213 protein-coding genes, 6 tRNA genes and 3 pseudogenes (2 of these 222 cut by a window edge) are annotated in these 229091 nt (G+C 55.5%); 107 read left to right on the top strand and 115 right to left on the bottom strand.

Translation table 11 applies throughout. The features are described from left to right. Positions 1-845, bottom strand: partial view of a DUF2339 domain-containing protein gene (locus tag ACZ5FM_RS03810; RefSeq protein WP_464040415.1) — the 5' portion only. The gene continues 1987 nt to the left of window position 1, outside the view; the window shows 845 of its 2832 coding nt (coding positions 1-845); the start codon lies at positions 843-845; its stop codon lies off the left edge, out of view. Between the two features lie 164 nt (positions 846-1009). Then, on the bottom strand, positions 1010-2563 hold the full coding sequence (locus tag ACZ5FM_RS03815) for a VOC family protein (protein WP_464040416.1): 1554 nt from the start codon (positions 2561-2563) through the stop codon (positions 1010-1012). 268 nt (positions 2564-2831) lie between these two features. Between ACZ5FM_RS03815 and ACZ5FM_RS03820 the strand changes: the two genes are divergently transcribed. The 3 genes from ACZ5FM_RS03820 to ACZ5FM_RS03830 all read left to right on the top strand — a co-directional run bounded on the left by ACZ5FM_RS03820 (position 2832) and on the right by ACZ5FM_RS03830 (position 5615). Next, the gene (locus ACZ5FM_RS03820) at positions 2832-3863 is read left to right on the top strand and encodes an ABC transporter substrate-binding protein (RefSeq protein ID WP_464039765.1); all 1032 of its coding nucleotides are present in this window, start codon (positions 2832-2834) and stop codon (positions 3861-3863) included. A gap of 148 nt (positions 3864-4011) precedes the next feature. Then, positions 4012-4800: an ABC transporter ATP-binding protein gene (locus tag ACZ5FM_RS03825; RefSeq protein ID WP_259145476.1), complete on the top strand. Its 789-nt coding sequence runs from the start codon at positions 4012-4014 to the stop codon at positions 4798-4800. Then, a complete protein-coding gene (locus tag ACZ5FM_RS03830; protein WP_250982982.1) occupies positions 4797-5615 on the top strand; it encodes an ABC transporter permease in 819 nt (272 codons plus the stop codon). The genes ACZ5FM_RS03825 and ACZ5FM_RS03830 overlap by 4 nt, the downstream gene beginning before the upstream one ends. Before the next feature lie 68 nt (positions 5616-5683). On the opposite strand, the gene ACZ5FM_RS03835 is transcribed toward ACZ5FM_RS03830, so the two are convergent. The 9 genes from ACZ5FM_RS03835 to ACZ5FM_RS03875 all read right to left on the bottom strand — a co-directional run bounded on the left by ACZ5FM_RS03835 (position 5684) and on the right by ACZ5FM_RS03875 (position 11534). Further along, entirely contained in the window at positions 5684-6508 is an 825-nt protein-coding gene (locus ACZ5FM_RS03835; protein WP_464039766.1) for a mechanosensitive ion channel family protein, read from the bottom strand. Positions 6509-6648: 140 nt separating this feature from the next. After that, complete coding sequence (locus tag ACZ5FM_RS03840) at positions 6649-7167, bottom strand: tyrosine phosphatase family protein (protein WP_259145471.1); 519 nt, start codon at positions 7165-7167, stop codon at positions 6649-6651. Next, positions 7164-7748, bottom strand: coding sequence for an HD family hydrolase (locus ACZ5FM_RS03845; RefSeq protein WP_275641381.1), 585 nt, complete (start codon positions 7746-7748; stop codon positions 7164-7166). The genes ACZ5FM_RS03840 and ACZ5FM_RS03845 overlap by 4 nt, the downstream gene beginning before the upstream one ends. Before the next feature lie 38 nt (positions 7749-7786). Then, positions 7787-8635 (bottom strand): CAF17-like 4Fe-4S cluster assembly/insertion protein YgfZ, encoded by an 849-nt coding sequence (gene ygfZ, locus ACZ5FM_RS03850; protein ID WP_275640784.1) that lies wholly within the window; start codon positions 8633-8635, stop codon positions 7787-7789. Between the two features lie 177 nt (positions 8636-8812). Continuing rightward, positions 8813-9550 carry a hypothetical protein gene (locus ACZ5FM_RS03855; RefSeq protein WP_464039767.1) on the bottom strand — a complete coding sequence of 246 codons (738 nt, stop codon included), beginning with the start codon at positions 9548-9550 and terminating at the stop codon, positions 8813-8815. Between the two features lie 17 nt (positions 9551-9567). Continuing rightward, positions 9568-9825, bottom strand: a complete 258-nt coding sequence (locus ACZ5FM_RS03860) for a hypothetical protein (RefSeq protein WP_192487399.1) — start codon at positions 9823-9825, stop codon at positions 9568-9570. A gap of 106 nt (positions 9826-9931) precedes the next feature. Then, positions 9932-10309: a TIGR02301 family protein gene (locus tag ACZ5FM_RS03865; protein ID WP_275641383.1), complete on the bottom strand. Its 378-nt coding sequence runs from the start codon at positions 10307-10309 to the stop codon at positions 9932-9934. Positions 10310-10368: 59 nt separating this feature from the next. Beyond that, positions 10369-10815, bottom strand: coding sequence for an NUDIX hydrolase (locus ACZ5FM_RS03870; protein WP_275640785.1), 447 nt, complete (start codon positions 10813-10815; stop codon positions 10369-10371). Positions 10816-10853: 38 nt separating this feature from the next. Next, the gene (locus ACZ5FM_RS03875) at positions 10854-11534 is read right to left on the bottom strand and encodes a glutathione S-transferase family protein (protein WP_464039768.1); all 681 of its coding nucleotides are present in this window, start codon (positions 11532-11534) and stop codon (positions 10854-10856) included. A 129-nt stretch (positions 11535-11663) separates the two neighbouring features. Between ACZ5FM_RS03875 and ACZ5FM_RS03880 the strand changes: the two genes are divergently transcribed. Together ACZ5FM_RS03880 and ACZ5FM_RS03885 are read left to right on the top strand one after the other, a co-directional pair. Then, positions 11664-11987: a YnfA family protein gene (locus tag ACZ5FM_RS03880; RefSeq protein ID WP_464039769.1), complete on the top strand. Its 324-nt coding sequence runs from the start codon at positions 11664-11666 to the stop codon at positions 11985-11987. Between the two features lie 46 nt (positions 11988-12033). Next, on the top strand, positions 12034-12795 hold the full coding sequence (locus ACZ5FM_RS03885; protein ID WP_250982976.1) for an SOS response-associated peptidase: 762 nt from the start codon (positions 12034-12036) through the stop codon (positions 12793-12795). 13 nt (positions 12796-12808) lie between these two features. Here ACZ5FM_RS03885 and ACZ5FM_RS03890 read toward each other — a convergent pair whose 3' ends face one another. Then, positions 12809-14152 carry a GGDEF domain-containing response regulator gene (locus tag ACZ5FM_RS03890; RefSeq protein WP_464039771.1) on the bottom strand — a complete coding sequence of 448 codons (1344 nt, stop codon included), beginning with the start codon at positions 14150-14152 and terminating at the stop codon, positions 12809-12811. A gap of 250 nt (positions 14153-14402) precedes the next feature. Between ACZ5FM_RS03890 and ACZ5FM_RS03895 the strand changes: the two genes are divergently transcribed. Beyond that, positions 14403-15035, top strand: coding sequence for a LysE/ArgO family amino acid transporter (locus tag ACZ5FM_RS03895; RefSeq protein WP_464039772.1), 633 nt, complete (start codon positions 14403-14405; stop codon positions 15033-15035). 62 nt (positions 15036-15097) lie between these two features. On the opposite strand, the gene ACZ5FM_RS03900 is transcribed toward ACZ5FM_RS03895, so the two are convergent. From ACZ5FM_RS03900 to ACZ5FM_RS03920, 5 genes and pseudogenes are all read right to left on the bottom strand, one after another. Further along, positions 15098-15238: a hypothetical protein gene (locus ACZ5FM_RS03900; RefSeq protein ID WP_250982974.1), complete on the bottom strand. Its 141-nt coding sequence runs from the start codon at positions 15236-15238 to the stop codon at positions 15098-15100. Between the two features lie 172 nt (positions 15239-15410). Next, complete coding sequence (pssA, locus tag ACZ5FM_RS03905) at positions 15411-16274, bottom strand: CDP-diacylglycerol--serine O-phosphatidyltransferase (protein ID WP_275640788.1); 864 nt, start codon at positions 16272-16274, stop codon at positions 15411-15413. Positions 16275-16297: 23 nt separating this feature from the next. Continuing rightward, positions 16298-17005: pseudogene (locus ACZ5FM_RS03910) on the bottom strand (phosphatidylserine decarboxylase); the annotation flags it as partial. Positions 17006-17289: 284 nt separating this feature from the next. Beyond that, complete coding sequence (locus ACZ5FM_RS03915; RefSeq protein WP_464039773.1) at positions 17290-19179, bottom strand: ABCB family ABC transporter ATP-binding protein/permease; 1890 nt, start codon at positions 19177-19179, stop codon at positions 17290-17292. 121 nt (positions 19180-19300) lie between these two features. Beyond that, the gene (locus tag ACZ5FM_RS03920; protein WP_464039774.1) at positions 19301-21316 is read right to left on the bottom strand and encodes a LysM peptidoglycan-binding domain-containing protein; all 2016 of its coding nucleotides are present in this window, start codon (positions 21314-21316) and stop codon (positions 19301-19303) included. Positions 21317-21473: 157 nt separating this feature from the next. On the opposite strand from ACZ5FM_RS03920, the gene ACZ5FM_RS03925 reads away from it, so the two are divergent. Further along, on the top strand, positions 21474-22094 hold the full coding sequence (locus ACZ5FM_RS03925) for an LOG family protein (protein WP_464039775.1): 621 nt from the start codon (positions 21474-21476) through the stop codon (positions 22092-22094). 57 nt (positions 22095-22151) lie between these two features. On the opposite strand, the gene rarD is transcribed toward ACZ5FM_RS03925, so the two are convergent. The 11 genes from rarD to alr all read right to left on the bottom strand — a co-directional run bounded on the left by rarD (position 22152) and on the right by alr (position 33101). Beyond that, a complete protein-coding gene (rarD, locus tag ACZ5FM_RS03930) occupies positions 22152-23063 on the bottom strand; it encodes an EamA family transporter RarD (RefSeq protein ID WP_464039776.1) in 912 nt (303 codons plus the stop codon). A gap of 122 nt (positions 23064-23185) precedes the next feature. Then, positions 23186-24142 carry a prolyl aminopeptidase gene (gene pip / locus ACZ5FM_RS03935; RefSeq protein ID WP_464039777.1) on the bottom strand — a complete coding sequence of 319 codons (957 nt, stop codon included), beginning with the start codon at positions 24140-24142 and terminating at the stop codon, positions 23186-23188. Between the two features lie 2 nt (positions 24143-24144). After that, entirely contained in the window at positions 24145-24600 is a 456-nt protein-coding gene (locus tag ACZ5FM_RS03940; protein ID WP_464039778.1) for a GFA family protein, read from the bottom strand. Between the two features lie 129 nt (positions 24601-24729). Continuing rightward, positions 24730-25203, bottom strand: a complete 474-nt coding sequence (locus ACZ5FM_RS03945; RefSeq protein WP_464039780.1) for a GFA family protein — start codon at positions 25201-25203, stop codon at positions 24730-24732. After that, entirely contained in the window at positions 25200-25319 is a 120-nt protein-coding gene (locus ACZ5FM_RS03950) for a DUF559 domain-containing protein (protein ID WP_464039781.1), read from the bottom strand. The genes ACZ5FM_RS03945 and ACZ5FM_RS03950 overlap by 4 nt, the downstream gene beginning before the upstream one ends. A 67-nt stretch (positions 25320-25386) precedes the next feature. Next, a complete protein-coding gene (gene cysS / locus ACZ5FM_RS03955) occupies positions 25387-26766 on the bottom strand; it encodes a cysteine--tRNA ligase (RefSeq protein WP_464039783.1) in 1380 nt (459 codons plus the stop codon). Between the two features lie 360 nt (positions 26767-27126). Next, positions 27127-27867 carry an SDR family NAD(P)-dependent oxidoreductase gene (locus tag ACZ5FM_RS03960; protein WP_250982965.1) on the bottom strand — a complete coding sequence of 247 codons (741 nt, stop codon included), beginning with the start codon at positions 27865-27867 and terminating at the stop codon, positions 27127-27129. A gap of 140 nt (positions 27868-28007) precedes the next feature. Further along, positions 28008-29501: an amidophosphoribosyltransferase gene (gene purF, locus ACZ5FM_RS03965; RefSeq protein ID WP_464039784.1), complete on the bottom strand. Its 1494-nt coding sequence runs from the start codon at positions 29499-29501 to the stop codon at positions 28008-28010. A 234-nt stretch (positions 29502-29735) separates the two neighbouring features. After that, positions 29736-30323 (bottom strand): CvpA family protein, encoded by a 588-nt coding sequence (locus ACZ5FM_RS03970; protein ID WP_192487419.1) that lies wholly within the window; start codon positions 30321-30323, stop codon positions 29736-29738. A gap of 90 nt (positions 30324-30413) precedes the next feature. Beyond that, a complete protein-coding gene (gene radA, locus ACZ5FM_RS03975) occupies positions 30414-31820 on the bottom strand; it encodes a DNA repair protein RadA (RefSeq protein ID WP_192487420.1) in 1407 nt (468 codons plus the stop codon). Between the two features lie 114 nt (positions 31821-31934). Then, on the bottom strand, positions 31935-33101 hold the full coding sequence (alr, locus tag ACZ5FM_RS03980; protein ID WP_464039785.1) for an alanine racemase: 1167 nt from the start codon (positions 33099-33101) through the stop codon (positions 31935-31937). 127 nt (positions 33102-33228) lie between these two features. On the opposite strand from alr, the gene ACZ5FM_RS03985 reads away from it, so the two are divergent. The 4 genes from ACZ5FM_RS03985 to ACZ5FM_RS04000 all read left to right on the top strand — a co-directional run bounded on the left by ACZ5FM_RS03985 (position 33229) and on the right by ACZ5FM_RS04000 (position 36951). Continuing rightward, positions 33229-34050, top strand: a complete 822-nt coding sequence (locus tag ACZ5FM_RS03985; protein WP_275641385.1) for an AraC family transcriptional regulator — start codon at positions 33229-33231, stop codon at positions 34048-34050. Positions 34051-34162: 112 nt separating this feature from the next. Next, a complete protein-coding gene (locus ACZ5FM_RS03990) occupies positions 34163-34891 on the top strand; it encodes an AzlC family ABC transporter permease (RefSeq protein WP_464039786.1) in 729 nt (242 codons plus the stop codon). Next, positions 34888-35190, top strand: a complete 303-nt coding sequence (locus ACZ5FM_RS03995; RefSeq protein WP_192487423.1) for an AzlD family protein — start codon at positions 34888-34890, stop codon at positions 35188-35190. The genes ACZ5FM_RS03990 and ACZ5FM_RS03995 overlap by 4 nt, the downstream gene beginning before the upstream one ends. Positions 35191-35286: 96 nt before the next feature. Further along, on the top strand, positions 35287-36951 hold the full coding sequence (locus ACZ5FM_RS04000; RefSeq protein WP_464039787.1) for an ABC transporter ATP-binding protein: 1665 nt from the start codon (positions 35287-35289) through the stop codon (positions 36949-36951). Positions 36952-37044: 93 nt separating this feature from the next. Here ACZ5FM_RS04000 and ACZ5FM_RS04005 read toward each other — a convergent pair whose 3' ends face one another. Further along, the gene (locus ACZ5FM_RS04005) at positions 37045-38541 is read right to left on the bottom strand and encodes a replicative DNA helicase (RefSeq protein WP_192487425.1); all 1497 of its coding nucleotides are present in this window, start codon (positions 38539-38541) and stop codon (positions 37045-37047) included. A 417-nt stretch (positions 38542-38958) separates the two neighbouring features. Here ACZ5FM_RS04005 and ACZ5FM_RS04010 point away from each other — a divergent pair, with 417 nt between their 5' ends. From ACZ5FM_RS04010 to ACZ5FM_RS04020, 3 genes are read left to right on the top strand one after another with little or no spacing between them, the layout of a single operon-like run. Further along, positions 38959-39414 (top strand): MarR family winged helix-turn-helix transcriptional regulator, encoded by a 456-nt coding sequence (locus ACZ5FM_RS04010; RefSeq protein WP_192487426.1) that lies wholly within the window; start codon positions 38959-38961, stop codon positions 39412-39414. Continuing rightward, positions 39411-41105 (top strand): MFS transporter, encoded by a 1695-nt coding sequence (locus ACZ5FM_RS04015; protein ID WP_464039788.1) that lies wholly within the window; start codon positions 39411-39413, stop codon positions 41103-41105. The genes ACZ5FM_RS04010 and ACZ5FM_RS04015 overlap by 4 nt, the downstream gene beginning before the upstream one ends. 30 nt (positions 41106-41135) lie before the next feature. Next, on the top strand, positions 41136-42203 hold the full coding sequence (locus tag ACZ5FM_RS04020; RefSeq protein ID WP_464039789.1) for an HlyD family secretion protein: 1068 nt from the start codon (positions 41136-41138) through the stop codon (positions 42201-42203). Positions 42204-42345: 142 nt separating this feature from the next. Here the strand turns inward: ACZ5FM_RS04020 and rplI are convergent, their stop codons facing one another. From rplI to ACZ5FM_RS04050, 6 genes are all read right to left on the bottom strand, one after another. Continuing rightward, complete coding sequence (gene rplI / locus ACZ5FM_RS04025) at positions 42346-42921, bottom strand: 50S ribosomal protein L9 (RefSeq protein ID WP_192487429.1); 576 nt, start codon at positions 42919-42921, stop codon at positions 42346-42348. 20 nt (positions 42922-42941) lie between these two features. Further along, positions 42942-43916 (bottom strand): DUF2232 domain-containing protein, encoded by a 975-nt coding sequence (locus ACZ5FM_RS04030; RefSeq protein ID WP_464039790.1) that lies wholly within the window; start codon positions 43914-43916, stop codon positions 42942-42944. Between the two features lie 187 nt (positions 43917-44103). After that, positions 44104-44352, bottom strand: coding sequence for a 30S ribosomal protein S18 (gene rpsR / locus ACZ5FM_RS04035; RefSeq protein WP_192487431.1), 249 nt, complete (start codon positions 44350-44352; stop codon positions 44104-44106). 18 nt (positions 44353-44370) lie between these two features. Then, the gene (gene rpsF / locus ACZ5FM_RS04040) at positions 44371-44802 is read right to left on the bottom strand and encodes a 30S ribosomal protein S6 (RefSeq protein WP_192487432.1); all 432 of its coding nucleotides are present in this window, start codon (positions 44800-44802) and stop codon (positions 44371-44373) included. Between the two features lie 340 nt (positions 44803-45142). Then, a complete protein-coding gene (locus ACZ5FM_RS04045) occupies positions 45143-45658 on the bottom strand; it encodes a ClbS/DfsB family four-helix bundle protein (protein ID WP_464039791.1) in 516 nt (171 codons plus the stop codon). A gap of 64 nt (positions 45659-45722) precedes the next feature. Next, on the bottom strand, positions 45723-46766 hold the full coding sequence (locus tag ACZ5FM_RS04050; RefSeq protein WP_464039792.1) for an aldo/keto reductase: 1044 nt from the start codon (positions 46764-46766) through the stop codon (positions 45723-45725). A 215-nt stretch (positions 46767-46981) separates the two neighbouring features. On the opposite strand from ACZ5FM_RS04050, the gene fabD reads away from it, so the two are divergent. The 8 genes from fabD (at position 46982) to ACZ5FM_RS04090 (ending at position 54934) form a co-directional block, all read left to right on the top strand. Further along, the gene (gene fabD, locus ACZ5FM_RS04055; RefSeq protein WP_464039793.1) at positions 46982-47926 is read left to right on the top strand and encodes an ACP S-malonyltransferase; all 945 of its coding nucleotides are present in this window, start codon (positions 46982-46984) and stop codon (positions 47924-47926) included. Positions 47927-47959: 33 nt separating this feature from the next. Continuing rightward, entirely contained in the window at positions 47960-48697 is a 738-nt protein-coding gene (gene fabG, locus ACZ5FM_RS04060; RefSeq protein ID WP_250982954.1) for a 3-oxoacyl-[acyl-carrier-protein] reductase, read from the top strand. Between the two features lie 331 nt (positions 48698-49028). After that, on the top strand, positions 49029-49265 hold the full coding sequence (locus ACZ5FM_RS04065) for an acyl carrier protein (RefSeq protein ID WP_027507378.1): 237 nt from the start codon (positions 49029-49031) through the stop codon (positions 49263-49265). Between the two features lie 107 nt (positions 49266-49372). Next, positions 49373-50635 carry a beta-ketoacyl-ACP synthase II gene (gene fabF / locus ACZ5FM_RS04070; RefSeq protein ID WP_259145431.1) on the top strand — a complete coding sequence of 421 codons (1263 nt, stop codon included), beginning with the start codon at positions 49373-49375 and terminating at the stop codon, positions 50633-50635. 239 nt (positions 50636-50874) lie between these two features. After that, on the top strand, positions 50875-52089 hold the full coding sequence (mltG, locus tag ACZ5FM_RS04075; RefSeq protein ID WP_259145421.1) for an endolytic transglycosylase MltG: 1215 nt from the start codon (positions 50875-50877) through the stop codon (positions 52087-52089). 122 nt (positions 52090-52211) lie between these two features. Next, positions 52212-53099: a YicC/YloC family endoribonuclease gene (locus tag ACZ5FM_RS04080; RefSeq protein WP_464039794.1), complete on the top strand. Its 888-nt coding sequence runs from the start codon at positions 52212-52214 to the stop codon at positions 53097-53099. A gap of 4 nt (positions 53100-53103) precedes the next feature. Further along, complete coding sequence (gene gmk / locus ACZ5FM_RS04085; RefSeq protein ID WP_259145417.1) at positions 53104-53766, top strand: guanylate kinase; 663 nt, start codon at positions 53104-53106, stop codon at positions 53764-53766. Positions 53767-53878: 112 nt separating this feature from the next. Further along, the gene (locus ACZ5FM_RS04090) at positions 53879-54934 is read left to right on the top strand and encodes a 2,3-butanediol dehydrogenase (protein ID WP_464039795.1); all 1056 of its coding nucleotides are present in this window, start codon (positions 53879-53881) and stop codon (positions 54932-54934) included. Positions 54935-55050: 116 nt separating this feature from the next. Here ACZ5FM_RS04090 and rsmA read toward each other — a convergent pair whose 3' ends face one another. The 6 genes from rsmA to lptF form a co-directional block, all read right to left on the bottom strand. After that, positions 55051-55881, bottom strand: coding sequence for a 16S rRNA (adenine(1518)-N(6)/adenine(1519)-N(6))-dimethyltransferase RsmA (gene rsmA, locus ACZ5FM_RS04095; RefSeq protein ID WP_259145415.1), 831 nt, complete (start codon positions 55879-55881; stop codon positions 55051-55053). Beyond that, positions 55881-56906, bottom strand: coding sequence for a 4-hydroxythreonine-4-phosphate dehydrogenase PdxA (pdxA, locus tag ACZ5FM_RS04100; protein WP_464039796.1), 1026 nt, complete (start codon positions 56904-56906; stop codon positions 55881-55883). Before pdxA ends, rsmA begins: the two co-directional genes overlap by 1 nt. Before the next feature lie 15 nt (positions 56907-56921). Then, complete coding sequence (locus tag ACZ5FM_RS04105; RefSeq protein ID WP_192487444.1) at positions 56922-57872, bottom strand: SurA N-terminal domain-containing protein; 951 nt, start codon at positions 57870-57872, stop codon at positions 56922-56924. 233 nt (positions 57873-58105) lie between these two features. Continuing rightward, positions 58106-60418 (bottom strand): LPS-assembly protein LptD, encoded by a 2313-nt coding sequence (locus tag ACZ5FM_RS04110; protein WP_250982947.1) that lies wholly within the window; start codon positions 60416-60418, stop codon positions 58106-58108. Continuing rightward, positions 60418-61506: an LPS export ABC transporter permease LptG gene (gene lptG / locus ACZ5FM_RS04115; RefSeq protein WP_192487446.1), complete on the bottom strand. Its 1089-nt coding sequence runs from the start codon at positions 61504-61506 to the stop codon at positions 60418-60420. The genes ACZ5FM_RS04110 and lptG overlap by 1 nt, the downstream gene beginning before the upstream one ends. Next, entirely contained in the window at positions 61503-62672 is a 1170-nt protein-coding gene (gene lptF / locus ACZ5FM_RS04120; protein ID WP_192487447.1) for an LPS export ABC transporter permease LptF, read from the bottom strand. Before lptF ends, lptG begins: the two co-directional genes overlap by 4 nt. A gap of 366 nt (positions 62673-63038) precedes the next feature. Here lptF and ACZ5FM_RS04125 point away from each other — a divergent pair, with 366 nt between their 5' ends. The 3 genes from ACZ5FM_RS04125 to ACZ5FM_RS04135 all read left to right on the top strand — a co-directional run bounded on the left by ACZ5FM_RS04125 (position 63039) and on the right by ACZ5FM_RS04135 (position 66321). Beyond that, positions 63039-64529 carry a leucyl aminopeptidase gene (locus ACZ5FM_RS04125; RefSeq protein ID WP_464039797.1) on the top strand — a complete coding sequence of 497 codons (1491 nt, stop codon included), beginning with the start codon at positions 63039-63041 and terminating at the stop codon, positions 64527-64529. Positions 64530-64618: 89 nt separating this feature from the next. Further along, positions 64619-65068 carry a DNA polymerase III subunit chi gene (locus ACZ5FM_RS04130; protein WP_192487449.1) on the top strand — a complete coding sequence of 150 codons (450 nt, stop codon included), beginning with the start codon at positions 64619-64621 and terminating at the stop codon, positions 65066-65068. A gap of 221 nt (positions 65069-65289) precedes the next feature. Further along, positions 65290-66321: a sensor domain-containing diguanylate cyclase gene (locus tag ACZ5FM_RS04135; RefSeq protein ID WP_464039798.1), complete on the top strand. Its 1032-nt coding sequence runs from the start codon at positions 65290-65292 to the stop codon at positions 66319-66321. 56 nt (positions 66322-66377) lie between these two features. Here the strand turns inward: ACZ5FM_RS04135 and ACZ5FM_RS04140 are convergent, their stop codons facing one another. The 4 genes from ACZ5FM_RS04140 to ACZ5FM_RS04155 all read right to left on the bottom strand — a co-directional run bounded on the left by ACZ5FM_RS04140 (position 66378) and on the right by ACZ5FM_RS04155 (position 71451). Further along, positions 66378-67304 carry a Gfo/Idh/MocA family protein gene (locus tag ACZ5FM_RS04140; protein ID WP_250982942.1) on the bottom strand — a complete coding sequence of 309 codons (927 nt, stop codon included), beginning with the start codon at positions 67302-67304 and terminating at the stop codon, positions 66378-66380. Positions 67305-67449: 145 nt separating this feature from the next. After that, positions 67450-68295: a polysaccharide deacetylase family protein gene (locus ACZ5FM_RS04145; RefSeq protein ID WP_464039799.1), complete on the bottom strand. Its 846-nt coding sequence runs from the start codon at positions 68293-68295 to the stop codon at positions 67450-67452. A gap of 104 nt (positions 68296-68399) precedes the next feature. Then, positions 68400-70283 carry an ABC-F family ATP-binding cassette domain-containing protein gene (locus tag ACZ5FM_RS04150; protein ID WP_250982940.1) on the bottom strand — a complete coding sequence of 628 codons (1884 nt, stop codon included), beginning with the start codon at positions 70281-70283 and terminating at the stop codon, positions 68400-68402. Between the two features lie 82 nt (positions 70284-70365). After that, positions 70366-71451: a GGDEF domain-containing protein gene (locus ACZ5FM_RS04155; protein WP_464039800.1), complete on the bottom strand. Its 1086-nt coding sequence runs from the start codon at positions 71449-71451 to the stop codon at positions 70366-70368. Positions 71452-71681: 230 nt separating this feature from the next. Between ACZ5FM_RS04155 and ACZ5FM_RS04160 the strand changes: the two genes are divergently transcribed. Both ACZ5FM_RS04160 and ndk read left to right on the top strand, forming a co-directional pair. Then, a complete protein-coding gene (locus ACZ5FM_RS04160) occupies positions 71682-72371 on the top strand; it encodes a glutathione S-transferase family protein (RefSeq protein ID WP_250982938.1) in 690 nt (229 codons plus the stop codon). Positions 72372-72453: 82 nt separating this feature from the next. Next, positions 72454-72876 (top strand): nucleoside-diphosphate kinase, encoded by a 423-nt coding sequence (gene ndk, locus ACZ5FM_RS04165; RefSeq protein ID WP_464039801.1) that lies wholly within the window; start codon positions 72454-72456, stop codon positions 72874-72876. Positions 72877-73000: 124 nt separating this feature from the next. On the opposite strand, the gene ACZ5FM_RS04170 is transcribed toward ndk, so the two are convergent. Both ACZ5FM_RS04170 and ACZ5FM_RS04175 read right to left on the bottom strand, forming a co-directional pair. Then, on the bottom strand, positions 73001-73507 hold the full coding sequence (locus ACZ5FM_RS04170; protein ID WP_250982937.1) for a hypothetical protein: 507 nt from the start codon (positions 73505-73507) through the stop codon (positions 73001-73003). Next, positions 73504-74052: a CGNR zinc finger domain-containing protein gene (locus tag ACZ5FM_RS04175; RefSeq protein WP_250982936.1), complete on the bottom strand. Its 549-nt coding sequence runs from the start codon at positions 74050-74052 to the stop codon at positions 73504-73506. The genes ACZ5FM_RS04170 and ACZ5FM_RS04175 overlap by 4 nt, the downstream gene beginning before the upstream one ends. Positions 74053-74117: 65 nt before the next feature. Between ACZ5FM_RS04175 and ACZ5FM_RS04180 the strand changes: the two genes are divergently transcribed. Continuing rightward, a complete protein-coding gene (locus ACZ5FM_RS04180; protein WP_250983240.1) occupies positions 74118-75014 on the top strand; it encodes a branched-chain amino acid ABC transporter permease in 897 nt (298 codons plus the stop codon). Between the two features lie 12 nt (positions 75015-75026). Here the strand turns inward: ACZ5FM_RS04180 and ACZ5FM_RS04185 are convergent, their stop codons facing one another. The 5 genes from ACZ5FM_RS04185 to ACZ5FM_RS04205 form a co-directional block, all read right to left on the bottom strand. After that, the gene (locus ACZ5FM_RS04185; RefSeq protein WP_275641387.1) at positions 75027-75482 is read right to left on the bottom strand and encodes a molybdenum cofactor biosynthesis protein MoaE; all 456 of its coding nucleotides are present in this window, start codon (positions 75480-75482) and stop codon (positions 75027-75029) included. Positions 75483-75598: 116 nt separating this feature from the next. Next, positions 75599-75853, bottom strand: a complete 255-nt coding sequence (moaD, locus tag ACZ5FM_RS04190; RefSeq protein ID WP_192487458.1) for a molybdopterin converting factor subunit 1 — start codon at positions 75851-75853, stop codon at positions 75599-75601. Beyond that, entirely contained in the window at positions 75853-76440 is a 588-nt protein-coding gene (pgsA, locus tag ACZ5FM_RS04195) for a CDP-diacylglycerol--glycerol-3-phosphate 3-phosphatidyltransferase (protein ID WP_250982935.1), read from the bottom strand. Before pgsA ends, moaD begins: the two co-directional genes overlap by 1 nt. Before the next feature lie 102 nt (positions 76441-76542). Then, complete coding sequence (gene uvrC, locus ACZ5FM_RS04200; RefSeq protein WP_464039802.1) at positions 76543-78585, bottom strand: excinuclease ABC subunit UvrC; 2043 nt, start codon at positions 78583-78585, stop codon at positions 76543-76545. Continuing rightward, entirely contained in the window at positions 78582-79346 is a 765-nt protein-coding gene (locus ACZ5FM_RS04205) for an SDR family oxidoreductase (RefSeq protein WP_464039803.1), read from the bottom strand. The genes uvrC and ACZ5FM_RS04205 overlap by 4 nt, the downstream gene beginning before the upstream one ends. Before the next feature lie 372 nt (positions 79347-79718). Between ACZ5FM_RS04205 and ACZ5FM_RS04210 the strand changes: the two genes are divergently transcribed. Further along, positions 79719-80372, top strand: coding sequence for an outer membrane protein (locus tag ACZ5FM_RS04210; RefSeq protein WP_192487462.1), 654 nt, complete (start codon positions 79719-79721; stop codon positions 80370-80372). Positions 80373-80518: 146 nt separating this feature from the next. Here the strand turns inward: ACZ5FM_RS04210 and ACZ5FM_RS04215 are convergent, their stop codons facing one another. Then, positions 80519-81115, bottom strand: a complete 597-nt coding sequence (locus tag ACZ5FM_RS04215; protein WP_464039804.1) for a glutathione S-transferase — start codon at positions 81113-81115, stop codon at positions 80519-80521. Positions 81116-81124: 9 nt separating this feature from the next. Continuing rightward, on the bottom strand, positions 81125-81880 hold the full coding sequence (locus ACZ5FM_RS04220; RefSeq protein ID WP_464039805.1) for a ribonuclease T2 family protein: 756 nt from the start codon (positions 81878-81880) through the stop codon (positions 81125-81127). A gap of 356 nt (positions 81881-82236) precedes the next feature. Between ACZ5FM_RS04220 and ACZ5FM_RS04225 the strand changes: the two genes are divergently transcribed. Next, a complete protein-coding gene (locus ACZ5FM_RS04225; protein WP_464040417.1) occupies positions 82237-83184 on the top strand; it encodes a lysylphosphatidylglycerol synthase domain-containing protein in 948 nt (315 codons plus the stop codon). A 21-nt stretch (positions 83185-83205) separates the two neighbouring features. Here ACZ5FM_RS04225 and ACZ5FM_RS04230 read toward each other — a convergent pair whose 3' ends face one another. Then, positions 83206-84054 carry a 23S rRNA (adenine(2030)-N(6))-methyltransferase RlmJ gene (locus ACZ5FM_RS04230; RefSeq protein WP_259145386.1) on the bottom strand — a complete coding sequence of 283 codons (849 nt, stop codon included), beginning with the start codon at positions 84052-84054 and terminating at the stop codon, positions 83206-83208. A gap of 8 nt (positions 84055-84062) precedes the next feature. Here ACZ5FM_RS04230 and ACZ5FM_RS04235 point away from each other — a divergent pair, with 8 nt between their 5' ends. Both ACZ5FM_RS04235 and ACZ5FM_RS04240 read left to right on the top strand, forming a co-directional pair. After that, positions 84063-86255, top strand: a complete 2193-nt coding sequence (locus tag ACZ5FM_RS04235) for a molybdopterin-containing oxidoreductase family protein (RefSeq protein ID WP_464040418.1) — start codon at positions 84063-84065, stop codon at positions 86253-86255. A 123-nt stretch (positions 86256-86378) separates the two neighbouring features. Further along, positions 86379-87002 carry an NUDIX domain-containing protein gene (locus ACZ5FM_RS04240; RefSeq protein ID WP_464039806.1) on the top strand — a complete coding sequence of 208 codons (624 nt, stop codon included), beginning with the start codon at positions 86379-86381 and terminating at the stop codon, positions 87000-87002. 33 nt (positions 87003-87035) lie between these two features. Here the strand turns inward: ACZ5FM_RS04240 and purN are convergent, their stop codons facing one another. After that, positions 87036-87704 (bottom strand): phosphoribosylglycinamide formyltransferase, encoded by a 669-nt coding sequence (purN, locus tag ACZ5FM_RS04245; protein ID WP_464039807.1) that lies wholly within the window; start codon positions 87702-87704, stop codon positions 87036-87038. Further along, the gene (gene purM / locus ACZ5FM_RS04250) at positions 87701-88774 is read right to left on the bottom strand and encodes a phosphoribosylformylglycinamidine cyclo-ligase (protein WP_250982926.1); all 1074 of its coding nucleotides are present in this window, start codon (positions 88772-88774) and stop codon (positions 87701-87703) included. The genes purN and purM overlap by 4 nt, the downstream gene beginning before the upstream one ends. Before the next feature lie 225 nt (positions 88775-88999). On the opposite strand from purM, the gene ACZ5FM_RS04255 reads away from it, so the two are divergent. The 4 genes from ACZ5FM_RS04255 (at position 89000) to ppx (ending at position 94641) form a co-directional block, all read left to right on the top strand. After that, positions 89000-90148 carry an AI-2E family transporter gene (locus tag ACZ5FM_RS04255; RefSeq protein WP_192487470.1) on the top strand — a complete coding sequence of 383 codons (1149 nt, stop codon included), beginning with the start codon at positions 89000-89002 and terminating at the stop codon, positions 90146-90148. Further along, positions 90145-90858: a DnaA regulatory inactivator HdaA gene (hdaA, locus tag ACZ5FM_RS04260; protein WP_250982925.1), complete on the top strand. Its 714-nt coding sequence runs from the start codon at positions 90145-90147 to the stop codon at positions 90856-90858. Before ACZ5FM_RS04255 ends, hdaA begins: the two co-directional genes overlap by 4 nt. Positions 90859-90922: 64 nt before the next feature. Continuing rightward, on the top strand, positions 90923-93124 hold the full coding sequence (locus ACZ5FM_RS04265; RefSeq protein WP_250982924.1) for an RNA degradosome polyphosphate kinase: 2202 nt from the start codon (positions 90923-90925) through the stop codon (positions 93122-93124). Next, complete coding sequence (gene ppx / locus ACZ5FM_RS04270) at positions 93121-94641, top strand: exopolyphosphatase (RefSeq protein WP_250982923.1); 1521 nt, start codon at positions 93121-93123, stop codon at positions 94639-94641. The genes ACZ5FM_RS04265 and ppx overlap by 4 nt, the downstream gene beginning before the upstream one ends. Before the next feature lie 47 nt (positions 94642-94688). Here the strand turns inward: ppx and ACZ5FM_RS04275 are convergent, their stop codons facing one another. The 4 genes from ACZ5FM_RS04275 to ACZ5FM_RS04290 form a co-directional block, all read right to left on the bottom strand. Beyond that, complete coding sequence (locus ACZ5FM_RS04275; RefSeq protein WP_464039808.1) at positions 94689-96050, bottom strand: esterase-like activity of phytase family protein; 1362 nt, start codon at positions 96048-96050, stop codon at positions 94689-94691. A 166-nt stretch (positions 96051-96216) separates the two neighbouring features. After that, positions 96217-97230, bottom strand: a complete 1014-nt coding sequence (locus ACZ5FM_RS04280; RefSeq protein ID WP_250982921.1) for an adenylate/guanylate cyclase domain-containing protein — start codon at positions 97228-97230, stop codon at positions 96217-96219. 289 nt (positions 97231-97519) lie between these two features. Beyond that, positions 97520-98674: a ribonuclease D gene (gene rnd / locus ACZ5FM_RS04285; protein ID WP_250982920.1), complete on the bottom strand. Its 1155-nt coding sequence runs from the start codon at positions 98672-98674 to the stop codon at positions 97520-97522. Positions 98675-98781: 107 nt separating this feature from the next. Beyond that, positions 98782-100038 carry an MFS transporter gene (locus tag ACZ5FM_RS04290; RefSeq protein ID WP_464039809.1) on the bottom strand — a complete coding sequence of 419 codons (1257 nt, stop codon included), beginning with the start codon at positions 100036-100038 and terminating at the stop codon, positions 98782-98784. 191 nt (positions 100039-100229) lie between these two features. Here ACZ5FM_RS04290 and aspS point away from each other — a divergent pair, with 191 nt between their 5' ends. Then, positions 100230-102023: an aspartate--tRNA ligase gene (aspS, locus tag ACZ5FM_RS04295; protein WP_464039810.1), complete on the top strand. Its 1794-nt coding sequence runs from the start codon at positions 100230-100232 to the stop codon at positions 102021-102023. Between the two features lie 246 nt (positions 102024-102269). Next, the gene (locus ACZ5FM_RS04300) at positions 102270-104387 is read left to right on the top strand and encodes a methyl-accepting chemotaxis protein (RefSeq protein WP_464039811.1); all 2118 of its coding nucleotides are present in this window, start codon (positions 102270-102272) and stop codon (positions 104385-104387) included. Positions 104388-104536: 149 nt separating this feature from the next. On the opposite strand, the gene ACZ5FM_RS04305 is transcribed toward ACZ5FM_RS04300, so the two are convergent. Beyond that, complete coding sequence (locus tag ACZ5FM_RS04305; protein WP_464039812.1) at positions 104537-105724, bottom strand: hypothetical protein; 1188 nt, start codon at positions 105722-105724, stop codon at positions 104537-104539. Positions 105725-106004: 280 nt separating this feature from the next. On the opposite strand from ACZ5FM_RS04305, the gene parC reads away from it, so the two are divergent. Further along, the gene (parC, locus tag ACZ5FM_RS04310; RefSeq protein WP_275640822.1) at positions 106005-108263 is read left to right on the top strand and encodes a DNA topoisomerase IV subunit A; all 2259 of its coding nucleotides are present in this window, start codon (positions 106005-106007) and stop codon (positions 108261-108263) included. 93 nt (positions 108264-108356) lie between these two features. On the opposite strand, the gene ACZ5FM_RS04315 is transcribed toward parC, so the two are convergent. From ACZ5FM_RS04315 to hemB, 3 genes are all read right to left on the bottom strand, one after another. Continuing rightward, complete coding sequence (locus tag ACZ5FM_RS04315; protein WP_192487482.1) at positions 108357-109133, bottom strand: arginyltransferase; 777 nt, start codon at positions 109131-109133, stop codon at positions 108357-108359. A 125-nt stretch (positions 109134-109258) separates the two neighbouring features. Continuing rightward, complete coding sequence (locus ACZ5FM_RS04320; RefSeq protein ID WP_259145359.1) at positions 109259-109717, bottom strand: RDD family protein; 459 nt, start codon at positions 109715-109717, stop codon at positions 109259-109261. A 71-nt stretch (positions 109718-109788) separates the two neighbouring features. After that, positions 109789-110805: a porphobilinogen synthase gene (gene hemB / locus ACZ5FM_RS04325; protein WP_192487484.1), complete on the bottom strand. Its 1017-nt coding sequence runs from the start codon at positions 110803-110805 to the stop codon at positions 109789-109791. A 191-nt stretch (positions 110806-110996) separates the two neighbouring features. On the opposite strand from hemB, the gene ACZ5FM_RS04330 reads away from it, so the two are divergent. The 7 genes from ACZ5FM_RS04330 to ACZ5FM_RS04360 all read left to right on the top strand — a co-directional run bounded on the left by ACZ5FM_RS04330 (position 110997) and on the right by ACZ5FM_RS04360 (position 117632). Continuing rightward, the gene (locus ACZ5FM_RS04330) at positions 110997-111434 is read left to right on the top strand and encodes a DUF6163 family protein (protein ID WP_192487882.1); all 438 of its coding nucleotides are present in this window, start codon (positions 110997-110999) and stop codon (positions 111432-111434) included. A 234-nt stretch (positions 111435-111668) separates the two neighbouring features. Continuing rightward, positions 111669-112178, top strand: coding sequence for a transcriptional regulator LdtR (gene ldtR / locus ACZ5FM_RS04335; RefSeq protein ID WP_192487883.1), 510 nt, complete (start codon positions 111669-111671; stop codon positions 112176-112178). Between the two features lie 327 nt (positions 112179-112505). Further along, positions 112506-113837: a L,D-transpeptidase family protein gene (locus ACZ5FM_RS04340; RefSeq protein WP_192487485.1), complete on the top strand. Its 1332-nt coding sequence runs from the start codon at positions 112506-112508 to the stop codon at positions 113835-113837. 292 nt (positions 113838-114129) lie between these two features. After that, positions 114130-115419 carry a serine hydroxymethyltransferase gene (glyA, locus tag ACZ5FM_RS04345; RefSeq protein ID WP_192487486.1) on the top strand — a complete coding sequence of 430 codons (1290 nt, stop codon included), beginning with the start codon at positions 114130-114132 and terminating at the stop codon, positions 115417-115419. A gap of 13 nt (positions 115420-115432) precedes the next feature. After that, positions 115433-115912, top strand: a complete 480-nt coding sequence (gene nrdR / locus ACZ5FM_RS04350) for a transcriptional regulator NrdR (RefSeq protein WP_192487487.1) — start codon at positions 115433-115435, stop codon at positions 115910-115912. Between the two features lie 2 nt (positions 115913-115914). Continuing rightward, positions 115915-117012 (top strand): bifunctional diaminohydroxyphosphoribosylaminopyrimidine deaminase/5-amino-6-(5-phosphoribosylamino)uracil reductase RibD, encoded by a 1098-nt coding sequence (ribD, locus tag ACZ5FM_RS04355; protein ID WP_464039813.1) that lies wholly within the window; start codon positions 115915-115917, stop codon positions 117010-117012. Then, on the top strand, positions 117012-117632 hold the full coding sequence (locus tag ACZ5FM_RS04360) for a riboflavin synthase (RefSeq protein WP_250982908.1): 621 nt from the start codon (positions 117012-117014) through the stop codon (positions 117630-117632). Before ribD ends, ACZ5FM_RS04360 begins: the two co-directional genes overlap by 1 nt. Here ACZ5FM_RS04360 and ACZ5FM_RS04365 read toward each other — a convergent pair. Continuing rightward, positions 117595-118128 carry a GNAT family N-acetyltransferase gene (locus tag ACZ5FM_RS04365; RefSeq protein ID WP_275640825.1) on the bottom strand — a complete coding sequence of 178 codons (534 nt, stop codon included), beginning with the start codon at positions 118126-118128 and terminating at the stop codon, positions 117595-117597. The two genes, ACZ5FM_RS04360 and ACZ5FM_RS04365, sit on opposite strands and share 38 nt — an antisense overlap. Before the next feature lie 159 nt (positions 118129-118287). Between ACZ5FM_RS04365 and ACZ5FM_RS04370 the strand changes: the two genes are divergently transcribed. The 5 genes from ACZ5FM_RS04370 (at position 118288) to ACZ5FM_RS04390 (ending at position 123939) form a co-directional block, all read left to right on the top strand. After that, complete coding sequence (locus ACZ5FM_RS04370) at positions 118288-118920, top strand: LysE family translocator (RefSeq protein ID WP_464039814.1); 633 nt, start codon at positions 118288-118290, stop codon at positions 118918-118920. 153 nt (positions 118921-119073) lie between these two features. After that, positions 119074-119520 carry a 6,7-dimethyl-8-ribityllumazine synthase gene (gene ribH, locus ACZ5FM_RS04375; RefSeq protein WP_192487490.1) on the top strand — a complete coding sequence of 149 codons (447 nt, stop codon included), beginning with the start codon at positions 119074-119076 and terminating at the stop codon, positions 119518-119520. Between the two features lie 3 nt (positions 119521-119523). Continuing rightward, on the top strand, positions 119524-120024 hold the full coding sequence (gene nusB / locus ACZ5FM_RS04380; protein ID WP_192487491.1) for a transcription antitermination factor NusB: 501 nt from the start codon (positions 119524-119526) through the stop codon (positions 120022-120024). 23 nt (positions 120025-120047) lie between these two features. After that, positions 120048-121280 (top strand): MFS transporter, encoded by a 1233-nt coding sequence (locus ACZ5FM_RS04385; protein WP_464039815.1) that lies wholly within the window; start codon positions 120048-120050, stop codon positions 121278-121280. Positions 121281-121800: 520 nt separating this feature from the next. Continuing rightward, positions 121801-123939 (top strand): sodium-translocating pyrophosphatase, encoded by a 2139-nt coding sequence (locus tag ACZ5FM_RS04390; RefSeq protein ID WP_464039816.1) that lies wholly within the window; start codon positions 121801-121803, stop codon positions 123937-123939. Between the two features lie 73 nt (positions 123940-124012). Here the strand turns inward: ACZ5FM_RS04390 and ACZ5FM_RS04395 are convergent, their stop codons facing one another. Next, positions 124013-124549: an outer membrane protein assembly factor BamE gene (locus ACZ5FM_RS04395; RefSeq protein ID WP_192487494.1), complete on the bottom strand. Its 537-nt coding sequence runs from the start codon at positions 124547-124549 to the stop codon at positions 124013-124015. 212 nt (positions 124550-124761) lie between these two features. Here ACZ5FM_RS04395 and ACZ5FM_RS04400 point away from each other — a divergent pair, with 212 nt between their 5' ends. The 8 genes from ACZ5FM_RS04400 (at position 124762) to ACZ5FM_RS04435 (ending at position 130360) form a co-directional block, all read left to right on the top strand. Beyond that, positions 124762-125358: a ubiquinol-cytochrome C chaperone family protein gene (locus ACZ5FM_RS04400; RefSeq protein WP_464039817.1), complete on the top strand. Its 597-nt coding sequence runs from the start codon at positions 124762-124764 to the stop codon at positions 125356-125358. Positions 125359-125366: 8 nt separating this feature from the next. Next, positions 125367-125930 carry a YceD family protein gene (locus ACZ5FM_RS04405; protein WP_275640830.1) on the top strand — a complete coding sequence of 188 codons (564 nt, stop codon included), beginning with the start codon at positions 125367-125369 and terminating at the stop codon, positions 125928-125930. Positions 125931-126029: 99 nt separating this feature from the next. After that, positions 126030-127091: a phosphate acyltransferase PlsX gene (gene plsX, locus ACZ5FM_RS04410; RefSeq protein WP_192487497.1), complete on the top strand. Its 1062-nt coding sequence runs from the start codon at positions 126030-126032 to the stop codon at positions 127089-127091. A 4-nt stretch (positions 127092-127095) separates the two neighbouring features. Beyond that, positions 127096-128067 (top strand): beta-ketoacyl-ACP synthase III, encoded by a 972-nt coding sequence (locus ACZ5FM_RS04415; RefSeq protein WP_192487498.1) that lies wholly within the window; start codon positions 127096-127098, stop codon positions 128065-128067. Between the two features lie 163 nt (positions 128068-128230). After that, positions 128231-128569: an integration host factor subunit alpha gene (locus ACZ5FM_RS04420; RefSeq protein ID WP_192487499.1), complete on the top strand. Its 339-nt coding sequence runs from the start codon at positions 128231-128233 to the stop codon at positions 128567-128569. A gap of 255 nt (positions 128570-128824) precedes the next feature. After that, a complete protein-coding gene (locus tag ACZ5FM_RS04425; protein ID WP_250982900.1) occupies positions 128825-129367 on the top strand; it encodes a MerR family transcriptional regulator in 543 nt (180 codons plus the stop codon). 133 nt (positions 129368-129500) lie between these two features. Beyond that, complete coding sequence (locus ACZ5FM_RS04430) at positions 129501-130226, top strand: thermonuclease family protein (protein ID WP_464039819.1); 726 nt, start codon at positions 129501-129503, stop codon at positions 130224-130226. A gap of 49 nt (positions 130227-130275) precedes the next feature. Beyond that, positions 130276-130360, top strand: a tRNA-Leu gene (locus tag ACZ5FM_RS04435). Between the two features lie 76 nt (positions 130361-130436). Here the strand turns inward: ACZ5FM_RS04435 and ACZ5FM_RS04440 are convergent. Beyond that, positions 130437-130895 (bottom strand): hypothetical protein, encoded by a 459-nt coding sequence (locus ACZ5FM_RS04440; RefSeq protein ID WP_464039820.1) that lies wholly within the window; start codon positions 130893-130895, stop codon positions 130437-130439. 102 nt (positions 130896-130997) lie between these two features. Further along, on the bottom strand, positions 130998-132455 hold the full coding sequence (locus ACZ5FM_RS04445) for a TrkH family potassium uptake protein (protein ID WP_250982897.1): 1458 nt from the start codon (positions 132453-132455) through the stop codon (positions 130998-131000). A gap of 75 nt (positions 132456-132530) precedes the next feature. Here ACZ5FM_RS04445 and ilvA point away from each other — a divergent pair, with 75 nt between their 5' ends. The 3 genes from ilvA to ACZ5FM_RS04460 all read left to right on the top strand — a co-directional run bounded on the left by ilvA (position 132531) and on the right by ACZ5FM_RS04460 (position 135575). After that, a complete protein-coding gene (gene ilvA / locus ACZ5FM_RS04450) occupies positions 132531-133811 on the top strand; it encodes a threonine ammonia-lyase (protein ID WP_464039821.1) in 1281 nt (426 codons plus the stop codon). A 64-nt stretch (positions 133812-133875) separates the two neighbouring features. Further along, positions 133876-134184, top strand: coding sequence for an HlyU family transcriptional regulator (locus ACZ5FM_RS04455; RefSeq protein ID WP_464039822.1), 309 nt, complete (start codon positions 133876-133878; stop codon positions 134182-134184). Between the two features lie 125 nt (positions 134185-134309). Next, on the top strand, positions 134310-135575 hold the full coding sequence (locus ACZ5FM_RS04460; RefSeq protein ID WP_464039823.1) for a GGDEF domain-containing protein: 1266 nt from the start codon (positions 134310-134312) through the stop codon (positions 135573-135575). A 69-nt stretch (positions 135576-135644) separates the two neighbouring features. Here ACZ5FM_RS04460 and ACZ5FM_RS04465 read toward each other — a convergent pair whose 3' ends face one another. Then, complete coding sequence (locus tag ACZ5FM_RS04465; protein WP_259145331.1) at positions 135645-136259, bottom strand: FMN-dependent NADH-azoreductase; 615 nt, start codon at positions 136257-136259, stop codon at positions 135645-135647. Between the two features lie 137 nt (positions 136260-136396). Between ACZ5FM_RS04465 and ACZ5FM_RS04470 the strand changes: the two genes are divergently transcribed. After that, positions 136397-137365, top strand: coding sequence for a LysR family transcriptional regulator (locus ACZ5FM_RS04470; RefSeq protein WP_312943686.1), 969 nt, complete (start codon positions 136397-136399; stop codon positions 137363-137365). Between the two features lie 102 nt (positions 137366-137467). Here the strand turns inward: ACZ5FM_RS04470 and ACZ5FM_RS04475 are convergent, their stop codons facing one another. The 3 genes from ACZ5FM_RS04475 to ACZ5FM_RS04485 all read right to left on the bottom strand — a co-directional run bounded on the left by ACZ5FM_RS04475 (position 137468) and on the right by ACZ5FM_RS04485 (position 140476). Then, positions 137468-139459 carry a bifunctional 2',3'-cyclic-nucleotide 2'-phosphodiesterase/3'-nucleotidase gene (locus tag ACZ5FM_RS04475; RefSeq protein WP_259145328.1) on the bottom strand — a complete coding sequence of 664 codons (1992 nt, stop codon included), beginning with the start codon at positions 139457-139459 and terminating at the stop codon, positions 137468-137470. 129 nt (positions 139460-139588) lie between these two features. Continuing rightward, positions 139589-139924, bottom strand: a complete 336-nt coding sequence (locus ACZ5FM_RS04480) for a PilZ domain-containing protein (protein ID WP_192487509.1) — start codon at positions 139922-139924, stop codon at positions 139589-139591. Between the two features lie 84 nt (positions 139925-140008). Further along, entirely contained in the window at positions 140009-140476 is a 468-nt protein-coding gene (locus ACZ5FM_RS04485) for a DUF1203 domain-containing protein (RefSeq protein WP_464039824.1), read from the bottom strand. A gap of 157 nt (positions 140477-140633) precedes the next feature. Here ACZ5FM_RS04485 and ACZ5FM_RS04490 point away from each other — a divergent pair, with 157 nt between their 5' ends. Continuing rightward, positions 140634-141533: a DUF4344 domain-containing metallopeptidase gene (locus ACZ5FM_RS04490; protein ID WP_464039825.1), complete on the top strand. Its 900-nt coding sequence runs from the start codon at positions 140634-140636 to the stop codon at positions 141531-141533. Positions 141534-141590: 57 nt separating this feature from the next. Here the strand turns inward: ACZ5FM_RS04490 and ACZ5FM_RS04495 are convergent, their stop codons facing one another. The 8 genes and pseudogenes from ACZ5FM_RS04495 to ACZ5FM_RS04530 all read right to left on the bottom strand — a co-directional run bounded on the left by ACZ5FM_RS04495 (position 141591) and on the right by ACZ5FM_RS04530 (position 148433). Further along, positions 141591-142142, bottom strand: coding sequence for an OmpA family protein (locus tag ACZ5FM_RS04495; protein ID WP_250982889.1), 552 nt, complete (start codon positions 142140-142142; stop codon positions 141591-141593). A 123-nt stretch (positions 142143-142265) separates the two neighbouring features. Then, positions 142266-143687: a 3-mercaptopyruvate sulfurtransferase gene (sseA, locus tag ACZ5FM_RS04500; protein ID WP_464039826.1), complete on the bottom strand. Its 1422-nt coding sequence runs from the start codon at positions 143685-143687 to the stop codon at positions 142266-142268. A gap of 19 nt (positions 143688-143706) precedes the next feature. Continuing rightward, positions 143707-144444, bottom strand: coding sequence for an alanyl-tRNA editing protein (locus tag ACZ5FM_RS04505; protein WP_464039827.1), 738 nt, complete (start codon positions 144442-144444; stop codon positions 143707-143709). A 12-nt stretch (positions 144445-144456) separates the two neighbouring features. Continuing rightward, entirely contained in the window at positions 144457-145494 is a 1038-nt protein-coding gene (locus tag ACZ5FM_RS04510) for a cysteine synthase A (protein WP_192487515.1), read from the bottom strand. 164 nt (positions 145495-145658) lie between these two features. After that, a pseudogene (locus tag ACZ5FM_RS04515) lies at positions 145659-145961 on the bottom strand (flagellin); the annotation flags it as partial. A 1014-nt stretch (positions 145962-146975) separates the two neighbouring features. Beyond that, positions 146976-147368, bottom strand: a pseudogene (locus ACZ5FM_RS04520) (flagellin N-terminal helical domain-containing protein); the annotation flags it as partial. Positions 147369-147840: 472 nt separating this feature from the next. Next, positions 147841-148104, bottom strand: coding sequence for a hypothetical protein (locus ACZ5FM_RS04525; RefSeq protein WP_192487516.1), 264 nt, complete (start codon positions 148102-148104; stop codon positions 147841-147843). Between the two features lie 254 nt (positions 148105-148358). After that, positions 148359-148433, bottom strand: a tRNA-Asn gene (locus ACZ5FM_RS04530). Positions 148434-148618: 185 nt separating this feature from the next. On the opposite strand from ACZ5FM_RS04530, the gene ACZ5FM_RS04535 reads away from it, so the two are divergent. Continuing rightward, the gene (locus tag ACZ5FM_RS04535) at positions 148619-148933 is read left to right on the top strand and encodes a hypothetical protein (protein ID WP_250982828.1); all 315 of its coding nucleotides are present in this window, start codon (positions 148619-148621) and stop codon (positions 148931-148933) included. Here the strand turns inward: ACZ5FM_RS04535 and ACZ5FM_RS04540 are convergent. Further along, positions 148893-149540, bottom strand: coding sequence for an exopolysaccharide biosynthesis protein (locus tag ACZ5FM_RS04540; protein ID WP_464039828.1), 648 nt, complete (start codon positions 149538-149540; stop codon positions 148893-148895). The genes ACZ5FM_RS04535 and ACZ5FM_RS04540 overlap by 41 nt on opposite strands. A gap of 488 nt (positions 149541-150028) precedes the next feature. Here ACZ5FM_RS04540 and ACZ5FM_RS04545 point away from each other — a divergent pair, with 488 nt between their 5' ends. Beyond that, positions 150029-150616: a YqaA family protein gene (locus tag ACZ5FM_RS04545; RefSeq protein ID WP_464039829.1), complete on the top strand. Its 588-nt coding sequence runs from the start codon at positions 150029-150031 to the stop codon at positions 150614-150616. Between the two features lie 130 nt (positions 150617-150746). Further along, a tRNA-Pro gene (locus ACZ5FM_RS04550) sits at positions 150747-150823 on the top strand. A gap of 69 nt (positions 150824-150892) precedes the next feature. On the opposite strand, the gene ACZ5FM_RS04555 is transcribed toward ACZ5FM_RS04550, so the two are convergent. The 9 genes from ACZ5FM_RS04555 to ACZ5FM_RS04595 all read right to left on the bottom strand — a co-directional run bounded on the left by ACZ5FM_RS04555 (position 150893) and on the right by ACZ5FM_RS04595 (position 159944). Further along, on the bottom strand, positions 150893-151915 hold the full coding sequence (locus ACZ5FM_RS04555; protein WP_464039830.1) for a quaternary amine ABC transporter ATP-binding protein: 1023 nt from the start codon (positions 151913-151915) through the stop codon (positions 150893-150895). Continuing rightward, positions 151908-152795 carry an ABC transporter permease gene (locus ACZ5FM_RS04560; protein WP_275640895.1) on the bottom strand — a complete coding sequence of 296 codons (888 nt, stop codon included), beginning with the start codon at positions 152793-152795 and terminating at the stop codon, positions 151908-151910. Before ACZ5FM_RS04560 ends, ACZ5FM_RS04555 begins: the two co-directional genes overlap by 8 nt. 143 nt (positions 152796-152938) lie before the next feature. Then, positions 152939-153937: an ABC transporter substrate-binding protein gene (locus ACZ5FM_RS04565; protein WP_250982823.1), complete on the bottom strand. Its 999-nt coding sequence runs from the start codon at positions 153935-153937 to the stop codon at positions 152939-152941. Between the two features lie 292 nt (positions 153938-154229). Continuing rightward, positions 154230-154928 carry a hypothetical protein gene (locus ACZ5FM_RS04570; RefSeq protein WP_464039831.1) on the bottom strand — a complete coding sequence of 233 codons (699 nt, stop codon included), beginning with the start codon at positions 154926-154928 and terminating at the stop codon, positions 154230-154232. Between the two features lie 133 nt (positions 154929-155061). Beyond that, positions 155062-155211, bottom strand: coding sequence for a hypothetical protein (locus tag ACZ5FM_RS04575; protein WP_192487523.1), 150 nt, complete (start codon positions 155209-155211; stop codon positions 155062-155064). A gap of 82 nt (positions 155212-155293) precedes the next feature. Further along, on the bottom strand, positions 155294-156472 hold the full coding sequence (locus tag ACZ5FM_RS04580) for an O-antigen ligase family protein (RefSeq protein WP_464040419.1): 1179 nt from the start codon (positions 156470-156472) through the stop codon (positions 155294-155296). A 50-nt stretch (positions 156473-156522) separates the two neighbouring features. Then, entirely contained in the window at positions 156523-158076 is a 1554-nt protein-coding gene (locus ACZ5FM_RS04585) for an undecaprenyl-phosphate glucose phosphotransferase (RefSeq protein WP_464039832.1), read from the bottom strand. Between the two features lie 135 nt (positions 158077-158211). Then, the gene (locus ACZ5FM_RS04590) at positions 158212-159354 is read right to left on the bottom strand and encodes a glycosyltransferase family 4 protein (RefSeq protein WP_464039833.1); all 1143 of its coding nucleotides are present in this window, start codon (positions 159352-159354) and stop codon (positions 158212-158214) included. 17 nt (positions 159355-159371) lie between these two features. Continuing rightward, positions 159372-159944 (bottom strand): polysaccharide biosynthesis/export family protein, encoded by a 573-nt coding sequence (locus tag ACZ5FM_RS04595; RefSeq protein ID WP_464039834.1) that lies wholly within the window; start codon positions 159942-159944, stop codon positions 159372-159374. A 238-nt stretch (positions 159945-160182) separates the two neighbouring features. Between ACZ5FM_RS04595 and ACZ5FM_RS04600 the strand changes: the two genes are divergently transcribed. Beyond that, positions 160183-162420 carry a GumC family protein gene (locus ACZ5FM_RS04600; protein ID WP_464039835.1) on the top strand — a complete coding sequence of 746 codons (2238 nt, stop codon included), beginning with the start codon at positions 160183-160185 and terminating at the stop codon, positions 162418-162420. 16 nt (positions 162421-162436) lie between these two features. On the opposite strand, the gene ACZ5FM_RS04605 is transcribed toward ACZ5FM_RS04600, so the two are convergent. Both ACZ5FM_RS04605 and ACZ5FM_RS04610 read right to left on the bottom strand, forming a co-directional pair. Next, positions 162437-163666, bottom strand: coding sequence for a GNAT family N-acetyltransferase (locus tag ACZ5FM_RS04605; RefSeq protein ID WP_464039836.1), 1230 nt, complete (start codon positions 163664-163666; stop codon positions 162437-162439). Positions 163667-163769: 103 nt separating this feature from the next. Next, positions 163770-163982 carry a DUF2842 domain-containing protein gene (locus ACZ5FM_RS04610; protein ID WP_192487529.1) on the bottom strand — a complete coding sequence of 71 codons (213 nt, stop codon included), beginning with the start codon at positions 163980-163982 and terminating at the stop codon, positions 163770-163772. Between the two features lie 223 nt (positions 163983-164205). Between ACZ5FM_RS04610 and ACZ5FM_RS04615 the strand changes: the two genes are divergently transcribed. Continuing rightward, a complete protein-coding gene (locus tag ACZ5FM_RS04615; RefSeq protein ID WP_464039837.1) occupies positions 164206-165324 on the top strand; it encodes a COX15/CtaA family protein in 1119 nt (372 codons plus the stop codon). A 6-nt stretch (positions 165325-165330) separates the two neighbouring features. Here the strand turns inward: ACZ5FM_RS04615 and ACZ5FM_RS04620 are convergent, their stop codons facing one another. The 7 genes from ACZ5FM_RS04620 to ACZ5FM_RS04650 form a co-directional block, all read right to left on the bottom strand. Continuing rightward, positions 165331-166191, bottom strand: a complete 861-nt coding sequence (locus ACZ5FM_RS04620) for an aminoglycoside phosphotransferase family protein (RefSeq protein WP_464039838.1) — start codon at positions 166189-166191, stop codon at positions 165331-165333. Then, positions 166188-167120 carry an N-acetyl-gamma-glutamyl-phosphate reductase gene (gene argC / locus ACZ5FM_RS04625; protein ID WP_192487532.1) on the bottom strand — a complete coding sequence of 311 codons (933 nt, stop codon included), beginning with the start codon at positions 167118-167120 and terminating at the stop codon, positions 166188-166190. Before argC ends, ACZ5FM_RS04620 begins: the two co-directional genes overlap by 4 nt. A gap of 73 nt (positions 167121-167193) precedes the next feature. After that, positions 167194-168147 (bottom strand): agmatinase, encoded by a 954-nt coding sequence (gene speB, locus ACZ5FM_RS04630; protein WP_464039839.1) that lies wholly within the window; start codon positions 168145-168147, stop codon positions 167194-167196. Positions 168148-168394: 247 nt separating this feature from the next. Then, a complete protein-coding gene (gene rpsI, locus ACZ5FM_RS04635) occupies positions 168395-168862 on the bottom strand; it encodes a 30S ribosomal protein S9 (protein ID WP_192487534.1) in 468 nt (155 codons plus the stop codon). 2 nt (positions 168863-168864) lie between these two features. Next, positions 168865-169329: a 50S ribosomal protein L13 gene (gene rplM, locus ACZ5FM_RS04640; protein WP_192487535.1), complete on the bottom strand. Its 465-nt coding sequence runs from the start codon at positions 169327-169329 to the stop codon at positions 168865-168867. Between the two features lie 229 nt (positions 169330-169558). Beyond that, positions 169559-170395: a DMT family transporter gene (locus tag ACZ5FM_RS04645; RefSeq protein ID WP_259145266.1), complete on the bottom strand. Its 837-nt coding sequence runs from the start codon at positions 170393-170395 to the stop codon at positions 169559-169561. Positions 170396-170951: 556 nt separating this feature from the next. Continuing rightward, the gene (locus ACZ5FM_RS04650) at positions 170952-171284 is read right to left on the bottom strand and encodes a hypothetical protein (protein WP_250982811.1); all 333 of its coding nucleotides are present in this window, start codon (positions 171282-171284) and stop codon (positions 170952-170954) included. Between the two features lie 99 nt (positions 171285-171383). On the opposite strand from ACZ5FM_RS04650, the gene ACZ5FM_RS04655 reads away from it, so the two are divergent. The 4 genes from ACZ5FM_RS04655 to ACZ5FM_RS04670 all read left to right on the top strand — a co-directional run bounded on the left by ACZ5FM_RS04655 (position 171384) and on the right by ACZ5FM_RS04670 (position 173855). Next, complete coding sequence (locus ACZ5FM_RS04655) at positions 171384-171821, top strand: CoA-binding protein (RefSeq protein ID WP_250982810.1); 438 nt, start codon at positions 171384-171386, stop codon at positions 171819-171821. Between the two features lie 85 nt (positions 171822-171906). Continuing rightward, on the top strand, positions 171907-173190 hold the full coding sequence (locus ACZ5FM_RS04660; RefSeq protein WP_275640904.1) for an O-acetylhomoserine aminocarboxypropyltransferase: 1284 nt from the start codon (positions 171907-171909) through the stop codon (positions 173188-173190). Between the two features lie 35 nt (positions 173191-173225). Then, on the top strand, positions 173226-173582 hold the full coding sequence (locus ACZ5FM_RS04665; protein WP_259145262.1) for a cupin domain-containing protein: 357 nt from the start codon (positions 173226-173228) through the stop codon (positions 173580-173582). Between the two features lie 33 nt (positions 173583-173615). Further along, entirely contained in the window at positions 173616-173855 is a 240-nt protein-coding gene (locus tag ACZ5FM_RS04670) for a hypothetical protein (protein WP_192487542.1), read from the top strand. A gap of 94 nt (positions 173856-173949) precedes the next feature. On the opposite strand, the gene ACZ5FM_RS04675 is transcribed toward ACZ5FM_RS04670, so the two are convergent. Together ACZ5FM_RS04675 and ACZ5FM_RS04680 are read right to left on the bottom strand one after the other, a co-directional pair. Further along, positions 173950-175197 carry a cytochrome P450 gene (locus tag ACZ5FM_RS04675; RefSeq protein ID WP_464039841.1) on the bottom strand — a complete coding sequence of 416 codons (1248 nt, stop codon included), beginning with the start codon at positions 175195-175197 and terminating at the stop codon, positions 173950-173952. Positions 175198-175277: 80 nt separating this feature from the next. Further along, positions 175278-176525 (bottom strand): GGDEF domain-containing protein, encoded by a 1248-nt coding sequence (locus ACZ5FM_RS04680; protein WP_464039842.1) that lies wholly within the window; start codon positions 176523-176525, stop codon positions 175278-175280. 694 nt (positions 176526-177219) lie between these two features. Here ACZ5FM_RS04680 and clpP point away from each other — a divergent pair. From clpP to ACZ5FM_RS04710, 6 genes are all read left to right on the top strand, one after another. Continuing rightward, positions 177220-177849 (top strand): ATP-dependent Clp endopeptidase proteolytic subunit ClpP, encoded by a 630-nt coding sequence (gene clpP / locus ACZ5FM_RS04685; protein WP_192487546.1) that lies wholly within the window; start codon positions 177220-177222, stop codon positions 177847-177849. Positions 177850-178142: 293 nt separating this feature from the next. Then, on the top strand, positions 178143-179420 hold the full coding sequence (gene clpX, locus ACZ5FM_RS04690) for an ATP-dependent Clp protease ATP-binding subunit ClpX (RefSeq protein ID WP_192487547.1): 1278 nt from the start codon (positions 178143-178145) through the stop codon (positions 179418-179420). 100 nt (positions 179421-179520) lie between these two features. Next, complete coding sequence (locus ACZ5FM_RS04695; protein WP_464039843.1) at positions 179521-179886, top strand: VOC family protein; 366 nt, start codon at positions 179521-179523, stop codon at positions 179884-179886. A gap of 380 nt (positions 179887-180266) precedes the next feature. Beyond that, the gene (gene lon, locus ACZ5FM_RS04700; RefSeq protein ID WP_192487549.1) at positions 180267-182684 is read left to right on the top strand and encodes an endopeptidase La; all 2418 of its coding nucleotides are present in this window, start codon (positions 180267-180269) and stop codon (positions 182682-182684) included. 202 nt (positions 182685-182886) lie between these two features. Then, complete coding sequence (gene hupB, locus ACZ5FM_RS04705; RefSeq protein ID WP_192487550.1) at positions 182887-183162, top strand: DNA-binding protein HupB; 276 nt, start codon at positions 182887-182889, stop codon at positions 183160-183162. Positions 183163-183375: 213 nt separating this feature from the next. Further along, positions 183376-185574: an esterase-like activity of phytase family protein gene (locus ACZ5FM_RS04710; RefSeq protein ID WP_464039844.1), complete on the top strand. Its 2199-nt coding sequence runs from the start codon at positions 183376-183378 to the stop codon at positions 185572-185574. Between the two features lie 106 nt (positions 185575-185680). Here ACZ5FM_RS04710 and ACZ5FM_RS04715 read toward each other — a convergent pair whose 3' ends face one another. The 3 genes from ACZ5FM_RS04715 to ACZ5FM_RS04725 all read right to left on the bottom strand — a co-directional run bounded on the left by ACZ5FM_RS04715 (position 185681) and on the right by ACZ5FM_RS04725 (position 187071). Further along, complete coding sequence (locus ACZ5FM_RS04715; protein WP_464039845.1) at positions 185681-186544, bottom strand: alpha/beta hydrolase; 864 nt, start codon at positions 186542-186544, stop codon at positions 185681-185683. Between the two features lie 134 nt (positions 186545-186678). After that, positions 186679-186891 (bottom strand): hypothetical protein, encoded by a 213-nt coding sequence (locus ACZ5FM_RS04720; RefSeq protein ID WP_250982802.1) that lies wholly within the window; start codon positions 186889-186891, stop codon positions 186679-186681. A gap of 104 nt (positions 186892-186995) precedes the next feature. Next, positions 186996-187071, bottom strand: a tRNA-Val gene (locus ACZ5FM_RS04725). A gap of 382 nt (positions 187072-187453) precedes the next feature. Here ACZ5FM_RS04725 and ACZ5FM_RS04730 point away from each other — a divergent pair. The 25 genes from ACZ5FM_RS04730 to ACZ5FM_RS04850 all read left to right on the top strand — a co-directional run bounded on the left by ACZ5FM_RS04730 (position 187454) and on the right by ACZ5FM_RS04850 (position 211569). After that, positions 187454-187530: transfer RNA gene (locus ACZ5FM_RS04730), tRNA-Asp, on the top strand. 38 nt (positions 187531-187568) lie between these two features. Further along, a tRNA-Asp gene (locus ACZ5FM_RS04735) sits at positions 187569-187645 on the top strand. A 445-nt stretch (positions 187646-188090) separates the two neighbouring features. Further along, positions 188091-188456: an NADH-quinone oxidoreductase subunit A gene (locus ACZ5FM_RS04740; protein ID WP_192487554.1), complete on the top strand. Its 366-nt coding sequence runs from the start codon at positions 188091-188093 to the stop codon at positions 188454-188456. Next, complete coding sequence (locus ACZ5FM_RS04745) at positions 188447-189031, top strand: NuoB/complex I 20 kDa subunit family protein (RefSeq protein WP_192487555.1); 585 nt, start codon at positions 188447-188449, stop codon at positions 189029-189031. The genes ACZ5FM_RS04740 and ACZ5FM_RS04745 overlap by 10 nt, the downstream gene beginning before the upstream one ends. Positions 189032-189049: 18 nt before the next feature. After that, positions 189050-189652, top strand: a complete 603-nt coding sequence (locus tag ACZ5FM_RS04750) for an NADH-quinone oxidoreductase subunit C (RefSeq protein WP_192487556.1) — start codon at positions 189050-189052, stop codon at positions 189650-189652. After that, positions 189649-190086 carry a GFA family protein gene (locus ACZ5FM_RS04755; RefSeq protein WP_192487557.1) on the top strand — a complete coding sequence of 146 codons (438 nt, stop codon included), beginning with the start codon at positions 189649-189651 and terminating at the stop codon, positions 190084-190086. Before ACZ5FM_RS04750 ends, ACZ5FM_RS04755 begins: the two co-directional genes overlap by 4 nt. Continuing rightward, positions 190079-191269 carry an NADH-quinone oxidoreductase subunit D gene (locus ACZ5FM_RS04760; protein ID WP_250982800.1) on the top strand — a complete coding sequence of 397 codons (1191 nt, stop codon included), beginning with the start codon at positions 190079-190081 and terminating at the stop codon, positions 191267-191269. Before ACZ5FM_RS04755 ends, ACZ5FM_RS04760 begins: the two co-directional genes overlap by 8 nt. Next, positions 191269-191523 (top strand): hypothetical protein, encoded by a 255-nt coding sequence (locus tag ACZ5FM_RS04765; protein WP_464039846.1) that lies wholly within the window; start codon positions 191269-191271, stop codon positions 191521-191523. The genes ACZ5FM_RS04760 and ACZ5FM_RS04765 overlap by 1 nt, the downstream gene beginning before the upstream one ends. A gap of 16 nt (positions 191524-191539) precedes the next feature. Beyond that, positions 191540-192661, top strand: a complete 1122-nt coding sequence (locus ACZ5FM_RS04770; RefSeq protein WP_464039847.1) for an NADH-quinone oxidoreductase subunit E — start codon at positions 191540-191542, stop codon at positions 192659-192661. A gap of 10 nt (positions 192662-192671) precedes the next feature. Next, positions 192672-193976: an NADH-quinone oxidoreductase subunit NuoF gene (gene nuoF / locus ACZ5FM_RS04775; protein ID WP_250982798.1), complete on the top strand. Its 1305-nt coding sequence runs from the start codon at positions 192672-192674 to the stop codon at positions 193974-193976. 156 nt (positions 193977-194132) lie between these two features. Further along, positions 194133-196214, top strand: a complete 2082-nt coding sequence (nuoG, locus tag ACZ5FM_RS04780; protein ID WP_192487562.1) for an NADH-quinone oxidoreductase subunit NuoG — start codon at positions 194133-194135, stop codon at positions 196212-196214. 11 nt (positions 196215-196225) lie between these two features. Next, positions 196226-197269, top strand: a complete 1044-nt coding sequence (nuoH, locus tag ACZ5FM_RS04785; protein WP_192487563.1) for an NADH-quinone oxidoreductase subunit NuoH — start codon at positions 196226-196228, stop codon at positions 197267-197269. Between the two features lie 39 nt (positions 197270-197308). Further along, positions 197309-197800 (top strand): NADH-quinone oxidoreductase subunit NuoI, encoded by a 492-nt coding sequence (gene nuoI / locus ACZ5FM_RS04790; protein WP_192487564.1) that lies wholly within the window; start codon positions 197309-197311, stop codon positions 197798-197800. A gap of 135 nt (positions 197801-197935) precedes the next feature. Then, positions 197936-198550: an NADH-quinone oxidoreductase subunit J gene (locus ACZ5FM_RS04795; RefSeq protein WP_192487565.1), complete on the top strand. Its 615-nt coding sequence runs from the start codon at positions 197936-197938 to the stop codon at positions 198548-198550. Between the two features lie 28 nt (positions 198551-198578). After that, a complete protein-coding gene (gene nuoK / locus ACZ5FM_RS04800) occupies positions 198579-198887 on the top strand; it encodes an NADH-quinone oxidoreductase subunit NuoK (protein WP_192487566.1) in 309 nt (102 codons plus the stop codon). Between the two features lie 7 nt (positions 198888-198894). After that, positions 198895-200895, top strand: a complete 2001-nt coding sequence (gene nuoL / locus ACZ5FM_RS04805; protein ID WP_464039848.1) for an NADH-quinone oxidoreductase subunit L — start codon at positions 198895-198897, stop codon at positions 200893-200895. Then, positions 200895-202406 carry an NADH-quinone oxidoreductase subunit M gene (locus ACZ5FM_RS04810; RefSeq protein ID WP_250982795.1) on the top strand — a complete coding sequence of 504 codons (1512 nt, stop codon included), beginning with the start codon at positions 200895-200897 and terminating at the stop codon, positions 202404-202406. The genes nuoL and ACZ5FM_RS04810 overlap by 1 nt, the downstream gene beginning before the upstream one ends. Positions 202407-202424: 18 nt before the next feature. Then, positions 202425-203867, top strand: coding sequence for an NADH-quinone oxidoreductase subunit NuoN (nuoN, locus tag ACZ5FM_RS04815; RefSeq protein WP_259145215.1), 1443 nt, complete (start codon positions 202425-202427; stop codon positions 203865-203867). 11 nt (positions 203868-203878) lie between these two features. Beyond that, positions 203879-204640, top strand: coding sequence for a biotin--[acetyl-CoA-carboxylase] ligase (locus tag ACZ5FM_RS04820; RefSeq protein WP_464039849.1), 762 nt, complete (start codon positions 203879-203881; stop codon positions 204638-204640). A 198-nt stretch (positions 204641-204838) separates the two neighbouring features. Further along, complete coding sequence (locus ACZ5FM_RS04825) at positions 204839-206506, top strand: ribonuclease J (RefSeq protein ID WP_250982792.1); 1668 nt, start codon at positions 204839-204841, stop codon at positions 206504-206506. Positions 206507-206595: 89 nt separating this feature from the next. Further along, a complete protein-coding gene (mce, locus tag ACZ5FM_RS04830) occupies positions 206596-207000 on the top strand; it encodes a methylmalonyl-CoA epimerase (protein WP_464039850.1) in 405 nt (134 codons plus the stop codon). 239 nt (positions 207001-207239) lie between these two features. Then, entirely contained in the window at positions 207240-207512 is a 273-nt protein-coding gene (locus tag ACZ5FM_RS04835) for a DUF1467 family protein (RefSeq protein WP_192487573.1), read from the top strand. A gap of 705 nt (positions 207513-208217) precedes the next feature. Beyond that, entirely contained in the window at positions 208218-209540 is a 1323-nt protein-coding gene (gene proS / locus ACZ5FM_RS04840; protein ID WP_250982789.1) for a proline--tRNA ligase, read from the top strand. Positions 209541-209562: 22 nt separating this feature from the next. Beyond that, positions 209563-210870, top strand: a complete 1308-nt coding sequence (locus ACZ5FM_RS04845; RefSeq protein WP_464039851.1) for a lipoprotein-releasing ABC transporter permease subunit — start codon at positions 209563-209565, stop codon at positions 210868-210870. A 15-nt stretch (positions 210871-210885) separates the two neighbouring features. Continuing rightward, positions 210886-211569 carry an ABC transporter ATP-binding protein gene (locus tag ACZ5FM_RS04850; protein ID WP_192487576.1) on the top strand — a complete coding sequence of 228 codons (684 nt, stop codon included), beginning with the start codon at positions 210886-210888 and terminating at the stop codon, positions 211567-211569. Between the two features lie 12 nt (positions 211570-211581). On the opposite strand, the gene ACZ5FM_RS04855 is transcribed toward ACZ5FM_RS04850, so the two are convergent. Then, positions 211582-211923, bottom strand: coding sequence for a hypothetical protein (locus ACZ5FM_RS04855; RefSeq protein ID WP_464039853.1), 342 nt, complete (start codon positions 211921-211923; stop codon positions 211582-211584). Between the two features lie 41 nt (positions 211924-211964). On the opposite strand from ACZ5FM_RS04855, the gene dnaE reads away from it, so the two are divergent. Further along, entirely contained in the window at positions 211965-215456 is a 3492-nt protein-coding gene (gene dnaE / locus ACZ5FM_RS04860; RefSeq protein ID WP_464039854.1) for a DNA polymerase III subunit alpha, read from the top strand. A 66-nt stretch (positions 215457-215522) separates the two neighbouring features. On the opposite strand, the gene ACZ5FM_RS04865 is transcribed toward dnaE, so the two are convergent. The 3 genes from ACZ5FM_RS04865 to ACZ5FM_RS04875 all read right to left on the bottom strand — a co-directional run bounded on the left by ACZ5FM_RS04865 (position 215523) and on the right by ACZ5FM_RS04875 (position 218551). Further along, on the bottom strand, positions 215523-216764 hold the full coding sequence (locus ACZ5FM_RS04865; protein ID WP_464039855.1) for a L,D-transpeptidase family protein: 1242 nt from the start codon (positions 216762-216764) through the stop codon (positions 215523-215525). 107 nt (positions 216765-216871) lie between these two features. Continuing rightward, positions 216872-218146 (bottom strand): DNA polymerase IV, encoded by a 1275-nt coding sequence (locus ACZ5FM_RS04870; RefSeq protein WP_464039856.1) that lies wholly within the window; start codon positions 218144-218146, stop codon positions 216872-216874. Positions 218147-218242: 96 nt separating this feature from the next. After that, the gene (locus ACZ5FM_RS04875; RefSeq protein ID WP_464039857.1) at positions 218243-218551 is read right to left on the bottom strand and encodes a DUF3572 domain-containing protein; all 309 of its coding nucleotides are present in this window, start codon (positions 218549-218551) and stop codon (positions 218243-218245) included. Between the two features lie 131 nt (positions 218552-218682). Here ACZ5FM_RS04875 and ACZ5FM_RS04880 point away from each other — a divergent pair, with 131 nt between their 5' ends. Both ACZ5FM_RS04880 and ACZ5FM_RS04885 read left to right on the top strand, forming a co-directional pair. After that, a complete protein-coding gene (locus ACZ5FM_RS04880; protein ID WP_060641199.1) occupies positions 218683-219054 on the top strand; it encodes a response regulator in 372 nt (123 codons plus the stop codon). A gap of 19 nt (positions 219055-219073) precedes the next feature. Next, complete coding sequence (locus ACZ5FM_RS04885) at positions 219074-220444, top strand: PleD family two-component system response regulator (protein WP_250982785.1); 1371 nt, start codon at positions 219074-219076, stop codon at positions 220442-220444. Positions 220445-221509: 1065 nt separating this feature from the next. Here the strand turns inward: ACZ5FM_RS04885 and rpmG are convergent. From rpmG to topA, 6 genes are all read right to left on the bottom strand, one after another. Beyond that, positions 221510-221677 (bottom strand): 50S ribosomal protein L33, encoded by a 168-nt coding sequence (gene rpmG / locus ACZ5FM_RS04890; RefSeq protein WP_003496403.1) that lies wholly within the window; start codon positions 221675-221677, stop codon positions 221510-221512. An 89-nt stretch (positions 221678-221766) separates the two neighbouring features. Beyond that, positions 221767-222951 (bottom strand): MFS transporter, encoded by a 1185-nt coding sequence (locus ACZ5FM_RS04895; protein ID WP_464039858.1) that lies wholly within the window; start codon positions 222949-222951, stop codon positions 221767-221769. Positions 222952-222959: 8 nt separating this feature from the next. Then, positions 222960-223637 (bottom strand): NUDIX hydrolase, encoded by a 678-nt coding sequence (locus ACZ5FM_RS04900; protein ID WP_464039859.1) that lies wholly within the window; start codon positions 223635-223637, stop codon positions 222960-222962. 3 nt (positions 223638-223640) lie between these two features. Then, positions 223641-224084, bottom strand: a complete 444-nt coding sequence (locus tag ACZ5FM_RS04905; protein WP_250982782.1) for a DUF983 domain-containing protein — start codon at positions 224082-224084, stop codon at positions 223641-223643. Between the two features lie 38 nt (positions 224085-224122). Further along, positions 224123-226477 carry a ribonuclease R gene (gene rnr, locus ACZ5FM_RS04910; RefSeq protein WP_464039860.1) on the bottom strand — a complete coding sequence of 785 codons (2355 nt, stop codon included), beginning with the start codon at positions 226475-226477 and terminating at the stop codon, positions 224123-224125. Continuing rightward, a protein-coding gene (topA, locus tag ACZ5FM_RS04915; protein WP_464039861.1) for a type I DNA topoisomerase crosses the window boundary here: on the bottom strand, positions 226474-229091 show its 3' portion. It continues 76 nt past the right edge of the window; the window shows 2618 of its 2694 coding nt (coding positions 77-2694); the start codon falls outside the window, past its right edge — the gene reads right to left on this strand; the stop codon is at positions 226474-226476. Before topA ends, rnr begins: the two co-directional genes overlap by 4 nt.

The raw sequence follows: 229091 nt of genomic DNA on the forward strand, positions 1-229091 counted from the left end.
AGGAAAATGAACAGCGCCCAGATGTTGGGTGTCTCGGTCGAAACCAGTGCTGGCGTTAACATGGAGCCAAACAGACCAAGCCCGGCCAGTGCCTGCCCATGCAGCAGCGAAAGTCCAAGAGTGGCAAAGGCCACCAGACCAAGCGTTATAAAGGCTGTTGCCGGGCCGATATACTCGTAGATTCCATAGGCGGCATAGACCACGCCAAACAAGGTGAGTGAGCCTGCAGCCGTCAGAACGCCGGGAATCATGGCGTTTGAATAGGCGGCAGTTACGCTGGGGACAGCTTTGCGGCGAATGGCTTCACCGGCGGCCCACAACAGAAGGCCGAAGATACCGGCCAGAGCAAGGCGTACGGCAGGGCTGAGCAGTCCGCTTTCAATGGAATATTTGACAAGGAATATGCCACCCAAGGCCAGCGCAATGCCACCGGCCCAAACCGCCCAGCGCGCGCCTAGACGGTTTTCAAAGCTTTCGCGCGGCGGCAAGGTTGCTGCTGCTGGCGGCTGTTCTGGTAGTGTCTCTGTGACAACATTCTGGTCCTGTGCCACATCCTGCGCGACGAGATCAGCGGAGCGTGAGGGTTGCTGCTCTTGTGGTCCAAGCGTGAGGTCGGAGGCGGTAATGTCGTTTGCTGGCACACCTGCGCCAAGGAAAGCGTCCTGCTGTTCTGCCTCGGCCTGCAGGCTCTCTTGCGTTGCCACGGGCGACTGGCCAGTTGCCAGCATTCTTTTCAGCGCCTTGACTTCTCGTTCAAGGACATTGATGCGGCTGGCACTGCGGAAGCTGGAAACGAGCGTGTAGATAAAGGCGGCCACATATGCTACGGCCAGCAGAACGAGCATTTCCAATAGTCACTCTCCCGATTATAGCGGTTCAGAAACACGAGCGCGTGGCCATGTCTGCTAAACAGCGCATAAACAGGAATGAGGGGCGTTTCCGTGACAAAACATGTCCGGAAGCACTGTTCATTCCTGTGCCTCATCCGGTTTTATACGTGTGTGCGAATTTATTGTGCAAGCCATGATTTAGCCAACTCAATATCGAATGCACCGATATCGTGTCCCTGAGGCGCGGTTTCCAGCCGTATTTCTGCGCCTGCGCCTGACAATATCTCGGAAAGACGCACAGTCTGATCGCGGTATCTGTCGGTCTCTCCGGCTGAGAGCAGGATTTTGCGGCCGCTCAAATCCGCGGCCGGCCAATGTTCCAACACCGGCATGGCCCGCAGTAGAAGTGTCTCGGCCGCAAACTGCGGGTGAAGCGCAAAAAATGCCGCCAGGAAGTTGGCACCGTTGGAGTGACCGATGAAACGCAGTTTTTTGACATCAATGCCGTAGGCGGCAATCGCGCCCTCGACAAAGGCGGCAAAGGCCTCGGCTTCGCGGGCAATATCGTTCTGGTCAAAGGATGAATTGCCAAACCGTCGGAACCAGCGGGCAATGCCCTCTTCGGTGCTGCGACCGCGCACCCCAAGCAGGGTGGCGTTTGGTGCCGCTTTTGCGGCGAGAGGCATAAGGCTCGTTTCGCTGCCGCCGGAACCATGCAGCAATATCAATACGCTGCCATCCGGTTGCTGCGGTGTGTAGAAGCGGTGCACGAACGGCAATTCGCGGTAAATCACCCGCTCATCGCCCGGCATTGCAAATTGCGGCAGGGAAACTCGGGCAGCCTCAGCGTCGGCCTCAAAATCGGGTGGAATGAACAGCGCTTCACCGAGTCTGTCGGGCGCTTCGTCAATGGTCATGCCGGGACCATCGGTCGCCATTTCGATCAGCACGCCGCCGGGCTCACGCACATAGAGTGAGGCGAAATATTTGCGGTCATGGGCATTGGTGACGCTGGAGTTCAGCTTTTTCAACTCGGCATGCACGCTGTTCAATTCGTCGTCGTTACGGGCGCGAAAGGCAATGTGGTCAACCGTGCCGGTACCGGGTGCGCTCGACCAGAAACCGGTAGCATCGCGCACATCGATAATATCGCCGGAAGCCGAAACCATGCGGCGGATGGCGCCTTGCTGTTGTGTGAAAAGATAACCGAAATAGCGGGACAGAAAGCTCTGGGTCTCATCCTGCGCTTCGCTGAGCATCGTCGCGCCACGGATGCGGCGGATGGCATGCTCACGCGGAATGCCCGGCGCTTCATGCGGGTCGGCCTCGGCAAATGCGGTCGTGCCACAAAGCTTGACGATGATTCCGTCAGGATCTTTCAGCCGTATGACCGGTTCGCCAAATTCCTCCATCGGGCCTTCGGTGCGAATGCCTGCCGTTAGTGCGCGGGTCAACCAGAAGCCAATGCTGGCGGGATCAATCGCCAGAGATACTTCGAGCGTTTGCCCGTGACCCACACGGCCTTGACCACCATCTTCCCAGATCAGGAACGTTACGAGGGAACCGGGGCTTGCGGAGTGATCGCCATAGATCAGGTGCAGCTGCATCGCATCTTCAAAACCTGCGGTGCGTTTGACGAGGCGCAGGCCGAGAAATCCGGCATAGAAGTCGACATTGGCCTGTACCTTTCGGGCAATCATGGTGATGTGATGAATGCCTGCATCCGCGATCATGCTCAAACGACCTTTCTTCAATCCTTGTCAGCTCTGCACCATATGGTCGCGTCACCTGACATTACGCAAGGGCAGGGGTGTGGATATCACTAGGAGGTGAAAGTTTTGCGCAAAAAGCGTGCGTTGTGCTTTTTGTCTTGCTGGTGAATGATTAAAAAATAAACATCATTAAATATAGCATATTTTATGTGCGTTTTTCACTTGCGCCTTGAGTTTGAATTGGATTTGATAAGGCTAATTCAATCAAAAACTTCCAGGGGGAAGAACAATGTTAACGCGCAGGTTGTTTTCGAAAATCGCGACATTTACGGCTCTCGGCCTTTCGGTCGGATTCGCTGCACCGGCTTTTGCCGAAACGCCAATCAAGTTCACGCTCGATTGGAAGTTTGAAGGTCCGGCTGCCGGCTTCCTGCTGGCGGTTGACAAGGGTTACTTCAAGGCCGAGGGACTGGATGTCACCATCGATAGCGGTAACGGTTCGGTGGAAGCCATTCCGCGTGTTGCCACTGGTGCCTACCAGATGGGCTTTGGCGACATCAACTCGGTGATGAAATTCCTGGATGAAGACCCAAGCCAGAAGGTGAAGGCCGTCTACATGGTTTATGAGCGCCCGACATTTGCGGTTGTTGGCCGCAAGTCGCTCGGCGTCACCACAGACCCGAAGTCGCTGGAAGGCAAGAAGCTTGGTGCGCCACCGCCAGATGGCGCGTTTGCCCAGTGGAAGGCCTTCAAGGAAGTGGCTGCTCTTGATGACAGCAAGATCACCATCGAATCAATTGGCTTCCCGGTGCGTGAGCCGATGCTGGCCAAGGGTGATGTCGATGCGGTCTTCGGTTTTGCATTCTCGGTCATTTTGAACCTGAAGGCGCAGGGTATTTCTGACGATGATATCGCCACCATTCTGATGGCTGAAAACGGCTTGAACCTTTATGGCAACGCCGTGCTGGTAAACACTGATTTTGCCGAGAAAAATCCAGAAGCCGTCAAGGGTTTCCTCAAGGCTCTCGCCAAGGGGTTTGCTGATGCTGTGGCCAAGCCGGAAGAGGGCGTCGCAGCCGTTCTTGCGCGCAATGAAACCCTCAACAGCGAGATCGAACTTGAGCGCCTCAACATGGCCAATGCCATGAACATCAAGACACCTTACGTCGTTGAAAACGGCATGGGCGGTATTGATCCGGAGCGTCTGGCTGCCTCGATCGAAACACTGAAGATTTCGCTTGGCCTCAAAGGCAACGTCAAGGCTGAACAGGTTTTTGACGCGAGCTATCTGCCAGCCAAGGAAGACCGCATGCTGCCTTGATTGGCCGCAAACTCGCATCGTTATGCCCGGGCTGTTCCCGGGCATCTACCAACGCTCATAAACTTGCATGGTGAATGGACCGGGAGGGGCAATAATCGCCCGGTCCCCGCCCATGCAGGTGAGCGTCAGAATTACAGGGACTGGGAACATGGCTCATCTGGTTGAAATCGATAACGTTGACATGCGTTATGGCGGCGCGGCGGGAACGCTTGCCGTTTCAGGTCTAAACCTCACCGTGGACAAGGGGCAATTCACTGCGGTCGTCGGGCCTTCGGGGTGTGGAAAATCGACGCTTATGAAGTTGGTAACCGGCCTGCACATTCCGCAGGTTGGTCACGTGATTGTTGCCGGAAAACAGGTGACACAGCCTGTGTCGATTGTCGGCATGGCGTTCCAGAACCCGACCATGCTGCCATGGCGCACGACGTTGGAAAACATCCTGTTGCCGCTGGAAATCGTCGAAAAGCACCGTCATCGCCTGCGTGCAAACAAGGCCGAATATGTCGCCAAGGCAGAACGCCTGCTGGAGATTGTCGGCTTGAAAGGATTTGGCTCGAAGTTTCCCTGGCAGCTCTCAGGCGGTATGCAGCAGCGCGCCAATTTGTGCCGCGCATTGATCCATGAGCCGGAACTGCTGATGCTGGACGAACCGTTTGGCGCGTTGGATGCATTCACCCGTGAAGAACTATGGTGTGTGATCCGCGATCTTCACGCAGCCCAGAACGTCACCATTATTCTCGTCACGCATGATCTGCGTGAAGCGGTATTTCTGGCGGACAAGATTTTTGTGATGACGGCCCGACCGGGCCGTATCCTGAAAGAACATACGGTGCCGTTTGCCCGGCCCCGACAACTGGACCTGATGTATGAGCATGGTTTTAACGACATGGTGCACGAACTGCATGGTGAAATTGCAAAGGCGAGGGTAGCCGCATGAGTGCGTTCGTCGAAACCGGGATCGCCACGGAACGTCCAAAACCTCTGATCGCCCGCGTCAACTGGGTCAAGGCGGCGCCGTGGCTTTATACGCTGGCACTATTTCTTTCGTGGGAACTGCTGGTCAAGGCGCTGGATATGCCGCCGACCATCCTGCCGTCGCCGACGCGGGTGTTTCAGGCCATCGCCCAATATTGGTCACCCATCTGGAAAAACTCGCTACAGACGCTTTACACGACGACGCTCGGTTTCATTCTGGCGGTTGTCGCAGGTCTGGCTATCGGCCTGTTCATTGGTTGGTCAAAGACCATTTATGCCGGGCTTTATCCGCTGATGATCGGTTTTAATGCCATTCCGAAAGTCGCCTTGGTGCCAATTCTTGTCATCTGGTTTGGTATCGGCACGGTGCCGGCTGTCCTGACTGCCTTCCTGATTTCCTTCTTCCCGATCGTGGTGAATGTTGCCACCGGTCTTGCGACCATCGAGCCGGAAACCGAGGATGTGCTGCGAGCGCTTGGCGCGAAGAAAATGGATATCATGCTGAAGGTGGGTATCCCGCGCTCCATGCCCTATTTCTTTGGATCGCTGAAAATCGCCATCACGCTCGCCTTCGTAGGGTCTGTCGTCTCAGAAACGGTGGCTTCCAATTACGGTCTGGGCAATATGATGAGTTCCGCGCAGAGCCAGTTCAACGTGCCCCTGGTGTTTGCTGGCCTGCTGATGCTGGCGATAGAAGGCATCGTCATGTACGCGGTCATGGCCTGGCTTGAAAGACGCATGACCGGTTGGGCGCATCGCTCCACCATGGGGCAATGAGCCACAAATTCACTGCAACGAAAAAGGCCGATTTCACAATCGGCCTTTCTTTTGGAATGCTATGCCAGCTATTCGGCGGGTTGTGACGCTGTGACTTCGGACCGTTCGTCAAAGGCCACTTTCATCGCTTTCGTCATGTCACGCGTCGTTGCCCACCAGCCTTCGCTGCGTGCCCAGTAACGTAATTTCACAGTGGCGGTATCGCCGCTGACGGAATCAATGAAGGTGACAGGGGCCGGATCCAGCAGCACGCGGCTGTTGGAACGTGCGACATTCATCAGCGTGTCCTGCGCCTCTGCCAGGCTTTCGCCCTTTGGTACGGTCACGCTTAACTCATGGCGACGCGATGGAAATCGGCTGTAATTGGTAATCGGCACATTCCACAGCGTCGAGTTTGGCGCCAGTCTGTATAGTCCGTCACTGGTTTTCAGCTCGGTGGCAAACAGGCCAATTTCGATCACAGTTCCGCTGACAGCACTGGTTTCAATATATTCACCAACCCGAAACGGGCGCAGCACCAGCAGCATGATACCGGCAGCAATATTCTGCAGAGTGCCTTGCAGGGCAAGACCGATGGCCAAACCTGCAGCACCAAGAGCCGCCAGAATAGAGGCGGTCTGCACGCCAAACTGGCCAAGCACCATGACGATGACCAGAATAAGGATCACATATCGGATAGCACCGGAGAAAAACCGCGCCAGCGTTTCGTCAAAACCGCGAATACGTGACAGGCCCTCGAAAGCCCAGCGCTGCACGAACGATGCCGCCAACCAGCCGATACACAAGAGCAACAAAGCGCCCACGATCGAGAAGGAATATTGCACAAGCAGCGCGCTTGCCTGACCAAGAGCCGCCTGCGAAGCGACAAAAAATTCCGTAGCTTGTTGTTCCATGAAACTATTCTGAAGCCCTGTTTCCTGAATGTTCAAATTGCCAACGACAAAGATTGGAAATGGTTCCGCCAAAAATGCAGTGCATTTTATATAGCGCGCAACGCGTGCTTCGAGCCAGTCAAACCTGCCGTTGGGTGTCGTCAGCCGTTCAATGGAAGTACAAAGGGAACATTTCCATCTGTATCGGCGCCCCGGCCAATAGCCTTGAAGGCGGCAACCAATCGGCCATCACGGTTCAGCAGGCGGTCGCCAATTTCGATGATCCGTGAATTGGGTGTTGCATAGGGTGAAGCCTGCCGCAAACGTTTTGCCAGATCCTGTTCATTCTGCTCTGGATAGAGTGCCAGAGAAACAAGGGCAGCAGCAGCCGGAGACCGGGAGACCCCCATCCAGCAGTGGACCAGCAGCGGAGCCGACTGATCCCAACTCTTCGCAAAATCGATCAGGTTCTGGATATGACCATCCTGCGGGGCGATCAAATTACCGGTGCCGGCAAAACTGATGTCATTCATCGCAAGCGTCAGGTGACGCTCTGCAAGAATGACCGCAGGGCGATGGAAATCCTGTTTCTCGGCCAGCAGGCTGACCATTTCACGAGACTTGTGGCGTACCGCCATTTCGGCAATTCGCCCCAGTGGTGAAACAACAATTGCGGTCATGCAACACCGCTTTTCTGCTGGGTGCGCAAGGCTTCAATGGCGTTGAAACGCTCAATGAACAGGTGCTGGGCCTCAAGGGCCGGCAAAGGGTCAATCAACAGCATGTCGCAGGTAATACCACGGGGTTGGCCAAAGAATTTTTTGGCTTCGGTCATCGAAAAGCCCGCAAGCTCGGTCGCTTCGAAATAGGCCGCAACCGTATCGGCCTTCTTGATGCGGTCCTTGAGCTCGCTGGATGGGTGCGGCGCCAACGAGAAGCGCAGATGAATGGCCGCCTCCAGCCGTTTCTCCACCGACTTGTAACCACCGCCCACCACCGACTTGAACGGTGAAATCATGTCGCCGATCACATATTCCGGTGCATCATGCAGCAGGGCCATCAGCATTTCGTCTGGCGTAGCATCATTGCTGCGGCTGAAAATTGTCTCAACGATAAGGCTGTGCTGCGCAACCGAAAATGCGTGATTGCCGTGGGTCTGGCCGTTCCAGCGCGCAACGCGGGCAAGACCATGGGCAATGTCAGCAATTTCAACATCAAGCGGCGAGGGGTCCAGCAGGTCGAGGCGGCGGCCGGACAACATCCGTTGCCATGCGCGGGTGTTGAGCTTCGCGGCCAACCTTATTCCTCCGCGCTGGCTGTGGGTTCCGCGGCAGGGAAGCTCAAACCGCTCCACGCAGGCAATGTGAGTTTGACAGGCGTCTCGCCCGCCAGGATAGGCGTCTCGGTAGCCAGAGCATCTGCCACGCGGTCAATACGCACAATCGCCACACCGTTATTGCCGGACACACTGCCGAGTGTGCCAATCGTTTTGCCATTGACCGTCAAATCGGTGCCACCAGCGGGAAGGGGAGCATCGCTCTCCACGATCACCACACGTCTACGGGCCGTGCCACGATGTTTCATGCGCGAAACGACTTCCTGTCCGACGAAGCAGCCCTTCTTGAAGGATACACCGTCATTGACGTCCATCAGCACGTCATGCGGAAAGGCATCCTGCAGGGCGTAGTCTGCGCCCGAATGAACAATGCCAACGGAAATCCGCAACGCATCATAGGGCTCAATTGCGCCGCTAGCCGAGGCACCGGCTGCGCGATAGAGCTCAATGCCTGCCTTGGCAAAGCGGCTATCCAGTTTTGCACCTTCAGGTTTGTCGCCATCCCAGAAAACGCTGACACCGTCCTGCGCGTGCGGTTTGATCTCAACGGCTGCGCGCAGCTTGTACATGGTCAGGCGGCGGATCAGTGCGTCCAGCTGGCTGCTATCGGTTTCGAGAATAAAACCGTCCGCCTCACGCGACACCAGGAAATCAAACAGGATTTTGCCTTGTGGTGTCAGAAGGGCGCCAGCGCGCACCTCGTTTTCCGGCAGGTTCTCAACGTCAGTGGTGATGAGATTGTTCAGGAATTCCTGTGCGTCTTTGCCCGTAATCTCGATCTGGCGCTGCTGCGGTAAAAAGGCGGAGGACATGGATGTGTTCCTGTTGAAGTGTCAGGTGTGATGGATGGCGATATCCCGTCGCACTGACGACAGTCGGCGAAAAGGGATCAGTCAACACAAGGCAAGACTGTATGTCAGGGATTTAGGCATTGAACGTTCTTGCGGCAAGCCATGCTTGCCACATTATCCAATGCATCTGCTTTCAGCTCAGTCGCCTGCGGTGAAAAACTTCCACTGGCCATCCGGCGTGATGCCGATGCGGTAAAAGCTGTAGGTGCCGTATTCCTGCATGTCGGCAAGATCACCCGCGGTGATGATGCGCAGCAACTCGACCTTTTCAGGTGCGGTCAACTCATTCAGTGATTTGCCCACAAAGTAAGGCCAGACATACATTTCTTCCGGGGTGCCGGCATCCATATGGGCATAACCGGTGGACAACAGATCGAGAAGAATGGCCAGAACTTCCAGCCCGTCAGGATCGCCGGAGAAGCTTTTCAGCGCAGCAATCGGGTCATCCCCGTCGTCGCCGGTAATCTGAGCCTGGTTCGGGCCGGGATTGACCAGCGGACGCAGCTTTTCGATGTCGCCTGTGGCCGACGCTTCAACAATTAGCTGACGCAGGCGCTGCACGGCGGCAGGGGCCTTGGTATTGTCGTGCTGAATATCGGAAACAACAGGCTGATCTTCGTCCGGTTCACCGGCCGTCTGGTCGTTGGTGCCAGCAGATTTATCGATCAATGGGCTCGGCATGGGAATGCCGCCGTCCGAATCACCCTCTACGGTATTCGGCTCAGTCACCTGCGGTGCGCTCTGTGCACTCTCGCTGGTGGACTGATCAGGCATGTTCTTGAGTTCTGAAAGCGCAAATACCGGTTGGGCTGTCACCAGAAACGCAGCAAAAATAGCTGCCGACAGGGCCAGTTCTTCCCTCACACGAAACGTCATAATGCTACCCTCCGGTTTTACTGGATGGTGCGGGTCGGGGAAAATTCGCCTGCCAGCATTCTTTGGCGCAGTGATTCGAGCATGGCTTCTGCTCCAGCCTCACCATGCAGGCGAATCGTTTCGCGCATGGCCAGTGCAATGGCAGCGTCGGCAATGATTTCCGGTTCGATGCCGTCGGCCATACCGTCGGCCCAGGCCTCGTTCTGGTGTTCCAGAGCGACCTGCATCTTCTCGTGAACAATCATTTCGGCGATGTCGTTGCGGCTTTCTTGCATACTTTCTTCCTCGTCGAGACGGTTGAAGTCTTACCACCTCGTTAACAACTCTAACAGCCTTTTATCAAAACGGCACGGGTTGCGGTAAAAACAGGTTAATTATTTCCTAATTTCCGAAGCGAGAAGCAATTTCTGACGCAAGTGTTGCACCTTCGTTACGGTATTGCTCTTCGGCCACCACAGCAGCCTGTGTGCATTCGGTATAAACAGCAGCAAATGAGCGGTATCCACGGTTGAAGGCGGCGGTCAATTTCTGCCGTCTTTCCGGTTCGTTGGCCGTTTCTGCGGCCAAAAGATCGCTCATCGCTTTGCGCCAGTCTTCCTTGACATCCTTTTGGCAAAGGTTGCGCAGGTAATGCACGGCGCCTGTGACTTCGGCCAGACGTGACAGCTTTTGATCATAAGCTGTCGAGGCTGAATTGGCAGGCGCAGAACCTGATGGAGCAGTGGCCGACGGGGCTGACGGTTGCGCAAACGCACCCATGGCAACAAACAGCGTTGCGCAAAATGCAGACGATGCTGAAAGTCGTGATCGTGGTTTGCTCATTGTGGTTTCATGCCGCGATTCTGTAATGAGCGCAATTGCTTGGCCACGCGTTCACAGCATTCCAGAACGCTTGGCGGAACCGGCAGATCACGCACTTCCTCCACCGTGTACCAGCCGGGATCTGCCGCATCATCATTGGCAACCGCTTCTGCCGTATGGTCTGCTTCCACCAGAAATACCGATAGGAAATAGTGGCTGGAGGCGGCGCCGCTTGCCGTTTCAGGCTTCAGATCATAGGTGGCAAAAAGCTGTGGATTGCGGGCCTCGATGCCAGTCTCTTCCAGCAATTCACGCAGTGCCGCGTCTTCCGGTCTCTCACCCGGCTCTGCCTTGCCGCCGGGAAAGGCGAACATGTCCGCCGATGGCGGGTTCTTGCGCCTGACCAGCAACATGCGGTCACCGCGTGTGACGATTGCGGAAGAGGCGGGACGAGGCTGCGGCATGGAAAAGGACCTGTGCGTATGATGTCTGCGATACATGCTTAATCGTTCATGAAGCGCTTTGGAATGTCTTCATGGAAGGGAAACATTGCAAAACAGGGGCGTGCTTCGGCGATGACACGTTTTACCGAAGGGCGATGCATGAGCCGTTCGAAATAACGATCCAGTGCCGGTTTGCCCGGTCCGATAGGATGGACGATAGACGAATAGAACAAGGCAGGGGCACCAGAACAATCTGCCAGTGTGAACTCTTCTCCGCATATCCAGATTTTGCCGGTGAGTTGTCGTTCCAGCATTTCATAGGCGGTATTCAGCGTCTGGCGCGCTTCGTTCACTCCAAAGGCATCCTGATTGCCTTCCGGCCTTATTTTGTCCGTGACAATCTTCTGCATCGGAACGCTGACATAGAGGTCAAAGAACCGATCCCATAAGCGTGTCTCCAGCTGCGCATCCGGGGCGCTCGGCAATAGCCTTGTGTCGCCAGGGTAGTGCTGCTGCAAATATTCGATGATGATGCTGGTTTCACCCAGCACCTGATGACGCCGCTGGTCCTCCAACACCGGTATCTTGCCGACCGGCCAATGGTCGATAAGTTTTTGCGTGGACTGGGCGTCGGAAAAATCGATCAGTGATTTTTCAAACTCGGTGTCGTTCTCATAAAGTGCAATCAGCACCTTGTGACAGAACGAGGCAAGCGGATGCATGTGCAAGGTGAGTGTCATCGCTCGGGTTTCCCAAGATTGCACCTGGACTGGCGTGTTTTAGCAGCAGCCCCAAACCGCTATCATAAGCGGGGAATCACTATGTCTTTCGTGTGACGCAACATCTCATCCGGGCCGAAAACCGAACCAATGAAGATTTATCTGATCTATGCCGCCGCCGCATTGGCCGAAATTGCCGGATGTTTTACTTTCTGGGCATGGCTGCGGCTGGAAAAATCGGTGCTGTGGCTAGTGCCGGGCATGGTCGCTTTGGCCGCCTTTGCGTGGTTGCTGACACTGGTGCCGTCTGAAGTGGCGGGGCGGGCTTATGCCGCTTATGGCGGCATGTATATTGTTGCCTCACTTTTCTGGTTATGGGGTGTCGAAGGCCAGTCACCTGACAGATGGGATTTCGCGGGCGGCGCCATCTGCCTTGCTGGTGCAAGTCTCATTTTGTTTGGGCCGCGTGCCTGAGATCATTTTGCCGATGCCGTGACACTGGTTGCCGGAGGAAAATAACATGTGCGGACGATTTGTATTGCTGGCAACGCCCGACGAACTCGCTGAGTTTCTAAGCCTCATCGAGCTTGATGACTTTCCCGCGCGTTACAACATCGCCCCCACCCAGCCGATCCTTGTCGTGGTGGAATCAGAAACCTCGCAGCCCGGCAGCAACCTGCCGAGACGGCAGGCGGTGCTGGCGCGTTGGGGGCTGTTGCCCGGCTGGCTGAAAGATCCCAGTGATTTTCCCTTGCTGATCAATGCTCGAGCCGAAACCGCAATAGGCAAGGCGTCGTTTCGTGCGGCCATGCGCCACCGTCGTGTGCTTGTTCCGGCCAGTGGATTTTACGAATGGAGACGTCCTGACAAGGATGAAGGCGGCAAACCGCAGGCCTATTTCATCAAACCGAAACGCGGTGGTGTTGTTGCCTTTGCGGGTCTGCTCGAAACATGGTCTTCGGCCGATGGTTCCGAGGTCGACACGGCGGCCATTCTCACCACTTCCGCGAATCGGTCGATCAGCCGTATTCATGATCGGATGCCTGTGGTTATTGCGCCGGAAGATTTCAGCCGCTGGCTGGACTGCAAGACGCAAGAGCCACGTGAGGTGGCGGACCTGATGGTGCCAGCGGATGAGGATTTTTTTGAAGCTATTCCGGTATCCGACAAGGTGAACAAGGTCGGCAATGTCGGCCCTGATCTTCTTGAACCGGTGGAGGAAACGCTTCCGCAGAAGGAAAAGAAAACGGGGCCGGACTCTGGCCAGATGTCACTGTTTTAAACAGCGACATAGCCTAGTGCGCTTTGGTAAGCTCCGTGAAGCCGCTGAGAATGTCGAGATCGGCAAATACCCGGTTTCTGCCATTGCTCTTGGCCATGTAGAGCAGTTGGTCTGCGGCATTCAACTGGTTGTCGAAAGGTTCACCCTTTTCGATTTCGACTACGCCCAGTGAAATCGTCACGGCTATTTCGGTGCCCGTAAGCTGCACGCCGGCGGTCTCGACGGCCTCACGCAGGGTCTCGCAAAATGCGCGAGCCTGTGTTGCATCGAAACCTCTCAGGAAAATTGCAAATTCTTCTCCGCCAATACGGGCGGGAAGATGTTTGTTTGTCTCGCAGCTTTCAGCCAGCAGGGCAGCGATGTTTCTCAACGTGCGGTCGCCTGCATCATGGCCATAGGTGTCATTGATCTTCTTGAAATGATCGATGTCGAGAATGGCAAGCGCACCTTTGCCATTGTTCTTTTGCAAATCCGCCATCATCAACTTGGTCTTCTCAAAGAAGGAGCGGCGGTTCGGCAGGTTGGTCAGGTGGTCACGTTCGGCCAGATGCCGCAGGCGCTTTAACTGCTTCAGCGTCTCAATGTTGTTGTCGATACGGCATTGCAGTTCCTCCAACACAAAAGGCCGGTAGATGAAGTCCGATGCGCCAGCTTTCAAAAAGCTTGCTGACAGCAGGCGGTCCGTCGAGGATGACACGCCGATAATGCGCAGGTCTTCCGAGCTGCGATATTCGCGAACCTTGCGGGTCAGCTGATAACCGTCCATGTCTGGCATATGGTAATCGGTAATCACCAGCTCGATTGTCTCATCTTCTTGCAGAATGTCGAGTGCCTGTTTGCCGCTGAGAGCTTCTATAACGCGGAAGTTCTGCCGTTCGAGTATTTCAACCAGCCCTGAGCGGGCAGAGCGAGCATCATCCACAACGAGAACGGAAAACAGCCGGTTGGTGATAATCCGCTCAACTGTTTTGATGACAGCATCCACCGTCCGATGGCCGTCCTTGATGATGTAGTCGATGATCTTCTTCTCGGTGTAACGCTTGCGCGCCTGTTCATCGAATGTCGCGGTAAACACGATTGTTGGAATTCTGGCGGCCGAAAGCAGCCCGAGAATCTCGCCATCAGGTGCGTCAGGCAAGTTCAAACCGGTCAAGGCAAGGGTAAATTCATGTTCGGCAATCAGAGCAGCGGCTGCCTTCATAGTATCGCAATGAATGACCTCGGCGCTGGTTTCGCCTTCCAGCCGTTGCTTCAGCAACATCGACAGCGCAATGGAATCTTCGACCAGCAAGATCTTGTGGGGCAGGGCGCTCACGTCAGTGTAGTGCGCATCCCGGTTATCCCGTACGTAAGACATAGCATTCCCCCTGGCCGTTACTCTTCACGAGTCAGATAATGAAGGTGGATTACCAATATCTTAGGATAACTTAACACGGACGAAAGGTCGCAGCACTTTCCAATTCCTATGTGTGGTTTCTCAGAAACCCTCGACGCTGGGCTTGATAATACTTGCGGGAAGCCAGTAGTAAATTTGTCATTGTCCAATGACGCAGAGCCCGCCTCGCGGATGGCTGAGAGCCCCGCATGAATTTCAGGAAAACAGAGATATGCCGCCTTTAATGTCTGCCAGCCTTGCCGGTTTTCTGCTGGGGGGCTCCCTGATCGTCGCAATCGGCGCCCAGAATGCCTTCATTCTGCGACAGGGGCTTATCCGCAATCATGTCTTCCTGCTGTGCCTGATCTGCGCGCTGTCCGACGCCTTGCTGATTGCCGCAGGTGTTGCCGGCCTTGGAACGCTAGTGTCGCAGTCACCCATTTTGATTGCGGTGGTGACGCTGGGCGGTGCGTTCTTTCTGGCTTGTTACGGTTTTCTGGCTTTCCGCCGTGCGTTGAAGCCGGGCGTCATGCAGGCCGATAATTCACGAGGGCTGGGCCTGCGCGCTGCGGTCATGACCTGCCTGGCATTCACCTTCCTTAACCCGCATGTCTATCTGGATACTGTGGTTCTGCTGGGCAGCCTGTCAGCGGCCTACGAGGGAGGTGCACGTGTCGCCTATGGTGCAGGTGCCGTCGTCGCATCATTCGTGTGGTTTTTTGCCTTGGGATACGGCGCCCGTTATCTGGCGCCGTTATTTGCCCGTCCATCCGCCTGGCGTGTGCTGGATGCCATTATCGGCGTGGTCATGAGCCTCTTGGCTCTCAGCCTTCTGGTCCGGTTCGTAAAGCAATTCGTGCTGTAGAAGCAGTGGCGGCAGGAAAAGATGCTGGCTCACAAGAGTGAGCCGGTATTCCTGCGGATCAATCAGGCCTTTTTGGCCGGTGCTTGGGCTGGCTTGCTCTTCTGCATCATCGATGCGGCGGCAACAGCTTTCAGACCCAGTGGCTTGTAGTGGCTGTTCAGATCAGGTTTCGGCGTCGGGTTGGCAGTCTTGTTTTCACTCATTGTCTCTCTCCTCGAATAGTCCATGGTCTTGATATTTGGCAGATTCGTTGCCGTGTTGTTTCATGACCAATCATGACAAATTCGAGGCGATTACAAATCAATTGAAGATTGCAGCCTGCGACAAATCGTGCGCGGATGCTGCCAATCTTCAATCAGAGGTACCTGTTTTCTCTCAGATACCGCGATCTAGGCCGTCACCGCTATCGCCGTGACTGTCCTCTTCGATTGTCAGCGTGCCATAGCGCTTGTGCCAGACGCGGGCGCTGAACGGCAGGAAGAGGAGATAGGCTGCAACGGTCACCGCCAGCACTTCCCAGGTAAAGCTCATCAACAATGCAACATAGAGCACGACGATCAGCATCAGCGGCAGAACGATGTCGCGGCGAATACGGGTTTCGGATTTGCCAGACCATACCGGAAGGCGGCTGATCAACAGATAACCAATCAAAACTGTGTAAGCGCTGGCAACATAGGAAAAGGGCGCCGTTGGCGGCATGCCGAGAAAACCGAGATAGACCGGCAGCAATACCAAAAGCGCGCCCATCGGGGCTGGGACACCGACAAAGAATTCATTCTGCCATGGTGCCTTGATTTCACGTTCAATCATCACGTTGAAACGTGCCAGTCTAAGGCCAGCGGCGATGACGTAGATCAGGGCGGCAATCCAGCCGAAGCTGCGGGCCTGATCCAGCATGAAGGCGTAGAGTACAAGCGCCGGCGCAACACCAAAATTGACGATATCGGCCAGCGAATCCATCTGAGCGCCGAACTTGGAGGTCGCCTTCATCATGCGGGCCACACGTCCGTCGATACCATCGAGGAACGCGGCCAGCAGAACCATGCCGACTGCCAACTCAAAGCGGTTTTCGAAGGCAAGCCTGACACCGCTAAGCCCCGCACAAATCGCCAGTACCGTGATCAGATTGGGAATGACCAGCCGCATGGGGATTTCCCGCAGGCGTGGCCCACGGGCATTGTCCTGCCCATTCTCATGTTTGCCGTTCGGTGCCGGTTCTGCGGGGGTAGGGGTTTGCATGAAGGCGTCCTTGCGGTTATCCGTCAGTTGCGGCGGCTGATGACTGGACCCTTGGTCGCGGCAAATTCAGCGAGAACCGTTTCACCGGCAATGGCGGTTTGGCCGACAGACACGCGCGGCTCGGTGCCGGCTGGCAGGAATACGTCAAGACGCGAACCAAAGCGGATAAGGCCAAAACGCTCACCGGCATCTACAGGCTCGTTTGGCTTGACCCAGCAGACGATACGACGGGCAACCATGCCAGCAACCTGCACGACGCCGATCTGGCCGTGACGGGTTTCGATAACCAGACCGTTGCGCTCGTTGTCTTCGCTGGCCTTGTCGGCTTCAGCGTTGAGGAAGAGGCCCGGACGGTAGGCAATGTTGACGATACGGCCACGAACCGGTGCACGGTTCACGTGGCAGTTAAAGACGTTCATGAACACCGAGATGCGCAGCATCGGCTCTTTGCCAAGCTCCAGTTCATGCGGTGGAACAACCATCTGGATTGCGGAAACCTTGCCGTCTGCCGGGCTGATGACGAGGTCATCATCCTGCGGTGTGACGCGCTCAGGGTCGCGGAAGAAGTAGGCGCACCACAGGGTCAAAACCAGACCAACCCAGAACAGCGGCTCGGCAATCCAGCCTAGCACCAGCGACGCCACGAAAAAGGCAGCGACGAAAACGTAACCTTCCTTATGGATCGGTACGATGGTGTTACGAATGGTATCGAACAGGTTCATAGGTATTTTTCTCCGATTTTTATATTTCTTGCATGCCGCCCGGAAGCATCGATTGTTTCCAACGTGCGCGCCAAACCAGACCTATGCTGACTACAGGCAAAAGGCCGGATGGGCAATGCGTCAGACCAAAGCATCAACGGTTTGTGTGTGCTCTGCCTGCGATAATAAGGGGATAATAGGGATTATCTCCCCATGTCGCAAATTACCGCATGTCTCCCAAAAGTGGTTTCCCGGTTTAAGGATAAAGACATGCGGCAGCTTCGGCATAGGCCATATTGCTGCCGCAAGGTGGTTCAGTGTGCCGGTGTTCCCCGGTCGACAATGCCGAGATCGTCGGTCTCGCGCACCTGACGCAAGCGCTCTTCGGCACGGCTTGCTTCGCGCTGGCGATCCCACATCGATGCGTAAAGGCCATGGGCCGCGATAAGGTGGGGATGTGTTCCGCGCTCAACGATGCAACCATCCTTCAGCACGATGATCTCATCCGCATGAATGACGGTGGACAGGCGGTGCGCAATGACAAGTGTCGTGCGGTTTTTCGAGACGATATCCAGTGCACTCTGGATTTCCTGTTCGGTATTGGTGTCGAGCGCCGATGTTGCCTCGTCAAGAATGAGGACAGGTGGAGCCTTGAGTATGGTTCTGGCAATGGCAACACGCTGCTTTTCACCGCCTGACAGTTTCAGGCCGCGTTCGCCCACCATTGTCTCGTAACCCTGTGGCAAGCGTTCGATAAAGCCGCTGATCTGCGCGGCGTCAGAAGCAGCCTTCACATCGCTGTCAGCGGCAGACGTGCGGCCGTAACGGATGTTGTAGGCAATTGTATCGTTAAACAACACGGTGTCCTGCGGTACGATACCAATGACAGAGCGCAGGCTCTTCTGCGTCACGTCACGGATTTCCTGCCCATCAATGGTGATCGTGCCATCCTGAATATCGTAGAAGCGATAGAGAAGCCGCGAAATGGTCGATTTACCGGCACCTGAAGGACCAACAATCGCTATTGTCTTGCCAGCCGGTACGTCAAACGAAATGCCCTTGAGGATCGGACGGTCAGGGTCGTAGGCAAAATGGACGTCCTTGAAGGAAATCGCACCGCTGCCGATAATCAGCTCCCTGGCATGTGGGGCATCGGTAACTTCTGCTTCCACTTCCAGCAAATCAAACATCTGCTCGATGTCGGTCAGGCCTTGACGGATTTCGCGGTAGACGAAGCCGATGAAGTTCAACGGCACGGAAAGCTGCAACAATAGCGCGTTGATAAACACGAAGTCACCAATGCTCTGTTCGCCACGCTGTACGGCCAGTGCCGACATGACCATCATCACCATAGAGCCGATGCCGAAGATGACGCCCTGGCCGAAGTTCAGCCAGCCAAGCGACGTCCAGATGGCGGTCGCGGATTTTTCATACCGCGCCATCGCGCCGTCGAAACGGTTGGCTTCCATGTCTTCATTGCCGAAATATTTGACGGTCTCAAAATTGAGAAGTGAATCGATGGCCTTGGTATTGGCGTCCGTATCGCTATCATTCATCGAACGGCGAATGCCAATGCGCCAGTCGCTGGCCTTCACCGTGAACCACACATAGGTACATACCGTGATGACTGTTACCAGCACATAGGTAAAGCCATAGGTCCACCACAGGATGACGGCGGTCAGCAGAAATTCGATAAAGGTTGGGGCGGTGTTGAGGATCGTGAACCGGACAATAGTTTCAATGCCCTTGGTGCCGCGCTCGATGATACGCGACAGGCCACCTGTCTTGCGCTCCAGATGGAAGCGCAGGGACAACTGGTGCATGTGCACGAAGGTCTTGTAGGCAAGTTGGCGCACCGCGTGCTGGCCAACGCTGGCAAACAGCGTATCGCGCAACTGGTTGAGGCCAACCTGTAACAGACGGGTAAAATTATAGGCGATGACGAGAGCGACCGCCCCCAGCAGAAATACCGGCAACAGGCTGGTCGCATCCTGTTTGCCATTCAGCGCATCTGTTGCCCATTTGAAGAAATAGGGAACAAGGATCAAAACCAGCTTGGCAGCAACAAGAAACAATGTGGCCCAGACCACTCGCATCTTGAGATCAGTTCTGCCATGCGGCCACATATAGGGCCACAGGTTCACCAGTGTGTTCAGCGGATTGCTGGAATCCGCGGAGATGGTTTTTTTCTTGTCTTGCTGCATGTTCTGGCTCCGACCACTGCCGAGAGGCCGACAGCATAACGGCGGCTGTGATAGCCGCCGTTGATTGCGAAATAAGTGCTGAACTTGACGATTGCAATCCTACCGGAGGATTTTACCGCCCTTAGCCACCGGTCAAACGCTTGCGGTGCAGTTCTTCTGCATTCGGCAGTGCCTTGTCAGGCAGGCCGAAAATCTGGCCGGGCTCAATCAGGTCAGGGTTTTTGATCTGGTCCTGGTTGGCAAGGTAGATCGTGGTGTAACGAACGCCCTGTCCGTAAACGCGGCGGGAAATCTGCCACAGCGTATCACCCCGGCGAATGATGACGGCATTTTCATTGTGGGCAAGCGGTGCCTGCTCAAATGTCTTGGGGCCTTCATTGCTCTGTGGAACCGGCTCGGAGGTCAGTTCGGCAATGCGGGCGGCAAGGCTTTCAAGGGCATTGCCGACGGCTCTTACGTCATTCGGCAGCTTGTCGAGAACAGCAGCAATTTCGCTGGCGCGGTTTGCCGTTGTGCCAACAAAGGCTGCAAAACCTGCTTCTGCAGAGGCGGCCGCACGGAACTCCGACAGGGACTTCAGTGCAAACGAGGTGGCGGAACGGGCCGCAACCATCTGTTCCATCTGCGGTGTCTTGCCGTCAGCATATAGCGCCTGCAACAGACCGAATGCCTTGGCGACTTCTTCGCGCAGGTTCTTGAACACCGAAACATCGCTGAGTGGGCTTTCGGCAGCGGCTGTGCTGGTGGCCGCAGCAGCGCCGGGCTGTACCGTTACGGCAACCTGTTCGCCTGCCGGGCGTGCAAATGGAACATTGACGCGCACCAAAACCTTGCCGGTGCTGTCAAGCATTTCGGTGCTGACGGTGTGGTTGCCGACGCTGAGATCAATCGTGCCTTCAACGACAAAGCTGCCAGACGCCAGCGTGGTTGTGGTGCCAATTTCCTTGTCATCCACCAGTGCTCGGATGGTAGAACCGGCAGGAGCCGAACCGGCAACGAAAATCTTGTCGCCTTCGAATTCAACTGCGGTAACCTGAATGGCTGCCTTCTCGCTTGTGCCTGCATCGGTTGGCGCTGTTCCGTTAATTGCAGGTGGCTGTGCTGCAACTTCGTCGGAGCCGGCAGGAAGGCCGGGCAGGGCCGCGGTTTCAACTGGTGTTGCCGCTTCGCCCGTGGCAGGGGTGGCCGGTACGTTTGCTGCCGGTGTCTGCTCCGGCAGTGTCAGCAAGCGGCTTGCTTCGCCTGGCTTGGTGACCATGGCCAGCAGGTTACCTGCCTTGTCTTTCGGAACAGAGACCGTGGCGATTTCATCAGACTGCAGAACCTTTCCGTCCTTGTCTGTGCTGCGCAGGATCAGTTGATGGTCGCCAGGAGGCAGCGGATTGTCGAGAACGGCCGCAAAGTCTCCGCTCTGCCCGATGTCGGCCTTGGAGATGACCTGACCATTGTTGAGAATTTCGAGTACCGAACCGACCTTGGCCTTGCCGGCGATAACGGCAGAGCCATCCGGCTCAACGCGCAGCACGTCAAACACCGGAAGGTCATTGGAAGACTTCTGGTTATCTGCCGGTGCCGCAGCAGGGCCAGATGCCGGTGCGACAGGTGCGCCATCATCGGTACCTGCAAAAATACCAGCCAGACGACCGATCTGTGCGGCAGCATCCTTGGCGCTGACTGGCAGTTGACGCAGGAACGTGCCAGCACGCTCGGCTGCTGCACGCGCCGTGGTGATCAGTTTGGATGTCGTGTCATCCAGCGTCTCGGGAATATCGACGTCAGACAGCTCCTTGAGGGCAGCTTCGACCTTGGTGCGGGCTGTGGCGTAGTCTGCATCAGACGGGATGGCGCCATTGGCAAACAGGCCGGTCATCTGGTTGATAGAATCCGTTGCAGAGGCCGCAAGGCGTGCAACCTTGTCGGCAACCTTGGAGGTTTCTTCTGCTGCATCGTTAAGAATATCGGACGCACTCTGGCCGCCCAATTCGACGGCATCCTTGACGGCAGTGCCCGCATTGTTGATGGCATCGCCAATCGGCTTGCCGTCCTGCGATATCCGTGGAAGCACAAAGAACACCATGAGCAACGTCGCTACCGCGAGCACGATAAGCGCCAGTAGGCCGGCCCGTTTGTTTTTCATCCTTTGAGTCTCCGGATATGTCTCTTTTCTATCAATCGGAATTGCTAGCTTTTTCCACCCCTATACACAAGCGTTTGCAAGGGAAAACAGCGTTTTCGGGCAATTCATTCACCCATATTTTCTTGACGGATGACGAAAGGCATTGTTCCTTCGGTCCATGACCAGTGAAAAACATTCGATTCGATCCATCTGCGTATATTGCGGCTCTCAACCCGGTCGTGATCCGGCCTATTTGGAAGCCGGTCGCGCGCTTGGAAAAGCTATAGCCGACAACGGTCTTCGCCTCGTTTATGGCGGCGGCACAAAGGGCATCATGGGCGCCGTTGCAAGCGGCGTACTCTCCAATGGTGGCGAAGTGACCGGTATCATACCGGAGTTTCTTGTCGACATGGAGGCGACCCGCCATTCTCTCGGACAATTGAACGAGCTGATCGTCACCAAGGACATGCATGAACGCAAACACAAGATGTTTGAACGCTCAGACGCGTTCGTCACCTTGCCGGGCGGTGTTGGCACTTTGGAAGAGATCGTGGAGATCATGACCTGGGCGCAACTTGGCCGTCACGCCAAACCGATGGTCTTTGCTAATATCAACGGTTTCTGGAATCCCATGCTGGAGCTTATTCGCCACATGCGCGACGAAGGGTTCATTCACCGGGCCCATATGCTGAACCCGCTGGTGATTGACGAAATCAAGGATATCGTTCCGGCTATCATTGAACGGGCAACGGCACAGGCCAATCCGGATGGCGATAGCTCGGTTATCTCCCAGCTATAACAAGCACTGTACAAAAATGACTTTCCTGCCTCGTGGAAGACAGGAAAGTCTCATGCTTTAGCGGCCTTTGAGCTGCCGCAGCATGGCGAATGTGTAAATCACCAATGCAGTCCAGATCAGGCAGAACGACACCAGTTTGGCCGTGCTGAAATGTTCGTTGAACAGGAACACCGCAATCAGGAAGACGATGGTCGGCGCGATATATTGCATAATGCCGATGGTCGAAAGCTGCAGCAGCTTGGCGCCATTTCCGTAAAGCATCAGCGGTATGGCCGTCACGGCACCAGCAACCAGAAGCAGGATCGTGTCACTGGAGCTATCGGCCAGGAAATGGCCGCTGCCTGTCACGCCAAGATAGATCATGTAGCCAATGGCAGCCGGGCTGAGCAGCAGAACCTCGAGCAAAAAGCCCTGATTGGCGCCAACCGGCAGTGTCTTGCGGAAGAAGCCGTAAAAACCCCAAGAACATGTCAGGCCAAGCGCGACCCACGGCATGGTGCCAGCATCCCAGGTCAGGATGACCACTGCGACCGCGGCAAGAGAAATGGCGGCGATTTGCAGGGGAAGCAGACGTTCTTTCAGCAGCACCGCGCCGAGAAAGATGCTGAACAGCGGGTTGATGAAGTAACCTAGGGCCGCATCGATCGCGTGGCCGGCACCAATCGCCCAGACATAAATGCCCCAGTTGATGGTGATCAGCGTTGCCGTCATGCAGGCAAGCAGAATGGTGCGCGGCGACCGAAAGGCCGCCTTGAGGTCCTTGGTCTGGCCCAGCACAATCAGCACGACGGCCGCAATGGGAATGGACCAGAGAACCCGGTGGGCCAGCACTTCTGCTGGTGAGATATGCGCCACTGCCTTGATGTAGAGCGGCAAAATACCCCACAGAAGATAGGCGCTCAGCGCAAGGCTGAATCCGCGCGTGCTTTCGCTGCGTGGTGCAGCGGGGGTGATGCGTTCGATTTCCATTGGGGTTTCCTGCCGGATTTTTTTATTGAGAACGCAATAGTCCAGTCCCGCAGAATAAGCCAATTCATTTCAGTGAACCATCGATCAGCAAAGCTTCACCGTGCTGACGGACGCTCAGGCCGTTATTTGCCGGCAAATTGGTCAAGGGCGCGGATGGTGCGATCCAGAATGCCCGGTTCTGACAGTGCGTGTCCCGCACCTTCGATGACATGAAGCTCCGCCTTCGGCCATGCCTTTGCCAGTTGCCAGGCATATTTCAGCGGGCAGGGCATGTCGTAACGGCCATGTGCGATGACGCCCGGAATGTCTTTGAGCCTGTGGGCATTCCGCAACAGCTGCTCTTCTTCAAGCCAGCAGTTGTTGACGAAATAGTGGTTCTCCAGGCGCGCAAAGGCGATCGCAAATGTATCGTCACCATGTTTGGCCAGAAGATCGTCGCTGGGCAGCAGGCATATGGTGGCACCTTCCCACTGGCTCCAGGCCTTGGCGCATTCCAGCTTCTTGGCCTCGTCGTCGCCAGTCAGGTAACGATGATAGGCCAGCATCAGGTCGTCACGTTCATGTTCTGGAATGGGCGCAATGAATTTTTCCCAGCGATCGGGATACATTTCCGAGACGCCGAACTGATAATACCAATCCATCTCCGGCTTGGTTACAGTGTAGATGCCACGCAGGACCAATTCACTAACGCGGTCTGGATGGGTTTCGGCATAGGCAAGCGCCAGTGTTGACCCCCATGAGCCACCGACCACCAGCCATGTATCGACACCGACCATCGCACGCAGACGCTCGATGTCATTAACAAGGTGCCAGGTCGTATTGGCTTCCAGATGGGCGTGTGGCGTGGAGCGGCCACAGCCGCGCTGGTCAAACAGAACGACATCGTAGAGCGCCGGGTCGAAGATACGCCGCTGCATGGCGTTGACGCCGCCGCCTGGGCCGCCATGCAGGAACACCGCCGGTTTCGCGCCCGGTGTGCCGACCCGTTCCCAGTAGATCGTATGCCCGTCACCGACATCCAGCATGCCAGTCGCATAGGGCTCGATCTCGGGATAGAGGGTACGAAGGTCATTGCTCATGCTTAGTCCTCTGGCGGCCAGACTGCTGTGTCATGGTCGGGGTGCTGGAAAGAAATGATGGTGGCTTCATCCACGCTCTGCTGGATCGACGGTTTTTCAAAAAGATGGTCGATCCATGGCATGCGATGTTCAAAATTGACCTGAACCTGCGGCTCCAGCACCTCTGGCGTGTCGAACGCGCCGATGGCCAGTTCTACACCGCCGGGGTAATGATAGGTCAGGGGCGTGCCGCATTTTTCGCAGAAGCCACGGTGGATTTTGGCAGAAGACCTGAACAGCTTTGGCTGCCCACGTGTCCATGTCAGATGGGCCTGATCGGCGCTGACAAGCGCACCGAAAAAATTGCCAAACTGTTTCTGGCACATGCGGCAATGGCAGATCGATGGTCGTCCGATCTTGCCCGCATGAAACCGCACTGCGCCGCACTGGCAGCCACCGGAAAATCCGCTTTCTTGCATGATGCGCCTTTGCTTACTTCAGGACTACATAGGTCATGACCGCACCAATCACGATCACAATCAAAGCGCCCTTGGCAATTAACCCATAGAGCAGCCATGTGGGCATTTTCATGCGTGGATCTTGCGTGGTCATGCTTTTGTGTCTGGCCAATTTGTCGTGTCGTGATCAGGGTGTTGGTAAGAGGTCAGATTGACCAGATAATCCACAGAGGTCAAATCTTCCTCGGTCGCAACGGCAGGCAGGCGGTGCAGATCGTCCACAAAGCCAACCTTGTTTTCGACACCCCACTGGATAACAGGCGGCAGCAGGGACGGATTATCGAAGGCACCGGCGGCAATGGCCATGCCATCAGGTGCTTCATAAGTCAGGGGTGTGCCGCAGTCGGCACAAAATCCGCGCTTCACCACATCGGATGAGTGGAACCGTTTCGGTTCACCTCGCGTCCAGCTGAAGTTCGCCTTTCGCACCGACACCAGCGGCGCATAATAAGCGCCAAATGCCTTCTGGCACATGCGGCAATGGCAGATGGAGCTGTCTTTCAGGTCACCATCGGCACGAAAACGTATCGCGCCACACTGGCATCCACCGGTGTAAATCGTCATGGCTGGCTTCCTTCTATCATCCGCAAAATATGAAGGCTAACATTGTCGATATCCTGCAGGACATCGTTGTTCCAGAAACGCAGGACGGTCGATCCTCGTTGCAGTTTAAGTTTCATTTAGTACCGATCATCGCCCTTCAGAGCGATGATCTATTGAAGATAGAGCCGGACAGGGAAGGCGCTGTTACCGCTTCAATTCCCAGGTCGTCACCCGTTCGCCGGTTTCCTTGTCCTTGCCGTCCTTGAGCTGAATGCCCTTTTCAGCAAGCTCGTCACGAATGCGATCCGCTTCAGTAAAGTTCTTGGCTTTCAGCATTTCAAGGCGCAGTTCCACCAGCGAATCGATAGCTGCGGCAACGGCTTCATCCACTTCCGCCTTCTTTGGTAAGACACCGAGAAGGGCCGCACTGGCAGCAAAGACCGCCATCTTGGACGGGTCGGCGTTGGCGGCCTGCGCCAACGCATGCAACGCCTGTATGGCAGCAACCGTATTCAGGTCATCGGCAAGCGCATCCAGAACCGTTGTGTCAGGTGTGGCATCGCCCGGCTCAGCCGCTGGCCACTTCGCCAGCAATCGTTCGGCCTCTTCCAGTCGCTTGACCGAGAAGTCGATCGGCTCGCGGTAATGGGTCATCAGCATGGCGAGGCGCAAAACCTCGCCCGGCCATTGCCGCTCGCCAAAGCGGTCGGTATGCAGCAATTCGTAGATGGTGAAGAAGTTGCCGTCAGATTTGGACATCTTGCGGCCTTCAACCTGCACGAAGCCGTTATGCATCCACATATTGGCCATCACATGCGTGCCATGCGCACAACGCGACTGGGCGATCTCGTTTTCATGGTGCGGGAAAATCAGGTCGAGACCGCCGCCGTGAATATCGAAAACGTCGCCGAGGTAACGGCCGGACATTGCCGAGCACTCAATGTGCCAGCCCGGACGACCACGACCCCACGGGCTTTCCCAGCCGGGTTCGTTATCGTTGGACAGCTTCCACAAAACGAAATCGGACGGATGTTTTTTGTGAGCATCGACGGCAACGCGGGCGCCAGCCTGCTGCTCATCCAGCGGTCGCTTGGACAACTGACCGTAATCGCTCATCGAATGGGTGTCGAAAAGTACTTCACCGCTAGCATTGTAGGCATGGCCACGGGCAATCAGCTTTTCGATGATATCGATCATCTGGGCGATATTGTCGGTCGCACGCGGCTCGATGGTGGGCTCGAGATTGCCAAGTGCAGCAACATCCTGATGGAACTGCTCTGCGGTCTTCTGGGTAACCGCATGAATGGCGTCATTGAGCGGCAGGTGAGGGTAGTCACGCAATGCACGCGCATTGATCTTGTCGTCGACGTCGGTGATGTTGCGGGCATAGGTGACATGGCCTTCACCATACACATGGCGCAGCACACGGAAGAGCACGTCAAACACGATTACTGGCCGCGCATTGCCAATGTGGGCAAAGTCATACACGGTTGGGCCGCAGACATACATGCGCACGTTCTGTTCATCGATAGGCGCAAATGCAGCCTTTTCGCGGGTCAGGGTATTGTAAAATTTCAGGTTCATTTCAATTTCTCCCGAACAGAACCGTAACGGGCGCGGGTGCGTTTGTCATCTTGCCGTTGAGAAGATGCGAAACAGCCGGGCCGGTTTGGAGACTAGATAACGTGCTTTGAGTGACGTGACTGTGCAGGTGCCTGCACAAAATGCGCTTAGCGGTCTGAACAGGAACATCGTGCGCCGCGAACATCAAGAATGATCTTCGCGTCGATGTCGCAAACCGTATCAAAACCATGGTTGAAGGGCGCCATTTTCATGGTCAGCCTTATGGCGCGCCCGATAGATTTGGTCAAGAGCCTGCAACCTTGCTGCGGTGTCATGCCTCCCAGAACAGGTGTCTACTTGGGAGGCATGTTTTGGCAGGTCTTATTCCGGCAGATGGTAGTCCAGGAACTTGTTGTCACGCACAGAAAACAGCTTGCCGGTTTCGGTCTGTTCAGGTGCCAGCAATGGCAGCAGGGCCTTTGCAACATCGGACGGTGTCGGCAGCGTCGACGGATCTTCGCCCGGAACCGCCTGCGCGCGCATGGCAGTGCGTGTCGCACCGGGATTGACGCAGTTGATGCGTAGCGCAGTCTTCTGCGTTTCTGCAGCCCATGTGCGGCCGAGCGCTTCCACCGCAGCCTTGGAGGCGGAGTAGGCGCTCCAGAACGGGCGACAGGAATGGGCAACGCCCGACGACAGCAGGATGGCGCGACCAGCATCAGATTTGATGAGCAGCGGCTCCACCGAACGGATCAGACGCCAGGTCGAGGTGACGTTGATGTTCATGACCTTTTCGAAGACTTTCGCCTCGATATGGCCGATGGGGGAAATCACACCCAGCACACCGGCATTGGCCACCAGAATATCAAGCTTGCCCCAGCGTTCGTTAATGGAGGCGCCAAGACCATCGATTGCGTTCATGTCGGCGAGATCGAACGGCACCAGCGTGGCCGAGCCGCCTGCGGCCTGGATGGCATCGTCCAACTCCTCAAGACCGCCAACAGTACGGGCGCAGGCGATGACGTGTGCGCCAGCTTTTGCCAGTTCCAGTGCGGTGAAGTAGCCGATGCCGCGTGAAGCACCAGTTACCAGTGCGATCCGGCCAGTAAGGTCGATGGTCATGTGTCTCCCCCGAAGAGTAAATCAGTCTGTGACTGCCGTCTTATGAGGAAGCGACATGGGCGGCAATAGGCCAGAAGGTCGCAAAGCAACTGCCACAAACAAAAAGCCCGCGCAGTGGGCGCGGGGTAAAGCTTGGTTTATCAGCCGTTGCTGGCCAGCATAGATATCTTACTGCCCATGGCCTCGCCGTTCTGGTCGAGAAGGCGGGTCGGGTAATCGCCCGTGAAGTAATGATCGGTGAATTGCGGACGCGCATTGTTGCGGTCCTCACCACCAACGGCGCGGTACAGGCCGTTGATCGACAGGAAGGCTAGCGAATCCACACCGATGAACTTCGCCATGTCATCGACATTGGCGTACTGGTTTGCCAGCAGCTTGTCGGCGTCAGGCGTGTCGATGCCGTAGAAGTCCGGATGGAAGATCATCGGGCTGGCAACACGGATATGAACTTCCTTGGCGCCTGCTTCGCGGATCATCTGGACGATTTTTACAGAGGTCGTGCCACGAACGATGGAATCGTCGACCAGCACAACGCGCTTGCCTTCAATCATTGCGCGGTTGGCAGAGTGCTTCAGCTTGACGCCGAAAGCGCGAATCTGCTGGGTAGGCTCGATGAAGGTGCGACCAACATAGTGGTTACGGATGATGCCGTATTCAAACGGAATGCCGCTCTGCTGGGCAAAACCAAGCGCTGCAGGCGTGCCGCCATCCGGCACAGGCACAACGACATCACCTTCGACCGGGGCTTCCTTGGCAAGGTTCATACCCATGTTTTTGCGGGTGGTGTAAACGTTGCGGCCGCCAACCACGGAGTCAGGGCGTGCAAAATATACATATTCGAACAGGCACAGGCGTTCTGGCTGCGGTTTGCTTGGCTTGCGGGCGTCGATAGTCACCGAACCATCCGGCTGCACTTCGCAAATGATCACTTCGCCGTTTTCAACATCGCGCACGAACTTGGCGCCGATAATGTCGAGCGCACAGGTTTCCGAACAGAAGATCGGCTTGCCGTCCAGTTCACCCATGACCAGCGGGCGGATACCGGTGGGGTCGCGTGCGGCAATCAGCTTGGTGCGTGTCATGGCCAGCATCGAATAACCGCCTTCCATCTGACGGATTGCGTCGATGAAACGGTCGGATGTTGAACTGTGGCGCGAACGGGCGATTAGGTGCAGCACAACTTCGGTATCGGAGGTCGACTGGCAGATTGCGCCAGTAGCGATGATCTGGCGACGCAGGGTCAGGCCGTTGGTGAAGTTGCCGTTATGGGCAATCGAAATGCCGCCTTCTTCCAGTTCGGCAAACAGCGGCTGCACGTTGCGCATCGCCACTTCGCCGGTCGTGGAATAACGAGTGTGACCAATGGCGATATGGCCGGGCAGGCGGGAGAGGGTTGCAGGGTCGGTATAATGATCACCGACCAGACCCATGTGGCGTTCCTGATGGAAGCGCTTGCCGTCGAAGGAAACGATACCGGCGGCTTCCTGTCCACGATGCTGCAAGGCATGCAGGCCAAGAGCGGTCAGCGTAGCTGCGTCCTCATGCCCCAAAATGCCAAACACGCCACACTCTTCATGCAGCGTGTCGCCATCGATAACATCTTTGATCGTGGAATGCGAAAGCGGCTGGTTCATGCGTCTTGCCTTTGCTCCCTACAGTACCGTGCTTCATGTCATCAAGCGTTCGAGGTACTGTAATATTTTGATCTTCGCCCAACCTTCAAATAGTCGTGGATTTGAAAGTCATGCGCCCAAAAAACAAAGACCTGACCGGTGAAATCTTTCTCCGGGAAGGTCCGTTACTGCTCTATTGAAAAAACCATACCACATGTAAGGCGTCTTGCGTATCACGCAAGACGCAACACAGTGTCAATTGTTTGTTGCCGGTGCGTTGGTTGCAGGGGCCTCTTCAGAAGGCGCCTGTTCCGTCGTCGCGTCCTGATTACGGCCCATGATGCGGTCTAGAACTTCCGGCTCGATGTTGCTTGGCAGCACAGCTTCCAGCTTCTGCACCAGCATGTCGAGGAATGGCTTGGACTTGGCCTGGGTCATCCATGTCGGCTGGATCTTGACGTCAACCAGCCAGTTCCAGAATGCCAGTGCAACGACCAGCAGCAGAAGGCCGCGGGCCACACCGAACAGGAAGCCAAGCGTGCGGTCCAGCGCGCCGATGCGGCTGTCGATGATGAAGTCGGCAATCTTGGACGTGATGAACGAAATAACGATCAGCGCAACAAGAAAGACCACACCTGCCGAACCGGCAATCGCGATGCGGTGGTCATTGGTGTAGTTGTTGGCGTAAGGCACCAGAACCGGGTAGAGATAGTAGGCGGCAGCAGCCGAACCAACCCAGCTTGCTATGGACAGAACTTCGCGGGAAAAACCGCGCACCATGGCCAGAACGGCTGAGAAAAGTACAACGGCGAGAACAATACCGTCGAAAATCGTGATGGGCATATACCAGCTCCAAAGGTCGCGGGGCTTTATCAAAGCACCGTCTTGCCTGTTTGCGATCCTCTTACACCACAGGCTTAGCCAGCGAAAGGATCAATATTCATCTTCCTCAACCTGTTTGAAGCGGTTGGCGGAACCTGCGATGCGCGCAACGAGATCCGGCAGGCTTTCAATTTCTGCCCATCGGCCGTTGCCGGTTTTAGGCAATTCCGCCGATGCTGTCGGAAGCAGTGCCTGGGTAAAGCCCAGTTTTTCCGCTTCCTTTAACCGCTGCACCGTGTGCGAAACGGGTCTTACCGCTCCTGACAGGCTGACTTCGCCGAAATAAACACAATCGGCCGGAAGGGCAAGACCGGCAAGCGACGAAACCAGTGCGGAAGCCACAGCCATGTCGGCGGCCGGTTCCGAGATGCGGTAACCGCCAGCGACATTCAGGTACACATCGTGCTGACCAAGTCGCACCCCGCAATGGGCTTCCAGCACCGCCAATATCATCGCAAGGCGTGACGAATCCCAACCGACTACGGCGCGGCGCGGGGTGCCGAGAGACGTGGCTGCCACCAGCGCCTGCACTTCAACCAGCACAGGGCGGGTGCCTTCCATGCCGGCAAAAACCGCAGCGCCCGGGGCTTTTGCGTTGCGTTCACCCAGAAAAAGCTCAGATGGATTGGAAACTTCCCGCAGTCCCTTGTCGGACATTTCGAACACGCCGATTTCATCCGTCGGTCCGAAACGGTTCTTCACCGTCCGCAAGATCCGGTAGTGGTGACCGCGGTCGCCTTCAAAATAAAGCACCGCATCCACCATGTGTTCAACAACACGCGGACCGGCAATCTGGCCTTCCTTGGTCACATGGCCAACAAGCACCATGGCGGCACCGGTCTGTTTGGCAAAACGGATCATCGCCTGTACGCCGGTACGCACTTGGGTGACTGTACCGGGTGCCGAATCGGCCGTGTCGCTCCACAGGGTTTGGATAGAATCGATAATCACCAGATCCGGGCGCTTGCCTTCGGAAATGGTTGCCAGAATATCTTCGACATTTGTTTCTGCCGCCAGCAGCACGTCGGTTTGTGCCGCGCCCAGACGCTGCGCACGCAGACGAACCTGTGCCACGGCCTCTTCACCCGAGACATAAATAATACGCTGGCCGCGTCGCGACAGGGCTGCGGCGGCCTGCATCAGCAGCGTCGATTTGCCGATACCGGGATCGCCACCGATCAACACTGCCGAGCCACGGACGAAACCGCCACCGGTTGCGCGGTCCAACTCGTCCATGCCGGTTGCAATGCGCGGCGCTTCTTCCGATTCCCCTGATAGTGCAGTCAAAGCGACCGGACGACCTTTCTTGGGTGTTTTGCCCGGCCCTGAGCCGATGCCACCCATCAGGTCATCTTCAATGATGGTGTTCCACTCACCGCAACCTTCACACTTGCCAACCCAGCGGGTGTGCACCGTGCCACAGTTCTGGCACACGAATTGGGTTTTGGTCTTGGCCATGCGGTTGTGGCTCCCGGCAGTATCTTGAATGAGAACAAATAAAGAACTTAATGCCGGGATAAACGCCTGCCGTCGGCTTTGCAAGCCTGTTGTTTAAAGGCGGTGCGGTTTTAATTATTCGCCGTCGAACAAATACTGCCGCTCATAACGCAGACCAAGGCCGGTCAGCATTTCATAGCCGATGGTTCCTGCCGCACGCGCGACCTCATCCACCGGTACATTGGGGCCGAACAGTTCAATGTAATCTCCAGCGCGCACGGCATTTTCGGGCACATCGGTGACATCGAAAATGGTGAGGTCCATGGTCACGCGACCGGCAACCGGGACCCGGTGGCCGTTGATGAAACCATAGGCGCCGCCATAACCCATTTCCCTCAAAGGAATGCCGGAACCGGAAAGCGAACGCTGATAACCGTCGGCATAACCGACTGATGCTATGGCAAGGCGGCTGGCGCGCTTGAGCAGGAAAGTGCCACCGTAGCTGACGGTCTGTCCTTCACCGGCTTCACGCACCTGAATGATGCGCGCTTCCGCCTTGGCGACCGGGCGCATCGGATTATCCACGTCATTGACGGCTTCGCCGCCGTAAAGCGCGATGCCGGGACGGGTCAGATCGAAGTGATAGTCTGGACCCAAAAATATTCCAGCAGAAGCTGAAAGGCTTGATTCGACACCTTCGAAAGCAGCGCTAACCTTACGGAATGATTCAAGCTGTGCCTTGTTCATGGCGGAAGTGGGCGTGTCCGCCGATGCGAGGTGCGATAGCACGAGAACCGGGTCGAAGCTGGCTGGCCGCGAGATATCGTCAGCCAGAAACAGCGCCTCATCCAGCGGCAATCCAAGACGGTTGAAGCCGGTATCGACATGAAGGGCGAAGGGATGATCACCCCGTTCGGCAAGCGTCGACATCCAAAAAGCCAACTGCTCTTCCGACGCGACGACAGGCACAAGATCATTGTTGAAGAAATGCGCTTCCTGTCCTGGCCAGATGCCTGACAGCACGAAGATACGTGCTTCCGGAGCGTGCGGACGCAGTGTCACGCCTTCGGCAACGGTTGCCACGAAAAAGTCCCGCGCCCCGGCATGGTACAGCGTGGTGCCGCAATCTTCGATACCCATGCCATAGGCGTCAGCCTTGACCACGGCGGCGGTCCGCGCCTTGCCGGAGCGTTTTTTCATGTCGCGCCAGTTATCCGCCAGTGCACCGAGATCAACAGTCAGCCGCAGCGGCGCATGCTCGAATTCGTCATAATCGGAAAGGCTATCGTCGAAATCGGTCATGCTGTCTCGCAATGCTGCTCAAAAACTATTTGAGCCAAAGCCTATCACTTTTGTTCAAGACGGTAATGACGGATTGCTTTATTCTTTCACTATGCACAGCGTTTCGCAGAAACAGGCCCTTGACGATATGCCGCTTGCCACGACGGAAACCACGCGTTTCTGGCGCGACAGGCGGTTCCGGCATATGGAGTGCCTGAGCGCGACTTTCCTGACGCATGAATATTCCCCGCACGCGCATGAGACCTTCAGCATTGGCGCCATCGAATCCGGCTCGCAGATATCGACGATCAATGGCACCCGAGAGCAGACTGGTCCCGGCAATCTTTACCTGATCAATCCCGGCCAGATCCATGATGGTGCACCGGGAGGTGAAGGTTATCGCTACCGGATGATCTATCCCGACATGGAGTTGTTGCAGGAGGTGATTGAGGACGTGACGGGCAGGGCGTTTCATGGCACGCCGTCTTTCCCGCGCTTTTTGCCAAAAGACCCGCAAATGGCTGCCGCGTTCCAGATTGCCCATCAGCGACTCGAGCAGAAGTCCGGTGCGCTGGAGGCCGATGAAGGTATGTTCAGCGTACTGGCAGAACTATTTCGTCGCCACGGCAGCACGATCATCCTGCCGGTGGAAACGCGCGAACGTACAGCGGTTTACCGGGTAAGGGATTATCTCACCGACAATTGCGAGATCGACATCGGGTTGGAACAACTAGCGGCCATTGCCGGGCTCAGCCGCGCCCATTTGATCCGGGCGTTTCGCAAGGAATTCTACATCACGCCGCACGCCTATCTGACGGATGTGCGTATTCGCAAGGCGCGTCGTTTGCTGCGGCTTGGCGATAATCCCGCCTCTGTGGCACTGGAATGCGGATTTGCCGATCAGGCGCATTTCACTCGCCACTTCAAGGCGCGCACCGGCATTACACCGGGTCAGTTCCGCGCTGCCTGAGACCAAATCGTCTGGCAACGGTTCCGTGCTGTTCTCTGTCCCCATCACTTTTGTTCAAGACGCACCCATCATCCTTCTCTACCTGCCATCTCCCAGGATATCGGAGATGGTGATGGCAAAGATAGTGAAGTCGGGTGACGTGCTGGCGGGGTTGCGGGCCGCAGCGCCGCTTTTGGTGGCGATGGTACCGATTGGCGTGGTGTTTGGTGCGGTCGCGGTTTCAAAGGGTCTGTCGGCACTCGAGGCCTGCCTGATGTCGCTGTTTGTCTTTGCCGGCGGCTCGCAGTTCGTGGCAATGGATTTATGGACCCATCCGGCAAGCTGGCTGGCGCTCGGTTTTGCCGCTCTGTTGGTCAATCTGCGCCACGTGCTGATGAGTGCGTCCATCGCCTCGAAGCTGGATGGGTTCAACGGCTGGCGTAAATATGCCGCCATGCTGGTACTGACGGACGAATCCTGGGCGTTGTCCGAATTCCGTGCGATGACGGCTAGGCTGACACCGGCTTTTTTTGCCAGTGCTGCGCTGTCGATCTACGCCGTCTGGAATGTCTCGACACTCGCCGGCGCATTGCTTGGTTCGGTCATGGGCGACATGACGGTGATCGGCCTCGACTTTGCCTTTCCCGCGGTGTTCATCGTGTTGCTGATGGGGTTTTGGAAAGGCACCGAAACCGGACTTGTGCTGCTGGCCAGTGCACTGACCTCATGGTTGACACACCTCTACATTCCCGGTGCCTGGTACATTGCCACGGGCGCGCTTGCCGGGCTGGCAGTTGCAGCCTTTGGGCGGACGGAAACTTTGTCGGATGAGAACAAGGCTGATGCGGAGCAACCGGCATGAGCCTTGATACATCAACATTTTTTGCCATCCTTGCGATGATGGTGGCAACGGTAAGCACCCGTATGGGCGGTTTGCTGCTGGTCCGCTACACCAATCCCGGCCCACGCATGAAAAAGGCACTGTCATCGGTGCCACCAGCGGTGCTGATGGCTGTTGTGACGCCAACCGCCTTGTCAACCGGTACGGCGGAAAGCATTGCCTGTCTGGTAACGGCCGTTGCCGCACTTCGCCTGTCACTTTTGCCTGCAGCTTTTGCTGGCGTGGCAACGGTCGCAGTCCTGCGTTCAATCGGTTTTTGAAAACCTCGCCTGAGGCTGCTGCGGGTTGAAATGCCCGCCCGCGACCTTTACTGCGGTTATTCACCTTGAGTTGTCTCAACCTGGGGAGTGCCGTTTATGCGGAATAACTACAGGGCCGCAATCGGGCCGCTTCTTCGCATTTATGCTGACTACTGGAAGAATGCCCGGCTGTCGATTTCCCTTCTTGTCGTGACCATCCTTGCCGGATCGATACTGGCTGTCACAGGCCCTTATGTCTTTTCACGGCTGGTGGACGATCTGCCGGATACGCCGGCCCGCTGGATGCTGGCCTTTACCTTTTATGCGCTGCTGACAGCCGGTGCCATGGGCGTGCAGCGCTGCACGCAATATATGGCCGTCATTCATTCTGAACGGCTGGATTACATCGCTGCGACCGGTTTCTTCGAGCGTATCATCAACAAACCGCCATCGTTTTTTACCGATCACAATCCGGCCGAAATCCAGGCGGCGCAAACGCAAGGCGCATCGGCAACATCCATCTTCATGCAGATGATGTTCATTTCGTTTTTGCCTGGTATTTCGGCTTTCCTGTTTGCAACGCTGATGCTGGGCGCGGTCATCAGTTTTGATGTGCTGCTGATCGTATGTCTCTACGGTGCGATCTTTATCGGCCTGACACTGGTGTCCAATCGCATCACCGGTCCTTTTCTCGAAAAGGCCATTGATGCCGGACAGCAGAATGCCGGTTTTGTCGGTAATGCCATCAGCATGATCGAACCTTTGCGGCACACCGCCAGTACGGAATGGATGAAGGCACGCTTTGCCGAAAGTGCAGGTTCGATCTACGACAATTGGCGGCTGTATTCGCTGCGTCGTATCGTGTTCGTGGCAATGATTTCGCTGGCGTTGGCTCTGCAATTCATCATCACCTTCTACCTGCTTTTGCCACGCTATGAGCAAGGGCAACTGTCCGTGGGTGACATCGTGCTCTTCAACATGCTGTTGTTGCAGCTGAATGTGCCGTTTGAACTGATTGGCCAGTCGATCAATGAAACAGTAAGGGCGCTTGCCCGTTTTGCGCCCTTTGCCCGCATGTGGAATGCACCAGAAGAGCAAAGGGCGGGCGGGGAGGCCGGACTGGTTCTGTCGCAGGGCGTAATCGAATTTGAGGATGTCGGTTTCCGCTATGAAAATGGACGTGGTGTTGAAAATGTCTCGTTCCGTGCTTCGCCCGGACGGCTCACCTTTATCACCGGCGAAACCGGTTCGGGAAAATCGACCCTGTTCAAGCTGCTGCAAAAAACCATGCTGCCGCAAAAGGGGCATATCCGTATCGATGGCCGCGATATTGGGACTATCGACCGAGATGACTGGTTTTCTGCGGTTGGTATCGTGCCTCAGGAGGTGCAACTGCTCAATGACACTCTTACCGCTAACATTGTTCTGGGACGACCCTATGACGAGGCGCGGCTGCGCCGTTCAACCGAGCGTGCGGCGATCATTGAGCGTATCGAGGCCATGCCACAAAAGTTCGAAACCAGGGTGGGTGAGCGTGGCTTGAAGCTGTCGGGAGGGGAGCGCCAGCGCATTGCCATTGCACGGGCGCTTTATGCAGAGCCGGTCATTCTGTTGCTGGATGAGGCAAGCTCTGCCCTTGATGATGAAACCGAACGCGAGATCATGGACCAGTTGCGCAAGGTCGATGCCGACATGACGATCATAGCGATCACCCATCGCCAGAGCAGTATCCGGCGACAGGATCAGGTCATCGCTTTGCCCTCAGGCGTTAAAGCAGAATGAGAGCGTGTCCCCCGATATTCGGAATCAGTTTCTGAGAGCGCCAGCTCAAGACATTGAAACAAAACGCCCCGTTGAAAAGCGGGGCGTTTCGTATCAGTGTTCTTCGTACTGGCTGAAGGATGGGTCGGCCAAATCCGCAAAGCGGGTGAATTCCGACTGGAAGGCGAGTTTAACGGTGCCGGTCGGTCCGTGACGCTGCTTGGCGATAATCACGTCTGCTGTGCCCTTCACCTTGTCGAACAGTGCTTCCCACTCCGCATATTTCGGATCATCCGGATCACGCGGTTCCATGTTCTTGACGTAATATTCCTCACGGAACACGAACAGCACAACGTCGGCGTCCTGCTCGATCGAACCAGATTCACGAAGGTCAGAGAGCTGTGGGCGTTTGTCTTCGCGGCTTTCCACCTGACGGGACAGCTGTGACAGCGCGATGATCGGAACGTTCAGTTCCTTGCCCAGCGCCTTCAGGCCCGTGGTGATTTGGGTGATTTCCTGCACGCGGTTTTCACCGCTTTTGCCGGAGCCGGTCATCAGCTGAATATAGTCGACTACCAGGCAATCAAGGCCGCGCTGGCGCTTGAGGCGACGCGCACGTGCCGACAGCTGGGCAATGGAGATACCACCGGTCTGGTCGATATAAAGCGGAACCTTTTGCATCATCTGGCTGCAGGCAACCAGCTTTTCGAAATCGGCTTCGGTGATTTCACCACGGCGGATTTTTGAGGATGACACTTCTGTCTGCTCGGAAATGATACGGGTTGCCAGCTGTTCGGACGACATTTCGAGTGAGTAGAAACCGACGACGCCGCCGTTCTTGGCCTTGAAGGAGCCATCCGGCTGGATTTCCTGCTCGTAGGCAGCGGCGATATTGTAGGCAATGTTGGTGGCAAGCGAGGTCTTGCCCATACCCGGACGACCCGCAAGTACGATAAGGTCAGAACGCTGCAAACCGCCCATACGGCCATCCAGCGAGTGGATGCCAGTGGAAATGCCCGACAGGTTGCCGTCACGTTCAAACGCCTGGCCGGCCATGTCGATGGCCAGCGAAACCGCGTCATTGAATGACTGGAAGCCACCGTCATAACGGCCGGTTTCCGCCAGCTCGAACAGGCGGCGCTCGGTATCTTCAATCTGCGTCTGCGGCGGCATGTCGAGCGGCGCGTCATAGGCAATGTTGACGACATCCTCACCAATCTGGATCAGCGCGCGGCGCAGCGCCAGATCATAGATCGCGCGGCCGTAGTCTTCCGCGTTGATGATGGTCACGGCTTCGGCAGCAAGACGTGCGAGGTACTGCGCAACGGTCAGATCACCCACCTTGTCATCAGACGGTAGAAAGGTCTTGATCGTGACCGGGTTGGCAGTCTTGCCCATGCGAATGATGTCGCCGGCGACTTCGAAGATCTTGCGGTGCAGCGGTTCATACAGATGAACCGGCTTCAGAAAGTCCGAAACGCGATAATAGGCGTCATTATTGACGAGAATAGCACCCAGAAGGGCCTGTTCGGCTTCAATGTTGTTTGGCGCTTCGCGGTAATGCGGTTCGGCCGGGGAGACCGGGGCGATCTTTCGTGCTGCATCATTCATTGTCTAATGGTCTCCCTGTATCTGCGTCTCATGTGCGCTAACACAGCCATCCGAAAACCGGGGTGCGGGTTTCGGAAAGCAGCAGACGCAAATGCATTAATTATCGCGTTGGTACATCCAGCTTGGCACACACGCTCACTTAACGATGTGGCGGTACCGGCCGGGACAGTCAATGACATAGTTGCAACACTGCCAAACAGCCGCATTTCAGGGGGATTTGGGCGATCACATTTTATGTTGTCCCCATCAATCCACAGCCCTTTCGGCGTTGAGTGCAAAACCCCAAAACGAATCAAACCGCGTCAGCCTTGAATTTATGGCATGGCTGCCACGTCAGCAAAGCATCTTGAAAATCGTCAGTATCACGTATAAATAGGCAATAAATAAGTAGTATGCTAATTATAAGGAAGTCATATCGTGTCGCGACAAACCGACAAGGAGCAACTGCTGGATGAAATGTCATCCTTCAATCGCAAGCTCAGGACGTTTTTCGATGCGCGGGTAGGCGAGCAGGGGCTGACACTGGCGCGGACGCGGGTGCTTTTTGCTCTGTCGCGCCGCGGATCATTGACCCAGAAGCAGCTTGCCGAAGAGCTTGAAATTGAAACGCCTACTCTGGTGCGCGTTCTCGATGGTATGGAAAAACAGAACCTCATCGAGCGCCGTGAAGAAGCCGGCGACAGGCGCGCCAAGCGCATTCACATGACACCGGAAGGCGAGGCGACTGCCGCCACGGTCAATGCAACGGCTGCGGATCTGCGCAAGCGAATTACCACTGACATTTCTTCTGAAGATATTGCCACCACGCTTAAAGTCGTGCGTAGTCTTATCAGCAATATTCAGGCTCTTTCTTCAGGTGAGGAAGACAGATGAGCACGCGCGGTACATTGGCTGCACAGGCTGAGGATGAGGCATCGCCCGCAATTGCGGATCAACAGGTCGTGGTCGAAGAGCCACCACCTGCAGCACCCGCTCAACCACCTGAGAAATCCCTACCGGAAAAATTGATCTATATCGCCGCTGGCCTGCTGTTTTTCGTTACGCAGGGTCTGGGCATGAATATCGTCACGGCGAACATGTATCAGCTGCAGGGCGAGTTTTCAGCTACGGTTGCCGAAGTCGTCTGGCTGTCTGCTGCCTATATGGCGCCCTATGCCAGCCTGTCGATCGCGCTGTTCAAGATTAGGGCACAATATGGTCTGCGTCCCTTTGCCGAACTGAGCATTATTCTGTTCGTCGTGGCCTCCTGTCTCAACCTGTTTGTCACAGACCTGCACTCGGCAATTGTTGTTCGTTTCGTGAGCGGCATGGCGGCAGCACCGCTATCTTCGCTCGGCTTTCTCTATATTCTTGAAGCCTATCCGGCGCACCGAAAATTGTCTTTCGGTCTTTGCACGGCGCTCACTGGCACGCTGTTGTCTGCCCCTATTGCCCGCATCATCTCTCCCTCACTGATGGAGATCGATGGCTGGCGATCGCTTTATACGATGGAACTCGGCGTGGCGCTGATTGCGCTGCCAGCCATCTACCTCCTGCCTCTAACAGCACCACCGCGCGCCAAGATTCTCGAGCGTGTCGACGTGTTGAGCTATCTCTTTCTGGCTACAGGCCTTGGCTGTCTGGCCTTCTTCTTCTCGCTTGGCCGGTTTTACTGGTGGCTGGAAGCAAGCTGGCTGGGTCTGTTGCTTGCGGCTGCCGTCGTCTGCCTGACCTGCATGGCCTTCATCGAATTGCACCGCAAGAATCCGATGATTGACTTGCGCTGGATATTCTCGCGCCAAAACTTGCATATTGCCGCTGTTCTTATCATCTTTCGTGCCGTGACCTCAGAACAGTCGACCACGGCCGTCAGCTTCTACCAGCAGCTGGGCATCATGAATGACCAGACGGTGACCCTCTATGGCATCATTCTGCTGGCAACGATCCTTGGTGGCGCGTTCTGTGCCTTTCTGATGGTAACGAAATATGTTGATACAGCCCACGTCATTGCGCTCAGCCTGATTGCGATTGGTGCTTTTCTGGATAGCCAGGCGACCAACCTGACCCGGCCGGAACAGATGTATTTCAGCCAGGCGATGATTGCGGGAGGTGCTGCGATGTTCTTGCCGCCTGTCATGGCCAAGGGATTTGCCAGCGCCATGGCCAAGGGCTTGCCCTATCTCGTCAACTTCATCGCCATCTTCCTGTTCACGCAGATCAGTGGCTCTTTGATGATGACGGCGGCACTCGGCAGCTTCGTGACGATCCGTGAGAAATTCCATTCAAATATTCTGTCGGAACATATCGTCCTGACTGATCCGAATGTTGCGCTGAGAATATCGCAGCTTGCCTCGTCATACGGCAAAGTCATTACCGACAAGACCCTGCTCAACGCCGAAGGCGTATCGATGCTGGCACAGCAGGTAACGCGCGAGGCCTATGTGCTGGCCTATGCCGATACCTTCCTGCTCATTTCCATGGTGACCGCCGCTGCGCTGGTCATGCTTCTCATCCACCTGGCGTGGAACAGGATCAAGCCCACGCTGATGCCTGCTGAACCCGCCGCGGCACCCCAGAACTCATAACGCCAGAATTCATAACGAACGAGTCAGAAAATGCTCAAGAAAATATTCACCCCGGTTTCCCTTATCGTCCTCATGGCTGGTCTGACTGGTCTCGGCATGGTGCTTTATGCATGGCGCCTGCTACCTTTTTCCAGCTCCGTGGAAATGACTGACAATGCCTATGTCCGTGGTTATGTCACGCTGCTCAGCCCGCAGGTCAGCGGTTACATCGTTGATGTGCCCGTGAAGGACTATCAGGACGTCAAGCAGGGCGACATTCTGGCCCGCGTCGATGACCGCAGCTACGTGCAGAAACTGGCACAGGCAAAGGCGACACTGGACGGCCAGAAGGCATCCCTTGCCAATTCCGACCAGAAGGAAAATGCCGCTCGCGCCAATATCTCTTCCAGCGAAGCGTCGATTGAAAGTGCGCAGGCCGCGCTCAAGCAGGCACAGCTGGCTTCCGACCGGCAGGACAATCTGACCAAGAGCGGTGTTGGCACATCCAGCACGCAGGAAGAGGCGCATGCCACGCTTGAAAAGGCCAAGGCGGCGTTGTTGCAGGCCAAGGCAGCACTCGAGGTTTCCAATCAGGATCTGCAGACCATCATCGTCAACAGGGGATCGCTTGAAGCGGCTGTTGCAAGCGCCGAAGCCAGTGTCCAGCTGGCAGAGATCGATCTCGGCAACACTGTCATTCGCGCGCCGCGTGACGGCAAGGTCGGTGAAGTTGGCGCACGGCTTGGCCAGTATGTCACGGCAGGCACACAGTTGATGGCGGTCGTGCCAACCGACGTCTGGGTCATCGCCAACTTCAAGGAAACCCAGCTTGCCGGCATGCAGGTGGGGCAACCGGTTTCGATTTCCGTTGATGCCATGCAGCGCAGGGAAATTCGTGGGCATGTCGAGCGTTTCTCGCCCGCTGCCGGTTCGGAATTCTCTGTTATCAAGCCTGATAATGCGACGGGTAACTTCGTGAAGATTGCCCAACGCATCGGTGTGCGTGTGGCGATTGATCCCGGCCAGGATATGACTTCTGAGCTTTCACCGGGCATGTCTGTCGTGGTGCGAGTGGACAAGAGCAAGGCTCCGGAAGCCGTTCACAGCGTCTCTAATTAAGGGGAGGGACTGCTGCGATCGTCACGCCGACGGTCGCACAATCTATACCCAAGTAATGATCGGTTACCGCAGGTACCCAAGAACGACAAAACCCCGGATGTTGCCATCCGGGGTTTCTTTTTCAGCCCTGGGGCTGAAATTCTTATTCGTTGTCGAAGTCGCCTTCGGCTTCTGGATCGAAGAAGTCTTCTGGACGCAGAGCATCTTCGTCAACGCCGTAGATAGCGTCAGCAGAGGTGAGGCTTTCGCCCTTTGCCTGACGTTCAGCTTCTTCAGCAGAACGAGCAACGTTCAGTTCAACCGAGATTTCAACTTCGGAATGCAGGTGCAGGAGAACGTTGTGAATGCCGATGGTCTTGATCGGTGTGTTCAGCTCAACCTGGTTACGGCCAACGGTGAAGCCTTCTGCAGACAGGATTTCAGCAACGTCGCGAGCAGCAACAGAACCGTACAGCTGGCCGGTTTCGCCTGCGGAGCGAACGACGATGAAGGACTTGCCTTCGAGTGCTGCTGCAACCTTGTCGGCTTCAGACTTGCGCTCGAGGTTACGAGCTTCGAGCGTTGCACGCTCAGAGTCGAAACGGGTCTTGTTGGCAGCGTTGGCGCGCAGAGCCTTGCCCTGTGGCAGCAGGAAGTTACGTGCGTAACCGTCGCGAACCTTGACGATTTCGCCCATCTGGCCGAGCTTGTTGATGCGTTCGAGAAGAATGACTTCCATCTTCTTGATCCTTTCTTGTTTTAATTGTTGGTTTCGTTCGTTGTGTCTGTTTTCCGCATCGGCGTGAGAGAAATCGTGCTGCGCACGTCGCTCATGCCGATAACGAGAATGATGAGCAGCGGCAACATGAATACCGCCGAGAGATAAGCAAGCAGTAGAACCGGCAGACGCCAGTCCTTGCCGCGTGTCCGGTAATGCAGCGACGCATAACCCGACATCAGGAAACCTGCGCCGAATGTTCCTGCGATAACAGCACCACACATGGCAATGACACCGCCAAGGAAGGTTGCGACAATACCGGCAAGGAACACGAATACCGCGTTGCGATGCATGCGAAGCGCTGCCGGAATGTCCTCACGTGGGCGAAGGCCCTTGCCGAAAGAACCAACCAGGCGGCTGGCAAAATAATAGGCTGCAAACAGCAGGATAACCCAGAGAGCACCCTGCATGATTGGCAGCATCAGCACCATCAGAGACTTCGTCTGGGCAAGCGCCAACTGGTCAGGGGAGAAGGATGGTTCCTGCGCCGTGACCGACGACATCATCAGGTCAACCATCTGCGACACCAGTTCCGGACCGTAACCGATGATCGCGCCGAGAATGATAACGGCAATACTGATGGCGATGCACAGATGCAGGATGATGCCGGACAGTGGGTACCAGGCAAGCAGGTCGTCTGGACCGCCGATTTCCGATGCTGGGCGCGCCAGATTAGCGTGGTGCGAAATCCAGGCAGCAGGTACCAGCGTGAAGATTGCCAAACTCAGCACAGCTAACATCGGAGCCATCAGTGACCCGACAACGCAAGCGGTAATAACGGCGATAATGGCGGCGCGATTGCCCCAGCCGAGACCGGCAATGAAAACAGGCATGGCGGAGGCGGCGTAAAGCAGGAATGCTAAAGACGGCTGTCTGCTTGCGCCCAGTGTCAGAAACACGGCGGCAATACCGGCAAGAATACCGGAAATCAGCACTGTCTGGTTCAACTTTATCACGTCGCTGTCCTGCTTCTATAGCAGTTAGAGGACCGTCTTTAAAAACGTCGTCCCCAACATGGGTTTTATGTCTGGTATCGATCCGCGCCCAACGCGGAAGGAATTCGAAGCTGCGACCGACTGATTAAACGTCAGTTGCTCTTTAGAAAAACGAGGCCGCACAAGATGCAGCCTCGTCTTGAGTTCATTACGCTACAACGTATGGCAGCAGGCCGAGGAAGCGTGCACGCTTGATCGCCTGAGCGAGTTCGCGCTGCTTCTTCTGGGAAACGGCTGTGATACGGGAAGGAACGATCTTGCCGCGCTCGGAAATGTAGCGCTGCAGAAGACGGATGTCCTTGTAGTCGATCTTCGGAGCGTTAGCGCCGGAGAATGGGCACGTCTTGCGACGGCGGTGGAACGGGCGGCGTGCCTGAGAAGATGATGCGTCAGCCATTGTTTTTCTCCTTAACGCTTATGCACGGTCTGTGCGCGGACGGGGAGCGCGTTCGAAGCCGCCTTCACGCGGGCCACGATCAGAACGCTCTGGACGGTCGCCATCACGACGTGGACGGTCGTCACGGTCGCGCTTCTGCATCATAGCAGACGGGCCTTCCTCGTGAGCTTCAACAGCGATGGTCATGTAACGAAGAACGTCTTCGTTGATGCGCATCTGACGCTCTACTTCGTGGATAGCTGCTGCTGGTGCATCGATGTCCATCAGGGCGTAGTGAGCCTTGCGGTTCTTCTTGATGCGGTATGTCAGGGACTTGAGGCCCCAGTTCTCGACTCGGCCAATCTTGCCGCCGAACGATTCGATAACGCCCTTGTACTGTTCTACGAGTGCGTCAACCTGCTGGGCGGAAATGTCCTGCCGAGCAAGGAAGATGTGTTCATAAAGAGCCATAATAGCTTGCCTTTCTTGCGTTTTGTTCTCACCCGGTTACGGCGCTAAGCCTCAACGACTGGTCTTGATCGGGAAAACCCGGCGCAAGAAAAGTGTTGTTCGAGACGGTCGAGAGCGGAGACACGGGAGGCCGGAAAAACCTTATGGTTCCTGCTGTTTCGAAAACGAAACCAGCCCTCCGTTCAGCCACCAGCCAGTAAGACCGGATGTTGCGAACAGCGCGCTTATACGCATTTCTGGCCGTATTGCAAGACTTCGCAGCAAAAAGGCGGTGCGGAAGTGCCTTTAAGACGGTGGGTTCAACGTGAGGTCTTCAATTTTCTATGCTTGTAGTCTTCTGTTATGAACGTGGTGACCTCTGCTTTTTCCATTTGCGCAGGCGACTACGGGCGTTGGCGTAGGGTGACGCCGTATTGAACTGGATCATGCGACCCAGGCTCCATTTGCCGTACCATGGGCGACCATACAAGGCGTCATCATTCAACGAGTGAACGAGAGACATCAACTCTTGATGTGTGGTTTCAAAGCGCAGCAGCAATTGCACATAGGATAGAGAATCATAGTCACGGTAGAACTTGGCTGCGAGTTTGCCGAGTTCATTCCATTTATATCCGGTTTCCGGAAAATCGGGTTCTTCACCGGCAGCACGTAACCTGTTCCATTTGAGAACCAGCTCACCCCAGCCGGTCAGGTAGGCCACCAGATCTTTCACGCTCATGGTCGTGCCCTTGGCGTGGCCTTCCATATCGGCCGTGGTCGCCAAGGTCTCAGGTATAGAAGCAAGCTCGAACAGCAGTTTTGCAAAACCGCTCTCCATGGCGTTTAAAAGCTCTGCCTTGGTCTGCGGTACTGCCATGCCTGATGCCTTCGGTGAATTAAAAAGCGCGGTAACTCGGGTGAGCTACCGCGCTTTTATGGGATCAGATCGGCATCGGGTACAGGCGGTGTATTGCCGCAATGCCCTTCAGCACATCGTCGGAAAGTGCCACATCCTTGGCAGCGATATCGATTTTCAACTGTTCCATCGTCGTTGCGCCAATAATGCAAGACGCCATGAACGGACGTGTCAGTGTAAATGCGATCGCCAACTGTGCTGCATCCAGTCCGTGCTGGGCAGCGAGATCGAGATAGGCTTTGACAGGTGCTTCCTGAAGAGGCTGAAGACGGCCACCGATGTCGGTGTTGATGGTGCCGCGCGAACCGGCCGGCCGTGCACCGTTCTGGTACTTGCCGGTCAAAATGCCGCCAGCCAGTGGCGAATAGGCCAAAAGGCCGACATTTTCATGATGGGCAACTTCAGCCAGGTCGAGATCGAATGAACGATACAGTAAGTTATATTCGTTCTGGATGCTGGCGACGCGCGGCAGGCCCTTGGCCTCTGCCAGATCGATATACTTCTGCGTGCCCCAGGCGCTTTCATTGGACAGGCCGATAGCACGGATTTTTCCGGCCTTCACCAGTTCACCCAGCGTGTCGAGCTTTTCATCGATCTCGGCAAGTGTGCGAACCGTGTCCTGTCCCGAAGCATCAAAACCCCACGCGCCGCGGAAGTGATAGGTGCCGCGGTTCGGCCAGTGAACCTGATAAAGGTCGATATAGTCTGTGCGCAGGCGCTTCAGGCTGGTGTCGACGGCTTCACGGATGCCATCGGCATCGATATCGCGACCGTCACGGATATAAGGACGGCCGGAACCGGCAACTTTGGTGGCCAGAACGACATCCTTGCGTTTACCGGTTTTCTGGAACCATGTGCCGATATAGTCTTCGGTAAGGCCCTGCGTTTCGGCTGAAACTGGTGTCGTCGGGTACAATTCGGCGGTGTCGAAGAAGTTCACACCGTTTTCCACGGCATAATCCATCTGTTCGTGCGCTTGCGCTTCCGTATTCTGCGTGCCCCATGTCATGGTGCCAAGGCAGATTTCCGACACTGAAATGCCCGTGCGCCCGAGGGTGTTGTATTTCATGAATGAAATTCCTGACGTGATGAAAGAAAAGGGAGGGGCCTTGGAATTTAGGAAGGAATTGCGCTGGCGCAAGTCAAAAATATTGGTTCTGGTAACCGGGCATAAAACCGCAAGGACTTGTGAATCCGCAGTTTCTAAGCGGCATCGCACTTGACTCCGTACGCCATTGCGTGAATTGGAAAGCAAAAAATAACCGGAAAAACAGGAAATACCTCATGAAAATCGCTTTCACCTTTCCCGGACAGGGCAGCCAGTCCGTTGGCATGGGCAAGGATCTTGCCGAGAATTTCGCTGAAGCTCGTGCGGTTTTTGAAGAAGTTGACGAGGCTCTGGGGCAGAAGCTTTCCGACATCATGTGGAATGGCCCGGAAGAATCCTTGACGCTGACGGCAAATGCCCAGCCTGCGCTGATGGCTGTTTCCGTTGCGGTCATGCGCGTTCTGGAAGCCAAGGGCCTGAACCTTGCCGACAAGGTTTCCTTTGTTGCCGGTCATTCACTCGGTGAATATTCTGCGCTGTGCGCTGCCGGTACATTCTCGCTGGGCGACACCGCCCGTTTGCTGCGCATTCGCGGCAATGCCATGCAGGCTGCGGTTCCAGTTGGTCAGGGCGCAATGGCGGCCGTCATCGGTCTCGAGCACGGTGATGTCGAAGCGATCTGCAAGGAAGCGGCCGCTGGCGGCATCTGCCAGATTGCCAATGACAATGGCGGTGGCCAGCTGGTTATCTCCGGCTCAAAGGCTCCTGTTGAACAGGCGGCCGCACTAGCCTCCGAAAAGGGCGCAAAGCGCGCCATCATGTTGCCAGTCTCCGCACCTTTCCATTCTGCACTGATGGCACCGGCTGCTGACGCCATGCGCGAAGCGCTTGCCAAGGTGACAAAACATAACCCGGTCGTGCCGGTTGTTGCCAATGTGCGCGCAGCCCCGGTGACAGATGCGGAAGAAATCGCCAGACTGCTGGTCGAGCAGGTGACGGGTCAGGTTCGCTGGCGCGAAACCGTTGAGTGGTTCGCCGCCAATGATGTGACTCAATTGTATGAGATTGGCTCCGGCAAGGTGCTAACCGGTCTGGCAAAGCGTATCGACAAGACGGTTTCTGGCACTGCAGTGAATACTGCAGCCGATATTGACGCCGCCATTGCAACGCTTCTTGGCTGAATGCAGCGCGCATTTTGAGATAAGGATAAAAACATGTTTGATCTGACTGGCCGCAAAGCACTCGTTACCGGCGCAACCGGCGGCATCGGCGAAGAAATTGCCCGTATGCTGCATGCGCAGGGCGCAACGGTTGGCCTGCACGGCACCCGCGTCGAAAAGCTTGAAGCGCTGGCTGCTGAACTTGGCGACCGCGTGAAGATTTTCCCGGCTAACCTTTCCGACCGCGACGAAGTCAAGGCGCTGGGCGAAAAGGCTGAAGCTGAGCTGGGTGGCGTCGACATTCTGGTCAACAATGCCGGCATCACCAAGGACGGCCTGTTCGTGCGCATGAGCGACGAGGACTGGGACAATGTTCTCGAAGTGAACCTGACGGCCATGTTCCGCCTGACGCGCGAACTGACCCATCCGATGATGCGTCGCCGTTTTGGCCGTATCATCAACATCACCTCGATTGTTGGCGTGACCGGCAACCCGGGCCAGGCAAACTATTGTGCTTCCAAGGCCGGTATGATCGGCTTTTCGAAGTCGCTGGCGCAGGAAATTGCAACCCGCAACGTCACCGTCAACTGTGTTGCTCCAGGCTTCATCGAATCGGCCATGACCGGCAAGTTGAACGAAAAGCAGAAAGAAGCCATCATGGGTGCTATTCCCATGAAGCGCATGGGCACTGGCGCCGAAGTCGCGTCTGCTGTTCTGTACCTTGCTTCGAATGAGGCTGCGTACATGACTGGACAGACGTTGCACGTCAACGGCGGCATGGCGATGATCTAAAGCTTTGTTTCTTCGCATGTTGTTTGCAAATGTCTTTGTGCGACATGCGTTATGCCCACAGGCATTGTCAGGCTCAAATAGTCTGTAGAGTGCAGTGTGCGGCGCGATTTTCAGTCTTTTCGCCCGAATGAAACCGTGTTAATCGGGCGAAGACTGTGAACAGTTGTCCCGTCAGGAACAGGCGATGGTTGCTCTTTTTTGTGACTATGGCTAGCCTTAGGCGGGGTGAAAGGGTTTGCCCTCGGTGCTGGATTTGAACAGCGCATGCGGGTGTTAACAGGGCAGGGTGTCGCAAGGCAGCCCTTCAAGGATAAAGGTCGAGGAAACCGACATGAGCGATATCGCAGAACGCGTAAAGAAAATTGTAATTGATCATCTTGGCGTTGACGCCGAAAAGGTTGTTGAAGGCGCAAGCTTCATCGACGATCTGGGCGCTGACTCGCTCGACACGGTCGAACTGGTTATGGCCTTCGAAGAAGAATTCGGCGTTGAAATCCCGGACGACGCTGCTGACTCCATCCTGACGGTTGGCGACGCTGTAAAGTTCATCGAAAAGGCTCAGGCCTAATCGATCAGAATGAGGGAGGGTGAGAGCCTTCCCGCCTTGGCCCGGCTAAGTTCCGGGCCAAAGTTTTATCATGGACATGTGAATTCTATATAGGTGGAGCGTTGGCGATGAGGCGTGTCGTTATCACCGGTACCGGCATGGTATCTCCTCTTGGATGCGGAACTGAAGTAACGTGGGAACGGCTGTTGGCCGGCCAAAACGGTGCCCGTCTCGTAACTGAATTCGAAGTCGAAGATCTTCCGGCAAAAATTGCCTGCCGCATTCCTGTTGGAGATGGCTCCAACGGAACGTTCAATCCAGATGACTGGATGGAACCGAAAGAGCAGCGCAAGGTCGATCCTTTCATTATTTACGGCATGGCAGCCGCCGATATGGCGCTGAGCGATGCTGGCTGGCATCCGGAAACTGACGAAGACCAGATCATGACTGGTGTTTTGATCGGTTCTGGCATTGGTGGCCTCGATGGTATTGTTGAAGCGGGCTATACACTGCGCGACAAGGGGCCGCGGCGTGTTTCGCCATTCTTCATTCCAGGCCGTCTCATCAATCTTGTTTCCGGGCAGGTCTCCATTCGCCACAAGCTGCGCGGACCGAACCACTCCGTTGTAACGGCGTGCTCCACCGGCGCGCATGCCATTGGCGACGCTGCCCGTCTAATCGCGCTTGGCGACGCGGATGTAATGGTGGCCGGTGGTGCTGAATCACCTGTTTGCCGCATTTCGCTGGCCGGTTTTGCAGCCTGCAAAGCCTTGTCCACGCAGCATAATGACGACCCGCAAAAGGCGTCTCGCCCCTATGATCGTGACCGCGATGGTTTCGTGATGGGTGAGGGTGCCGGTATCGTTGTTCTGGAAGAACTGGAACATGCCAAGGCACGTGGCGCAAAGATTTACGCCGAAGTGGTTGGCTACGGACTGTCCGGTGATGCTTTCCACATCACCGCGCCATCAGAAGACGGTGACGGTGCATATCGCTGCATGTCCATGGCACTGAAGCGTGCTGGCCTGACGGCTGCCGATATCGATTACATCAATGCCCATGGCACATCGACCATGGCTGACACCATTGAACTGGGTGCGGTTGAGCGCCTGGTTGGTGATGCGGCGTCGAAAATCTCCATGTCGTCCACCAAGTCAGCCACCGGCCACTTGCTGGGTGCGGCCGGTGCAATCGAGGCGATTTTTGCAACGCTGGCAATCCGCGATAATATCGTGCCGCCAACGCTGAACCTCGACAATCCCGATGTCGAGACGAAAATTGATCTCGTGCCACACAAGGCGCGCAAGCGTGACGTGAACGTTGCCCTTTCGAACTCCTTCGGGTTTGGTGGCACCAACGCCTCGCTGGTGCTGCGTCGTTACGAAGACTAATCAAATCTTTCGTGACTTGCCGTTTGTAGCGGAATCAATCAAAAAGCGATGAACATCGCGGGCCGGAAACCAGATGCTTTCCGGCCCGTTGTTTATTCCCATGGCATGTTATTGCAGTTTTTACGCGTAACGACCTCGAAACATGGGCAAATTTGTGCAGACTGCCTGCCGAACCTGTTTTTGCCGCATTGGATGGTCACATAGGCCATTTTGGAATGCAGAACTGAAAAGGACCGCCGGTGAGCGATACGAACCAGAACAATCAGTCGCCTTACGGACGTGATGCCTCAGGCGAAAACAAGACTGGCCCGATCATTCCCAAATCGCCGACCGAAGCTTTGCGCCCGGAAAAGGTTCCAGCCCCACCAAAGCGTTCGCGCAAGGCACACGGACAGTTCATCGTTTTCCTGAACTTCCTGATGAGCCTGGCGGTTATCGGCTGTATCGTCGCTGTTGGCGGTTTCTATTACATGATCAACACGTTCCAGTCGCCGGGCCCCTTGGCCACCAACACGCACTTCATCGTGCGCAATGGCGCAAGCCTGTTTGACATCGCCAACAATCTTGAGCGCAGCGGCATTATCGATAACAGCCGCGTGTTCCGTTACATGACCGATAGTATGGGCAAGGGCCAGCGCCTGAAGGCCGGTGAATACGAGATCAAGGCCAATGCCTCGATGAAGGAAATCATGACCCTTCTCGAATCCGGCAAGTCCATTCTCTATTCCGTGTCGCTGCCAGAAGGCCTGACCAGCAAGCAGATGTTTGATCGCCTGTTGAATGATCCGGTTCTGGAGGGTGATCTGCCTGCAGAAATTCCTGCTGAAGGAAGCCTGCGGCCCGACACATACCGTTTCTCGCGCGGCACCAAGCGTCAGGAAATCGTGTCGCAGATGCAGGCGGCCCAGAAGGGGTTGATTGAACAGGTATGGGCCAAGCGGGATGCCGATCTGCCGATCAAGACAGTTGAAGAATTCGTCACGATGGCCTCCATCGTCGAGAAGGAAACCGGCAAGGATGACGAGCGCGCCCATGTCGCCTCGGTATTCATGAACCGCCTACAGAAGGGCATGCGCATCCAGTCTGATCCGACCATCATTTATGGTCTGTTCGGCGGTGACGGCAAGCCGGCTGATCGTCCGATCTACCAGTCGGATCTGAAGAAGGAAACGCCTTACAATACCTATATCATTCGCGGCCTGCCGCCGGGCCCAATTGCCAACCCTGGCAAGGCCGCACTGGAAGCCGTTGCCAACCCGTGGCGCACCGAAGACCTGTATTTTGTGGCCGACGGCACGGGTGGTCACGTGTTTGCCAAGACCCTGGATGAGCACAATGCCAATGTGCGCCGCTGGCGCAAGATTGAGGCGGAACGTGCTGCCGCCGGTGGCACCCCGGAAACCGCCGTTGACGGTCAACCGGGTGGCGCTGAGGCGGAAAAGCCTGCCAACTGATCGTTTGTTACGGGCGCCTGCATGAAAACTGCAGGTGCCTTTCCTTTTGAGTACGCCAAACAAGAGATAGGGCATTTCCGGTGAGCTCCATTCGCCTGAAATGCCTTAGCCATGAGGGCAAGATGACATTGCAATCCATGACCGGTTTTTCCCGCAGCGAAGGCACCAGTGGTCGCCACCGCTGGGTCTGGGAGCTTCGTTCCGTAAACGGCAAGGGGCTGGATATGCGTCTGCGTCTACCGCCCGGCATGGAGGTTCTAGAAGTCGAGGTAAGACGGCTTGCGGGGGAAAGCCTGGTGCGTGGCAACATACAGGCTTCACTGTCCGTGTCCGTGACCGATAATCGCCTTGAGGCCGTCGTCAACCGCGAAACGCTGGATGCGGTGATGACGTTGAAAAAGGAGCTTGGCGGCATCATTGCTGATGGGCCGATGAGCTTTGATACGCTGCTGTCGATCCGCGGGCTTGTCGACTTCCGCGAGGCAGAAGACGACGAGGACACGCGTACCAAACGCGAGCAGGAATTGCTGGCCGGTTTTGGTGATGCTCTGGCGAAACTGAAGGAAATGCGCGAGCGCGAAGGTGCGGCTCTGTTTACAGTCCTGAGCGGTCACATTGACCGTATCGCTGAGCTGGCAGCCATCGTGGAACACGATCCTTCCCGACAGCCGGAGAAGATTGCCGCGCGGCTTTCCGCGCAACTGGCACAGCTTGGCGACGGGGTGCACGGGCTGGACCGCGACCGTCTGCACGCCGAGGCAGCCCTGCTGGCCACCAAGGCGGATCTGCGCGAAGAAATCGATCGTCTCGGCGCCCATGTGGTTGCCTCACGCGAATTGTTGAAAAAAGGCGGCCCTGTAGGTCGCAAGCTCGATTTTATTGCACAGGAATTTAACCGGGAATCGAATACCATCTGTTCCAAATCGAACGCCGTTGCCGTAACGGAAGCGGGTATCGAATTGAAAGTGGTTATCGACCAGTTCCGTGAACAGGTTCAGAATCTGGAGTAGACATATGGCACCGGTGAGCAACTCTCCCGATAAGATCGCCCGCAGAGGGCTTATGCTGGTGATCTCGTCTCCTTCGGGGGCAGGCAAGTCGACGATTGCCCATCATCTTCTGGAAGATGATCCAACGCTTGGCATCTCCATCAGCGTGACGACGCGGGCCAAGCGTCCAAGCGAGATCGCCGGCAAGCACTATCACTTTGTGACCATCCCGCAGTTTGAGCGCATGCGCGAATCCGACCAGTTGCTGGAATGGGCCGAGGTTCACGGCAATTTTTACGGCACGCCACGCGAACCTGTCGAAACGGCAATGGCCGAGGGCCGCGACATGCTGTTCGATATCGACTGGCAGGGCGCCGAGCAGTTGCAGGACAAGATGTCGGCCGATGTCGTGTCGATTTTCATCCTGCCGCCAACCATGACGGAATTGCAGTCGCGTCTTCATCGCCGCGCCGAAGACACCGAAGAGGTCATCCGCACCCGCTTGTTGAATTCCCGCTCTGAAATCGAACACTGGCGCGACTACAACTATGTCATCGTCAATGATGACCTCGACAATGCCTTCCGTTCGGTCAAAAGCATTGTCTATGCAGAACGCCTGCGCCGCGACCGTCGCCACGGCATGTTCGAATTCGTCACGAAGCTGCTGGAAGAAGAACCTAAGCTGTGAAGGTGTCGCAGGAAGGCGACACATTTGCTCACCTTTCTGATCCAGATCACTTCAGTATGATTTTTGCGATGTATTCTCCTGGCTGTGAAATCACAGCATACAGGAGAATACCATGAAAGCTGCGCGCTGGCACAAAGCCAGAGATATTCGCATTGAAGACGTGCCTACACCTGTGCCCGGTCCGGGCCAGGTCAAGATCAAGGTCAAATGGACCGGGATTTGCGGTAGCGACCTTCATGAATATGTCGCAGGCCCGATTTTCGTGCCGGTTGATAAACCCCACGCCGTCAGCCACGAGGTCGCCCCCATTGTGATGGGCCATGAATTCTCTGGCGAAGTCGCTGAAGTCGGCGAAGGTGTCACCAAGGTCAAGCCAGGCGACCGCGTGGTCGTTGAACCAATCCTGTCCTGCGGCAAGTGCCCCGCTTGCCAGCACGGCAAATACAATCTTTGCGAAGACCTCGGCTTCCACGGCCTTTCTGGCGGTGGTGGCGGTTTTTCGGCCTACACGGTCGTTGGTGAACGCTGGACACACAAGATGCCCGATGGCCTGTCCTTCGAGCAGGGCGCGCTTGTAGAGCCCGCTGCGGTGGCATTGCATGCCGTCCGTCTCTCCAGCCTCAAAGCAGGCGGTACAGCCGCCGTGTTCGGTGCAGGCCCTATCGGTCTTCTGGTCATCGAGGCACTGCGCGTTGCCGGTGCAACATCGATCTATGTTGTCGAACTGTCCGAGCAGCGTGGCGCCAAGGCCAAGGAGCTTGGAGCAACGGCAGTGATCGATCCGTCCAAGGAAAATGCAGCAGTCCGTATCAAGGAACTGTCCGGTGGCGGTGTCGACGTGGCGTTTGAAGTGACAGGCGTTCCGGCCGTGCTGCAGCAATGCATTGATGCCACCCGTTATGAAGGTGAAACGGTCATAGTTTCGATCTGGGAAAAGGAAGCCAGCTTCCAGCCTAATACGGTTGTTCTGAAAGAGAAGACCCTGAAGGGCATCATCGCTTACCGCGATATTTTCCCCGCAGTCATGGACCTGATGGTGCAGGGATACTTCTCGGCCGAGCGTCTGGTCACCAAGCGCATTGCACTGGATGATATCGTTGCCGAGGGTTTTGAAACGCTGGTGAAGGAAAAGACCCAGATCAAGATTCTGGTTGAGGCACCAGCCTGATATCACGCAATCTTCAGGTTTAGCTTTTTTTCCGGACCTACCGAAGTTCAAGCCTGCGGCATGGTTTCTTGCCGCAGGTGACCATCCCATGGCAGGGAGCAGGTGACAGGCATTGATTAGAGGGCGTTGGCGATCGCCACGAATTCTTCAACCGATAGCGTTTCTGCACGGCGCGTGGCGTCGATACCAACTTTTGCGAGCAGTGTTTCACCACCCAGCGGCTTCAGGCTCTGACGGAGCATCTTCCGGCGCTGACCGAAGGCAGCTTCTGTTACTTTTTCAAGCTTGGCCGCGTCACATGGCAAAGGGTTGGTCTTGGGCAGAAGATGCACCACGGTCGAGTTGACCTTCGGTGGTGGTGAGAAGGCCTGTGGCGGCACGTCAAATGCCATTTCCGACACCGTTCTCCATCCGGTCAGGACACCGAGACGGCCGTAATGATTGTCACCTTCTTCGGCGACAATACGCTGGCCGACTTCCTTCTGGAACATCAGCGTCATCGACAGCCAGTAGGGCGGCCACACAGGTGGCAGCAGCCAGTTGAGCAGCAGTTGCGTTCCCACATTGTAGGGAAGGTTTGCAATGATGCGCACCGGCTCACCCGCTGGTACCAGCGAGGCGAAATCGGTCTTCAGTGCATCACCTTCGATCACTTCAAGACGACCGGGATAATGGTCTGAAATTTCCTCGAGAACCGGCAGGCAGCGCGCGTCGCGCTCCACTGCGATTACCTTCTTGGCACCAAGCGACAGGATGGCGCGGGTCAGGCCTCCGGGGCCGGGACCAACCTCAAACACCGTGACGCCTTCGAGAGGGCCAGCGGTGCGGGCAATCTTCTGGGTCAGGTTGAGGTCGAACAGGAAGTTCTGTCCCAGCGCCTTGCGCGCATCAAGGCCATGTCGCTGTATGACGTCACGCAGTGGCGGAAGTTCGTCAATGCCCGCCATTATACCGTTGCCGCCTTCTGGCGTTCCACAAGTTCGGAAGCGAGGTTTAGCGCAGCAACAAGGCTGCTTTCGCTTGCCATGCCCTGACCGGCAATACCGAAGGCTGTGCCATGGTCCGGCGAGGTGCGAATGAATGGCAGGCCCAGCGTGACATTGACCGAATCGTCGAAACCTAGCGCCTTCGCAGGAATAAGCGCCTGGTCGTGATACATGCAGACCGCAACGTCATAACGTTTGCGCGCGGAATCATGGAACATGGTGTCGGCGGGCAGGGGGCCAATGGCCTCGATACCTTCATCACGCAGCTGCATGGTGGCCGGATGCACGATGTCGCGATCCTCGTGGCCAATTGCACCATCTTCGCCCGCATGCGGGTTAAGACCGGCAACAGCAAGCCGTGGCGACGCAATGCCAAACTTTTCTTTCATGTCCTTGGCGACAACCCGGCAGGTGTCGACAATCAACTGCTGCGTCAACTGTGTAGCAATGTCCTTGACAGGAATATGGATGGTGACAGGCACGACCTTGAGCTTCGGTCCGGCAATCATCATCACGGGGAAAACCTGCTTGCCAGCAATCTGCAACGAAAGGTCCGCCAGAAATTCCGTATGACCCGGGAAACCGAAACCAGCCTTGTAGAGGATCGACTTTGCAACCGGGTTTGTCACGATCGCAGCCGCCCGTCCCTCAAGGCACAGCTTGACGGCGGTCTCAATGCATTTGATCGTCGCAAGAGCGGATGCTTCGTGCGGCTCACCGGCCTGCACGGCAAAACCTGCGGGAATATCGAGAACCGGAATGGCCTTGTCGAAAACGCTTGCCGCATCTTCTGGTGTCGCATCCTGCACGGCGACACTGACGCCGATCACCGCTGCCCTGCTTTCCAGCACGGAGCGGTCACCGACATATATGAATGGCTTTATGCCGTTCTGCGAACGGTTTTTCCATGCTGCAATTGCAATATCAGGACCAATCCCGGCGGGGTCGCCCTGCGTCAGGGCAAGCAGAAGTTCAAGAGCAGCCACGTATATTCCTCAGACTCAGTTATTGACGATCTGAGCCTTTTTCCGCAACTCATCAAGATATTTCTTTTCGTTGGGATTGTCGCCATTCTGCTCTTTGGTCAGGTCTTCGGCACGGAAAACGACTTCCGCGGCGAAGTCATCCGACACCTGGCGTTGTTTGCAGATCGCGAGGTATTCGACGCCTTTTTCCGTGACGCGGGTAGCGGTGGTGCCGCCTTCCTTGGTCTTTTCAATCAGCGGCTTCCAATCCGGCGGCAACTCAGGCGCCAGAATGCGACCGAGATCGCGAATGGAGACATCCATCATCGTGGCTGCAAAGGTCTTGGCCTGTTCGCAACCCGGGTATTTGGAACGGGATGCTTCGGCTTCCGACTTGCGCTTGCCGGTAATCGACTGACGTTTTGCCTCAGGTACGACGAAGATGATCTGCTGCAGGAAATATTCCGTGGTAACCGGCTTTTCCTTGCGCTCCATCATGCGTGTGACCAGGTCCTGGTTGGACATGCGGCCAGAGCTGCCATAACGGGCATTGACCAGACGAGGCCAGCTCATCTGCACGGCGATAAATGCCTTGAAGTGTTCAGCGGTTACGCCAGACTGCGACAGGATCTGCGTCAGCTGGGTCGGGTTCATCTTGTTGCTGGCAGCAAACCGGGCAAAGGAAGCATCCACGGCTTCCGTGCTGACCGACATGCGCATGCGCGCGATTTCTTCGCGCTTCAATGCCTCGTCGATCATCTGCTCTCGCGCCAGCTTATTAAGGTCACCCTTCTGGCGCTGCAGCTTAAGGAAGGCGACACGTTTGGCAATGTCGCTGCTGGTAATTGGGTTCTTATTGACAACCACAGCCACAGAGCTTGCGGCAGCATTTGCATCAAATGAATGAGGTGCAAGGAACAGGGGCAGGGCCAAGAGAGCCGTTCCGAGTGCCACAGTACGTAATGTGGCCTTGCCGAAATTCATCATGTCCTTCTCCTTATCCCCGAAGCGGATGATCTTCGCCCCTGAATATCACGATTTATGCTGCCTGTTATTGTAAGGCGCCCGTATATATCACCGCTTATGCTGAAACAGCAACGGTTGCAAAGCGTTATTCCTGCCCGCAGGATTTGGCAAAAGCGTGGCGTTGCCGTGCTCGCATTCAATAATCGAGCAAAAACCGGCATCGACAGGGCGATACCGGTTTAAAAATGTTGTCATCAGTCGGTCGAGCCGATGTTGATGTCGCCCAGCGTACGGAAACTGAGGCGTGCGCCGATCGACCAGTCATTCGCGGCCTGGCGCTGCGAATTGATTGTGCCGACGTCGGTATAGGCAACGGTCAGGATCGTGCATTCGTCCTGATAGGTGATGCCTATCTTGCGCTCACTGGAGAACTTGTTGTTCAGATCGTAGTTGATCGAACCGAACAGCGACCAGTTGTCGTTGACCTTCACGCTACCTGCTGCCTGAACAATGTCACGGTCAAACACGTAGCCATAGTCAGGCTGCGCCTTGACCTGCGTGTAGCTGACCTTGGCGCTGAAACGACGGTCAGTGTAACCGACGCCGGTTTCAGAACGCTCGATCTCCAGATCATCCTTGTCGAAGCGAAGGCTAGTCGACAGAGTGAGGCCGATTGGGGCGTCGATCGCAGCCATCGCCACATAGTCGGAGCGATCTGTTTCGAGGCCGGAATTGGCACCTACGTTAAGCAGGTCCGGGCTTGCAAACGAGTTTTCGCCAGCGAGAAGGAACGACTGTCCAGCCACGGCGCGGATGCCATAACCATTATCAAACGTACCGTTGTAGCGAATGCCGAGGTTGGCACGGGTGCCGCCTTCGATGCGGTCGAATCCGCTGAACTTGTCGCGTTCGAACAGGTTGGTCGCGTCAAACACGAATGCCTGAGCATCTTCGTTCGGCAGGCCGCCACCATATTGTTCATTTGGACGAACAAACAGCTGCGCAATCGGCTCGATGACGTGGCTGCTGCTCGTACCCGAGATCAGCACAGGATAACGAACTTCAAGGCCACCGGTGACCATTCCGCGCAGCGTCGCATCAGAACGGAAATCGCCGTCATAGGTCGAAGGTGCTGTCATGTCGTTCCAGCTTGCATCACCGCGTGCGGCGAGAAGTGGAGTGACCTGCAGGCCGCTGTCGAAGGTAAATGTCCGCTTCCACTCAGTTTCGGTGGTGAAGCGCGAATACGTACCTTCAAGTCCGTTACGGCGCTGGCTGCCGTCGAGTGTGTAGATGTCCTGCTCAAGTCGTGTCAGGCTGGTGAAGTTTGTCGTAACCGACAATTCGCCGCCGTAAACATCATCAGGGGCATACCATTTGTAATCAAGCGACGGATGAATGATCGCCTGCTTGCGCTCTTCTGTCTCAGCCTCGTCGCGGTCCTGAACGTTGAAATAGTAGCCATTCAGATCGAACGAGTTACGCTTACCTTCCCCGGTCAGGTAGATGCGGTTGGTCTGGGTAGAACCGCTATATCCAGACAGTTCGTAGGTACGCGAGAAGTTGTTGTCGGTCTGGACCATCACGTCCCAGCCGAATGACCAGCGCGGATTGATTTTGAAATCGCCCTTGGACGCGATCATGCCGCGGGTGTCATTTTCCGCGTCACTGGTGCCCAGCGTAAAGGCATCAGAATTTTTCTGGTTGATGCCAGCCATGTTAACGGTGTGACTGCCATTTTCGAATCGCTGGCGGATTTCTGCCTGAAGCAGGAGGCCCTGGTTCGTATAGTAATACGGCGTAATCGTCGCATCGGCAGTATCGGACAGAACCTGGAAATACGGAACGCCAATACCAAAGCCAAGATTGTCCGTCACGCTCATGCGCGGGAACAAAAAGCCGGACTTACGCTTTACCGTATTATCAGGAACGACCATGAAGGGGAGGTAGGCAATCGGTTTGCCGAACAGTTCAAAACGGGCTTTTTCCAGACGCACGGTGTGCGTCTTGCCGTCCTGAACCACGCGTTCTGCCTTGACCTGCCACAGCGGTGCCTTGTCAGGGCGCTGGGCGCACGGAAGACAGGCTGTGTAGACACCATTGTTCAAGACGGTGGTGTTTTCGTCGATACGCTCCGCGCTTTCGCCGGCAATACGGGTATTGTCGGTTGTCTCAACACGCAGTGAATTCAGGAAGCCTTGCGAGAAGTCATCCGTGACATCAAGTTCATCGGCGTAGATCTTGTTACCGTCAGGTTCGATCAGCTCGATGTTGCCACGTGCAATAACGCGGCCAGTTTTCTGGTCGTATTCAACTTGCTGGGCCACCATGCGGTAACCCGTATAATGCATACGTACGCCACCCGTCGCGATAACGCGCTCGGAGTCACGATTATAGGTCAGTTGATTTGCTGTAAGCAGGAGTTTCGAATCATCTGTGTTTTCCGTTGTGACAATGCCGTCTTGGGCAAAGGCCACCGGAGCAGATGATATGTACGCGCACACAGCGGCACCCGTCAGAAGGGCCGCCCATAGCCGTCTGATATTCCCGCGGTCATATACCGCCACTAGCCGTCCTCCTGATGAAGCAGCACTGTTGCCCCTAACGCGACCGCCACGATGACTGGTACCCAGACCGCGACGAAAGGCGGGATCACGCCACTACTTCCGAATGCCCTTACGAGCACGGTTATTACATAAAGCACGAAGCCGGAAACTATTCCACCCAGAATCACTGAGCGGGATTGAGCGAACCGGCTGAATTTTAACGATACTGTCGCTGCAATCAAGGTCATGGCGACCAGCAGTAACGGCATCGAAAGCATGAAATGATATTGTGTCTCGAGTGCCTTTGACGACAGACCGAACGAACGTGCAATCTCGATTTTTCGGGAAATATCAAAGAAAGCAACGGTTTCCGGCTGCGACATACGCTCTTGCACGAACTCCTGTCTCAAATTGGTGCTGATTTTTGCGCTTTGAAGGAAGCTCGGAATTTGTCCTGGCTGTGTCTGATACACATCAGTAAGATTCCAGTAACCATCCTCCAACTTTGCTGTGCGTGCGTCCTGCCGCATGGTGATGTTGCCGTCCGTATCAAAATGGATCAGCACGGCATCATTGAGCAGGGTGCCACCGTCCTCGAAGCTCTTCGAGCCGATGATTGTGTCCTGTCCGGCGCTGGTTTGACGCAGCCACGGGATCATGTCTGACTGGTGTACGCTGCCCCCGCTGTTGCGCCATCCGGCTTCCATCGTCAGGGACTGACGTTGGCCCCAGGCTGCAAGCGGGTTGACGATGGTCATCGTGGCAACACCCATCAGGGCAGCGCCGATGATGAACGGCATCATGAACTGCCAGACGGAAATACCGGCGGCCCGGGTAACAACCAGCTCATAACGCCGGTTCAGCGAAATCAGCGTCGTCATACCAACAAACAGCGCGATGAACGGAATGGTCTGTTGCAAGATCAATGGCAGACGCAGTGCTGTCAGACCGAGCGCCGCAGGCACCGAGTATCCCGGCAGGCCGGAAAGGCGTCTTGCCGTTTCACTGAAATCGGCAAGGAAAATAATGCCGGAAACGCCAAGCAGAAACCACACCATTGTGATGAGGTAACGGCTAAGGAAATAGCGCGACAGCGTGTTGAAGATCATGCGCTGGCACCTCCCTTGTCAGAGGTAAAGCGCTTGACGACAGAGCGGCGCAGCTTACCCAGACCGTCGGCGAGGGCAGAAGGCAGGCGCAACTTGCGGCCGGTCGCCAACAGGTACATGGCAATAGCGCCACTCAGCACCGGAATGGCGTAAACGAATGGAATGAAGGCCGCATTCTGTTTCACCTGATTGGTGAAATAGAAGCCGAGCCAACGCAGCATGAAGGCGGTGATCAGCGCTGCGACCATCGGATGCATGCGGGCTTCACGGTGTGAACGCGCGTCGGCTGCAATGACAAGCGAGATCAGCGCAAAGACGACTGGGAACATCCAGTCGGAAAGTCTGCGGTGCAGTTCGGAACGGAAGTTTCCAGGCGATTTCTTGTAGGAATCAGACTCGACATCGGGAGAAAGAAGGAATGCCAGACTGCTGTCGCTTGCGGCAAATGTCTGCTCGGTCTTGCTGCTTTCCGACATGGTCGACAGGTCGAAGGCGTAGGACATGAACTTGACGATCGATACTTTGCCGTCGGGCGTCTTCTGCTGCACTTCACCGTCACGCATGGTGAGCGAGGTGCCACCGGCGTCGATAGCGCCTTCCTTGGCGTAGTAGATCAGGTCGAAATTCGGGTCGCGCCGGTCGGCAACGAACAGGCCACGCAAAACACGGCCCTGTCGTGCATCGATCTGCACATAAAGACCGTCCTGAATGGTGCGGAAGGTCTTTTCCTCGATGACCGAAGACAGAAGGTCGGCGTAAGCGGTTGCCACCATCTGTCGCGCCGTGCTGCGGGCAGGCGGCTCGATGAAATTGGTGACCACGAAAGAAAATGCGCCGAGCACAACCGCGAGAATAAGAACCGGCCGAAACAAGATGCTGCGCGGCGAACCGGCGGCGTCGATGATGGCCAGCTCGGAATCATTGTTCATCGCAGTCATGGTCTGCGTGATGCCAATCACCAGCGCAAACGGCAAAACAACCGGAATAAGTGTCGGCAGAAGCATGGTTGCCAGCGTGGCAAACGAACCCATGGACTGGCCAGTGTCCGTCACGAGGTTGATCCGCTGAAGAACCTGTATCGTCCAGATAATTGCCAGGACCGGAAGCAATGCGGCCAGAAACATCTGGCTGGTGCGTTGCATTATGTATTTTTCAAGTAGCGTCATTCCGGTCCCTGAAGACGTTTTGGCTTCATTCCCTTAAGGGAAGTTCGGCTTATCTAATCGCATCGAACGGCGTTGGCGACTCCATGCCAGTCACAAATCCGTTTTATAAAACCTTTTTTTACGGACACTGTGTCTTTTCGTCCGCCGCTTATGGCGCGTTTTTGCTTGCCGCAAGCTTATGTGGATAATTCATATAGGTTGAGCGCAATGAAACATCAAAATGACCGTTTCGAGATGGATTGAACACTTGCGCTGGTCAATTAAAAGACGATGATCGGCCACCCGGTTTGATCTTCTGGTTGCGCCACCCATATGGTGCCTGAACACAAACCGGTCCTTAAACGATTATGTACGAGCAGGAAAATCATGTCCGCCAAGTTCAATATCTCTTTCGCCAAATCTGCTGCCCTTGAAGATGCCGTTGCCGTATTGCTGCAAGCGGCAGGGGAAGATGCGCCCGCCGGTGCCCAGCAGGCTGATCCCGGTGGTGTGATCCCGAAGGCGGCGAAGATTGCAGGCTTTTCGGCCAAGTCGATGAGCGTGCTCGATGTGATCGCGCCGCATAATTCCGATGCTGATCGCATTGTGGTGTTGGGTCTCGGCAAGGCTGGAAAGCTGACCACCCATGACTGGCTGCGTGCTGGCGGTGTCGCTGCCGCCAACTTCAAGAAGGCCAGCAAGGTCGTGATCTATGCCGATGCACCAGGCGTGGATGTGGATGGTGAAGCTGCAAGCGGCATCGCGCTTGGCCTGTTGCTGCGCGCCTATTCATTTGACGCTTACAAGACCAAGAAGAAGTCCGACGATGAAAAGACACCGAAGACGGTTGAAATCACCATTGTAACGACAGCGCATGACGCTGCCGAAAAGGCGTTTAAGACGGCGCAGGCCGTTGCCGATGGCGTCAATCTCGCCCGCGAACTGGTCAACCTCCCACCAAACGTGCTTGGCCCAGAAGAATTCGCCGACAAGGCTGTTGAACTGCAGAAGCTCGGCGTCGAAGTCGAAATCCTGGGCGAAAAGGAAATGAAGAAGCTCGGCATGGGCGCACTGCTCGGCGTGGCTCAAGGTTCGGTTCGCCCCCCACGTCTCGCAGTCATGCAGTGGAAGGGTGGCTCGAAGAAGGATGAGCCGATTGCCTTCGTCGGCAAGGGCGTGGTGTTCGATACCGGTGGTATCTCGCTGAAGCCAGGTGCTGGCATGGAAGACATGAAGGGCGACATGGGTGGCGCTGCGGCCGTGACCGGCCTTATGCATGTGCTGGCGGCTCGCAAGGCCAAGGTCAATGTGGTTGGCGTCATCGGTCTGGTTGAAAACATGCCTGACGGCAATGCCCAGCGTCCGGGTGACATCGTCACCTCGATGTCCGGTCAGACAATCGAAATCATCAATACCGATGCCGAAGGTCGCCTCGTGCTGGCCGACGCGCTGTGGTACACCAATGACCGCTTCAAGCCAAAATTCATGATCAACCTTGCCACTCTAACCGGTGCCGTTACGGTTGCACTCGGCAATCTGCAGGCTGGCCTGTTCTCCAATGATGATGAACTGTCGGCCCGTTTGAGCACTGCCGGTGATGTAACCGAAGAAAAACTGTGGCGTCTGCCACTCGGCAAGGACTATGACAAGATCATTGATTCCAAATTTGCCGACATGAAGAACAGTGCAGGACGTCTGGCCGGTTCGATCACTGCTGCCCAGTTCCTGAAGCGTTTTGTTGGTGACACGCCTTGGGCGCATCTCGACATTGCCGGCACCGCAATGGGTTCGCCACTAACCGAGATCAACCAGTCCTGGGGTTCCGGCTACGGTGTGCGTCTGCTCAACGAGCTGGTTCGCGCCCACTACGAAGATTGATCATCATCGTACCGCCCAAGGGCAATACCCCTAGGGCGGTATGTTATACAGCGATTTGAAGCATAACGAATAAAGGCATGGGCATTCCGATGACGGAAGTTCTTTTCTACCATCTGACGGAATCGAAGCTGGAGGATGCCCTGCCGCCTTTGCTTGAAAAAAGCCTGGAGCGCGGATGGAAAGTTGTGGTCCAGACCGCAGCTGATGATCGGCGCGATGTACTCGACACGCATCTGTGGACATTTCGCGATGACAGTTTTCTGCCGCATGCCACCGAAGCGTCGGATGAGGCTGCAAACCAGCCGGTTCTGCTGACGTCATCTCCCGACAACATCAATCAGGCCAGCGTGCGGTTTATCGTTGATGGTGCCGAACCACCGTCGATTGATTCCTATGAACGTATCGTCTTCATGTTCGACGGGTATGATGCAACCCAGCTTGAGGGCGCACGCGCGCAGTGGAAAAAACTGAAAGGCGAGGGGCATAACCTCACCTACTGGCAGCAATCGCCAGAAGGCCGCTGGCAGAAAAAAGCCTAACGCTTGCGCCATATCTGCCTGACAAGGGCAGTTTCATCGGCAGCGGTACGGTGCCGACCCAACATATCAATGGAAATAATTACGGGTTGTTTCTCGGGTGGAACGAGACCCTAGTCTGCTGATAAATCTTTGTTTAATTTTGTAGTCACGGCTAATGTTTGCTGGTCGTGAGCCTTGCTAAAGGACGTCATCTCCTCAAGCAGGGCGTGAGAGGAGACACGATGGGTCTGAACGTGCCAGCGCCGGACAACGAAGCTGAACGATTGCTCGCCGTACGGTCGATAATGCCGTTTGGTGTTGAACCTACTCCAGAACTGTCCGCCCTGACGGAACTTGCACAAAACGTGTTTTCCACCCTGCGCGCCGCCATTCACATCGTCGATGAAGACTGGATGCATATTGCCTATCAGGCCGGTATGCAGCTTTCTGCCTGCTCGCGCGATATCTCGATCTGCTCCAGGGTTATATCGACACAAAAGGCAGTTATTATTCCCGATCTTGCTCTGCATCCTGATTTGAAAGTGATGCCCTATGTGCAGGGCGGACCTCGTCTGCGCTTTTACGCCGGCGTGCCGATTGAGCTTGATACCGGTCTGGTGGTTGGCGCCTTCTGTATCGTTGATACATATCCGCGTGACCTGTCGCCCAATGAAATTGAAAGTCTGCACCGTTTCGCGGTGCTGGCGGCGGCGCTGCTGCGTTTGCAACGCGCCAACTTCACCATGAGCCTTGCCGAACAGGATTTGAAAACGGCTGCCATGACCGATCCGTTGACAGGGTTCTTTAACCGCAAGGCGCTTGACCACCTCGTGACCCTGCAGCTCAATGCCGCACTGCGGGACGACCAGTTTTTTGGTGCGCTCTACCTCGATATGGATGGCTTCAAGTCGATCAATGACACGCTCGGCCACAGCGCTGGTGACACGGTGTTGCAGGAAGCTGCCATGCGTATACGCGAGACGGTTCGCGCCGAGGATGTGGTGATCCGTGTTGGTGGCGACGAGTTTGCAATTTTTATTCCAAGGCCGGTTGGTTCGGAGAAGCTGGGCGAACTTGCAGATCGGTTGCTGGTGGCATTCCGCGAACCCTTCGATGCAGATGGAGAACATCTCGTCCATGCCCGATTGAGCATTGGCGGCGCCATTGCACCAGAGGCGGGACGTGATCTGGGAACCCTGCTGCGCACCGTCGACAAGGCGCTGTATCAGGCCAAGGCCGAAGGCCGCGATCGTTTCGTCTGCCGCACCAACTGATCAAACTCAGTCGGGGTCTTCCGCGCCACGACAGATCGCGGCGCGGAAAACACATATCAATCGTAGAAGGAATCCACGAACTTGTGACGTCCGAGCAGGAATGCATCGGCAACATGGGTCAGTGGCGCCAGATCGACATCCGACTGCTTCGCCTTGATGATCTCGGCAAAACGTTCGTAAAGCGCCGGATATTCCCGTTCCGGTTCGGCAAACTTCAACTCGCCGTTGATCGACAATTTCGCGCCGCCTTCAGACAACACCATCTGGCCAGCGTCGGTTTCGGCAACAATGTCCCAGCTCTGCTTGCCGGTCTGGCGCCAGTCAAACTCGGCGTGCACATCAAGGCCGGTCACGTCGGCAAAATGGATGTCAGCGGCAATTGGCGCATCACGGTTTTCCGGAAACTCGAGCGTAGCCTTGGTGATGAATAGGGCGCGCGGCAGGATATGGGTGATGATCGACAGGGCATTGATGCCGGGGTCAAACACACCTAGGCCGCCAGCCTGCCAGATCCAAGCCTGATTGGGGTGCCAGTGGCGCACGTCTTCTTTCCAGATTACATGAACGCTGTTGAGCTTGGTGGAGGCGAGGAAGGACTTGGCAGCCTCTACAGCGGGGGCGTAACGCGAGTGCCAGCTTGCAAACAGTGAAAGACCCTTGGAATCGGCAATGCGCACGAGATCCTGCACTTCCGACAGGGTGGCGCCCGGTGGCTTTTCAAGGAAGACATGTTTGCCAGCCATCAAGGCCTTGTGTGCGGCTTCGTAACGGTACTGCGGCGGCATGCACAGCGATACGGCCTCAAGCTCAGGCACGGCTTCCAGCAATGCGTCGATTGTGCCGTAGGAGGGAATGCCTTCAACAGTGCCGTGACGGCTTGCTGTCGCGATCAGATTGAAATCCGGGTTGCTGGCAATAGCCGGGAGATGCTGGTCCCGGACGATTTTACCGACGCCAACGATGGCGAGCTTTGTACTTGGCATGATTGCTATAATCCGTCTGACTGTTCACGCTATAAATATTATTTTACAAGGTTGTAGCAGAAAGATGAAGGTGAGCAAGATGGCCTGAGCCAATCCATGTGCAAGTTTTGGATTGGCCGTAATTTGCCGGTAAAATAACGGGTTTTCAGATGATTCCTGCCATCAGCATCGGTTTTGCGTCTGGCTTCTTGTAGCGCAAATGTACGACTTTATAGCCTTCGGCCTTCAGCCGTGTCAGCAACGCTGGCAGCATGCTGGCGGTGCGCTTGTGAATGTCATGCATCAGGATAATGCCGCTGCCACGGTGGCGCAATGCGTCCATTGTACGCGAAGCGACAATGGCTGGTGAATCCTTGAAGTAGTCCTTCGAATCGACCTGTACGTCCATGATGACCATGCCACGGCTGTCGAGCGCATGGCGCAGACGTCCGGTGTCGGCCAGATAAGGAAAACGGAAGAAGGCAGCGTCCGTGTCGGTTGCTGTTGCAACAGCATTGGCGCCGCGAGAGATTTCCGACATTGCCTGGTCGAACGACAGGCTGCGCAGATTGGGGTGGCGAAAGGTGTGGCTGCCGATACTGTGACCGTCGGCGACAACCTTCTTGGCAATGTCAGGATGGCTTTTGGCCATTTCGCCAACCATCAGGAAAGTGGCTTTCACGCCAAACTCGTCCAGCGTCGCCAGAATGCTTTCCGTTTTGCCAGGCACCGGGCCGTCGTCGAAACTCAATACCACTTCCTTATTGGCAAGGCTGATATCCGAGAAGGATGAAACGACGATATCGCGTCCGGCCAGGCCAAATGGGCTTCCGGGACGCATCCACGCAACAGGCGACATCGCAACTGGGTCATTGGCATGAACAGGCCCATGGACTGGCATGGTCGCGGCAAAAGAGGTCTTCAGCGAGGCGCCATTAAGATTGGGTTTTCCGGCGCAACCGGACAGGCAGACAGAAACAAGTGCGGCGGCGGAAATGGCGCGTAACAGCATGAAGATTCTCGAAAAAAGAGCAGGCTTAAGTGCCTGCGACTTTCTCCGATTATGGTTAATGACTGGTTACTTCACTGCGCGCTTTTTAACGGTCGCGTAAGATTTTAACCGGCCATTGCCTCTTCATATTCGCTGGAAAGCAGCAGCCATTGCTCTTCCGCATCGGAAAGCTTGGCGGCGGCCTCGCCACGTTCCTTCACCTTCTGCGCAGCTTTGGCTGGCGCCTTTTCGTAAAGGGCAGGGTCTGCGAGTTCCGCATCGAGAGACTGAATCAGCTTCTCAAGTTTTGCTGTCAGCGATTCGATTTCATTGATCTTTTTCTTCAGTGGCGCCAGCGTGGCACGCTTTTCAGCATTCGCCTTGCGCTGGTCCGCCTTTGAAGCCGCATCTACTGCGACTTCAACTTTTTCTTCTTTTTTTTTACCCGAGGAAACGATGAGGTCACGGTATTCATCCATGTCGCCTTCAAAGGTCGTCACGGTGCCGTTGTTTACCAGCCACAACCGGTCAACGGTTGCCTCGATCAGGTGGCGATCGTGCGAGATCAGGATGACTGCACCATCATAGTCGTTCAGTGCCTCAATCAAGGCGCGGCGGCTGTCGATATCCAGATGGTTGGTCGGTTCGTCGAGGATCAGCAGGTTTGGCGCGTGGAACGCGGCCAAGCCCATCAGCAGGCGGGCTTTTTCACCACCGGACAGATCCTTGGCAGCCGTTGCCATCTTTTCCGTGGCCAGACCCATCTGGGCAACGCGGGCGCGCACCTTGGCTTCCGGTGCCTGCGGCATCAGCTTGCGCACATGTTCCACCGGCGTTTCATCCGGGATGAGATCATCCAGCTGGTGCTGCGCGAAAAAGCCGATCTTGAGGGACGGCGCCAGTCGCAGGTCACCGCTTTCAGGAGCCAGCTTGCCAGAGATAAACTTGGCAAATGTCGATTTGCCGTTACCGTTGGAACCCAGAAGCGCAATACGGTCGTCATTGTCGATGCGCAGGTTCAATCCCTTGAGGATGGGGTTGCCCGGCGTATAACCAACGGCGCCGCCATTGATCGCAACGATGGGCGAGGCGGGTTGCTTTTCCGGTTCCGGGAAAGTGATCGGCTGTACGTGATCTTCGATCACGGACGCGACGGTCCCCATGCGCTCCAGAGCCTTGACGCGGCTCTGAGCCTGTTTTGCCTTGGAGGCCTTGGCCTTGAAACGGTCGATAAAGCTCTGCAGGTGTTTGCGCGCGGCATCATTCTTTGCCTTGGCCTTCATCTGCAGTTCGTCGTTTTCGGCCTTCTGGCGCTCAAACTGGTCGTAACCGCCGCGATAGAAGGTCAGCTTTTTTTGGTCCAGATGCACAATGGCATTGACCGCATTGTTCAACAGGTCACGGTCGTGGCTGATGATGATAACCGTGTAGGGATAACGACGGATATAATCTTCCAGCCACAGCGTACCTTCAAGGTCGAGATAGTTGGTCGGTTCGTCGAGCAGCAACAGGTCCGGTTGCGCAAACAGCACGGATGCTAGCGCCACACGCATGCGCCAGCCGCCGGAAAATGACGATGCCGGGCGAAGCTGTGCTTCCTGGTTGAAGCCGAGACCGGCCAGAATGCTGGAGGCGCGCGCCTCCGCCGAATGGGCGTCGATATCGACAAGCCGCATCTGGATTTCCGCAATGCGATGCGGATCCGTTGCGGTTTCAGATTCCAGCAGCAGTGAAGCACGTTCCTTGTCGGCCGCCAGAACAATCTCGATCAGACTGTCCTCGGTGCCAGGCGCTTCCTGGGCCACCTGGCCAATACGTGCGTTTTTAGGAATGGTGACGGCGCCGCTTTCAGCGCCCATATCGCCGGTAATCACCCGAAACAGGGTGGATTTTCCAGCACCATTGCGTCCCACCAGACCGGCTTTGGTGCCGGACGGCAGTGTCACGCTGGCGTGGTCAAGAAGAAGGCGTCCGGCAATGCGGGCTGAAAGGTCGCTAATCGTAATCATGGCGCCGTTTTGGCTGAACTCTTGGCTTAAGGCAAGAGCGTGAAAGCCACAGTTTACGTCAGGAATTTGAGGGCTTTTGAATTCAGGCGCCGATTTGCAGCAGATAGCTGTTGCGCGAACGTTTGGCGACGTCCCGCGAATAGGGAACCACACAGTTGCCTTCACGGCTGCGCGCCGCCAGCAACGAAATTTCGGCATTGCCATAAAACTCGGCGGCTGAGGTCAGTCCATCGACAACAGCGACACCGATCGACACGGTCAGTTTGTCGTCTTGTCCGGTCTTGTTGATAAAACGCAGCGATTCAACGGTGCGACGCAGACGCTCCGCGATGTTTTCGGCTGCATTAAGCGGAACTTCCGAAAACAGGAAGGCGAACTCGTTGCCAGCTGTGCGGGCGACAAAATCCTGCTTCTTGATCGATTTGCGGAACAGGGCTGCCAGACGTCGCAGGGCACGGTTGCCGGCTGTTGCGCCATAACGCTCGTTCACCTGACGGAAATTGTCGATATTGACCAGCAACATGGCAAAGTGGGTCTGCGGTTGCTTGTCAATGAACAGGGCTGAGAGTTTTTCAGCAAAGGCGATGCGATTGGGCAGCATCGTCAAGTGGTCGCGCAAGGAAATATGGCGAGCCTTTTCAATGCTGGCCTCACACTCCTGCATGGTTTCCAGACCTTTGGTCACGAAATGCAGCAGGCTGGATTGTTCCTCATGAAGCGAGGTGGCAAAATGCAACAGCTCTTCCTGCGTGCCGATATGGTCTGCATCAAGGCCAGAGGAAGCGAGAAGCGTGGTGGAGCGGTGCAGCGCAACAGTCAGACGCTGCGAAATCTGTTCAATGGTACGGCTGATCTCGGACGCAGCTTTGCCGGCGGTAATGCCGCAATGCCCTGGCAAATTGTATTTCAGGCCAATCTCGTCAAGGTCGTGCTGCTGCGGTGCATTGCCAAGCGCGAGTATGTCGCGTCCCATTTCAGGGTTGTGGCCGGACAAGACTTCATAAAACAATTCATAGTTGCGAGGGATCGGAGCAACATGCATCTTCGCCATGAACTGGATGATCTTGGAAGCAACGAGGTTATTTCTGGCAACACTCTTTGTCGCCTTTTTAGCCAGTTCTGCGCCCATATCCGTCTTGGTCCCCTTGTCGAACGAAATGATGCCCAAGCAATTACGTATATTTGCGATTACTTGTATTTTTGATGGTTATTGCAGCAATTCCATTGTCTTATGACAAACTCTCCTTAAAATTGAATAAAGGCCTCACTACAGAATTCTGTATTTAGGGAACGATGCTTCGTTATTGTTATTATTGATAGGCGCTATGATAATTGCTGATTTGATCATGGTCAGAAGATGAGATTTGATAGGGCGAATAGCAGCCAGGAGAACACTGAATGTCGAGAACGCTTTATTCCCTTTGTGGCAAGGATACGGCCCGGCCTTTTTCACCACATTGCTGGAAAACAGTTCTCTCACTGGGGCATAAAGGGCTGGATTTTGAAGAAAGACCACTGCCTTTTAGCGCCATTCCCGATGTAGAGGGCGGCTTTTCAAAAACCGTTCCTATCTTGCGTGACGGCGACTATCTGGTGAATGACAGTTTCCAGATTGCTCTCTATCTCGATGAAGCCTACCCGGAACGGCCCTCGCTGTTTAATGGCGAAGGCGGCAAGGCCATGGCACGGATGATCGAGAGCTGGTCGCAAACCACATTGCACCCGGCAATTGTTCGCATTGCGGTTGTGGATATCCATGACATGCTGGAACAGAAGGATCAGGTCTATTTCCGCGAAAGCCGGACACGGGCTCTCGGCAAATCGTTGGAAGAAGCCAGTGCGGAGCGGGATGCAGAAATTGCGGCCTTCCCGCAGAAACTGGAACCGTTGCGCCGCACCTTGGGCTATCAGCCCTTTATCGGTGGCGACGGCCCGCTGTTTGCCGACTACATCGTGTTTGGTGCCTTGCAATGGGCACGGATTGTTTCCGGCGTCGATCTTTTTGGCGCTGATGACCCGGTGCGAGAGTGGTTCGAGCGTTGCCTTGATCTCTATGGTGCGAGGGGTCGGAGTGTGACACCCGCATGAAACTTGGGCGATCCCCCTTGTTTTCGGGCCTTTGGGCGGGTAAACACCGCCCACTTTCTTTAAAGGACAAGGAAACGGACACATGGCGATTGAACGCACATTTTCGATGATCAAGCCGGACGCAACCAAGCGTAACCTCACTGGCGCCATCACCAAGGTATTTGAAGACAACGGCCTGCGCATCATCGCGTCCAAGCGCGTCTGGATGAGCAGGCGCGAAGCTGAAGGCTTCTACGCTGTTCACAAAGAGCGTCCTTTCTTCGGTGAACTGGTTGAAGGCATGACTTCTGGTCCGACCATCGTTCAGGTTCTGGAAGGCGAAAACGCTATCCTCAAGAACCGCGAAATCATGGGCGCTACCAACCCGGCAAACGCTGACGAAGGCACCATCCGCAAGCAGTTCGCTCTGTCGATCGGCGAAAACTCCGTTCACGGTTCCGATGCTCCGGAAACAGCTGTTCAGGAAATCGCTTACTGGTTCGCAGAAACAGAAATCGTTGGCTGAATCAGTTTGTGAGCAACCGGAATCACCTTTTCAGGGAAACGGTTCAAACAACTGAAATACATTGAAGAACGGAGCCGAAAGGCTCCGTTTTTTATTGGTGTTTAGGGTTTTGGAGGTGTTGGCTTTATGTCGGGCAACCCTGAACAGGGCTCATGTCCGTCGTGCCATCGCTCCGAAACACATCCGGGTTCGGTGTATAAAGCGGCCCGACGACCAGCGGCTTGGCCGGCAGCAGTGACTGATCGGTGTTCGAGCTTATGCTGGTTTCGATTGTTTGCCGTAACAACCCATCGGCATCTTTCAGCCGGATCGTCACCTTGTAAGGCCGACCTTTTTTGACGCATTCAATTGGCGGGCTTTGCAACACAATTTTTTCCGTTTTGGGAAACAGCTTCTCGACGGTCGAGAGAGGAGCACCGCCGCGTGGATTTTCAAACTCCGCCTCTGCCGTGCTGCCAGCCGTGATCGGTGCCAACGGTTGCAGCGTGACCAGATAATTGGCGCTTGCCACCCGGTAATTGAACACAAACATGCGGCCGGACAGTTTGGCGATGTCGCCATGGTCTTCGCGCTGGCAACTGGCCATCGACACCGCAGCCAGAAGGAGCAATGCAAGGCTGAACCTCTTCATGCCGTTTCCTCCTTTGTGCGATGATAGTGGCGGGCAGCTTTTTGCCTGTTGCCGCACACGGCCATGTCACACCAGACGCGGCTGCGGTTCTTGCTACGGTCAATGAACAGCCAGCCGCAATTGCCACAAATCCTGATCCGCTGCCGCTCGGTGCCGGCAATCAGCTGCAGCGCTGATCTGGCGGTTGCGGCTTCCAGCGATTGATCATGCGGCGCATGGCGAAGCGCAGCCGCAGCCGTCTCCAGCAACCGCGCCAATAACAGGCGGTCATCAATTCCCGAGACCGCCATTCGGAAGTAGCTGTCAGTTGCCTCACGCAGCGAAAGCAGAATGGGACGATTGCGTGCCTCTGTCGGCACCAACGCAGCACCGTGTTTTTGGTCACCGCTCAGCGCACTTGCGGCGGCCGAAAAACTGTCGATCTGCGCGGGGACGGCAAACCGGTCGAGAGATTTTTCGGGAGAAAATCGCAAAATCACACTGTTTGCCACATCAAGGGCAAGCGCGCCGCCAGAAAATCGGTGTGGTGTCCACGAAAAATCCATGCCAAATTATAACTATTAAAATGACTTTTACCAGTTATAATAATACAACGGTTGAGGGCGGCGTGATGGCGTATTTCGTGCAGCAGCTTTTGAATGCCATCCCCATTGCAGCGCTTTATGCCGTGCTGGCCTTTGGTTACACGATCGTTTTTTCCCTGACCCGGCGTGCCGATGTGACCTATGGCGCAATCTTCGCTTTTGCCGGCCAGACCTATCTGTTGTTTGCGGATTTCGGCTGGAACCAGCTATGGCTTATTCTGCCAGCCACCTTGGCTTTTGGCGCAGCCTTCGCGCTGTTGGCTGGGCTGTGGACGGGCGTGGTCGCCGGACGCACGATCATTCGCCCCTTGGTGATGGCCTCACCCAATGCGGTCATGGTGGCAGGTCTTGGCGTGCTGATTGCCCTGATGGAGGGCGCGCGGCTTGCCGCCAATACGCGGGTCTTATGGTTGCCGCCTCTGTTTCAGGGACCGATTGTGCTGTTCTCCTATCAGGGCTTTTCCCTGACGGTGACGGCCGTGCAGCTTTTCAACACGGCGGTTTTCGTGTGCCTGATTGCACTGATCAATTATTACCTGCGCGTGTCGACTTTTGGGCGGCAATGGAAAGCTGTGGCGAATGATGCCTTTGCAGCCGAGCTATGTGGTGTCAATTCCGGCCGTATCCTTTTGCTGTCCTATTGTCTGGCCGCCTGCCTTGCCGCCATCGCCGCGATTTTTGCGACCAGCTATTATGGCAATATGGACTTTGGGGCTGGGCTGACATTCGGGTTGAAGATCGTGCTGATCTCGGCGGCCGGCGGTTATTCCAGTCCGCTTTCCTCTGCCTATGGCGCGGCAAGCATCGGAGTGGCAGAGACGCTGTGGGGCGGCTATGGTCCGGTCATGTGGCGCGACGCAGCCGTGCTGCTCGGTCTTGTGGTCTGGTTGGTGATCCGCAGAAGCGAAACTCAAAGACCATAGGGATTGTGGTGTTTAGCGCCACTTGTCCTTGGCCGTTTCATCGGCGTTTTTGGCATTGATCCATTCACCAGCGCTGCCATCCTTGCCATGTTCCTTTTTCCAGAACGGCGCGGATGTTTTCAGATAGTCCATCACGAAGTTTGCGCCATCAAAGGCTGCCTGCCGATGACGCGAGGCGGCAATAACCAGAACGATGTTGTCGCCGGTTGGGATTTTGCCAAAACGGTGGATGGCCGTCAGACCAAGAAGGTCAAAACGTTCAATGGCAAGCGCGGCTATGCGGTTCAGTTCCGCTTCCGCCATGCCGGGATAATGCTCAAGCTCCAGTGCAGACAATGTGCCGCCGTCATCACGGCAAAGACCGGTAAAAGTAACGACTGCGCCAATGCTGCGGTCATTGTCGGTCAGCTTTTTTGCTTCAGCGGCTGCATCGAAGTCATCGGACTGCACACAAATGGTCGGCTTGATCGTCATGGTGTACTCGTAACAGCTCTTAGTGAGTTGGCCGGGGTGTAACGACGGACACCCTTATTCTGTGACAAGCACAGAATTGAGGGAAGGGGTGTTGCGCCCTTCCATCCCAATCAGCCGCCGGTCATCGGTGGAAAAATGCCGATTTCGCGTGCGCCCTCGATGCTTTCATCGTGGTCGATATGTTCCTGATTGACCGCAACTCGAATGGCGTGCGGAAATTCAAACGCCGCCTCGTAATTCTCGCCAAGCGTCGTCAGATAGGCCAGCAGATCACCTGCTGTTTTGACCGAAGCGGGGATATCCAACTCCTCTTCGGCAGTGCCAATCTTCTCCCGAACCCAGGCGAAATAAACGAGGCGTGTCATTATTCGGCGTCCACGATGTGCTTGAGGCCAGCTCTGAAATAGTCATAGCCAGTGTAAATCGTCAGTGCGGCGGCAAGCCACAACAGGCCGATACCGGTTTCGGTGGTGTAAGGCAGAACCTTGTCGCCGGCAGGGCCGGCCAGCAGGAAGGCAATGGCCACCATCTGGATGGTGGTCTTCCACTTGGCGATTTGTGTGACCGGAACGGACACCTTCAATGCAGCGAGATATTCGCGCAGGCCGGAAACAAGAATTTCACGGCACAGAATAGTAATGGCGGCCCATACCGACCAACCGGCAATCGTACCATCTGCTGCCATCAACAAAAGAACGGAGGCAATCAGCAGCTTGTCGGCAATCGGGTCCAGCATGCGGCCGATGTTGGATGTCTGGTTCCAGATACGCGCCAGATAGCCATCGAGAAAGTCGGTGATCGAAGCGACGATAAAAATCCACAGGGCTGTCCAGCGCGCAAAATCCGAGCTTGCCAGCTGTCCTTCCACAAAGAAGCACAGCACAATGACCGGTACGGCCAGAATACGGGCATAGGTAAGAAGATTCGGAATATTGTACGCGCGAGAAGCCATTGAGAACCTGCCTTACGGAATTTCAGCTTTAGATGAAGCCGCACGCTGTCAGCGTCAACATCTGTTTGTGTTTTTTTTAGCAAGCAGATGACGAGGAGATCGTCATTCTGCGCCATTTTCGTGAAAATGATTATAAACCTGCCGGGCAACCGCCTCGGAAATGCCGGTTACATTCATCAGGTCGTTTAGACCGGCCCGTGAAACGGCTTTTGCCGTACCGAAGTGCTGCAAAAGCGCGCGTTTGCGGCCCGGGCCAATACCACTGATTTCATCCAGCGGATTCTTGATCATTTCTTTCTTGCGGCGTGCCCGGTGGGAGCCGATGGCAAAACGGTGCGCTTCATCGCGCATGCGCTGGATGAAGTAGAGAACCGGATCGCGTGGTGGCAGGGAAAAGTCGCTGCGACCGTCGGCGAAAAAACGCTCTCGGCCGGCATCACGGTCGACACCCTTGGCAACACCGATGGCTGTGACGCAATCGCGGATATCAAGTTCATCCAGAATACCACGAACCGCGGACATCTGGCCTTGGCCACCATCGATCAGGATAACGTCCGGCCATGCGGGGAAAGGCATGTCAGCGGCATCCTCGGTTGACGTTACCTGGTTGCGGTCCGGTTTGCCTTCCTCTTTCAACAGGCGTGAAAACCGGCGGGTCATCACCTCGCGCATCATGCCAAAGTCATCGCCGGGCGTGATGTCCGTCGATTTGATGTTGAATTTGCGATACTGGTTCTTCACGAAACCTTCCGGTCCCGCCACCACCATGCCGCCAACAGCATTGGTGCCCATGATGTGGGAGTTATCGTAGATTTCGATACGGCGTGGCACATAAGACAGGTTGAAGGTGTCTGCAAAACCTTTCAGCAAGCGCTCCTGAGAGGATGTTTCGGCTAGCTTGCGGCCATGCGCTTCACGTGCATTGCCCAGTACGTGGTCAACGATATCCTTTTTCTCACCGCGTTGCGGCACCGAGATCGTGACCTTGTGGTTGGCCTTTTCGCCAAGCGCTGCCGCCAGCAATTCCTGTTCTTCCACTGTCTCGGAAAGCAGGATTTGCTTTGGCACCGGTTTGTCGTCGTAAAACTGCGCCAGAAACGCGTTGAGGACTTCCGAAGGCGGCAAAGAAGGATCGGCTTTCGGAAAATAGGCGCGGTTACCCCAGTTCTGTCCGGTGCGGAAGAAGAATACCTGGATACAGGAAATGCCACCTTCGTGATGAATGGCAAACACGTCAGCTTCATCAATGCCAGCCGGGTTGATGCCCTGATGGCTCTGCACATGGCTTAGGGCTGCTAGCCTGTCGCGGTAGACGGCAGCGCGCTCGAAATCCAGATCTTCCGCCGCCTCGTTCATCTGCCGGGCAATCGCGGTCTTTACGCTTTGGCTTTTGCCCGAAAGGAAGTCTTTGGCTTCCTGAACAAGTTCTGCATACCCCGCATCGCTGACTTCATGCGTGCAGGGGCCGGAACATCGTTTGATTTGGTAAAGCAGACAGGGGCGGGTGCGCGTTTCAAACACACTGTCTGTGCAGGTGCGGATAAGAAACGCCCGTTGCAACGAATTGATGGTGCGTCCGACCGCACCGGCCGACGCAAAAGGCCCGAAATAATCGCCCTTACGGGCGCGCGCGCCACGATGTTTGAAGATCGCAGGGGCGCGATTGTCAGCCGTAATAAGAATGTAGGGAAACGACTTGTCGTCGCGCAGCAGCACGTTGAACCGTGGGCGCAGACGTTTGATGAGGTTTGCTTCCAGCAGCAGAGCCTCGGTTTCCGTACGGGTGGTGACAAACTCCATATTCACCGTCAGCCGCACCATTTGGCCAATTCGGTTGGAGTGGAAGCGGCCCTGGGCGTAATTGCCCACACGCTTTTTCAGCGAACGCGCCTTGCCGACGTAAAGCACGTCGCCGGCCTCGTTGAACATGCGGTAAACGCCCGGCCGGTTCGGCAGGTGTTTCACAAACTCGGCAATCAGGTCCATGCCCTTCAGGCCGGTTTCATTTTTCCATCCGGCAGACCAGTCAATGGATGCGCCAACGCTTGCGACTTCGTTCTCAGGGGACGAAGCAATGGCGTCATCTTCATCATCGTCGGTTTCATCGAAGAGAATGCCGCCCTCGGGCAGCTTCTGTCCGTTCATTCAGGTATCTCCGCCACGTCAGGGGTTTCCCAAGCGAGGTGTTGCCCGCCATCAAGGGCGATCATCTGCCCGGTGATAGACGGTGTGTCAAAAAGAAAACGAACCGTGCGGCCGAATTCATCCGGCTGCGGTCCTCTCTTTAATATAAGGCCGTCGATCTGCGCCTGAAAGTCCTGTGGTCGCTGTCTTTCACTTCTAAATGACGGACCAGGGCCAATGGCATTCACCCGCACGCGGGGTGCAAAGGCCTGCGCCATGGTCTGCGTTGCGGTCCAAAGTGCGGATTTAGACAAGGTATAAGAATAAAAGCGTGGATTGGGTGCCCAGACGCGCTGGTCAATAATGTTGACGATCAGACCGTTCATGTCCTGCGGTAACTGGTGCACCAATCCGGCTGCCAGAATGGACGGCGCCCGGACATGAACGGCAAAATGTGCGTCAAATGTCGCCGAATCGAATATCTCAGCCGAATCGCTGCGGAAAATCGAGGCGTTATTGATGAGAATTCCGATAGGACCAAGCGCATTACTGGCCTTTTCCATCAAATCGGATGTTGAGGCGGTATCGGCGAGGTCTGCCGCAAAAGCCTGCGCTTTGCCACCGTTGCGCCTTATTGTATTAGCGAACTCTTCGGCTTCGAGGATGGAAGAGCGTGCATGGACAGCAATTGCGAAGCCGTGAGCCGCCATATCTTCGGCAATTGCCCGCCCAAGTCGTCTGGAAGCGCCGGTGATCAAGACTGTGTTGGGTATTTTTTCCATCGAAACCGGCTTTATATCTGCATCTAAGTATATATAGAGACGATATAATTCAAATTTCGAAGCCCTGTACAGCGCCGTTTCGGTTTATACAGGAATAGGGTTTTAAGTATATTTGGCGTTTATTTTAAATAAATACATGTAAAAATCGACTGGTCTGAATTTAATGAAGTGTTATCCTTAATAAAATTTCGTTGTATTTTAGCAACGTCAAACTTCAGTCACTGCCGCGCCACAAAGAATTCACAGTTTGGCTTTTTGATCTCCTCATTCACCCATCATTTTCAATTTCCAGAAGGGCAGGGAACCTAACTGTTTTTAACCGCGTTGAGACTTTGGTTTAGCGCACAATGCGGTGGTGAAAAGGAGAATGACATGCGTATTTTTGTTGCAACTCTTATGGCTTCCACGATGGCAGCAGGAGCTTTCTCGGCAGCCAAGGCGGCTGACGCGGTCAACGAAGTTCCACAGGCACCAGTTGCTTATGAGCAGCCAGCACCAGTTTCCGATTGGTCCGGCGCTTACGTTGGTGGTACCGTAAACTATGATTGGGGCCGCTTTAGCAGCAGCAATGACGGTCGCGATGCCAAGGGCTTCGGCGGCGGTCTGTACGGCGGTTACAACTGGCAGAATGGCCAGATCGTTTACGGTGCAGAAGCAGACATCGGCCTCGGTGATGAAAGCGGTTCTGCTGGTGCAGTTGGCACCGGTCTTTCCGGCAAGCAGGGCGTAAACGGCTCGCTGCGTGCTCGCGTTGGTTACGACATGAACCCATTCCTGATCTACGGTACGGGTGGTCTCGCAATCTCGGAGAACAAGCTGCGTGACGCAACGTCCAGCGACAGCGCGACAGCCCTCGGCTACACCGTTGGTGCAGGTGTTGAAGCTCTCGTAACTGACAACATCACAGCTCGTCTTGAGTACCGTTACTCTGACTACGCTAAGAAGGACTACACACTTGACTCTGGCTCCTTCTCCCGTGGTTACGACGACCACAGCGTTAAGGTCGGTATCGGCGTGAAGTTCTAATCTGCGGAAACGCGATTAAAAGAAAACCGGGGCCAACAACCCCGGTTTTTTTATGCGCTTTTATTGGATGCAAACCGTGCAATAAAAAGAGCAGAGAGGCGGACATCTCTGCTCTTTTTGTATGTCGGCTCTGATGAGGCGTCTGATTATACCGGTGTCTTCATCTCGGCATAGTCCTTGAAGCGCTTGCCAAATTTTTCTGGCCAGGCGGCCAGGTCTTCGCGACCGGTTGCCCATTCGCCAGCAAAACGCAGGTCGAGATAACCGATCATCGCGGCAAGCGCGAAATGGCCGCCATTCAGTTTTTTACCTGTTTTGGGAAGATTGGCGTTGAGGTAGTCCAATGCACGCGTAACTTTGCTCCACTGCTTGTCGATCCATGGCTGGTGGATTTTTTCTTCCGGACGGAAACGGCGCTCGTAAACAATGGCGAGCAGACAATCCATTACGCCGTCGCACAGTGCTTCGAGGATTTCCGCATCGGCGCGTTTTTGATGTTTTTTTGGATAGAGTTTTCCAAGCGAAAGTCTGTCGAGATAATGCATGATGGCGACGCTGTCATAAACCGAATTCCCGTCATCCAATAGCAAGGTTGGGATTTTACCAAGCGGATTATTGTCGATCAGCGTCGCCGGTTCGGCATTGGTATCGACGCTGACGTCCTTGATGCCGAGATTAAGATAGCGGGCAGCCATACGCACCTTGGCGGAATAGGGAGAGGCGGGGGAATAAAGCAGTTCCATGGATGTTTCCTATCGGATGGGGGGAATGGTCATTTGTTTTGTCTGGCAGCCCTGCCTGTCGACTTGCTGACAGGCGCGAAACTGCAAATCCTGGGTGAGGCAGATGCGGACCTCTTCAAAACGTCCGCCGTCGCAGCTGATTGATATACCCTGTTGGCTCATGCGCGGATTGGCGGCAATGAACGCCTTTTCCAGCCCGTCGGCAGAGATTGTTTGATTGTTCTGGCCTTGTGAAATCGTCGGCGGTAATTCTACCGCGTCGAAGGCAGCCCGTGTGGCAGCAAAATAGTCCTTTTGCGAAAGCCCGGAGCAGGAACCATGTTTACGCCACTGGTGGCCAATCAGCCCCATTGACGGCATGATATCGAACATCGATCTGCCCAGCGCATCGGGAACCCGTTCCGGTTCGCTGCTTGAACAAAACTGCGGGTAGCCATTCTCATTTTGTGGCCACAGGCCATGCACCACAAAACCGTAACGGCGGTTGGTGCCGCATTGCTGACGGTTGCCCGCGCCTTCCGAACTGGCGCAGTAACTGGGCGACCATGACAGGGACAGCACGTAAAAATCAAAATCTGTGGACTTTGGCAGGGTGCGTGTCGGTGTGCCAACTGGTGCGGTGTCGGTTGTCTGCGTGTTGTTACCAGCCTGAATTTGGGGTGAAGGCGCTGCCGGTTTTTGAGGAGCAGGCGCTTCCTCACGAAAGAAAACTGCCGCGGCCACCGCCATCACGCCAAGCGCAATTATGCCTGCATATTGTTTCATGGGCAGTAAGGACGTTCGTAGGCATGAGGCATCGGGCAATTACCTGAATGGATAACTGAAATGTGTTTCAGCTTTATATCAGCTTTAGACCCCAGAAAAACGGGGCCATCGCGCATTTTCTGGAGGGATTTCAACTATTGTTTGATACGATAAACGCGATGGTAAAGGTTGAAAGTTTATTGAGATAACGACTAAAGTTGGACGAATCTTTTAATTCGTTGGCGTGCGGAAAGATGAAAAGGCTGTGCAGCCTTTTGTCGTCTCGTCGCGTTATTCATCAGTGATCACGCTGATGGGTAGGATGGAGTGTGAACAAGGCAGAGACGCTGCCGGGAGGAAAAAGCGGGCATGTGCGTATGAAAGTGAAGAAATATCTATGGCCGGTCGTCGGCCTCGCGACGATAGGGTTTTCGATATGGCTGCTTTACCATGAAGTACGCGGATTATCGCTTGATGATGTCTGGGACAGCCTGACAGCGATTTCGTGGAAAGGCTGGTCGCTTTCTGCACTTTCAACACTTCTGGCCTACGCCGCCCTTGCCGGATATGACCGGATCGCCTTGCAGCATCTTGGCCGCAAGGTGAACCTTCTTTTTATTACACTGACCTCGTTCACCACTTACGCCTTGTCGCACAATGTCGGCGCATCGGTGTTCTCAGGTGCGGTGGTGCGTTACCGCGCTTATACGTCGAAAGGTCTCAGTGGCACGGAAGTGGGTATTCTGGTGGCCATGTGCTCCTTTACCTTTTTCTTCGGCACAATGTTCCTGACCGGTTTGGTGCTGGTTTATGAACCAGACATCACCGAACGCTTCGGTGATCTGCTGCCGGTTGGTGCTTCAAGGACAACCGGATGCATATTGCTGGTGCTTTGCGGCATTTATGTCGCCGGAAGCCTGCTGAGACCACGCCCGCTGAAAATCGGAAGCCGTGTGTTTCCCTATCCGGCCCCGCCCTTGGTCGCACAACAGCTTATCATCGGTCCGCTGGAATTGATCGGCGCGGCCGGCATCATCTATTTTGCGCTGCCGGAAGCCGGAAACCCCGGCTACATGGTTATTCTCGGCATCTTCCTGGTGTCGTTTTCTGCGGCCTTGATTTCTCATGCCCCGGGTGGCCTTGGCGTGCTCGAACTTTTGTTCGTCACCGGCCTGCCGGATATGAACCCGGCAGATGTCATTGCGGCTCTTCTGGTGTTCCGACTGTTTTACCTGATCATTCCCTTGGTCATGGGGCTGATCGTCATTCTGCTGTTTGAACGGGCAAAGTTGGCCGAGCCGGACGAACCGTCCACAAGTGGCTGATACCACGCAGCCGGCGAGGTTTCAGGCCTCGCCGCGCAACCAGAAGGCCCGCTGGGACGCATAACGATCCTGCGCCATGATGGTTTTCAGTACTGGCAAGAGCGTGTGCAACTCATCCTTCAGCGTGAAGGGTGGATTGACGATGATCAGGCCGGAACCGCTCAATCCCTCTTCGCGGTCGCTGCGCACCGAAAGTTCGGCACACAGCATCTTGGGGATTTCGAGCGCTTGCAATTGCTCGTGAAAATCCTTGATCGGTGCGCCTTTTTTGATGGGATACCACAGGCAATAGGTGCCTGTTGCAAAACGTCGGTAAGCCTTGGCAAGTCCATCGACCAGACGCTCATATTCACCGGCGATCTCAAAGGGTGGATCTACGAGAATCAGGCCGCGTTTTTCCTTAGGCGGCAGGTGGGCGCCCAACGCCAGCCAGCCGTCCAGTTCGGTAACACGAACCTGAAAATCCCCTTCGAACTGGCGCGATAATGCCCGAGCGTCGTCCGGATGCAGTTCCATGGCGGACAACCGGTCCTGCGGGCGCAACAACAGGCGGGTCAGCTTGGGTGAGCCGGGATAAAGCTTGACGCCACCATCGGGGTTCAGTTCCCGTACGGCGGAGAGGTAAGGTTCCAACAGATCGGCGACAGGTGCCGCAAGCTCGGCCTGCATGAGCTTGCCAATGCCGGTCTGCCATTCGCCTGTCTTCTGTGCCTCTTCGGAGGACAGGTCATAAAGCCCGATACCGGCATGGGTATCCAGAACCCGGAAAGCCTTGTCCTTGTTCTGCTGGTAACGAACCAGCCGTGCCAGAACCGCGTGTTTGAGAACATCGGCAAAATTGCCTGCGTGATAGATATGGCGGTAATTCATGCGTGCCGATGCCTTTAATGAATAATCTTGATGATGGTCAGTTGGCACTTTTGGCCGCCTCACACTTGCAATATAGAAAACTGATGAACGTTGCGACCCAGATTTCACCCAAATCCACCACCGGACACACTGTTTGTCCGCATGACTGTCCCTCCGCTTGCGCTCTTGAGGTGGATATCACCTCTGAAGGGCGTATTGGCCGTGTGCGCGGAGCCAATAGCAACACCTATACCGCAGGTGTCATCTGCGCAAAAGTGGCCCGCTATTCCGAACGGATTTATCATCCCGGCCGACTGTTGACCCCCAAGCGCCGCAAGGGTGCGAAAGGGGATGGTGACTGGCAGGAAATCAGCTGGGATGACGCACTGGATGAAATTGCCAATGCCTTTGTCAAGGCAGAAGCCGTACATGGTTCGGAAGCCGTCTGGCCGTATTTTTATGCCGGTACCATGGGGCAGGTGCAGCGCGACAGCATTGAGCGCCTGCGCCATGCCAAACGGTATTCCGGATTTTTCGGCACTATCTGCACCAATACCGCCTGGACGGGTTATGTGATGGGCACCGGCGCATTGCGTGGGCCAGACCCTCGCGAGATGGCCAAGGCCGATGTCGTGGTGATCTGGGGCACCAATGCAGTCGCCACACAGATCAATGTCATGACCCATGCGGTGAAGGCACGCAAGGAACGTGGTGCCAAGATCGTCGTCGTCGATATCTACGACAATCCGACCATGAAACAGGCCGATCTGGGGCTGGTGCTGAAACCCGGCACTGATGCGGCGCTCGCCTGTGCTGTCATGCATATCGCATTTCGTGACGGGTATGCGGACCGTGCCTATATGGCTAAATTTGCCGATGATCCCGCCGGGCTCGAAGCCCACTTGCAAAGCAAAACACCACAATGGGCCTCGCAAATCACTGGCCTGTCCGTCGAGGAGATCGAGGCCTTTGCGCGGCTGGTCGGCACGACCAAAAAGAGCTTCTTCCGTCTTGGCTATGGGTTCTCCCGCCAGCGCAATGGGGCGGTTGCAATGCATGCGGCGCTCTCCATCGCAACTGTGCTCGGCTCCTGGCAGTATGAAGGCGGCGGGGCATTTCACAACAATGGTGAAATCTTCCATCTCGACAAATCCGAATTGATGGGCACGGCCTATGCTGATCCGGATATTCGCCAGCTTGACCAGTCTCAGATTGGCCGTGTGCTGACCGGCGATGCCGCAGCGCTTCGCAATGGTGGGCCTGTGACGGCAATGCTGATACAGAACACCAATCCGATCAATGTCACGCCGGAACAGCGGTTGGTGAAGCAGGGCTTCCTGCGGGACGACCTGTTTGTTGCGGTGCATGAGCAGTTCATGACGGAAACGGCTGAGGTCGCCGACATCGTGCTGCCCGCCACCATGTTCCTGGAACATGATGATATCTACCGCGCCGGAGGACAGAACCACATCACCCTTGGTCCCAAGCTGGTGGAGCCGCCTGAAACGGTGCGCGCCAACCTGTATGTCATCGAGGAACTGGCCAAGCGCCTCGGCGTCAGCCATATGCCGGGTTTTGGCCTGACGGCACGTGAACATGTTGACCGCATTCTGTCGGCCAGCGGCTGGCCGGGTTTTGACGCCCTGTTGGAAGACAAGTGGATTGATGCCCAGCCACCCTTTGAGGTCGCCCATTATCTGCAGGGCTTTGGTCATGCGGATGGAAAATTCCGTTTCAGCCCTGATTGGCGCAATGGTCCGTCACCGGACAAGCCACCAGAGAATGTTGGCCTGATGGGGCCGGTCGATCAGTTGCCACTGTTTCCCGATCAGGTCGATGTGATCGAGACGGCTGATGCCGAACATCCGTTCCGGCTTGCCACGTCGCCAGCGCGTAACTTCCTCAACTCGACCTTCAGCGAAACCAAGACATCGCTGCAAAAGGAAGGTCGTCCGGAAGTGATGATCTGTCCTGAGGATGCCGAGACCTTTGCTATTGCCGATGGCGATGTGGTGCGCATTGGCAATAAACGCGGCGAAGTCCGGCTTCACGCCAAGATCGTCGCCGGTGCGCGCGTGGGCGTGCTGATCGCTGAAGGGCTGTGGCCAAACAAGGCACATCTCGACGGCGAGGGCATCAATGTGCTGACTGGTGCGGATTCGCCAGCCCCCTATGGTGGTGCGGCATTCCACGACAACAAGGTCTGGCTTCGCAAGGCGTAAGGCTTAGCTTGTCTTGCGGACGCCATGAAGATGGTAAAAACGGTATTAGGCCTCGTACCTCGTGGCGCGACGATACATGCTGATTGTCTTGTGTCGTGCGTGACAGCGGAATTAGAAATGGAGATGAGTGTGGATAATCGGGTGAATAGCGGCTCTCTGGCAGCCAATGATGATGGCCGGATTACGCTGGTTGAAAAACAAACCGTCTGGAAACGCTTCGTGCATATGCAAACACTGGTGTTTGACCAGAAAATGCCTGATGGCCGCGTCATCCGCATTGACCGAGAAGTGCATGATCACGGCAGTGCTGCCGCCATTCTTCTGTATGATCCGGCACGCAACATGGTTGTGTTTGTGCGCCAATTCCGTCCGGCGGTGTTCATGAATGGTGAACCCTCCTTCTTGCTGGAAGTGCCAGCAGGCCTGCTGGATGACGACAATGCCGAAGATGCCATTCGCCGCGAGGCAATGGAGGAAAGCGGTTATGCTGTCGAGAGCGTCAAATATCTGTTCGACATGTATGCCAGCCCCGGCACGCTGACGGAAAAGGTTAGCCTGTTTTTCGGCAGGATCGATCTGGATATCAAGGCAGGTGAGGGCGGTGGGCTCGACAGCGAAGGCGAAGACTTGGAAGTCATCGCCCTGTCGCTCGACGATGCCTTTGCGATGATTTCCACGGGCGAAATCACCGACGCAAAGACAATCATCCTGCTGCAATGGGCAATGCTGAACCGGCAGACGCTGTAAAGGCGAATAGCCTAAACCTCGGCGGCTCGGGGCTTAAGCGGAAATGATAAAGGAGGTGGCGTCTGTGGCGCCGCTTTCGCAGATTGCCTTGCCGCCTTCCATGCGCACCTTGCCTTCGGCGAGACGCTTCAGCGCAAGCGGATAAAGCTGGTGTTCAACAGTCAGCACGCGGGCTGCAAGGCTTTCGGCGGTATCATCCGCCAGAACGGGAACCGCAGCCTGGCCGATCACCGGACCTTCATCCATACCCTCAGTCACAAAATGCACTGTGCAGCCGGTAATCTTTGCACCGGATGCAATTGCGCGATCATGCGTGTGCAGGCCGGGGAAAAGCGGCAGTAGCGATGGATGGATATTGATGATGCGGCCTTCATAGGGCGCGATAAAGTCACCCGAAATCAAGCGCATGTAACCCGCAAGGCAGATGATATCAGGATTGATGTCAGCAAGTGCCGCCAAAATGGCGCTCTCATGCTCTGCCTTGCTGGCAAAGGATTTGCGCTCGAAGGCAAGGGTGGCAATGCCAAGTGCCCTGGCTTTTTCCAGACCGCCAGCCGACGCCTTGTCGGAGATGACGCAGGCAATCTCCGCTGGAAAAGATGGATCCTCGCATGCCTTAACCAGCGCCAGCATATTGGAACCGCCGCCGGAAATAAAAACCACAACCCGTTTTTTGCGGGCAGGCGAGGACTGGTTACTCATAGACCAAGCGTACCCTTGTAAACCGTCCCATGATCACCCTCGTTACGGGCAATCATACGGCCAAGCGGAAATACGGTTTCGCCTTCTGCGGTCAGCGCGTCGGTCACCTTCTGGGCGTTTTCAGCCGAGACGACAACAATCATGCCAACGCCGCAGTTGAAGGTGCGCAGCATTTCATTGGCTGCAACGCCGCCGGTCTTGGCAAGCCATGAGAAGACCTGGGGTACCTTGATCGAACCGAGATCGATTTCTGCGGCGAGGTGCTTTGGCAGAACGCGCGGAATGTTCTCCGGAAAGCCACCGCCGGTAATGTGTGCCAGTGCCTTCAATGCGCCGGTTTCGCGGATCGCCTTGAGAAGTGGCTTCACATAGATGCGGGTCGGGGTCAGCAGGGCTTCACCCAGCTTCTTGTCTTCTGCGAATGGTGCAGGTGCACTCCACTCAAGACCAGACAGCGACACGATCTTGCGCACCAGCGAAAAACCATTGGAGTGAACGCCCGAGGAAGAGAGGCCCAGAATGACGTCGCCTTCGGCAATGTCGCCGGCTGGCAGCAGCTGGCCACGCTCGGCTGCGCCAACTGCAAAACCGGCCAGATCGTAATCACCATCGGAATACATGCCAGGCATTTCAGCGGTTTCACCACCGATCAGCGCGCAGCCGGATTCGCGGCAACCGGCCGCAATGCCGGATACGATGGCAGCGCCCTGATCCGGGTCCAGCTTGCCTGTTGCGAAGTAGTCGAGGAAGAACAGTGGCTCGGCGCCCTGTACGACAAGATCGTTGACGCACATGGCAACGAGGTCGATACCAACCGTGTCATGATAATCTGCGTCGATAGCAATCTTCAGCTTGGTGCCGACGCCGTCATTGGCCGCAACCAGAACCGGATCCTTGAAGCCTGCCGCCTTGAGATCGAAGAGACCGCCGAAGCCGCCAATTTCACCATCAGCGCCGGGGCGGCGCGTCGAGCGAACAGCAGGCTTGATTTTCTCGACCATCAGGTTTCCGGCGTCGATATCCACGCCTGCATCGCTGTAGGTAAGACCGTTCTTGCCGGACTGGCTCATGGCTGTTGTCTCCGCTATCGCCTTTTGGCGTGCCCTTCGCATGAGCGAGGGTGTTATGCAAGAGTAACCAGGGCCTCTGTCCCGCTTTTTCACGGGTTTGACCACGTTTTCCTCACTTCTGCCTGTTCGCTGTGGCCTTAAACCCGATCAAGTCTTGACCGTTCCGGTAGGTGCATCCTATCTCCTGATGAAATGCAAAGGCGATTGCGCCACAAGGAACCGACGATGCAACCTCATATCAGTGGCACAAATTTGCGACGCCAGGTGTTTTTCTGGATCGGCGCGCTTGCGATCTTTGTGATCTTTTTGACGGTGTTCAGTTCCATCCTTCTGCCATTCGTTGCAGGCATGGCGCTAGCCTATTTTCTTGATCCGGTTGCCGACTGGCTGGAGCGTCGCGGTTTGAGCCGTATGATGGCGACAGTGGTCATTCTGATTACCTTTGTGCTGTTGTTTGCCCTGTCGCTGATCATCATCATTCCGGTGGTCGTGGCGCAGGCCTCTGATTTCATCACCCGTATTCCCGGCTATATCTCGTCTCTGCAGCAGCTTGTCGCTGGCACCGGTTCGACAATCCTGCCGGATTGGGTGGCTGCACAGGTCGAATCCATCCGTGAAAACTTCTCCAAGCTGCTGGCAGAGGGCGCCGGTTTTATTGGCACGCTGCTGACGCAGATATGGAACTCCGGCAAATCTCTATTGGACGTCGTGTCGCTGCTGGTGGTGACACCTGTTGTTGCCTTCTATCTGCTGCTGGACTGGGATCGCATGATCAAGAAGGTCGACAGCTGGATACCACGCGACCATGTGCAGACCGTGCGCCAGATCGCCAGCGACATGGACACCACCATTGCCGGTTTCGTGCGCGGGCAGGGCTCCATGTGCCTTATCCTGGCCATCTATTATGCCGTAGGCCTTTCTCTGGCTGGCCTGAATTTCGGCCTGCTGATCGGTTTTGCAACGGGCATGCTCAGCTTCATTCCTTATGTTGGTGCGACGCTGTGCCTGCTGATTGCCGGCGGCGTAGCCCTCGTACAGTTCGGTGCGGATTACGTGTCGATTGCCATTGTTCTGGGCGTGTATTTCACCGGCCAGTTCATGGAAGGCAATGTTCTCCAGCCTAAACTGGTGGGTGGCAGCGTGGGCCTTCATCCGGTATGGTTGATGTTCGCACTTTTTGCTTTCGGTGCGATGTTTGGTTTCGTCGGTCTGCTGATTGCGGTGCCGGCGGCAGCGGCGGTGGGCGTGCTCGTGCGGTTTGCCCTGTCGCGATATCTTGAAAGCGATTTATACCACGGACGTGCGCAAGCTTTGCCTTGGGAGGGGCAAAAGGATGAAGCAGCCGTCAAGACGATTACACAGAGCCAGAAATGAACGACCCACAAAATCCTGACCGAGCCCGGCCAAAAGCCGAGCAGCTTCCACTTGTCTTTTCTCATGTCACTGCATCCAGCCGGGATGACTTGCTGGTGTCTGCGCCTTTGAATGCTGCCGTGTCGATTGTCGATGCATGGCCGAACTGGCCGTCGCCAGTGGTGATTCTGGCCGGCCCTATCGGTTCTGGAAAGTCGCACCTTGCCAATATCTGGCGGGAAAAGAGCGGTGCCACCGACATTCATCCCATTGCAGGTAGCCAAGCCGCCCGCAAGGCCGAAACCGGTCCGGTAATATTTGAAGATGCTGATCGCAACGGTTTTGATGACACGGAACTGTTCCATGTCATCAACAGTGTCCGGGAAAACGGCACATCACTGTTGATCACCACCCGGCTTTGGCCATCTGCCTGGCCGGTCACGCTGCCAGATCTGCGCTCGCGCCTCAAGGCGGCGACCGTGGTGGAAATCGGTGAGCCGGACGAGGACCTTCTCGCACAGGTTTTGATGAAGCTTTTTGCTGATCGTCAGCTTTACATGGATGACAAAATCATCAGCTATATCGTGGCGCGAATGGAACGTTCACTGGATGCGGCGCAGACGGTGGTGGAGAAACTGGACAGGCTGGCGCTTGCCCGTGGTATCCGCATCACTCGAGCCCTGGCCGCAGAGGTTTTGAACGAACCAGGCAATGACATGGATGATGATTGACTGTCACAGTTCCGTCGTCAAACTGTTATAATGGCAGAACAATGTTTTACGGGTGGAGTTGTTGATGGATTCGGCAGTACAGGACAGTCACGAACAGGGCATTACAGAAGCTCCTCAGCGTAGCCCTTTGTGGGACAGCCCTGAGCGGTTTATCAACCGCGAATTTTCCTGGTTGCAGTTCAACCGCCGCGTTCTCGAAGAAACGCTGAACGTCGCGCATCCGCTGCTGGAGCGTTTGCGGTTTCTCTCGATTTCCGCCGCCAATCTCGATGAATTTTTCATGGTGCGCGTCGCCGGCCTTGAGGCACAGGTCCGCCAGTCTATCACTGTCAGGACGCCGGATGGAAAGACACCAGCTGAACAGCTCGAAGACATCCTGAAGGAAATCGACAACCTGCAGATGGAGCAGCAGGCGTCGCTTGCTGTTTTGCAGCAGTATCTTGCCAAGGAAGATATCTACATTGTGCGCCCTGCCGCACTGGCTGATGAGGATCGCCTCTGGCTTGAGACAGAGTTCGAGGAAAGAATCTTTGCGGTTCTGACACCTCTTTGCATCGACCCTGCGCACCCGTTCCCGTTCATTCCGAACCTTGGTTTCTCCATGGTTCTGCAGCTGGAAAGCCTGCATGGTCGTGAGCCGATGACCGGCCTTCTGCGCCTGCCGCCAGCACTCGACCGCTTCATCCGTCTGCCGGATGAGGGTAACACCATTCGCTACATCACGCTGGAAGATGTGGTTGGGCTGTTCATAAACAGGCTTTACCCCGGTTATGCCGTCAAGGGTTTTGGTACCTTCCGCCTGATCCGTGACAGCGATCTTGAAGTTGAAGAAGAAGCGGAAGATCTGGTTCGCTATTTCGAAAGCGCTCTGAAGCGCCGTCGTCGCGGCTCGGTTATCCGTATCGAGACCGACAGCGAAATGCCGCAATACCTGCGTCAGTTCGTGGTCCACGAACTCGGTGTGCCGGAAAATCGCGTCGCCGTTCTGCCCGGCCTTCTGGCGTTGAATACGATTTCCGAAATCGTCAAGGCACCGCGCGACGAGCTGAAGTTCGAGGCTTACAATGCCCGCTTCCCGGAGCGTGTGCGTGAACATGCCGGTGATTGCCTGGCCGCGATCCGCGAAAAGGACATGGTTGTTCACCACCCCTACGAATCCTTCGACGTCGTGGCGCAGTTCCTGTTGCAGGCCGCCCGCGACCCGGATGTTCTGGCTATCAAGCAGACACTGTACCGTACCTCCAACGACAGCCCGATCGTTCGTGCACTGATTGATGCTGCCGAAGCCGGCAAATCGGTAACGGCGCTTGTCGAATTGAAGGCGCGCTTCGATGAAGAAGCAAACATCCGTTGGGCCCGCGATCTTGAGCGCGCTGGCGTTCAGGTGGTGTTTGGCTTTATCGAACTGAAAACCCACGCCAAGATGTCGATGGTCGTTCGCCGTGAAGACGGCAAGCTTCGCACATACTGCCACCTTGGAACGGGCAACTACCATCCGATTACCGCAAAGATTTACACCGATCTTTCTTTCTTCACCTGCAACCCGAAGATCGCCCACGACATGGCGAATATCTTCAACTTCATCACGGGGTATGGTGAGCCGGAAGAGGGCATGAAGCTGGCGGTTTCGCCCTACACGCTACGCCCACGCATCATCAAGCACATCAATGATGAAATCCAGCACGCCAAGAATGGCGCGCCGGCCGCCATCTGGATGAAGATGAATTCGCTGGTTGATCCTGAAATCATCGATGCGCTGTACCGTGCAAGTGAAGCAGGCGTTGAAGTTGATCTGGTGATCCGTGGCATCTGCTGCCTGCGTCCGCAGGTTGCCGGCCTTTCCGAAAACATCCGCGTCAAATCGATCGTTGGACGCTTCCTGGAACACAGCCGTATTTTCTGCTTTGGCAACGGATATGGCCTGCCTTCGGAAAAGTCGCTGGTCTATATCGGCTCCGCCGATATGATGCCGCGCAATCTTGACAGACGTGTTGAAACGCTGGTGCCGTTGGTTAACCCAACGGTGCATGAGCAAGTTCTTTCACAGATCATGCTGGGTAACCTGATTGACAACCAGCAAAGCTACGAGATACTTGCCGACGGAACGTCTAGGCGCATTGAGGTGCGCAAGGGCGAGGAACCGTTCAACGCGCAGCACTACTTCATGACCAATCCCAGCCTTTCCGGACGTGGTGAAGCCTTGAAATCCAGTGCGCCAAAACTGATTGCGGGTCTTATCTCGGCTCGCAAGAAACAGGCTGAATGACAAGATCAGAAGCACAGGGGCGGCTTACCGGCATCGCCCCCGTTTCCGTCATCGATATTGGTTCGAACTCTGTTCGTCTCGTCGTTTATGAAGGTTTGTCCCGTGCACCGGCAGTACTTTTTAACGAAAAAGTACTGTGCGGTCTGGGTAAGGGGCTGGCGCTTACCGGTCGTATGGACGACGAAGGGGTAAGCCGCGCGCTTGCGTCACTACGTCGTTTCCGTGCCCTGTCAGAACAGGCCCAGGCCCACAAACTCTACGTGCTGGCAACCGCTGCCGCGCGTGAAGCCAGCAACGGACCTGATTTTATCCGTGAAGCCGAAGAGATTCTGGGCTGCGAAATCGAAGTCCTCTCCGGCGAAAAAGAAGCGCTCTATTCGGCATACGGCATCATCAGCGGTTTTTATGACCCCGATGGCATTGCCGGTGACCTTGGCGGCGGTTCGCTTGAACTGATCGATATCAAGGGCAAATCCTGCGGGCAGGGCATTACCTTGCCGCTCGGTGGTATCAGGTTGTCCGAGACATCTGGAAGCTCGCTTGAAAAGGCCGCCACCTTTGCCAAGAAACAGATCAAGACCGCCAAGCTGCTCGCCAAGGGCGAGGGCCGTACCTTCTACGCGGTTGGCGGGACATGGCGCAGTATTGCCAAGCTGCACATGGAAATTCGCCAGTACCCGCTGCACATGATGCAGGGTTACGAAGTGCCGTTGCAGGAAATGCTGGCATTTCTCGATGACGTCATCACGGCCAAGGATTCGAAAGATCCGGCATGGCAGGCGGTCTCAAAAAGCCGCCGTTCGCTTTTGCCCTACGGTGCCATCGCCATGCGTGAAGTGCTGGAAGCGATGAAACCTTCCAAAGTGGTGTTTTCTGCTCAGGGCGTGCGCGAAGGTTATCTCTATTCGCTGCTCAGCGAAGAGGATCAGGATACCGATCCGCTGCTGGTCTCTGCCGATGAGCTTGCCATTCTGCGTGCACGTTCGCCCGAACATGCCCGTGAGCTGGAAGACTGGAGCGGTCGGACTATACCGGTCTTCGGCATTGAGGAAACGGTGGAAGAAAGCCGCTACCGGCGTGCCGCCTGCCTTCTGGCCGATATCAGCTGGCGCGCACATCCGGATTATCGCGGTTTGCAGGCCGTCAACATCATCGCCCACTCCTCCTTTGTTGGCATCAGCCATCCCGGCCGCGCCTATATCGCACTTGCCAACTACTACCGCTTCGAAGGCCTCAATGATGACGGCACGACCAAGCCGTTGACGGCGATTGCCGGTGACCGCCTGTCGGAACTGGCCAAGCTGGTGGGTGGCATGTTGCGTGTGGTCTACTTGTTCTCTGCCTCCATGCCCGGTGTGATTGATCACCTGCGTTTCCGCGTTTCGGAAAACCCGGATGTCGATCTGGAGTTCGTGGTGCCGCATGACTATTGCGATTTTGCCGGTGAACGGCTTGAAGGCCGTTTGCAGCAGCTGGCAAAACTAACCGGCAAGAAGCTGGCTTTCGTTTTCGAATAAAATCAGAAGCGCTGCCGATATCCCGGCAGCGCTTCTGTTTGTCTTAGTTACTTGGCATCCAGCAGGTCTTTGACCTCAAGCAGAACGAATTCATTGTCGTCTGCCTTGTCGAGTGCACGACCGGCCGAGAAGGGCAGGTTGTTGTCATTGCCAACGATGATGTGTGTCGCGTCAACGCGGTCAACATTCTCGATGGTAACGAACGGCATGTCATAGAAACCTTCGCCGCCACCCTGACGCTTCTTGTTGTCCGGATCGGAAATCTTCAGCAGGTCGATGTAACCGATCTTGCGGGCAGCCTTGCCAACATTGGTATCGTTGAACTCGATTTTGTAGATGCGCTTGACCTTTGACGGAACGGCAAAGCAGTTGGTCTCAGGCTTCTTCGGGTCGGCGCAGGCCTTGTCGGCAGTACCGGCACCATTGTCACGTTCGATGACCAAAGCGGTGGTTTCGTCGAGCATGTTGAAGTCGCCGATCGCTTCGCCACCTTCGGCCAGCGGGTAAAGCCATGTGCGGCCTGTCCAGGACTTCGAGGCAACATCCAACTCGATGATACGAAGGCCGGTTGCTCCGTCTTCGGTTTTTTCCACCTGGCCATCAGCGGTGTAGAGTGGGCCTTCCAGCATGCCGTACAGCTTGGAGCCGTCCTTGGACATGGCCATGCCTTCATAACCGCCTGAACGCTTCAGGTTGAAAGCAGGCATTTTCTGTGTCGGGTTACCCGGCAGGGTCAGGGTAGGATGATCAGGCGACTTCACGTCGATCTCGCCAGCCTTGGTGGCGATGACATCGGTCAGCTTGCCGTCACGGGAGAACTTCAGGATATAAGGTCCGAATTCTTCACCAATCCAGAAACCGTCTGCAACAGGCTGGATGGACTCAACGTCAAAATCAGCGCCGGTCAGGTAACGCCTGTCGGAACCTTCCATGACGATTGGGAAGGGAGCCTTTCTGTCCGGGTCGGACAGGAACACGGTTTCCTGCGCATTCACCTCGCCTGCATCCCAATCGAAGGAAAGGTGGTGCAACATCAGCATGGAATCGCTGGAGTTGATCTTCGAACCGAAACCATTGTCGGAAAGGCTCCAGAAGGTGCCATCTTCCATCGCCTTGATGCCGGAAAAGCCCTGCATGGCCTGACCGTTGAACGGCATGGAAAGGCCAGTTGGCCGAACGCCGTCCATGCCCGGAACCGTGCCGAGACCCTCAGCGCGCTTGCGATCTGCTGTCGTGAACTTGGCAGATGTTTTGAGGTGTTCAGGCGCATCTGCCGGTGCTGGGATAATGGTATTGGCAGGCAGAATGGCATGCGAAACGAGCTTGGCAGGGAATTCTTTTTCGGCGGCAATTGCCGAGAAGCCGGAGATCGCAAAAATAGCAACAGAAGCAAGAAGTGTTTTGGTCATTAAATTCACCTGTCGGTTGGCACTAAAACTATGCTGTGTCGGGTACGCAGAGTTTGTGAAACTGAGGTGATGGGTGATTGAAGCTTTGGTGAAAGTTTTATGATGGCAACGTTATCATCGCCAAATCATGCGCTTTTAGTAAGCTGCTGGTTCTTTTAAATAAAATTTATGACTTCACCAGCGAGCAGACACCCAGTGTCTGGCCGCGACCCTTCACGGCATGTTCGCCCAAATACTCGCTTTTGATGCCCTTTGGCAGCAAAAGGCGGTGAATGAGATCGGACGAGATCAGGATCGGGTGGCCAAGCATCTTGCTGAGGGATTCGAGACGGGCGGTGGTATTCACCGTGTCTCCGAAATAGGTGATCTTGTGATGGTCGACACCGATTTCAGCCGTGATGACAGGACCGCCATGCAGGGCAAAGCGCAACTTTGGCATGACGCCGAAGGTCTTCATCCAGAAGTCCTGCCGTTTTTCGATAGCGGCCAGAATGTCGAAGACACATTTGATGCAGGCTGACTTCTTGATGGCATCCTGAAACGGCCATGTGATGATGGCGGCATCGCCGATGTAATCATCAATTGCCCCGTTATGCCGGCGCACGGGTGCGGCATAGGTGGCAAAGATTTCGCGTAGGAATTCCTGCGCTTTCATATCGCCATGGGTTTCGGCAAATGTCGTGGAGCCAACAAGGTCGATAAAGATGAAAACGCGCTCTTCACGCACGGGACGGCGATAGCGCCCTAGCAGCAGATCCGTAAAAATGTCGCGGCCAAGCAGTTCTCGCACCCGCATCACGAATACGATGATGCTGCAAACGATGCCTGTGAAAATCAACGTCTGCGGTTCGGCATGAACCGCGCGTTGCCAGTCGACTTTCAAAATGCCGGTTGCCCAAAGCAATGTTCCTCCCACGGCAAATCCGCAGAAAACCAGAACCGCATAGACGATCAGGCCTATTGCTATGTAGGCCGGCGTTGGCAGGAAACTGATGCGGTGCGAAAGCCGGGGCAGGATGTAGCCGCGCTCAAAGGCAAGAATAGGCGCACAGGCAAAGAGTGCATAGGTCGCGCCGATGAACGGACCGCCACCATATTCCAGAAAGGCATATGCGACGCCGCTGCCGGCAACTGCCAAAAACAGCAGCAGGTAGTCCAGCATTAAAAGGAGCTTTCGCATATGGTTCCGATACTTTCGATGAATTGCAGCCGCCGTCGAGGTCGGCGCGTTGGCTGCCTAGACTGCAACCGAGACTTTAATGTGGAAATCGATTTGCCAAAAGTGACGATTTGGAAAGGTGTTTCAAACGCTTTTTCACTGTTGCCGGATTGCACGTTTAGCTGGCCATCTAGGCCGGTTGGGCAATGACGACAAGACGTTTAACCCGTTTACTGGAAATGGCTCGCGCGTTTAAATCCGGTCTCCTCAGAGGCCGGATGGAAAAAGGGCGACGAGGAGACAGTCTATATTATTCAGTCGGCAGTTCGACCGCTTCAACCTTCTTGCCGGCAAAACGCAAGGCTACACCGCCATTGATGAGCTTCAATGCCACATCACCGAACAGTTCCTTGCGCCAGCCCGAGAGAGCGGCAACCTGGGCCTTTTCACCTTCGGAGGCAATCCTGTCGAGGTCATCGCTGTTGGCGATGATCTTGGCAGCGACGCCGTGCTTGTCTGCCGTCAGTTTCAATAGAACCTTGAGGAGTTCAACGGCGGCTCCTGAGCCTTCCGGCGAGTGGCTGTGACGTGGCGCTTGTGGCATCTCGGTCTTCGGCAGGGCAAGAGCGGCGTTAACGGTTTCGATGATGGCGGTGCCCGACGACGAGCGCTCCCAACCCTTTGGAATGGTGCGCAGGCGCGACAATGCCTCGCTATCCTTGGGCTGTTGCTGGGCAATCTCGAAAATCGCATCGTCTTTCAGAACGCGCGAACGCGGCACATTGCGGCTGCGCGCTTCACGCTCACGCCATGCGGCCACAAATTTGAGAATGGCAAGTTCAGTTGGCTTGCGCAGGCGCGACTTCAGACGCAACCATGCATCGTCAGGATGCAACTCATAGGTATCGCGCGACTCGAGGATGTTCATTTCCTCGGTCAGCCACAGCGAGCGGCCTTCGCGCTCAAGCTTGGCTTTCAGCGCCAGATAGACGTCGCGCAGATGGGTCACGTCGGCCAGCGCATAGTCCAGCTGCTTTTCGGACAGCGGACGACGGCTCCAGTCGGTGAAGCGCGACGACTTGTCGATCTGAACGGATTTGATTTTCTGGACAAGCTGGTCGTAGGAGATCGAGTCGCCGAAACCGCACACCATCGCGGCAACCTGCGTGTCGAAGATCGGGTGTGGAATAAGTCCACCAAGATGGTGGATGATTTCGATGTCCTGGCGGGCGGCATGGAAAACCTTCACCACATCAGGGTTTGCCATCAGTTCGAACAGCGGCGAAAGGTCGATGTCTTTCGCCATCGGGTCGACCAGCACTTCCAGTGTTGGGCTCGCCATTTGAACAAGACACAATTCAGGCCAGAATGTCGTCTCTCGCAGAAATTCCGTATCGATTGTGATGAAGTCCGATTTTGCAAGTTCCTTGCAGGCGTCGGCAAGTGCTGCTGTCGTTTCGATCATGTTCTTCTGGCCAGTACTGTAACGTATGCGTCTTACTTTCCCTTTGAGCACCGTATGTCAATACAAACTCGCCATTTCCCAGCCTTTGAGGGGCTGTTTTCCAGTACTCAGACGGCATCCTTGTCGTTTTTGTCACGACTTTTCGGTGGCTGTGCCGCCAGTTTGCTGAAATAGGCCGAGGTTCGCAAAAGGGCCCTAAAACGCCAGTTGCGCTCTTCAACAGGCACGCCTGGACGCATCTGAAGGCGGTAGATGGTGTAGATGATAAACACGACCTGCACCGCGGCCGTATAGATAAATAGAGCCTTAGGCCCATAGATATCGATCAGCACCGAGGCAAGCAACGGTCCGACGGTTGCGCCCAAGGACCAGAAGAACAACAGCCCGGATGCGACCATGGCATGTTCGCCTTCCTTGGCGTGGTCATTGCCGTGTGCCGAGCTCAGCGAATAGAGCGGCAGTGCAAAGGCACCAAAAACGAAGACGCCGATAATATTGGTCCATTCGTCCGTTCCACCGAAAAACACCAGGAACAGGCCGGTGATGACAGACCCGGCCGTGGTGGCGAGAATGACGATGCGGCGGTCATAACGGTCGGAATAGGCACCCAGCGGATATTGCAGCACCACGCCGCCAATAATGCCGGCACTCATGAAGGTGGCGATGGCGGTGACCGACATGCCAATCTGTTCGGCATAGATCGGACCGATATTTCGAAATGCTGCCATGCTGAGACCGACGGCCACGCAACCAACCACCGCCAAAGGCGAGATGCGCCACACGGCGGCTGGGTTGAACTTCATGGCATTGGGCGGGGCAGGGTTGGACTTGTCGGCCAGTGAAATCGGCACAAGCGACAATGTCAGTGCCATGCCGATCAGTGAAAATACCGTTGGCCCTTCAACGCCGGCCATCGGAATAATGTACTGCGCCAGCGTGACGGAGCCGAGGTCGACCAACCTGTAAATGGACAGGGCACGGGCACGGTTGGAATTGGTGACCTGTGCGTTGATCCAGCTTTCAATGATGGCAAACAGACCAGCAACCGCAATGCCGATCAGAAAACGCATGGCAAGCCAGAACAGCGGATGCGTGACCAGTGCCATGGAAATGGAGGCGGCTGATGAAATCGCGGCAAGGGCCGCGAAGGCCCTGATATGGCCAATTTTTCGCAACAGGCTGGTGACGTAAATACAGCCGATTGCAAAGCCTAGGCTGTAACCGGCGCTGATCAGGCCGATGGTGCTGGGTGAAAAGCCCTCAGAGAGACCACGCAACGCAATAAATGTGCCTTGCAGACCATTGCCACCGATCAGAATGCCGGCAGTTGCGAGAAGGGGAATCAGCGGGCGGATCTGGCTCATGGGGACGAATCATCGCAGGAGAATGAAAAAAGCGTCTAACGTTCCACAGTCTTAGTGGCATGTCGGCTTGAAGGACAGACGAGAACACGACATTCTTGTGCTTTGCCTTGACAAATCGGGCGAGCCATGCGCTTTTCCGGCCAAATTTGATCGTGCGGCAACAAGGCCGCAGCATGTTTCAGGATAACAAAATGCATCGTTACCGCAGCCACACCTGTGCCGCTCTTCGCAAGTCCGACGTCGGCGCGACTGTCCGCCTTTCCGGTTGGGTTCATCGCGTGCGAGATCATGGCGGCGTCTTGTTCATCGACCTTCGTGACCATTACGGCATCACGCAGGTTGTTGCCGATCCAGACAGCCCGGCGTTCAAAGCCGCTGAAACCGTGCGTGGCGAATGGGTCATCCGCATTGACGGTCTGGTCAAGGCCCGTTCGGAAGACACCGTCAACAAGGGCATGGCCACTGGCGAGATCGAACTTTACGCGCAGGAAATTGAAGTTCTCGGCGTTGCCAAGGAACTGCCGCTGCCTGTGTTCGGTGAGCCAGAATATCCCGAAGATGTACGCCTGAAGTACCGCTTCATCGATCTTCGTCGTGAAACACTGCACAAGAGCATCGTCAAGCGCACGCAGATCATCTCCTCCATGCGCAATGGCATGGCTGAGGCTGGTTTTGCCGAATACACCACTCCAATCCTCACGGCCTCGTCGCCGGAAGGTGCACGCGACTTCCTCGTGCCAAGCCGTATCCATGAAGGCAAGTTCTTCGCGCTGCCGCAGGCACCGCAGCAGTACAAGCAGCTTCTGATGGTTGCCGGTTTCGACCGCTACTTCCAGATCGCGCCTTGCTTCCGTGATGAAGATCCACGCGCTGACCGTCTGCCGGGCGAGTTCTACCAGCTCGACGTGGAAATGAGCTTCGTGACCCAGGAAGATGTCTGGGAAACCATGGAGCCGATGATGACGTCGGTGTTTGAACAGTTTGCCGAAGGCAAGCCAGTTACCAAGCAGTGGCCACGCATTCCTTACGATGAATCGATCCGCAAATACGGCTCCGACAAGCCGGACCTGCGTAACCCGATCGTCATGGAAGCCGTGACCGAGCACTTCGATGGCTCCGGCTTCAAGGTCTTCGCAAACATGATCGCCTCGAACCCGAAGGTTCAGGTATGGGCTATCCCGGCAAAGACCGGCGGCTCCAGAGCATTCTGCGACCGTATGAATGCATGGGCACAGTCGCAGGGTCAGCCAGGCCTTGGCTACATCTTCTGGAAGGAAGAAGACGGCAAGGTTGGTGGTTCCGGCCCGCTCGCCAAGAACATTGGTGAAGAACGCACCGAAGCGCTGCGCGTACAGCTCGGCCTCGAAGCTGGTGATGCCTGCTTCTTCGTGGCAGGTGACCCGGCCAAGTTCTACAAGTTCGCTGGTGAAGCACGTACGCGTGCCGCTGAAGAACTGAACCTGATCGACCGCGACCGCTTTGAAATGTGCTGGATCGTTGACTTCCCGTTCTTCGAATACAACGAAGAAGAAAAGAAGATCGACTTCGCGCACAACCCGTTCTCCATGCCACAGGGTGGTCTGGAAGCGCTGGAAGGCCAGGACCCGCTGTCCATCAAGGCTTATCAGTATGACGCAGTCTGCAACGGCTTCGAAATCGCCTCCGGCTCCATCCGTAACCAGTCGCCTGAACTGATGGTCAAGGCGTTTGAAAAGGTTGGCCTGAGCCAGGCAGACGTTGAAGACCGCTTCGGTGGCCTCTACCGCGCGTTCCAGTACGGTGCACCTCCGCACGGCGGTTGCGCATTCGGTATCGACCGCGTTGTCATGCTGCTCGTCGGCGCCAAGAACCTGCGTGAAATCACGCTGTTCCCGATGAACCAGCAGGCACAGGATCTGTTGATGAACGCACCGGCTCCTGCAACGCCAACACAGTTGCGCGAATTGGCACTGCGTGTTGTTCCAACACAGAAAAAGACTGATTAAGTCTAAGATGTGCGGACCGGCATCCGGTTCGCACCGATCATTTGCAACGGCAGCCCTCGGGCTGCCGTTTTGCGTTTCAGCCTGTCTCAGGTCCGAATAGTCACTGAAATACTATGATGGGTTGATCGCTTAAAATTCGATTCAACTGCCTTTTGTGCGTCGCAAAAAATTCACGGGATTGTCACGCTGATTTCGGCATTTCTTAAACTTTGCAGGGGATTCCGTAGGCCAACGAAAGGGTCCCCTATGCCAGCTTTTTTTCCTGTTGCCTTGCGCATATCGCACCGTATTTCTCTTCTTGTCCTCGTGGCGCTGCTTGGGTTGGCGGTTGTGGTCGGCACGTTTCTGTTCCAGCGCCATCTTGAGGCCGGTTACAAACAATCAGCAGAGCGGGTGGAGGAGCGGCAGATCGTCGTTTCCGAGATCGTCTCGGACCTGCACTTCGCACAGCTTGAGGAAAGGGATTTCCTGCTGGCAAAACAGATGGCCGCTATCGAGCGTTTTGATAGAGTGGTGAAGGACACCGGCTCGCGGATCGAGACGCTGCGCGCTGACAACGATACCGGCGCGACCTCGAAGTTGGAAAGCCTGACCAATGCGCTTGGTATCTATTCCACCGCAGTTGCAAGTCTGGTTGCCAAAAACAAAGAGCTGGGGCTGGTTCCGTCTGATGGTCTTGAAGGCGCAATGCGCCGCGCCGTACACAATATCGAAAACCTGGTGTCAGGACTTGAAAACTCCAATATCCGCGCCAGCATGTTGATGATGCGTCGTCACGAGAAGGATTTTATCCTGCGCCAAGACCCTGCCTATGTGGCGAAGCACAGTGACGAGGTCGAAACCTTCAAGGCAGAAGTGAAGAAGGAGTTCCGCCCCGGTGCCGAACGTCAACGCATCATGGATGCGCTGGATATCTACACGGCATCTTTCCGCTTTTACGCCGAAGCGACGATCGTGGAGCAGGGGCTGCGCAAGGACGTCGATAACGCTTACGTCGCCATGCAGCCTTTCGTCGGCGATGTCATGGCCTATTACACGGCCAAGAAATCCCGCAATGCCAGCGACAATGCTGCGGCTGAACAATGGACAATCCGCATGGTGACGGGGCTGATTGCGCTGACCGTGCTCAGCCTGCTGGTCAGCGTCTATTTTATCGGACGGTCGATCAGCCGCCCTGTCGCTGCCATGACCGATGCGATGCGCAATCTGGCCGATGGCCAAACCTCGCTGGCCGTGCCGGGGCTAAGCCGCCGCGATGAATTCGGCGCCATGGCCAAGGCGCTGGAAGTTTTCCGTCTGGCAGCGATCAGCAAACAGAAGCTGGAAGAAGAAGCGGCCCATGCACGCGCCCGTTCAGAGGCAGAACGCAAGCGCCTGCAGGAAGAGGCTGAAACCCATGCACAGGCACGGCTGATGGAAGCGACGCAAGGGCTGGCATCGGCGCTGCAGCGTCTTGCCAAGGGTGATCTGTCCTTTCAGCTGACGGTTCCATTCTCGCAGGATTTCGAGGCGCTGCGTCACGATCTCAACCAGACCCTGGCACAGCTGAATGGTGCCATGGGCGGCATCGCCGAAGCCGGTTATTCGATTGACGGCGGTGCCCGAGAAATCAGCCAGAGCACCGACGATCTGGCGCGCCGGACAGAACAGCAGGCAGCCTCCCTGGAACAGACGGCAGCCGCACTGGATGAGTTGACTGCCAATGTGCGCCTGTCTGCGCAGCGTGCCGCACAGGCGCAGGACATTGCCACACAGGCTGGCAGTGAAGCCGAACAGACTAACCGCCTTCTCGAAGATACAATTAAGGCGGTTTCCCGCATCGAGCGGTCCTCCGAGCAGATTGGCAGCATTATCTCTGTCATCGATGAGATTGCCTTCCAGACCAACCTTCTGGCGCTTAATGCCGGTATTGAGGCGGCGCGTGCTGGCGAGGCAGGACGCGGTTTTGCTGTCGTGGCGCAGGAAGTGCGCGAACTGGCGCAACGCTCCGCAAAGGCGGCCGGTGAGATCAAGGCGCTGATCAACAACTCCGGCAGCGAGGTGCGCGAAGGCGGGCGTTTCGTGCGCGAAACCGGTGAAGCGCTGTCGCGTATCGGCGGTTCGATTGTCGATATCCGTGAACACGTCAACGCCATTGCTGCGGCATCGCGCGAGCAGGCGATCGGTCTTGGTGAAATCAACAGCGCCATCAACCATCTTGATCAGGCAACGCAGAGCAACGCCGCCATGGTGGAAGAAAACAATGCAGCCGGTGCGGTTCTGTCACGTGAAGCTGGCCGCCTGAATGAACTGCTGCAAATGTTCCAGTTGCAAGAACAGACATCACATCAGCATGAGCGTGCGGTACCTCGCCGCGTCGCCTGATGACGCTTGGATCGGCATAAGTTCAGATCGTAAAAAAGCCCCGGCAAAACCGGGGCTTTTTGATGCTTGTCTTCAGAAGGTACTCGCTGCTTCAGTAGGCGAGGGCACGTTGGCAATATTGAACCGCGCAACGTGCCGTGCAGGCAAACTTAGTCGTTTGCAGAAACCGTCACGCCAAGAACGGTTGGCAGCGTGTTTGGCGCACCCATGGCCGCACCGATGATCATCGGGAACGGAACCGGGTTCTCTGGAGCCGCAGAAATCGTGAAATTCTTGGGGTCATCGACATAGGCGTTGACTGCGGCTGATACGGCGTTCTGCAGCTCAGGCAGGTTCAACTGTGCCATCATCAACGGCGCCATGCCCTTGATGGTCTGGGCAAGTTGGTCGCTTGTCATGCCCTGCTTCTCGGCTGCAAAATCAAGTGCACGCTTGCTGATGCTGTCGTCGGTGAAGCTGATTTCAGCGTTGACGAAGCTAAGCTGCTGGGCAAGGCCGAGCATCGCAAGGCCAGCGGCCTGATCTGCCTGTTCCTTGTTCGGGTTTTCAGCTTGCGCCTTGACGGTTTCCTGCATCGACTTGATGAAATCGAGTGTGTAGCCGGAGAAGCCAAACGCAAGGCTCAGGCTGCCGATGTCATCCAGCTCCAAGGTGTAGTCGCTGATATCGACTTTGCCAGACGCCACTTCCCAGGTGCCTTCCATGCTCATCTGGCCGGCAAGAGACTTGATGGCGAGCTTGCCCAGAGCTTCCTTGCTGGCTGGGTCCTTGACGTCGCTCAGGTCGGCCTGGAAGCCGGTTGCACTCATGTCAAAGCTGATTTCGTTCTTGTCTTCGCTGATGTTCATGGTTGCGGTCGTCTCTTCGAGAGTGACCACGTCCTTGCCGTCAACCTTGACCTTGACTTCACCGCTATGGGCTTCGTCATAGAACAACAGGCCATCAATCGAGCCGGCGTTGGCCGCAGCAGGAATGGTGATGCCCTTCATGTACATGTCGGTGACGGTAATCGTCGTTTGTTTTTCGGTGAAGTTGATGTCGTCGAATTTTGCGGTGCCGACGTGGTACCCGCCATTGTTCTCTTCAACATCTTCGAACGTGATGTCGCCCAGAGGGAACTTCTGCTCTGCAACAGCTGTCGAACTGAATGCGGCGCCCTTGAAAACAACCGTCGAGCCGTTCGTTTCGACCGCATCGGCGGTGAGGCCTGCACCCTGCGTCTTATAGGACTCGTTGATCTTCTTCAGAAGGTCGTTACCGTCGAGCGCGAAAGCCGTACCGGAAAATGCCAGAACCGTTGAACTGGCAAGCAAAAGCGCCCGGAAATTGGTCTTCATGGTTGTTTCTTCCCTTTTGTGGTCTACTTTGAATCTAACGTTCGTCGCATTTATAGGTGCTTGCGGAATGCTGTCCACTCCCCAAACTCTTGGGGGGCTGAGGGCAGCAATGTCATTTCTCAATCAGCCTTAATGAATTGTTCAGATTTGGGCATCGCGCTTCAACGATTTTAACGCAGACTGTGTTCCATGTGCCAAATATCGATTGTTCTTCCTTCATCCACAGGCGAAAGCCCCCGGATTCCTTGCTGGGAATCAGCATTTCGGCTAGTCAAGCAGCATGGGAAAAAATCTTGTTCCTCCGTCTGGCGGAGATGATAACATTCATCCGGTCGATCTCAAGGCTGCGCTCGAAGAGCGTTACCTTGCCTATGCGCTGTCGACCATCATGCACCGCGCGCTGCCGGATGTGCGCGATGGCCTGAAACCGGTGCACCGTCGCATCGTGCATGCCATGAGCGAAATGGGCATCCGCCCGAACTCGGCGTTCAAGAAGTGCGCACGTATCGTCGGTGACGTGATGGGTAAATTCCATCCGCACGGCGACGCCTCGATCTATGATGCGCTGGTTCGCCTGTCGCAGGATTTCGCGATCCGTTATCCGCTGGTCGATGGTCAGGGTAACTTCGGCAACATCGATGGCGATGGTGCAGCGGCGATGCGTTACACCGAAGCGCGCATGACCGAAGTCACGGCGCTGCTGCTGGAAGGTATCGACCAGGACGCGGTTGATTTTCGTCCGACCTACAATGAGGAAGACGAAGAGCCGATCGTTATGCCCGGCGCGTTTCCCAACCTTCTAGCAAATGGTGCGTCCGGTATTGCCGTGGGCATGGCAACGTCCATCCCGCCGCACAATGCCCATGAGATCTGTGATGCGGCCCTGCATCTGATCAAGCATCCCGATGCGCCCGTTGAAAAGCTTTTGGAATTTATGCCAGGTCCGGATTTGCCGACCGGTGGCATTATTGTCGAAAGCCGCGAAAACATTCTCGACGCCTACAAGACAGGTCGTGGTGGTTTCCGCGTTCGCGCAAAGTGGGAAGTCGAAGATCTTGGCCGTGGCGGCTACCAGATCGTCATCACCGAAATTCCCTACCAGGTGCAGAAATCGCGCCTGATTGAAAAGATCGCAGAACTGCTGATCGCCCGCAGACTTCCATTGCTGGAAGACATCCGCGACGAGTCTGCAGAAGACGTGCGTGTCGTGCTGGTTCCAAAGAACCGCACGGTCGACGCAACACTATTGATGGAATCGCTGTTCAAGCTCACCGATCTTGAAAACCGCATTCCGCTTAACATGAACGTGTTGTCGCTCGGCAAAATCCCGAAGGTGATGGCACTGAATGAAGTGCTGCTGGAATGGCTCAGCCATCGCAAGGACGTGCTGGTCCGTCGTTCGCGCTTCCGTCTGGCTGCCATTGATCGCCGTCTGGAAATTCTCGGCGGCTTGCTAATCGCCTATCTCAATATTGATGAGATTATCCGCATCATCCGCGAGGAGGATGAACCGAAGCCGATCATGATGAAGCGCTTCGGGCTGACGGATATCCAGGCCGAAGCCATTCTCAACATGCGTTTGCGCTCCTTGCGCAAACTGGAAGAATTCGAAATCCGTACGGAATTCGATGCTCTGAGCAAGGAAAAGGCCGAGATCGAAGCGCTGCTGGCATCTGACGACAAACAGTGGCAGGTCGTTTCCTTTGAAATTGGCGAAGTGAAGAAAAAATACGCCAAGGCAACCGAACTCGGTCGCCGTCGTACGCAGTTCGCCGATGCACCAGATGCCGACCTCGAAGCCATCCATCAGTCCATGATCGAGAAAGAACCTGTCACGGTTGTTATCTCTGAGAAGGGTTGGATCAGGGCGCTGAAGGGACACATTTCCGACACGTCGTCGCTGACCTTCAAGGAAGGTGATGGTTTGAAGCTGGCATTCCCGGCACAGACCACCGACAAGTTGTTGCTGGTCACCACCGGCGGCAAAGCCTACACGCTGGGCGCTGACAAGCTGCCGGGTGGCCGTGGTCACGGTGAACCGGTCCGCATCATGGTCGATATGGAGAATGATCAGGACATCCTGACTGCCTTCGTACACGACCCGGCGCGAAAGTTGCTGCTGGCATCCACCGCCGGCAATGGCTTCATCATCACTGAATCGGAAATGATCGCCAATACCCGTAAGGGCAAGCAGATCATGAATGTGTCGATGCCGGATGAAACAAAGCTGGTCGTGCCGGTTCCTGCCAACAGCGATTATGTTGCTGTTGTCGGCGAGAACCGCAAACTTCTGGCCTTCCCACTGGCACAGATGCCGGAAATGTCACGCGGTAAGGGCGTTCGCCTGCAGCGTTACAAGGACGGCGGCATTTCCGATGCGAAATGTTTTGTCTTTGCCGAAGGTCTGGCATGGGAAGACAGCGCAGGGCGCAGCTTCAGCAAGGTTGGCGACGAGCTCACCGAATGGATGGGCGACCGCGCAACCGCCGGCCGCACCGTGCCGAAAGGTTTCCCACGCAGCGGCAAGTTCAGCGGTTAAGTTGGAACTGAAAAACAACAAAAGCGGCGAAACAGACATCTGTTTCGCCGCTTTTTTATATCCGGACTTGGCCTTTAAAAACTAACGGCGGCCTTAAGGCTTTTCCGCACCTTCGTCCTGCTTGTGATCATAAATCTCCCAGCCGCGCGGCGTCAGATGTTCCTGCGGTTGGTAACGCGTCTTGTAGCCCATTTTCTGGGAGCCATTGACCCAGTAACCGAGATAGACATGCGGCAGGCCAAGATTGCGGGTGCGGGCAATATGATCAAGGATCATGAATGTGCCCAGCGACCGGCGCTCCATCTCGGGATTAAAGAACGAATAGACCATGGACAGGCCGTCACTCATGACGTCGCTCAGCGCCACGGCCAGCAATTCACCGCGCTTGGTGCTGTCAATGCCGGAACCGGGAACCCGCACGCGATACTCAATGACGCGGGTGTTCACATGGGTGTCTTCCACCATGACTGCATAATCCAGCGCCGACATGTCCGACATGCCGCCATCATGGTGGCGGCTGTCGAGGTAACGGCGAAACAGCGCAAACTGTTCGGTTGACGGTTCCGTCGTGTGGATGCTGGAGACAATATCGCTGTTGGTTGATAGAACCCGACGCATCGAACGCGTCGGGGTAAAATGTTCGGCCAGAATGCGAACGGACACGCAGGCGCGGCAGGTTTCACAGGCCGGGCGATAGGCAATGTTTTGCGAACGGCGAAAACCACCCTGGGTCAACAGGTCATTCATTTCGGCAGCCCGCGGCCCGACAAGGTGTGTGAACACCTTGCGTTCAAGTTCGCCGGAAAGATAGGGACAAGTGGCCGGTGCCGTCAGGTAGAACTGCGGGGAAGGCGTTGTCTGGGTATTCATCGAACCTTGGTTGCTCCCTTCGCCTGTCGCATATTGTGACAGAATGGCAAAAACCGGAAAAACGTCAACTGGCCGATTATACTACCGTGTCATTTACTACTGAACTGTTTGCAACCGAACCTCGATTATGAGGTGCGGATTGCAACAGTGCCAAGCAAAAGGTCGTGGATCAGGCGTGAGCGATCGGTAAACAGGCCCACCAGAAGAATAAGTGGCGTCAGTACCGAGTTCAGCACCCAGAACAGCACGATGTGCGCAGTCGCAATCAGGAAGTCAATTTGACGGCCATCCGTGCGTGCCATGGCAATGCCCATGGCTTTCATGCCCGGAGATGCCTGCGATGAACCACCAAGCGTCATGCCAAAATAGAGCAGTGCGACAATAATATAGAGGGCTGGGTAGAGGATCCACGCCAGACCCAGTGTGATAACGCCAAGGAAAAACACCAGGACCGCTGCTGGCACCCACAACACGGCAATCAACAGGTAGTCGATGCAGAACGCAAAAACACGACGGCTCAACACGCCGCTATAAGCGCGCCAGTCCTGCGGCACTGCATAGGTGTTGTTTGGCTCAATACTCATCGCGTTTCTCCTGTTTGCTTTTGATATGGTGAGAAACGCGCGAGTTTCAATCTGTTTCCCTGGCGTTTGCGTCATTTCCCTTTGGCGAGCGCGCGAGCGACTTCAACGGCGAAGTAGGTCAGGATGCCATCGCAGCCAGCGCGTTTGAAACACAGAAGCGTTTCCATCATCACCCGGTCGCCATCGATCCAACCCTGCATGGCGGCAGCCTTGATCTGGGTGTATTCGCCAGACACCTGATACGCGAAAGTCGGCAAACCGAATGCCTCCTTCAGACGCCAGCAAATATCGAGATAGGGCAGACCCGGCTTGACCATCAGCATATCGGCGCCTTCCTCGACATCGAGGGCTGCGTCACGCACCGCTTCTGTGCCGTTGGCCGGGTTGATGTAATAGCTGTTCTTGTCGCCCTTCAGCAGACCGCCGGTGCTGATCGCTTCGCGGTAGGGGCCGTAAAAGCCCGAGGAGAATTTGGTGGCATAGGACATGATGCCAACATTCTGGTGACCGGCGGCATCAAGGCCGCGCCTGATAGCACCAATACGTCCGTCCATCATTTCCGATGGGGCAATAATGTCGGAGCCGGCATCGGCCTGCAGAATGGCCGCCTTGACGACATGGTCGACGGTCTCGTCATTGACAATATCATTACCGCGCAAAATGCCGTCATGGCCGTGGCTGGTGAACGGATCAAGCGCCACGTCAGTAATCATGCCAATATTTGGCACGGCTTTCTTGACGGCGGCAGTTGCCAGATTGATGAGGTTATTGGCCTCAAGAACCTGGGAGCCGGTCTCGTCACGCAGGTTCATTTCTATATTGGGGAAGGTGGCAATTGCCGGAATGCCGAGATCGGCCGCTTCACGTGCAGCCTCGACAAGACGGTCCACACTCATGCGGTTGACGCCGGGCATGGCAGGGATCGGATCTGTAATGCCGGTGCCCGGCACCACAAAAACCGGCCAGATGAGGTCATCAACGGTCAGTCTCGATTCCTGAACCAGGCGGCGTGTCCAATCTGCCTTGCGATTGCGCCGCATGCGGCGGTGTCCGGTTACATCATCAACGAGGTGTGTCTTGTCATTCATAATAATCGTCCTTCCTGCCTGCCATCAGCGGATGGCAGGTATGATGAGAGCCTCATTAACATGCTTGCCCAGACTTGACGAATGTACGCTTCGCCGCACCCTCGAAAAATATGCGATAAAATTCTTGGATAGGATCAGTGACCGGAAACAAGCCGCTGGTCGCTTGCAACGGTTCGACGTATCGTCCCGCCATGGAACATGATTCTTCGCCCGTGCTGAAAAGATCGCTGACGGAAATCCTTTTCGTGGGTTTCCTGCGGCTGGTCGCCATCTCCTGTTTCTGGTTCGGTTTGCAATATTGGGCGATGTTGACTGGCTATTCGTTGGGCGGGCGCGGGCGCTTTGATATGCTCAACCTGCCATGGCGTGTTGCCGGCAGTGGTCTGGCCGTACTTTTCCCTGTTGCCGCACTTGGATTATGGGTCGGTGCATCCTGGGGCGCCGTCATCTGGGTTATCGGCGCCGGTGCGCAAGTTGCCATGTATCGGATTTGGCCAGATATCTTCGGACACAACACAATTGTCCCAATTATGCACGGGCTTGTTGCGGCCGTTTATGCCCTGTTTCGGGCCTCTTTCTGGTTCGATAACCGCCAGAACGAGGATCGGGTAAGGTCTGATTTACCATAATAATAAAGCTTTCAAGGCCGAAATCGTTCAAATTTTAATGTTTAGAGCATTGATTTAATTGAGCTATTTTTGGACGCCCTGCGATTGGTCAAAAGGCCGTCCACAATGGGAAATGTACGGTAAGGATTTGTTAAGCCTGCATTTTAAGTAGAATTTTATGCGCATTCGATAGGTTCTCACTCAAGGCGGAACACAAAACAAAAACCGCCAAACAAAAACAGTGAGGCAGTCATGATCAATAGCAAAGTAAAGCCACAGGCAGCAGTTTCGGATGTACAGGAAGAATCAATCCGTTCGCTCTACATGGAATCGCTGCACCTCGTAGAACGTCTTCACCGTCGTCTTCTTGATGTGATCAAGGACGAGTTCGACCGTCAGGGTCGTGATGACGTCAATGCCGTCCAGGCACTTCTGCTCTTCAACATCGGCAACTCTGAACTGACCGCCGGTGAGCTGCGTTCGCGCGGTTACTACCTCGGTTCGAACGTTTCCTACAACGTCAAGAAGCTGGTTGACCTTGGCTTCATCAACCACCAGCGCTCGCGCATCGACCGTCGTTCGGTTCGCATCAGCCTGACGGACAAGGGCCAGCAGATCGCTGAAACCGTTGCCCGCCTCTATGAGCGCCACATCGGTTCGATTGAAAAGGTCGGCGGCATCGGCACCGGCGAGTTCTCTGAAATGAACCGTCTGCTGCAGCGTCTGGACCGTTTCTGGAACGACTCGATCGCTTACCGCCTGTAATCAGGCCTTAAAAATTCTGTACTCAAAACCGGATGCGGCTGACGTCGCGTCCGGTTTCGTCGTTATTGGCGTGTTGCAGCAATGCCTCGTCACAATTTTTGCTTGTCACACAGCTTCGTGAGCAAAGGGTTGGTGACACGAATTGGCCATATTGATATGAGACCGCAAATTCACACTAAACCGGTGGTTTGTCTGGCGTTGCGGCCCTTTTGGTCCAGCGATTTCGGTGAGCGTATTTGCCGACCGGTTCACGCTGTGAGCGTGTTTGTTAAACATATGGCTTTAGGCATTGTTCATAGTGCCTCTAGAATGGCTGGTAGGGTAAATATGACAAAGAAGATCGGAACTGAAGTTCTCTCCCGCCGTACGCTGCTGCGTTCGGCTGTTTCTGTCGGGGCGGCGGCTTTAGCTGCACCAGCTCTGGCGCAGACCGCAATCGATGATCTGATCGGTGCACCGCGTCGCGGCAATTGGGATGATCAGTTCGACGCACAGGCATCGCGTGCGTCAGTTGGTGTTGTGTCCAACAGCCCGGTCCTTGGCCTTGATGCGCCGATGAATATCCAGCAGGCCATTCTTGTCCATCAGAACATCGTTTCCAACGGGGGCTGGCCGCAGGTCAATGCGGGCCAACAGCGCCTTCAGCTTGGCGTTACCGACGGCGCGGTGCAGGATCTGCGTCGCCGTCTGGTGATCTCTGGCGACCTTGACCAGTCTGCCGGCATGTCCAGCTCTTTCGACAGCTATGTTGACGGTTCGGTGAAGCGTTTTCAGGCCCGTCATGGTCTGCCTGCCGATGGTGTGATCGGCGAATTTACGCTGAAGGCGATGAACGTACCCGCCCAGACGCGTCTTTCGCAGCTGCAGACCAACCTTGTGCGCATTCAATCCAGATCGGGTGATCTTGGCCAGCGTTACGTGATGGTCAACATTCCGGCTGCCTATATTGAAGCGGTTGAAAATGATCGCGTTGTTCTGCGCAACACGGCTGTCGTGGGTCGTGCAAGCCGCCCAACGCACGTCATCAACTCCAAGATCTATGAGGTTATCCTCAACCCTTACTGGACCTCGCCACGCTCCATCATCGAAAAGGACATCGTTCCTTTGATGCAGAAGGATCCGACCTATCTTGAGCGGAACAATATCCGCCTCATCGATGGCAAGGGCCAAGAGGTTTCGCCGACGACAGTTGACTGGTTTGCGCCAAAGGCCCCGAACCTGATGTTCCGTCAGGACCCGGGCAAGAACAACGCAATGTCCTCGACGAAGATCAACTTCCATAACCCGAACAATGAATATATGCACGACACGCCGCAGCAGGGGCTTTTCAACAAGCTGATGCGCTTCGAATCGTCAGGCTGTGTTCGCGTTCAGAACGTTCGCGATCTGACGAGCTGGATGTTGCGTGATACGCCCGGCTGGTCGCGTCAGGAAATCGAGCGGGTTATTTCCACCCGCCAGAACACGCCGATCAAGCTGGCGCAGGAACTGCCGGTTTATTTCGTTTACATCACAGCCTGGTCCGCAAAGGACGGCGTTGTGCAGTTCCGTGATGATATCTACGGCAATGATGGCAATGCGGAACTGGCGCTGAACACCACCAGCGGCATGGAACAGCCATCCGGCTCGATCGATGACGATCTCGTGCCGCGTAACTGATCGGTACTGAAAGCCTTAAATGAAAGCCGCGTTCTTGATGGACGCGGCTTTTTTGTTTGTCGAAGAATGTCTCCTCAAAACAGCCGACGAATTTGAATGAAAGACGCACCATGCAACAAAGATTTGAAGCGCATTGCATGAGGGTGATTAAGCGCGACGTATTTTAATGGCAGTACGTGACGATTTTTTCGTCAAACGTCGCAGTTTGACGGGCAAATCTCGTTGCCTGTATTGCTCTTGAAAGGGCAGGGCGTTAAGACGCCATCGCATTACTGTTTCAGGAGCTTCCATCATGTCGAACACAGATGCCTTCTTCTCTCGCCCACTAGCCGAAGTCGATCCGGATATTTTCGGTGCGATCGAGAAGGAGCTTGGTCGCCAACGTCACGAAATCGAATTGATCGCCTCGGAAAACATTGTTTCCCGCGCTGTACTTGAAGCGCAGGGCTCGATCATGACCAACAAATATGCCGAGGGATATCCGGGCAAGCGCTACTACGGTGGCTGCCAGTTCGTGGATATCGCTGAAGACCTGGCCATCGAGCGTGCCAAGAAGCTGTTCGGCGTCAACTTCGCCAACGTTCAGCCAAACTCCGGTTCGCAGATGAACCAGGCCGTGTTCCTGGCGCTCTTGCAGCCGGGCGATACCTTCATGGGTCTTGACCTGAACTCGGGAGGTCACTTGACCCACGGTTCGCCGGTCAACATGTCCGGCAAGTGGTTCAACGTTGTGTCCTATGGTGTTCGCGAAGGCGACAACCTGCTGGATATGGACGAAGTTGAGCGCAAGGCCAAGGAAACCAAACCGAAGCTTATTCTGGCTGGCGGCACGGCTTACTCCCGCATCTGGGACTGGAAGCGTTTCCGCGAGATTGCTGACGAAGTTGGCGCTTACCTCATGGTCGACATGGCGCACATTGCTGGTCTCGTTGCCGGTGGTCAGCACCCATCGCCATTCCCGCATTGCCACGTTGCCACCACCACCACGCACAAGTCGCTGCGCGGCCCACGTGGCGGCATGATCCTTACCAATGACGAGGATCTGGCCAAGAAGTTCAACTCGGCTGTATTCCCTGGTCTCCAGGGCGGCCCGCTGATGCACGTCATCGCCGCCAAGGCTGTTGCCTTCGGTGAAGCCCTGCAGCCTGAGTTCAAGGATTATGCAGCGCAGGTCGTCAAGAACGCCAAGGCCCTGTCCGAAACGCTGATCGAAGGCGGTCTGGATGTTGTTTCCGGCGGTACCGACAACCACCTGATGCTGGTTGACCTTCGCAAGAAGAACGCCACCGGCAAGCGTGCAGAGGCTGCTCTCGGCCGCGCTTACATCACCTGCAACAAGAACGGCATTCCATTCGACCCTGAAAAGCCTTTCGTCACTTCCGGCGTGCGCCTCGGCACACCAGCCGGCACGACACGCGGTTTCAAGGAAGCGGAATTCCGTGAAATCGGCAAGCTGATCGTTGAGACGCTGGATGGCCTGAAGGTCGCCAACTCCGACGAAGGCAATGCTGCCGTCGAAGCTGCAGTTCGTGAAAAGGTCGTCGCACTGACCGGCCGTTTCCCGATGTACCCGTATATGTAAGGAAGAATAGCTGATGCGTTGCCCTTTTTGCGGTTCGGAAGACACGCAGGTCAAGGACTCTCGACCCGCGGAGGATAATACCTCCATCCGCCGGCGGCGCATCTGCCCTGATTGCGGCGGTCGCTTTACCACCTATGAACGCGTGCAGTTGCGCGAGTTGATGGTGCTGAAAAAGAGCGGCCGCAAGCTGCCGTTCGACCGGGACAAGCTGGTGCGGTCTTTCGAGATCGCGCTGCGCAAGCGCCCGGTTGATCGTGACCGGATTGAACGCGCCGTTTCCGGCATCGTTCGCAGGCTGGAAAGTTCTGGCGAGACGGAAATTCCGTCGGAAGAAATTGGCCTGCAGGTTCTCGAGGCTTTGAAAAGCCTCGATGACGTGGCTTTCGTGCGTTACGCATCGGTCTATCGTGATTTCTCCCATGCGGAGGACTTCGAGAACGTTATTGCCGAGATCAACGCTAAGATTGCCCGTGATACGGATGCGGGGGCCTAAGCGTGACCAGCCCTGCCGATGATGAGAAATTCATGGCGCGGGCAATTGAGGTTGCGCGCCGCCATCTCGGTCTAACCGATACAAATCCCTCTGTTGGCTGTGTTATCGTCAAGGACGGCAACATCGTTGCCGAAGCATCGACATCGGTGAGCGGTCGCCCGCATGCCGAGCGCAACGCGCTGGCGCTGGCCGGCGAAGCTGCCCTCGGCGCAACCGCCTATGTGACGCTGGAGCCCTGTTCACACTACGGAAAGACACCGCCCTGTGCCAATGCATTGGTTGAAGCCGGTGTGGCACGCGTCGTGGTGGCGGTAGATGATCCCGATGAACGTGTGTCGGGCCGTGGGTACCAGATCCTGCGTGATGCTGGCATTCAGGTGGAAACCGGATTGCTGCGCAAAGAGGCGCAGCGCGGGCTTGCCGGATACCTCATCCGCAAAACGAAGAACCGCCCGCAGGTGATTCTGAAACTTGCCGTTTCCTCGGATGGCAAGATAGGCAGGGAAGGTGAGGGACAGATTGCCATCACCGGACCAGAGGCACGTCAGGCCGTGCAGACCCTGCGCACTGAATGTGACGCCATCCTTGTCGGTATTGGCACCGTTCTGGCCGATGACCCTGAACTGACTGTGCGTATTCCAGGCATGGAAGACCGTTCTCCTATTCGCATCGTGCTGGACCGCAATTTGCAAATCCCAACGTCGTCGAAGCTGGTTCGCACGGCACGTGACGTGCCCGTCATTGTGGTGACGAGCAACCAGACCGCACGGGCAGATGAAGCCTGGCATCTGATGCAGGGCGGGCTTTTGGCCGGTGTCGGCGTTGAACTTCTCGATGCTGTTGGCCTCGCCAGCCTTTTGCACTCGCTTGGTGAGCGCGGCATGTCCAACCTTCTGGTGGAAGGCGGTGCGGCTGTTGCCCGCTCATTCCTGGAAGCTGGACTGGTCGATCGTATCCTGCTGTTTGAAGGGCCTGACGCGATCGGTGCCGGTGGGGTTGAATCACCGCTTGCGCGCAACGATATGCCCAAGGAATTTACGTTCGTCGGTGAGACGGCCTTTGGGGCCGACCGCTGCTTTGAATATGAAAGGCCGCTTTGATGTTTACCGGAATTGTCACCGATGTTGGAACTGTTGCTGAACTCTCGGAACTGCCGGAAGGCGTGCGTCTGCGGGTCTCGACCAATTACGACCCCAAGACAATCGACATGGGTGCATCGATCTCCCATGGTGGCATCTGCCTGACCGTGACCAAACTGCCGGATGAAGGCAGCAATGAACGTTGGTATGAGGTGGAAGCCTGGGAAGAAGCCCTGCGCCTGACCACCATTGCAAGCTGGCAGAAGGGCGCGAAGGTCAATCTGGAGCGCGCCTTGAAGATTGGTGATGAGCTCGGCGGCCACATCGTGTCCGGCCATGTCGATGGCAAGGCTGAAATCCTGTCGGTTGAGTCGGAAGGCGAAGCGGTTCGCATTCGCCTGCGTGCGCCCGAAAACCTCGCACGTTTTGTTGCGCCAAAGGGCTCAGTCGCGCTGGATGGCACTTCGCTCACCGTCAATGCCGTTGAAGGTACAGATTTCGACGTTCTGCTCATCCGTCACACGCTGGCCGTCACCACATGGGGTGAACGCAAGGCTGGTGACTTCGTGAATTTTGAAGTCGACACCATGGCCCGTTATGCCGCTAGGCTGGCTGAGTTCCCGGCCGCGACAGCACAATAACCTCTCCGTGGTATTCACTCCGGGCAAATTCCTGAAAGCCCAGCTTTGCCGCCAGTTTTAGGGAAGGCTGGTTTTCAGGGTTGATGATCGCCGTCATGGTCATGGCGGGAAAGCTCTGCTCTCCCCAGGCGACCAAAGCTTGCAGTGCTTCAAGCGCATAGCCCTTGCCATGTTGGTCGGGCGACAACAGCCAGCCTGTTTCCAGCGTGCCTTCGATGGAAGGTTTCATGTCACGCTTGGCTTCATGGAAACCGGCTTCACCAATGACCCTGCCACTCTGCTTTTCTTCAATGATCAGAAAACCGAAGCCGAAATGGTGCCAATGACCGGCAGCGCGTAGCAGCCGTGCCCATGTCTGTTCCGGCGTCGAGGGTGAGCCACCAATATAACGCACCACATCTTCATTTCCCCAAAGTGCAGCATAGGTCTCGAAATCCTCAAGCCGGTGCGCGCGCAAAGTCAGGCGTGGTGTTTCCAGTGTCGGGATAGGGATCATGGTGTCTGCGCCTGCAATTTTGGTTTCATGGGGCTTGCTCTTTAAAGCCGGGTCTATGAGCGCTGACAAAATAAAAACACTTGCCCCTTTTGCCAAACGGGTATTTTTGTTTCGGCTACAAAATGAATTCTGCTGCACCTACGGTCGAAAGGAAAAATCATGCCGTCTTATGAACTGCTGATCACCTTTTTCATAACGACTGTTGTGTTTGCCTATATTCCGGGGCCCGCCATGCTTTATGCGGCGGCTCAAACCATGGCGCGGGGACGTGCCACTGGCCTGATGTCGGTTCTCGGTATTCATATCGGTTGTTATGTGCACATCATCGCCGCCGCTGCCGGCATGTCCGTGCTGTTTCAAGCTGTTCCCTGGCTTTATATGGTCGTCAAACTTTGCGGCGCTGCCTATCTGATCTGGCTTGGTTTTTCGATGCTGCGCACAAAGGTTGCCGGTGGCGAGGTCAATCTGGCGATCGCGCCGAAATCAGCCAAGCGTGCCTTTTTCGACAGCATTATCGTGGATGTGCTGAACCCGAAGACAGCTCTGTTCTTCCTGGCATTTCTGCCGCAATTCGTGGATCCTGCGGCTGCCTTTCCTGTATGGTTGCAGTTCCTGATCCTCGGCGTTCTGGTCAATGTCATTTTTTCGTCTGCCGATCTGGTCTGCGTGCTTTTGGCGGGTGCAATGTTGGGCAGGTTGCAGCGTTCTGGTTCCATGCAGCGGCTTACTCGACGTGCCGCCGGCACGGTGCTGATGGGACTTGGTGTGCATCTGGCCTTGCAAAGAAGCTGATTTGAATTTGCATTTTTGCAGATAAGATAAGGCACCGCTCCGGCGGCTACTTGCAGTTACACATACGAAAATGCTTGCTAAACCACGCAAGCCATGGTTTGACCGCGCAAAAAGCCGGAATGTTTTCGGCAAAACCTTTTCAGGAAATCTCCCATGTCCAACCCACACCTTCTGATCGTCGAAGCCCGTTTTTACGACGATATGGCCGATGCGCTTCTCGAAGGCGCGAAGTTCGCACTCGACGAAGCCGGTGCGACCTACGATATCATCACCGTTCCAGGCGCACTCGAAATCCCGGCGGCAATTGCCATGGCGCTGGATGGCGCAGACAATGACGGCACTGAATATGACGGTTTCGTTGCCCTTGGTATGGTGATCCGTGGTGAAACCTACCACTTCGATATCGTTTCCAACGAATCTTCGCGCGCGCTGATGGACCTGGCCGTCAGTGAATCGCTGCCAATCGGCAACGGTATCATGACCGTCGAGAACGAAGAGCAGGCCTGGGCACGCGTGCGTCGCTCGGACAAGGACAAGGGCGGTTTCGCTGCCCGTGCAGCCCTGACCATGATCGAACTTAAAAAGAAACTGGGTGGCTGAGGCATGTCGAATACTGAAAACAGTTCCGAGCCTCGTCAGCCATCAAGCAAGCCTGTGAACCAGCGTGGCGCTGCGCGCCTTGCTGCCGTTCAGGCGCTGTACCAGATGGATGTCGGTGGCACAGGCGTGATGGAAGTTGTTGCCGAATATGAGGCACATCGTCTTGGTCAGGAAGTGGATGGCGACACCTACCTCAAGGCTGACCCATCGTGGTTCCGCTCTATCGTATCGGGCGTTGTGCGTGATCAGACCAAGATCGACCCGCTGGTTCGTTCCGCATTGCAGGAGGACTGGCCGCTGTCGCGCCTAGACGCAACTGTCCGCGCCATTTTGCGTGCAGGCACGTTCGAAGTGCTGGAGCGCAAGGATGTTCCAACGGCAGTTATCGTTACCGAATATGTCGAGATCGCCCGCGCTTTCTTCGAGCATGATGAGCCAAAGCTGGTGAATGCGGTATTAGACCGCATTGCCAAACAGGTACGCGGCGAGACAAAGCGTAGCTGATGATGTGAATTGGGGTGAAAGACATGAGTGGCGCAGTTGTTCCGGGGCTCGAAAATCAACTCAGCCAGGCAAAGCGCAATGTCTTTCTCCTCACGATGGCGCAAGCCATTCTTGCGTCCGCACCGCCAATTGTCTTTTCGGTTGGTGCATTGGCAGGCTACCAGTTGCTGGGAGCCGACAAATCTCTGGCAACGGCACCACTGACCGGCTTTAACGTCGGCGTCGCATTTGGTGCCATTGCCGTGGCCATGGCCTCGCGTTTCCTTGGTCGCAAAGCCAGCTTCATGCTTGGTGCCTTGCTCTGCTCGATCGGTGGCGGTATTGCCGCAATTGGGCTTTTCCGCATTGATTTCTGGCTGTTTGTCACTGGCTTCCTGCTGATTGGTCTGGCTGGCGGCTTTACCCAGAAAATCCGCTTTGCTGCGGCAGATGCATCGCCATCCTTCTACAAGCCGCGTGCCATTTCCTGGATTCTTGCCGGTGGCATCATCTCCGCAGTGCTTGGGCCGCAAATTGCCATCTTCACCAAGGACATGTTCTTTCCGGTGCTGTTTGCCGGTGCCTTCATCGCCATCATCCCGCTTGGGCTTGTGGCGGTGGCGATCTTTGCATTCCTTGATCTGCCGGAAGTCAATACGAAGCAGGCGACGGATGAGCCAGCCCGTCCGCTGATGGACATCGTGGCGACGCCACGTTTTGCAACAGGCATGATCTGCGGCATCGGCTCCTACGCGTTGATGACATTTATGATGACCGGTGCACCGCTCGCCATGGTGATCGGCTGCGGGTTCCCCTCCGAAATGGCGACACTTGGCATCCAGTGGCATGTGCTGGCAATGTTTGCGCCGAGTTTCTTCACCGGCATTCTGATTGCCCGCTACGGCGCAGAAACAATTGTCGCCGCCGGTCTGGTCATCCTGATGGCCTGCGGTGTAGTTGCCCATATGGGCATCGAGCTGTGGAACTTCTGGGGTGCGCTCATTCTGCTTGGCGTCGGCTGGAATTTCGGATTTATCGGCGCGACAGCCATCGTCACCTCCAGTTACCGCCCGCATGAAGCGGACAAGGTGCAGGGTTTCCACGATATCATCCTGTTCAGCACCGTTGCACTGGCATCCTTTGCCTCCGGTCAGGTGTTTACCGCCTGGGGCTGGAATGTCATGAACATGATGATCTGGCCGATTGCAGGCCTCTGCCTCATTATGGTTCTGTTTCTCATAGTGAAAAACCGTAAGACCGTAGCCGCCCTAGGCTAAACAGTAACCGTCACTGTTCGTCATTTTAGCAGAATCGACCTAACGTAAGGTATGGGGCTTGACGCGAAGCCATCCGGCAACGCAATCTTGACGCAGATGGCTTTTGCCCTTGGGAGGGGGCGAGGAAGCCAATGCGAAATCGCCAGTAAAGCGATTATACCCCGCTCATCGGTCGAGCGGGCAAGGGACTGTACTGCATGACTCCTTAAATCGTACCCGATTTAAGGCAACGATTATGCAGCAATTTAAAATGTTAAAGCGTCCTTTGTGCGCTTTCTAAAACGCACGGCACTTTAAGACAGATCTTTTGTTCTTCTCAGAAGGGCCAGCAGGTCTGTTGCCATACATGAAACGCAATTCCTTTCGGAAAAGCCGTTCAGAACTTTTCCGGGAATCGCTCGAAGCCACGTTGAAACGGGTCATGCCCGCCAGGCGTGTTTTCTCTTGGTTTTGTCGCATGTCTTGTTCCCAAAACCCTTTGCCACTTTCGGGAGACATGCTCTAGGGGAGGTAAGTGTGAATGACTGTAATTCCCGTTGTAATAGCATGCGGACTGCTTTCTATCGTTTATGCCATCTGGGCCACCAGAAGCGTTCTTGCTGCCGATCAGGGCACGGAGCGCATGCGCGAAATTGCCGGTTACATTAGAGAGGGTGCCCAGGCATATCTGGCACGGCAGTACCTGACGATCTTTATCGTCGGCCTTATCGTGGCGGTTCTCACATGGCTGCTTCTGTCCACCGCGGCAGCCATTGGTTTTATCATTGGTGCCGTTCTGTCAGGCGTTGCAGGCTTCATCGGCATGCATGTATCGGTCCGCGCCAATGTGCGTACCGCACAGGCTGCCTCGCATAGCCTTTCTGCCGGTCTGGATATTGCTTTCAAATCCGGTGCAATAACGGGAATGTTGGTTGCTGGCCTCGCACTGCTGGGTGTGTCGCTTTATTATTTCATTCTCACTGCTGGCCTTGGCCATGAAAGTGGCTCCCGCGAGGTCATCGATGCGCTGGTCGCGCTCGGTTTCGGCGCTTCGCTGATTTCGATCTTCGCACGTCTCGGCGGCGGCATCTTCACCAAGGGCGCGGACGTTGGCGGCGACCTCGTCGGCAAAGTGGAGGCGGGTATTCCGGAAGATGATCCACGCAATCCGGCAACCATTGCCGATAACGTCGGTGACAATGTCGGGGACTGCGCTGGCATGGCGGCCGACCTGTTTGAAACCTACGCGGTATCCGTCGTGGCAACCATGGTGCTTGCCGCGATTTTCTTTGCCGGAACACCCATCCTGTCTGACGTCATGGTCTATCCTCTGGCGATTTGTGCGGTATGTATCGTGACCTCGATTGCCGGCACCTTCTTCGTCAAGCTTGGCTCAAACAACTCCATTATGGGTGCGCTCTATAAGGGCCTGATTGCGACGGGTGTCCTGTCAATCGCCGGCCTTGCCGTTGCCACCTCCATGACCATTGGTTGGGGCTCTATCGGCACCGTTGCAGGTATGGATATCACCGGTACCAACCTGTTCATCTGCGGGTTGATCGGTCTTGTCGTCACCGCGTTGATCGTGGTGATTACCGAATATTACACTGGCACCAACAAGCGTCCGGTCAATTCCATCGCTCAGGCCTCGGTAACCGGCCACGGCACCAACGTTATCCAGGGTCTGGCTGTTTCGCTGGAATCAACCGCGCTGCCCGCCATCGTCATCGTTGGCGGCATTATCGGTACTTACCAGTTCGCTGGTCTTTTTGGCACGGGCATTGCCGTAACCGCCATGCTTGGCCTGGCGGGTATGATCGTGGCACTCGATGCATTTGGTCCCGTTACCGACAATGCCGGTGGCATTGCCGAAATGGCGGGTCTTGATCCAGAGGTCAGAAAAGCCACCGACGCGCTGGATGCAGTAGGCAACACCACCAAGGCCGTGACCAAGGGTTACGCGATCGGTTCTGCCGGTCTCGGCGCTCTGGTGTTGTTTGCCGCCTATTCCAACGATCTGGCTTACTTCGCAAGCAATGGCGACAAGTACCCTTACTTCGCCGATGTCGGCGAGATTTCCTTCAGTCTTGCTAACCCCTATGTCGTGGCAGGCCTGCTGTTTGGTGGTCTCATTCCATATCTGTTCGGTGGTATCGCCATGACGGCGGTTGGTCGCGCAGCTGGCGCAATTGTGGAAGAGGTCCGTCGCCAGTTCCGCGAAAAGCCCGGCATCATGGCAGGCACCGAAAAGCCCGATTACGGCAGGGCGGTCGATCTGCTGACCAAGGCCGCCATTCGTGAGATGATCATTCCGTCGCTTCTGCCTGTGTTGGCACCGGTGGTGGTCTATTTCGGCGTGCTGCTGTTGTCCGGCTCCAAGGCATCAGCATTCGCGGCCCTGGGTGCCTCGCTGCTGGGCGTGATCATCAACGGTCTGTTCGTGGCCATTTCCATGACGTCAGGTGGCGGTGCATGGGACAATGCCAAGAAGAGCTTTGAAGATGGTTTCGTTGATAAGGATGGCCAACGCCATATGAAGGGTTCCGATGCGCACAAGGCATCTGTCACCGGCGATACGGTTGGCGATCCCTACAAGGATACTGCCGGTCCGGCGGTAAACCCTGCCATCAAGATCACCAACATCGTTGCACTGTTGCTCCTGGCCGTTCTCGCAGCCTGATACGCAAAGTGCCGAAACCAAAAAAGCCCGCGGACATCTCCGCGGGCTTTTTCTTTGGATGTTTCGAAAGCTTTTAGAAGCCGAGTGGATCGCTGCCGCCACCAAGCAGGTTGCGGGCTGCGTTCGCGCCGCTGGCGCCACCAGTAAGAAGCTGCTGCAAGAAGGTGAGGTCGCGGCCACCGGTGGGTGTCGTACGCGAGATCGTGTCGAATACCTTGCCATCCTGCATGGTGTAGTTGGCCTTCTTGTCGACCACGCCATCCTTGCTGAAATAGATCGCCAGAATGTTCTGCTCAACCAGCTTCGGCTTCATGAAGGCGGCTTTGCGCTCACGCTTCTGGGAAATGTAATAGAACACTTCGTTGTCGAAGGTCGCAGTTGTCGAAGGGGTGCCCATGGTCAGCAAGACCTGTTCACGGCTGGACCCAACCGGAATCAGCTGCAACGATTGCTCATCGACCACGTAACCATTGTGGAAAATGTCCGTTGTGCTGGAGCAAGCCGAAAGCAGGCTGGACGCGATGACGATGGCAATAGCAGTTTTGCCGAGAAATTTGACCCTCTTGGTGGATTCCTGGTTGCTCAACGATGTTTCCCCGACTGCAATCATAAGGCACCTTCCGGCATAGCATGCTGCACAGCTTCTGTGCACACGATTATGTCTTTCCGGGGACAACCGCCCACGGATGTCGCGATATTTACATACTATTACGGGAACTCATTCCGGGAAACATATGCTGACATGTGTTTCACACCGAGACTGAACGTGACCGCAACGGCATTGCAATTCGCGACTGCTTCGGTAAACCAGCTTTCATAATCATGCAACAAGGGCAACGGGATCAAGGCGATTTACTTCGCTCATATCCGGGAAAATTCATGATCTTCCGACTGTTCAAAAAGAAAAACAGCAATCAGGCCATTGTCGACCGGCAATATGCGGCCTTGACCTCCGCCGCACGCCAGCCAGGTTTTTATCTGCATATGGGCGTGCCGGACACCGTCATGGGCCGTTTCGAGATGTTGTCGGCGGTCATGATCCTTTATTTCCGTCGCACCCGCACGTCGGACACCAGCGGGCAGGAAATCGCCCAGGAAATTGTCGATGCGTTTTTTCAGGACCTGGATCATTCCATCCGCGAACTGGGCATTGGCGATCAGGGCGTGCCAAAACGCATGAAGAAGCTTGCCGGCATGTTTTACGGACGGCTGGAATCCTATGCAGCGGCTCTCGATGGGGATGATGCGCAGGCACTTGCGGCGGCCCTCAAGCGCAATATATATCCGCAGGCAGATGAAGACACTCCTGACATGGAGATGCTTGCACAGTGGATGATTATGGCTTCGGCATCGCTTGTTGATCAGTCCGAAGAAATTGTGGCGACCGGCACTGTCACCCTGCCGTCTCCTGCCGAATAGAGGTTCTCATGAGCGACTACAGACCTGACAACGACGACGCGCCATTTTCCTACCCGGTCAAGGTTGGCCATATTTCTGCCAATCCGGTCAGGATTGCTCTGGAGGCGGACAAGGATGAGCTGAAGGCGCTTGCCAAGTCGTGGAACGTATTGTCTGTGGAAGCGCTGAAGGCCGAGTTGCAGGTTTCTCGCTGGAAGAAGGACGGAATAAAAATATTCGGTTCTGTTCAGGCGACCATCACACAGGCTTGCATTGTTACGCTGGAGCCGATCACCAGCCGCATCGATGAACAGGTCGAGCAGATCTTCGTTCCCGAAGGTTCAAAACTGGCCCGGATCATCACCAATGACCAAGGTGAAATGGTTCTGGACCCGGATGGACCTGACATTCCCGAGCAGTTTACCGGTGATACGGTGGATGCAGGCGAGGTCGTGGCCGAGTTTGTTGCGCTTGCAATCGATCCCTATCCCCGCAAGGAGGGTGCAGAGTTTGCTGGTTTCGGTGAGAAGGAAACGCAGGAAGAGCGCAAGCCTTCGCCATTTGCCGTGTTGAAAGACTGGAAAAAGGACTAGGCGAGCCGCCACGTGAAAGAAATTGGTTGTAACGGAAGGCGGAAACGGTATTTTCCCCGGCAATCCCGCCGCAGCGGCGGCCAGAAGGATCAGTGACGAGTGATCAGAATTTCAATTGACGTCATGGGTGGTGATTTCGGCCCTGATGTTGCCATTCCAGGTGCCGCAAAAGCACTGGAGCGGCACAATGACGTGACATTTATATTGTATGGCCAGAAGGAACGGTGTGAACCGATTTTGGCGCAATATCCCAAACTGCGCGAGCGGTCTGTTTTCCATCATTGCGAAGTTTCTGTCGCTATGGATGAGAAGCCAAGTCAGGCCTTGCGGCGCGGACGTTACGTCTCCAGCATGTGGCAGTCCATTGAAGCGGTGAAGGCAGGCGAGGCGGATGTTGTCGTTTCTGCCGGCAATACCGGTGCGCTGATGGCCATGGCGAAATTCTGCCTGCGGACCATGGCGCGTATTGAGCGGCCTGCGATTGCCGGCATCTGGCCTACTCTGAAAGGCGAAAGCATCGTTCTGGACGTCGGTGCAACGATTGGTGCGGATTCGCAGCAGTTGCTCGATTTTGCCCTGATGGGCGGCGCCATGGCGCGCGCGCTGTTTGATATTGACCGTCCGACCGTTGGTCTTCTCAATGTTGGCGTTGAAGAGGTCAAAGGTCAGGACGAGGTACGAGAAGCAGGACGCCTTATTCGCGAAGCAGACCTCGGTACGATCGATTATCGTGGTTTCGTTGAAGGCAATGACATCGGCAAGGGTACCGTCGACGTGGTGGTGACTGAAGGTTTCACCGGCAATATTGCCCTGAAGACCGCTGAGGGAACTGCACGCCAGATTTCGACATTGTTGAAGGAAGCGATTTCGCGCAGCTTCATCGCCAAGATTGGCTATGTGCTGGCAAAGAGTGCTTTTGATGTGCTGCGTGAGAAGATGGATCCGCGCAAGGTCAATGGCGGCGTGTTTCTGGGCCTGAACGGCATTGTCATTAAAAGCCACGGGAGTACCGACGCTCTCGGGTTCGCGTCTGCTATCGATGTCGGTTATGACATGGTCCATAACGGACTGAACGCCAAGATAGAAAACGATCTCAAGATTTACCACGCGAGACGCTTGCCGCCACCTGGCCCCGAAGCGACCGTGGATGATGAGGAATAATAAAATGATCCGTTCAATCGTTCGCGGTTTCGGAGCGGCACTTCCAAAACGTGTCATGACCAACCAGGAAATCGAAGGCGTTGTCGAAACCACCGATGAGTGGATCGTACAGCGCACCGGTATCCGCCAGCGCTACATTGCAGGCGAGGGTGAAACCACCGCATCGCTGGGTGAAGCAGCTGCCCGTGCAGCACTTGCCAATGCCGGCATTGAAGCCGACCAGATCGACATGATCATCGTGGCGACCTCTACTCCCGACAACACGTTTCCGGCCACCGCCGTCAACATCCAGAACCGCCTGGGCATATCAGGCGGTTTTGCCTTTGACGTGCAGGCTGTCTGTTCCGGCTTCGTCTATGCGATGACCACGGCGGATGCCTATATCCGCGGCGGCATGGCAAAGCGCGTTCTGGTGATCGGCGCGGAAACCTTCTCGCGTATTCTCGACTGGAAAGACCGCACCACCTGCGTTCTGTTCGGTGATGGCGCTGGTGCCGTTGTGCTGGAAGCAGGCGAGGGCGAGGGTAAAACCTCCGATCGCGGCATTCTCGCATCGCAGCTTCGCTCCGACGGCACACACAAGGACAAGCTCTATGTGGATGGTGGCCCGTCTTCGACAGGTACAGTCGGCCATCTGCGCATGGAAGGCCGTGAAGTCTTCAAGCACGCCGTTGGCATGATTACTGACGTTATCGAGGCTGCATTCGATGCCACCGGCACGACGGCTGACGATCTCGACTGGCTGGTGCCACACCAGGCCAATAAGCGCATTATCGACGGATCCGCCAAGAAGCTGGGTATTCCGCTGGAGAAGGTGGTCATCACCGTTGACCAGCACGGCAACACCTCTGCGGCGTCCATTCCGCTGGCACTTGCAGTTGCTGCCGGTGACGGTCGCATCAAGAAGGGCGACCTCGTCATGCTCGAAGCCATGGGTGGCGGTTTCACTTGGGGCGCGGTATTGCTGCGCTGGTAAGATGCTTGCAAGGCGTTGTAATTTCTTCGCCTTGCAATTATACCCTTAGACGTCGTTTCGAAGAGATAAAACAGATTCAAAAACAACCGCTTGACCGGTCGTCTTTAGAGAAATAATCTCTGGCGGCTTCATTGAGACCATATAAATTTTTGTGCGGGGAAAAATGGCCGGGAAGACAGTTACGCGTGCAGATCTTGCAGAGTCGGTTTTTCGAAAGGTCGGGTTATCCCGTACGGAATCCGCCGAGCTGGTCGAAACGGTTATCGATGAAATTTGTAATGCGATCACCCGCGGGGAAGTCGTAAAACTTTCGTCCTTCGCCACGTTCCAGATCCGTGAAAAGAACGAACGTATCGGTCGCAACCCAAAGACCGGTGAAGAAGTTCCGATCTCTCCGCGTCGCGTGATGACCTTCAAGGCGTCCAACGTTTTGAAGCAGCGCATTCTCAAGGCACATGCCTCCAGAAAAGCAAAACAGAAGCCGCAAAATCCCGGTAACTGAACATTTTTGTGACGACATAAATGGGAGCTTGGCTCCCATTGCGCGTTCTTATTGTGAAAACGCATGAATTATGCGCTTCAAGCCATTGAAATAAGTACGACTCACATCATAATCCCACACATGTTTTCAACATGCTGCTCTATTGCTGATTCTGTTGTCGGCAATCTGTGAGCTAGCTTGGCTCAGGCACTCGCCATCCTGTTGAGTGTTGTGAGCCCTGTATATGCCGTTTGGGCGGTTTGGATGGAGTGAATTTTGGACAAGAGCCCTGACGCCTTTAGAACCATTAGTGAGGTGGCTGACGACCTTGATCTGCCGCAGCACGTTTTGCGTTTCTGGGAGACACGGTTTCCACAAATCAAGCCAATGAAACGCGGCGGTGGCCGCCGTTATTATCGGCCTGATGATGTGGACCTGCTCAAGGGCATCCGCCATCTGCTGTATGATCATGGCTACACCATCAAGGGTGTGCAGAAGCTTCTGAAAGCCAACGGCAACCGTTTTGTTGCTGCCATTGCTTCCGGCGATATGGCGACGATGGAAGCCATCATGGCGGCAAGCGGAGAGAAGGAAACTGCCGAACCGCGCGTTGCACATCCTGACGATGATGAAGTTGTCGGCCGTCCCAAGGCAAAGCCAAGTGGCCGTTTTTTTGGCTTTGGCGGTGGTTCGACCAACAGCGATACGCCGGAAATCTCGATCGGCAAGTCCAGCATCACCAAGGATGACCAGGCGCTGCTGCAGGAGGCGCTTTTTGACCTTCTGGAATGCAAGCGCTTGCTGGATCAGGTTCGCTGACACCAGTTTCCATTCTGTTCTCAACAGAAAAAAGCAGCTGAAATCAGCAACTCGGTTGGCATAATGCCATTTGCCAACCTTTTGGAAACCCCTTTTGCCGACAATGCGAATCGGACAAAAAGGGGTGTTTCGCGTGAGCAGCACAAAAAGCAGAACCCGCCGTAAGCCGGCAAAAAAGCAATCCGGACAGAGCCTGTGGCCTTTGCTCGGTGTCTGCGCGCTCGTTGTGGGCGGAATTCAGGTTTACGAACATCGTGACAATCTTCTGCCGTCGTCAACCCGCACGACAAAGGCCAGCAGCAGCCAGACCGCCGCTGCACCGAAAAAAGATGTCTCTTCTTTCAAAACAGCGGCTATTCCGCCAAAGCCCGTGAGGCCGGAAAGCCCTGTTGCCAAGGTACAAAAGCAGGCTGCCAATGAGGTGCCTGTGCCACCGCGCGCCGTTCCAATGCCGGTTGCCCTTAATGCGACCGTGCCGGCGTCTCGGCCAGCCGAGGTTAAGTCTGAAGACAGCAAGGACATCCAGAAAGCCGCAAAGGCATCCTTCGCATTTTGTGGCATGTCAGGTCTCAACAACTGTGTGGCCAGCGGCGATACATTCTGGTTGAAGGGCACCAAGGTGCGAATCGCTGGTATCGTCGTGCCGCAGACTGACAATGCCCGCTGCCTGAATGAGCGCCAGCGGGGCTTTGCTGCCAAGGTTAGGCTGCGCGACATGCTGAATCACGGCGCATTCGATGTTGCCCCAGGGGCGGCAGATGGCAAGGTTATCAGCCGTTCCGGCGCCTCCTTCGGAGAGCAACTGATCCGGGAAGGGCTGGCACGTCCGGCCAATGCAAAAAATCAGTCATGGTGCTGATAAGCAGGAGTTGACCAGAATGCTTGTCGCTGTGTAGATGAAGCCGCAAGCAGACGTGGCGAAATCGGTATACGCAGCAGACTTAAAATCTGCCGACCTCGGTCTTGCGGGTTCAAGTCCCGCCGTCTGCACCAAACACCGCTTGATGTCGGTCATAACGTTCCCCGTGTATTCTACTGTTCGTCGACGTGTCTTGCTACCAGCCGGAAGTCACTGGTCGTTGCCGAGATCTTCGAAATCAGGGAACTTGTAGTAAGCGCAACCACCTATCGAGTAATAAGCCAGCGACTCACCCAAATCTTGGCGAGATAGTTCCCACTCAAAGCTGTCGTGGCCTTCAAGCCCATATAAAAGTGCCATCATAGCCAGTTCTTTAAATGGCCCGGGTGAAAAGCTTGTGCCGTAAACAACGACTGCTTTTTGTTCAAGACTGCTTTTTATAACGCGTTCTATTTCAAATTCGGCTTTTACGGCTTGTATTGGAAGTTTGTCTTCATCCAGCAAACCTGATGGACTTATTGAAAGTGACCTAATGCGGGCCTCAACAATCGTTTTTGCGTAAGCTTTAAGTTCGTCTTGTGGAGGGCAGGGCGAAAGCGCGAATGACGAACTTGCGTTCACTGCCAACCAAACAAGGCTTGTGACGCAGAGTGTGAGACGAGACGACATCAATAACAGCCTCTGGAAACGAATTGGTTGAGCTTATGCGTAAAAGCCAACTCTTGCGCGAGGCTGAGTTTCTCAAAGCCAGTGTTGGGCGGATGCCGTCCGTCAGTTCTTCCAGAAAATCGGCATCATGATCACCAGCACTGTCAGGATTTCCAGACGGCCCATCAACATCATGGCTGACAGCACGTAAAGGGCAGGGTCGGTGATGGTCGAGAAGTTACCAACCGGACCGATGATCGGGCCGATACCGGGGCCGACATTGGCCAGTGATGTGGCAACGGCAGAGGTTGCGGTCAGGAAGTCATAGCCCATGGCGCTGAGCGCTAGGCTGCCACCGATCCACAGAGCGATGAAGCAACTGAGGAAGAGGAACACGGTGCGAATGGTTTCAGGGTCAACCACCTGATCGCCATACCGCACCGAGTAGACCGCATTGGGGTAGATCAGCTTTTTCAGGCCGGTTTTGGCAACGTTAAAGATGATGACGAATCGATAGGCCTTGATGCCACCAGCGGTCGAGCCGGAGCAGCCGCCCATGAAGGTGGCAAAGAATGCGACAACCACCACAAACGGTCCCCACAGCGTGTAGTCGTCGCTGGCAAAGCCGCCGGTGGAGAGGATCGAGGTTACGTTGAAGAAGGAGTGGCTGAGCGCCGAATCCAGCGGCACACCGTTGCGCAGGTGGTGATAAACGCCAACCGCGATGGAAATGACCGTGAGGTAACCGAGAAACACCGCAATCTGCGGATCGCGCACAATGTTCAGACGTCGTTTGACGGCCAGCAAAATCATGATCGAGAATGGCAGGCTGCCGAGAACGAGAAAGATCGTTGCGATCCACAACAGCGCGATACTGTCGAAATAGGCAAAGGACGCGTCATGTGTCGAGAAACCACCGGTTGCCACTGTCGACATGGCGTGGTTCAGCGCATCGAAATGGCTCATGCCGGCCATGTCATAGGCAATCGTGCACGTTAGCGTCATCAGCATATAGATGCCGACAAACGCCCGCGTGAAATGCGCGAGGCGCGCAAAGGGTCGGTCATTGCCGGTATCGGATGATTCCATGCGAAAGAAGGTCATGCCACCGACCCGCAGCAGCGGCAGGATGAACAGCCCCAGCGCCACGATACCGATACCACCGAGCCAGCAGAGCAGCGAACGCCACATCAAGATGCCCTGTGGTGCTGTGTCCAGACCGGAAATAACGGTGGAGCCGGTGGTGGTGATGGCCGAAACGGATTCAAAAACCGCCTGAGCAAAGGTCAGGTCCAGTTCGGAGAGATAAAAAGGGATCGCACCGACCAGGGAGAAAACCAACCACAACACGTTAACCAGCAGAAAGCCGAAACGTTTGTTGAATTGTGGTGTCTGTCCACGGGTTGCCAGCGCGCAGGCGAGGAAGAAGCCGCCGCACATGAAACCGGACAGGGCAAACACCGACCAGTCGTTATTCTTATAATAGAGATCCGCCATGGCCGGAATGAACATGGCAGTGGCCATGTAAAGCCCGAAAATGGACGCGACATACATCACCGAGCGCAGCAGATTTGTATTCAAAAAAGTCGCCTCGGTTGGTTGTTTTGCAAAGAGTCTTTGTCTCTGACGTTCGCATATGGCATAGCGGGTGCCATCGTGAATTTCAATGGAACGATAATCGTGGATAAGAAGCATGTCGAGGAAGCACGGCAGGCGGTAAGGGCACTATTTCCTGAAACGCCGCTGCAACTGAATGAATATCTTAGCAACCGCTACGGCGCCCGAATTTGGCTCAAGCGTGAAGACCTGACGCCTGTTCGCTCCTACAAGATTAGAGGCGCGTTCAACTTTCTGCGCAAGGCCATGCAGAATGATGACGCGGGGAACAACAAGATATTCGTTTGCGCTTCTGCGGGTAACCACGCGCAAGGCTTTGCTTTTGCCTGCCGCCATTTCGGCGTTCAGGGCGTGGTGTTCATGCCGGTTACCACACCGCAACAGAAAATCGACAAGACCCGCGCCTTTGGTGGCGAGTTCATCACCATCCGTCTGATCGGCGATATCTTTGACCAGTGCTATGCCGCCGCCCGTGAGCATGTCGAAGTGATCGGTGGCTGCATGGTGCCGCCGTTTGATCATGAAGACATCATCGAAGGGCAGGCGACTGTTGCCGATGAAATCCTTCAGCAACTGCCTGAGGGCACCGTGCCGGATCTGGTTGTGCTGCCGGTTGGCGGCGGCGGCCTTGCTGCCGGCATCACCGGTTATTTCGCTGACCTGATCCCGCAAAGCGGCTTCCTGTTTACCGAGCCGGAAGGTGCGCCAAGCCTCAAGAAAAGCCTTGAGGCAGGCCAGCCGATTACGCTCAACAAGGTAGACAACTTTGTGGATGGTGCGGCCGTTGCCCGTATCGGTGACCTCAACTTCGAAGCATTGAAGCATTTCCCGTCCGAACAGGTTCACCTGATGCCGGAAAACGCCATCTGCGTCACCATTTCCGAAATGTTGAACGTTGAAGGTGTGGTTCTCGAGCCTGCCGGTGCGCTCTCCATTACGGCACTGGAAGCGCTGGGTCGTGAAAAGCTGGAAGGCAAGACAGTGGTTGCTGTCGTGTCCGGTGGCAACTTCGACTTCGAGCGCCTGCCTGACGTCAAGGAACGCGCCATGCGCTATCGTGGTGTGAAGAAGTATTTCATTCTTCGCCTGCCACAGCGCCCGGGTGCCCTGCGTGACTTCCTGGATTTGCTGGGACCGGACGATGACGTTGCCCGTTTCGAATATCTCAAGAAGTCGGCGCGTAACTTCGGTTCGATCCTGATTGGTATCGAAACCAGTTCGCGGGAAAACTTCACTGGCCTGCTCGAGCGCTTTGAGAAAGCGGGCCTAGGCTATGAGGATATCACTGAAAACGATATACTCGCGAACCTGATTATCTGACGAAACATCTGTGCAGGCGACGAAGGCTCGCCGTCTGCACAATTGCTGCGAAAGTGAAAGACATATGGCTGGCTTCTTCTCAAAACTCTTTTCGGCGTTTGGTTCGGGCAATTCGGATGCTGCAGCACCCGCTGCATCTGCTGCTGAACCGGAAATCTATGGCGACTTCGCCATCTATCCGACACCGTTGAAGGAAGGCGCACAATTTCGCCTTGCAGGCCGTATCGAGAAAACCGTCAATGGTGAAGTTTTGAGCCACAAATTCGTGCGCGCCGATGTTTTCACATCGCTTGATGATGCCAACGAATTTACCATTCGCAAGGCCAAGGTAATTATCGACCAGAGCGGTACCACGCTGTTTTCAAACAACTAGGCATCTCAAAGCGTAAATGCCCTCAAATTCCATCTTAATAATCCGTTTGCCATCCTGCGTTAGGCTGCGCAGGCGCGATGTTTGCGTAACACGAACTGGCTGAACAGTTCTCAGGATGGCTGGCGATGGAATTCATTAATCTGGCGCTTTTCCTCGTCGAGGCCGTCTTTTATTTTTCCGTCATGACCTGCTTCCTGCATTTTCGCAACAAGCTGGGGCTTGGGGTGTTTTTGACAGCGCTTGGTGTCATGCACTTCATGGAAACCTATCTGGCAGCGGTGTTTTACATCCAGCTGCCGTTTGGCGTGGCATCTCCAGGGTCTTCCATCCTGTTTGCTGGCAAGCTGATGATGATCCTCATGCTGTACATGAAGGAAGATGCCGCCATTGTTCGTCAGCCGATCTATGGCCTGTTTCTCGGTAACCTGCTGACCGTTGCCATCGCCCAACTCGTAAAATTCCATCATGTTTCCACGCTGACACCGGGTCAGCCGATCAACACCGGTTTTCTCGATGAAATGGGCATCCTGATGGTGTGGGGAACAGCATTCCTCTACCTCGATTCCATTGGCATCATTCTGCTGTACGAAAAGCTTGGTACCTTTCTGCGCCGTCGCATTGTGTTGCGCTTTGCTATCTGTGGTGCCGTTATCCTGACGTTCGATCAGGCCGGTTTTTACGCCGGTTTATACTATCTCTATGATGCTCCGGCGCAGGTGTTCTTTGACGGATGGCAGGCCAAGCTGCTGGCAGTCTGCCTCTATACGATGATGTTTGCGGTCTATCAGAATGTCACGACTACCAGGGCCTTTGCCAGCAACAACCGCAATGTCGGCGACGTGTTCAACGACCTGACCTTCCGCGAACGGTATGAAGATCTGCTATCGCGGTCCGGCGTGGATGTGCTGACTGGCGTGCCCGACCGGGCCCGCATGGAAGCGGAAATTCCAAAGGCGCTGGATGCCAGCCTGCGCGACGATACCCCTGCAAGCCTGTTGATCATTGATATCGACCGGTTCAAATCGATCAATGACAGCTTTGGTCACCTGAAAGGCGACGAGGTGTTGAAGGCCGTCGCCGTCGTTCTGTCACGCAAGACGGAGGCATTCGGCCGGCTGTACCGGTTTGGCGGGGAGGAGTTCGTTATCTTCCTGCCATCGACCAATCACGACAAGGCCATGGCCTTTGCCCGTTCCGTCCAAAGCAGTTTTTATGAAGGGGTCAGGCGCCCCGATGGCACCTTGCTGACACTCAGTATTGGTGTTGCAACCTCGCAGGAAGATGGCTTGAGTTTCAACACGCTGCTCGCCCAGGCTGACGTACGTCTCTATGAGGCAAAAAATAACGGCCGCGATCAGGTTCGCGGCCGTTATGAAGTCTTGCAGGACTGAATATCTTTCAAAAGAAAGATTTGGAGCGCTCTGCTGAATCAATCAGGCAAGCAAGCGCTCACAAAATTATCAGGCAGCCTTTGCCAGCTCTTCAACCTTTGCCTGAGCAGAGGAGAGTGCCTTTTCAACGGCTTCAGGGCCGAAAGCCAAGCCTTCAACGTAAACAACTTCAACGTCGGTCATGCCCATGAAACCAAGAACGGTCTTCAGGTAGGGAACAGCGTGGTTCATGGAAACGGCTGGGCCTTCGGAGTAAACGCCAGCAGCAGCGAGAACGACATAAACCTTCTTGCCGGTTGCCAGGCCAACAGGGCCGCTTTCTGTGTAACGGAAGGTCTGGCCAGCACGTGCAACGTTGTCGATCCAGGACTTCAGGCCGGAATAGATGTTGAAGTTGATGAGGCCGGTGCCGATAACGACGGTGTCAGCAGCCATCAGCTCTGCAACCAGCTTGTCGGAGAAATCGGCAGCAACAGCCTCTTCCTGCGAACGGGCTTCAGCAGGCTTACGGATAGCGTTGGTGGTCACGGTATCAAGGTGCGGGATTGGCTCGGCAGCCAGGTCGCGGCGCACGATGTTGTTGCCGGACTGTGCCTTCAGCTTTTCAGCCAGGTCTGTCGCAACCTTGTTGGAAACGGAATCTTCGCCACGTGGGCTCGATGTGATCAGCAGAATATTAGACATGTCATTTCCTTCGAATAAGCCTTGGGAGGTCAGAGCGGGCAGGGAGAACCGTTCTGTTTGAGCCATATATTGTTGAATGGAGCCATCGAAAAAACTGTGATAATATAGATTTGAATTATCGATGAAATGGATAAGACATGGACGCCAATCCAACACTCGACCAATTGCAGGTGTTTTTGACGGTGGCAGAAACCGGAAGCTTTTCAGCAGCTTCGCGTGCCCTGAACCGCGCCCAGTCGGTTATCAGCTACACCATTGCCAATCTTGAAGCGCAACTGGAGGTCAACCTGTTCGAACGCAATGGCGTTCGCCAGCCAAAACTGACCGATGCGGGCAAGGCGATGATTGAGGACGCCCGGCGTATCGTCTCCGATCTTCAGGTCATGCGGGCGCGCGCCAAGGGGCTGCGACAGGGCTTGGAGGCCGAAGTTTCGGTTGCCATCAGCACCATGGTACCGAACCGTGCGGTTGTCGAAGTCTTGCGTGAGTTTCGAGATGAATTCCCCTCCGTTTCGCTGCGTCTCAATGTCGGCGAACTGGGAATGGTCACCGACATGGTGGCCAGCGGGCAGGCGACGATCGGCCTTGGTGGAGCGGCCATCAAACCGCAGGACGATATCTTCTCGGAAAAGGTCGGCCATTCCTTCATGCTGCCAGTGGCAGCGCCGAACCACCCGCTTGTGTTGTTGGGCCGTCCATTGACGTTGGCGGATGTACGCGACGAGGTGCAGTTGGTGGTCACTGATGCGTCGGGCCTGACGGGCAGCCGCCAGTTCAATGTGCTATCCTACAAGATATGGCGTGTCAGCGACATTGCCACCAAACACAACCTCATTCTTGGTGGCCTGGGCTGGGGTGGCTTGCCGGCCTCCGTTTTGCAGGATGATCTGGCCGCCGGTCGTTTGGTCCACCTGCAGCTTGAGGCCTATGAGCAGGGCGAGTACCCGCTTTATGCCATGCGCAAGGTCTCGACCCCTCTGGGGCCTGCCTCAAGCTGGATGGTGGAAGCGTTCCGCCAGCGGCTTGGCATGTGCCTCAACCATCAGGATTTCACCAAGATGATCAGCCGCACAAAACCGGCGGTCAGGGTGGTGGCTGCCGAATAGGCGCTGCCCCTAGGGCAAGGCGTTTCCTCGGCAAACCGCGCAAATAAAAAGGCAGAGCAACATCAATTGCTCTGCCTCTTTTGTTTTATGCACTCACCTTAATCAGAGGATCAGGCGGAACTTCGCAAAACCTTCTGCGCCGTCGCCGGCTTCTTCGATCTTTGCGCCTTTCACGTGGTCCGCATACTGACGGCCCTTAGGGCCGGTTTCGAACGTTGCGGTGGTGTTGGCAACAGGCGCAAACGACCAGTTGGCATCAGCCTCAGGGTTGATTGTTCCCTGGTCAACGATGTAACGCACGATCACATCGCGGTTGGTATCCGGTGCCTCGAAGATGATCTTGTCTGTGGCGATGTCAGGGAACTTGCCGCCACCGCTGGCGCGGTAGTTGTTGGTCGCAACCACGAATTTCTGCTCGGGATCGATGGGCTTGCCGTTGAACTGCAGGTTGACGATACGATTGCTTTCAGGCGTTACCGCCTTGCCATCCTTGTCGTATTTTGCGGGTTTCGAGACATCGATCTGGTAGGTAACGCCGTCAATGACGTCGTAATTATAGGACGGGAATTCCGGGTTGAGCAGCGGAGCGTCCTTGGAGCCCACTTCAACCGTGTTGAACATGCCCGCAGACATTTCCAGCCAGTTCTTGACCTGCGCACCGGTAATCAGCACGGCCTGCACCGTATTAGGATAGAGGTAGAGATCGGCCACATTTTTGATGGCGATATCACCCGCTGCGACATCCGTATAATATTCTGCACCACCACGACCACCAGCCTTGAACGGCGCGGCTGCGGAAAGAACAGGATAATCCTTGTATTCCGTCTCTTTCAGCATGTCTTTGATGTACCAGGTCTGCGCATTGGAAACGATCTGCACAGATGGATCATCCGCAACCAGTGCGAAATAGGAGTAGAGCGGAGCAGAGGTCTTGCCGACCGGACGGCGCACATAATCAAGTGTCGCTTCATGGTCGGCCTTTACGGCATCCAGAACCGCCTGTTTGCTTTCGACATCCGCAACGATCTTGCGCTTGTCATCGCGATGGTAGATCGGGCGCGCTTCCGTTGTGAAGTCGACGATCTTCCACGCCTTGCCGTCTTTTTCGAGCAGCAGGTCGATGAGGCCCAGATGCGAACCCCAGAAGCCGCCCATGACGGTTGGCTTGCCCATCAGCGTTCCCTTGACGGGATCAACGCCTTCAATGCCGTCCCAGGTCTTGGGGCCGGGAAAGACCAGATGCTGGTGACCGGTGAAGATGGCATCAATGCCTTCAACGCCAGCCAGATAGAGCGACGCATTTTCCATGCGCTCGGTCTGGCCCTTACCATCAATGCCGGAGTGCGACAGCGCGATGATGATGTCGGCGCCTTCTTCCTTCATGGCAGGAACCCAGGCCTTGGCAGCTTCCACGATGTCGCGGGTCTGCGCCTTGCCTTCAAGGTTCTTGGCATCCCACTGCATGATCTGCGGTGGAACGAAACCGATAATGCCAATCTTGATCGGGCTTTCCTTGCCAGCGCCGTCCTTGATCTTCTTTTCAAGAATGACGTAGGGCTTGAAAAACAGGTCATCCTGCTTCGGATCGCTGGCCAGCTGACCTTTGGTCACGTTGGCGCAGACATAAGGGAAATTCGCACCCGCCAGTGTGTTGGACATGTAGTCCAGGCCGTAATTGAACTCATGATTGCCCAGCGTGCCACAATCGTAACCCAGAACATTCATGGCGTTGATGACAGGGTGCTTGTCACCCGCCTTCATACCACGCTCATAGGCGATAAAGTCGCCAAGCGGGTTACCCTGCAGGAAGTCACCATTGTCGACCAGCATGGAATTGCCAGCTTCGGCACGGATCGAATCCATGATCGTGGCCGTACGTGCAAGGCCCATCGTGTCATTCGGCTTGTCGGCATAATAGTCATACGGGAACACATGGACGTGAATATCCGTGGTTTCCATAATGCGCAGATGAGCCTGATTACCCTGCGCACGTGCTGCAAACGGGTGCAGCATGACGAGCGCGGAGGAGGCAGCTATACCTCCCAGTAGCGACCTCCGTGTGATGGGATGAAGCGCGAACAGCGACGAAGACATGGGAACTCCTTGATATGATCTTGGGCTGACCTGAAACCAGCCTAAGGCCATTCTCAGATGAGTGCATCAGGAAAATGACGAAACGTCTTTTTCCCGAAATTTTTAAATGTGCATAATGTCTTTGTGCAACTAGCGGGCGAGGGTCGGTTTGACCTCTTGATGGAAGAACCGGAAATAAGAGGAAACCTGTGCCAGCGTGTTGGTGGACATTTTCAATTGAACACCCAGCCGGTTCATGTGATGCCACTGTACTTCACCCTCGATGAAACCCAGATCGTCACTCTGGATTTTCACCCGGCTGCCTTTGGATGCCGTAAATGGCCCCTGCAATTCAATGGCGATACCCGTTGCCGACAGGTCGACGACGCGCCCGGCAACGGATTGGTTGAAATAATGCACCGTGGCATAGATGCGGGTTTGCTCGCGCTTTGCACTGCGCGTCTGCATCGTCATGTTACCTGTCATAGTGTCTACCCGACCGAGTTTAAGCTACGGGTATCATTGCAGATAATTCTTACATGCCATTTAGAACGATGCGTAAAATTAAACCTAACCGCGATCTATTCGGCACTGGTAACAATTGTTGCGGGCCGAACGGACATGCACATAGGCAATCTCCGGCCGTTGAAACAGGCTGGCGGCACGTTGTGATATCTCCGGTGTCGGTGTCACTGCGCCGGTGCCGTACACGATGCGGTCATCAGGGCCATAACCGCGCACGATATAGTCAGCACTTTCAAGCATTGGCGGCAAAACCTCGCTTGCCGCATAGCGAGGGCATGACCGCTCGTGGATGAAGATCGGTCCGGTCTCGGCATCGGGCTGTAGGTCGTTAAACGGCCGGTAGGCGAGGAGGAGCATCGCTTCTCCCTCAGCAATTTTACCAAGGCAATGGCGGCAGGGCATGCCGCCTGATGAGACCGAGCGTTCGGCGGGTTTGCCATAGGCATCGTTACGCCCGGCCCGAAATGCATCTGCCTCTTCAGTCGGCATGGCGGTAAACAGAATGGTGTTCATGTCAGTGGCTCCAAATGCGTTGCTGCTTTGTCGCTATGCGCCGCAAAGCATCGCCCGGCCACCCGATTCTTGTGTGTGACCGGGAAATGCCCATTGTCAGACTCATGTGCTTTGATGCTCTATTTGCGAAACTTTCATGCACGGCCCGGAGCGCCTTATGCCGCACAGTATTTTTGCGTTTTTTATTTCTGCGTTGGTGGCTGTATTTCCCGCATGGAACGTTTCGGCACAGGATAGTCCCGACTTCGAAAAGCTGACGGATCAGCAGATCGAGGAAATGGTACAGTTCGTTGTCGGCAACGGTATCTTTATTCTGTACCACGAAGCCGGCCACATGCTGGTTTCCGAGTTTGACCTGCCTGTGCTGGGTCGAGAGGAAGACGCGGTTGATAACCTGTCGTCGATCCTGATGCTGGAGGCTGATGATGACCTGCTCGATCAGGCCATTATCGATGCAGCCGATGGCTGGTTCCTGTCGAGCGAAGCGGCAGCGGACGCTGAAGAGGAACAGGCCTTCTGGGGCGCCCACGGTTTGGACGAACAGCGTGGCTGGGCCATTGCCTGCTCGATGGCCGGCCACGACTACAAGAACTTCAAGGAATTTATTGATTCTCTGGAGTTTCCTGAGGACCGCCGCGAGGAGTGCATCTCGGAATATCCGCAGAAAGTACGCAGCTGGAAAACGCTTCTGAAGCCGCATGAGGCGACAGCCAATGCCAGCACGAAGTTTGAAATTACTTACGAGCCGATCACCGACCCAAGCCTTGAGTTGTTTCAAACGATCGTCAAGGAATCGAAACTGCTGGAATTGATCGGCAACTCCTTTTCCGGCCTCTATAATATCAAGGACGGCATCAAGTTGACGGCAAAACAATGCGGTCAGGCGAATGCCTTCTGGTCGCCAAAAGACCGCGAGATCACCTTTTGTTATGAGTTCGCCAAGTTCCACGGCGAATTGGTCGCCAATTACTTCTTGAACAATGCCGCTGACGAAACCCAGCCGCAAAGTGAAACCGAAAGCGATGACGCGACTGTTGTTGGTCTCACCAGACAATAAAACAATGCGTCACGCATATGAGGCGTGCCCATATGCGTGACGCTCATCCTGATGGGATTAGCGCAGGAATTCATCGATACGACGCAGCGTAACGCGACGGTTGCGCCACTCTTCAAACTGCGTGTTAACAAGCAGATAGCTTTCGCCATAACCCACGGTTTCCAGCGCCCGTGGGGGTACACGGAATTCCTGCACCAGCAGCCACTTGAGTGATTCTGCGCGACGTTCCGATAGGACCTGGTTGGAGGCCTCAGAACCAACTGCGTCTGTGTGACCCTCAATCAGGAAACGTGCTCCGCGACGGCGGCGAAGGATCTGTTCCAGGGCAACGCCGATCTCGCGTACTTTACGATATTCCGAACGGGGAATTTCAGCCGAACCGAAGGCGAAATTGATGGACTGAATGTCGATGGAAGGGGCGCTGCGCCGCAGTTCCGGCCGGCGCTTGAATTCCTGGATGGTCACGCGCTCTTCGGGACGCATGCGGCGCGACGGTGCTGCCTCAAGACGGCGCATGATGGTGCCGGAAGATGGAGTTTCCTGCGCACTGGCAACTGCCGGAACAAACGCTGTGGCAGCAAGTGCAGTCAGGAAAGATCGACGGTTCATGGTTGGTTTCCTTTACCTCGTTATTGTCGCGGGCAAATTGCCACGCACAACCTGAAGGAAACCTGAACCGGCGGTTGCCGCCGGTTCAAACTGATTAATGGTGCAATCCGCCGCCGTCAGTGATCAGTTCTGAACGGCGATATTGAGCAGTTCCGCCTCGCTCAACGGCTGAACCCAGGCCTGATAGGTGCCGACAGGCGAGAAGCCCATCATCTGGTAAAGCTGCAGCGCACGCGGGTGGTCGAGCGTGTTGGTGGTAACGGTGACTTTTTTCGGATTGTCCTGCCAGGCGGCATAGAGTGCCTGCAACAGGAACCATTTGCCGATGCCAGCGCCAATGGCTTCTTCGAACAGGCCGAAATAGGAAAGCTGGGTCACGTCATCATCGCGCTTGTACAGTTCGAAGAAACCGGCAGGCGAACCGTTCATATACAGCACGCAGACGCTGTTTTTCGGGTCGCTCAAAACAGCGCCAAGTTCCGCGTCGCTCATGCGCATGCGTTTTTGCCAGTGCCAGCGTTTGCCGACCCGCCAGTACAGGTAGCGGTAAAAATGCAGCGGGATGTTCGGGGCACGCATGATCGCGGTCTGGATGTTGACCGGAACAGCAATGCTGATCTTTGGCGCAGCCGTCATTTCAAGCTGCGTGACATGGGCTTTCAGCGGATCACTGTCTCGGGCCGCGATCGCCTCGGCTGGGCCGGTGACCACAGGCGTGTCTTCAAGGCTGCCCCACTGCGACCAGGAGCCATCGAACAGGCTGTTGGTCTTGTGGCCAAGCGATTCAAGCGCCAGCGTGATAACCGCTGCCGTCACGCCAGAACCACAGCTGGTAACAACCGGCTTGGAGAGATCGATGCCGGCTTCCGTCACCATCTTGCGCAGTGTCGCCAGATCCTTGAAGTGACCGTTTTCCGAAAATGCCGTGGCAGGCAGGCTGCGGGCGCCAGGCATATGGCCAGAGCGCATGCCAGCACGCGGTTCGGCCTCGTCGCCGGTAAAGCGGCCAGCGCCACGCGCGTCGGCAATCTGCTTGCTGCCGGCGTCGACAACACTACGCATTTCGTCCAGTGACGTGACACGATTTTTCTGGAAGTGCGGGATAAAGCTGACGACTGGCGGTTCTGGCAGGTCGGTTTCAAGCGGCAGGTTTTGCGCTTTCCAGCCGTCGAGGCCACCATCCAGCACGTAAACGCTTTCGGCACCCATCACACGCAGCATCCACCATACACGCGGTGCAGAGAAGAATCCGGGGCCATCGTAAACGACGATCGTATCGGTTTCCTGGATGCCGAGCTTGCCAACCTGCTCGGCAAAATATTCCGGCGAGGGCAGGGAATGCGGCAGGCCAGTGGTGTGATCCGCAATCACGTCCTGATCGAAAAACACGGCACCGGGAATATGGCCCTTGGCATATTCGTCGGCACCATTGCGCTTGTGGGCTGGAAGATACCAGGATGCGTCGACGACACGGAACTCAGGTGCCCCAAGCTGTTTGTTCACCCAGTCCGCCGACACGACGAAACGACTTTTTTCGTTGCTCACGATCTAGTCTCCCTGCTGTTCAGGCTGCGGAATCGGGCGTACCGAAACGGATGCGAAAACGCCGGTTTTCCTTGCCCTTCTTTTCTATCTTGGCGATGTGTATTTCACCGACTTCATGTGTCTTGGAGACATGTGTTCCACCGCAGGGCTGGCTGTCAATTGCCGAGTTCTCACCTATGCACACAAGACTGACACGGCCGAGACCAACGGGTGGGCGCACATTCTTGGATTTGACGATGCCGGGATTGGCCTGCAATTCCTCGTCGGTGATCCACTGCAGGAAAACCGGATGGTCGGCATTGACCAGTTCCATTAGCTTGGCCGATACCTCGTCCTTGTCGATGGTTTCCGACATGTCGAAGTCAACACGCGATTCGTCCTCGCCAACTGCGGCACCAGTAATCGGCCATTGGCAGACAACGGACAGAAGATGACAGGCGGTATGCATCCGCATCAGCTTGTAGCGGCGCTCCCAGTCCACATGCAGCACGACCTTTTCACCGGGTGCCACACTTTCCTGTCCTTCAAGCGGAACGTGGATAATAATGCTCTTGTCCTGACTGTGTCTGGTTTGCCCAAGCTGAATTCTGGAGCCGTCAGCACGCTCCAGGAAACCGGTGTCGCCAGGTTGACCGCCAGAGGTGGCGTAAAAGCAGGTCTGGTCCAGCTCAATGCCCCCGTCTTCGTGAATGTCTGTTACCGTTGCCTCGCAGGTGGAAAGGTAAAAATCATCACGAAAGAGGGCATTCACTGGCATAGTCTAGGCACCTTATGTGGTTTCATACGGGACAGATATATCGCTTTTCCCTGTGAGCCAGGCCGGAACAGGAAGCCCCTTGGACCGCAGGAATGCGGGATTGTAGAGCTTCGACTGGTAACGGTTACCGTAGTCACACAGAATGGTGACGATTGTATGCCCCGGACCGAGGTCTCGGGCAAGGCGAATTGCACCGGCAATGTTAATGCCGGTTGAACCACCAAGGCACAGGCCTTCCTTGGTGACGAGATCAAACAACACGGGCAGGGCTTCCGCATCAGAAATTCGGTAGGCGAAATCCGGTGTGAAGTCCTGCAGGTTGGCGGTGATGCGGCCCTGACCAATGCCTTCGGTAATGGAGTTGCCTTCAGATTTCAGGGTGCCGTTTTTGTAATATTCATAAAGTGCCGCACCATCAGGGTCGGCAATGCCGATCTTGATGTCAGGGTTGAAATCACGAAGACCATCGGCAACGCCAGCCAGCGTGCCGCCGGAGCCAACAGCGCAGATAAAGCCATCAACCTTACCATCCGTCTGGTCCCAGATTTCAGGCGCGGTGGTTTCGATATGGGCCTGACGGTTGGCGATGTTGTCGAATTGGTTTGCCCATACGGCGCCGTTCGGATCGGTTTCAGCAAGCTGCTTGGCCAGACGTCCGGACACCTTCACATAATTGTTCGGGTTAGAGTAGGGGGCAGCTGGCACTTCCACCAGTTCCGCACCCAGCAGTTTTAGCGCGTCCTTCTTTTCCTGGCTTTGTGTTTCAGGAATGACGATAACAGTGCGGTATCCAAGCGCTCTGGCAACAAGCGTCAGGCCAATGCCGGTATTGCCGGCCGTGCCCTCAACAATTGTACCACCAGGGCGCAGCAGGCCGCGTTTTTCAGCATCGCGAATAATGTACAGCGCCGCACGGTCCTTGACGGACTGGCCGGGGTTGAGAAACTCGGCCTTGCCAAGAATTTCGCACCCTGTTGCCTCGGATGCAGCATTCAGACGAATGAGTGGCGTGTTTCCAATGGCTGTCAAAACAGAGGTATGTATCGTCATGGGTCGACCTTCTTTCGGACGCGTATGATTACCGTTGCTTTGAGCGGATTGACCCCTGTTGTGGCAAGAAATTCTGTTTCTGTGAATGCCTCAAACGGGCAAAATTCATCTTATGGGCGAGGTTTTCATCCTGTCGGCTCCATCAGCGGTAGGCGGATCGACGCTTAACGGAACAGTGACAGCAGGCTCTCGCTGTTGGAGTTGGAGATAGAGAGAGCCTGTACGGCAAGCTGCTGCTGTGTCTGCTGCGCTTTCAGGCGTGTCGAAGCTTCATTCATGTCGGCATCAACCAGACGGCCAATGCCGCTGTCGATGGAATCGCCAAGTTTGGAGGCAAAATCCAGCTGCAGATCGATGCGCGTCTGAATTGATCCGAGAAGCGAGGCGGCACTGACCACCTTTTTCGTCATGCCTTCGATCACTCTGATATAGCGGTCGAGATCGACAGACGGCGCAGTGATGTCCATGTCGACGAGGTTCACGTCCGGCGGGTTGCCGATATTGTCCCAGACACCGGAAATCTTGATGGAAGAGCGATACCCCATGTCCGGATACATGCTCTGGTCAATGTCGAGTGTGATACGCGAGCCGCTTGAGGTGACGCTGGATATGCCCTTGCCGGTCAGCACATGCTGAAGCACGGTCGCCATATCGGCCGCATTGTTCACTTCACCAGTCGTAATGCCAAGCGCCGTATCGACATCATCCTTGGTCACCTTGATCATCTGCGGTGTTCCACGGTTCAGTGAAAGGTCGAAATAGAATTCGACATCGGTTTTCATTTGAAAGCTGTCGCCGAAATTGAAACCGAATTCCGCGTATTCGCCATCGGTAACACCGGTGGGGGCATTCAGACCGAATGCGTAACCACCCGCCAACGTCGACGTGACATTGCTCATTCTGACCGAAGAGCCGGGCAGACCTTCCATTTCTCCAGAAAAGAAACCGTAGGTTTGCATCACGCCACCGATATTATGAGCCTGTCCGAAGCCACTGCCGCGGCTCGGATCGGAGGGCGGAGGTGAGCTCCATGTCGCTCTTGAAATAACCACCATCCAGTCGCGGACCGTGCCGATATAACCATTGGCGCCTGCACCCAATGCGTCATTGACGGTGCTTCGGTCTATTGTCAGCGTATAGGTCGTTCCGGCTCCAAGCGTGCTGCCATCTGCCGTGTAATCGAATGTTATGACGTCTGCGGCACCAAAGGTGGCGCTGTGCGGAAAGTTGAAATATTGCCAGCCGGACATTTCATAGCTTTCCCAGTCCACATTGCGCAGACCGCCGATATCCCCAATGGCGCGCGAGTCGACTTGCAGCAAGCCGTCACCAGTCGTGTTGAACAAGGTGAGTTTGGACACGTCGACATCGGTTGTTTTTACGCTGACGCCGCCATTGCTGTTTCGGACAAAGGACGAAACAACGGAGTCCATTGACTGGGCTTTGTCAAAGATGTCGTCGAAATCCGTATTCAGCCAGTTTTGGCCGCTGAAGCTCGCCGATTCGGAGACGCTTTTGGCCTGATCGATAAGCTGCGCCAGCTCTTCCTGAACCTTGGTTCGGTCGACGCTGTCTTCTTTTGCCGTGACGAGTTTTGCCTTGAACTGTTTGAGAATGTCGACGGTCGATTCCAGACCCTCATAGGCCGTATCAACCTTGGCTGCCCCAAGGTTCAACGCATCGGTCACGGCGTCAATGGCCATGGTGTCGGAACGCATGGTGGTGGAAATGGACCAGTAAGCCGCATTGTCTGCTGCTGTCTGTACACGAAGGCCGGAACTGACTTGATTTTGCGTTCGGTCCAGATTGGAGCCGATCGTACGCAGGGTCTGAAGCGCAGAAGTCGCTCCAGCGTTCGTGAGAATGCTGGTCATATGTATGCTCTGTTGGGGAATTCAGACGCTCATCATGAGCATGAAAATATAGCCCACATAGAGCCCCAGTTATGGTTAATAGATGGTTTATTACAATTGTCAGAAATAACGATCTGCCGATTTTTCGCGATGGAAAAACAAGGGATTATCGACTGTACGGAGAGTCGCGGGCAGAACGCTGCACTGTCATCTAAAAAATGAAAACAGCAGGAACCAATCAGCACTTACATCGTTATGTCATCGAGCTACGCTAATGGTAGTACCAGTTGACGTCTTTGACCGCGGATGTACCGGCACTGACAGGATCAACGGACGAGAAGGTCGGCACTCCGTGTCCGGCCTTTTTTGTTGGCTTTGCAAGTATGCTTGTTTTCGCCAGGGATCGGGCAGGGCAAGCCCGACCGGGAATATTGGCTGGAGGTGGCATCAGGCGGAGATCTCCGCCTGCAAGCACGAAACAGCCTATAGGGGCTTAGTGAACAGACGGCTCTTCTTCGCCATCCAGGAAGCTGCGAATGCCATCCTTTTCACAGGTCGCCAAAAACTCTTCCCAGGCGTCCTTGTCGGTCGCAAACGGCTCGTCCCAGGTCGTGACGTCGTCCTGTTCGCTGATGACCTCGAGTGTCCAGTCCCCCTGTGTTCCTTCAGGGCGGAAGATATCGACTAGGACGGTGATGCCGTCGTCTTCAAACTCACCGGCAAACTCGGAGTGTTCCATTTTTTGTTTTTTTGTCATTCCGCGATTCTCCGCTTCTGATGTGATGAACCCGTCACTCGGGCCGCTTGCCGCGTCTTACGCTCTGTCGTTGCTGTTTAGCCAGCCAGCGACTCAAACGCAAAAATCGCCTGCCGATAATAATGACAAAGCGTGTCAGTTACCGTTGCAGGATTTTCACAAAAGGAAAATAAGTTTTCCAGAATGCGGATATGAAGGTGAGGTAGTTTTCAGCGATATTGTGTTCTATAAAGAACAACCATTTAAGAGATAAATGGCTCCCCGGGCCGGATTCGAACCGGCGACCTGTCGATTAACAGTCGAATGCTCTACCGCTGAGCTACCAGGGAATGTCCACCGCTTGTCGTGGTGTGAGCGGGGTAATACAAATGCTTTTCCCATTTGCCAAGTGCTTTTTTCAAAAAAAATGCATTCGTCTTGTTTTATTCACAAAAGGTCCCATTTTGCAGGGGATGTTGAGCGAAAATAATTTTGGATGTTTTGGCCAAATGAGGCTGAGAGAAGTGATACGTCGATGAAATTTGGAATCGATTCCAGAAATGGCAAACTGAATCTCGGAAAAATCAGCATCTCAATGCCAAGATCCCGTTATGGGCGCATCACGGCGGGCTCTCTGCTCATCGTCGGCGGTGTGTTGGGTTTTTTGCCAATATTGGGATTTTGGATGTTGCCGCTTGGCGTAATCGTGTTGTCGCATGATTTGCACATCGTGCGCAGAGGCAGGCGCCGCGTCACCATATGGTGGGCGCGGCGCAAAGGTTCACCAGTGCCTGTAAAAGATCTGCAGCCTATTCAGCCAAAAGACCACCAAGCCCCTGGCCAGCAATAAACGCCAGATAAGCGAGAATCGAAAAATAGACGACGGTCAGCACGAGGAAGGCATAACCGCCGACCACGAAGAATCCGTCACGCTGGATCATGCCCGCCGAAAACAGCAGGATCGCCACAGCTGGCAGTGTATTGGAGAATGGAATGAGGCCGAGCGGCAACATCAGCAGAATGCCGGCCGCCATGATGGCAAGACCATTGATGCGGTTGGCAAACAGGCTGCCGGTTAGGGCAGGTAGGCGAGGGCGGATATAATTATCCAGCTTCGAGACGATTGAAACTCCCTTTTCCAGCGCAGGCAGCAGTTTTGACGTCTGCATCTGCTTGTCCAGAATGCGGGCAGGCAGCCAGGGCATGCGATTGAGTGTGATGGCAACGCTGATCATGATGATTGCCGCACCAAACACGGTGCTGACGCCCGGGATGGATACCGGAATGAGAAACGGCAGCGACGCAATGGCGCAAACCAGCAGCAATCCCTGTTCGCCGATAGAAGCCATCAATTCTCTGAGCGTAATCGTCTGGCCATCGAGTTTGCCGATCAGTTTTCTAAGCGTTGCGCTCAACTTTTCGGACGTATCGGTGAAGGTGAAATCGTTTGCCGTCATGTTTTATCCCGTAAATTAAAATCAGGGATTGATAACAGGTATGGCACGAATTGCCTATGAGAAAGCAGGCGCAACAAAGCGCCTGCCATTCACATGGCCGCGATTTCACCGGATGTCTGCCTCAAACTGTTCGCGATTTAATGCGAAACCCATTTTGTATAGGCGCCCGCTACCAATACGATCATCAGCACGCCAATGATGAATGGATTAAGCGATGTGAACAGACCTAAGATGTCCATGACATTTCCTCCTCAGTTCTCCCACTGACAACTATATGACAGTTTTGAAATATATGCTAGAAAAACAAGGTTTTGGTTGCGATGCAGCATTGACTTTTCTAAAAGGTTCGCAGTTTTGCGCTTGCGTATGTCTGGATGCGTAAAGGGACCTGCGCTAAATGGCGCATGGTATGACGAATGAATATTTGAGTGTTTTGGGCCGGCGAAAACGCCCGGTTTCATCTTTTGATTTTCAGGAAGGTTTGGAAAATGCTGCGTGGTTTGTATGACTGGACCATGGCGCTTGCGCGTCGCAAGACCGCCGTATGGTGGCTGGCAATCGTCGCCTTCGTGGAAAGCTCAGTGTTTCTGGTTCCCGCCGACGTGCTGTTCCTGCCAATGGTTCTGGCAAAGCCACACCGCGCCATGCACTACGCATTTGTGGCCACGCTGTTTTCGGTGCTCGGTGGTATCGCAGGGTGGTTTCTTGGCCATTACGCCTTTGAAAGCATCGCCCGTCCGGTGCTGGAGTTTTACGGTAAACTGCATGCATTTGAAGAGCTGCAGGCGACCGTCAACTACGAAACCATTGTACTGTTGCTGATCACATCCGGTCTGGCGCATCTGCCGCCAATCAAGGTCGTGACGATCCTGTCGGGTGCTGCCAATATCAGCCTTAGCCTGTTTATCATCTCTGCGGTCATCACCCGTGGCGCACGCTTCTTCATTCTGGCCGGTCTGCTGCGGAAATATGGCGAGGACATCCGCCACTTCATCGAAAAGCGCCTTGGCCTGATCAGCGCTGTGGCTGCAGCCGCACTGATTGCCATTTATGCGGCTTACGTTTTTCTGAAGTGAAAATGCGTTAGCGTTGATTCAGCTGCACTAGGTGCGGCTGAATCAATCGGCTATTTATGTTTCAAAATCGATTTTAAGCTTGCATCGGTATTTTAAAAAGATTAATCGAACCAAGCCTTTTTAGGCGGATCGGAGCGTAGCGCAGCTCGGTAGCGCACTTGCCTGGGGGGCAAGGGGTCGCAGGTTCAAATCCTGTCGCTCCGACCATTTATTTCAATCACACCCCCATTTGTGATTGAGCATGAATCTCCTTGATCAACGCAAAATGTTGGGGTTTCACCCATTCCCCACCATGCAATCGACCAGTTTTTCTTTGGAGACACTGCCGACAGGGCGTCCCTGCGAGCAGACGATATTGACGACCGATGCGCCGGCCTTGGTCAGTTCGCGCAGCGACTGTTCAACAGTCACATCTTCCGAGAGTTGCAGGGAAGGGCCGACAGACCTGGTCTGCTCGGCAACCGCGCTCAGGCGGATCACGCGCCCACGGTTCACCTCCTTGACGAAGGATTCAATATAGGCGTCGGCCGGGTTGAGCACGATGTCTGCCGGCGTACCCTGTTGAATAACCTCGCCGTCACGCAGGATGGCAATCTTGTCGCCCAGTCGAAGTGCCTCATCCAGATCATGGGTGATAAAGACGACAGTCTTTTTGAGTTCCTTTTGCAGTTCCAGCAGCACGCCCTGCATGTCGACGCGGATCAGCGGATCAAGCGCTGAATAGGCTTCGTCCATCAACAGGATTTCAGCATTGTGGGTCAGCGCGCGGGCAAGACCGACACGTTGTTGCATGCCACCGGACAGCTGATTGGGGTAGTGGTTGGCAAAACCATCAAGTCCCACACGCTTGATCCAGATCTGTGCGCGTTCTTCGCGCTCTTCTTTTGCCGTCCCCTGAATTTCAAGGCCGTAGACAGTGTTCTGCAACACGTTACGGTGGGGCAGAAGGGCAAACTTCTGGAACACCATTGCCGTCTTGTGACGACGAAACTCCCGCAATTCGTCCTGGCTCATGCGACAGACATCATCGCCGCCATACAGAACTTCGCCAGCGGTTGGTTCGATAAGGCGGTTGATGTGACGGATGAGCGTTGATTTGCCAGAGCCGGACAGGCCCATGATCACGGTAATGCCGCCGCCGGGAATGGTGATGTTGATGTCGCGCAAACCCAGGACATGGCCATGTTTCTGGTTCAGTTCGGTTTTTGTCATGCCATTGGCGACTGATTCAACAAAGTTTGCAGGCCGGGGTCCGAAAATCTTGTAAAGGTTCCGGATCTCAATCGATTGACTAGTCATGCGTAATTTCCCGGTGCTTTTGCAGGCGCAGGCCATAGGCTTGGCTGATACGGTCAAAAATGATGGCGATGCCAACAATGGCCAGCCCGTTAAAAATGCCGAGGGTAAAATACTGGTTGGCAATGGCTTTCAGCACCGGTTGCCCCAGACCCTGCACGCCAATCATCGAGGCAATCACCACCATGGCCAGTGCCATCATGATGGTCTGGTTTATGCCGGCCATGATGGTGGGCAGGGCAAGCGGCAGCTGCACGTTCTTCAGCTTCTGCCAGCCGGATGACCCAAAGGCGTCTGCGGCCTCCAGCACGTCACGGTCAACCATGCGGATGCCAAGATTGGTCAGGCGGATCATGGGCGGAATGGCGTAGATGACAACCGCAATCACCCCGGGCACACGCCCGATGCCAAGCAACATCACCACCGGGATGAGGTAGACGAAACTCGGCATGGTCTGCATGACGTCGAGCACGGGATTAACGACATTCTGCAGCCGGTTTGAACGCGACATGGCAATGCCGATCGGCAGGCCGATCAGGATCGACACCACAGTACAGACAAGGATCATCGACACCGTCTTCATGGTATCGGCCCACATGTCGAAATAACCGATGAGGAAGAGGGTGAACACGCAGCCGATGACGATGGGCAGACTGCGGCTGGCAAGCCAGGCAATGGCGGCGATAACCACAATGATAATCGGCCATGGTGTGCCGGTCAGCAGCCGCTCTGACCAGATCAGGAAACTTTGCAGGGGACTGAACAGCGCTTCAATGTCGCTGCCATACGCCCGCGTAAATCCGCGAAATCCTTCGTCGATGCTTTTTTTGACACCGCGAAGGGTTTCGGCATCCATTGTCGGAAACTTCCAGAACCAATCCATATGAACGTCCCCATGACGATAAGGGCGATGAGAGCCAGGTTGGATCCCCCTTTTATTGCGGGTGTGTCTCCAGTCCTGGCCGCCTCGGTGTTGGAAATGCCGGTGCCTCAGGTCACCTGCGGTTTCCTATGGCCTTTAAAAAATCAGAGCGATGCCTTGATCTTTTCTGCCACGTCAGGGGAAACCCATGCCGTCCACAGAGCTTCGTTATTTTTCAGGAAGTATTTGGCACCTTCTTCACCGGTTGCCTGGTTGTCGCTCATCCACGCAATCAGCTTGTTGACAGTGTCGTTGGTCCAAGCGCGTTTGTTGAGGTAATCCATGACCGGACCGGCGCGGTCGGCAAAGCTCTTGGCAACAACGGTTTCAACCGTGTCTGTCTGCCAGGCATTCAGCTTCGGATCGGCGCAATCGGCAACCGATGTGCAGCGTTTCCATTCGGCGGCGTCATAGGTGGTGTCGAAGTCGAGTTTGACCATCTCGTATTTGCCGAGCAGGGCTGTTGGTGCCCAGTAATAAGCGGCCACTGGCTGTTTGGCCTCATAGGCCTTGGCAATGGCGCCATCGAGGCCGGCAGCCGATCCGGTGTCGACCAGCGTAAATCCGGCCTTTTCGCCGTCATAAGCTTTAAACAGCTGGGCTGTCACCACAGTGCCACCCCAACCCTGCGGACCGTTGTAGACGGCGCCCTTGCTGCTGTCTTCCGGTGCCGGGAAAAGCTGTGGGTTTTTGAACAGGTCACCCACGGTCTTTATGGTCGGGTTAGCTTCGGCCACGTATTTCGGGATCCACCAGCCCTGTACCGCACCATCAGAGAGAATTTTGGCGGCGCTGACGAATTTCCCTTCGGAGATGCCACGGTTTACTATTTCCGGCTGCAGGCTGACCCATGCCTCGGGCGCAATGTCTGGCTGGCCCTTTTCAGCCATTGAGGTGAGTGTCGGCACGGTGTCACCAGCAACCAGTTCTGCCGTACAGCCGTAACCGGCTTCGAGAATGAGTTTATCGACATTGGCGGCCACTTCAGCGGACTGCCAGTTCATGTTGGCAATGGTAACTGTGCCGCAATCTGCTGCGGAGGCCGTTGTTGCAAGACCGGCAAGGCTTGCGGCAAGAACGGTGGAGGCCAAAAGCATTTTCATTTTTTTTGTTCCCTCTGGTCGCGGTGTTACGTGAACCCGGGCGTCTGCGGCACCGCGTCCACAGACGTGCCTATTGAGCCTTCATTTACCAAGAGGGGGCATTCCGATTGCGTCAGATCATGCCGCATTGATGTATATTTTCAATTTTTTTGAAGTTGCAAAAACGCAAAAGCCCGGAAAACAGCTAAGCTTTCCGGGCATTCTTTTGGTTGCGGAACAGGCTGTCCGCTTGCTGGAGTTGGTGTCGCAACACGCCGAGGGGAGGCGTGTATATGGCGCCGATATTCAGCTGTTAATTCGTGTCGCTGGATCCTGAAGACGAAACTGTCTTGTCTGTCCCGCTTGCCGGCGTGTTAGCGTTGGCGGCTGGCCATGACAGGTAATAATATTTGCTGCCGACAGTGCCGAAATAGGCGTTCTCGCCAGTGGTCTTGTCGATATAGCTGCCGTCGCTGGATTTGGCGTAAGAGACATCCTCGCCGCGTTTAAGGCGCTCTTTCAGGAAGTCACTCCAGTTGTTGGTGGCAATGGTGGTTGCCGCGCCTGAGGTGGTGTCCTTGTGCTTTTCATCATCAACATCCCAGGCGGCAATCTTCTGGCCGCTGACCGGGTCGGTCACCGTTAGTGTGCCAGCCTTCAGGGCGGCGAGCATCGCATCTGCCTGCTTCTTGCCCGCGGCAGTGTCGGCCATCTCCTCAAGGCTGTCTTTCAGACTGCGCATGAAGGACGCGGTCGTTACGTCCGCCGAGACGGTTGTTGTTGTGGTGCTCGGCGTCGTGTTGACGGTTGAGTCGGGGTTTTTGGTGGCCAGTGTCGTCAGCAGCCGCGTCAACGTGTCGTTGGAGGAGCTGGTCGACGTGTCCAGGCCATATTGCTGCAAAAGCGAGCTGGATGCGGAGCTGGTCGAGGTTGTCGTTTCCTCCTGCTCCTTCAGGGCTTTAAGGGCGATTTGCGTCGTCATCAGCCGGATGGATTGAATCGAAGAAACCATGAACTGCGCCTGTATGCTTCGCGGAAATGGCTTCCGCGCGGTTATCGGACAAGCGATAGCGTTCTATCGCCTGTCCTCAAACTATTGCTACATGCATGCGCGAGGCTTGAGTGGAGGCAAGCCTCAGGTAAAATCAGTTTTCTTGAATTTTTACGCCGTTTGGACCGATCTGCATCTCAATGCCTGCAGGCTTGCTTTCCTGATGCCAAACATAGGCACCAAGACCTGCAGCGAGGATCACCAGTGCGCCGATGATGAAATAAAGATTGTTGGTTCTCGTCATTCATGTCTCCCGTCATATTTTCGGGAGTGAAATGCGCAGGAATGCCAACGGGTTCCATCAGCAACACCATGTCAGCGAAAAATTATTGCCGCTGCTGACGCTGCCATTTCAGTTCCAGCGCTATGCAGCCCCAGATGACGCCGAGCAAGAGGAAAAAATGCCGCCAGTGGTCGGTGTCGATGACATTGCCAATAATCAGATGGCCGACAAAACTGACCCAGGCAATCATCAGGAAAGGTTGCCATGGACGATCCCGCAGCAGGTATCTGAAACCTTCCGCCACCGTCCAGCACATCAGGGAGACATAACTGACAAAACCGAGCCAGCCGTGAGTCGTCAGGCTTTTCAGCCAGATATTATGCTCCGCTTCCGGGAAGATGGTGGCAAACACCATGGGACCGATCCCGAGCGGATTTTCCATGGCCATCATGAAGCCAATGCGATGTCGCGCAAATCGCCCGAGATGACCGCCATCATAATCCTGCACGGCCTTTGTTCGGCTCAGGAACAGGTTGGACACCTGTTCGAACTGCAAGGCGACCATCAATGCGATAACCAGAAACACCACGGCCAGCAGTGTCAGTACCAGTATTTTAAGCCTAAAGGCGTTGGAACGCTCTTTCAGCAACATCAGCAGAACGAGCATGACGGTTGCGATAAGAAACAGGCCCCAGGCCGCACGGGAAAACGACAGGAAAATACCAAGCGCCATAATGAGCAGACCGAGGATCTTAAGCGGCATGCTGCTGACCCGCCCGGTCAACAGACCATAAACCAGAAACAGCGACGGCGTGACGAGAAACGGGCCAAAGACGTTCGGGTCCTGGAATGCGCCCTTGGCACGGTCATAGAGCGTGAACACCTGAAAGCCGGAAATGGCATTGAAGTAACCGAGAATGCCCAGCATCGAGGTGATCAGAGCGGCAAAAACCCAGGCTTTAAAAATCAGCGATAGCCGCCGGTGATCATCTTCGGTGACAGCAGCGTAAAAAACTGATGTCAGCGCCAGAAAGGTCGAGACGGCGAGATACATCGGCCCTTCGCCGAGATCCGACATGACCAGCAGAGAGAGAAAACCACCGGCATTGAACACCAGCAGAAAAGCCAACAGCACGATGACGCGTTTGGACAGGCGAAGCCCGAGCAGGAACCAGATGGCGACCTGCGCCACCATCATCAGCTCGTAAGGTGCCGGTTCGGAAATAACAAAACCGGACAGGAACACGCCAAAGGCAAGCGCAAACGCGCCAATCATCCGCATGGCGGCTAATGGCGCGTTGAAACCGGGCGTATCTGTCAGGCTGACGTTGCTCAATAGGCGTTTTCCGATTTGAGCAGCCTGATCGGTGTCAGGAACAGGATCTTGAGATCGAACATCAATGACCAGTTTTCGATGTAATGCAGATCGAAAGCGGTGCGGAACTTGATCTTGTCGCTGTTGTCGATCTCGCCGCGCCAACCATTGATCTGCGCCCATCCGGTCACGCCGGGTTTGACCTTATGGCGGGCAAAATAATGCTCAACCACATCGGCATATTTCAGGTCACCAGTCTGGGCCATGACCGCATGCGGGCGAGGGCCAACCAGGGACAGGCTGCCATTCAGCACGTTGAACAGCTGCGGCAACTCGTCAATCGAGGATTTGCGCAGGAAACGGCCGACAGGCGTTACGCGTGGGTCGTTCTTGGTCACTGCCTTTTTGGCTGTCGGGTCGCTTAGCTCGGTATACATCGAGCGAAATTTCCAGACATTGATCGTCTCATTGTTAAAGCCGTGGCGTTTCTGCTTGAAGAAAACCGGACCCTTTGAAGTTGTTTTCACGGCAATGGCCGCGCCAATCATCACCGGCCACAACAACAGCAGGGCCACCACGGTGAAGAACAGGTCAAAGATGCGCTTGGCAACCGAGTCCCAGTCTCGGATCGGTTTGTCGAACACATCCAGCATCGGCACATTGCCGACATGCGAATAGGAGCGCGGGCGGAAACGCAGTTTGTTGGCGTGTGCGGCGATACGAATATCGACGGGCAGGATCCAGACCTGCTTCAACAGGGCAAGAATACGTCCCTCGGCCGAAATCGGCAGCGAGATGATCAGCATGTCGAGTTTGGTCAGGCGTGCAAATTCCACCAGTTCGGCGAAGGTACCAAGCTTTGGATAACCGGCAACGATATCAGGCGAACGATCGCCGGTGCGGTCGTCGAAGATACCGCAGATACGGATATCATTGTCCGGCTGCTCTTCCAGCGAGCGGATAAGGTTCTTGGCTGCATCGCCACCACCGACGATAACCGCACGACGCTCCATGACGCCATTACGGCCCCAGTGGCGGATTGCGACGCCGGTAAGGATGCGTTCCAACGCAAGAAAGGCAGCACCGGCCACAAACCACATGGCAGTTGTCAGCCACGAACTGCCACCGGTAGGATGGAAGGCGAGAAGAAGAAACACAGTCAGCGCAAAACCGGCGGTATAGGCCATCAGAATACGCGGCATCTTGGCCATAGGCGTGCGCAGCGACGGCAACTGGTAAAGATCAAGGGCATAAAGCATCAGGCCGGTCAGACCTGCACCCGCCACCATTATCGCAAACAGGCCAAGCAGGCTGCCAACCGTGTGTTCCGATGCCAGCATGCTGACGATGCAGCCAAGGATCACCAGTCCGGCAAACTCCAGCAATTGCAGCTGGCCGATAATGATGTTGGGGGAGTGATTGCCCGTACGCAGCTGATTGGCGACCTGTCGTGCCAACGGGTTGAGCGACACTGGTGGGCTGTCTCCATCACCAGCTGAATGACCGGCAATCTCGGACACCTTTCGGCGCAGTTCATTGATATCGAGTTGCTGGTTTTGGACGTTGCTCATGGACGCATTCCGTTTTGCATTTTGGCGCAACCATAGCGGCAACATGCTAAGAAACGTTTATGGCGACAACCAAGTCTTTAGACAGTCGTACCGTGCTGATACGACCTGCAAACGGATGGTTAGTCTTGCATCCCGTCAGGTGCGGGGCAGTAATTCCCGGTAAAGGGCAAGAATTTGTCCGGCCATTACGGGTGTGGAAAACCGCTGCCGGAATTCGGTTGTATCAGGCAAGGCTTGCTGTCGCCACTCAGGGACTTGCAAGCTGCGAACCATGGTCTGCGCCAGGCTTGTTGCATCGCCAGCCGTGACCAGCGCCGGGCTCTGTTCGCCCAATATCTCGGAAATGCCACCAACCCGTGAGGCAATCACCGGTTTGCCGGCCGCCAGTGCTTCCAGAATGATGTAGGGCAGGGATTCTGCCCGTGAGGGGACAACGACCGTATCCGCCAAAGCAAATGCCTTGCGGGCCGGCATGGAGGGATGCATGGCGAGCCGGTCCGACAGGCCAGCCGCCGCAATTGCGTCGCGGTACTTGTCACGCTCCGGGCCATCGCCAACGATCACGCCGGTCAGGGTTTGCCCGGACAGTTTCTCAGCTTGGGTAAAGGCATCAATGAACACGTCGGGACCTTTGAGGTCGCGCAACATGCCGATGTAGAGAAAATGGCTGGCATTTGCATTGAGCGGAACCGGCGCAAATTCGCTTTCCTGCACGCCATTATAGATCATCCGCGCTTGCGTGTGCGGTTTGCCGACCTTTTGTGTATAGGCGCTCTGCTCGTAATGGCAGACGAAACACAGCGCATCCGTAAACCGCTCTAAAAGGCGCTCCACATTAAAGAACACCTGACCGCGCAGGGATTTGCGGTCATAGTGCAGGCTGCCCCCATGGGGCGAATAGAGGCGGGCTACGCGATACCTGTTCACCCGCAGAGCTGAGCCGATGAGACGGGCGAGAACGCCGCCTTTGGCGCTATGGCCATGGATTACATCTGGCTGCAAACTTTTGATATGTTGATAGGCTTTCCAAAGAGCGCCCAGGTCGGATGGGCCGACCGAACGTCCAATGGGCAAACGGATAAGCCCCAGCGACAGCATGGGCTTGATCTGTTCAAACAGTTTTTCCTCGTGCTCGCCACCGGTTGAACTGTCGCACAGAATGCCAACCTCATGTCCCAGCTTTACATGCTCTTCCACAAGGTCACGAACGTGGCGAAATACACCACCGACCGGTGAGCGAAAGCAATGCAGGATGCGGAGAGGTTTTTCTGTGGTCATGTTACCGTTACTGGCAATCAGAAGAAGCGTTCACGGACATACACAGTGTCACCAGAGAGGATTGGTCCCGAGATATTGATGCGACCCGTCACGATCTCCCCGTTGATCTTGCGGGTTACATCCACGTCGCGCTGGTTGGCGCGGGTGGAGAAACCGCCGGCAATAGCGATAGCATTTTGCACGGTCATGCCAGGCACATAGGAATATTGCCCCGGACGACCGACTTCACCCATTATGAAGATTGCCCGGTAACGGTCGATTTCGATCGTCACATCCGGGTCACGCAGATAGCCCTGTCGCAGTTTCTGGGCGATGGCCCCTTCAAGCTGCGGCAATGTCTGGCCACGGGCAGGGACCGGGCCAATAAGAGGGAAGGCGATGTAACCAGCCTGATCTACCGTATAGCTGTTGCTCAGACCGGTCTGCTCGAAAACGGTAATCCGCAGTCTGTCGCCGCTATCCAGCCGGTAGGGTTGGATGGTCGCTTCGTGAAAGGCTTTCGGAGCGGGCTGATACGCCGAACAGCCGGACAGTGCCGCAGCAAAGGCGGTCACAACGATAATGGCGGTACGGTTCAGGGCGCAGGACATTCGCGCTTGGGCTCCACAAAGCGGCAATTAAAGATGTTATCGATCTGTTAGGGTTAACGCCGAGTAAATGACGCGAAAAAAGTATGAAACTGCGCCTTTGAGATCGCGAAGGTCGGTTAACGGTTGGGTTACCATAAAGTCCTAAAATTACGGCAACAGGAATGTAATGGACGGGCGCGCGCGTCGTGCAGCCGCTTTGTCCAGCCTGCCCTTGAGGGGTCACGATGCAGGAGTTCGCATGTCAGCGACAGGCCGTAATGATAAAGACGTGGATATCGACCTGGCGCGGCTGGTGCTTGCCATCTGGGAGAGGCGGGGAAAAATTGCAGCCGTGACATTGATCGCTGGCGGCGTGGCTTTTGCTGCGTCCAGTGTCATGTCGCCGGTCTATCGCAGCGAGGCCCGTGTCCTCATCGAAACCCGTGCAGCATCGTTCGGCAATGCAGACCCGAACGGTACTGGCTCCCAGCAGGTGCTGGACGATCTGAATATCTCCAGCCAGACGCAGTTGCTGCAATCGGTCGACCTGATCAAGCAGGTTGCCCGCAACATGAAGCTTTACGAGCTGCCTGAATTCGACCCTGGTGCCAGCCCGTCAATGGTGTCGCGCCTGCTGGTCATGATCGGCATGAAAAAGAACCCGCTGGAAGTGGCCCCGGAAGAACGGGTCATTTCCGCTTTCCGGGAAAAGCTGCAGGTTTATCGCGCTGAGACGTCGCGCGTTATCGCCGTGGAGTTTTCCTCCAAGGACCCGGTGCTGGCCGCTGCCATTCCCAACGAAATTCTCAAAGTCTACCAATCGCTGCAGACCGACGCCAAACTCGATGCAAATTCCGAAGCCGCACGCTGGCTTGAGCCGGAAATTGCCAGCCTGCGCGAAAAGGTACGCGAAGCCGACAAGAAGGTGGCGGATTACCGTGCCTCTTCCGATTTGCTGACCGTCGGTGAAAACACCACCTTTGCAACACGTCAGCTCGGTGACATATCGACCGAACTGGCACGTGTTCGCGGCGAAAAGGCCAATGCCGAAGCGCGTGCTGAAAATGTGCGCAATGCGCTGTCCTCCGGCCGCCCGACCGACACGCTGCCTGACATTATCGGTTCGCAGATGATCCAGCGTCTCAAGGAAACCGAATCCGGTATCCAGTCGCAGATCTCCGATCTATCGACCACCATGCTCGACGGTCATCCGCGCATCAAGGCACTGCGCGCGCAGCTTGGCGGCATCCGCAGCCAGATTGAAACCGAAACCCGCAAGGTCTTGGCAAGTCTGGAAAATGAAGCGAATGTATCCCGCCTGCGGGAGCGCCAACTGGTGCAGCAGCTCAATACGCTAAAGGCAGACGGTGCACGTGCTGGTGAAGATTCTGTTGGCCTCAATGACCTCGAGCGTGATGCGACGGCACAGCGCCAGTTGCTTGAAACCTATCTGGCCCGTTACCGTGAGGCGACCTCGCGTACTACCAGCACAGATTCCAGCCCGGCTGATGCCCGCGTCATCTCTGCTGCCATCGAGCCGCGCGAACCGTATTTCCCCAAGGTTGGACCGATTGTCATCGTTGTCTCGCTCGTTGCCTTGCTGTTGTCCTGCGTTGTCGTGATGTTGATCGAGTTGTTCACCGGACGTGCCTTGCGGCCGGTCGGTGCATCCAGGCAAGAAGAACTGGAAACGGAGGCCACCGTCGTTGAGGCTGTTTCCGTACCGGTTGCCGTCGTGGACGTGCCTGCCGACCGCATCCAGGTGGCAAGTGATGAGGCGTTGGCCGCAGAAATGGAAGAAACACTCGACCTGACTGAGACGCCGGAAACGCTCGAAGCGCTTGAGGCGAACGAGGTGGATAATGACGCGGTCGAGGAGGCCGAGCAGTCTGGTCTTGAAACATTCTCCATCGCAATGGTCGCTGAATATCTCGCCATGAAGGGCGTCGGCCCGGTTGCAACCGTCGTATCGCCGGCTGGCGATGCCGGCTCCACTGCAACCGTTATGCTGGCGCGCGCCGTGTCGGAAAGCGGCAGAACGGTGGTGCTGGTCGACATGACGGCGTCGGCTTGTCCGACCCGCCTGATGGCACCGTCCTCCAATCTGCCTGGCATTACCGATCTGCTGGCTGGTGAAGTCAATTTTGCCGAAACCATTCACAATGACCGCCTGTCAAGCGCGCATATCGTGCCGCAGGGCAAGACGCCGGCGCATGAGGCCATGCGGGTCATCGACCGTCTGACAATGGTGGTAAGTGCTTTGGCTGACGTATACGACACGGTGCTGATCGAATGCGGTGCGGTTGATGTGGTGCGGGCGGCTGGAATTCTGAAAAACCTCTCCACCGACATCATCGTTTCGGCACCACAGCCGGACGAGGGAAGCCTGTCGGGCGTCATGCAGACCTTGGCTGATGATGGCCATTCCCGCGTGCTGATCATGTCCGGCATGAACAGCCAGCGTCATCCGCAGGATGGCAGCCGCACGGCGGCGTGATGGCCACCGTCTGGCCTCAGTCGCTTTCTGGTTTTGCGGTGTCCTTCTTGGCCCGCAGGGACTGGATGAAACCGTAGAGTTTGGGATGCGCCTTGATAAAGCTTTTGAGCGAGGCGAGCGCGCGGTAGCCAATTGCCGGCAGATACCCCCGCACAGATAGGGCACGGAAGATGTCATGTTGCACGGTTTCGACCGTGCACCAGCTTCTTTTGTAGAGCTGGTCGCCAATACCGAAGTCGAAAATAGCGGCACCCTCGGCACAACTTTTCTCGATCATCAGCCAGAACAACAATTCGCCGGGACTGGCATCGGCTGCCAAATGTTGGTGGATCGAGCCAAACTGGCAGATCACATGATCGCCCTTGCGCGACAAACCAGCCACCGCCACCACTGCGTTATTGGAACCGGGCAGGCGAATGGCATGGAGTTCCAGCGGCACATTCTCAAGGTGATAGGGCGCGTCGACAAGGCCGTGGAAAAAGCTCTTGATCGCCTTGTCCTGGAAGACGTCAGGAATTTTCTGTGCCGCGAAACGTTCGGCCTTTTGCTGGAAAAACGTGTCCAGCAGGGCATGTTGTTCCTGGCGATCGCGCGTCAGGTAATAGTCGTAGCCGCCAATCTCGTTTAGACGTTTGGTCTGCACGCGGTACTTTTTGCGACGGCGCTTGGCATTGACCTGCGCCAGCGTATCTTCAAAACGCGGCAAAAGCGGCAGCTGAAATGACCGGTTCTGGTTTTCGCTGGTCGCCAGCGCCGAGAGCGGATGCCGCCGTCCACGCCAGGTAAGCGGAATATTCTGCAAGGCCAACACATCGACGCGGTCGGATAATTGGCGGCGTATTTCGCTCAGGATAAGCTGTGCATCTTCAGGCTTGGCCGTCTGCGCATAAGCATCGTCGAACAGTCCGGTATTGATATTGTTGAAATTGCCGCCCGGGAAACGCGCCACACGAAACGGGCCCTTGCTGCGAATTTCAAGCGGGATGAGAAACACCGTCTGGCCGGACACTTGACCACGAATGACCACAACCGGCGTGCCCATGGCCTTGGACCATGCCGCGCACCACCAGTAACTCTGGTGGACGGAGTTGAGTGGGGAGTGCTCCAGACGTTGCCAGTCTGCCTCGACCGCCGCCATGTCGGTGACAACATCAACCGACAGCGGACCGGAAACCGCGTGCACAACGGCATGTTCAAAAGCCTTCTGGCTTTCTGCTTCCGGCAGGTCTGGCTGTATTGCTCTCATCAACAACTCCGCAACATCTGCCGCAAAATAGCAGCAAGCCGTGCAACAAAGAGTTTATCGGCCAAGATGCGAGCTGAAACTTGTAAGTGCAGTTAGCACAAGGTTACTGGCCGGGTTTGCGGCCCGCCATCCACTTTATCAGCGCCATGGCTGGCAATACCCACAACAGGCCAGTGCCGATGAAATAGAGCAAATGAACCCACCAGGGCGATTCCGCCAGATTGGCCGCTGCATAGGACGTCGCCAGAATGGCATAGACAATCACCATGATGATGATGACGATGGTGCCGATGAACGAACGCAGACGAGTGGGCATGGGTTTCTCATTGTGTTGACGTGTTTGTGGGTCCGCGACGGCTTGCCGCAAACATGCAGGGCTTGTTTTGCCTTAACGGTTGGGGCAAATCAACGTCATAGCTTTCTGCAGGGCCATGAAAATGACATGCCCTGCCTTATGAAACTGTCCTGCCTTGGCCAGATACCGGCCAAGGGTACCGGCCTTCTTTGACGGGGTGAGAAACCCCTGTGGAGTTGAGAATATGAGCCTGAATACCGCAGCATTGGCTGGGAACCCTTCTGAGGCTGCAATTGAGCAGACACTTGTAAAGCAGGATCGTAATCGCCGCGTGCTGCGCATCTGGCTTGGTTTTGTTATTTTTACCCTGTTTTGCCTTGTGCTGGTGGGTGGCGCAACGCGTCTGACGGAATCTGGCCTTTCGATTACCGAATGGAAACCGATCCACGGTGCCATTCCGCCGCTTTCGGTGGAAGAGTGGCAGGAAGAGTTCGATCTCTACAAGCGCATTCCGCAATACCAGGAAGTCAACAAGGGCATGAGCCTTGATGAGTTCAAAACGATTTTCTGGTGGGAATGGGCACATCGCCTGCTGGCGCGGGGCATCGGTATCATCTTTGCACTGCCACTGGCGTTTTTCTGGATCACCGGCCGCGTGGAAAAGCGTATCCGTCTGCCGCTGGTCGGCCTTTTGGCGCTGGGCGGCTTTCAGGGTTTCATCGGCTGGTGGATGGTATCATCCGGCCTCGTCAACCGCACTGACGTGTCGCAGTACCGCCTTGCCACCCACCTGACCATCGCCTGTCTTATCTTTGCGGGCTGTATGTGGATCATGCGCGGTCTTTCGCATCATTCGCTGGATGCGGTGGGTGAAAGAAAGGGGCGCACCTTTGCAGCCGTGCTGTTCTGCCTCTGTCTGTTCCAGATCTATCTCGGTGCACTGGTGGCCGGTCTCAATGCGGGTCTGTCCTACAACACCTGGCCGTTGATGGATGGTTCGGTGATCCCGGGCGATCTTTTCGTTCAGCAGCCCTGGTGGATCAATCTGTTTGAAAACCCCAAGACAGTGCAGTTCATCCACCGTCTGGGTGCATACACGCTGTTTGCAGCAGCGCTTTGGAACATGGTCAGGCTGTGCCGTGACATCCCGGGATCGCCGCATGCCCGGCGCTCCGTGCTGCTGTTCGTGCTGATCCTGATCCAGGCGATGCTCGGCATCATCACGCTGCTGATGCATGTCGATATCCATGTCGCGCTGGCCCATCAGGGCATGGCATTGGTTGTTCTTGGATTTGCCACCGCCCACTGGCGCGGGTTTATCGGCGAATATTCCGCGCCGGTAGCCGTCGAGGTGCGTGACTGATAACGCTTAAAGCAGGGTGCGCGCGATCTGAAGGAATGCCAGACGTTCGCGCGCATTCTCACTGGCATCAAATAAGGTGCCATCTTCCACAGACCAGCAGATCGACAATCCTGCATGCGCAATGGCGTAGCGCAGGATTTTTTCTTCCCCACATCCCAACATCTGTGAAAACAGTGTGGTCAGCGCCTTGATGCGCGCCGGCTTGATAATATCGGGCAGGGCATTCAGCGGATTGCCGAAGATGTTTGCCACATCATAGGCGGCGTCACCAATCAGCCCCTGCGGGTCAATTGCCAGCCAGCCGCGTGTGCCGCCGGACACGATGTTGTCGTGGTGCAAATCGCCATGCAGGGGTTTGATGTTGTCCTGTGTACCGAGAAGCTGCAATGCCAGTTGTCGGGCAAAGCCAAGCGGCTCACGCAACATTGTGTCATAGCCGTCGAGTGATCGGTCAAACAGTGCTGCAAAATGCCTGTCGAGCGGCGTAAGGTTCTCAAGCGTTGCGGGTGAAGGCGCGTGCAGCCTGCCCAGTACATCGGTTATGACACGGTTGCTGGCGGCCTCACCATGTTCAAGACGGTACTGCCGTAGTGTCAGGTCGCCCGCATCTTCCAGCAGGCAACTCAGGCCATGACTATCGATCAACCTGATGGCACCGTTGCCGTCCCGCCAGCGCAGGAAGGCCATGCCCGGCAACTCTCCGATGCCGCGCGGCTTGAGTTCCTTCAGTACCGCCTTCTCACCACTGTCAAGCGTCACGCGGTAAACCAAGCTGCTCGGTGTATCGGCAAGAAGAAAGGCGGAGGATATGCTCCACCGCCTTTTGATGTCTTCTGAAATAACAGGTGAGGTTTTGCCTTCGGTCATGCCGAGAGCATCAGTTCCATGTTCTGCACAGCAGCACCGGATGCGCCCTTGCCGAGATTGTCCAGCAGCGCCACGAGGTTGATGTGCTCGCCGCCTTCGGTGCCGAACACAAACAGCTTCATGGTGTCCTTGCCGGCAAGTTCCTCTGCGTCGATGCGTGACAGGCCCTTGCTTTCGTCCAGCGATACGACTGAGACGATGTCCTGACCGGCATAATGCGCAACCAGCGCATCATGAATGGTCTTGATCGTCGTGCCGTCCTTGAGGTCGGCAGCAAACAGCGGCACCTGTACGATCATGCCCTGTGCGAAGCGGCCGACCGATGGCGAAAACAGCGGAGAGCGATCGAGCAGACCATGGGTCTTCATTTCCGGAACGTGCTTGTGCTTCAGCGGCAGGCCGTAGAGGAAGTTGTTGGCGGTAATCGCATCGTCGCGGCTCAGATCTTCCATCTGGGCAATCATCTGCTTGCCGCCACCGGTGTAACCCGAGACAGCATTGACCGAGACGGGGTAGCCGTCCGGCAGCAGACCTGCTGCGCGCAACGGGCGGATGAGGCCGATGGCACCCGTTGGGTAGCAGCCGGGGTTGGCGACGAAACGTGCAGAGCGGATCTTGTCGCCTTGTGCATTGTCCATCTCGGCAAAGCCATAGGCCCAATCAGGCGCGATGCGGTATGCTGTCGATGTGTCGATAATGCGCACATTGTTGTTGCCTGCCACCATCGACACGGCCTCTCTCGAGGCTTCATCAGGCAGGCACAGAATGGCGACATCGGCATTGTTCAGCATGTCTTCGCGCATGGCGGCATTGCGCCGTTCCGCTTCGGGAATCGACAGCAGTTCGATATCGCGGCGGTCGGCCAGGCGTGTGCGGATCTGCAAGCCCGTTGTGCCGTGTTCGCCATCGATGAAGATTTTCGCTGTCATGCCCTTATCCTAGCTTTTTCAGTGGGTTACTGCAATTGGCGGAATCAGAGTGCCAATCGCTTGAATCAATTCCTCAGCGCGCCTTGGCAAGCCGTTCGGCGCGCAGGCCAAGCATATACATCGCAACTGTGGCACCGGCAATGGCGGTAATGTCTGCATGGTCATAGGCGGGCGCCACCTCCACCACATCAGAGCCTCTGATGTCCAGCTGGCCAAGTCCGCGCAGGATCGAGAGTATCTTGGAGCTGGTTGGCCCACCGGCAACCGGTGTGCCGGTACCGGGTGCGAAGGCCGGGTCAAGGCAGTCGATATCGAAGGTCAGATACACGGGCTGCCCGGCAGTGCGGTTGACGATCAGCGACGAGATATCACCCGCCCGCATGTCTTCGACGTCGTGCCCGTAGATAATCTTGATGCCTAAGTCATCGGGTGCGTGGGTGCGAATACCGATCTGGATAGAGCGGTCAGGATCGATCAATCCGTCACGCACGGCACGCGCCACGAAGGAGCCGTGGTCAATCCGTTTTCCGTCATCGAACCATGTGTCCTGATGGGCGTCAAACTGAACCAGCGCCAACGGCCCGTGCTTGGCAACATGCGCCTTCAGAAGCGGCCAGGTAATGAAGTGATCGCCACCCAGCGTCAGCAGGTAGTCCGAGCGGGACAGGATCTTGCGTGCTTCTTTTTCGATCTTGGCAGGGGTCTGCCAGTGGTTGCCGTAATCCAGCAGGCAATCGCCATAATCCATGGTCGGCATGCCCTCGAATAGGTCTCGATGAAACGGATATTGCGGGTCGTTGTCGAAAATGGCTGAGGCACGGCGAATGGCCTGTGGTCCAAAGCGAGCGCCGGGTCTGTTGGAGGTCGCCGCATCAAACGGAATGCCCCAGACAACAGTCGATGCGCCGTTTAGATTTTTGGTGAACTTTCGCCGCATGAAGGAAAGCGTGCCCGCATGGGTCGGGTCTGTTGCTGCTGAGGTGAGGGAAGAAGCCGTGAATGCGTGGTCGATGGTTTTTCCCGGCATGCGTCAGTCTCCGTTTTATCGAATCCGTAAGCCTGTTCTGTGCGCGCGATGTGTATGTCCAGTGATGGCAATCGCTTTGTCAGCGACATCGCTGTGCGGCAAGATGCTCGACATTGTGTTTTCATGCAACAACACTTTCCCGACGTGAACAGCGGCCAGCGTTGCGCCTTCATGGAAATGAAAAACCCGAAACGAAAAAAGGCGGAACCGAAGTCCCGCCTTTTCGAAGTCTGTATTCCGAAAGCGATTAACGCTTGGAGAACTGGAAGGAACGGCGAGCCTTGGCCTTACCGTACTTCTTACGTTCAACAACGCGGCTGTCGCGAGTCAGGAAGCCACCCTTCTTCAGAACAGAGCGCAGGCCCGGTTCGAAGTAGGTGAGTGCCTTGGAGATACCGTGACGAACGGCACCGGCCTGACCGGAGAGACCACCACCAGCAACAGTTGCGATAACATCGAACTGGCCTGTGCGTGCTACAGCAACAACTGGCTGCTGCAGGATCATCTGCAGAACCGGACGTGCGAAGTACGCAGTGAAGTCGCGACCATTGATGATGATCTTGCCAGAGCCAGCCTTAACCCAAACGCGGGCTACGGCGTTCTTGCGCTTGCCGGTTGCGTAGGAGCGACCGAGAGTGTCAACCTTGCGGACATGTACAGGAGCCGAAGCTTCTGCTGCCGGAGCGAGGTCTTTCAGAGAGGAAAGATCGGCCATTATTAGGCGCTCCTTACGTTCTTGCTGTTGAGCTTGGCAACGTCGAGAACGACCGGCTGCTGTGCTTCATGTGGGTGGTTGGAACCAGCGTAAACGCGCAGGTTCTTCATCTGGCGACGGCCGAGCGGGCCGCGCGGGATCATGCGTTCAACTGCCTTCTCGAGAACGCGCTCCGGGAAGCGGCCTTCGATGATCTGGCGAGCTGTACGCTCCTTGATGCCGCCTGGGTAGCCGGTGTGCCAGTAGTATTTCTTGTCGGAATACTTGTTGCCGGTGAAGACAGCCTTTTCCGCATTGATGATGATGACATTGTCGCCATCGTCAACGTGTGGTGTGTAGGTTGCCTTGTGCTTGCCGCGAAGACGGTTTGCAACAACGGTGGCGAGGCGACCAACAACGAGGCCTTCGGCGTCGATGATGATCCACTTCTTCTCCACCTCAGCGGGCTTCTGAACGAAAGTCGACATATTACTAGTCTTTCTGTCTGGACCCATGGGCCACAAGGCTCTGGGCGTTTTTTGTTGCTTGGTTTTCTTGCGCCTGAACGCAAGGGTAGGCCGCATTTACATGAAATGTGACTTGGGCGAGCTTATACGTGGGTGCTGAAAAACCGTCAAGGTTTCGAATTTGGATACGGCTAGAAAAAAACAAGTAAAATCAATGGTTTGTTTGTGTGGTATATTAATACCTCACTTTTTAGCCCAGCCGCATCACCAAAACACCCGCTGCAATGACGGCACCGGCGACATAACGCCAGATGCTGGCCTTCTCCTTGAGGATAAAAACCGAGATGACGATGGCAAACAGGATCGATGTTTCGCGCAGCGCCGCAACAATGGCAACCGGCGCCTTGGTCATCGCCCAGAGAGCAAGTCCATAGGACAGGATCGAGCCGCCACCGCCCAGAATGCCGCGCCACCAGTTGCCGCGCACATGGGTGATCACGGCACGGCCGCCGCGCATGTAGATGGCGTGGCTGAACAGCAGGACTGGCGGCAATAGCGACATCCACAAGGTATAGGAAATGGCATTGCCTGCCTCACGGGCGCCAACGCCATCCACAAAAGTGTAGCTGGCGATGACAACGGCATTGAGCAGCGCAAAGATTGTCGCGGTGCGGCCGCCGTGGCGAGCCTCGAATGCCAGTGTCATGATGCCGGCGCAAATGACGAAAATTCCGGTGAGCGCCATTGGTGACAGATGTTCGCCAAGAATGAAGCTGCTGCTGGCGGCAACCAGCAACGGTGCCACGCCGCGCATCAGCGGATAGACCAGCCCGATATCACCGAGTGTGTAGGCAACGGCCACCAGGCGGAAATAGACGAACTGCAGAACCGCTGACGCCAGAATGAAGGGCAGCGCTGTGATGTTCGGCATCGGCAGGAAGGGCAGAAAGGGCAGGGCACAGCAGGCGCCGCCGGCCGCAATCAGTGCGGCATCCAGTGACTTGTCCTTGCCGGATTTGACCAGGGCATTCCAGCTTGCATGGAGCAGCGCTCCGAAGAGAACCAATAAAAGCACATCGATAGACAAGGCAATGATCCGCGAGCGAGGAAAACGGCAGGTTATGTCCAGTTCTATTCGCAGTGAAAGCGCAAGTGCAAGCGGTGTGATGCACGCTTTATTGGCGGTGAGAAAATGTCGTCGTCGGGCGACTTATCGAACGATGTTTTTGGCTGCATCGAAAAGCTGTATTGGTCGATTTTTCAATGTCAAATAATAGAATAATACAACTATTTGGCGATTTGATTTACTGGTAATTTTTATGGTTTTTTTGCAGCATCGAGACGTGGGAAATCTAGTTGTTCTGGGAATGTTGCAATTTGCGATATATCTGAAGTGCTGATGCTTGCCATTCGTCACTAAAATACTGCTTCAGACGATAGTAGATTTGCTCCTGCCAGGCGTTTTATTTCATAAAGTTGGAATTTCTAATTAAACTATAAGTAGTCGCTAAAATGCCTATGAATAAAACATGAATTTATCAAATACAAAGAGTGAACATTTTTCGCGCGTAAAATTTAATTCGGCGCATGCGAAACGGCACCGCACCAACGTTACGCCGAAAAACTGATGGAATTTTACGTGGTCAGCAGTCTCTGCCAAACGAAAACGGGCTGCAACGATCATTGGTGCGCGGTTCACATTTGTACACCGGGCAGTTCTTTGCGTCGCGCGTTGGTACGCTGCTGTCAGCTGCGTATTCGCCGGTATCGCACTGACGGTCGCTTCGGACGTAACGGTCATAAAGCGTCATGTTGCGTACGCGCGTCGATGGGTAACGGAGAATGGCTGCGCCCTCACGGTCGATAGCACTCTGCACCGCCGCACAGCTCATGCCTGTTGTATTGTAGCGGGAAATGGCAGCGGCCGGAGAGGCTGCAAGCACGGCAAGCAGTACGGCGAATGTTGTCTTCAGCATGATCTGGTCCTTTTCTTTTTGTTGTTGGATCCCATATGCAAAAGTGCTTCGCATGTCGTAGCCCTTTGAAAAGATAGTCACCCATCCAGGAACCGGATCATGCAGCACGATACTTACGACAATGATTATATAGCAGAAATTCTCGGCTCGGTGAAGACAATTGCCCTGACTGGCGCCTCGCCAAACCCGGATCGTCCAAGCTACGGCGTCATGCGGTTTCTGCTGTCGAAGGGCTACCGGGTGTTTCCCGTTAATCCGGGGCAGGCGGGCAAGGAAATTCTCGGCCAGAAGGTCTATGCGCACTTGGCCGATATTCCGGAGCCCGTTGATATGGTGGATGTGTTCCGCGCCAAGGAGTACCTGTCGTCAGTCGTTGAAGAAACAATCCTGCTTTCGCCACGACCCAAGGTCATTTGGGGTCAGCTTTCCGTGCGTGACGATACAGCAGCCGCCAAGGCTGAAGCCTACGGTATCAAGATGGTTATGGACCGTTGCCCGGCAATTGAATATCCGCGCCTCAATATAACACAGGGTTGAGCGCGCAACAGGCTTATCATTTGCTGCCAAGGCGTTATGATCCTCCAAAGTCCAGTTCAAGGTCTGACATTTTGGAGGAAATACCATGTCCAGCAACAATCCCGGATTTGCGACGCTTGCAATTCATGCAGGCGCGCAGCCTGACCCGACCACGGGTGCCCGTAACACACCGATCTATCAGACGACGGCCTATGCCTTCCGGGATTCGGATCATGCTGCTGCATTGTTTGGCCTGAAAGAATTCGGCAACATCTACACCCGCATCATGAACCCGACTCAGGCGGTGCTGGAAGAGCGTGTGGCGGCCCTTGAGGGCGGAACGGCAGCACTGGCCGTTGCCTCCGGCCATGCTGCGCAAATGCTGGTGTTCCACACATTGATGCAGCCGGGCGATAATTTTGTAGCCGCACGCCAACTCTATGGCGGCTCCATCAACCAGTTCGGCCATGCCTTCCAGAATTTTGGCTGGCAGGTGCGTTGGGCCGATACGGCTGAACCGGAAACCTTCGAAAAACATATCGATGATCGCACCAAAGCGATCTTTATCGAAAGCCTTGCCAATCCCGGCGGCACCTTCGTGGACATTGCCGCCATTGCCGAGGTTGCGCGCAAGCATGGCCTGCCGCTGATCGTTGATAACACCATGGCCAGCCCATACCTTGTGCGACCGCTGGAACATGGCGCCGACGTGGTCCTGCATTCGCTGACCAAGTTCCTCGGCGGCCACGGCAATTCCATGGGCGGTATCATTGTCGACGGCGGTACATTCGACTGGTCTGCGTCCGGCAAATATCCGATGTTGTCTGAGCCGCGCCCGGAATATTCCGGCACGGTATTGCACGCCACCTTCGGCAATTTTGCCTTTGCCATTGCCTGCCGAGTGCTTGGCTTGCGTGACCTTGGTCCGGCCATTTCGCCGTTTAACGCCTTCCTGATCCTGACCGGTATTGAAACCCTGCCGCTGCGCATGCAGCGCCATTCGGAAAACGCGCTTGCCGTTGCCAAATGGCTGAAAAAACACCCCAAGGTCGGCTGGGTCCATTATGCCGGACTTGAGGATAGCTCCAACCACGCCATCCAGCAGCATTATTCGCCAGCCGGTGCCGGTTCTGTTTTCACCTTCGGACTGAAGGGCGGTTACGATGCCGGAAAGGGCTTTGTCGCCGGTCTGCAGCTGTTCTCGCACCTTGCCAATATTGGTGACACCCGCTCGCTGGTCATTCACCCGGCCTCGACCACCCATGCCCAGTTGACGCCGGAACAGCAGGTCGCCGCCGGTGCCGGACCGGATGTCGTGCGTCTGTCCATCGGCCTTGAAGACGTCAAGGACATCATCGCCGATCTGGAACAGGCACTGTCAAAAGTATAACAGCTGCACAAACAGAACCTGGAGAACAGCATCTCATGGCATTGACCCTGTCATTCAACCTCGAAGAAAAACTGGCGAATATTGAGCCGGAATACGGCGCGCCGAAACCGGAGCGTCTGATCTCGGGAGACCCAAAATTCACCACATGGAATTTCGAAGAGGCTGACGGCGGGGTCTACGCAGGGATCTGGCAATCAACGCCTGGCAAGTGGCGCGTGGAATATGACGAGTGGGAATATTTCAGCATTCTCGAGGGCCATTCGGTGCTGACATCTGACGACGGTCAAAGCTTTGCATTGCGTGCTGGCGACCGGATGGTATTAAGGCCCGGCTTCAAAGGAAGCTGGGAAGTCCTTGAAACGACTCGCAAGGACTACGTGATCCGTCTTTGAAAAAGGACGGGCCGGAATGAATAGGGTAATGTAATGAGAATACTGAGAACGTTTCTGATCGTAGCGATCGTTTCCGTCGGTTTTATTGGTTTCCAGTGGTACAAATATGTAACCAACACGGACAGCCCCTATGATGAGGTTGGCATCGAGCTGAACAGCCGTATGCCGGGACCAATCAACAAATGGGGTTGTGACAAGCTTCACGAGACATTTGGCAATGTTCTCCCGCCGTATGGTTGCCAGGGTGGCAGCGATGGACGGCAGTGGATTTAACCGCCACAGCATCATATAGACAAAAGCGCCGTGTGTTTTCATCAAACACACGGCGTTTTCATTTTAATAGGCAGGTTTCAGGCGCGCCATCCAATCACCAGACAAGGTCCAGACGGTCCAGACCATGGAAATGGTAGACATCCTTGACCTCGGGTTTCCGGGCAATCTTCATGCCTGGAAGACGGGCAAACAGCAGCGGCAGCGCGATATTCAATTCAAGTCGTGCCAGCGGCGCACCAATGCAGAAGTGAATGCCGGCACCGAAGGACAGGTTGGCACCCTCGGCACGGTCTGGCTTGAAGGTAAGGGGATCGGTGAATTTCTGCGGATCGAGATTGGCCGCCGCCAGAATGAGGCTGACCTTGTCGCCGCGCTTGAATGCAACACCGTCGATTTCCACCGGCTCAAGAACCCAACGCTGGAAGATATGCACGGGCGCACAGATGCGCAGCGTCTCTTCAACAGTGCGCTCGGTGGTCTTGTCGTCGGAAAATAACGTATCCGGCGCAACGCCGCTTTCCAGGATTACTCGAACCGAATTGCCTATCTGGTGAACGGTTGCTTCATGGCCGGCATTCAGCAGAACGATGGTGGTCGACACCAGTTCGTCATCCGTCAGGAACTGGCCTTTGTGTTCGGTGTGGATCATGTGGCTCATCAGATCATCGCGCGGATTTTCGCGACGATCCCTGATGATGCTGCGCACATAGTCAGCGAATTCCTTGGCCGCCTTGTCTGCCGCATGTTCATCTTCAGTGGTGCGTTTGAACATATACATGCCGACATAGGCATGGGACCATTCCAGCAGCTTCGGGCCCATCTCCTCGGGAATGCCGATCATCCGGGCAATCATCGTCACCGGAATGATATCTGCGAAGGAGGCGAGAAGCTCTGTCTTGCCATCTTTTTCAAAACCGTCGATCAGCTTGTTGGCCAGCGCCTCGATTTCCGGCTTCATGATCTCGACATGGCGAGAGACGAAAGCGCGGTTGATGAGGGTGCGCAGCCGCGTATGTTCCGGCGGTTCGATTTCCAGCAGCGAATGGCGCTCGGCCGCATCGAAATGTTTGACGTGTTCCTGTGGTTCGGCAAGGCCCAGTTCTTCGCGGTTGGCGACATGCAGGATCTGCCGTCCGAAACGGCGGTCGCGCAACAGCGCGTTGACGTGGTCATAGCCGGTGAAAAACCACTGTTTCTGTTCCTCCCAATAAAAGGTGGGACAGTGTTTGTGCAGAGCCGCATAAACAGCATTCGGATTTCCGAAGAACTCCGGGTTGCGGGCATCAAGCGAGACATGGCGCGTAGCGGTGTCGATTGTCAGAAAATCAGGAATATCAGTCATGCAATCATATCTATTGGAATGGGTGCCGGGCTGAAAGATGTTTTCCAAACCGGAGATGAATGAGCGGTGCGTTCCTGATCTTAGCGGTTGGCAATCGCGGTGATGCGGGCCAATGCCGCGACCTGACGGTCGGCATTGTTATCCATCGGGTCTTCATCACGATCATTGGCGGCAATGACGACATTGTTTTCACCGTTGAAGAATACGGTTCTGTTGCGGCCGGCCTTCTTGGCGGCGTACAGCGCCCGGTCGGCAATCGTCATCAGCGCGTGGAGATCCGGCGCGCCGCTATTGTCAGTCGCGATACCGACGCTGACAGTCATGGGAATGGTTTGCTTGCCATCGTCAAGCGGTGTGCGGGCAAGGTGCAGCCTGATGGTTTCGGCAACCATGATCGCCCGGTCGGGAAGGGCGGTTTCCAGAAGCAACGCAAATTCTTCGCCACCCATGCGCACGAACATACCTGTCTCGGAAATGATGGTTTCCGCCATACGTGAAAACCGCGTGAGCGCGATATCGCCGGACTGGTGACCGTAGCGGTCGTTGATCTTCTTGAAATGATCGATGTCGAACAGGATGAGAGCCACGCTGTGGCCAGAATTGGCCGAGCGTTTTGCCAGTCTTTCGAATTCTTCTGTCAGCCCACGGCGATTGCGAGCGCCGGTCAGTTCATCGGTCGTTGCCAACAGGTGCAGGCGCTTTTCCGTTTCTTCAATATAGAGCATGGCGCTGAGCGTGATCACGGCAACAAAGAACAATGCACCGTAAATGGCGGTAATGGTCGTCAGCGGCACGACATTTCCGGTCGCCATATTATGCTTGATAACCACATAGGCGGTGATTGCTCCGCACAGGGCCTGAAATACCAGCAAACTGGCAAGGGTTTTGCGCGTCGGGCTGCGCTTGCCCTTGTAATTCAGAAGAACACTGGCCAGCATGAGGTAACCAAGGCCCGCGGCCGTATGATAAAGAACGATGCGATAGGCCATGCTGTCGCGTACAGGTGGGACAAACATGAACGCCACCCACAGCAATGCAGGGATCGCGACCCAGCCTTCGATCTTTTTGCCGCTGATTTTGAGCAGGCCCGCAAGCCAGCAGGCAAAGCCTAGCAGTGCGACTGTATTGCCCACCTGAATAGAGGCGAAATTCGGGATTTCCCCGCGCAGCATCACCAGGACGCAGCCAATCGTATTAAGCGCGAAGCCGGACGCGAACAGCAGGTATTGTGTTTTGGCGCGTTGTCGCAGCCACATGCCGAGCAGCAGAAAAGCCAGGGTGAGTGTTTCTGCGGCCCAGAGAAGCATTACTGTTTTGGCATCAAACACCGTACGATCCTAATCTGCGCGTTTGCGCGTTGCTTCACGCGCCATGATCCTCATGATCATGGAGGAAACGCTTGAAACTAACCTGATGGCACGAAGTTCTATTCCGGGAGGAAATGCGGGACGGGCCTGCGCGGAAGTATCAACACCAATTGCTAATGGTTCGTTGCCGGACCGGGGCAAAACTGGGGTGATCCAGAGGTTTATTTCTGACCTATGAAGCCCACCAAAGCGCCGGACGCGGGTTGCGTGACACGCAGGTGCTTGAACTCTTGAAACCTGCACCAGATATAAGGGCCACGGCGGTGGACGATATTGGCTGCAGATGTGGAAAAACGAGTTCGAAATTTCGAAAAACCGTTACGACGATCATCTTTGGAGCAGATTTTATTCCCGTTATGAGAAAACTGTGCTGGCGTGGGCTTTGCTGAGACGATGTGACGGGTAATGGACTTGAGAATTCATCAATCATTCACCACATCCGGTTTTCGTCGTTGATGATCAAGCATCGTCAATGCGTGGCTATGGCGACTCATCCGATTGCTCATTAGAGCGCCAGTAAGAAATGCCCGCTATTAAGGATATCCGCCGCCTGTGTCTTGAAGTACGGGGCTTGGACACTCTATGTAGAGAATGAAGAAATAGATTTGATTCCGGTTCGCAGATCGTGCCGGGCAAGAGTTGATAAAGGACGGACATGAGAAATCCAGTTGATACCGCCATGGCTCTGGTGCCGATGGTCGTGGAACAGACCAATCGCGGCGAACGGTCCTATGACATCTACTCGCGTCTTCTCAAGGAACGCATCATTTTCCTGACTGGTCCGGTTGAAGATCATATGGCGTCGCTGGTTTGCGCCCAGCTGCTCTTCCTTGAGGCTGAAAACCCCAAGAAGGAAATTGCGCTTTACATCAATTCTCCGGGCGGCGTCGTAACCGCCGGCATGGCAATCTATGACACCATGCAGTTCATTCGCCCGGCTGTATCGACGCTCTGCGTTGGTCAGGCTGCGTCCATGGGTTCGCTGCTGCTGGCTGCAGGTGAGAAGGGCATGCGTTTTGCAACGCCAAACGCCCGTATCATGGTGCACCAGCCATCCGGCGGCTTCCAGGGCCAGGCATCCGACATCGAACGTCACGCCCGTGACATCATCAAGATGAAGCGCCGCCTGAATGAAGTTTACGTGAAGCACACCGGCCGTACGCTTGAAGAGGTTGAAAAAACCCTTGATCGCGACCACTTCATGGACTCGGAAGAGGCAAAGGATTGGGGCGTCATCGACCGCATCCTGACGTCGCGCGCCGAAATCGAAGGTGCGTCTGCTTAGTAACGCATGCGCGTTTTTGACTATGGTTTGAGACCCTCTGTGGAAATAGAGGGTTTAAACCGGGAAAGAAAACGCTAATAGTACATATTAAGGCTATGTTGAAAATTTATGACGTAGCGTTGATGCTTGAAGGGGATTTCGTTGCCTCCGGGGTTCGGATTGTTTATCCGGTCCGGTTTAGTACCCCCGGAAACAATGCGGGCACGTATCCTGAAAACGGAAAACGTGCCGGCAAGCGGTGAGTTTACCGCATTCCGTTTGACGGAATGACGGCGTGCTGGAAGGAAAGAGATATGAGCAAAGTCAGCGGCAGCAACGGCGGCGACTCGAAGAACACACTCTATTGTTCATTCTGCGGCAAGAGCCAGCACGAGGTCCGCAAGCTTATTGCTGGACCGACGGTATTCATCTGCGATGAATGCGTCGAATTGTGCATGGACATCATTCGCGAAGAGAACAAGAGTTCCATGGTGAAGTCCCGCGAAGGCGTTCCCACGCCGCAGGATATCATCAAAATTCTCGATGAATATGTCATCGGCCAGATGCAGGCGAAGAAAATTCTCTCCGTGGCCGTTCATAACCATTACAAACGTCTGGCACACGCCTCGAAAAACGGGGAAGTGGAACTGGCGAAGTCGAACATCATGCTGGTTGGCCCAACCGGTTGCGGCAAGACCTATCTTGCCCAGACCCTGGCCCGCATCATCGATGTGCCCTTCACCATGGCCGATGCCACGACACTGACCGAAGCTGGCTACGTGGGTGAAGATGTTGAAAACATCATCCTCAAGCTGCTCCAGTCTGCGGATTACAACGTTGAACGCGCTCAGCGCGGTATCGTTTACATCGACGAAGTGGACAAGATTTCCCGCAAGTCTGACAACCCATCCATCACGCGCGACGTGTCGGGTGAGGGTGTACAACAGGCTCTGCTGAAGATCATGGAAGGCACGGTTGCTTCCGTTCCTCCACAGGGTGGTCGCAAACATCCACAGCAGGAATTCCTGCAGGTGGACACGACCAACATCCTGTTCATTTGCGGTGGCGCGTTTGCCGGCCTGGACAAGATCATTTCCGCGCGTGGCGAAAAGACCTCCATCGGTTTTGGCGCGACGGTCAAGGGTCCGGAAGATCGTCGTGTTGGCGAAGTGTTGCGTGAACTGGAACCGGAAGATCTGGTCAAGTTCGGTCTTATTCCTGAATTCATCGGTCGTCTGCCGGTTCTGGCAACGCTCGAGGATCTCGATGAGGACGCACTGATCCAGATTCTGTCGGAACCAAAGAACGCTCTGGTCAAGCAGTACCAGCGCCTGTTCGAGATGGAAGATGTCGAACTGACATTCCATGAAGACGCACTGCGCGAAATTGCCCGCAAGGCAATCACCCGTAAAACCGGTGCCCGCGGTCTGCGTTCGATCATGGAAAAGATCCTGCTCGACACCATGTTCGAATTGCCAACGCTGGAAGGCGTTCGTGAAGTCGTGATCTCTGACGAAGTGGTCAGTGGTGTAGCGCGTCCGCTCTACATCTACGCCGATCGTCAAGAAGAAAAGACCAACGTATCGGCTTGATTCGATTACGCTAGAATTTAAAAGCCCCTTGCAGCACGGCTGCGAGGGGCTTTTTCTTTGGCCAATTTCCACATGCATGGTTTCCCAAGGAGAACGCCTCATGAGTTTTGTATCTGCCGTTCTTGTGCATGTCGCTGATATGGCGGAAGGCCTGGAATGGTATCAAAAAGCCTTTCCTGATGCCGTGCGAACCGTGTCGCAGCCTTCAGGGTTCGAGTTTTTGCAGATCGGCCAGACGCAGCTGGAACTGGTGCCAGCCGATGACAAGGTAGCAAGCGGGGCCGCTGGCAGTGTGGTCTATTGGTGGACGGACGACTTTGAAAAATCGCTCACCCATCTGCAGGCGCTTGGAGCGGTGCTTTACCGCGGCCCGATGAGAATCGATGGTGATATCCTGATGTGCCAGGTTCGCGATCCATGGGGTAATTGCATAGGGCTACGCGGCGCTGCCCTCTCTGTGGCATAAGGGCAGGGCTGTCAGGTCAGTTTCTGGCGCTTTGGGCGACGCTTTTATCGCAATTCTGCAACGTTCCTGCGGATGGCGGCTATTTTGCGTGTAGAGCCGTTTGCTCTTTGCTGATAATGTTTTACAACTGATTTGTGACGCGGTGTTTCGCGTCTGGCGGCAAGTGTATTTCTGCCCCGCAAGCATGTTGCTTGCGACTGCGTAAAAATTAGTCTTAGTACACGCCGCATTTTAAATTTCGGTCCCTGGCGGGATACCGGCGTTTCGTCTGGCTTGAAATTGGGGTGATGAAACTCCATTTCTGGTAGGAAACGAGAATGCGCCGAAGAACCCAAGAACTTCGGCAGAGTGGCTCATTGAGGCCATGGAAAGGAAATAACATGACGAACACTACGTCTGCGGCATCTGGTGGCACTTATCCTGTCCTTCCCCTGCGCGACATTGTTGTTTTCCCGCATATGATCGTCCCGCTGTTCGTAGGGCGTGAGAAATCTATTCGTGCGCTTGAAGAGGTCATGGGTTCCGACAAGCAGATCATGCTTGCCACTCAGATCAATGCTAGCGACGACGATCCTGAACCATCTGCTATTCATGACGTTGGTACGGTGGCCAATGTTCTGCAGCTGCTCAAGCTGCCTGACGGCACCGTCAAGGTGCTGGTGGAAGGCAAGGGTCGTGCAAAGATCGACACTTACACCAGCCGCGAAGATTTCTACGAGGCAACGGCGGACCTTCTGGACGAGACCAAGGATGATCCTGTCGAAGTAGAAGCTCTTTCCCGTTCGGTCATTTCCGAATTTGAAAGCTACGTGAAGCTCAACAAGAAGATTTCCCCTGAAGTGGTTGGCGTTGCCGGCCAGATCGAGGACTATTCGAAGTTGGCTGACACGGTTGCATCGCACCTGTCGATCAAGATCAGCGAAAAGCAGGAAATGCTGGAAACCGTCAGCGTGAAGCTGCGTCTGGAAAAGGCGCTTGGCTTTATGGAAGGCGAGATTTCGGTTCTTCAGGTTGAAAAGCGCATCCGTTCTCGCGTCAAGCGCCAGATGGAGAAGACGCAGCGCGAATATTACCTGAACGAGCAGATGAAGGCGATCCAGAAGGAACTCGGTGACGGCGAAGACGGCCGGGACGAGATGGCCGAGCTGGAAGAACGCATCTCCCGCACCAAACTCTCCAAGGAGGCCAAGGAAAAGGCCGAGGCGGAGATGAAGAAGCTGCGCCAGATGAGCCCGATGTCGGCAGAAGCCACCGTCGTTCGCAACTACATGGATTGGCTGCTTGGTCTGCCATGGGGCAAGAAGTCGAAGATCAAAACTGATTTGAACAAGGCTGAGGAGATCCTCGAAGTCGATCACTTCGGTCTCGACAAGGTCAAGGAACGTATCGTCGAATATCTGGCCGTGCAGGCACGCGCCACCAAGATTCGCGGACCGATCCTGTGCCTCGTTGGCCCTCCAGGCGTTGGTAAGACTTCGCTTGCAAAGTCCATCGCCAAGGCAACCGGCCGCGAATATGTTCGCATGGCGCTGGGTGGTGTACGCGATGAGGCGGAAATTCGTGGTCACCGCCGCACCTATATCGGCTCCATGCCAGGCAAGGTCGTGCAGTCCATGAAGAAGGCCAAGAAGACCAACCCGCTCTTCCTGCTCGATGAAATCGACAAGATGGGTATGGACTTCCGTGGCGATCCGTCGTCGGCTCTGCTCGAGGTGCTGGATCCGGAACAGAACTCCACCTTCATGGACCACTATCTTGAAGTGGAATATGACCTGTCCGACGTGATGTTCATCACCACGGCGAACACGCTCAATATTCCAGGCCCGCTGATGGACCGTATGGAGATCATCCGCATCGCTGGTTACACCGAAGATGAAAAGCGTGAAATTGCCAAGCGTCACCTGCTGCCTAAGGCCATCAGGGAACATGCGTTGCAGCCGGACGAGTTTTCCGTCAGCGACGATGCGATCATGGCGGTCATCCAGCAGTATACCCGTGAAGCCGGCGTTCGTAGCTTCGAGCGTGAATTGATGAAACTGGCACGTAAGGCCGTGACCGAAATCATCAAGGGCAAGACCAAGTCCGTGGCTGTAACGGCTGCCAACATCAATGACTATCTGGGCGTTCCACGCTTCCGTCATGGTGAGGCTGAACGTGAAGATCAGGTCGGTGTTGTCACCGGTCTCGCATGGACCGAAGTTGGTGGCGAACTGCTGACGATCGAAGGCGTGATGATGCCGGGCAAGGGTCGCATGACCGTGACCGGTAACTTGAAGGAAGTGATGAAGGAATCGATTTCGGCAGCGGCATCCTATGTCCGTTCGCGCGCTGTTGATTTCGGCATCGAGCCTCCACGTTTCGACAAGAGCGACATCCACGTTCACGTTCCCGAAGGTGCCACTCCGAAGGATGGCCCATCGGCAGGTGTGGCGATGGCAACCGCCATCGTATCGATCATGACCGGCATTCCTGTTTCCAAGGATGTCGCCATGACCGGTGAAATCACACTGCGTGGTCGTGTTCTGCCCATCGGCGGCCTCAAGGAAAAGCTCCTTGCAGCCCTGCGCGGCGGCATCAAGAAGGTGCTCATTCCGGAAGAAAACGCCAAGGATTTGGCCGAGATTCCGGACAATGTGAAGAACGGAATGGAGATCATTCCTGTGTCCCGCATGGGTGAGGTTATCGAACATGCGCTACTGCGCAAACCCGAGCCGATCGAGTGGGATGGCAGCATTGAGACGCCACTCGTTGCCACCGTCGAAGGTGTCGATGACGCCGGTCAGACGATCGCACATTGAGGTTTTACGACCTCACGTGAAGCCATATTGGTAAAAAACACACAAAGGCTGGCAGAAATGCCAGCCTTTGTTGTGAAAAAAGCAGCTAGACCTCTTGTTTTTCAGGCGATTCCGGCGCTTTTGAGTTGCGGGTCGCAGGTAGCTAGCTATTCTGCGCCCGGCTTAATTTGAGTCGTTTCAAACCATAGAAAGGGGTGGAAACATGAATAAGAATGAGCTCGTTTCCGCAGTTGCCGAAAAGGCCGGTCTCACTAAGGCAGATGCTGCTTCCGCAGTTGACGCTGTATTCGAAACCGTCCAGAGCGAACTGAAGAATGGTGGCGACATCCGCCTCGCAGGTTTTGGCAGCTTCACTGTCAGCCGTCGTGAAGCCTCCAAGGGCCGCAACCCGTCCACGGGTGCTGAAGTTGATATTCCTGCCCGTAACGTGCCGAAGTTCTCGGCTGGCAAGGGTCTCAAGGACGCCGTGAACTCCTAAAGTTTCCACTATGCGCTGCCTCGCGGCGAGTGAGCGCATATTTGGCTTGTGAGTACTGAAATTGAAAGCCCGGTGCCTTTGCATCGGGTTTTTATTTTACCTTGCGTCTGTTTGCTGTGGATGACCCGGCTAAATAACCGATGTCTGTCATTCGTGTGTAACATGCATGCAGCAGAAGCCGACTGTTCGATTTAATGGAACAGGAGGCTTCCCATGACGTTTCGTTTTACTTCGGCCGGCCTAATGGCTGTGCTGCTTACTTCCGTCGCCTTGCCTGCTGCTGCTGATCAGGTTTTCAACCGCATTGCATCTTTCCCGGTGGCGCTAAACCTGCCCAACGACAAGGACGCCAAAACGGTATCGTCTGCTGAGATCATCGCGGCCAGTGAAGACGGCAATACACTGATCTATTCCGACAGCCCGCTGGGCGGCATTGGCTTTATCGACATTACCGATGCCAAGGCACCGAAGGCTGGTGGTGCCCTGTTGCTGGAAGGTGAACCGACGTCGGTCGCCGTTGCTGGAACCAAGGTTCTGGCCGGTGTGAATACCTCCGAAAGCTTCACCAAGCCATCCGGCAAACTGGTGACTGTCGATATCGCCAGCAAGAAGATAGACGCCAGCTGCGATCTGGGCGGTCAGCCTGATTCTGTCGCCATTTCTCCAGACAAGACATTTGCCGCCATCGCGATCGAAAATGAACGCGATGAAGACGTCAATGATGGTGCATTGCCGCAGATGCCGGCTGGCTATCTAGTCACGGTTGCCCTAAAAGACGGCGTTGCCGATTGCGCCACCGTCAAGCACATTGACATGACTGGCCTGGCAGATATCGCACCGGAAGATCCAGAGCCGGAATTCGTTTCCATCAACACGAATGGCGACATTGCCGTGACGCTGCAGGAAAACAACCACATCGTGATTGTTGATGGCAAAGCCGGTACGGTTAAAAGCCACTTCTCCGCTGGCACGGTTGACCTGGAAGGCATCGACACCAAGTCGGACGGCGCCCTGAAGTTCACGGACAAGCAGGAAGCCCGTAAACGCGAACCTGACGCCATCAAGTGGCTGGGCACAGATCGTGTTGTCATCGCCAATGAAGGCGACTGGGAAGGCGGCGCACGCGGCTTCACCATTTTCGACACAGCTGGCAAGGTCCTCTATGAAGCTGGCGCTTCCTTCGAACATGCCGTCGCCAGTATCGGCCACTATCCCGAGAAGCGTTCGAGAGCCAAGGGCGTAGAGCCTGAAGGTCTTGAAGTCGCAACCTTTGGCGATGACCGCTTTATCTTCGTTCTGTCCGAGCGTAGCTCCGTGGTTGGCGTTTACAAGGATACCGGCGCAGAACCTGAGCTGACACAGCTTCTGCCATCCGGCATCTCTCCAGAAGGTGCTGTGGCGATCCCTGGCCGCAATCTGCTGGCAACTGCCAACGAGGCCGATCTGGTCGAAGATGGTGGTGCCCGTTCGCACGTCATGTTGTTTGAGCGTGCGGAAGGCGAGGCGGCTTACCCGCAGCTGGTATCGGCAACGGTAGACGGCGCGCCAATCGGTTGGGGTGCGCTGTCCGGTCTGGTCGCTGACGCTGAAAAGGATGGCATCCTTTATGCGGTTTCCGATTCGGTTTATGGCATGCAGCCATCGATCTACACGATCGACGCAACCCAGAAACCTGCTGTCATCACCTCTGTCTTGCGCGTGAAGCGTGATGGTCAGCCTGCCCAGAAACTCGACATCGAAGGCATCACTCTCGATGGCAAGGGCGGTTTCTGGCTGGCATCGGAAGGCAACAGCGAAAAGCTGCTTCCGCACGCACTTTACAACGTCAACGCCAAGGGTGAGATCAAGGCGGAGATCGCCCTGCCGAAGGAATTGCTTGAGGGTGAGACCCGTTACGGCTTTGAAGGTGTGACCGTTGTGGGCGAAGGCGACGACGCCACCCTGTGGATGGCTGTGCAGCGCGAATGGGGCACAGACGAGAAGGGCTTTGTGAAGCTCGTCTCCTATAACCCCAAGGCCAAGGAGTGGGGCGCTGTGCGTTACCAGCTCGACAAGCCTGAAGCCGGTTGGGTTGGCCTGTCGGAAATCTCTGCCCATGGCGACCACGTCTACATCGTGGAACGCGACAACCAGATTGGTGATGCCGCAGCCATCAAGAAGCTGTACCGCGTTGCAAAGGCTGACCTGAAGCCTGCCAAGATCGGTGGCGAGCTACCTCTCGTGACCAAGGAACTGGCCCATGACTTCCTGCCAGACCTTAAGGCGCAGACCAATGGTTACACCGTCGACAAGCTGGAAGGCTTTGCCTTCGACAAGTCTGGCAAGGCTTACGCCGTGACCGACAATGACGGCGTGGATGATTCCTCGGGCGAAACACTGTTCTTTGCAGTGGACCTCAAGGGCACCAACTGATTTTTGACGCACAAAAAACGGCCGGACACCAAAATGTCCGGCCGTTTTTGTTTTGGAGTGAGAAAATTCGGGCCACTGACGACGAATCGCATCCTGACGTCAGGACTCAGACGGTGATGTGCTCCGGCAAACGGGCATCAATCCACGCCACCATGTCGTCCAGTACGCGTTCCTTCCCCAGATCATTGAGAAGATCATGGAAATGCCCCTCGTAAAGTTTGAGGGTTTTGTCGCTGGAGCCTGCCGTTTTGTAAAAAAACTCGCTGCCGCTTGGCACGGTCGCTTTGTCAGCAGTGCCATGCAGAATCAGCAAGGGAAGTTTTATGGTCGGAAATTCCCGCTTCAAATGTTCATCGGCACGCACCAGAGCAGCAACTGTTGCAGCTGGCTGTGTTTCATTGGCAATCAATGGATCGGCATTGAGAATACGTACAGCCTCGCCATCGCGTGAAAAATCTTCATTTTTCAGTTTGAGCACCGGTAGGCGAGGGAAGAACCCACTTAAAAATTTGGTGATTCCAAGAACGAAATTGGGGGCGGGCACCTTGAAAGCAAAACTTTCGCAGATCAGGCCGGCCAATCCATCCTGCATTTCCAGAGCGTAGGAACATGAGACGACGCCACCAGCGCTGTGACCCAGCAAAAAAACCGGCAGATTCGGATTGCGGGACTTCGCCAGATCAATGACAATGCCGAGATCGGCGACATAATCGGCAATATTATCGACATAGAATCGCGGTCCGTCGGATTTTCCACGGCCGCGTAAGTCGAGTGCGTAGACAATAAAGCCTCTTTGCATGAATTTTTCGGCGGCCCAGAGATACTGGCCGCCATGAGAAGTCACGCCGTGGCAAATCACCAAGACGGTCCGAGGCACAGAATCGGGTTTCCACGAGCGTACGAAGAGTCGCAGCCCGCCTGTTGTTGATAAAAATTCTTCCTGAAATGCACTGCCTTCCATCTGCGTCATCGGAAACTCCCGTGGTCAAGGCGTGGGAATTGACCTTTATCACGGGAGCAACGACGAGCGAAGCGCAAAAATACGCGCTATGATTGCGATGGTGGAGCGAAAAAAACGATGCGGTCAGCGAGTAGGTGCGTTTCTTATTCTTCGTCGGACAAAAGGCCGTCATACACCTCGAGCAAAGCAGCGGTTATTGCGGCACCGAGTGCATTTGCTGCCTCGCGAATGGTCTCTTCACTGCTGTCGCGCGCTGCAATCGCCAGGGATGAGCCCTCAACGGCAATGATCTCCTTGGCGCGTTCGATTGCCCACAGGCCGAAATCACCACGATTGTCGATTGAGATAGTGTCCATGTTGATAATTCCCGTTGGTTGTTTTTTCTGACCAAGCGGAAAACAATACGCCACGAATAAATGGCGACATTCAAGATACTTAAAAGGGGAGACAAGAAGGAAAATGGTGGGCGATGAGAGACTCGAACTCCCGACATCCTCGGTGTAAACGAGGCGCTCTACCAACTGAGCTAATCGCCCTTCGCGTCTTGCGAACCGTTTGTTATGTTCGCCGCGTCGGTGGCTGTGATCTATGCGGATCAGAAAAAAAGCGCAAGTCCCCTTTGTGAAGTTTTTTCAAAATTTTCTGATTTCGCTGTGCGCAATTGCGTAACATCCCGAGAAAATAAGGGTTTTTCCCTATCAGAAAAAATTCAAGAAAATTTCACTCTCTATAGGACGCCCAAAACAGGGGAGGGCTGTGGATAAAATCGGCCGTTTGGGACAGATTTTGGAAAGAAAAAAACGAAAGCGTATTTTTTGTCATGAAACCTGTTGACACCCAAACATGAACCCCGTAGTTAGCCGCTCACGGACAGTCGAGGCTGCTTCGTTAGGCAGGTTTCTGCTGAATAAGGATTAAGCGGGTGTAGCTCAGTTGGTTAGAGTGCCGGCCTGTCACGCCGGAGGTCGCGGGTTCGAGCCCCGTCACTCGCGCCATCCTTTCCTCGAAAAACGCAGATGAAAATCTGCAATGCGCGGGTGTAGCTCAGTCGGTTAGAGTGCCGGCCTGTCACGCCGGAGGTCGCGGGTTCGAGCCCCGTCACTCGCGCCATTTATTTTTTAAATGTCCCCTCCATCGTTGTTTACACGCTCGTCTCTCCAGAGACTGTGGCGTGCTTTGCGCGTTGCGCGCGGTTCAAATGAATCGCGTTTGCCGCCCAACATTTCCTTCCTTTTTTGCTCATATTTCCGTTATGCAAAATGTGCTTTTTGCAGTGCAATTTCCAGCAAATTTCTCACCTTTGTGACTTTGTTTTTTGTTTGGCGGAATATTCATTTTTTTTAAGTATTTAGCGGTATCCAAAGGGGTGGGTGCCAAGGTAGTGTATCGTTATTGTTGCGAAACGATGCGGCAACCGGGTTGAAATGATGCAGAAACTCTTGCAGAGAGAACCCGGCTGCGCTAACGACTTTGGCGTTGCAACATGATTTTTGTCCTTGCAGACGGTTTGTCGCAAGGGATTGTCCGGCGCTCGGCTCGGACAGGGAAGAGTACGATGACTGAACTCCTCAGTTCCTATATTCCGATTGCAATTTTCATTGGTATCGCGCTGGTCATCGGACTGGCGCTGCTTATCGCGCCATTCGCAGTTGCTTATAAAAATCCGGACCCGGAAAAGCTGTCTGCGTTCGAGTGCGGTTTCAATGCCTTTGATGATGCGCGTATGAAGTTCGACATTCGCTTTTATCTGGTGTCGATCCTATTCATTATCTTCGACCTTGAAGTTGCGTTCCTGTTCCCATGGGCTGTGTCCTTCGGTGAGTTGGGCTGGTTCGGCTTCTGGTCCATGATGGTGTTCCTCGGTGTTCTCACCATTGGCTTCATCTATGAGTGGAAGAAGGGAGCTTTGGAATGGGCGTAGGTCAAGACAACACGACGCTGGTTGCTCCGAAGCCGAAAGGCATTATCGATCCGTCGACGGGCAAGCCCGTTGGCAGCAACGATGCGTATTTTACCGAAATCAACGACGAACTGGCCGACAAGGGCTTCCTCGTCACCTCGACCGACGAGCTCATCACATGGGCCCGTACCGGTTCGCTGATGTGGATGCAGTTCGGTCTGGCCTGTTGCGCCGTTGAAGGCCTGATGCAGGCCTCTGGCCCGCGTTACGACCTTGAGCGCTTTGGTGTTGCGCCACGTGCGTCACCGCGCCAGTCGGACGTTCTGATCGTTGCCGGCACGCTGACCAACAAGATGGCTCCGGCGCTGCGCAAGGTGTATGACCAGATGCCTGAGCCACGTTACGTCATCTCGATGGGTTCCTGCGCCAATGGCGGCGGTTATTACCATTATTCCTATGCTGTGGTGCGCGGTTGTGACCGTGTCGTCCCGGTAGATATTTACGTTCCGGGCTGTCCCCCCACGGCAGAGGCGCTGCTTTACGGCGTGCTTTTGTTGCAGAAGAAGATCCGCAGAACCGGAACGATCGAGCGTTAAGGGCAAAGGACAGTACGAATGAGTGAAGCTCTTACCGATCTTGCTGCCTATGTTAAGGAAGCACGTGGTTCGTTGGTTGAGTCTGCCGATATTGCTTTCGGCGAACTCACCCTGAACACAACGCCAGCCAATGTTATCGCACTGCTGACCTTCCTGCGGGATGACGTCCAGTGCGGTTTTATCAACATTATCGATATCTGCGGCGTTGACTGGCCGCGCCGCGAAAAGCGTTTCGATGTTGTCTATCATCTTCTGTCTCCTCGTCAGAACCTGCGTGTGCGGGTGAAGCTGCAGGTAGCGGAAGACGAGGGCGTTCCATCCTCGACATCCGTGTTCATGGGTGCGGAATGGTTCGAACGCGAAGCATGGGATATGTACGGCATTCCGTTTGAGGGCCATGCCGACCTTCGTCGTATTCTCACCGATTACGGCTTTGAAGGCCATCCGCTGCGCAAGGACTTCCCGGTTACCGGATTTGTAGAAGTACGTTACGATGACGTACTGAAGCGCGTTCTGTATGAGCCGGTCGAGTTGAAGCAGGAATTCCGTAACTTCGACTTCCTTTCTCCTTGGGAGGGAACGGATTACGTTCTTCCGGGCGACGAGAAGGCGAAGCAATGACGACCGAAACAACGCGAGAGCAGGGGCAATGTCTTTGCGGCGCCGTTCGCTTCGAGGCACAGGTTGGTGCCCGGGAGGTCGGTGTCTGCCATTGTTCCATGTGCCGTCGCTGGTCCGGCGGCGTCTTTCTTGCGGTTGAATGCGAAGGTGTGACGTTTGCAGACGAAAAGGCGCTTGGCGTCTATTCGTCTTCTGAATGGGGTGAGCGGTGTTTCTGCGCGTCATGCGGCAGCACCCTTTTGTGGCGTTCCAAGGATGGTGCGCACACGGCCGTTTCCGTTCAGGCATTCGAGAACCCTTCCGATTACCGGCTCGTTTCGCAGATTTTTATAGACGAAAAGCCTGATTGCTATTCATTCACCCAGGCCACGAAGAACATGACCGGTGCCGAATTCATCGCCATGGTCACGTCGGCGGAGCAAAAGCATGACTGAACATAATGTTCGCAACTTCACCATCAACTTCGGCCCGGAACACCCTTCCGCGCACGGCGTGTTGCGTCTTGTTCTTGAACTGGACGGTGAAATCGTCGAGCGCGTCGATCCGCATATCGGTTTGTTGCACCGCGGCACGGAAAAGCTGATCGAAACCAAGACCTACCTTCAGGCCGTGCCGTATTTCGACCGTCTGGACTACGTTTCGCCGATGAACCAGGAGCATGCCTTCGCGCTTGCTGTTGAAAAGCTTCTCGGCCTTGAAATCCCGATGCGTGGTCAGTTGATCCGCGTGCTGTTTTCCGAAATCGGCCGCATCCTGTCGCACATCATGAACGTCACCACGCAGGCTATGGACGTTGGCGCCATGACACCGCCGGTTTGGGGCTTCGAAGAACGCGAAAAGCTGATGGTGTTCTATGAGCGTGCCTGTGGCGCGCGCATGCACGCAGCCTATGTTCGCCCAGGTGGCGTACACCAGGATATCCCGCCAGAGCTGGTCGATGATATCGGCAAGTGGTGTGACCCGTTCATTACCGTTCTCGACAACATCGAAGGCCTGCTGACCGATAACCGCATCTACAAGCAGCGTAACGTCGATATCGGCGTTGTGACGCTGGAAGACGCGTTCAACTGGGGCTTCTCGGGCGTTATGGTTCGTGGTTCCGGCGCTGCCTGGGACCTGCGTCGTTCGCAGCCTTACGAATGTTACTCCGATCTGGAGTTCGACATTCCTGTCGGCAAGAACGGTGACTGTTATGACCGTTACCTCATTCGTATGCAGGAGATGCGCCAGTCGGTTCGCATCATGAAGCAGTGCGTTGAGCTTCTGCAGGGCAAGCACCGCGTTGGAGCCGTATCGGCGCTTGACGGCAAGGTTGTTCCGCCGAAGCGAGGCGAAATGAAGCGTTCGATGGAAGCGCTCATTCACCACTTCAAGCTCTATACCGAAGGTTACCACGTGCCAGCCGGTGAGGTTTACGCCGCCGTTGAAGCACCGAAGGGTGAGTTCGGCGTCTATGTCGTTGCCGACGGCAGCAACAAGCCTTACCGCTGCAAGATCCGCGCTCCGGGTTTTGTGCACCTGCAGGCCATGGATTTCCTCTGCAAGGGCCACCAGCTCGCCGACGTGACGGCTGTTCTTGGTTCTCTCGACATCGTGTTCGGGGAGGTCGACCGCTAATGCGTCTGCCACTGGCATATTTGGCTGTTCTGTTGTCCGGCGCTTCTGCTGCATTTGCACAGACATCGGACAACATGAGCTCTGCATCCAGTGGCGGGGTTTCCACCATTCGAGGACTTCTGTCCGCAGGCTACGAGATCAAAGCCTCGGTGCCCAACGGCAAGAAGTTCATTGTATTTTTGCAAAAAGACAAATCGGCTTATGCCTGCGAATTCGCCACGGTGGTGGAGTCGCGGTGTGAGCCGTTAAACTGATGAGGCGTGAGCTAGTATGTCCGTTCGTCGATTAGCCGAAGATCAGGTCCAGCCTGTCAACTTTGCCTTCAATGAGGCAAATGCTGCATGGGCGGAAAAGACGATCCAGAAATATCCGGAAGGCCGTCAGCAGTCCGCAGTGATTCCTCTGTTGATGAGGGCTCAGGAGCAGGATGGCTGGGTTACCCGTGCCTGCATCGAGCAGATCGCTGACATGCTGGATATGCCCTATATCCGCGTACTGGAAGTTGCGACCTTCTACACCCAATTCCAGCTGAAGCCGGTTGGGACGCGCGCCCACATTCAGGTGTGCGGTACAACGCCGTGCATGCTGCGTGGTTCCGAAGCGCTGATGGATGTCTGCCGTCACAAGATCCACCATGATCCGCTGACACCAAACGCCGAAGGCACGCTGTCCTGGGAAGAAGTTGAATGTCAGGGCGCCTGCGTTAACGCACCAATGGTTATCATCTTCAAGGATGCCTATGAGGATCTGACGCCTGAGCGTCTGGAAGAGATCATCGACGCGTTTGAAGCAGGCAAGGGTGACACCATCACTCCCGGCCCACAGATCGACCGTCATTTCTCGGTACCTGAAGGTGGCCTGACGTCGCTGACCGAAGAAATCAAGCTGGTTCGTACCAATCTTGAAGCTCCGGCTGCTGCACCTGCTGAAGCCAAAGCAGATACTGCACAGGTTCCGCCGTCCAATGCGGCAAAGCCTAAGACGGATGCACCTGAAACAGATCCAAAGCTGAAGACGCCTCTTACTGCCCCAAAGGCAGCCGAGGAAAACGTCAAGGCAGCCGAGAAGGAAGCAACTGGCGTAGATACGAAGTCTGAAAAGCCTTCTCTGGACGACAAGAATCGTCCTGCCGCCGTTGCAAAGCCTGAAACTCCGGATGATTTGAAGCTGATTTCGGGCGTAGGTCCGAAAATCGAATCCATTCTGCATGACATCGGCATCTTCACCTTCGCGCAAGTTGCGGAATGGAAAAAGGACGAACAGGAATGGGTTGATGGCTACCTGAATTTCAAGGGTCGTATTGTGCGGGACGATTGGGTCCGCCAGGCCGAGGCGCTCGCCAAAGGTGGCGAAGCCGAATACATTAAAGTCTTCGGCAAGAAGCCGCGGTAAGAGGTGACGTATGTTAAAAGATCAAGATCGCATCTTTACCAATATCTACGGCCTTAAGGACAAGTCCCTGAAGGGCGCGATGTCGCGTGGCCATTGGGATGGTACAAAGATCCTTATCGAAAAGGGCCGTGACTGGATCATCAATGAGATGAAGGCCTCCGGCCTTCGTGGTCGTGGCGGCGCTGGCTTCCCGACAGGTCTCAAGTGGTCCTTCATGCCGAAGGAAAACGACGGCCGTCCACATTATCTCGTGGTCAACGCCGACGAATCCGAACCAGGTACCTGCAAAGACCGTGAAATCCTGCGCCATGACCCGCATACCCTGATCGAGGGTTGCGTTCTGGCCGGTTTCGCCATGGGTGCCCACACGGCTTACATTTATGTTCGCGGCGAATACATGCGTGAGCGTGAAGCGCTGCAGGCCGCTATCGATGAATGCTACGACGCCGGTTTATTGGGTAAAAACAACAAGAACGGCTGGGACTTCGATGTTTACGTGCATCATGGTGCCGGTGCCTACATCTGCGGCGAGGAAACAGCACTTCTGGAAAGCCTTGAAGGCAAGAAGGGCCAGCCACGCCTCAAGCCGCCATTCCCGGCCAACATGGGTCTTTATGGCTGCCCGACCACCGTTAACAACGTTGAGTCGATTGCAGTTGCGCCAACCATCCTGCGCCGTGGCGCTGCATGGTTTTCGGCCATTGGTCGTCCAAACAATGTCGGCACCAAGCTGTTCATGGTGTCCGGTCACGTCAACCGTCCTTGCACGGTCGAAGAAGCCATGGGCATTCCTTTCCGTGAGCTGATCGAGCGTCACTGTGGCGGTATCCGCGGCGGTTGGGATAACCTGCTGGCCGTTATTCCAGGCGGTTCTTCCTGCCCGGTCGTCAAGGCCGAGGATATCATCGACGCACCGATGGACTTTGACGGCATGCGTGACGTGAAGTCGTCCTTCGGTACGGCTGCTGTGATCGTGATGGACAAGTCTACGGATATTGTTAAAGCCATCTGGCGTCTGGCTGCTTTCTACAAGCACGAGAGTTGCGGCCAGTGCACGCCTTGCCGTGAAGGTACAGGCTGGATGATGCGCGTCATGGAGCGCATGGTGAAGGGCAACGCGCAGAAGCGCGAAATCGATATGCTGCTGGAAGTGACCAAGCAGATCGAAGGCCACACCATCTGCGCGCTGGGCGATGCGGCTGCATGGCCAATCCAGGCTCTGATCCGCAATTTCCGTCCGGAAATCGAACGGCGTATCGATGAATACACCTACAGAGCCATGGATCATGGTGCTGTATTGGAAGCTGCTGAATAATCGGTTTCGATTGTGCAGGGGAGGGTGCCGGTAATGATACCGGTGCCTTTGACAAAATGAAGCATGAAGCGCAGTTCGTTTGCGCTATTGCGATGAGGATTTGTCGCGGAACGCAAAGAGTGCGGGACGGACAGGCAACAGGACGTAAGTAGAACCATGGCAAAGCTCAAGGTTGACGGTAAAGAGATCGAGGTTCCGGATCATTTCACGCTGTTGCAGGCGTGTGAGGAGGCTGGAGCTGAAGTTCCGCGCTTTTGTTTTCACGAGCGTTTGTCGGTCGCGGGTAACTGCCGCATGTGTCTTATCGAGGTAAAGGGCGGACCGCCCAAACCTGCCGCATCCTGCGCCATGGGCGTACGCGATGTGCGTGGCGGCCCGAATGGCGAACTGCCTGAGATTTTCACCAACACGCCTATGGTCAAGAAGGCCCGCGAAGGTGTGATGGAATTCCTGCTGATCAACCACCCGCTTGATTGCCCGATCTGTGACCAGGGCGGCGAATGCGACCTTCAGGACCAGGCTATGGCCTTCGGTATTGCTGGTTCGCGTTATGCTGAAAACAAGCGTGCGGTTGAAGACAAGTATATTGGACCGCTCGTCAAGACCGTGATGAACCGCTGCATTCACTGCACGCGTTGCGTTCGCTTCACGACGGAAGTGGCTGGTATCGCTGAACTCGGTCTGATCGGCCGCGGTGAAGACGCTGAAATCACCACCTACCTCGAGCAGGCAATGACCTCCGAGCTGCAGGGTAACGTTGTTGACCTGTGCCCGGTTGGCGCGCTGACCTCCAAGCCGTTCGCATTTACGGCGCGTCCATGGGAACTGAACAAGACTGAAACCATCGACGTGATGGATGCTCTGGGTTCCGCAATCCGCGTTGACACCCGTGGTCGCGAAGTGATGCGCGTTATGCCGCGCGTCAACGAAGCCATCAACGAAGAGTGGATTTCCGACAAGAGCCGTTTCATCTGGGATGGTTTGAAGACCCAGCGTCTCGACCGTCCTTACGTTCGCCAGAATGGCCGTCTCGCACCAGCATCCTGGGGCGAGGCATTTGCTGCCATCAAGTCCGCAGTGTCCGCCGCAAGCGGCGACAAGATCGGCGCGATCGCTGGCGACCTGGCATCGGTTGAAGAAATGTTCGCGCTCAAGTCGCTGCTGGCATCGCTTGGTTCGGCCAATGTTGACTGCCGTCAGGATGGCGTTGCTCTCAACCCGGCGCTCGGCCGTTCAAGCTACCTCTTCAATGCAACCATCGAAGGTATTGAACAGGCTGACGCATTGCTGATCGTCGGTGCCAACCCACGTTACGAAGCTGCCGTGCTCAACGCACGCATTCGCAAGCGCTGGCGCCGTGGCGGTTTCCCGATCGGTCTGATCGGCGAAGCTGGTGAACTGCGTTACTCCTATGACTACCTCGGTTCCGGCACGGACACGCTGAAGGAACTGGCAGATGGTTCGCACAGCTTTGTTGAAAAGCTGAAGAACGCCAAGAACCCGCTGATCCTCATCGGCCAGGGCGCATTGTCGCGCGCTGATGGTGCAGACGTTCTGGCAACTGCTGCGAAGCTTGCCGTTGCTGTTGGCGCCGTCTCCGAAGAATGGAATGGCTTCTCGGTTCTGCACACCGCAGCATCACGCGTTGGCGGTCTGGATCTCGGCTTCGTGCCGGGGCAGGGCGGTGTTGCCGCTGCTGAAATGGTATCGTCGATGGACGTTCTGTTCCTGCTCGGCGCAGACGAAATCGACCTGTCGGCCAAGGCTGCAAAGTTCACGGTTTACATCGGTTCGCATGGTGACAACGGCGCAATGAATGCCGACGTGATCCTGCCTGCCGCTGCCTACACCGAAAAGTCCGGCATCTGGGTCAACACCGAAGGCCGCGTTCAGATGGGCAACCGCGCCGGTTTCGCACCGGGCGACGCTCGTGAAGACTGGGCAATCCTGCGTGCGCTTTCCGACGTTCTCGGTCACAAGCTGCCGTTCGATTCGCTGTCTGCCCTGCGCGCGCAGCTTTACGCTGCCCACCCGCACTTCGCCGGTCTCGACGAAATTGCAGCCGGCAACGCATCCGATATCGAAGCTCTGGCCAAAAAGGCCGGTAAAATGAACAAGTCCGGGTTTGCTTCACCCGTGAAGGACTTCTATTTGACGAACCCTATTGCGAGAGCGTCCGCCGTGATGGCTGAGTGCTCCGCATTGGCCCGCAACAATTTCAAGGCTGCGGCAGAGTAAGGCAGGAGATTATGGATTCGTTTTTCTGGAGCTATGTCTGGCCCGCGCTGATCATGATCGGCCAGTCCCTGCTGCTTCTCGTTTGCCTCTTGGTTTTCATCGCGTTCATCCTGCTGGCTGACCGTAAGGTGTGGGCTGCTGTTCAGCTGCGCCGTGGTCCAAACGTTGTTGGTCCTTGGGGTCTGTTCCAGTCCTTTGCCGACCTTTTGAAGTTCATTCTCAAGGAGCCGGTCATTCCGGCCGGTGCCAACAAGGCGGTTTTCCTTCTGGCGCCGCTGGTTGCAGTGACGCTGGCTCTGGCGACTTACGCCGTTATCCCCTTTGCGGATGGCTGGGTCATCGCCAACATCAATGTCGGTATTCTCTACATCTTCGCGATTTCGTCGCTCGAAGTTTACGGCATCATCATGGGTGGTTGGGCGTCCAACTCCAAGTACCCGTTCCTTGGTGCACTTCGTTCCGCCGCGCAGATGGTATCTTATGAAGTGTCGATCGGTCTTGTTATCGTGACCGTTCTTCTTTGCGTCGGTTCGTTGAACCTGACGGATATCGTCAATGCACAGCAGACCGGACTTGGAACAATGATCGGCCTTCCGGCTTCGTTCCTCGACTGGCACTGGTTGCCATTGTTCCCGATGTTCATCGTGTTCTTCATTTCGTGCCTTGCAGAAACCAACCGTCCTCCCTTCGATCTTCCGGAAGCGGAATCGGAACTGGTTGCCGGTCACATGGTGGAATATGGCTCGACCCCATACATGATGTTCATGCTCGGCGAATATGCGGCCATCGTTTTGATGTGCTCGCTCACAACCATCCTGTTCCTAGGGGGCTGGTTGCCGATCGTCGACGTGTGGTTCCTGAACTGGGTTCCGGGCATTGTGTGGTTTATCCTCAAGGGCGGCATGGTCTTCTTCATGTTCGCTCTGGTGAAGGCATTCGTTCCGCGCTACCGCTATGACCAACTGATGCGACTCGGCTGGAAGGTCTTCCTTCCTCTGTCGCTCGCCATGGTCGTTATTGTTGCATTCGTACTCAAGCTGACGGGAACTGCATAATGATGTCCGTTCAGTCCGCTTGCAGATTTGGAGGTTGAGATGGCAAGCCTTTCACAAGCCGTCAATTCACTGTTCCTCAAGGAATTCGTCGGAGCTATTTTCCTGACGATGCGCCACTTCTTCAAACAGAAGGCAACGGTGAACTATCCCTTTGAAAAGGGTCCGGTCTCTCCGCGCTTCCGTGGTGAACATGCGCTACGCCGTTATCCAAACGGCGAAGAGCGTTGCATCGCCTGCAAGCTGTGTGAAGCCATCTGTCCTGCGCAGGCCATTACCATTGAAGCTGGTCCGCGCCGTAATGATGGTACACGTCGTACCGTTCGTTACGACATCGACATGGTGAAGTGCATTTATTGCGGTTTCTGCCAGGAAGCTTGCCCGGTTGACGCGATTGTCGAAGGCCCGAACTTCGAATTCGCCACTGAAACGCGTGAAGAACTTTACTTCGACAAGGCTCGTCTTCTGGAAAATGGCGATCGCTGGGAACGGGAAATCGCGCGCAACCTCGCGCTCGACGCACCGTACCGCTAAGAAAGCATGTTTCCGTCGCTCTGACTGTTACGGAAAACCGCAAATTGTAAGTAGGGCCTGCCGGTTTTACCGCAGGCCTCCAAACGGGCAGGGTGACAGGTTTCGCTCGCCCGATCAGGACAAAAAGGCACCAACATGGGTCTGCAGGCTGTATTCTTTTATATATTCGCCTTCGTCGCGGTCGCGTCGGCATTCATGGTTATCTCGGCAAGGAACCCGGTTCACTCGGTTCTTTTTCTGATTTTGACCTTCTTCAACGCTGCTGCTCTCTTCCTGCTGACGGGCGCTGAATTCCTAGGCATGATCCTGCTGGTCGTTTATGTCGGCGCTGTGGCGGTGCTCTTCCTGTTCGTCGTCATGATGCTGGATGTCGATTTCGCGGAATTCCGCTCTGGCGTTCTGCAATACGCGCCAATCGGCGCATTGGTCGGCGTCATTCTTGCCGCTGAACTGATCATCGTGATCGGTGGCAGCATGATTTCGCCTGAGGCAGCAAAGTCGATCAGCATGCCAATACCGCCAATCGCGGAGCGCACCAATACGGCGGCTCTCGGCGATGTGCTCTACACACATTACGTCTACTACTTCCAGCTTGCTGGCCTTGTGCTTCTGGTCGCCATGATTGGTGCGATCGTACTGACCCTGCGTCACCGTACGGACATCAAGCGTCAGGACATTTCCAAGCAGGTTGCCCGCGATCCGAAGACGGCTATCGAAGTCGTCAAGGTAAAGCCGGGGCAAGGTATCTGAGGCGCGGACGGATCAAGGAATAGAAAATATGGAAATCGGACTTTCCCACTACCTGACGCTCAGCGCCATCCTCTTCACGATCGGCGTGTTCGGCATCTTCCTGAACCGCAAGAACGTCATCATTATCCTGATGTCGATCGAACTGATCCTGCTTGCCGTGAACCTGAACATGGTCGCTTTCTCGTCGTTCCTCAACGATATCGTTGGCCAGGTGTTCGCCTTGTTCATTCTTACCGTTGCTGCTGCTGAAGCCGCTATCGGTCTTGCAATACTCGTTGTCTTCTACCGCAACCGCGGCTCGATTGCCGTGGAAGACGTTAATATGATGAAGGGCTGATAAGGCTATGATCTATAAGGCTATCGTCTTTCTGCCGCTTATCGGCTTCCTGATCGCAGGCCTCTTTGGCCGCTCGATCGGTGCGAAGGCTTCGGAATATGTCACCAGCGGTCTGATGATCGTTGTCGCAATCCTGTCGTGGATTGTTTTCTTTAACGTTGCGCTCGGTCATCACGGCGAGGGCGGCGAAGTGATCAAGGTTGAAGTGCTGCGCTGGATCCAGTCCGGCGGCATCGATGTCCAGTGGGCATTCCGTATCGATACATTGACGGCTGTGATGTTCGTGGTGGTCAACACCGTGTCCACGCTGGTTCACCTGTACTCGATCGGCTACATGCACCATGATCCGCATCGCCCGCGTTTCTTTGCATACCTTTCGCTGTTTACCTTCGCGATGTTGATGCTGATCACCTCCGACAACCTGCTGCAGATGTTCTTCGGCTGGGAAGGCGTGGGTCTGGCTTCGTACCTGCTCATCGGTTTCTGGTTCAAAAAACCGTCGGCTTCTGCTGCGGCCATGAAGGCGTTCATCGTCAACCGCGTCGGTGACTTTGGTTTCATTCTCGGTATTGCCGGCGTGTTCGTGCTGTTCGGCTCGATCAATTTTGAAACGATCTTCGCGGCTGCCAGCACTTATCTACCTCCAGAAGGCGCCGCATCGACAGAAGCAGTCATCAACCTGTTCGGCATGCAGCTCGACAAGGGTCACGCGATCACCGCTGTCTGCCTGCTGTTGTTCATGGGTTCGATGGGTAAGTCGGCGCAGTTCCTGCTGCACACCTGGCTGCCAGACGCGATGGAAGGTCCGACACCTGTGTCGGCGCTCATTCACGCCGCGACCATGGTGACCGCCGGTGTCTTCCTTGTTGCCCGTATGTCGCCTCTGTTCGAACTGTCGCCGGATGCCCTGACATTCGTGACCCTGATCGGCGCGATCACCGCATTCTTTGCAGCAACGGTTGGTCTGGTTCAGAACGACATCAAGCGCGTTATCGCTTATTCGACCTGTTCGCAGCTCGGTTACATGTTCGTGGCTCTCGGCGTTGGCGCTTACGGAGCGGCCGTATTCCACCTGTTCACGCACGCCTTCTTCAAGGCGCTGTTGTTCCTTTGCGCCGGCTCGGTCATTCACGCCGTGGATGGTGAGCAGGACATGCGTTACATGGGTGGTCTGCGCAAGCACATCCCTGTCACCTTCTGGACAATGACAATCGGTACGCTGGCTCTGACGGGTGTTGGTATTCCTGGAACCGTGATCGGCTTTGCCGGCTTCTTCTCCAAGGATGCGATCATTGAATCTGCCTTTGCCTCGCATTCCAGCCTTGGCGGCTTCGCCTTCACGCTGCTGGTTATCGCGGCTCTGTTCACCAGCTTCTATTCATGGCGCCTGGCGTTCATGACCTTCTTCGGCAAGCCACGCGCTTCTGACGATGTCATGCACCACGTTCATGAATCGCCAATGGTCATGCTCATTCCGCTGTTTATCCTGACGGTTGGTGCGCTGTTTGCCGGTGTTGCCTTCGTGGAATACTTCTACGGCCATCACTATGAGGAATTCTGGAAGGGTGCATTGTTCACCGGTCCTGAGAACCACATCGTCCATGAGTTCCACAATGTTCCAACCTGGGTAAAGTGGAGCCCGTTTGTGGCAATGGCTCTTGGTTTCGTGACGGCCTGGTACATGTATATCAAGTCGCCTTCGGTACCGAAGCGTTTGGCCGAAACACACCGTGGCCTCTACCAGTTCCTGCTCAACAAGTGGTATTTCGATGAACTGTACGACTTCCTGTTCGTGCGTTCGGCCAAAGCCCTTGGCAAGTTCCTGTGGAAGAAGGGTGACGTTGCCGTCATCGACACCTACGGACCAAACGGTGTTGCAGCACGCGTGGTTGATGTAACCAACCGCATCGTTCGCCTGCAATCCGGTTACCTCTATCACTATGCGTTTGCGATGCTGATTGGTATCGCGGCCCTTGTTACCTGGATGATGCTCGGGAGTGCCCTGTAATGACCGATTGGCCAATTCTTTCCACGGTCACGTTCCTGCCTCTGGTGGGCGTCGCACTTCTGCTGCTGACGAATGAAAACGGTCCGTATGGTCGCCGTAATATTCTGAACGTCTCCCTGCTGACGACAGTGTTCACATTCATCGTTTCACTGTTCATCTGGATCGGTTTCGACAATTCGAACCCGGGCTTCCAGATGGTTGAGAAGCATGCATGGTTCGGCGAGATCGCCGCTTACCACCTTGGTGTCGACGGCATTTCTATGCTGTTCGTCATCCTGACAACATTCCTGATGCCGTTCTGTGTTCTGGCCAGCTGGAACTCGGTTGAAAAGCGCATCAAGGAATACATGATCGCCTTCCTTCTTCTGGAAGTGGTCATGATCGGTGTGTTCGTGGCTCTCGACATTGTTCTGTTCTACGTGTTCTTCGAAGCAACACTGATCCCGATGTTCGTTATCATCGGTGTCTGGGGCGGCAAGGATCGCGTCTACGCATCCTACAAGTTCTTCCTCTACACGTTGCTCGGTTCCGTTCTGACCATGCTCGCCATCATGGCGATGTATTGGCAGGCTGGCACGACCGACATCACTGAACTGCTGAAATTCGGCTTCCCTGCAGGTATGCAGACATGGCTGTGGCTGGCATGTTTCGCGGCTTTCGCGGTGAAAATGCCGATGTGGCCGGTTCATACATGGCTTCCAGATGCGCACGTTCAGGCACCGACCGCTGGTTCGGTTATCCTGGCTGGCGTGATGCTGAAGCTTGGCGGTTACGGTTTCATCCGTTTCTCGCTGTCGATGTTCCCGCTGGCATCTGACTATTTCGCGCCGTTCGTCTTCACCCTGTCCGTTCTTGCCATCATCTACACCTCGCTGGTCGCGCTGATGCAGGAAGACATCAAGAAGCTGATTGCCTATTCGTCCGTTGCCCACATGGGTTACGTGACAATGGGTATCTTTGCAGCCAACGTGCAGGGCTTGCAGGGCGCTATCTTCCAGATGCTGTCACACGGTATCGTGTCCGGCGCGCTCTTCCTTTGCGTAGGCGTTGTTTACGACCGCCTGCACACCCGTGACATTGCCGCATACGGTGGTCTGGTCAACAACATGCCTAAATATGCTGTTGCCTTCATGATCTTCACCATGGCCAATGTCGGCTTGCCTGGCACCTCCGGCTTCGTCGGCGAATTCCTGACACTGGTCGGCGTTTTCCGTGCCAACACCTGGGTCGCACTGTTTGCCGCCACTGGTGTTATCCTTTCTGCCGCCTATGCGCTGTGGCTCTACCGCCGCGTCATTTTCGGTGCGCTCGAAAAGGAAAGCCTGAAGGCCATGCTCGATCTGTCTCCACGTGAACAGGTCATACTTTACCCGCTTGTTGCCCTGACGATCTTCTTCGGTGTCTATCCGGCTCCGGTATTCGATGCGACTGCTGCATCGGTCGATCTGCTGATCAACAACTATACGGCTGCACTGCAGGCGGCGCAAAATGTTGCGCTCACTTTGAATTGACGACAGGACCCGTTGGACATGACCGCTGAACTCCTCTTAGCCAGTCTGCATATCGCGACACCGGAACTGATCCTTGCGGTCGGTGCCCTGGCGTTGCTCATGGTTGGCGTATTCTCGGGCGACAAGTCGACAACGACAGTCACGGGCCTCGCAGTTGCGTTGCTCGTCATTGCGGGTCTCTGGATCGTCTTTAACCCCGCAAGTGGCGTCGCTTTCGGCGGCGCTTTCATCGCCGACGCTTTCGGTAACTTCATGAAGGTGATTGCCCTGATCGGTTCGATCGTGGCGATGATCCTGACCATCGGCCACAACCGCGTTGAGCCGATAGGGCGCTTCGAATATCCGGTGCTGCTGGTGCTTGCCACCCTCGGCATCCTGCTGATGATTTCGGCAAACGACATGATCTCGCTCTACATGGCGTTGGAACTTCAGTCGCTTGCTCTCTACGTCATCTGCGCCATCAACCGTGACAGCCTGCGCTCCACGGAAGCTGGTTTGAAGTACTTCGTGCTCGGCGCGCTGTCCTCCGGCATGCTGCTCTACGGCATGTCGCTGGTCTATGGCTTCACCGGCAACACTGGCTTTGAAGAAATTGCCAAGGTTCTGACCTCTGAAACCCGTTCGCTCGGTCTGGTCTTCGGTCTGGTGTTCGTGCTGGCCGGTCTCGCATTCAAAATCTCTGCCGTTCCGTTCCACATGTGGACGCCAGACGTTTACGAAGGCGCACCAACCCCGGTTACTGCGTTCCTGTCCGCTGCTCCGAAAATCGGCGCGATGGCCATTCTGGTCCGCATCGTGGTTGAAGCCTTCCAGCCGGTATTTGCCGACTGGCAGCAGATCGTCGTGTTCATCTCGATTGCATCCATGTTGCTTGGTTCGTTTGCCGCTATCGGCCAGCGAAACATCAAGCGTCTGATGGCCTATTCTTCCATCGGTCACATGGGTTACGCGCTGGTTGGTCTTGCTGCTGGCACGGAAGCGGGCATCTCTGGTGTTGTCATGTACATGACGGTCTACATGGTCATGACGCTCGGCACCTTCGCTTGCATTCTGTCCATGCGCCGCAAGGAAATCGGCAATGTCGAAAATGTCGACGATCTCGCAGGCCTGTCCTCCACCAACCCGTTCATGGCCGTTGTCCTGACCGCACTGATGTTCTCGCTGGCCGGTATTCCGCCGCTGGCAGGCTTCTTCGGTAAGTATTTCGTGTTCCTGGCAGCCATCGAAGCCAAGCTCTACGCATTGGCTATCATCGGTGTGGTTGGCTCGGTTGTTGGTGCATTCTACTACCTGCGTGTGGTCAAGGTAATGTGGTTTGACGATGCAAAGGGTGAGTTTGAGCGCCCGGCTATCGAACACCGCATTGTGTATGCGCTGTCCGGTCTCTTCGTTCTCGGCTTCATTCTGTTCGGCGGACCTGTCGGTAACGCAGTCAACGCTGCTGCCAAGACATTCTTTTGAGCGGAACCAGCATGAGACCCAGCCGGAATTTCATTGATGAATTCCGGCACGAGGGTCTGGATGAAACGTCATCGACCAACATTGAATGTTTCGCCCGCGCAAAAGCGGGCGAAACTGGTAATCTCTGGGTTACCGCTGCCCGCCAGACAGGCGGGCGTGGCCGGCGCGGCAGACCCTGGGTCTCAGAGCGCGGCAATCTCTACGCTTCCCTTCTTCTGATTGATCCATCTGCGCCTGAACAAATGGGCTCCTTGCCACTGGCCTTCGCGCTCGGTGTTTATCGTGCGCTGCGCACGGTTTTGCCCACAGGTGGACAGCCACTGGAGATCAAATGGCCGAATGATGTCCTGATTGGTCGCAAGAAGACGTGTGGCATCCTCATGGAGGCGGAATTCTTGGGTGACGGACGCCGCGCCGTTGTCAGCGGTATTGGCATCAACATTGCCCACAAGCCTGATAATCCGGCCTATCCGGTGACGATGTTGTCGGAACATGGTGCCCCCTGTTCACCCGATGAACTGTTTGCCCATCTATTCCGCGAAACGGCGTCTGTACTGGAAATCTGGAACCGCGGGCAGGGTGTTGCCGAGATCATGAATGCCTGGCGGGCTGCGGCCTGCGGTATTGGTGAGCGGATTACCGTCAATCTGCCGGATCGTTCCATTTCCGGGCGCTTCACCGGGATTGATGATAATGGTTTCCTTCTGCTGAACGAAGACGATGGCCCCTCACGCGCCATTGCCGCCGGCGATGTATTTTTTGGTGGCACCTGACCGGTAACCGCAACTTCGGTATCGCAGGCAACACCTTTGGACTTGGAGCATCCTTGCAGCTCGGTAATCGCAAGGCGTCACAGCGGGTGCGCATCGGCTCCGTGAAACTGGCGGTTTTAAGTAAATGCCGATGTTTGCAAGCGGTGATGAAACAACGACCGGTACCGGTCCCGTTTCGCCGCGATATGGAAAAGAACGATGTCGAAACAGGATGAACTCGTATTCCTGCCACTGGGTGGTGTTGGCGAAATTGGTATGAACCTGGCGCTGTATGGTTACGGCCCGGCTGCCAAACGCCAGTGGATCATGGTGGACTGCGGTGTAACCTTTGCCGGTCTGGATCTGCCGGGTGTTGATTTGGTGCTGCCTGACATCAGCTACATCGAGGCGCAGAAAAACAATCTCAAGGGCATCATCATTACCCATGCCCATGAAGACCATTACGGCGCGCTCAATGATCTGTGGCCGGGCCTCAACGTGCCGGTCTTCGCCTCGGGCTTTACGGCAGGCATGCTGGAAGCCAAGCGCAATTACGAAGGCACCCGTGCTGAAATCCCGATCACGCCGTTCAAGGCTGGCGACCGTATCAATGTCGGGCCATTTGAAATTGAGGCCGTGGGCGTCAACCATTCCATCCCCGAGCCAATGTCGCTTGTTATCCGTACGCCACTGGGTAACGTCATTCACACCGGCGACTGGAAAATCGATGACGCACCGTCACTTGGGCCTTTGACGGATGAGGCCCGTTTCCGCGCGCTGGGTGACGAGGGCGTACTGGCACTGATGTGCGACAGTACCAATGCACTGCGTGACGGTGTTTCGCCATCCGAACATGAAGTGTCGGAAGGTCTGCGCCAGATCATTGAAAATGCCGAGGGCAGGGTGGCCATTACCACCTTCTCTTCCAATGTCGGCCGTATCCGGTCGATTGCGCAGGCGGCGGAAGCCGCTGGCCGTGAAGTGCTGCTGCTTGGCAGTTCGCTGAAGCGCGTTGTCAACGTTGCCCACGACATCGGTATCATGGAAGGCATCAAGCCATTCCTGGCAGAAGATGAGTATGGTTACATTCCACGTGACAAGGTGGTGCTGATCCTCACCGGATCGCAGGGCGAAGCGCGCGCCGCACTTGCCAAGCTGTCACGCGATGAGATGCGCAACGTGGCGCTGGCGGCCGGTGATACGGTGGTGTTCTCATCCCGCGCCATTCCCGGCAATGAAAAGGCCATTATCGATATCAAGAACGGCCTGATCGAGCAGGGCGTGCATATTGTTACCGACAATGAGGCGCTGGTGCATGTCTCTGGTCACCCCCGTCGCAACGAACTGTTGAGAATGTATGAGTGGACCCGTCCCCAGATTCTCGTGCCTGTGCACGGTGAAGCCGCTCATCTGGTGGCCCAGAAGGAACTGGCAGAGCAGGCTGGCATCAAGACAGTACCGAAAGTTCGCAACGGCAATATCCTGCGTTTGGCGCCCGGTCCGGTAGAGGTCATTGATGATGCGCCGCATGGCCGTGTCTTCAAGGACGGTAAGCTGATGGGTGATTTCGAGGAAATGGGCATCGGCGACCGACGCAAGCTGTCCTTTGCTGGCCATGTCTCTGTTAACGTCGTGCTCGACAGCCGTTTTGACTTTGTTGGCGATCCGGACGTTGTGCCTTTTGGCCTGCCGGAGTTCGATGACGAAGGCGAGGATATGGAAGATACGCTTTATGACGCCGTTCTTGGCGCTGTGGAGAGCATTCCACGCAGCAAGCGCAAGGACCTCGACATGGTACGCGAAGCGGTGCGCCGCGCCGTGCGTTCCACAGCGCATCAGAGCTGGGGAAAAAAGCCTGTTGTGACGGTATTCCTGACCAAAGTCTGACAGACGGTGGCCAGAACTTCATTCTAAAACGATATGGGCAGGTATAACTGCCCATATCCTGTCGGCCCACAGGCTTCGGGGAGGAGGCTATGCTCGGACGTATCAACCATGTGGCACTTGCGGTGCCTGACCTTGGCGCGGCAGAGGCGGCCTACGGCAAGATGCTGGGCGCCAGCCTGTCGGAACGGCAGGCGTTGCCGGAACACGGCGTAACCGTGGTATTTGTCGAACTTCCCAATTCCAAGGTTGAACTGCTGGAACCGCTTGGCGACGCGTCGCCGATTGCGGCCTTTCTCGCTAAAAATCCGGCCGGCGGCATGCATCACATCTGTTACGAGGTGGAGGACATCCTTGCTGCACGTGACCAGCTGAAACAGTCCGGTGCGCGTGTTTTGGGCGATGGTGAGCCCAGAATCGGTGCGCATGGCAAACCGGTGTTGTTTCTCCATCCCAAGGATTTTTTCGGCACGCTGATCGAGCTTGAGCAGGTCTGAAACAGATCTGGCAAGCCGCACTTCAAGTGGTTTCTCAATTCCTGGCGTTTGATAAAGCGATTCTAAAACAATGCCTTGCCGCGAAAAAGTGAATCAATTTATGCGCTTGGCCACAAAAGACTGTTGAAAACATTGTTTGTGCGCCAGCCTTGTTTGCCTATAGTTGCCCATAACAGCCTGTCTTCCCGTCGCACGTACCATTCGGGAAAGATGCGCTCCAAACCGGATAGCAGGTGCCCATGACCGTTCTCTCGTATTTCGCAATCTACTTCGTCATCTGGTGGACCACGCTGTTTATCGTGCTGCCCATTGGTTTGCGGACGCAGGCGGAAGAGGGGGCGGTTGAACCCGGCACAGTGGCGAGTGCACCAGCCCGTTTCCGCGGTTTGAAGGTCATCGCGCTCAACACCGCCGTTTCAGCCGCACTGCTTGCGTCCTGGCTGGTTTTAACGTGGTGGTTCAATTTTGAGTTGGAAGACATCTTCGAACTGTTCCCGATGTTCAATCGGTGATGTTGCACGCTGGATCATCTCCCACACAGACAGCGTTTTCTGGACACTGTGAGAGTGTGCAAAGTGGCGGGTTTCGACGCCGAAATCAGTGCAGGTGGATGCTCGACCCTTATTTGTGAGGGGATGAGTCTTTTCACAACAAATTTGCCGTCACATGCCTGTCATGAACATGCGGCACAGAGTATTTCGAGTGATTTAGTGGACTTGACAGTCGCAATTTGGCCGAAATTTGCGTCGCCCGGTTTAAGGGGTTGCTAAAAGGCAAAAAAAAACAAGGCGTTGAAGCCTTGTTTTCTAATTTTCGCGTGATCTGTAACCGTTGCCGGGGCAGCGACGAAGCGCGCCTAAGATCTGATCCTCCCAAGACTGACCGCGAAATTGGCAGGAATTTGTTCTTCATGCCTGTTTTATGAGCTAAAGCTAGCCCAATCTCCGATGCTTGTCATTAGATTTTTTGCATTTTTGCTACAGTCGGCAAAAAATTCCCTATTGGGCGATATGTCGCAACGCAAGCGACAAAAATATTCTGCGACAATCAGTAATAGTGGATATTGATGTCGCAAAATCGTCATGTACCTGCTTTCTGGTGTTGTCCAGTGCCGGGTTTCCTTCTGTCTGGGAAACGTTTATGAACGGCGCAAACAGCCCTTTGTTGCGGCGATTCCCGGCAGGAGAGTCCGGATCGCCAAAGTCACGGAATCCGATATGCGTCTCAGCCGTTATTTCATGCCCATCCTCAAGGAAAATCCCAAGGAAGCGGAGATCGTTTCGCATCGCCTTATGTTGCGTGCAGGCATGATCCGCCAGCATTCGCAGGGCATTTATTCCTGGCTGCCGCTGGGCAAGCGCGTTCTCGACAAGGTCAACAAGATCGTGCGTGAAGAGCAGAACCGTGCCGGCGCCGTCGAACTGCTGATGCCAACACTGCAGTCTGCAGAGCTGTGGCAGGAGAGCGGCCGTTATGAGGATTATGGCAAGGAAATGCTGCGTATCAAGGACCGACAGGATCGCCAGATGCTGTATGGCCCAACCAACGAGGAAATGATCACTGACATTTTCCGTTCTTACGTCAAATCCTACAAGAACCTGCCGCTGAACCTCTACCACATTCAGCTGAAGTTCCGTGATGAGCTGCGTCCACGGTTTGGCACCATGCGCTCGCGCGAGTTCCTGATGAAGGATGCCTATTCTTTCGACCTGACGAAGGAAGGCGCCATTCATTCCTATAACAAGATGTTCACCGCGTACCTGCGCACCTTCTCGCGTCTTGGTCTGCGTGCCATTCCGATGCGTGCTGACACGGGCCCGATCGGTGGCAACCACAGCCATGAATTCATCATTCTGGCCGACACCGGTGAATCGGAAGTGTTCTGCCACAAGAGCTTCCTCGATCGCGACATTCCTGCTGCCGACACCAATTTCGATGATGTCGCTGGCCTGCAGGCGGTGTTTGACGACTGGACCTCGGATTACGCTGCCACGTCTGAAATGCATGATGAAGCTGCTTACGACGCGATGCCGGAAGACAAGCGCATTTCGGCACGCGGTATCGAAGTTGGCCACATCTTCTATTTCGGCACCAAATATTCCGAGCCGATGGGTGCGAAGGTGCAGGGTCCGGATGGCAAGGAACACCTTGTCCACATGGGTTCCTATGGCATTGGACCAACACGCCTTGTTCCCGCCATCATTGAAGCATCGCATGACGAAAACGGAATCATCTGGCCGGATTCGGTTGCCCCATTTGATGTTGTCATCATCAACATGAAGGCAGGCGATGCATCGACCGACGCCGCATGCGAAAAGCTTTATTATACGCTGACAAATGCCGGCAAGGATGTGCTGTACGACGATACCGATGACCGTGCCGGTCAGAAGTTCGCAACTGCCGATCTGATCGGTGTTCCGTTGCAGATCATCGTTGGACCACGTTCGGTTGCCAATGGTGAAGTTGAAGTGAAAAACCGCAAGACCGGCGAACGTGAAAACGTCACGATCGAAGCAGCATTGAACAGGGTCCTCGGCTGAACGGCTGAGGCGGGGAGACGAGATGGCACAAGCCGGGGCTGACAACGCTGCTGGTCAATCCGTGAAGGATACCGCTGCGCGGCCGTTTTCGGCCTTTGAGCGCATGGTCGCGTGGCGCTACCTGCGCGCCCGTCGCAAGGAGGCGTTCATTTCGGTGATCGCCGGTTTTTCTTTTGTTGGCATTATGCTGGGTGTGGCAACGCTCATCATCGTCATGGCGGTGATGAACGGTTTCCGCACCGAGCTGATTTCCCGAATTCTGGGCATTAACGGACATATGGTCGTGCAGCCCATTGATAGCCCGTTCAACAATTACGATGAGCTGGCCAAAAAATTTGCAGGCATCAAGGGCATCACCATGGCACTGCCACTGGTGGAAGGCCAGACGCTGGCGCAGGGTCGCGCCGGTGCTGGCAGCGGCGCGCTGGTGCGCGGCGTGCGCGCTGAGGACCTTGAGAAGCTGAAAGAGGTTTCCGGCAACATCAAGGTCGGCGATCTCGTGGGTTACATGTCCGGTGAGGGCGTGCTGGTCGGTTCCCGCCTGGCCTCGTCACTTGGTGTCACAGCCGGTGACCAGATCACCCTGATTGCGCCGGAAGGCGACATCACGCCGATGGGGGTCAATCCGCGCGTCAAATCCTACACGATATCAGGCGTTTTCGAGATCGGTATGTCGGAATATGACGCCTCGATGGTCTATATGCCGCTTCCCGAAGCGCAGCTTTATTTCAATGCCGATGGTCTGGTGCAATCGATCGAACTGTTCGTTGAGCATCCAGATCAGGTTGATACCCTGCGTCCACTAGTGGAAGAGGCCGCAGGACGGCAAATCTACATCACCGACTGGCGTCAGCGTAACCAGACCTTCTTCTCGGCCCTTCAGGTTGAACGCAACGTGATGTTCATGATCCTGACACTGATCGTGCTTGTCGCGGCGCTCAACATCATTTCCGGCCTCATCATGCTGGTGAAGGATAAAGGTAGCGACATTGCCATTCTGCGCACCATGGGTGCCAGTTCCGGTGCGGTCATGCGTATCTTCTTCATGACCGGCGCTGCGATTGGTCTTGTGGGTACCTTTGCCGGTGTTCTGCTCGGCGTGATTGTCTGCCTGAACGTGGAATCGATCCGCCAGTTCTTCTCGTGGGTGTCGGGTACGGTGCTGTTTGATCCGCAGCTCTATTTCCTCAGCCAGCTTCCGGCTGAAATGGATATCAGTGAAACCATTTCCGTTGTCATCATGGCGTTGACGCTGTCGTTCATTGCCACGATCTTTCCGGCATGGCGGGCTTCAAAGCTCGATCCTGTGCAGGCTCTGCGATACGAATAAGGAACGCGACATATCATGAGCAGAAACATCGCGTTGCGGCTGACGGGCGTACATAGAAGTTACGGGCAGGGCGACAGTGTCCTCCATATTCTCAACAATGCCGAGTTCGAATTGCGAAGCGGCGAGATTGTTGCGCTGGTCGCACCGTCGGGCACGGGTAAATCCACGCTGCTGCATCTTGCTGGTTTGCTGGAGCACCCGGACGAGGGTGAGGTTTATGTCGATGGTTTGCCTTGCGGCACATTGGCGGATGACAAGCGAACGGCAATCCGCCGCAGCGATATCGGTTTCGTCTACCAGTTCCATCACCTGCTGCCGGAATTCACCGCGCTTGAAAATATCATGATGCCGCAATTGATTGCCGGTCTTTCCGACAAGGAAGCCCGTCAGCGCGCCGCACAGCTTCTTGACTACATGCGGATTGGCCACCGTGCCGATCACCGCCCGGCTGAGCTTTCCGGTGGTGAACAACAGCGCGTGGCCATTGCCCGTGCCGTTGCCAATGCACCGCTTCTGCTGCTGGCCGATGAGCCAACCGGCAACCTCGATCCCGAGACGGCCCATTATGTGTTTGAAGCGCTGGAAGCGCTGGTGCGCCAGTCTGGTCTTGCGGCGCTGATTGCGACCCATAATCACGATCTGGCCGCACGCATGGATCGTCGCGTCACGATCTCCGAAGGCAAGATCGTCAGCTTCTGATTTTGCCACACATCACATGACCTGAGTTTGAGGAAAACCCGGCCACCGCGCCGGGTTTTCTTTTGCGCGCACATCACGCTGGAACTTTCGCGCCGGAACGGAATTTAAAAGAGACCTAAAAAACATATTGACTCTGAAACAAAATGAGAACAAACTGGAAACATAACGAGTAAGGAGAGTACAATGACCGACATGATCCGTGACGTTGCCGCCTTCGCTTCCATCGCTGTCTTTGTTGCCAGCTTTTCTATGATCCTCACTGCACTCTGATATTTTTGCCGCACATAACAGCGTGTATGTGCGGTTGTCCTCGTTGTTCTGTGCTATTGGCTGTGGACTTTGCGGGCTGAACATCAGAAAATCCCCCGTGATTCAGAACACGGGATATACGGCGCATGAGTGATACCAATTCCACCAATGGAAATGCAGGGCAGGCCGGTGGAACGCCGGGTTTCGTGCATCTTCGGGTTCACTCGGCCTATTCGCTTCTGGAAGGCGCGTTGCCGCTTAAAAAGGTTATGTCCAAGGCTGTGTCCGATGGGCAGCCAGCCATTGCCATAACCGACACTAACAATCTGTTCGTGGCACTGGAATTTTCGGAAAAGGCGCGTGATGAGGGCTTGCAGCCGATTATCGGCTGTCAGGTTTCCGTTGATATGGAAGACGCCATTGAAGAACGGCGTTCGAACAATCTCGCAAAACTTCCCGCCCTTGTGTTCCTCGCAGCCACCGCTGCGGGTTACGAGCGTCTGGTGGATCTCATCAGTCGCGCTTATCTAGATGGTGAAAGTGGCCAGTCGGTACGCGTTAATCGCTCCTGGCTGGAAGAGGGCGATAATGACGGGCTGATCGTGCTGACCGGCGCCTCTGGCGGCCCTGTCGATATGGCCCTGAAAGACGGGCACACCGCCCTGGCTGAGAAACGCTTACTGGCTCTCAAGGGCCTGTTTGGCAATCGCCTTTATATGGAATTGCAGCGGCAAGGCAATTACGACCGGGCGCATGAGCGCCGTGTCTTGACGCTTGCCTATGAGAACGACGTGCCGCTGGTTGCCACCAACGAAGCCTTTTTTCCGTCACGCGCCGATTACGAGGCCCATGATGCGTTGATGGCCGTGGCCCACAACGCCATCGTCTCCGATGATACCCGCTTTCGCCTGACGCCAGACCACTATCTCAAAAGCCGCGAGGAAATGGTGAAACTGTTTTCCGATTTGCCGGAGGCATTGGAAAACACCGTCGAAGTGGCGCATCGTTGCTCCTACGTGCTGAAAAAGCGCGGACCTATTCTGCCGCGCTTTACCGGCGCCAGTGACGATACCGATGCTGCCGAAAAGGCGGAGTCGGAAGAACTGCGCCGTCAGGCCGTTGAAGGCCTGGATATGCGCATCGAAAAGCTCGGTATTGCCGCTGGCTATACCGAAGAAGAATACCGCGAACGACTGGACTTCGAACTCGGCATTATCGAGCGTATGAAATTTCCCGGTTACTTCCTGATCGTTGCCGACTTTATCAAATGGGCCAAGAACCACGATATCCCGGTTGGTCCAGGCCGTGGTTCCGGTGCGGGCTCTCTGGTTGCTTACGCGCTGACCATTACTGACGTTGATCCGCTGCGCTTCTCGTTGCTGTTCGAACGCTTCCTCAATCCTGAACGCGTTTCGATGCCCGACTTCGATATCGACTTCTGCCAGGACCGCCGCGAAGAGGTGATCCGCTATGTGCAGCAGAAATACGGCCGCGAACAGGTAGCGCAGATCATTACCTTCGGTTCGTTGCAGGCGCGTGCGGCGCTGCGCGACGTTGGTCGTGTGCTGGAAATGCCTTACGGTCAGGTCGACAAGATCTGTAAGCTGGTACCGAACAATCCGGCCAACCCGACGCCACTATCCAAGGCAATCGAAGAAGAACCGAGACTGCGCGAAGAGGCAGAGGCTGAGCCCGTGGTGGCGCGTCTGCTGGATATCGCCCAGAAGATCGAAGGTCTCTACCGCCACGCCTCGACCCACGCCGCCGGTATCGTGATCGGCGACCGTCCGCTGTCAAAGCTGGTGCCGATGTACCGCGATCCGCGCTCCGACATGCCGGTAACCCAGTTCAACATGAAGTGGGTTGAAAGCGCCGGTCTCGTCAAGTTCGACTTTTTGGGTCTGAAAACCCTGACCGTGTTGAAGGTCGCGGTGGATTTTGTTGCCAAACGCGGCATTCATGTCGATCTGGCCGGCATTCCGCTGGATGATCAGAAGACCTACGAAATGCTGTCGCGTGGTGAAACCATCGGCGTGTTCCAGGTGGAAAGTGCGGGCATGCGTAAGGCGCTGATTGGTATGCGCCCCGACTGCATCGAGGACATTATTGCGCTTGTGGCGCTCTATCGTCCGGGCCCGATGGAAAACATTCCGGTCTACAATGCCCGTAAACACGGTGAGGAAGAGCTGGAATCAATCCATCCGATGATCGACCACCTGCTGAAGGAAACGCAGGGCGTTATCATCTACCAGGAACAGGTGATGCAGATCGCCCAGGTTCTCTCCGGTTACTCCCTCGGCGAGGCCGATCTTCTGCGCCGCGCGATGGGTAAGAAGATCAAGGAGGAGATGGACAAGCAGCGCGAACGTTTCGTCGAAGGCGCGATGAAGAACAATGTGTCGAAGGCGCAGTCCGACACGATCTTCGATCTTCTGGCCAAGTTCGCCAACTACGGCTTCAACAAGTCGCACGCAGCTGCCTACGCGATTGTCTCCTACCAGACGGCCTATATGAAGGCGCATTATCCGGTGGAATTCCTTGCCGCCTCGATGACGCTTGATATGGCCAACACCGAAAAGATCAACGACTTCCGCCAGGACGCCTCGCGTATGGGGATCGAAATCGTCGCACCTTCGGTGCAGACGTCGTTCCGCAAGTTCGAGACGGGTGAAAACCGCATCTATTATTCGCTGGCGGCCTTGAAGGGCGTCGGTGAAGGCGCCGTTGACCACATAGTTGAGGTGAGGGGTGACAAACCCTTTGCCAGCCTTGAGGATTTCTGCCAGCGCATCGATCCAAAACAGATCAACCGGCGTGTGTTTGAAAGCCTGATCAATGCCGGTGCCTTCGATTGTTTCGGACGTGACCGTGCCGAACTGATCGGCGGCCTTGATCGCGTTATCGGTTTTGCGCAGCTGGCACAGGAAAACCGCGTCAGCGGCCAGTCAGACATGTTCGGCTCCGGTGGCGCCAATGGTCCGGAACGGCTTGCACTACCAACCTTCTCGCCGTTTCTTGCCTCTGAAAAGCTGCTTCGGGAATATCAGGTTCTTGGCTTTTACCTGACCGCCCATCCGCTCGATACCTATCGTGCAACGCTCGAAAAGCTGCGTGTGCAGAACATTGCCGATTTTACCGTCGCGGTAAAACAGGGCGCGACCGCAGGTCGTCTGGCTGGCACGGTAACCGGAAAACAGGAGCGCAAGACCAAGACCGGTAACAAGATGGGCATCGTGACCTTCTCGGATGCGTCCGGTCAGTATGAGGCTGTTCTGTTTTCGGAAGGGCTTGGCCAGTACCGCGATCTGCTGGAAGTTGGCAAATCGCTTGTTATCACCGTTCAGGCGGATGAGCGCCCCGAAGGTATCGGCCTTCGTATCTTGACCGCTCAGTCACTGGAGGAAAAATCCGTCTCGATGCAGAAGGCATTGCGGGTTTTTGTCCGCGATTCCGGTCCGCTTAAAATGATTGCCAAACACCTCAACGCCAAGGGCGATGGTCTGGTGTCCTTCATCGTGATCAAGGATGAGGGGCAGCGCGAGATCGAGGTGGAATTGACCGAAAAATTCCGCATCTCACCGGAAATTGCCGCTGCCTTGCGGGCAGCTCCCGGCATTGTCGATGTCGAATTGATGTAAGGCCTTAAAACAATTATCGCCCCGTTTTGTCTGCGGGGCGATAAGACAGGAACCGAAATCTGGCGGTTACGACGGGCGTCGTATCGTCTTGGTGATGGTAATGAAATCGGTGCCCTGTCCGGTCTCGGGGAAGTGACTGAGGTCGGTTATGGTAATCGATGTGCCAGCGACCAGCAGGTCTTCGATGCGCTTGCGCGCGTCCTTGGGAATGTCGATCCGGTCGAGAACTTCGCTGGCGCTTTCCTGCAATTCAAATTTGTCCGCATCGATACCGAGCCTGCGCATTGTGGCGGCAGGCAGGTGGTTTTCGAGCGTGATCGAATACCAGTCGGCCCGCCCACCAGCGTGGTCAACGGCCGTTGCTTCCATAAAATGTGTACCAAGCGGCAGGTTGGGGTCCTTGATACCAACGGCCACCTCAAACAGTGGCTTGAAGTCCTGGCGTACCTGAAGCTGCCCGGCCGGCGGGTCGTCGTAACCGCTCGCTGCATAAAGCGCTGTCACGAATGCATCGGTAACAGCGGTTCCTTTTTCGCTCAGGCCCTTCCAGCGTTTGAAGCCATTGATGGCGCTGATGGTCATCTGTCCCATCTGGCCATCGGTCTTGCCAGCATCAAAACCAAGCGTGTTGAGCATGGTCTGGATGTCGACCATCTTTTCGCGGTCGCCGCGTCGTGTAATCAGGATACGCATCGGTTTGGTGTTCGGTTTAACGACCGTTTCCGGCGTCACCGAATTGGTCTGTTCATTCATCGCCACTTCCACCTTCAATGAAGGATCGAAGGAGGCGGGACGCAACTCGACATCAGACAGCAGCAAATTGCCATCTGGCTGTTCAACGGACGGTTGGAACAATGTGCTGTGCCAGATGCGCTGCGGCTCAACCGGTTTTTCTGACACGATCACATGTACGCCGCGTTCGGTCTTGCCATAAAGCGATTGGGCAAACCCGGCCGGCAGACGAATACAGCCATGCGATGCGGGGTAGTTCGGCACCTTGCCTTCGTGAAGCGCAATACCGGACCATGTCAATCGCTGCATGAAGGGCATCGGCGCATTCGAATAGATATTCGATTCGTGGTATTTGCGTTTCTCAAGAATTGAGAAAATGCCGGTTGGCGTGTCATGACCGGGTTTGCCGGTCGAAACTTTTGAGGTTTTTATCAGTTCGCCATTGTCATAAACGGCAAGAGACTGGGTGCTTTTTGAGACGATAATTTGCAGTCCTGCGGAATCATACGCAAAGGCACTTTGTGCCAGTACGGAAGTCGACAAAAGACAAGCACCCAGAAAAAGACGCAATACCATGGGGCTACTTACTCCAACGCAATACAGAGGCCTGGAGTCTATCAATTAGCATTTAATGAAGTTTTTAAGCGCCTTCACGACTTCGTGTAATTGCGCCGTTTTACAGCCTACTTTTTCACTTCGAACGTATAGCCGGTCTCAACGCTGGCCTTGCCAAACTTGTCGCGCAGCTTGTCCATGGCAGCTTCCGCCGCCGCACGCCGTGTCGCCTGCTGGTCGATGAGATCGGGCGGATCGGCAATGTGGCCATCGCTGAGATCAGACACCCCAATGCCGATCAGGCGGAACTTCGTACCGTCCGTTTCCTTTTCCAGCAGGCTGAGACCGGTGCGGAAAATACGATCTGCAAGCTGCGTTGGGTCATCCAGTCGTTTGTTACGGGTGCGGCTTTTGAAATCAGAAGTTTTCATTTTCAAAACAACGGTATGCCCGGCTATGCCGCTCTTCTTCAATCGCCAGGCAACTTTCTCCGATAGCGATCGCAGAATGGACACAAGGTCCTCATGCCGCGAAATATCGTTGAAAAAAGTCGTTTCGGACGACACGCTTTTGATCGGGTCGTTGTTATGCACGGTACGGTCGTCAATGCCCCGCGACAGGCGGTAAAGCCGCTGTCCCATCGTGCCATAGCGGCGCATGAGCGTGTCTTCTTCCATCACCTGCAACTGGCCTATCAAACGAATGCCATCGGCCTCCAGCGTCGCGGCAAAGGCCTTGCCGACACCCCAGATGGTGGTGACGGGGCGGGTGGCCAGAAAGCTGACAGCTTCCTCTTGCCCGATCACCGAAAAGCCGCGTGGCTTTTGCAGGTCTGACGCCACCTTCGCCAGAAACTTGCAGTAGGACAGGCCGACGGAAATCGAAATACCGACTTCCTTTTCCACGCGCTTGGCGAATTTGGCCAGCACGCGGGCAGGCGGATCATGATGCAGAAGTTCGGTGCCGGACAGATCGAGAAATGCCTCGTCTATGGACAGTGGCTGCACAAGCGGCGTCAGTTCCTGCATCATGCTGCGGATCTGACGGCCAACCGTGCTGTATTTTTCCATGTTGGGTTTGACGACAACCGCCTCGGGACAGGCCTCCAACGCCTTGAACATCGGCATGGCCGAGCGAACGCCATGAATGCGGGCAATGTAACAGGCGGTCGAAACGACACCGCGTTTGCCACCGCCGATGATCACGGGCTTGTCCATCAGATCAGGATTGTCGCGCTTTTCGATTGAGGCGTAAAACGCATCGCAGTCTATATGCGCCAGACTGAGATCATAAAGTTCGCCGTGATAGACAAGGCGAGGGCTGCCGCATTTCTGGCAACGGCGAATACCATCGGGCTGACCGGCCAGACAATCGCGGCAAAAACCGGGGGTGTGTTTTGTCATGGTCAACTCAGGAACAAAGAATGAACGTTCGCCACGTTATTCTGTTGCCGGAATTTACTCAAGACAGACCTATAAAAGAAACCCGGGTGAGTGGGTTCAATACACACCCGAATCGAGACCCGGACCGGAAAAATGGTGCCACGCGGCAGCAACGTCCTCGGGTTTTGTTTCTGTTGCTGCGCAAAATGCCATCAGGTCAGGCTCGTGGCTCATCAGAAAATCAAGTAATCCAGCAAAAAAGCCGGGGTCGCTGGCGGCGTGCCGCAGCATATTGGCCTGCAGGCCACTCAGCGCCAGAAAGCGGGAAAGCAAGTCGGGTTCATTGGCCAGCCAGCCAAGTATGGCGGCGGCTGTTTCTTCCGGGTTTGCCGTGGCGGCAGCACTTGTTTTTTTGTCTCGCAGCATTTCTTCGCCGAAGTTACCTATTTTTCAACCAAATCGCATTAGCGTCGTTAAACTATATACGATGGAATCGGTTCTGCGACACACTTATATGTCGGTGGCATGGTTTCAAGGCGCATTGAGGAATTGTCGCTATGCCAAAACAGGTCATGATAGTTGAAGACAACGAGCTTAACATGAAGCTCTTTCGCGACTTGATCGAGGCGTCGGGTTATACCACGATCCAGACACGCAATGGCATGGAAGCCCTTGATCTGGCACGTAAACATAAGCCCGACCTCATTCTCATGGATATTCAGTTGCCGGAGGTGTCCGGTCTGGAAGTGACCAAGTGGCTGAAGGAAGACGATGAATTGCACGTCATTCCCGTTATTGCCGTAACTGCATTTGCGATGAAGGGTGACGAAGAACGTATTCGACAGGGCGGCTGTGAGGCTTACGTCTCCAAACCGATCTCCGTTCCCAAGTTTATTGAAACTATTAAAACCTACCTTGGCGATGCCTGAAGGCATTTGAGGACTGATAATGACAGCAAGAATTCTGGTCGTTGACGATATACCGGCAAACGTAAAGTTGCTGGAAGCACGTCTGCTTGCTGAATATTTTGATGTTCTGACCGCGGAAGACGGCTTCAAGGCACTCGAAATTTGCAACAACACCCAGGTCGATATTGTCCTGCTCGACATCATGATGCCGGGCATGGATGGTTTTGAAGTCTGCGAAAGATTGAAATCCAACCCCCGCACCATGCATATTCCAGTCGTCATGGTAACCGCACTCGATCAGCCGTCCGATCGGGTACGTGGCCTCAAGGCCGGTGCCGATGACTTTTTGACCAAGCCGGTCAATGACCTGCAACTGGTGTCTCGCGTCAAAAGCCTCGTTCGTCTGAAAACCATGAGCGACGAATTGCGCATGCGCGCAGAAACGGCGCGCGCCATTGGCATTGAAGACCTTCTGCGCGATGAAGGACGCATCGAGGAGCCGGGGCAGGTGCTGCTGGTTGATCCGCGTGCGAACTCTCAGGAACGCATTATCAAGATGTTGAAGCCAGTCGCGGAAGTGACGGCCATTTCCGATGCGCAGGCGGCGATCTTCGAGGCTGCGGAGCAGGGCTTTGAACTGGTCATCGTTAGCAGCAGTCTTGATGACTACGACCCCTTGCGTCTGTGCTCACAGTTGCGCTCGCTCGACCGTACACGGTTCCTGCCAGTGTTGCTTATTGCGGAGCAGGGTGGCGAGGACATGATCGTGCGTGCGCTTGATCTTGGCGTCAACGATTACATTACCCGTCCGCTGGACCCCAACGAGCTTGTGGCCCGCACACTCACCCAATTGAAGCGCAAGCGTTACAATGACCGCCTGCGCAGCAGCGTTCAGCACTCCATTGAGCTTGCCGTCACCGATGGCCTGACGGGGCTGCATAATCGCCGTTATCTCGACAATCACCTCAAGGTGCTGTTCAACCGTGCCGCAACCCGTGGCCGGTCATTGTCGGTATGCATTACCGATATTGACCGCTTCAAGGTGGTCAACGACACCTATGGTCACGATGCCGGCGACGAAATTCTGAAGGAATTTGCCGCCCGCCTGCGTGCTACGGTTCGCGGTGCGGATCTGGCCTGCCGTTATGGCGGAGAAGAGTTTGTTGTGGTCATGCCGGATACTACGGCGGAAATGGCCGCCAACATCGCTGAGCGCCTGCGTATGAGCATTGAGGGCAAACCTTTCGTCCTGCGTTCCTCCGGCCAGGAAATCAATATCACGGCGTCTTTGGGCATCTCGTGCAACAGCCCCAATGTCGAGACGCCTGAACAGCTTCTGAAAGAAGCAGACAATGCGCTCTATGATGCCAAGCGGGCAGGGCGTAACCGCGTTGTGGCCGCAGCCGCCTGACGGCCGGCCGCGACATCACATCCCCAAAATAGTCCAACGTTAAGTGCCACGCCTTTCGAGCCTCTTTAGAGGGGCGGTAGCCGTGTGTATTCGAATTCCCGAATTATCGGCCCTCAGAATTCAGGTATTGCGATCATTTGGCTTGTGGATAACATGGCCCAATCTTTGAGCGATCAGGCATAGTTTCGTGCCTGTATTTTCGCGCTCTTTTTTTGCGATTTGTCAATTTGTCACGTAACGTAGCGGCAGTTGGAATATTTCCTCTGCCTAATCATTGATATATTTCATCACAGATTTTTGATGATGCTCTCACCATTTTCGCCAGATCGCGCGGCTCTTCAAGTCAAGACTATCGCTCTTTAGGAAATCAGGAATTTTTACTTGGGTGTATTTTACTTTATTTATGTAAGTGCTATGTTCGCTTGAATAAATACTGTGCCGCTTATGGTCATATTTAACCATATTTGCATTTCAAAATGGCCTTGCTTTAAGAAGTTGTTGATTTTTTTCATCGTTTGCGCGACGTTTGGTTCAACGGCATAACTTTCGTGAATTGTGTGCAAGCACAGAGACAGAAATAACCACAAGTTACTTGTCTATGGTGTTTCAGGGTTGGTTTTTACTTGGTCTATTGGCCGTAGTATCCAGCCTGGTAAGATACCCCATGATGCTCAGGTCCGCCGCATCTCCTGGGTCGTGGGGTCGGTCGGTTGGAGTGCACTAAACGGTTCCTCGTACCGTCTGCAACTCCGACCGACCCCCATTTCTCTCGCAAAACGTATCTGCAAATAACGGTCGATCCATCTGGTCGCATTGTCACATCTGTGTGCCTGTGCGCGCTTGCGCGCCGTAGGCACAATGTCTGTGATATCTGTCGTGGAGTGGGAAAAGGTGCAGCGTCGAACCGTCGCTAGAGACAGCACTGCTTTCATTACGACATCGCACTCTAAATGATGGCTTGTGCTGTCGTGATGCACCAAACAAAACAGGCGAGGGGCCTGAATGCAAAAAGCGCACTTTCTGATGAAAGCGCGCTTTTTGAAAACTGCAAATTCCAGGAGAAGATTACTTGATCTTCGTTTCCTTGAATTCAACGTGCTTGCGTACGACTGGATCGTACTTTGTCTTCGTCATCTTGTCCGTGAACGTACGGCTGTTCTTGGTGGTGACGTAGAAAGTACCGGTGTCGGCTGTCGACAGCAGCTTGATCTTGATTGTTGTAGCTTTCGCCATGGTCGTCCTGCCTTTAACAAAATAGTGAGCCGCTGACCTGTTCGATCCCGGCTAAATCTGGCGCGAAACTACGGATCGCGCCCAAAAAGTCAAGCCTGTTTTGACTTCAAAACCAAACGTGCAATGGAAAGAACCACATAAAACGCGAAAAATGCGGCGAGAGCCCAAGCAAAACCATTGGTTCCGTTCAAATCCATCGACACGCCAACGATCTGTGGACCGCTGATCGTGCCAATCGCATAACAGAAAATGAAGGCCGCATTGGCTGAAACAAGGTCAGAGCCGGTCAGACGTGAGCCCAGATGCGTCAGGCCCACCGTGTACATGCCAGAGACACAGCCGCCCCACAAAAGCAGCATGGAGGCCAGCAAAGCCCAGCTTTGCACCAGAAATGGCAGGGTCAGCGTGCCGACAAAGCCTAAAAGCGCCATCAAACCCAGCAGCAGACGCCGGTCTTTGAGGCGATCGGAGAGCAGGCCGATCGGGATCTGGAAGGCCATATTGCCCACACCCATCACCGTCAGCAGCAGGGCTGCCTGCGATTCGTTAAAACCTTCGCGCGTTGCATAGATCGGAAACAACGAAAGGCCGCCGGCCTGCACCGATCCGAACACAAAGGCGGCAGCCGAGGCCATTGGCACTAGCCAAATATAGCGGGCGAAATGATGATTCGGCTTTTCGTCGAGCCGCGGGCTTTCCTTGCGGGCGAGGAAGATGGGAATCACCGCCAGCAGGATTACACCTGCGCCTGTCACAAACGGCGTGATGCCATCACTGCCAACCAGCGAAAACAGCAGAGGGCCGGCCGCAAAACCAACGGCAAGGCCGGTAGCATACATGCCAAGCACCATGCCGCGCTTTGAGGGAGGGGCGGTGGCATTGATCCAGAATTCGGAGAGAATGAAAAGCGTGGTGGTCGCACCATGGAAGACGATGCGCAGCGGAAACCACATCCAGAAGGCGTCAGCGAAATAAAAGCCCAGTGCGCTGATGGCCGAGATGAACACGGCAATAATCATAGTGCGCGCCACACCGCAATCATGCGCAAGTCTTGACGTCAGCGGCGCGGCAAGCATCGAGGCGACACCAGCCATCGCAGAGTTCACCCCGATCATCGTCGATGAAATGCCGCGCTTTTCGAGAATCATGCTCAGCAGCGGCAGGCCAAGCCCTATTGCCACGCCAACGGCGCTGATCGCGGCAATTGCCGCAAACAGCGAAGGCCAGTGAATTTTGTCGGGGGCATAGGTACCGCAGGTTTCAGGCTTTGTCATATAGACCTTCAAAGGTGCTCGCGGACGGCAAGTCCGTGACGCATGAAATAAAACGGTACCGCGTTTTCAAAGGATAGCGCTGGATCAACTATCATGAGCTTTGTGACATCTTCGAGAATGCTGCGCGTAATTTGCGCCATGTTCAGACTGCAAAGGGCGTCCGTGTCAAGCCATGACACGTCAACAAGTTCATCAGTATCGTGTAAAGCACCGGGATCTACACCGGCTTCATCGGTAAACGCGCAGAAGAAACGTGTGTCATAGCGCCTGATATGGCCAGGTGGCGTTATGGCGCGTGCCACAAATCGCAGGCGTGAAAGATTCGGCACATGAGTTGTGGATGAACTGGCGCGCAGCCCGGTTTCCTCGTGCAATTCGCGCAGTGCTGCCAGCGCAAGCGCCCGTGCGCCACCGGCGCCCAGTGGCCGTGTGACGCGTTTGCGCAGTCCTGAATGCACCAAGGGGTCAAGATCGCCGGTAAAGGGCAGGGTGTGGTCGTAACGGTCGCGCCGACCGCCGGGAAAAACATAAACGCCGGGCATGAAAACATGTCCGGCTCCACGTTTACCCATCAGGATTTTAGGGATACCGCTGCTGCGGTCTATCAGGATGATCGATGCGGCGTCGCGCGGCCGTGTTGCCGCGAAACGTTGCTCCGGAAGCGTTACACCCCTGTCCGGTGACATTGTTTAGAACGATGAACCGTCGATTTGCACCTTGTCCGGCTCTCGTCCGAAACCATGCATTTTCAGCGCCCATTGCAGGCCGATGACACCGCCCTTGATCGGTTGCAGCGTCACGAGTGCAGCGAGAATGGTAATTGGCACCCAGATGGCGAAGTGTACCCACATCTCCACGGCCATGATCATGTCGGTCATCATGAAACCACCAACGGCAATGTGGCCGAGAATGACGATGGAAATATAGGGCGGCAGATCGTCGGACCGCTCGTGGTGCATTTCTTCGCCACAGGCTGCACATTCATGCACAGGCTTCAGCCAGGCACGGAAAAGCTTGCCGCTGCCACAGGCCGGGCAGGTTCCGCGAATACCGCGCATGATGGAACGTCCTGTGGGACGGTCGTTTGTCGAGTCGCCAAAAGTCACGGTATCATGGCTGTTATCTGCACTCATGACTGCTTCCTTTTTCTGGCGGCTCTTATCCGCCTGTGTTATCTGCGCCGTCTTGGTGGCCGTGTACCCGGTTTTGCCGATACCCTTGAGGTCTTGCGACCCGCCTTGTGGAAGGACCGCGTAGCAGTTGGCATTTTGCGACCTTCACTCAATATTTCAAACCGAAGCGCACCAGCCAGAGGCACAGCTTCAGCGAGGCGAACCTGAACAGTGTCGCCAAGCTGATAGCCAAGCCCGGTCTTTTCACCTGTCAGAGCCTGATGCGCCTCGTCATAGATGAAATAGTCCGTGCCAAGTGTAGATATGGGTATGAAGCCGTCTGCACCATAGTCAGGTAGCGCGACAAAAAGTCCCGCTTTTGTGACGCCGGAGATTCGGCCTTCAAATTCTTCGCCGACCCGCTCGGAAAGGTGGTGGGCAATCAACCGGTTGATCGTATCGCGTTCGGCGGCCATGGCGCGGCGCTCGAATGTCGAGATTTCGGCCGCAATATCGTCCAGCATGCCTTCTTCGGTTGGCGTGATGCCGCCTTCACCAAAGCCAAGCGAACCGACCAGCGCACGGTGCACGATCAAGTCGGCATATCGGCGGATCGGCGATGTGAAGTGGGCATACTTCATCAGGTTCAGGCCAAAGTGGCCGATATTGTCAGGGCTGTAGATCGCCTGGCTCTGCGAGCGCAGCACCATTTCATTGACCATGATCTGGTGTGGCGTGCCAAGGGCACGTTCCAGAATGCCATTGAATGAGTTGGCACGCATGGCACCACCCTTGGTCATGGAAATGCCAAGGGTGTTGAGGAACTCGCGCAGCGTTTCCTGCTTGGCAAGCGATGGCGTGTCGTGAACACGGTAGACCAGCGGCTGCTTTTTCTTTTCCAGCGTCTCAGCGGCGGCCACATTGGCCTGAATCATCATTTCTTCAATCAGCTTGTGGGCATCCAGCCGCTCTGGAATGATGACCTTGTCCACGGTGCCATTGGGGCGCAACAGGATCTTGCGTTCCGGCATGTCGAGTTCCAGCGGCTGGCGACGATCGCGCCCGCGCTTCATGATCTCATAGGCATGCCACAGTGGCTTGAGGATCGGCTCCAGCAGCGGGCCGGTCTTTTCATCAGGCTTGCCATCGATGGCGGCCTGCGCCTGCTGGTAGGAGAGTTTCGCCGCACTTTTCATCATGATGCGGTGGAAGGTATGGCCAGCCTTGCGGCCTTCCTTGGAGAAGGTCATGCGCACCGCAAGGGCAGGGCGGTCAACGCCTTCCTTCAGCGAGCAGAGATCATTCGAAATGCGCTCCGGCAGCATCGGTACGACGCGGTCAGGGAAATAGACGGAGTTGCCGCGTTTCAGCGCTTCCCTGTCCAACTGCGAGCCGGTGCGGACATACCAGGACACATCGGCAATCGCGACAGTCACGATCACGCCGTCGGGATTGTCAGGCGATGTATCAGGCTCGGCATAAACCGCATCGTCATGGTCCTTGGCGTCGGCCGGATCGATGGTGATCAGAGGCAGGTCGCGCCAGTCCTCACGGTGCGTCATGGTCGCAGCCTTGGCCTCATCGGCCTCGTCCATCACACCTTGCGGGAATATGTGCGGGATACCATGGGCATAGATGGCGATCATCGAGATCGCCTTTTCCGACGCGACGGAACCGACGACGGACAGTACCTTGGCGCGAGTCAGGCCATAACGACCGCTGTTGCGGCCAACTTCGACTTCGATCAGATCGCCGTCTTGCGCGGTGCCGACACCTTCCGGATCGATCACCATCTCATCGCCACGGCGCTCGATCGGCATCAGTCGTCCACCGCCACCCGGGGTGGATTTGAAAACGCCAAGCAGGGCACCCTGACGGCGGTCAAGAATCTTAATGATGCGGGCCGTATAGGCAGGGCCACCACGATCCTTGGCGGGGAAAATCTTGGCCAGCACGCGGTCGTTCAGACCGGCGGTTGGCGCCTTCTTGCCACGGTCCTGCGATGACTGGCGGATCAGAACGGCGGGGGCAACGCCCTGTTCGTCCAGCCACTCGGCCGGCCGCGCAATCAGTTCGCCATCCTTGTCGCGGGTGGTAATGTCGAGAACGGTGACGGGCGGCAGTGCACCCGGCCGTACCAGCGACTTGCGGTTTTTCTGCACCGTGCCGTCGACTTCAAGCTCCTTCAGCAGGGCTTTCAGTTCGACACGGGTTTCACCTTTCAGGCCAAAAGCCTTGGCGATTTCGCGCTTCGATGCCTGTTCGGGATGGTCGGCAATAAAACGCAGCAGCACGTCGCGCGGCGGTACCTGGCCGTGCACAATGTTTTCGCTTTCGCTCACCCGTTTTCCACGCCCTGTTCTTCCGAACCCATCGTTGGAGGAGCCGGTTGTCTTGCGTGGGGATTTGCTCACGATTCCGCCTTCTTTGCTTTCGGTGCAGCCTTCTTCGCTGCGGTCTTGGGCTTGGCAGCTGTCTTGCTTTTCGCTGCCGCCTTTGGCTTGGCCTTTGCCGTGGTCTCACCATCAGCCGATGCGGCCTTCGACGTCGACTTTTTCGCCTTTACCGGCTTGCCACCGGTGCCGGTCTTGGCAATGCGCTCGGCAATCAGCACCAGGGCTTCTTCCATCGTCACACTGTCAGGGGCCTGCGCCTTCGGAATGGTGGCATTGACCTTGCCCCAGTTGACGTAAGGACCAAAACGGCCGTCACGTACGGTAATCGCGCCGCCATCCGGATGGTCACCCAGGGTTTTCAGCGCAGCCGGCGTCGAGCCACGGCCACGTCCCGGTGCAGCCTTCTTTTCGGCAATCACGGTCACGGCACGGTTCAGACCAATCGAAAACACGTCTTCGACGCTTTCAAGATTGGCATAACCACCATCATGCAGCAGGAACGGACCATAACGACCGATGCCGGCAGAAATCATCTTGCCGGTTTCGGGATGCTGGCCGACATCGCGTGGCAGATTGATCAGTGCCAGTGCTTTTTCGTGATCGATCTCTTCCGGTTTCCAGCCCTTGGGCAGGGATGAACGCTTGGCATCCTTGCCTTCGCCACGCTGTATGTACGGTCCGAAACGACCCGAGCGCAGTGTCAGCTCTTCGCCAGTATGCGGATCAGCACCCAATGCTTTTGGTTCGTTGAGAGCGGCCGCATCTGCTTCCGCGCCTTCCGAGTTCAACTGCCGGGTAAAATTGCATTCCGGATAGTTGGAGCAACCAACAAACGCGCCGTATTTGCCGAGCTTGAGAGACAGGTTGCCTGTGCCGCAAACCTGGCAAATGCGCGGATCGGAACCGTCTTCGCGCTTTGGAAACACCAGCGGCGCCAGAACTTCGTTCAGGGCATCCAGCACGTTGGTAACGCGCAGTTCCTTGGTGTCTTCAATCTGTGCAAAGAAGTCCTTCCAGAAATCACGAAGAACCTGCTTCCAGTCCAGTTCGCCGGCGGAAATCCGGTCGAGCTTTTCTTCCAGATCTGCGGTGAAGTCGTACTCCACATATTTGGTGAAGAAGCTTTCGAGGAATGCCGTCACCAAACGTCCACGCGAATGTGGAATGAGCTTGCGCTTGTCGATGACGATATATTCGCGGTCACCAAGCGTTTTCAACGTTGCAGCATAGGTGGAAGGACGGCCGATGCCGAGCTCTTCCATCTTCTTGATCAGCGATGCTTCCGAATAACGCGGTGGCGGTTCGGTGAAGTGCTGGCTAGCATTGATCTTCTGCTTGGCGAGGTTCTCGCGCGCATTGATCTGTGGCAGACGGCCTTCATCGTCACCGTCGTCACTTTGTTCGCCATCTTCTTTCTGGTCGGTATAGGCGGCAATAAAGCCGTCGAAACGGATGACCGAGCCGACTGCGCGCAAACCAGCCTGTTCGCCATTGTTGGTGGCAATAATTTCAACGGTGGTGCGTTCAATTTCAGCCGACGCCATCTGGCTGGCAATGGCACGCTTCCACACCAGATCGTACAAACGGAACTGATCAGGATCAAGAAAACGCTTAACCTGATCCGGCGTGCGGTTGAAATCGGTCGGGCGAATGGCTTCGTGCGCTTCCTGAGCGTTCTTGGCCTTGGTGGAATAGAACCGCGCCTTGTCCGGCACATAACGCGCACCAAACTGCTCGCCGATCGAACTGCGTGCAGCGTCAATCGCTTCGGGTGCCATCTGCACACCGTCGGTACGCATATAGGTAATCAGACCGGCAGTTTCGCCGCCAATGTCGATACCTTCGTAAAGCTTCTGGGCCACCTGCATGGTGCGGGAGGCGGAAAAGCCCATACGAGACGACGCGGCCTGCTGCAGGGTAGAGGTGGTGAATGGAGGGCCCGGGTTGCGCTTGACCGGCTTTGCCTCAACGCTGTCCACGACATAGGACGCGCCTTCTAGAAGGGCTTTCAAGCGGTTGGCGTCATCGCCGGTCTTGATGCCACGTGCCTGCAGGCGCTTGCCATCGGCTGCCACCAGCTTTGCTTCGAATTCGTCACCGCGCGGCGTCTTCAACAGCGCTGAAAGGTTCCAGTACTCTTCGGAAACGAAACGTTCGATTTCCGATTCGCGGTCGCAGACCAGACGCAAGGCCACCGACTGAACGCGGCCGGCCGAACGGGCGCCCGGCAACTTGCGCCACAGAACGGGGGAAAGATTGAAGCCAACGAGATAATCAAGTGCGCGGCGGGCGAGATACGCATCCACCAAGGGAATGTCGAGATCGCGTGGCTGCGCCATGGCATCCAGCACGGCCTTCTTGGTGATGGCGTTAAACACCACACGCTTGACTGGCTTATCACCCAGCACCCGCTTTTTCTTGAGCAGGTCCAGCACGTGCCAGGAAATGGCTTCCCCTTCGCGATCAGGGTCGGTTGCCAGAATAAGGCCATCGGATGCCTTCACGGCATCGGCGATATCCTTCATGCGTTTTTGCGACGCGCTATCGACCTCCCAGGACATTTCAAAGTCCTGATCGGGCAGCACTGAGCCATCCTTGGCTGGCAAGTCCCGCACGTGTCCGAAGGATGCAA

It is taken from the genome of Agrobacterium sp. 5Ca50 (assembly GCF_055381905.1).

Coding starts and splice junctions, on each gene's coding strand:
- fabD (WP_464039793.1), top strand. CDS start 46,982: ATGAAAATCGCTTTCACCTTTCCCGGACAGGGCAGCCAGTCCGTTGGC.
- ACZ5FM_RS04675 (WP_464039841.1), bottom strand. CDS start 175,197: ATGACTGATATTCCTGATTTTCTGACAATCGACACCGCTACGCGCCAT.
- ACZ5FM_RS04525 (WP_192487516.1), bottom strand. CDS start 148,104: ATGACAAAAAAACAAAAAATGGAACACTCCGAGTTTGCCGGTGAGTTT.
- ACZ5FM_RS04585 (WP_464039832.1), bottom strand. CDS start 158,076: ATGAGCAACGTCCAAAACCAGCAACTCGATATCAATGAACTGCGCCGA.
- pip (WP_464039777.1), bottom strand. CDS start 24,142: ATGAGCAATGACCTTCGTACCCTCTATCCCGAGATCGAGCCCTATGCG.
- pgsA (WP_250982935.1), bottom strand. CDS start 76,440: ATGGCTTCTCGCGCGTACAATATTCCGAATCTTCTTACCTATGCCCGT.
- ACZ5FM_RS03990 (WP_464039786.1), top strand. CDS start 34,163: ATGGCAAAGATAGTGAAGTCGGGTGACGTGCTGGCGGGGTTGCGGGCC.
- alr (WP_464039785.1), bottom strand. CDS start 33,101: ATGACCGATTTCGACGATAGCCTTTCCGATTATGACGAATTCGAGCAT.
- ACZ5FM_RS04455 (WP_464039822.1), top strand. CDS start 133,876: ATGGCTGGCTTCTTCTCAAAACTCTTTTCGGCGTTTGGTTCGGGCAAT.
- ACZ5FM_RS04440 (WP_464039820.1), bottom strand. CDS start 130,895: ATGTCGTCTCGTCTCACACTCTGCGTCACAAGCCTTGTTTGGTTGGCA.
- ACZ5FM_RS04405 (WP_275640830.1), top strand. CDS start 125,367: ATGAGCGACTACAGACCTGACAACGACGACGCGCCATTTTCCTACCCG.
- gmk (WP_259145417.1), top strand. CDS start 53,104: ATGGCACCGGTGAGCAACTCTCCCGATAAGATCGCCCGCAGAGGGCTT.
- ACZ5FM_RS04480 (WP_192487509.1), bottom strand. CDS start 139,924: ATGACAGGTAACATGACGATGCAGACGCGCAGTGCAAAGCGCGAGCAA.
- ACZ5FM_RS04385 (WP_464039815.1), top strand. CDS start 120,048: ATGAGTGGCGCAGTTGTTCCGGGGCTCGAAAATCAACTCAGCCAGGCA.
- nuoH (WP_192487563.1), top strand. CDS start 196,226: ATGGATTCGTTTTTCTGGAGCTATGTCTGGCCCGCGCTGATCATGATC.
- ACZ5FM_RS04575 (WP_192487523.1), bottom strand. CDS start 155,211: ATGACGAGAACCAACAATCTTTATTTCATCATCGGCGCACTGGTGATC.
- ACZ5FM_RS04510 (WP_192487515.1), bottom strand. CDS start 145,494: ATGACGATACATACCTCTGTTTTGACAGCCATTGGAAACACGCCACTC.
- ACZ5FM_RS04365 (WP_275640825.1), bottom strand. CDS start 118,128: ATGATCCCTATCCCGACACTGGAAACACCACGCCTGACTTTGCGCGCG.
- ACZ5FM_RS04720 (WP_250982802.1), bottom strand. CDS start 186,891: ATGGACACTATCTCAATCGACAATCGTGGTGATTTCGGCCTGTGGGCA.
- ACZ5FM_RS03995 (WP_192487423.1), top strand. CDS start 34,888: ATGAGCCTTGATACATCAACATTTTTTGCCATCCTTGCGATGATGGTG.
- rpsF (WP_192487432.1), bottom strand. CDS start 44,802: ATGGCTCTTTATGAACACATCTTCCTTGCTCGGCAGGACATTTCCGCC.
- ACZ5FM_RS04695 (WP_464039843.1), top strand. CDS start 179,521: ATGAGTTTTGTATCTGCCGTTCTTGTGCATGTCGCTGATATGGCGGAA.
- ACZ5FM_RS04420 (WP_192487499.1), top strand. CDS start 128,231: ATGGCCGGGAAGACAGTTACGCGTGCAGATCTTGCAGAGTCGGTTTTT.
- speB (WP_464039839.1), bottom strand. CDS start 168,147: ATGCCGGGAAAAACCATCGACCACGCATTCACGGCTTCTTCCCTCACC.
- ACZ5FM_RS04020 (WP_464039789.1), top strand. CDS start 41,136: ATGCTCAAGAAAATATTCACCCCGGTTTCCCTTATCGTCCTCATGGCT.
- rplM (WP_192487535.1), bottom strand. CDS start 169,329: ATGTCGACTTTCGTTCAGAAGCCCGCTGAGGTGGAGAAGAAGTGGATC.
- ACZ5FM_RS04865 (WP_464039855.1), bottom strand. CDS start 216,764: ATGGTATTGCGTCTTTTTCTGGGTGCTTGTCTTTTGTCGACTTCCGTA.
- ACZ5FM_RS04395 (WP_192487494.1), bottom strand. CDS start 124,549: ATGATTGCAGTCGGGGAAACATCGTTGAGCAACCAGGAATCCACCAAG.
- ACZ5FM_RS03865 (WP_275641383.1), bottom strand. CDS start 10,309: ATGGGTGCGTTTGCGCAACCGTCAGCCCCGTCGGCCACTGCTCCATCA.
- ACZ5FM_RS04215 (WP_464039804.1), bottom strand. CDS start 81,115: ATGGAACTGCTTTATTCCCCCGCCTCTCCCTATTCCGCCAAGGTGCGT.
- ACZ5FM_RS04255 (WP_192487470.1), top strand. CDS start 89,000: ATGCAACCTCATATCAGTGGCACAAATTTGCGACGCCAGGTGTTTTTC.
- ACZ5FM_RS04755 (WP_192487557.1), top strand. CDS start 189,649: ATGACGACCGAAACAACGCGAGAGCAGGGGCAATGTCTTTGCGGCGCC.
- ACZ5FM_RS04880 (WP_060641199.1), top strand. CDS start 218,683: ATGCCAAAACAGGTCATGATAGTTGAAGACAACGAGCTTAACATGAAG.
- clpX (WP_192487547.1), top strand. CDS start 178,143: ATGAGCAAAGTCAGCGGCAGCAACGGCGGCGACTCGAAGAACACACTC.
- ACZ5FM_RS04820 (WP_464039849.1), top strand. CDS start 203,879: ATGAGACCCAGCCGGAATTTCATTGATGAATTCCGGCACGAGGGTCTG.
- ACZ5FM_RS04565 (WP_250982823.1), bottom strand. CDS start 153,937: ATGAAAATGCTTTTGGCCTCCACCGTTCTTGCCGCAAGCCTTGCCGGT.
- ACZ5FM_RS04125 (WP_464039797.1), top strand. CDS start 63,039: ATGTCCGCCAAGTTCAATATCTCTTTCGCCAAATCTGCTGCCCTTGAA.
- ACZ5FM_RS04135 (WP_464039798.1), top strand. CDS start 65,290: ATGGGTCTGAACGTGCCAGCGCCGGACAACGAAGCTGAACGATTGCTC.
- ACZ5FM_RS03840 (WP_259145471.1), bottom strand. CDS start 7,167: ATGACCGCAATTGTTGTTTCACCACTGGGGCGAATTGCCGAAATGGCG.
- ACZ5FM_RS04835 (WP_192487573.1), top strand. CDS start 207,240: ATGACCGTTCTCTCGTATTTCGCAATCTACTTCGTCATCTGGTGGACC.
- purM (WP_250982926.1), bottom strand. CDS start 88,774: ATGAGCCAGTCCGGCAAGAACGGTCTTACCTACAGCGATGCAGGCGTG.
- ACZ5FM_RS04235 (WP_464040418.1), top strand. CDS start 84,063: ATGCCTTTAATGAATAATCTTGATGATGGTCAGTTGGCACTTTTGGCC.
- ACZ5FM_RS03880 (WP_464039769.1), top strand. CDS start 11,664: ATGAAGATTTATCTGATCTATGCCGCCGCCGCATTGGCCGAAATTGCC.
- ACZ5FM_RS04850 (WP_192487576.1), top strand. CDS start 210,886: ATGAGCAGAAACATCGCGTTGCGGCTGACGGGCGTACATAGAAGTTAC.
- ACZ5FM_RS03870 (WP_275640785.1), bottom strand. CDS start 10,815: ATGCCGCAGCCTCGTCCCGCCTCTTCCGCAATCGTCACACGCGGTGAC.
- ACZ5FM_RS03915 (WP_464039773.1), bottom strand. CDS start 19,179: ATGCAGCAAGACAAGAAAAAAACCATCTCCGCGGATTCCAGCAATCCG.
- ACZ5FM_RS04400 (WP_464039817.1), top strand. CDS start 124,762: ATGCAACAAGGGCAACGGGATCAAGGCGATTTACTTCGCTCATATCCG.
- ACZ5FM_RS04895 (WP_464039858.1), bottom strand. CDS start 222,951: ATGACAAAGCCTGAAACCTGCGGTACCTATGCCCCCGACAAAATTCAC.
- ACZ5FM_RS04220 (WP_464039805.1), bottom strand. CDS start 81,880: ATGAAACAATATGCAGGCATAATTGCGCTTGGCGTGATGGCGGTGGCC.
- ACZ5FM_RS04875 (WP_464039857.1), bottom strand. CDS start 218,551: ATGCTGCGAGACAAAAAAACAAGTGCTGCCGCCACGGCAAACCCGGAA.
- ribH (WP_192487490.1), top strand. CDS start 119,074: ATGTCCAACCCACACCTTCTGATCGTCGAAGCCCGTTTTTACGACGAT.
- ACZ5FM_RS04595 (WP_464039834.1), bottom strand. CDS start 159,944: ATGTCCTGCGCCCTGAACCGTACCGCCATTATCGTTGTGACCGCCTTT.
- rnd (WP_250982920.1), bottom strand. CDS start 98,674: ATGATCGAAACGACAGCAGCACTTGCCGACGCCTGCAAGGAACTTGCA.
- ACZ5FM_RS04535 (WP_250982828.1), top strand. CDS start 148,619: ATGAAATTTGGAATCGATTCCAGAAATGGCAAACTGAATCTCGGAAAA.
- ndk (WP_464039801.1), top strand. CDS start 72,454: ATGGCGATTGAACGCACATTTTCGATGATCAAGCCGGACGCAACCAAG.
- ACZ5FM_RS03860 (WP_192487399.1), bottom strand. CDS start 9,825: ATGCAAGAAAGCCGCAACGACATCGCCGAAATGATTGTTCACGAGAAG.
- ACZ5FM_RS04760 (WP_250982800.1), top strand. CDS start 190,079: ATGACTGAACATAATGTTCGCAACTTCACCATCAACTTCGGCCCGGAA.
- ACZ5FM_RS04105 (WP_192487444.1), bottom strand. CDS start 57,872: ATGATGAATTTCGGCAAGGCCACATTACGTACTGTGGCACTCGGAACG.
- ACZ5FM_RS04305 (WP_464039812.1), bottom strand. CDS start 105,724: ATGAAGACCAATTTCCGGGCGCTTTTGCTTGCCAGTTCAACGGTTCTG.
- ppx (WP_250982923.1), top strand. CDS start 93,121: ATGACAAGATCAGAAGCACAGGGGCGGCTTACCGGCATCGCCCCCGTT.
- ACZ5FM_RS03830 (WP_250982982.1), top strand. CDS start 4,797: ATGAGTGCGTTCGTCGAAACCGGGATCGCCACGGAACGTCCAAAACCT.
- hdaA (WP_250982925.1), top strand. CDS start 90,145: ATGAACGACCCACAAAATCCTGACCGAGCCCGGCCAAAAGCCGAGCAG.
- ACZ5FM_RS03960 (WP_250982965.1), bottom strand. CDS start 27,867: ATGACCATCGACCTTACTGGCCGGATCGCACTGGTAACTGGTGCTTCA.
- ACZ5FM_RS04275 (WP_464039808.1), bottom strand. CDS start 96,050: ATGACCAAAACACTTCTTGCTTCTGTTGCTATTTTTGCGATCTCCGGC.
- argC (WP_192487532.1), bottom strand. CDS start 167,120: ATGACAGCGAAAATCTTCATCGATGGCGAACACGGCACAACGGGCTTG.
- ACZ5FM_RS04090 (WP_464039795.1), top strand. CDS start 53,879: ATGAAAGCTGCGCGCTGGCACAAAGCCAGAGATATTCGCATTGAAGAC.
- ACZ5FM_RS04670 (WP_192487542.1), top strand. CDS start 173,616: ATGAGAATACTGAGAACGTTTCTGATCGTAGCGATCGTTTCCGTCGGT.
- ACZ5FM_RS04715 (WP_464039845.1), bottom strand. CDS start 186,544: ATGACGCAGATGGAAGGCAGTGCATTTCAGGAAGAATTTTTATCAACA.
- nuoG (WP_192487562.1), top strand. CDS start 194,133: ATGGCAAAGCTCAAGGTTGACGGTAAAGAGATCGAGGTTCCGGATCAT.
- ACZ5FM_RS03855 (WP_464039767.1), bottom strand. CDS start 9,550: ATGACGTTTCGTGTGAGGGAAGAACTGGCCCTGTCGGCAGCTATTTTT.
- hemB (WP_192487484.1), bottom strand. CDS start 110,805: ATGAATGACAAGACACACCTCGTTGATGATGTAACCGGACACCGCCGC.
- ACZ5FM_RS04225 (WP_464040417.1), top strand. CDS start 82,237: ATGAAAGTGAAGAAATATCTATGGCCGGTCGTCGGCCTCGCGACGATA.
- ACZ5FM_RS04045 (WP_464039791.1), bottom strand. CDS start 45,658: ATGGCAGTACCGCAGACCAAGGCAGAGCTTTTAAACGCCATGGAGAGC.
- ACZ5FM_RS04710 (WP_464039844.1), top strand. CDS start 183,376: ATGACGTTTCGTTTTACTTCGGCCGGCCTAATGGCTGTGCTGCTTACT.
- ACZ5FM_RS04505 (WP_464039827.1), bottom strand. CDS start 144,444: ATGCCAGTGAATGCCCTCTTTCGTGATGATTTTTACCTTTCCACCTGC.
- proS (WP_250982789.1), top strand. CDS start 208,218: ATGCGTCTCAGCCGTTATTTCATGCCCATCCTCAAGGAAAATCCCAAG.
- ACZ5FM_RS04765 (WP_464039846.1), top strand. CDS start 191,269: ATGCGTCTGCCACTGGCATATTTGGCTGTTCTGTTGTCCGGCGCTTCT.
- rsmA (WP_259145415.1), bottom strand. CDS start 55,881: ATGGCGGGCATTGACGAACTTCCGCCACTGCGTGACGTCATACAGCGA.
- ACZ5FM_RS03900 (WP_250982974.1), bottom strand. CDS start 15,238: ATGAGTGAAAACAAGACTGCCAACCCGACGCCGAAACCTGATCTGAAC.
- ACZ5FM_RS04240 (WP_464039806.1), top strand. CDS start 86,379: ATGAGTGTGGATAATCGGGTGAATAGCGGCTCTCTGGCAGCCAATGAT.
- aspS (WP_464039810.1), top strand. CDS start 100,230: ATGCATCGTTACCGCAGCCACACCTGTGCCGCTCTTCGCAAGTCCGAC.
- ACZ5FM_RS04620 (WP_464039838.1), bottom strand. CDS start 166,191: ATGACCGAAGGCAAAACCTCACCTGTTATTTCAGAAGACATCAAAAGG.
- fabG (WP_250982954.1), top strand. CDS start 47,960: ATGTTTGATCTGACTGGCCGCAAAGCACTCGTTACCGGCGCAACCGGC.
- ACZ5FM_RS04660 (WP_275640904.1), top strand. CDS start 171,907: ATGTCCAGCAACAATCCCGGATTTGCGACGCTTGCAATTCATGCAGGC.
- ACZ5FM_RS04740 (WP_192487554.1), top strand. CDS start 188,091: ATGACTGAACTCCTCAGTTCCTATATTCCGATTGCAATTTTCATTGGT.
- rpmG (WP_003496403.1), bottom strand. CDS start 221,677: ATGGCGAAAGCTACAACAATCAAGATCAAGCTGCTGTCGACAGCCGAC.
- ACZ5FM_RS04610 (WP_192487529.1), bottom strand. CDS start 163,982: ATGCCCACTCGTCTGCGTTCGTTCATCGGCACCATCGTCATCATCATC.
- ACZ5FM_RS03895 (WP_464039772.1), top strand. CDS start 14,403: ATGCCGCCTTTAATGTCTGCCAGCCTTGCCGGTTTTCTGCTGGGGGGC.
- ACZ5FM_RS04905 (WP_250982782.1), bottom strand. CDS start 224,084: ATGAGTGCAGATAACAGCCATGATACCGTGACTTTTGGCGACTCGACA.
- ACZ5FM_RS04555 (WP_464039830.1), bottom strand. CDS start 151,915: ATGACTAGTCAATCGATTGAGATCCGGAACCTTTACAAGATTTTCGGA.
- ACZ5FM_RS04540 (WP_464039828.1), bottom strand. CDS start 149,540: ATGACGGCAAACGATTTCACCTTCACCGATACGTCCGAAAAGTTGAGC.
- ACZ5FM_RS04170 (WP_250982937.1), bottom strand. CDS start 73,507: ATGAAGAGGTTCAGCCTTGCATTGCTCCTTCTGGCTGCGGTGTCGATG.
- ACZ5FM_RS04590 (WP_464039833.1), bottom strand. CDS start 159,354: ATGACCACAGAAAAACCTCTCCGCATCCTGCATTGCTTTCGCTCACCG.
- ACZ5FM_RS04650 (WP_250982811.1), bottom strand. CDS start 171,284: ATGCTGAAGACAACATTCGCCGTACTGCTTGCCGTGCTTGCAGCCTCT.
- ACZ5FM_RS04370 (WP_464039814.1), top strand. CDS start 118,288: ATGCCGTCTTATGAACTGCTGATCACCTTTTTCATAACGACTGTTGTG.
- ACZ5FM_RS04795 (WP_192487565.1), top strand. CDS start 197,936: ATGGGTCTGCAGGCTGTATTCTTTTATATATTCGCCTTCGTCGCGGTC.
- nusB (WP_192487491.1), top strand. CDS start 119,524: ATGTCGAATACTGAAAACAGTTCCGAGCCTCGTCAGCCATCAAGCAAG.
- ACZ5FM_RS03945 (WP_464039780.1), bottom strand. CDS start 25,203: ATGACGATTTACACCGGTGGATGCCAGTGTGGCGCGATACGTTTTCGT.
- ACZ5FM_RS04145 (WP_464039799.1), bottom strand. CDS start 68,295: ATGCTGTTACGCGCCATTTCCGCCGCCGCACTTGTTTCTGTCTGCCTG.
- ACZ5FM_RS03985 (WP_275641385.1), top strand. CDS start 33,229: ATGCCGCTTGCCACGACGGAAACCACGCGTTTCTGGCGCGACAGGCGG.
- ACZ5FM_RS03815 (WP_464040416.1), bottom strand. CDS start 2,563: ATGATCGCGGATGCAGGCATTCATCACATCACCATGATTGCCCGAAAG.
- ACZ5FM_RS03820 (WP_464039765.1), top strand. CDS start 2,832: ATGTTAACGCGCAGGTTGTTTTCGAAAATCGCGACATTTACGGCTCTC.
- ACZ5FM_RS04465 (WP_259145331.1), bottom strand. CDS start 136,259: ATGTCTAATATTCTGCTGATCACATCGAGCCCACGTGGCGAAGATTCC.
- purN (WP_464039807.1), bottom strand. CDS start 87,704: ATGAGTAACCAGTCCTCGCCTGCCCGCAAAAAACGGGTTGTGGTTTTT.
- ACZ5FM_RS04180 (WP_250983240.1), top strand. CDS start 74,118: ATGGCGTATTTCGTGCAGCAGCTTTTGAATGCCATCCCCATTGCAGCG.
- ACZ5FM_RS04230 (WP_259145386.1), bottom strand. CDS start 84,054: ATGAATTACCGCCATATCTATCACGCAGGCAATTTTGCCGATGTTCTC.
- ACZ5FM_RS04475 (WP_259145328.1), bottom strand. CDS start 139,459: ATGTCTTCGTCGCTGTTCGCGCTTCATCCCATCACACGGAGGTCGCTA.
- ACZ5FM_RS04130 (WP_192487449.1), top strand. CDS start 64,619: ATGACGGAAGTTCTTTTCTACCATCTGACGGAATCGAAGCTGGAGGAT.
- ACZ5FM_RS04330 (WP_192487882.1), top strand. CDS start 110,997: ATGGAACATGATTCTTCGCCCGTGCTGAAAAGATCGCTGACGGAAATC.
- ACZ5FM_RS04745 (WP_192487555.1), top strand. CDS start 188,447: ATGGGCGTAGGTCAAGACAACACGACGCTGGTTGCTCCGAAGCCGAAA.
- ACZ5FM_RS04210 (WP_192487462.1), top strand. CDS start 79,719: ATGCGTATTTTTGTTGCAACTCTTATGGCTTCCACGATGGCAGCAGGA.
- ACZ5FM_RS04845 (WP_464039851.1), top strand. CDS start 209,563: ATGGCACAAGCCGGGGCTGACAACGCTGCTGGTCAATCCGTGAAGGAT.
- ACZ5FM_RS04300 (WP_464039811.1), top strand. CDS start 102,270: ATGCCAGCTTTTTTTCCTGTTGCCTTGCGCATATCGCACCGTATTTCT.
- ACZ5FM_RS04495 (WP_250982889.1), bottom strand. CDS start 142,142: ATGAACCGTCGATCTTTCCTGACTGCACTTGCTGCCACAGCGTTTGTT.
- ACZ5FM_RS04665 (WP_259145262.1), top strand. CDS start 173,226: ATGGCATTGACCCTGTCATTCAACCTCGAAGAAAAACTGGCGAATATT.
- ygfZ (WP_275640784.1), bottom strand. CDS start 8,635: ATGTCCTCCGCCTTTTTACCGCAGCAGCGCCAGATCGAGATTACGGGC.
- lon (WP_192487549.1), top strand. CDS start 180,267: ATGACGAACACTACGTCTGCGGCATCTGGTGGCACTTATCCTGTCCTT.
- nuoL (WP_464039848.1), top strand. CDS start 198,895: ATGATCTATAAGGCTATCGTCTTTCTGCCGCTTATCGGCTTCCTGATC.
- lptG (WP_192487446.1), bottom strand. CDS start 61,506: ATGATCTTCAACACGCTGTCGCGCTATTTCCTTAGCCGTTACCTCATC.
- pssA (WP_275640788.1), bottom strand. CDS start 16,274: ATGCAAACCCCTACCCCCGCAGAACCGGCACCGAACGGCAAACATGAG.
- ACZ5FM_RS04750 (WP_192487556.1), top strand. CDS start 189,050: ATGAGTGAAGCTCTTACCGATCTTGCTGCCTATGTTAAGGAAGCACGT.
- ACZ5FM_RS04545 (WP_464039829.1), top strand. CDS start 150,029: ATGCTGCGTGGTTTGTATGACTGGACCATGGCGCTTGCGCGTCGCAAG.
- rpsR (WP_192487431.1), bottom strand. CDS start 44,352: ATGGCTGACGCATCATCTTCTCAGGCACGCCGCCCGTTCCACCGCCGT.
- ACZ5FM_RS04580 (WP_464040419.1), bottom strand. CDS start 156,472: ATGCGGATGATTGGCGCGTTTGCGCTTGCCTTTGGCGTGTTCCTGTCC.
- ACZ5FM_RS04390 (WP_464039816.1), top strand. CDS start 121,801: ATGACTGTAATTCCCGTTGTAATAGCATGCGGACTGCTTTCTATCGTT.
- purF (WP_464039784.1), bottom strand. CDS start 29,501: ATGAACCAGCCGCTTTCGCATTCCACGATCAAAGATGTTATCGATGGC.
- ACZ5FM_RS03845 (WP_275641381.1), bottom strand. CDS start 7,748: ATGTTGTCCGGCCGCCGCCTCGACCTGCTGGACCCCTCGCCGCTTGAT.
- rplI (WP_192487429.1), bottom strand. CDS start 42,921: ATGGAAGTCATTCTTCTCGAACGCATCAACAAGCTCGGCCAGATGGGC.
- clpP (WP_192487546.1), top strand. CDS start 177,220: ATGAGAAATCCAGTTGATACCGCCATGGCTCTGGTGCCGATGGTCGTG.
- fabF (WP_259145431.1), top strand. CDS start 49,373: ATGAGGCGTGTCGTTATCACCGGTACCGGCATGGTATCTCCTCTTGGA.
- ACZ5FM_RS04415 (WP_192487498.1), top strand. CDS start 127,096: ATGATCCGTTCAATCGTTCGCGGTTTCGGAGCGGCACTTCCAAAACGT.
- parC (WP_275640822.1), top strand. CDS start 106,005: ATGGGAAAAAATCTTGTTCCTCCGTCTGGCGGAGATGATAACATTCAT.
- ACZ5FM_RS03920 (WP_464039774.1), bottom strand. CDS start 21,316: ATGAAAAACAAACGGGCCGGCCTACTGGCGCTTATCGTGCTCGCGGTA.
- moaD (WP_192487458.1), bottom strand. CDS start 75,853: ATGACACGCCTCGTTTATTTCGCCTGGGTTCGGGAGAAGATTGGCACT.
- ACZ5FM_RS04870 (WP_464039856.1), bottom strand. CDS start 218,146: ATGACAAAACACACCCCCGGTTTTTGCCGCGATTGTCTGGCCGGTCAG.
- ACZ5FM_RS03825 (WP_259145476.1), top strand. CDS start 4,012: ATGGCTCATCTGGTTGAAATCGATAACGTTGACATGCGTTATGGCGGC.
- ACZ5FM_RS04140 (WP_250982942.1), bottom strand. CDS start 67,304: ATGCCAAGTACAAAGCTCGCCATCGTTGGCGTCGGTAAAATCGTCCGG.
- nuoI (WP_192487564.1), top strand. CDS start 197,309: ATGGCAAGCCTTTCACAAGCCGTCAATTCACTGTTCCTCAAGGAATTC.
- ACZ5FM_RS04080 (WP_464039794.1), top strand. CDS start 52,212: ATGACATTGCAATCCATGACCGGTTTTTCCCGCAGCGAAGGCACCAGT.
- glyA (WP_192487486.1), top strand. CDS start 114,130: ATGTCGAACACAGATGCCTTCTTCTCTCGCCCACTAGCCGAAGTCGAT.
- ACZ5FM_RS03875 (WP_464039768.1), bottom strand. CDS start 11,534: ATGACACTCACCTTGCACATGCATCCGCTTGCCTCGTTCTGTCACAAG.
- ACZ5FM_RS04005 (WP_192487425.1), bottom strand. CDS start 38,541: ATGAATGATGCAGCACGAAAGATCGCCCCGGTCTCCCCGGCCGAACCG.
- ACZ5FM_RS04825 (WP_250982792.1), top strand. CDS start 204,839: ATGTCGAAACAGGATGAACTCGTATTCCTGCCACTGGGTGGTGTTGGC.
- ACZ5FM_RS04885 (WP_250982785.1), top strand. CDS start 219,074: ATGACAGCAAGAATTCTGGTCGTTGACGATATACCGGCAAACGTAAAG.
- rarD (WP_464039776.1), bottom strand. CDS start 23,063: ATGGAAATCGAACGCATCACCCCCGCTGCACCACGCAGCGAAAGCACG.
- ACZ5FM_RS04065 (WP_027507378.1), top strand. CDS start 49,029: ATGAGCGATATCGCAGAACGCGTAAAGAAAATTGTAATTGATCATCTT.
- ACZ5FM_RS04280 (WP_250982921.1), bottom strand. CDS start 97,230: ATGCGAAAGCTCCTTTTAATGCTGGACTACCTGCTGCTGTTTTTGGCA.
- ACZ5FM_RS04470 (WP_312943686.1), top strand. CDS start 136,397: ATGGACGCCAATCCAACACTCGACCAATTGCAGGTGTTTTTGACGGTG.
- rpsI (WP_192487534.1), bottom strand. CDS start 168,862: ATGGCCGATCTTTCCTCTCTGAAAGACCTCGCTCCGGCAGCAGAAGCT.
- mce (WP_464039850.1), top strand. CDS start 206,596: ATGCTCGGACGTATCAACCATGTGGCACTTGCGGTGCCTGACCTTGGC.
- ACZ5FM_RS03890 (WP_464039771.1), bottom strand. CDS start 14,152: ATGTCTTACGTACGGGATAACCGGGATGCGCACTACACTGACGTGAGC.
- ACZ5FM_RS04265 (WP_250982924.1), top strand. CDS start 90,923: ATGGATTCGGCAGTACAGGACAGTCACGAACAGGGCATTACAGAAGCT.
- ACZ5FM_RS04770 (WP_464039847.1), top strand. CDS start 191,540: ATGTCCGTTCGTCGATTAGCCGAAGATCAGGTCCAGCCTGTCAACTTT.
- ACZ5FM_RS04205 (WP_464039803.1), bottom strand. CDS start 79,346: ATGGAAAAAATACCCAACACAGTCTTGATCACCGGCGCTTCCAGACGA.
- radA (WP_192487420.1), bottom strand. CDS start 31,820: ATGGCCAAGACCAAAACCCAATTCGTGTGCCAGAACTGTGGCACGGTG.
- lptF (WP_192487447.1), bottom strand. CDS start 62,672: ATGACGCTACTTGAAAAATACATAATGCAACGCACCAGCCAGATGTTT.
- ACZ5FM_RS04855 (WP_464039853.1), bottom strand. CDS start 211,923: ATGTTCAGCCCGCAAAGTCCACAGCCAATAGCACAGAACAACGAGGAC.
- ACZ5FM_RS04810 (WP_250982795.1), top strand. CDS start 200,895: ATGACCGATTGGCCAATTCTTTCCACGGTCACGTTCCTGCCTCTGGTG.
- ACZ5FM_RS04485 (WP_464039824.1), bottom strand. CDS start 140,476: ATGAACACCATTCTGTTTACCGCCATGCCGACTGAAGAGGCAGATGCA.
- ACZ5FM_RS04560 (WP_275640895.1), bottom strand. CDS start 152,795: ATGGATTGGTTCTGGAAGTTTCCGACAATGGATGCCGAAACCCTTCGC.
- ACZ5FM_RS04605 (WP_464039836.1), bottom strand. CDS start 163,666: ATGAGAGCAATACAGCCAGACCTGCCGGAAGCAGAAAGCCAGAAGGCT.
- dnaE (WP_464039854.1), top strand. CDS start 211,965: ATGAGTGATACCAATTCCACCAATGGAAATGCAGGGCAGGCCGGTGGA.
- ACZ5FM_RS04570 (WP_464039831.1), bottom strand. CDS start 154,928: ATGGTTTCTTCGATTCAATCCATCCGGCTGATGACGACGCAAATCGCC.
- nuoF (WP_250982798.1), top strand. CDS start 192,672: ATGTTAAAAGATCAAGATCGCATCTTTACCAATATCTACGGCCTTAAG.
- ACZ5FM_RS03970 (WP_192487419.1), bottom strand. CDS start 30,323: ATGCCCATCACGATTTTCGACGGTATTGTTCTCGCCGTTGTACTTTTC.
- ACZ5FM_RS04000 (WP_464039787.1), top strand. CDS start 35,287: ATGCGGAATAACTACAGGGCCGCAATCGGGCCGCTTCTTCGCATTTAT.
- ACZ5FM_RS04015 (WP_464039788.1), top strand. CDS start 39,411: ATGAGCACGCGCGGTACATTGGCTGCACAGGCTGAGGATGAGGCATCG.
- ACZ5FM_RS04360 (WP_250982908.1), top strand. CDS start 117,012: ATGTTTACCGGAATTGTCACCGATGTTGGAACTGTTGCTGAACTCTCG.
- ACZ5FM_RS04655 (WP_250982810.1), top strand. CDS start 171,384: ATGCAGCACGATACTTACGACAATGATTATATAGCAGAAATTCTCGGC.
- ACZ5FM_RS04460 (WP_464039823.1), top strand. CDS start 134,310: ATGGAATTCATTAATCTGGCGCTTTTCCTCGTCGAGGCCGTCTTTTAT.
- nuoN (WP_259145215.1), top strand. CDS start 202,425: ATGACCGCTGAACTCCTCTTAGCCAGTCTGCATATCGCGACACCGGAA.
- ACZ5FM_RS04315 (WP_192487482.1), bottom strand. CDS start 109,133: ATGAATACCCAGACAACGCCTTCCCCGCAGTTCTACCTGACGGCACCG.
- ACZ5FM_RS03925 (WP_464039775.1), top strand. CDS start 21,474: ATGACCAGTGAAAAACATTCGATTCGATCCATCTGCGTATATTGCGGC.
- nrdR (WP_192487487.1), top strand. CDS start 115,433: ATGCGTTGCCCTTTTTGCGGTTCGGAAGACACGCAGGTCAAGGACTCT.
- hupB (WP_192487550.1), top strand. CDS start 182,887: ATGAATAAGAATGAGCTCGTTTCCGCAGTTGCCGAAAAGGCCGGTCTC.
- ACZ5FM_RS04900 (WP_464039859.1), bottom strand. CDS start 223,637: ATGTCACCGGACAGGGGTGTAACGCTTCCGGAGCAACGTTTCGCGGCA.
- ACZ5FM_RS03950 (WP_464039781.1), bottom strand. CDS start 25,319: ATGAAACTTAAACTGCAACGAGGATCGACCGTCCTGCGTTTCTGGAAC.
- ACZ5FM_RS03835 (WP_464039766.1), bottom strand. CDS start 6,508: ATGGAACAACAAGCTACGGAATTTTTTGTCGCTTCGCAGGCGGCTCTT.
- ACZ5FM_RS04150 (WP_250982940.1), bottom strand. CDS start 70,283: ATGATTACGATTAGCGACCTTTCAGCCCGCATTGCCGGACGCCTTCTT.
- ACZ5FM_RS04340 (WP_192487485.1), top strand. CDS start 112,506: ATGACAAAGAAGATCGGAACTGAAGTTCTCTCCCGCCGTACGCTGCTG.
- ACZ5FM_RS04290 (WP_464039809.1), bottom strand. CDS start 100,038: ATGAGCCAGATCCGCCCGCTGATTCCCCTTCTCGCAACTGCCGGCATT.
- ACZ5FM_RS03885 (WP_250982976.1), top strand. CDS start 12,034: ATGTGCGGACGATTTGTATTGCTGGCAACGCCCGACGAACTCGCTGAG.
- ACZ5FM_RS04175 (WP_250982936.1), bottom strand. CDS start 74,052: ATGGATTTTTCGTGGACACCACACCGATTTTCTGGCGGCGCGCTTGCC.
- cysS (WP_464039783.1), bottom strand. CDS start 26,766: ATGAACCTGAAATTTTACAATACCCTGACCCGCGAAAAGGCTGCATTT.
- nuoK (WP_192487566.1), top strand. CDS start 198,579: ATGGAAATCGGACTTTCCCACTACCTGACGCTCAGCGCCATCCTCTTC.
- ACZ5FM_RS03940 (WP_464039778.1), bottom strand. CDS start 24,600: ATGCAAGAAAGCGGATTTTCCGGTGGCTGCCAGTGCGGCGCAGTGCGG.
- ACZ5FM_RS04615 (WP_464039837.1), top strand. CDS start 164,206: ATGAGCCTGAATACCGCAGCATTGGCTGGGAACCCTTCTGAGGCTGCA.
- uvrC (WP_464039802.1), bottom strand. CDS start 78,585: ATGAACGGACAGAAGCTGCCCGAGGGCGGCATTCTCTTCGATGAAACC.
- ACZ5FM_RS04320 (WP_259145359.1), bottom strand. CDS start 109,717: ATGAGTATTGAGCCAAACAACACCTATGCAGTGCCGCAGGACTGGCGC.
- ACZ5FM_RS04050 (WP_464039792.1), bottom strand. CDS start 46,766: ATGAAATACAACACCCTCGGGCGCACGGGCATTTCAGTGTCGGAAATC.
- ACZ5FM_RS04160 (WP_250982938.1), top strand. CDS start 71,682: ATGTCGAGAACGCTTTATTCCCTTTGTGGCAAGGATACGGCCCGGCCT.
- ACZ5FM_RS04490 (WP_464039825.1), top strand. CDS start 140,634: ATGCCGCACAGTATTTTTGCGTTTTTTATTTCTGCGTTGGTGGCTGTA.
- ACZ5FM_RS04600 (WP_464039835.1), top strand. CDS start 160,183: ATGTCAGCGACAGGCCGTAATGATAAAGACGTGGATATCGACCTGGCG.